Raw genomic sequence first — 230686 nt, 5'->3', positions numbered from 1 at the left:
GCCGTTGCCTTGGGCTGGAGCTGGCATCCTCTGGAATACGTGTAAACATTGTATCTCCCGGATCGACCGACACGCCCATGCAACAGGCCATGTGGAAAACCAGCAGCTCCGCACAAAACGTCATTAACGGATCGGGCCAGCACTATCGCCTGGGCATACCTTTACAAAAAATCGCCACTCCGGACGAAATTGCCGAAGCGGTACTTTTCCTGCTGTCGGATCGTGCCACCCACATCACCTTGCACGATCTGCGGGTGGATGGCGGCGCCACGCTTGATCAATAAATGCGCTTGATTCAACCATGCCTTCTGCTCTGCCTGCTTTGCCTGACAGGCCTTGCCCCGGCTCAAACCCAGAACACTTCAGCCCAACCTTCTGCCAGTGCAGCGCCGAATACGACAAACGCCCGCTCCGGGCGCGTCTCTGAGCTGTATCGATTCGAAACGCATGAAATGGTGTCGGCTGACGGCCAGAGACACTACCGCATAGAGCTGTCGATTCCGCGCGCAAGCCCTTCGAATAACGGCTATCCGGTGTTGTATATGCTCGATGGCAATTCGGCCATGGCTACGCTGACCGCAAGGGATTTTGCTTCGATTGCGGGTGACAACGCACCGGTACTCGTCGCTATCGGTTACGACATAGACGGCCGGCTTGACGTCGACGCACGCTCTTATGACTACACGCCGCCGGTCATGGATAACGGCAAGCCGGTAACCGCACCGACGGTCGGTGCCCGTGTCGGCGGCGGTGCAGATATCTTTCTTGATCTGCTCACGACACAGATCAAGCCACTGGTGCAGGCACGCGCCAATATTGACTTAACGCGGGAATCGCTGTGGGGTCATTCGTATGGCGGCCTGTTCGTAGTGCACACCTTGCTCACCCAGCCCGACACATTTGATCGGTACATCATGGGTGACCCTTCAGCCTGGTGGCATGACGGCGCAGTCATGCAGGCGTGGGAGGCCTTCGACAAACAGCTGGCGGTCAACAAGCAGGTAGCCATTCTCGTTGGCACGCGCATGCGTGCTTCACGTCAAGCGGCCGCCCGTGGCAGCCACCGCGGTGAATATCTGCGCAGCGCGAGCAAACAGATTGCCGATGGCCTGCACGGTGCAGGTGCAGACGTTAGCTATGAGGAGTTTTCAGAGTACGGGCACGGCCAGATGAGCCTGGTATCGCTGCAGCGTGCGCTACGCATCGCCACAGCCCCATAAAGCCGCGCTATTGGTATGCCGGAGTGTTAGTCCAGCATATCCTGGGGAATATTGCCGCCATTCTGTGCAATGCGGGCCAAAACCGCCTTATGCAACCACATATTCATTTGTGCGGAATCCCCCATCAGATCGGCAGGACATCCCAATTCTCCGGCCAGTTCCTTGCGCGCCGCCAGGCTGCTGTCCAGATCCAGCAATTTCAGCAAGTCGACAATTGAAGTACGCCAGTTAAGCTTCTGGGGGTTGGAGGCGGCTTTTGCTTCAAGCTGCGCAACAACGTCAGTGACCGGTATCGATGCCGGGGCGGCAGGTGCACTGGCTGTCACATCGGCGGCAGCAGCTGATGCGTAATCAGGCGCTGCCGTTGCTGCGTCAGGCGCTTCTGCTGCCTGGGCGCTGCCGATGCCAAGTTTTTCTAAAATCTTATTGAAAAATCCCATGATGGTTCTCCTGGAATGTAGCGTAAGGGATTTCGAGTATAAGATGCCGACAGAATGAATATTGTCTGGCGACGGGCGTCTTTACCATTCTTGACGCCTTCCGGCACTCACCCGCTCTTGCCCGCCGTCACTATAATCACAAGCTGGCAGGCAGAATGACCTGCCTGCCAGAACCCCCACTTTGGAATCGACTTATGTTTGCCGCTCCCGATCGTATTGCCGCCACCATTTTTGCCGAACTCGACGATGCCACCCATCGCTGTGATGGCACGGCTTCCTGGCTGACAATTCACCGGCCGGGCGCGCCCAGTTGCAGCTTTATCGAAGGGCCGGCATTTGATAAGGCAGGCAATTTATGGATATGCGACATCCCATGGGGACGCATCTTTCGTATCTCTCCAGAACGCAACATCGAACTCATTATTCAATATGACGGCGAACCCAACGGCCTGGCCTTTCATCCCGACGGACGCCTGATCATCACCGATTACAAGAACGGCCTGATGGCACTGGATACCACAACCCATACTTTGAGCGCGTACTATGACCGGCCCAACGGCGAGCGCTTCAAAGGAGTCAACGATCTAGTCTTCGCAAAGAATGGCGATATCTATTTCACCGATCAGGGGCAGACTGGCTTGCATGATCCAACCGGCCGGCTGTTTCGCCTGACCGTTCAAGGCAAACTCGAATGTCTGCTCGATAACGTGCCCAGTCCGAACGGACTGGTCCTTGCTCCTGACGAACGGTCGGTATTGTTGGCCGTCACACGCGACAACGCGGTATGGCGCTTGCCACTTAATGCCAACGGCGGTGTCAGCAAAGTAGGCGCATTCATCAGGCTTAGCGGCGGTGGCGGGCCTGATGGCCTGGCAATGGATGCCAAAGGCAACCTTGCCATCTGCCATCTGGGCATGGGTTCGGTGTGGATCTTCAACCAGATCGGCGAGCCCATCCGGCGCATACAGGCACCCCAAGGTTTGCTGACCACCAACGCCGCTTTCAACCACGACCAGACAGGCCTGTACATCACCGAGTCAGAAACAGGCAAAGTCCTGTACGCGAAGGTGGACTGGTAGGTTCACCGCCTGACCCGGGGCTTGCCTGACCAGACCAGGCCGCAGCGGGCCTCCCCTATTCCAAGCATGATATTTGCTTGCTGCTTCTGCAGGTTCACTAACAGGAGCAGCCCATGGCCCCAAAAGACACCACAAAACGCACTGCCGACAAGCAACGTAGAATCGAGCACCGGCAAGACGAGAAAGACGCGCTCAAATCTGTCAAAAAATCCGGAAAGAATGCGGCCCAGACGGGTGTGCGCAAGCAGCCTGAACCACCCATGCCCTCCCAGCACCTGGAAAAACCAGGTATGGAAGAGGATATGAGCGTCAAACCCAGGTACGATGCGCCCCATTATCATGGCAGCGGCAAGCTCAAGGGGTTCGCCACCATCGTAACCGGCGGCGACTCGGGAATAGGCCGTGCCGTGGCTGTCCTGTTTGCACGCGAAGGCGCGGATGTGGCCATCGTCTATCTTGAAGAACAGGCCGATGCCGAAGAAACCAGGCAGGCCGTTGAAGCCGAAGGCGCAAGATGTTTGCTCATTCAAGGCGACGTAACTGAACCGGCCTTCTGTGAAAAGGCCATCAGGAAGACGGTAACGAAATTCGGGCGACTGGATGTATTGGTGAACAACGCCGCCTTTCAGGAGCACGCCGAGAGTCTGGCAGACATCACCGACGAGCGCTTTGATCTGACCATGCGCACCAATATCTACGGTTATTTCTACATGGCCCGCGCGGCCGTGCCGCACCTGAGCAAAGGTGGCAGCATCATCAATACGGGATCAGTCACCGGCCTGAGAGGTCATGGCACGCTGCTTGATTATTCCAGCACCAAGGGTGCCATTCACGCCTTCACCATGTCGCTGGCTTCCAACCTGATCAAGCAGGACATACGCGTGAACGCGGTGGCACCCGGGCCCATATGGACGCCACTGAATCCGGCAGACCAGCCCGCCGGAAAAATTGCCTCGTTTGGAGAAAAGACGGCCATGGGCCGCCCCGGGCAGCCCGGGATAGTTCCAATGGGCAACACCCGCGAGCGAGGCCCCGCCGAAGAGGCTTAAATGGTCAGGACGTCTTACCCGCAATAGGCCCTGACCACCGTATCATAATCGTTCAATTGCAGGTTCAGGCGCTCGGCGCGATAGTCACGGGTGATGGCCTGCCCCGGACGGATGACACGGACCGTGGCAGCGCCGCTGCTGCGCAGGGCCTCTTGTTCCTGCGATGGAGAGATATGCTTGCCGGTGACATGAGACGCTTGCGAGGCATCGCAGCCATGTGATGGCGAGCCGGACGGTTCGTTCAGGTCCACAGATGAACAACTGGCAAAAATGAACGCTGTGGCAAATACCGTTAGAGCACGTTTGAGCATACAACCTCCTTGGTGTCGGACACCTGAAAACAGGCACCTTCTGCTTCAATTTTGCCATATCGACGCAATTCATCTGAACTTTCTTCCGGGCACATTTATTGCTGCAGTGTCTGGATCGTCATTTTTTCAGACAGTTCAGCAGGCCGAACCGTGCCTGTCCGGAAAATCACCAGGGAAAGCACTGGATTACAAGTAGCCGGCTGCCCAGGCATACCGCTTGCTGCCGAACCTGCAAAACAGCACATCTTATTCATGCATCAACATGGGAAGCTATTCATGACCAAATTCGCCAAAGCCACCGAAGCCAAATATCACGAAGGATACATACGCTTTAACTGGAAACATGAAGGAGAGGATCGCAGCTTCGAGATTTCCGACGAAGCGCTGATACAAGCGTTCGGCGCGCGGGATGCCACGGCAACTGAACTGCTGGAGGCGTTTGAACGTGGGCGCGAACAGATCAGCCTTGCTGTCGAGCAATCGCTGAATACGCCGACAGATGGCGTTACCGAACTGGGCAGCGGAGATTTCGCACAAGACAATGCCCGACACCAAGGAGACTCTTATGAAAAAATGTGATTCCTGCGGTAATGAATATGATAAATGCTTTGAACTGAGCATTCAGGGGAAAACCTATACCTTTGACAGTTTCGAGTGTGCAATCCATAAGGCCGCGCCAAGGTGCGAACACTGCAGCATGCCCATCATTGGACACGGCCTGGAAAAAAGCGGAAGAATGTTCTGTTGCGACCATTGCGCCACCAGGGCGGGCGTCACCGAACTGCGTGACCGTGTCGACTAAGCACAGAAAACGCAATTATTTTTCCTGCTTTCCTTCTTCTTTGCCCCATGCAAGGAATTCACCATGCCAGCAAAATCAAAATCCCAGCAACAGGCGGCCGGCATCGCGCTGGCGGCCAAAGAAGGCGATAAGAAAGTCAGTGAACTGAAAGGACCCGCCAAGTCCATGTACGAGTCCATGAGCAAGAAAGAATTACATGACCTGGCGGCGACCAAGACCAGGAATAAGCCAGATCACAAGTCCGACAAAAAATAGCCGCAAGGCCGGGATTGTGCTGTTTGACCCGCTTCAGGCCTGAAGGGACTTCAAGATGGCGGCCATCCAGATTGACACCGCCATAGCGCCTCCGTCGGGCACGCCAATGGCGCGTTCACCCAGATAGCTGGCCCGGCCCAGTGCCGCTTGCAGCCCGGCGGTTTCACGCGCATGCCGATCGGCGGCACTAACCGCCGCCTCGAACGCTTGCACTGGCCCGATACCCTGCTCCAGTACCTTACGCCACGCTTGTGCGGCCGGCTGCAAGGCGTCGACCATGGTACGGTCGCCGACCCTGGCTCCACCAAGCTCGGTAATGGCTTCGGCGCCCGCCGCAAAAGCCTGCTGCCATTGCTGGGCCGTGGGCGAACTCACACCACTGAGCACACGCGCCGCCCGCATGAGCGCTGTTGCATAGAAAGGCCCGGAGCTGCCGGCAATGGCACCCTGCAAAGCGTGTGCCGCCGATGTCAGCGCTGCCTCGGCACTGCCACTGACATGCGCGGGCAGCGCTCGCAATGCAGCTGCACCACGGCTCATGCTTAATCCCAGATCGCCATCCCCGCCCTTGCTGTCCAGTTCAGTCAGGTAATCTTCGGCTGCGGTCAAGGTATCGGCAACTGTTGTCAAGGCCTTGGCTATCACGGCTTGTTGTGGACCGGGCTGCAAGTCGTCAAACTGCGGCCTGGCACGCCTGGGCAAGGTGCAGGTCTGCAAAACGCCGGTAGCCTGCCCGGTCACCGGCCACGCCCTGGCCACTGTCGGACTATCCAGCAAAGGCATCCATTCTGGCTCAAGCCTGAGCAGCGTGATCGACATTCCCTGCATTTCGAGTGCGGTCATGAAGTTGCCAACATACACACGACTGGCTGGAAGACCGCTGTCGCCCAGCTTCTGCAACAGGCGCCTTGCAGTGATGTGCAGCTCCATGACCGGCGTGCCGCCCAGGCCATTCACCATGACGGCAACGTCCCTTGCTCCGGAAGCATCGAGCCCATTGAGCGCTGCATCAAGCAAAACATCGACGATGTCGTCGGCAGGCATCAGTTCGGCGCGCCTGACACCGCGCTCACCGTGTATGCCCAGGCCGAACTCTATTTCATTGTCGGCCAGGTCAAATCCGGGCTGGCCACTGGCAGGTATAGTGCAGGCGCTCAAGCCAACGCTCATGGACTGCGTGGCTGCTGACACGGCTCGCCCCAGGGCAACCACATCGGCCAATGCCCAGCCTTGCGCCGCGGCTGCACCCACAATCTTGTGTACAAACACAGTCCCTGCCACACCCCGGCTGCGCTCGGGTCGCACAGTGCTGCGCAACGCAACATCGTCGGCGACGACAATGATTTCGGTGGGGATGCCTTCTTGTATGGCGAGTTCTGCCGCCAGCCCGAAGTTAAGGCGATCTCCGGTGTAATTCTTGACGATGAGCACGGCGCCGGCCGGACCGGCGGTTGCCATGATGGTGGCGAAGATGGAATCTACATCAGGCGAGGTAAAGACGTCGCCCGCGACTGCCGCGGTAAGCATCCCCAGCCCCACATAACCTGCGTGCGCCGGTTCGTGCCCGCTGCCGCCACCTGATATAACGGCGACCTTGCGCTGCGCCGGGTCTGCCAGGCCTTGCTGGATGATCACTTGGGCATCATCTGCAAGCATAATGTCACTATTACCCAGGGCAAGACCTTCAAGCATCTCGCGAACGACATTATGAGGGTTGTTGATCAGCTTCTTCATTTGCCACCTATCAGTGAGTATGTTTGCAGGCAGTGCGCTTAGCTATGCTTGGCCACCTTTGCCCGCGCCGCGTGCAGCTTTCTGTAGCTGTCCAGCAAACGCTGGTGTCTGTCCAGACCTTCCAGCTGCATGCTGGTCGGGGTCAGGCCAAAGAACCGGACACTGCCGTCCAATGCTCCCAGAACGGCATCCATTCGGGCGTTGCCGAACATCCGGCGGAAGTTCACGACGTAGTCATCCAGCTCCATCTCATCATCAAGCGCTACTTCGAGCACGACATTCAGTGCCTGATAGAACAGTCCGCGTTCGACCGTGTTGTCGTTGTATTGCAGGAAGGCGCCCACCAGCTCATGCGCATCTTCGAACTGCTGCAAGGCAAGATGAATCAACAGCTTGAGCTCAAGAACAGTGAGCTGGCCCCAGTCGGTATTCTCGTCAAACTCAATTCCGATCAGTGTGGCAATATCGGAATGCTCATCCAGATCGTTGTCCTCCAGGCGCTCAAGCAGTGCAGCCAGGCCTGCGTCGTCCAGCTTATGCAGGTTCAGGATATCTTCGCGGAACAACAATGCCTTGTTGGTGTTGTCCCAGATCAGATCGTCTATCGGGTAGATCTCTGAGTAGTCAGGCACCAGGATGCGGCAAGCCACGGCACCCAACTGGTCGTACACGGCCATGTACACCTGCTTGCCCATGCTTTCCAGCAGCTCGAGCAAAGTTGAGGCTTCCTGCGCATTCGAGTCTTCGCCACGGCCGGAGAAATCCCATTCCACAAACTCGAAATCTGCCTTCGCACTGAAAAACCGCCACGACACCACGCCACTGGAATCTATGAAATGTTCGACGAAGTTATTTGGCTCCGTCACCGAGCCGCTGACGAAAGTCGGCTGCGGCAGGTCGTTCAAACCCTCGAAGCTGCGTCCTTGCAGCAGCTCCGTCAGGCTGCGCTCGAGCGCTACTTCGAAACTGGGATGCGCTCCGAATGAGGCAAAGACACCCCCGGTGCGCGGGTTCATCAAGGTTACGCACATCACCGGATATATGCCGCCCAATGAGGCGTCCTTGACCAGCACAGGAAAGCCCTGTTCTTCCAGCGCCTGAATTCCGGCCACTATGCCGGGGTATTTGGCCAGCACTTCCTGTGGCACGTCTGGCAGGGCCATCTCGCCTTCCAGAATCTCGCGTTTGACCGCGCGTTCGAAGATCTCGGACAAGCTCTGGACCTGCGCTTCGGCCAGGGTATTGCCGGCGCTCATCCCGTTGCTGACATACAGGTTCTCGATCAGGTTGGACGGAAAATACACCACCTCGCCGTCTGACTGACGCACAAATGGCAATGCACAGATGCCACGATGCATATTGCCCGAGCTGGTATCGTACAGATGCGAAGCCCGCAGCTCATCGTCGGGGTCATAAATCTGCAGACAATGCTCGTCCAGAATTCCGGCAGGCAGCACGTCGTCAGGGCCGGGCTTGAACCAGCGCTCGTCCGGATAATGAACAAACGACGCGTCGGCGATGTCATTGCCCAGAAATACGCCGCCATAGAAATAGTTGCAGTTCAGTCGCTCGATGAATTCGCCCAGCGCAGACGCCAGGGCGCTTTCCTTGGTCGCCCCCTTGCCGTTGGTGTAACACATCGGAGAGTGGGCATCGCGTATATGCAACGACCACACATTGGGCACAATATTTCGCCACGAGGCGATCTCGATCTTCATGCCCAGGCTGGCGAGCAGCCCGGACATATTGGCGATGGTCTGCTCCAGCGGCAGATCCTTGCCTGCGATATAAGTACTGGCGTCGGCAGCCGGCTTCAAGGTCAGCAAAGACTGTGCATCCGCATCCAGGTTCTCGACCTCTTCAATGACAAACTCCGGGCCAGTCTGCACGACTTTCTTGACCGTGCACCGCTCGATGGAACGCAAGATGCCCCGACGATCCGCTGCCGAAATGTCGGGCGGCAACTCAACCTGTATCTTGAATGTCTGCTGGTAGCGATTCTCGGGGTCGACAATATTGTTCTGCGACAGGCGGATGTGCTCGGTGGGTATGTTGCGGGTAACGCAATACAACTTCACGAAATATGCCGCGCACAAGGCCGACGAGGCCAGAAAATAATCGAAGGGACCAGGCGCCGAGCCGTCACCCTTGTAGCGGACGGGCTGGTCGGCCACTACGGTGAAGTCGTCAAACTTGGCTTCAAGGCGCAGCTTGTCCAGAAAGTTGACTTTGATTTCCATGACAGGAACTTTAAAAAATGGTGCTTGAAAGCCAACGGCTAAGAAAGCTGTCGGCTACTTGTCGCGGATGCGCACCGTCAGGCTTTGCGCTGCAGTCCCCACAGGACCGTGAATATCGCTCAGAACCGAGAAGGTTTCACCCAACCCGGTAGGGCCAAAGCTGGCACGCGTATCGAAACCAATCCATCCGGCTTCGGGTTGGCGCGTGAAGTGTATGGTCAGGTCGACATTGGCGAAGAAAACATCGCCAGGACGCTCGCGCACTACCAGGCCATTGGCGGTATCAATCAGTTTCACGAAAGCTGCAACGGGCGGATCGACTTCGCCGTGCACCAGTGGATAAGGAGTACGCAGCCAGGTCTGTCCGCGCCCGCCCCGTGCGTCTGCCGCTTGGCGTGCTTCCAGCGACCCAATGAACCCGCCGTCCCATACCTCGGAGAACAATAACGCCGGGAAAGCCTCGGGCTGGGGCAACACCGGCCACTCCTGCCCCTGGACCTGCGACGTATCGCTTGCCATCAGGCGCCAGACCCGAGCCTGGATGCTGATCTGGTCACCATGACGCATGGTGGCCTCGATGAGCTCTATCGAGCGGCCCGGACGCAGCATCCGGACATCTATGGTGAACGGCCCGGAATGGATCACTCCCAGGACGTCGAAGGAGACACGTGAAACGAGTTTATCGCTGGGCAGTCGGCGCTCTACCTCGGCCAGCACCAGACCGGAGGCTGCCGCCAAATGCTGCTCGCCAGGCTGCCAGGCACCCTGCGAGTGCAATGTGGATGAAAAGCCGGTTTCCCCGGTGCGCACATAATAGGCGTCCGGATAGGATCCGCCGTCGTGGCCAATATGTAGATTGTCTGAATTAGGCATGCGCATGAGTATACGGGAGCCGGCCACCTGCGCTCAACGCGTTTTCGTTAAACTGACGCTTTATACAGCTTTCCGCACCGCGCCCCAAGCCGGCGCTTCGCCCAGTTCCCATGCCCAACACCCACGAAATCCGCCCCGGCCAGTCGATAGAACTGCTTAAAGCCCTGCATATTCTGACCCGGGACGGCAAGATGAACCAGGACAGCCGCCGTAAATTGAAACAGGTCTACCACTTGTTCCAGTTCATCGAGCCGTTGCTGAAAGACGTCAAGGAGCAACGCGGCTCGGTCACGCTTGTAGACCACGGCGCAGGCAAGTCCTATCTGGGTTTCATTCTTTACGACCTGTTCTTCAAAGACCTGAACGACAATTCCCACATCTACGGGATAGAAACCCGGCAGGAACTGGTCCAGACTTCACGCGAGCTGGCTGCAAGACTGGGCTTTGGCGGCATGTCTTTCCTGAATCTGTCGGTCGCCGATTCGATAAGCTCCGACCAGCTTCCTGCCGCCGTCGACATTGTGACGGCCCTGCATGCGTGCAATACCGCCACCGACGACGCCATTCACTTTGCCCTGAAAAAGCAGGCCAAACATATTGTGGTCGTGCCCTGCTGTCAGGCCGAAGTTGCGTCCATTCTGCGAAAAAACAAAGGCAAGGCGCTGGCTGACCCGCTGGCAGAAATATGGCGCCATCCGATCCATACGCGGGAATTCGGCAGCCAGATCACCAATGTACTGCGCTGCCTGCAGCTGGAAGCACATGGGTATCAGGTCAGCGTAACGGAGCTGGTAGGATGGGAACACTCAATGAAAAATGAGCTCATCATCGCCCAGTTCAAGGATCTTCCGCGCAGGAAACCGGCCCAGCGACTCGCAGAAATGCTGGAACGCATTGGCCTGCAACAGCTGAAGGACAGATTTTTCGTGCCCGACCTTGTGCAGACGGGCCGATAGACTAAAATCAATCGCCCCGATTTGCGGGCATTTTCTTTATTTACGCTTCATACAGGCGGAGCTTGCAGCATATGGCCGTTTTTACTCCCGTCAGCGAATCTGACGCGCAGAAATTACTGACTGACTACGCCTTGGGCGAACTCGTGTCCCTGCGCGGCATTACGGCCGGCATAGAAAACACCAATTATTTCCTGACGACAACCGAAGGCGAGTACGTCCTGACGCTGTTTGAAGTACTTACCCGGGAACAGCTGCCGTTCTACATAGAGCTGATGCACCACCTGGCCACTCACGGTGTGCCGGTGCCGGAGCCCCAGACGCTTAACGACGGCACCCGCCTGACAACCCTGCATGGCAAGCCATGTGCCATCGTCAGTCGCCTGTCGGGAGGCTACGAACCCGATCCCAGCGCCGCGCACTGTGCGTTGGCCGGGCATACGTTGGCGCGCGCCCATCTGGCCGGCCGCAGCTTCAGCATTTCACAGCCCAATCTGCGCGGCCTGTCGTGGTGGCAGGAAAACATACCCAAGGTAATCCCGTTCCTGTCCGGCTCGCAGACTGAACTGATCACGCAAGTGCTTCAGGAACAGACAGCATTTGCCGACAGCGACACCTATCGTGCATTACCCTTCGGACCGGCGCACTGCGATCTGTTTCGTGATAACGTTTTATTCGATGGCACCTTCGAGATGCCCCGCATGGGCGGTATCATTGATTTTTATTTCGCAGGCTGCGATACGTGGCTGTTCGACGTTGCGGTCAGCGTGAACGACTGGTGCATAGAGCGCAACACAGGCGTATTTCAGCACGACAAGCTGCAGGCCTGGCTGGAAGCCTACGCCAGCGTCCGGCCGTTCACCGACGAAGAGAAACTCGCCTGGCCCGTGCTGCTGCAAGCGGCGGCCTTAAGGTTCTGGGTATCACGTCTTTATGATTTTTATCTGCCCAGGCCGGCCCAGACGCTCAAGCCGCATGACCCGCGTCATTTCGAGCGCATACTGCGAGCGCGCCGCAACACGCCCGCACCTGCCCTTTAGCAACCCGGATTCACCATGCAAGCAGCTACACTTCCCATCTCGGCCGGCTGGCTCTGGATACAGAACGGCTTCCAGCTTTTCAAGCGCCAGCCCATGGCCATGTTTTTCTGGAGCCTGATGACGGGATTCCTGATCACCGTCAGCTACCTGATACCCTTGTTCGGGCAAATGCTGCTGATTGCCGTCACTCCCATGCTGACCTTCATCACGCTGTCGGCATGCCGCAATATCTCCAACGGCAAACCCATGCTGCTGACCATGTGGCTGGAGCCGCTGCGCGAGCAGTCAACCCGCAGGCGACTGCTCGCCCTGGGCCTGGCTTATCTGATCTTTTGCCTGGCCGGCGGGTTCTTTGCCACACTGCCCTTTCTGGACAGCCTGATGAGCGCCATCGATGTGAACGGCGCCATCGACGAGACCGCACTGGTCACCGCCATGCGCGGCCCCTTTATTACCTTCGCCCTGTTGTATGTGGTGATCTCGGCGCTGTTCTGGCATGCACCGGCACTGATAGGCTGGCACAACATAAAGATGTCGCAAGCCCTGTTCTTTTCCATGGTGGCCTGCTGGCGCAATAAACTGCCCTTCCTGGCCTACGGCATCAGCTGGGCGGCCATCTTCTTTGCCATTCAGATGGCGGGTTCGTTCATTACCGCCCTGGGAATTTCACCCGGCGCCGTGCAAGTATTGCTGACCCCGGTGAACATCATCGTGGCGGCCGTGCTCTATTGCAGCTTCTATCCTGCCTACCATAGCGTTTTTGGCGCCAACTACACAGCCCGCGGTTAGGCAGCCCGGGCAACCGTCATACGGGTTATTCGCGCTAAAGCCCCAAATGCTGTGCCAATCCGGGCAGCGCGGCACGCAGCAGCTCCCTGGTCACCTGCTCGGCGTTGAGCCGGCCATCCGGACGGTACCAGCGCACCGTAAAGTTCATGCCGCCCAGAACCTGCTTGCGTATGATGGCCGGGTCGCCCTGCACCAGGCCCAGCGCCACAACGTCATTGATCGCACGATGCCAGAGCTGCTCGTAGGCGGTGCTCAGTTGCTGAATCTGTTCGCGGGCCTGTGGAGTCAGGCTGCGCCATTCATAGATCATGGCATGCATGGCGTCGCCGCCCACACCATTTATCAGGCTGGACATGTGCAGACGGAACAAGCCCTCGAGCCGCTCGGCGGGCTGTTCGTACCGTAGCATCAGTGCGTGTCCCTCATCAATCACTGACTGAATACCGTTGGCCATGACGGCAAGCAGTATTTCTTCCTTGTTCCGAAAGTAATGAAACAGGCTGCCCGATCGCAAACCGACAGCATCGGCCAGTTCGCGCACCGTTGTGCGCTCGTAGCCATTGAGCCTGAACAGGCGCGCAGCGGCAAGCACAAGTTCGGTGCGACGGCTTTCGTCCACGGCTTGATGAGTACCTCGCGACCCGGCCCGCGCCATCATGTGTACAACGCCTCAATCTGGTCGGCGTAGCCCTTGTAAACACTGGCACGCCGCACTTTCATCGTAGCGGTGACCTCGCCGTCATCATGATCAAGTTCTTTGGTCAGCAGGTGGAATCGCCTGATGTGCGATACCTGGGCCAATTGCGCATTGGCTGCATCCACCGCTTCCTGCACCAGATCACGCACATCAGGGTGCTCGGCAAGCGAACGGAAATGGGTAAACGCGATGCCTTTGGACTCCGCCCATTTCGATACCGTGTCGAACTCGATCTGAATCAGCGCCGACACGTATTTTCGCCCTTCGGCGATCACGATGCATTCCTTGACATAAGCGCTGGCCTTGACCTTATTTTCTATCTCGGAAGGCGTCAGATTCTTGCCACCCGCCGTAATCATGATGTCTTTCAGACGATCAACGATACGCAGCATACGATTTTCCTGTGCCACCACGTCGCCGGTCTTGAGCCAGCCGTCGAGCAGCACAGCCCGGGTCTGATCAGGGTCTTTGTAGTAGCCGGCGAACACCATGTCACCGCGCACCAGCAGTTCGTCGTGTTCACCCAGACGGTACTCCACCCCCAGAATGGGCTCACCCACTGTGCCCGCCACGTAACGATCTCGATGCTGGCCCAGTATCATGCCGGTGCTCTCAGTCAGCCCGTAAACCTCGACCAGGGGCAAGCCCATGGTGCGGAAGTAGGTCACGATATCCGTGGGAATGGGCGCTGCACCGGTCAACGCCACCCGGGCCCGGCGCAAGCCAATGAAATTCAGCAAGGCCCGCAAGATCAGCCAGTACCAGAACGCATAGATGAGCTTTTCGGACAAGGTACGCTGCGACGCCGACTTATCGGCAAATGGTGCGCATGCCCGCATGGCACGCCGATAGCAGCCCTGTACCCAGGGATGGGCTTCCTGCATCTTGATGGTGATGGATGCGTGCAGCTTTTCCCAGATACGCGGCACGCCCAGAAACAGGGTTGGCGCCACTTCGCGCAAGTCTTCCTGCACGGTGCGTATGGACTCGCCAAAGTTTACCTGGGCTCCCGAATAAATCGGCACAAAGGTCGTGAGCATCTGCTCGGCCACATGGCATAAAGGCAGGTATGAAAGATGAGCATCGCTGCCGTCCAGGCCCAGCCTGTCCATGATGCCGGGCGCCACACCGCGCATATTGCCATAAGTAATCATGGCCCCCTTGGGCTTGCCGGTAGAGCCCGAGGTGTAGATCATCAGGCCGACATCGCTCAGGGTTTGATTTTCCAGCGCATCATCGATAACAGCCGCAGCCTTTGCGTACGCCTGAGAACCCGCGGCCTCAAGCTCGGTAAATGTGGATATGAGTTCGCGCTCTTCGCTGCTGTAGCTGCCAAGACCTTTGGTCTCTATCAGGACAATGTGCCGCAGGCTGGGCAATTCATGACGCCGTTCAAGCACCTTTTCCAGCTGTTCCTGATCTTCGCACACCACCACCTCGACATCGGCATGATCCAGCACGTAGGCGGTTTCTGCGGCCGGGCTGGTGGGATACAAGCCCACCGTGACCGCAGCTATGGTTCCGGCGCCCAGCTGGCTCAGTACCCATTCGATGCGATTCTCGGACAGTACGCCCACACGGCCACCGGGCGATACCCCCAGCGCATTCAGCCCCATGCCAACATGGCAGGCCCTCTGCCAATACTCAAGCCAGGTATAAGGGCGCCAGATACCGAAATCCTTCTGCCGTATGGCTATGCGTCCCGGTATCTGCGAGGCCTGCTGACGCAGCATCTGCGGCATGGTCAGCTCAGGCAGGCCGGAGTCCAATGAAGACATGCCCTTCCTCTCTTCCAAAGTGTTAACAGGCCTTAAGAAAGCCAGCGCTTTCTGCGCTTGTAGTGCTTGATATTGCGAAAGCTGCGGGTTTCTCCGCTGCCCCCTACCCCCAGATAGAACTCGCGTACGTCGGGGTCCTGTGCCAGTTTCTCTGCCGTGCCGTCTATCATGACTTTGCCGGTTTCCATGATGTAGCCGTAGTGCGCGATGGCCAAGGCCACCGAGGCGTTCTGCTCGACCAGCAGCATGGCGGTTTCCTGCTCGCGATTGATACGCGCAATAATCGTGAATATGCTTTCGACCAGCATGGGCGACAGGCCCAAAGACGGCTCATCAAGCAGCATTAGCCGCGGGCGGGCCAACAGCGCCCGACCTATGGCCAGCATCTGCTGCTCGCCTCCGGACAAATACCCCGCCAGCCCACGCCGCCGCTCGTGCAACCTGGGAAAGTAGTCGTAGACCAGATCAAAGTCGCTGCGCTCTATGCGCCGGCCCGATACCGCATAAGTGGCCGCCACCAGATTCTCTTCGACAGTAAGATCCTCGAAAACGCGCCGCCCTTCCATGACATGACTCATGCCGCTGCGCACAAGATGCTGAGGCGCCATCTGTGCGATATCGTTGCCATCGAAGGTGATACGCCCCTTGACCAGCTCGCCGTTCTCGAGCGACAGCAAGCGGGAAATCGCCTTGAGCGTGGTCGATTTGCCCGCGCCGTTGCTGCCCAGCAAAGCCACGACCTGCCCGGCCGGAACCGACAGCGACAGGCCGCGCAGCACCTGCACGACTTTGTTGTAGACCACCTCGATATTGTTGATATCAAGCACCTGCGTCATGGCGTTGCCCTAATCAAGCACTATCCAGTCGGATGCCGGCACCATCTTCTTCTGGCTGTAGTCCGCACGATAAATGCGGCCCACCGGAACCGAGTTGCCCTTGATGCTGATGGGCACACCGATAATGCCGCCCGTATCGAAATCCTTGATGGACTGCAGGCTGGCCTTCATGTTTTCGGATGTGAGCTCCTTGCCGTCGGCGAGCGTGCGCTTGACCGCCTCGGTCATCAGCATGCCGGCCAGGAAGCCTTGCATATAGGCCGTGCTTTGGTATTCGGGGCGCATCTCGCGGATTTTCTTCAACATGGGCGCATCGCCTTCTTCGTCATAGTAGTAGCGGAAAGGCATCACGCCCATGAAGCCATCGGCGTTCTCGCCCATCTTCATGACGGTGGAGTTGTCCATCGTCCAGAAAGTACCCATATAGCGTGTTTTCAGGCCCATTTGCCGGCCCTGCGCCACGAATTCAGGTATGGGCGCCAGCACATAGCCGTGGAATATGGTGTAGTCGGGGTTCGCGCGGCGCAGCTTCAGGACTTCGGTGGAAACGTCTACGCTGCCTGGCGCCGTCATGATCTCGGCCGCTACATTCAGGCCCAGGCTTTTGGCAACCTCGCGTGATTCGTCGATGGGATCACGGCCGAACTCGGTATCGGAATACACAAAGGCTACTTTGGCACCGGGCTTCTCCTTGGCGATGTAGCGCAGCAGAATACCGAACATCTCGGTGTAGTCGGGGCCAACCAGGAACTGCGCCGGGAATTTTTCGGGATCGTTGATCTCGGTTGCAAACGACGCCCCCGTCATCAAAATATTGCCCATGCGATCCAGCTCGGGATTGATGGTCTTGGAAAAGGCCGTGGAATCGCCGTAATACAGATTCACCTTGTTCTGGCTGGTGATCTTCTTGAATGCCGCCACTGAAACATCAACCTTGTAGGCGGTGTCTTCAGGCACATAACGCACCTGCCTGCCATCTATGCCACCGGCTTCATTCAGCATCTTTACATAGTCACCCAGACCGGCATGAATACCCACTCCGGCAAAGGCAAACACACCACTCATGGGAATGGAACCGCCGATCACGATGTCGTCCTTTTGCTGCGCATAGGCGCCACCGCCCGCTGCCAAGGCCGTCGCCAGCGTAAAAGGCAAAGCCAGCCGCCTGACCAGCCTGTGCAAGGAATGCGTACGAGTCATGGTTGTCTCCTGGTGTTATGAAATGTTGTGCATCAATCAGCCCACCGCTCAGTTACGGAAGGGCCACAGGTGAAAAAAGCGTCGTACCCGCCGCCACATCTCGGCCAGGCCCTGAGGTTCAAAAATCAGGAATACGACGATCAACAGACCAAAAACAATAGTGCGTACCGGCGACACAAAACGCAAAGTGTCGCCCTCGAAAGGAAGCGCGCCTATCACCACGCGCAGGATCTCGGGCACCATGGTCATGAAAACAGCGCCCAATATGGCGCCCAGTATCGACCCCATGCCGCCGACGATAATCGCGGCCAGGAAGAATATGGACAGGATCAGAGGAAAGCTTTCGGGTGTGACCACCCGGAAGAAGTAGGCCCACAAGCCACCCGCCACTCCGGCATAAAAGGAAGAAAGCCCGAAAGACAACAGCTTGTAGCGCAGCAAGGGTATGCCCAGCACTTCTGCCGAAATATCCCGGTCGCGTATGGCGATAAAGGCGCGCCCTATGCGTGTGCGAAACAGATTGGCGGCCCCCAGAACCATCAGTACCGTTACGGGAACGATCAGCCAATAGATCTTGAACGAAGTATCAAGCGCCACGCCAAAGAACGATGGCGGGGGCACGGTCATTCCGCCTGAACCACCGGTAAATTCAAGATTGCCAAAAACAAAATGAACAATGAACGACGCGGCAATGGTCACGATGGCCAGATACAGCCCCTTCACACGCAAAGAAGGAATACCGACGATCAGCCCGCCCAGCATGGCCACCACACCCGCAACGACCAGGTTCAACAGGAATGGCGTGCCGTAGCGTTGCTCAAGCACGGCTACCGTATAGGCGCCCAGACCCATGAATGCGGCCTGCCCAAGGCTGACCAGGCCGGTATAGCCGGTAAGTATGTTCAAGCCGGTTGCACTGGCCGTATGTATGGCCACCAGGCACGCCAGGTATAGCCAATAGTCATTGGCCAGAAACGGATAAGCCACCAAAGCCAGGCCAAACAACGCCATCCACACACGCTGCGTAGCCGTATCAAACAAGGCCTCGTCGGCAATATAGTTCTGTTTGGCAGTTGCTATGCGCATGCTCAGAGCCTCTCAATTTCGCGAGTGCCAAACAAGCCATAAGGCCGCAGCATCAGCACCACCACCAGCACAATGAACGTAACCAGCAGCTTGTATTCACCCCCAAGATAAGCGCTGGCCCATGCCTCGAGCACACCGATCAGCAGACCGGCCAGCAAGGCGCCCACGACGCTATCCAGACCGCCCACAATCACCACCACCAGAACCGACAGCCCGAATATCCCCATGGACGAAGACAGCCCGCCTATGGCGCCCACCACAATGCCCGCCACGGCGGCCAGTGCGGCACTTGTGACCCAGGCCAACGAAAACACCCGCGGCACATTGATGCCCATGGAATAAGCCGCGCCCTGGTCCGAAGCCGTGGCACGAAGGGCCACCCCGCCGCGCCAATAACGAAAGATCGCCACCACAATCGCCACCAGGGCCACCGCAATCCAGAAACCGTAAAACACCTTGGAAGAAATAAAGGCCTCGCCCAGGAAGATGGGTTCGGCAGGCATGAACTCGGGCAAGCGGCGCTGATCGGCGGTCCAGATCAGCTCGACCAGCCCCACCATGATGGAACCCAGCCCCACCGTGACCATGAACACCGAAATGGGCGATTCGCCCAGCATGGGGCGGATGGCCAGGCGCTCTATCACGCCGCCCATGACCCCGCTGCAGAATATGGCCAGCACCACCGCCAGCCAGATTGGCCACTGCAACCCCGAAGCAAATGCAAAGAAAATATAGGCGCCCATCATCAGCATTTCGCCTATGGCCAGATTCACCACCCGCGTGGCCTTGTACACGATCACGAAAGCCAGGCCGGCCAGTGCGTACAGACCCCCGCTGCCGATGCCCGCCAGCGTGACTTCAAACAGGAAAAGCCAGTCTGTCATGCGATCTGTTCCTGTTCCGCCCCGCGCAAGCGACGGCGCAGATCGGACACATCGCCCGCGCCCAGATAAGCCTGTATGACCTCGGGGTTGGCCTGCACCTGCCCGGGCGATCCGTCGGCAATCACCTGCCCGAAATTAAGCACCACCACATGATCAGACAAATCCATGACCAGGCCCATATCGTGTTCAACCATCAGCACGGTCACGCCCCACTCGTTGCGAACGTCAAGAATGAAACGCGCCATGTCTTCGGTTTCTTCCCGGTTCATGCCCGCCACGGGTTCGTCGAGCATAATGACTTCGGGCTGCATCGCCAATGCGCGCGCCATTTCCACCCGCTTTTGCAGGCCATAGGGCAAGGCTGCCACCGAAGCGTGGCGTATATGGTCGATCTCGAGAAAATCAATAATGCGCTCTTCAATATCGGCCCGCAGCGCAACCTCTTCACGTCGGGCCGCACCCAGATAAAACATACCCTGGAAAAGATTGGTTTTAAGGCGACAGTGCCGGCCCAGCTTGATGTTGTCCAGCACCGACATGCCGCGAAACAAGGCAATATTCTGAAAACTGCGCGCCAGGCCAAGCTTGGCCCGTTGCGGCGCCGGCAGGCGCGAAATATCGCGCCCCTTGAACCTGACCGCACCCTGGCTGGGGCGATAGAAGCCTGAAATGGTGTTGAACAAAGACGTTTTGCCCGCGCCGTTCGGGCCGATCACCGTGGTGATGGAACCAGGCTGCACACTAAAGCCAACGCCATTCAGCGCTTTGACACCGCCGAACGCCAGCGTCAGCCCTTCTACCTGCAAGATAGGATCGCCAACCGCCACATTTTTCTCCGTTCCGGGCAAGGGGCCAGCCCCCGCTCTGCTTGCCGGCTGTTTTGTTTATGGACCGATCAAGCGCTCGGTTGAACAATGCATGACGACGCCAATGAAGGCAATATCGGATTTACCCTGATGTCAGGGCTTTGCGGATGGACAGGTAATAATCGGGGCAGGCGCGGCAATAGCCGGCGGGCAGCTCCACCACGGCGGTGGCCGAAGCACACCAGGCTATACGCCAAGGCTTTACCTGATGCTGCGCCAGCACCTGATGACGCGCATTCAGGAAGACGACATCAATGGGTTCAGGCAAAGCCAGCGTATGTATGGCATTGCACGGCGCAATATACAAACCGGTGTGCCAGCGCAAGGGGCCCGTGGCGTGCAAACCAAGCAGGCGCAACCGGAAACAGGTGGCTTTGTAGAGCGTGAACCCGTGGGCAGTGATCCACGGCGCTGGTGTTCCAGGGGTGATCATGAACTGTTTGCCAGCAGCTTGACCACTATCGGGAAACCAATGATCAGGAAAGTGCAAGGAAAAATGCAGAAAACCATGGGAAACAGCATTTTGACCGGTGCTTCCAGCGCCAGCTTCTCAGCTCGCAGAAAGCGTTCGGCCCGACGTTGCTCTGACTGGGACCGAAGCAGAGGGCCAAGACTCATGCCCAGCTGATCGGCCTGAGCCAACGCCGTCACCAGGCTTTGCACGGCGGTCAGTCCGCAACGATCAGCCAGATCCTGCAAGGCCTGAGCACGGGGCAACCCTGCGCGCATATCCGCCAGAGCATGCCTTAGCTCGGCGCGCAACGGACCGTCGGGCCCATGCTGCGCAGCCTGCTGCAAGGCGCCTTGCAGATTCAACCCGGCTTCAACACATAACGTTGTCATGTCGAGCAGGAAGGGAAATTCCCGCAACATAAGCCTCTGACGCCGGGACTTTAGTTCATGCAACCAATAACGCGGCCATGCCAGGCCGGCAGTACCCGAGAACAAGCATGCAATCAGCACGTACTGCGGACTGGCTAATCCTGAGACACGTAACACCAGGACTGAAACCATCATCGCAACAAGGCCACCGAGCACTTGCATGGCTACGATGTGCTCGGGCAAACACCAGGGCCCCACCCCCGCTGTCGACAGGCGCTGACCGAGAGTGTGCCGCATACCCCAGGGGATAAAAGGCTTGCACACAGGAAGCAGTGCAAGCACCCAGGGCCAGATCAAATGAAAAAGCGCAGGCGCGAACATTGTGTGTCGCCGTAAGTGATATTGCGCCAGTGGTCGCGTAAATACCCACACCATCAGGTACAAAGATAAACCGGCAGCCAGACAACTTATCCAGAAGAGCATGCCCGAGCTCCTAGATCTGGATAGCAACTATGCGGCGTATGAGCCATATGCCGATGCCCTCCATTACTGCCACGGTAAGCAGCACAGCCCACCCCGCTGGAGTTTCCCACAACGCCGACATCGCATCAGGATCCAGATAATGCAGGACAACTGCCAGAACGGGCGGTAAACCAGCCATAATCCACGCCTGCATGCGCCCTTGGGAGGTCAGGGCCTGCACACGGCTTAACAAGCGCAAGCGGGCTCGCAACGTAGCAGCTATGCTTTCCAGCGTTTCCGCAAGATTTCCACCACTTTGTGCAGCAATAGTCAGGGCCGACACAACCAGCCCGGTCCCTTCGAACGGCATACGGCGATATAGATCGGCCAATGCCTGTTCGAAGCTGATACCCATGCGTTGCTGACGCAGCATCAGGCCAAACTCCTGCGACAGCGGTGCAGGACTCTGGGCCACAATATGCCGCAAGGCAGACTGAATACCCGCGCCTGCACGCAAGGCACCTGCCAGTGCCTGCAGCATCTCGGGCAGCTGTTCGTCAAAACGCTGCAGGCGCCGACGTCGTAGCCTGCCTATGACATATTGAGGCAGCAGCAAGCCAGACGCACCGGACACTACGGTCATGACCAGGCCACCTGTCAACCCATACACAACAGCCATCAACAGAAGACAAATCGCCAGATTTGCCAGCCAGAGCTGCGCCGGGTCAACAAACAGAAAGAACTCATCCAGTCGCTTGCTGGCTTGTTTCTGGAATGCTTGCTGGTAATGCACATAGACCACTCCCAGCCATTTCTGCAAAAACCACCAGCACATACCCACGAGGACAGCTACAGCCACTAGAAATATAAATATTGCCATTCATTGCTCCTCTGCTCGCAGGCCCAGGCTAAAGCACCTGCATCGAGCTACCCCCGTGCGGCAAGAGTTCGGTGCGCGTGTCAAACAAGGTCGCCTGCAGGCAAGGTGTGCCCGATTCATCAATGAAGCACTCGGGGATCACACCGCAACCCGTAAATGCGGGTACCGGCACGCGCACGTATTTGAAAAGCTCTTGCGTTTGTATGCGTCCGCTTTCCATACCGGTAATTTCAACGATCGATGTAATCAGGCGACGGCCATTGCCCAGGCGGGCCTGCTGGATAATGAAATGTATGCTTGCTGCAATATGCTCGCGTACCGCCGTTAAAGGCAAGTCCATACCCGCCATCAGGATCATGGTTTCCAGCCTTGCCAGCGCATCACGTGGGCTATTTGCATGCAAGGTTGTCAACGAACCCTCATGACCGGTATTCATTGCCGCCAGCATGTCGAACGCCTCGCCTCCCCGGCATTCACCAACCACAATTCGATCCGGACGCATACGCAAGGCATTGCGTACCAGATCCCTTATGGAAATCGTGCCTCGCCCTTCGAGATTGGCGGGCCGGGATTCCAGTGCAACGAGATGCGGATGATCAAGCTTGAGTTCAGCAGCGTCTTCAATGGTAACAATACGTTCATCGCGTGGTATGCAATTGGACAACACGTTGAGCAGCGTGGTTTTGCCCGATCCAGTGCCCCCCGATACAACGATATTCTTCTTGCTTCGAACGCTTTCCGCCAGAAAACCCTGCATGGCATCGTCGAACGCCTGAAGCTGCAGCAGTTTGTTCATATCCGGCCGATTTTGTGGAAACTTGCGTATGGTCAGGCTGCTGCCGCGTAAAGCAATCGGTGCCAGCACCGCGTTGACACGGGAACCATCACGCAAGCGCGCATCAACCATGGGCGAGCTTTCGTCAATACGGCGCCCCAGCGGAGAAACTATGCGATCGATGACACCCAATACGGCTTGCTCGCTGCTGAACGCGGCCTGGTGTCGCTTGAGCTGCCCGTTCATTTCAACGAATATCTCATCGTGACGGTTAACCATGATTTCAGTGATCGCCTGGTCGGCCAGCAAAGGCTCCAGAGGACCAAGACCTACGGCTTCATTGACGACTTCAAGCAGCAATGCCGATCGTTCGACAGAGGCCGGCAACTCGGTATCTGCAGCGATGATCTCGCTTAGCGCCGAACTTGCCTCGCTGCGTAACGCTTCATCGCTCATGCTGGCTATATCGCGACGTCGCAAATCAAGTGACTCCAGCAAGGCCGCATGCAAACGGCGCCTGTGAAACAACCGCGTGCTTATGGGACATTCCGTGCCAACGAGTTGATCGGCAGTGTCTGGCTCGGACTGCAGAACATGGTGCATTACGGGCTGGTCATCATCTGGCGCGCTGCGGCCTGCAAGCTGCGTCCTGACAGGCAGCTCTGGTTGCATGGGTGACGTACTTGCAATGACCTCCTTCAAATACATGAGGCACGGACCTATCAGTATCTCATCGCCGACCTGCAAAGGTCCGTGTTCGGCCACACGAATGCCATTCACCAACGTACCGCTCAATGTTCCGAAGTCTTCAATGAAAACACCGGCCGGCCGGCGCTCTATGCGTGCATGGCGCTTGCCTACCCGCCATGCCTTCAAACGCAAATGACAATCTGGCCCGCGCCCTATTTCCAGAGGCAGGGGGAAGCTTGCTGTTCGTGCCTTGCCGTCTTCAAAACGCAACTCCAGATTCAGCATGGGCTTACTCCACGAAGAAGTGTTGATTGTTTCCAGCGTTACGCAGGGCAGACGTCGATGGATCGACTTGTGAAGCAGACCACTGTGAACCAGGACCCCGCCAGGGATCCCAGCCGGGATGATTCTCAGGCAACAATGGCTCGGGCAAAGGATCGAGCGACACGTTGATAACCGGCGCCTGGGGAAAGGCTGTCTGCAGCACCTGCTCACTTGACTGTACGCGACGGTTAAGACCAGGATGATCAGCGGTAACGAGTATTGGCGTAACAAATATGGCCAATTCGGTTTCGTGGCGCTGAAAGCGTCTGGATTTGAACAGTTCACCCAGTATGGGAATATCACCCAGCCCCGGAACTGAATCCATATTGCTGGTGAGCTCGCGTGATAGAAAGCCCGCAAGAACAAGGGTCTGGCCCGAGCGTACATTGAACTCAGTTGCCGCACGTCGGGTTTTCAGCGCCGGGCCGTTAGTCACCGACATGGCGCTATCCACAGAGCTGACCTCGACCTCGATACGAGAACGTACAGCGCCATTACGTTCGATTTGCGGCGTAATGCGCAATGACACGCCATAAGGCTTGAATGCCGTATTGGTGTTGCCGTTGGCGTCTACAGTCGAATAAGGCACCTCACCACCAGCCAGGAACTCGGCGGTTGCACCGCTGCGGGCAAGCAACTGGGGCTGCGCCAGCACCACTGCAGTGCCCTGCTGGGCCATCGCGTTAATACGCGCCGATAGCAAAGCATTTACTCCAAAATAGCCGGCAGCCACTGTGGCCGGAAACTCTATGGGCATGACAGACTCGCCCGGGCGCGCCGACAACCTTTTGCTACCGCCGTCCCAGGCCACCCCGACATTCAGGCCCCCCTCGGAGGCAGTGTTCCAGCGCAATCCCAGTTCCTGCAGCTGTATGCGCGGAACCTCGACCACCTGCACATCAAGCAACACCATGTTGTCCCAGCCAACCTGACCTGTGAAATCGAGCAGTTGGGGATAGTGCTTGGCAAGCTCGGAAACCCGTTCGCGATCAGCATCTGAGAGATCATCACCCTCGACCACGAGTTTGTCGCCGACCGCAGAAAGCCGGGCATGAGGAATGCGCTCCAGCACACTGCGCAACTCCTGCTGGATTTGCCTTAGCCCTTCTGGTGCAACCTGTATCTGATATTGCCAGCGCTGGCCGTCAGCCGACCATATCTGCAAGACAGTGGAACCCTCATGGCGAGCAAACACGATGACCTCTTTTTCGTCAGTGGCCACTGCGTTGACGACATGTCCGTCGCCCACGGCAACACGAGCCACATCAGGGATGCCCAGAACCTTGACCTCGCCAACCTGCAAGCTGAGCTCGGCCTGTTGGGGTGGCGCCGCACCGCCGGTCTGTGCCATCAGCATCCAGAACAAGCCAACCAGGATCGCACGCATCTTCATGCTTGCCATCCTATTGCACTGCAACGTCTGTGCCGGGTGCGTCAGGAAGCAGGTTTTCGGGAGAAGCAACCTGATTCAATTGATGCCTGATCGCGGCGTGCATCCATGCGCTCACCAATTCAGGTGAGCCTGGAAGATTGAACAGCCCACTGGCTTGCGATGGCCCCGACGGTGATGCCGGTTTTAGCCTGGACACGCTGCGCACTGACTGATTACCGTAAATAACCTGTGCCTTGCGGGAAGGTAAAGGTGGATTTCGATTCACTCCCAGCAGGCTGGCAAGGTCTCCACGAACAGCCTTTTGACTGGATGCCGTATCCTGAGGTGGACGCAATACAGCGGTAATCGTACCCCCTTGCCTGGCTGCAACAAGCTTGACTGCATCTTCCGGCGAAGCATCAAGCGTTACTGTCGCATAAGAGCCCCGGGGTGCAGTGTCGACTCCCTGGACAAACTGCGTATTCGCGTCAGTGGCCAATACCAGCACGCCCTGAAGCAACGGGGCAGTGATATGCCGACGCTGATACTCGAATGATACGTACAGATCTATCAGATCGCCGGGCTGCAGTAACCCCGAAACAGAATTGATGGCATCAACAGGCATGGAAATCGCGCGCCGACCGGCAGACAAATGGCTGGAGAATGCCGCGTGCTCTTGCGCTGCAGTGTGAACCTGCAATACGGCATCGCCACCGCGTAACGGAGCGCGCAGCACTGTGCCCGTCAGTTCTGTGAACCGTGATGGGGCAAGACTGTCACTGGACACCACCGCTGCAGGGAAATGGCGCAGAGCAAGGTGTTCCGCAGCAAGGCGTGTTCCGGCTGGCAGGTCGTAGGCCGCAACAATTCTTTCAACCATTGGAGTACGCGCCTGAGCCTCAAGTTGCTGAACCCGCCCGTCAATATGCTGTTTGGCTGCCCAGGCGGCCACCAGCCCGGCAATACCGGCCAGCAGCAATAACGCAAGAGAACGATTAATGACAGGCAGGCGCATGATTTTCCTTGAGCAGATTATTCGATGTAATGCACATACAAGGACGTTCCTGCTGTTCCTTGCTGCGCAAACAACAAAAGACGCGCTTGTGCTTTGCCCCAGGCCATACCGCCAGAGGATCCGGCCAATTGAGGTTCGGGCAGCCAGCCGTCGGTTCGCAACTGCCGCCGTACATAGGAAGTAAGTGCTGGTATGGGTAAAGCAATGCTGTAGACCTGCTGCATCACACGCCGGCCATCAACAATATGCTGATGATCGAACTGGCGCCTTGCCTGTGGCGGCAACCACGCAAACGAGCGCTCCGAGGCGAACGGAGACGCCCCCGTTACCTGGGCGCCTGTATGCAAGGCCGACACATAGCCATGCGCTCCGGTGCTGCTCGCATCAATTTCGGCCAACCAATGCCAGCCTGAGCTCAAACCGGAAAGGACTACCTTTCTACGGATAGTCAGGACACGCTGAAACAGACCTGTATAGGTTACCAGCGACTGTGCGGCAGGCATCACGCCGCTATCGGACGAGAAATGCCTGATATGCAGCTGCACTCCCGACAAGCACATTGATTGTGGTACCTGCCACTGGAAACCCGGGACATTCAGTTCGGACAAACCCTCAGGAACGACTGCCTGCACCTGCGCACAGAACCCAGTCAGAACCACTCCTGGCAAGACCGTACAGCCGATATACCGCAGCGCGTTATTCTTGTACCGGCAACTCAACGTGCGAACAAGGTTCGGATTCATGGCAGCTCCCTGAATGAATGTTCGAGGCGTTCTGCAGGAACGTAGCCTGCCCATGGCTGTAACCAGTCAAATACCGGGTGCTGTCGATCCCAGGCCTTGTCGACTGCAGACATGGTTGCATCAACCCGTAACCCTATTGCACCGGATGCATGAGCGCTGTCGGACCAGGCCAGTAACGACCGCCCAATAATCTGCTGGGCGTGTACATCGCCGGATGCATGACCGGCACCCTCGAGTATGGAAATATGCCGACGCAGTTGCGGGTAGATGCTGAAATCCTTGAGGCCCAGAATGGACGCACGAGAGGTGGACAAGTCTGGATGATGGACAGTATCGGCTTTTGGCAGCGCAAGGACTTGCGCATGTACGATGCCCTTATCCAGCAAGCCCCAATCATTTCGCAAAACATGAGCCAGAGGATTCGTACCGCCGGCCTGGGCCGGCTGACCCAACACCGCGCTTCTGCTCACGTCAATTCGAACCTGATCCCGGGGCCAAGGCAGCATAGCCTTGCCACTACGTTCATTCCACTGATGAGCCGGCCCCATGAAATATTGCCCGCGCAAGCTCACCGAACTTTCAGGCGAAGGATTGCGAGTATAGGAAAACGCCGCGTGACGACTGGCATGTTGCACAGTCAAAGCCATGTCTTGCAAATTTCCCAGCCATGCCACCGCTACCCATATGGATACCAGCACCAACATGGCGAGTAGTCCTTCAACCAGAGCCTGACCGCACTGTGCCCGTCGTGAATTCATGGCAACCCCCTGTTGGCACCATTAACGGGATCGGGGCTTACAAGGCGCGCCTGCCAATATGGATGAAACAGGCTGGCCTGCTCCTTGCTAGCATCGCTGCGCCGTTCGGGCCTGTCGAAAAAGGCTTCCGCAGCGCTATGCGTACTGACCGTCAATCCCTCGGGACCGGGATGATGCAAAGTGACCGAGAAACCCAGAGGCTTTGACGTGCGGGTAATGACATCAAAATAGCTTGGCAAGCCACCACCTTCCCAACGCTGACGTGAGGCCGCGGCACGAGAATTGGCAAGCGGATTGTCACTGCCGGCGGTGATATCCCAATTCGTAGCCTGCCGGACCCAGCGCCAGAAGTCTTGTGCGGAGAAATCGGCGGGAGGATCATCAACATGGGGATCTTCGATAGTTTGGGTTTGTGCGCTGGGAATCCAGCCCCAACCCATCGCGTACTCGCGAAAATAGCAACCTATCCAGCGGTTTGAACGCAGGGCGTGAAACGACTGTGTATCGAGGGATTGCCAGCGCCCCAGCGCATCAAGTTCCGTGCTTCCGCGGCGACGTAGCTGATGACGCAAGCCCGGACAGCGTGCATCAACTACCCAGTTGTTATATGCCGTGTCGTTTCGTGGAGAAAGAAATCCGTATAACGACACTACCTGTTCGACAAGATTGCGCAGCTGCCCGTGCCCCGACTGGCGGCTTGCGTAACCAGGCCAATCATCAGAATCGATAATCAGGTTGAACTCATCACCCGCAGAAAATTCAGGATAGTTTTGCCTTAGCACTGCCAGCATGGCTTGCCTGCGTGCGTGAGGCAGGCTTTCTACCACAGCATTTTGCACTTCAACAAGCACCTCGCGCACGACACGGTCGTGTTGGCCGTATGCACGCGCCAGATCAGCTTGAGGCTTGGATAAATTACCAAAGCCTGTGGCTTTCGACGCAGCGACATAGGCAGCGCCATGCGCGGGCCCGAACATCATGGCAATAAGGTGTGCGGGTGGATTGCCAGAAGCCAGTTGCTGTGCCTGTGTTCCACCCAATGAGGCCCACGACCCCAATGTGACCAGATGCGCCATGGCGACTTGATGCCCGACATGCGCACGATTGATGAAAGCCATCATATTCAGTGCACGTGCCTGAATCAAGGCGCCGCTATATGCAGTAGCATCAAGCGCATGCAATTGCCTGGCCTTGGCTGCCACCACCTGCCCCACCGAAAAATAGCGGACCAGCACAAGCAGGGCCGTGCTGATCAACAGCATGGCCAGCACCAGCGCCTGGCCTTGCTGTGAGCAGCAGATCGGGGATGAACACAGCCGAGGCTTCACTGACCCGCCCCTGCGTTACCGGTGAATGACTTGAGTGTTTTGGCCGCCACCTGAGCGGCCGCCGCTTCAGCTGCGGTTTGGGCCATGCGGGATTGTTCAGAGCCGTCTTCCCCGGCAAGCTCCTTGGCCATGGCAGCCGTTTGCGAGCGTACAACCTGCCCGAACAACTGATATACCGCAATGGCCGCAACCGCCACCAGCGCCACTACAATGATGTATTCGGTCATGCCTTGACCGCTTTGGGCATTCGAATTCTTGCGCATCGTGCTCTCCAGCTGGGATGATGGATGCAGTGTGCGCCCGGCAGCAGGCAGCGACAATTCGCAGATACCGAGTTGGGCAAAGCCATCTGCGTGGCTAAAGCAATCACCTTCAGATCACGCCCACGCGTGACCACGGCTTACGCAATCAGGAGCACTTGATGAATCAGGATTTATGGAACAAGGTTGACGATTATTTCTCAGCCACGCTGGCCCCGTCCGATGCGGTACTTGATGCCACCTTGGCCGACAGCGAAGCCGCGGGCCTGCCGGCCATTAACGTCGCCCCCAACCAGGGCAAACTGCTGCATTTGCTGGCGCAAATCAGCGGTGCCCGCCGTATTCTGGAAATTGGCACGCTTGGCGGTTACAGCACCATCTGGCTGGCGCGTGCCCTGCCGGAAGGCGGCAGCATTGTTACGCTGGAACTGGACCCGGCCCACGCCAGGGTCGCGCAGGCCAACCTGGCCCGCGCCGGATTCAGTGACCTGGCAACAGTCAGAGTGGGCAATGCAGTAGATACATTGAAGCAATTTTTTTCAGACCGGGTCGAGCCCTTTGACTTTGTCTTCATTGATGCCGACAAACAGAATAATCCGCATTATCTGGAGTGGTCGCTCAAGCTGTCCCGGCCGGGCACGGTAATCGTTACCGATAACGTGGTACGCAAAGGTGGCGTGGTCGACCCCGACAACCACGACCCAGACGTCGAAGGGGTGCGCAGCCTGTTCAACATGGTGGCCGGCGATCCTCGCCTTAGCAGCACGGCTGTGCAAACGGTAGGCGCCAAGGGTTGGGACGGTTTTGCGATTACGGTGGTATCAGCTCAAGCATGATGAAATCATCATTAACTCAATAATCCCGACACACCATACCAGTCAGATCGTTGAACGCATGAGCGAAGCGGTCAGTCAGTTTTCAGTTGTAGCTGACAAGCTTTTACCGGAGATTCCAGGTATGCAGGCGCTCCCATGCCGTGTCCATGTCGCTCACCAGCCGGCTCATCTGTTCCGCAACCGTGGTCAGAGCCTCAATACCGAAAACGCTTTGCCCTGCAGCTTCGTAGATCAATCGTGCATCGTCGCGCTCATGTATGGAGGCAAATACATCACCCACTAACGCCTGTTGCATTGGCATGCCCAACGGAGATGGCGCGTCTGGTGCCTCCCAGGCGTCTATCCAGTCACTACGCACGACTCGGCACGGTTTACCGCTGTGAGCTCGCGTAATCAACGTATCTTCGCTGGTACTCGCCACCAAACGTGCCAGCAACGCCGGTGGCGTGTGGTTCTCGCGTGCCCCCATCCATAATGTACCTAACCAGGCCCCTTGCGCACCCATGCCCAAGCAGCCCAGCACCTGAGCACCGGTCGCGATACCTCCGGCCGCCAATACCGGCGCATTACCCGCCATCGCGATAATCTGCGGTAATAGCGACAATGTCCCGATTGGGCCCGTATGACCTCCGGCGTCATACCCCTGGGCAACCAGTACCTCGACACCCGCTTCCAGCGCTTTGCGCGCATGGCGAGTAGAACCCACCAACGAAAAGGTAAGCTTACCGCGCCGTTTCGCCTCGGCAATCAAGTCTGGACGCAAGCCAATGGCAGTGGCTACTCCCCGCGCACGTGAATCCAGCACAGCCTCGATTTGCTGATTGAATAACGCCTCTGAACGAACTTGAGTGGTAAAAAAGCTAGGCTTGCCGGGAGGCACCACATTAAAGTGCTGACGCAAGCGTTTGACAAATTCGACGTGCTCGGGGGGCAATGCGCCCTTTAACGCATCGATGCTGGCTTCCTGTGGCACCTTGGACGGCAGCATCAGATCAATGCCATAGGGTTTGCCCGCAAGTCGGGTTTCAACCTGCTCGATGAGGCCGGGTATCTCTTCAGGCAACTCGCGCGCCAGGCCCAGCACCGGAAACCCTCCGGCGTGGGCAATGGCTACAACGACGTCAGCGGAATGCGAAAAACCGAAGATCGGATGTTCAATTCCAAGTTGGTCGCAAATAGGTGTTTTGATATGAGCCATAAGAGTCGCTATTTGTCATTGAATGCTCAGACCGGCCTTCTTCATGACTTTGCTCCATTTACTGTGCTCTTCCTCGAGGTAGCCATCGAACTCGGCGGGCCCCATAAGATCAAGCTCCATGCCCAAGGTATCAAATTTGGCTTTGACTTCGGGCTTAGCCATGATTTCCGCCACATCCTTTGACAGCTGTTCAACAATTGCGTCTGGCACTTTCTTTTGAGTCACCAAACCAAACCAGGTACCTACAGCGTAGTTGGGCAATTGCGCAGCCTCAGCCACTGTTGGCAGATCGGGTGTGGCTACCGTGCGCTTGCCCGTCGTTACCGCCAGCGGCCGCAATTTTCCTTCTTTGATATACGGAATTGCCAAAGCGGAGGTCAGCGCCATCATCTGTACACGACCCGTCAACAGATCTGTCAGCGCGTCCGTCTGGCCTTTATACGCCACCTCGGTCAATTTGATGCCAGCTTCTTGTACCAGCAACTCTCCAGACAAATGGTTAGATGAACCTAGTCCAGCAGTAGCGTAGGTCAGAGGCGTATCGCTCTTCTTGGCCAGATCAACGAATTCAGCCATGGTTTTTGCGGGCACACTAGGGTGCACTACAAGTACATTGGGAACGATGCCAAGACCCTCAATCGAACGATAGTCTTGCGCGACATTCCATTTCGCAGTCTCCTTCAAAATGGGAAGCACTGCGAGAGCCGGACTTGCCACCATCAGGGTGTAACCATCTGCCGGCGCATTCGCGACATAATTCATTCCGATTGCTCCGGCGGCTCCAGCTTTGTTCTCGACCACTACAGGTTGGTCGTACATACTGCTCAGCTGGTCTCCGAGCAACCGTGCGATGCTATCTACGATGCCTCCTGCCGAGTACGGTACGACAATCTTGACGGGGCGATTGGGGTAGTCGGACTGAGCAGCCGCAGGGCCTAATACAGCCAGGCTCAAGGTGGCAGCCAGCAGAACGGAACGAGTAATTATCATCATGTCTAACTCCTTTGGTGTAGAAAATTTAATTAGTTAGTTGCGCCACCGTTCGGCGGGCGATATTGATAAGGTGAATTTGGCTGGTCCCTTCATATAAGCGGAACAGGCGTACATCTCGATAGAATTGTTCTGCGACGTTGTCAGCCATATAGCCTCCACCGCCGAAGACCTGTACTGCACGATCGGCCACGCGGCCACACATTTCCGACGCAAAGAGTTTGCACATAGACGCCTCCATCGTCACGTCCTCACCGGCATCTCGTTTGCGTGCAGTTTCAAGTACCAGCGCACGCGCAGCGTGCACTTCGGTATTGCTTTCGGCGATCATTTGCTGGATCAACTGGAAATCGGCAATCTGTTGACCGAACTGATATCTCTCGGTTGCACGCTTTACCATTTCCTCTACTAGTCGGATGGCTGGTCCTACGCACAAACCGGCGAGATTGATCCGCTGTTTATTCAATGCGCGCATGGCGGTACGAAAACCCTTTCCTTCCATATCACCCACAATAGCGCTCTTGTGCACACGAACCTGGTCCAGTATTACCTCTCCCACCGGGGAACCATGCTGTCCCATCTTGCGGGGCGGCGCGGGGGTGCTCAAGCCCGGCGTGCCGCGTTCAATCAGGAATGCACTAATGCCCCCGCTTCCCTTCGATTCAGGATCCGTACGGGCAAATACCGTGAACAAGTCCGCAATCGGCGCATTGGTGATATAGCATTTTCGACCCGTGATAATGTAGTGATCACCATCTCGAACCGCCACGGTTTTTTGATCGGTGGCATCTGAACCCGCCCCTGGCTCAGTCAGCGCAAAACAGCCTGTGACTTCGCCAGTAGCCAATTTCGGAAGGTATTTTTGCTTTTGTTCCGGTGTACCGTCCACGACCAACGATTCGGAAGCAATACCCGTATTGCCCCCAAAGCGAGCACGAAAAGTTGTGGCAACTTGAGACACTTCAATGTTGATCAACGAAAGTTCTTCACTGGTCAGACCTGCACCGCCATACTCTTCAGGAATGCTGTGTCCGAATACTCCTAGCTCGCGCATGCGTTGTACCAGCGACTCGGGAATCACGTCTTCTTGGTCTATCTGCTTCTCCAGCGGCAGGCACTCTGTGCGGACGAACTGGCGTACCTCGGCCAGCAGGGATGCAAATTTTTCTGGGTTGCGAATCATGGTGTTTCAGTAGTTCCTTGTACAAATAGGTGTAAGGGGCATCCACGAGAAAATCAGAGCATTCCCAAGGAGAGTTCAATCTGTCGCACAGTGTCCCGCATCAGCGGAAGCACCTCACTTACCAGGCGGTCACTTTGCGCCTCGTGCGCGGCAATCGTGCAATTTATGGCTAGCTGTGGCTGGCCATGGGCTTGTCGAATAGGCATGGCAATCGCATGCACTTCCTTGCGCCAATCTCCGCGCGAATGGCAATAACCTTCTGCTGCGAAGCGCTTTTCGTCTTCAACCCAAATGTCGTGCATCGAATCAAACATCGCACGATCCTGAATCTTCAGATAGTTGAGAATGGCTGTACGCTCAGCCAAAGGACAAGCGAGCATCAGCGTTCGGCCAATTGCCGCTGCCATCAAGGGACGTGAAGAACCAATATCCGGCAAATGCTGGTTGCTGCGGTCAGCACGTACCGAGTCAACGTAGACCACGCTATCGCGGTCACGAATACCCAGATTAACTGTACATCCTGTACCGCGTGCCAGCGCTTCCATCGCCGGTTTGGCCAGTTGCCGTATATGCATGCTCGCCAGCAACGGATAACCCAGCGTTAAAACACCTGAGCCCAAGCGATATTTCCGTAAGTGCTTGTCGTGGCTAAGGTAGCCCAGCAGCGTCAACGTATAAGTCAAACGTGAGACGGTAGGCCTGGGCAATGTCGTGCGATCGGCGATTTCTCCATTGCTTAGCACCGGCGAGGCTGGGGTGAACGCACGCAGTACTGCAAATCCGCGTGCCATGCTCATCGAGAACTGACGATCAGTGCTGAGGTCGTGTGGGTTGACGAGACCCGGAAGGGTAATTGCTTTCACGCGCTGCTTGGAGGAAGTTTTTTGTTCTTTCATGATTAAGGACCACTGATTGGAAGTCAACAATTTCAAAATATCATTTCGCTTAGCGAAATGGATTATTGCGAATATGGCCAATCACTGGCAAATTTGAGCTTGATATCATCACTTAACTCGAAAGGTCCTCTCTTGACTTCATCAACTCACTCCAACGGCGCGCTCAGTGGCGTACGTATCCTTGACATGGCCACTGTATTGGCCGGCCCTGCTGGTGCAACGCTTTGCGCAGATCATGGCGCTGACGTAGTGAAGCTGGAGTTACCTGATGGTAGCGACGCACTGCGAACGCTACAGCCGGTCAAAGATGGCGTCGCGTTATGGTGGAAGGTGGCCAATCGGGGTAAGCGTGGCATTACGCTCGACGTGCGCAAACCGCGCGGACGTGAAATTCTGCTGTCCATGCTGCCCAGCTTCGATGTGCTGATAGAGAACTTCCGCACCGGCACGATGGACCGCTGGGGCCTTGATATCGCTACGCTCCATCGCGCAAACCCACGCCTGGTAGTCATCCGTCTGACGGGTTTCGGACAAACCGGGCCTTATAGCACCAAGCCCGGCTTTGCGCGTATTTTCGAGGCAATGAGCGGCTTCACGAATCTCACAGGCGAGTCAGGCGGTTCACCGCTGCACAGCAATTTTCCAATCGGCGATTCAGTAGCCAGTGTATTTTGCGCGTTTTCCATTGCCGCAGAAATGGTAAGGCTGCGCAGCGATCCTCAAGCCAAAGGCGCAGAAGTTGATCTGGCAGCTACCGAGGCCATGTTCCGTCTGCTTGACCCTCTGCCCGTCGAGCACGAGCATCTGAGTCAAGTACGTGGCCGGGCCGGCAACGTCACCAGCTATACCGCCCCTTCAAACATGTATTGCAGCGCTGACGGCATATATTTTTCGTTAGTTGCCTCGTCAACCGGCACGTTCGGCCGGCTATGTCACGCAATTGATCGTCCAGAATGGATCACTGACCCACTCTTTTCTACCAATCCTAAGCGCGTAGAGAACATGAAGTTGCTGGACAGCGAACTGTCGCAGTGGTTTCAGGCACGCTCATTCGAGGAAATTCGTACCCGTCTTTCGGAGCATGAAATTCCGTTCAGCAAGGTTTACACCATTGAAGACATCAAGTCCGATCCACACTTTCAGGCGCGCGAAGCCATCATCCGTTTATCTGACCCGGACTATGGGAGTCTGCCAGCACCCTGCATTGTTCCGCGCGTAGTAGGTCGTGAGATGCCAATCCCACGCACTGGGCCTTCCGTTGGTGAGCACAACAGTCAAATTTACGCTGAGTTCGGTCTTGGCGACGCTGAACTAGCCGAGCTTCGTGCACAGCAGGTGATCTAATGAATACTCTTACCCTCTCCGCATCCTTTGAAGTGTTGCGTAGTCACCTGATAGACGGCCAGGTGCAATCCGCGCTGGAGCGCATGCGGCCGGACGATCTCTCGCCAGGCGAGGTGCTTGTGCGTAACCTGCACGCTGGCGTGAACTACAAAGACTGCCTGTCCATACTTGGGAAAGCAAAGATCATCAGCGACTTTCCTCGTGTCGCAGGTATTGAGGCCGTGGGGACAGTAATTGAATCGTCCTCACCCTCATTCCATCCCGGCGAGACTGTACTGGTTCACGGTCATGAGACTGGTATCCGCTTTGATGGCGGCTTTGCCGAAATACTGCGCGTGCCCGCGGCCCACCTGCAACAAGTTCCTCCCGGTCTGACACCATTGGAGTGTGCCGTTCTGGGCGTTCCTGCCTTCACGGCTGCTATGGCGCTGGAGCGCTTCGAAGAGCTTGGTCTGACTCGTGAAAGCGGGCCTGTGGCGGTATCGGGGGCCAGCGGCGCAGTGGGCACCATGGCTATCGCCATCTTGGCCAAAGCCGGCTACGAAGTTGCGGCCATCACCAGGAACCTGGCCCACGCACCCGTACTGCAATCCCTGGGAGCGACTGAAGTCATCGACGCTGCGGTCTTGGATCAGCCGCAGCGAGCACTGGAAAAAGCTCGTTTTGCTGCCGCGATCGATAACGTAGGTGGTCCCATGTTGTCATGGCTGATGCGTTCAATGCAAGATAGCGGCGCCATCGCTGTCATTGGCAACGCCGCGGGAAATACGTTCGAAGGTAGCGGGCTGCCATTTTTTATGCGTCGACTGCAGATGTTCGGCGTCAACGCCAACGCGCCCTGGCCACAACGGCAATGTCTGTGGGAACGCTTGGGCAGCACCTGGAAGCCGGATATGGAGAAATTGACGCCACATGTACATCATATTTCTCTAAATCAACTAATGGACTATGCCGGACAACAGCTGCGTGGCAACACATCAGGACGCACCTTGGTAAGTTTTCAGGGACGTCGATCATGAGTGGTCCACTGACGGGTATACGCGTCATCGAAATGGAGGCAATTGGCCCCGTTCCCTGGGCAGGTATGATGCTGGCTGACATGGGCGCCGATGTGCTGCGTATCGATCGACCAACACCGTCAGACACCGGCGTGCAGCGCGATGCACGCTTTGAACTTACAAGTCGAGGCAAACGGGTATTGGTTGCAGATCTAAAAACCGAATCTGATCGAGCTTCCGTATTAAGTGAGATCCAGCACTCACAGATACTTCTGGAAGGCCTTCGTCCTGGGGTAATGGAGCGACTCAAGCTCGGTCCCGACGTCTGCCTGGCGCGGAATCCTCAGCTAGTATACGGGCGTATGACTGGCTGGGGCCAAAGCGGCCCGCTGGCTGACGCTGTGGGCCACGACATCAATTACATCGCTACCGCTGGTGCGTTGCATACCATTGGCGCCGCCGACACCGCGCCGTCACCACCGATCAATTTTGTCGGCGACTACGGTGGCGGCGCGATGCTGCTGCTGGCGGGCGTACTAGCGGCACTCTATGAATCTAAAAACAGCGGTAAGGGCCAAGTGGTAGATGCCGCCATGGTAGATGGCACACTACTGATGATGGCCCCTATACTGGGGCGTTGGCAAGCTGGCGAATGGCAAGATCAACGGGAAAGTAATATTCTGGATGGTGGCGCTCATTTCTACACCAGCTATACAACCTCAGATGGCCAGGCGGTGGCTGTGGGTGCAATTGAACCACGATTCTATGCAGCGTTACTGGCTGGCTTGCAGCTGGATCCCGCTACGCTGCCCCACCAACACGACCGTAAGAGCTGGCCTGCACTTCGCACGCGCTTTGCCGCCATCTTCGCACAACAGACTCGGGCGCACTGGGAAAAAGTGTTTACGGGCACCGAGGCCTGCGTCTCACCGGTCCTTCAGCTAAGCGAATTACAATCCCATCCTCATTTAAACGCCCGGCACAGCCTGACCCGAGTCGAGGGTTTGCTGCATCCTGCTCCGGCACCTCGATTTTCGCGTACTCCGAGTGCCATTGGTGGCCCGCCTGTTGAAAGTCAGCGCTAAATGCCAAGTGCTACTGAGCACGGAGGCCTATGCTGGCGCCGTATCCCCAAACACCACGCCATCATGGCCTACCATCACACCTTCCGGCAGCGTATTGGCCGGGTCCATAAGCCACACATCCAGCGCATGGCTGATATGCGTCAGCACGGCCTGCTTTACGTTCAGCCCGGCTATGGTTTCCAGTGCACGGCTCAGGTCGTTGTGGTTGCGTGGCGCCGTGGTGGCCGGTGCAAACGAGCAATCCAGCACCAGCAGGTCCAAAGGCTGGCGGGCCAGGTAAGCCTGGGTGTCGGGTGGCAGGCCCACGGTGTCGGTCAGGTAGGCGTAGCGCTGCCCTTCCGCTTCAAACACATAGCCGTAGGTTAGTTTGGAATGCGCCAGCGGTACGGGGGTGGCTACACAGCCACCCAGATCCATAGGCTCAAAAGCCTGCATTTTGCGGGAAAAATCCAGTATGCCGTGATGCTTGTACAGGTCGGCCAGGCCATCGGGGTCGGGCGGCCCCAGCACGGGCAGGCGCATGTTCACGCCCCAGCGCAGGTGCAGCAGGCCCTGGGCATGGTCAGCATGGTAGTGTGTTTGAATAACGCCGTTCAGGCTGCCGGGCGGGAAGCGTTCGGCCAGGTCAGTATGCCCGGCATCGACCAGCCAGCGCTGGTCGCCACATTCAAGCAGTGCCGAGCATGGGCCGCGCCTGTATTCAGGCTGCATGCGCGCCCGTGCACAGGCGGCGCAAGAGCAGTTGTAAACGGGTACTTGTCCGGCGTTGCCGGTGCCCAGTAAGGTTAGCCGCATGTATCTTCCTGCCTGAATCGGGTTTCTTTCAGATAAGTGTAAAGCATGCCAATGGCATCGCCGATGGGGCCAGAGTTATCTATCGTTACCACAGGGTTTGTGCCGGCGTGCTGCGGCAATGCCGCAAACCGCGAGTTTCGTTCCAGTCGCTCAGTAATTTGCACAGCGCCTTCCCGGCCGCGGCTGCTCAGGCGCTGGCGCAGCAAGCTGCTATCAACGGTAAGCAACACGGGCAACAGATTGCGGTAGCGCCGGCATGCCTCGGGCAGATAGCCGCGCGAGCCGTTAACCAGCACGTCGCAGCCCTCGTGTAACCGCTCATCTATCACGCTGGGCACGCCGTAGGCCAGGCCATGGGCTCGCCAGGCCAGGGCCAGCCCGCCCTGCTCTTCCAGTTGCTGGAACTCGGCCGGTGACACCGAAACCGAGTATGCTTCGCGTTCAAAAGCCGGCCTGGTTACCAGCCGTGGCGCCAGGTAGCAGTTTTTGTCGCCCATCAAGGCCATCAGGCCCTGCAACACCGCGTCTTTGCCTGCGCCAGAAGGGCCCATGAGGTAGACAAGACGCCCGGCCATCAGAACACCCTCTGCCCGCTGCGCCACACCTGCTGCACCACAAATTGCTTTTGATGCGAGCGCACGCGAACCAGGTCAGCACGCAGGCCCTGGCGGATTTCTCCGCGATCGTGCAGTCCCGCTGCGCGGGCGGGCGCCAGGCTGACGGCCCGCACGGCTCGCGGCAAATCGTAGCCGTCAGTTTCTTCTGAAAGTATGCGCGCCGCCTGCAGCAGGCTGGCCGGATAGTAATCGCTGGAAAGTATGTCCAGCACACCTTCGCTCGCCAGTTCTGTGGCGGCGATGTTGCCCGAATGTGATCCGCCACGCACGACATTGGGCGCGCCCATCAGCACGCTCAGGCCCAGCCGGTGGCTGACCGAGGCGGCTTCCTTGGTGGTCGGAAATTCGGCAATGCTCATGCCGTAGCTGGCTGATTCCTGGGCGTGTTCCATCGTTGCATCGTCGTGACTGGCCAGCGACAGCGAACGCTGGCGACATTGCGTGGCGATCGAGCGACGGTACTCATCACTGTAGCGGCGTGAGTTCTCTATCTGTCGCTCGATGAAGTCTTCCATTTCGGCATTGCTCAAATGGTATTTGCCTTGATAGTATTCGCGGTATTTTTCCAGCTTGACGAACTGCCGCTGCCCGGGCGAATGGTCCATGACCGACACCAGCTGAACCAGGGGGTTCTCGACCAGCTCGTTGAAGATGCCCAGGGTTTTTTCGTGGCTGAGCTCGCAGCGCAAATGCAGACGATGCTCGGCCCGCGTATGGCCCTGCTGCTCGGCCTGGACGATGGCCTGCTGCATGATGGGCAGCTGACGCAAGCGGTCACCTTTGGGATTTACATCACCTATCGATAGCGCATCGAACACCGTAGTGATGCCTGCCGCCACGATCTGCGCATCATGAGCCAGCACCGCCGATTCCGACGGCCAGTCCACACCGGGACGCGGGTTCATGTATTTTTCCAGATTGTCGGTATGCAGCTCGATCAGGCCCGGCAACAGGTAATCTCCGTTCATATCCTGGGCCTGTGAAAGCGAACTGCCGCCCTGGCTTACGTCGTGGATCAAACCATCGCGCAGGGCCACCGTGCCGTGAAAGACTTCGCTGTCGGTCACAACGCGGGCGTTGGTCAGTATTTGTTCAACATGCATGTTCCAGCTCCTTGGGGCTCATGTCCAGATAACGGTCGGCAATGGCATCGCGCGTGGCGGCGTCATGAGAAATGGCAATCAGGGCCGAGCCTTCGGCTCTGGCCTGGGTAATCAGCTCTATCACCACCTTGCGGTTGGCCTCATCCAGCGAGGCAGTGGGTTCGTCCAGCAAAAGTATGGGCCAGTGCACCATGAAGCTGCGTGCGATATTCACGCGCTGCTGCTCACCACCCGAAAACGTGCCGGGTGCCAGCGACCAGAGGCTTTCCGAGATTCCCAGACGCCGCAACAGATCTTGCGCGCGCCGTTGTGCCTGGCCGGACTCCATGCCACGCGACAAGGCGGGTTCCATCACCACATCCAGGCATCGGACGCGGGGTATGACGCGCAGGAACTGGCTGACATAACCCATGGTCGCGCGTCGAATGGCCAGGATCTGGCGCGGTTCGGCGCCAACCATTTCCATCATCCGGCCTTCGTGCAGCACACGTATGCTGCCTGCGGCCGGCAGGTAATTGCCATAAAGCGTACGCAATAGCGTGGATTTTCCGGCGCCGGAACGGCCGTGCAGGATCAGGCATTCGCCTGGCAGGACCGAAAAATTCAATGCCTGCAGCACATCAAGCACTACACCGTGTTGCTGATGCAGGGTGAAGGCCTTGGCCAGCCCCTGGACTTCTATGACGGGATTCATGTTCTTCACCTCAAGGCTGCAATACGGAAGAGACCAGCAACTGGCTGTAGGGATGCTGCGGATCATCGAGTATCTGATCGGTCAGCCCGGACTCCACCACGCGCGAGCGGCGCATAACCATGAGCCTGTCAGCCAACAACCGTGCAACCGCCAGATCGTGTGTCACGATCACCACGGCAAGCTGCAGCTCGCGTACCAGGCCACGCAACAGATCGAGCAGGTGTGCCTGCACGGAAACGTCCAGGCCGCCCGTGGGTTCATCCATGAAGATCAGGCGTGGGCTGGAAACGAGGTTGCGTGCGATCTGCAATCGCTGCTGCATGCCGCCCGAGAAGGTGCGTGGCAGGTCATCGATTCGGGTAGGGTCTATCTCGACCTGTTTAAGCCACTGCAATCCGGCCTGACGCAGTTGCCCATAGTGGCGCACGCCTTGCGCCATCAGGCGCTCGCCGATATTGGCGCCTGCCGACACATTCATGCGCAGGCCATCGCGCGGATTCTGTTCGACAAACCCCCACTCTGTACGCAACAAGGAGCGGCGATGGGCTTCGCTGCTGCGGTACAGATCAACCTCGTCACCATCGCGACCGTGGTAGGAAACCTGCCCTCGATCGGGCGTCGTTCGCCCCGAGAGCACGCTGAGCAGGGTCGATTTGCCTGAGCCGGACTCACCCACTATGCCCAGCACTTCACCGGGATAGAGCTGGAACGAGACATCCTGGCAGCCTTTTTCGGGGCCATACAGCAGTGTCAGGTCTTGTACAGATAAAAGCGCTTTCATGCCGAGGCCTCCTGCCGGGCCGAACGTTGCCCGCAATAATCAGTATCCGAACAAACAAACTGGCGCGTGCCTTCGTCATCGACAATCAGCTCATCAAGATATGACGTCTCGCTGCCGCAGAATGCGCAGCTGTGTTCCCAGGTAGGCAGTTCAAACGGGTAGTCCTCGAAGTCCAGACTGTATACCTCGGTATAGGGAGGCACGGCATAAAGCCGCTTCTCGCGTCCGGCACCAAAAAGCATCAGGGCCGGGCTCATGTGCAGCTTGGGATTGTCGAACTTGGGAATGGGAGACGGATCCATCACATAGCGCTCATCGACCATGACCGGATAGGCGTAGGTCGTAGCAATATGCCCGTAGGTGGCGATGTCTTCGTAGAGTTTCACGTGCATGACGCCGTAGTCGTTCAGGGCATGCATGGCGCGTGTTTCAGAATCCGATGGCTCGATAAAGCGCAAGGGCTCGGGAATGGGCACCTGGTAGATCATGATCTGGTCGTGGCGCAAAGGGGTTTCGGGTATACGGTGACGGGTTTGTATCAGTGTGGCCTGCTCGGTGCGTGTAGTGGTTTGCACGCCGGCTGTGCGAGTAAAGAAACGCCTGATCGAAACCGCATTGGTGGTGTCGTCGGCGCCCTGGTCTATGACTTTCAGGACGTCATCGCGGCCCAGCAAGGCGGCGGTAACCTGCATGCCACCCGTACCCCAGCCGTAAGGCAAAGGCATTTCGCGGCCGCCGAACGGCACCTGGTAGCCGGGTATCGCCACCGCTTTCAATAGTCCGCGACGCAGGCTGCGCTTGGTCTGCTCGTCCAGATAGGCATAGTTATAGCCTTGTGTGTCTGGTGCTTCAGTTTGTGTGTTCATGCCTGCATCTCCTCTTGCGCGGCCTGATCCTGCGCAGGATCCTTGCGCAGGCGGCGTATCAAATCCAGTTCTGACTGAAAGTCAACGTAATGCGGCAGCTTCAGGTGCGAAACAAAGCCCGCGGCCTCAACGTTGTCACAGTGCATCAATACAAATTCCTCTTGTTGCGCAGGCGATTCGATTTCTTCCTGGTACTCTTCGGCACGCAAGGCGCGATCCACCAGCGCCATGCCCATGGCCTTGCGCTCGGCGTATCCAAAAGCCAGCCCATAGCCACGTGTAAACTGTGGCGGCTGAGTCTTGCTGCCGACGAACTGATTGATCATTTCGCACTCGGTGACTTCGATATCGCCCAGCGGTACCGCGAAACCCAGTTCCTCTGGCTCTACCCACACTTCTATCTGGCCTATGCGTATCTCGCCGGCAAACGGATGGTTGCGTCCGTAGCCGCGCTGCGTGGAATAGCCCAATGCAAGCAGAAATCCTTCATCGCCGCGAGCCAGTGCCTGCAGCCGCTGTGCGCGACTGGAAGGAAAATCCTGGGCCTCACGCGTGATATCCGGTACGGCTGCACCAGTATCCTGCTCGGGTGTAAGCAAGTCTTCTTGCGCCAGCATCTGGGCAACGCGGGGGCACGGTTTGGGTTGCTCTGCTACCGCCTCCTCCAGCCTGGCAGGCGCCGAGCCCTCGGCAAGCAAGGAAAAATCCAGCAAGCGGTGGGTATAGTCAAAGGTCGGCCCCAGGCGTTGACCGCCAGGCAGATCCTTGAACGTGGCCGATATACGGCGCTCGACATGCATGGTTTCGGTGCGTAGTGGAGCGCTGTACATGAAGCGCGGCAGCGTCGTACGATAGGCGCGCAGCAGGAATATGGCTTCCAGCAAATCACCGGCCGACTGCTTGATTGCCAGCGCGGCGAGCTCTTCGTCGTACAACGAGCCTTCGCCCATGACCCGCGCGACCGCCAGGGGCATTTGCTGGCGTATCTGCTCTACGCTCAGTTCGGGTACGGACAGATCACCACGCCTTTTCTTTGCCAGCAAGGCATGTGCATTGTCTATGGCTTGTTCGCCACCTTTTACGGCAACATACATTCAGATCACCTCTTGGATGGCAGGAGAAACTTTGGTGCTGCGCGGCAGGCCCATAACACTCGAACCCGACGTCATGAACATATCCACGCCTTGTGGAAACGGCTGCTGTACCCGCTGCGCCCAGAAGGCCGGCGGCAAGGGCAAACGCACAGTGCGCTTGTTCAAAATGCCCGGGCCGCGCCATAAAGTGGCCGCACCGGAATCAAGACTGTCCAGCTGCAACAGCACCGTGCATGACAAGTGCGGATCACGGTCGGTGCCTGTGTTGAAGGCAGAAATATCCGTATCGCGGCTACCGTCCAGGATGGCAAACGCAGCCTGCTGCGGCTGTTCGACTATGGGACAGCCGCAATGAAATGTCAGGTTGGCCCTGACCTGCGCTGTATCCAGCGAAGGACTCAGCCACAGCGTGGTATCGCTGTCCAGCAGACTCAGGCACAGGGCGTAGGTCGCGGGCGCCAGGCAATCAAGGCCGGGCACGTCACCGACGTTCTGAAGCAGGCCAGGCTCAGACAATGCTTTCAGGGCATGCCGGAATACCTGTTGAGAAGCATGAACCGGCTCTGCAAAGGCAGGCATCAACAAGTTGTCCATCAGTCGTCCTCCCCTCGTACCATGGTGACGAAATCAACTTTCGTCGCAGCGCTTTGCGCTTCCCTGGCAGCACGTTCGGCCATTTGCTCTCGCTCCAGAGGTTCAATCAGGCTGCTCATCCAGTAGTCCTGCTGTTCGCCCTGCAGATGGGCATCTGCCAATGCAGCCAGTTGCGCATGGGGTTTGCTGCGACCGGCCACATAGCCATATCCGTGACGACCATTGTCCAGCTGCACCACGCAACGCGTAACGGTCATCTCGCCCAGATTGAATGCCGCACCCGTCGCGCCTGCGCGACCACGTACCATGACCATGCCGATCTCGGCGGGACGTATGTAGCGATACTCATGCTGGCGCAAGACATCGTCAAACCTGTTCAGCCGTGCGCCGGCTCGCGCCAGCACACGCATCCACTGCTGGCGCCGGGCCAGCGCATCGCTGGCAGCCCCCTTATCCGGATTAATCGTCATGTTGTTCTCCTGAAATGACGTGATACTTGAAACGATCGGCGCGCGTGATCGAGTTGGACAGCTCGAACGAAGCGCCGTCGCCATTGCTCGAGAGCGTGCGTATGCTCAGGACCGGCGTATGCCTGGGCATGAGCAGGCGCAAAGCGTCGCGCTGGGTTGGGGTACGTGCACCTATCAGTGTGGAGACGCGCTTGAGCCTGATGCCGCGTTGCGCCAGATACGCACGCATGGAGCCACCGCTATAGCCGTGAACCACGTTCTGATGGCGCTCGGCAAAGCAGTGGCTAATCAGACTGATGGGCTGATCATCCAGAAAACGCAAGGTTTCGACCTCGAGCACCGGCTCATCGTTGTTCAGCTGCAAGGCTTGCGATTCATCTGCAGTGGCTGTCCGCTTGCGCTTGCCCAGCACGATGGCCCGGGAATGAAATCCCATATGCTCCAGCGTCTGGCTGTAGGCACTTGCAGCATGAACCGGATAAATGATCGGTCGTGGCAACACGCAGGTACCACGCCCTTTGTGACGCAACACCCGCCCTTCTGCTATCAGCTCATCAACCGCCCGGCGCAGGGTATGGCGGTTGACATTGAAACGCTCCGCCAGAGCGGATTCGGCAGGCAGGTAATCACCTGCCTCGTAAATATCGAGTTCCTCGCGCAGCGTCTGCGCCAGCTCCAGATACTTCGGACTCACTTGTCTAGACAAGTTCATGGTTTGAAAAAGGCGTACCAGCCGCCTCTGTCTCCGCTTAAATAAAGTGTTTGCGCAGGCGCTGCGACACAATGTCTATAAGACTGACCGCAACAATGATGATGATGAGAATCGCGCAGGTCTGCGCCAGCTGAAACCCGCGTATGGCTTCCCACAGGGTGACGCCGATGCCACCGGCACCAACCATGCCCACAACGGTGGCCGAGCGCACGTTGGATTCAAAGCGATACAACGCGTACGAGATCCATAACGGCAGCACCTGGGGTATCACGCCGTAAATGACTTCCTGAAGGCTGCTCGAGCCCGTTGCCCTGACACCTTCTACCGGACCGGGTTCGATGGCTTCGACCGCCTCGGCAAACAACTTGGCCAGCACGCCCGTGGTACCCACAAACAAAGCCATTACGCCCGCGAAGGGCCCCAGGCCTACCGCCACAACAAAGAGCATGGCGAAAACCATCTCGTTGATGGAGCGGAACGCATCCATGACGCGTCGCACCGGCTGGCAGATCCACCAGGGCGCAATGTTTTCAGAGCAAAGAATACCCAGGGGTATGGAAAAAACGATGGCCAGCGCTGTGCCCCAAACCGCAATCTGCACGGTGATCAGCATTTCGCTCATGTACAGCTGCCAGTAGCGAAAGTCCGGCGGGAAAAAATCAGCCAGAAAAGTACGCATGTTGTCGGCATCGCGCCAGAGCATGACGGGATTCATTTCCGCGCCATCCCAGGACCATGCCAGCAGCAGCACCAGCGCAAGCCAACCCAGCAACTGAGACCAGGAACGCTTGGGTGCCTGATACGATAAAGAAGTAGAGACCAAACCTGTCATGGGATAAATCGTCTTTAGTGCAAATGCCCCATGCCGCTCTGTCGGGCCGGCACGGGGCATTTAGTATTTACTTGGCGCTGGCGACTTTCTTCTCGAGTTCAGCCATACGTACGGCCAACTTCTCAAGATCGCTGTCTATGCTGGCCAGCTTTGCCTTCTTTTCGCTGTCGCTGAGCGTGCTGTCGGCAGCAACCTGGCTGCGCTGCTTGAACAGTTCCAGCTGGCGTATGGGCAGCAACTGGTCGTCACTGGAAGCACGGAATTTGCCCCACTGCAGGCCTGCCAGCACATCCAGCTCTTGCTGGTTGGCGCCATAGTTATTGAAGAAGGCAAGTACCTTGGCCTTGGTGGCTTCGGGCAGATTCTTGCGCCATACGATGGGGTCCGATGGAATCAGCGGCGACCTCCATATTTCCTTAAGCTGGGCGGCTTTATCAGGATGGGTCTGTTCCAGACGCTCCATGCCTTCGGTATTGAAAGTAGCCACATCCACCTGCTTGTTGGCCACGCTCAATGCATTGACTTCATGGCTGGAGTTCAGGGTGCGCTTGAAGATTTGCTTGGGATCGACATTGTTCTTGGCGAACACGTAGTAGCCGGGAACCAGGAAGCCCGAAGTAGAGTTGGGATCGCCGTTGCCGAAGTTCAGATCCTTGGCGTTTGCCAGCATATCTTCAACCGAGTTGATCGGGCTATCTTTATGGGCAATCAGCAGGCTCCAGTAGCCAGGCTTGCCATCTGCTGCAACGGTCTGCATGATGACTTCGCCGCCGGCGCGGTCCACCGCTTCCATGGCTGATTTATTGCCATACCAGGCCACGTCTACCTTGTCGAAGCGCATGCCCTGGATAATGCCGGCGTAGTCAGGGGCAAAGTAGGCATTGATCTTCATGCCGGTCTGCTTGCCCATGTCGGCCAGAAATGGATCCCATTGCGCCTTCAGGTTCTGGGAGGATTCAGTGGAAATAATTCCGAAATTCAGCTCCTTGAGCTCTTCGGCCTGGGCGGCGCCAAACAAAGACATGCCCGTGATTGCGGTGGCCAGCAGCGCTTTGCGCATACCTTTAAACATACTGTTACTCCTGTGTAGGGACTGGTCGACTTGTCTAGACAAGTCGAAACAAAGAAAACCCGATGAGCACACGCTCATCAGGCTGCAACTAAAGAAAGGGGTATATGGCTTGCTCCGTGCTGCGCCGGCTTGGGCAGCAACAGGCCGGCATCAAGATCACCGTCATACAGCTCATTCAAAAATGCGCCGCTGAGCGCTTGCACCGGGCCGTCGTAATGAACACGTCCATCCTTGAGCGCAACAACGCGTTCGCAGTAGCGTGCGGCGTAGTCGACCTGATGCAGGGTAACCACCACGGTTTTGCCGTCGGTTGCGTTGATGTCTGCCAGGATGTCCATCACCTTGCGCGCCGACTCAGGGTCAAGCGAAGCGATAGGCTCGTCGGCCAGGATAATTTCAGCCTCTTGCGTCAAGGCGCGGGCAATCGCCACGCGTTGCTGCTGCCCGCCCGAGAGCGTGGAGGCCCGCCTGTGCGCAAATTCGGCCAGGCCCACTCGTTCCAGAGCAGCCATGGCGCTTAGTTTTTCTTCGTGGTTGAACAGACCCAGTGAGCCGCGCAAGCGCGGCATGCGGCCCAGACGCCCCAGCAGCACATTGCTGAGCACGCTAAGACGACCAACCAGATTGAATTGCTGAAAGATGTAGCCGATATCGGCACGCAGGCGGCGCACTTGTCCGTTCAAGCGCCCTGCCGACTGAACAGAACGGCCCAGAACCTGTATAGAGCTGCCGGCGCCACCGTCTGCGCAAGCCAGGCCTGCCAGATGGCGCAGCAACGTTGACTTGCCTGAACCCGATGCGCCAATCAAGGCCACCATCTCGCCCGGCTCTACGGCCAGCCCCAGATCAAACAGCACTTGCTTGCCGCCAAAGCTTTTGTTCAAGCCCGAGACATTGATAGCTGAATGCATGAATAGTTTCCTAAAATACCAGGCGACGTATCGCCGTAACAGACGGAATCTTAGAAACTGTGCATGACCTACAGATTAAATGAGCGTGACGCTTTTATGACATGCACGCGATGACACTGGGAAACCATGCCTGTGACAGGCGAAAAAAAAGCCGGGCATGCGCCCGGCCTTGGCTGGCAGGTTCAGGTCGCCCGGTACGGGTGCCTGCTGCCCATTACTTCACGGATTTGGAAATTGCATTGCCCGCATTGCTGATGTCTTTACCCGCGCCGTCGACAGTATTGGCGCACCCGGCCATGGCCAGGCAACCGACCAAAGCAAACAGAGCCAGAATTTTATTAGTCATGATCGCTCCTTGTTTACGCAAGCTTGCGTTTATTTAAGTGATTACTCGGTTACTGTTACGTGCAGTTCACCCAGGCCCTTTATTGCGCCGATCATCGTGTCGCCAACAACAACCGGGCCTACGCCTTCCGGCGTTCCGGTAAAGATAATATCGCCCGCCTTCAATTCGAACAAGCCTGACAGGTAGGCGATGGATTCGGCGATATTCCATATCATCTGCGACAGATCACTGGATTGGCGGATTTCATCATTTACGCTCAGCGTAATCGCACCGGAATCGAGCGTGCCGACCTTCTCGCGCGGGTGCAGCGGACCTATGGGCGCGGAGTGATCAAACGCCTTGCCTACTTCCCAGGGACGCCCCTGCTTCTTGGCATCGCCCTGAAGATCACGGCGTGTCATGTCCAGACCTATGGCATAGCCCCAGACACACTCAGCCGCCTGTTCGACGGTGAGGTCGCGCCCGCCCTTATCCAATGCCACCACCAGTTCGATCTCGTAGTGCAGATTGGAGGTTTTGGGCGGGTAAGGCAGTTTGGCAACTTCGCCGTCGGCCGCTTGCAGCAGCGCGTCAGCCGGCTTGCAAAAGAAAAAGGGATCTTCGCGACCGGTAAAGCCCATTTCCTTGGCGTGTTCAGCATAGTTGCGCCCAACACAATAAACCCGCCTGACAGGAAATACTGCGCTCGAATCCGCCACCGCCAGCGCTGCAACGGGCAATGCGGGAATGATGGTTTCCATTTACTTGCCATCCTTGGCGTAACGTTCGGCGCTGTCCACGATTTCCTTGCGTGCGGCGTCTGCACCGTCCCAGCCCTTGACCTTGACCCATTTGCCTTTCTCGAGATCTTTGTAGTGCTCGAAGAAATGTTGAATGCGGGCCAGATCTTCTTCAGGCAAGTCGGCCGGCGACTTGATGTTACGGTAAGGAGGGTAGAGTTTGTCGACAGGCACAGCCAGCAACTTGGCATCGCCACCTGCTTCGTCGTCCATATTCAACACACCGATGGCGCGCGAACGGATCACGGCACCGACCTGTATGGGGAACGGGGCCAGCACCAGCACGTCAACGGGGTCGCCATCGTCGGAAATGGTTTGGGGGATGTAGCCATAATTGCAGGGATAGTGCATGGCTGTCAGCATGAAGCGATCGACAAACACGGTACCGGAGTCTTTATCGACTTCGTATTTGACCGGATCAGCGTTCATGGGGATTTCGATAACTACATTGAATTCGTCCGGCAGTTTATTGCCAGCAGGTACGCGGTCTAAGCTCATGCTTAATATAGCCTTAAAGATAAAAACAAGAAAAAATCAATCGTTGCCTGAACCGCGATGAGGACGATCCGAGGTTTGTGACAGATCGACACCAGGTATGGGCGCACTGTCGAAATATTCGTCAGGATAGGCGTCAGGGCTATCAACTTCCTGCGATGTGGGCGCCGGAACCTGGGGCCGTGTTGCAGGAGCGTCGGCAGTGGCGCTGAGCTCGTCGTCGCTGACGAAGTCGGAGGCGCTGGCAGCCAGGGGTACATGCATGTCACGCACGACGCTGGCCTGCGCAGGCATGCGCTCGACATCGACCAATGTGGGATCTGCACGTGTGTCGGCTGCAGGCAATACCCGATGGGCGGGCAGCGTCGGCAGCACTCCGGCCACGCTGGATGCGAGACGCCAGTGCTTCATGGCATCGGCGGCACGGCCCAGCCGGTCGTACAAGTTGCCCAGCAAAGCATGTATGCGCATATCGCTGCGTATTTTCATGCTGCGCAACAGATAGCGCTCGCCCTGCCCCCACAGCTCGCCGGTCAGGCAAAGATTGCCCAGCGCAGCCAGCAAGGCGGAGTCGTCGGGATGCGACTTAAGCCAGACCTCGGCTTTGCTCAGCCTGCGAGCCACGTGCTCGGGCGGGCACTGCGAGTAGGCGTTAAGCAGACGAGCATCCATTTTTACGGCCAGAGCGGTTTCCAGTATTTTCGAAGCCTCATCGATGTTGCCCTGCCCGGCTTGAATATTTGCAGCGGCCAGCGCCACATCGGGCAGCACACGCTCGTCGGACTTGAGATCGCCCCAGATGGATTTGAATTCTTCGTAGCCGCCTGCACGCAGACGGGCTGCCGCAGAGGTTTCGATAAGCTGAACCGCCTCGGATTTTTCCAGTACGCCACGGCGCGACAGCAAGCGCGTAAGTTCGAAAACGCGATCATGATTACGCAATTGACGGTGGGCACGCAGCAACAAGCGGGTTGCGTGGAAATGCCGGGCAGAGGCGTCCTGCAGTGGCTGCAGCAACACCAGCGCATCCTGGGGCCGGTTCTGATCCAGATACATCTCGGCAGTGACGGTTGCGGTCGCTTCGCTAAGGCGTGGGTCATCCTGGGCGCTCTGGCGCGCCAGGGTCAATGCTTCGTCGCGACGAGCGAATTCGCCCATATGATGCGCCGCCCGTGCCGACGTCAGGCCGGCCAGCACTTTGCGACTTTTGGTTTTGGTGCGATCCAGCAATTTGGAAAGATCTTTTTCGCCTTCCGCGTAACGGCCTTCCAGGACGCTGATCCAGCCATTCTCGAGCAGTTCGTGCTCGCGCTTTTGCGAGCGCAGGCTGCGCCAGGAACGGAAACGCTCCGGACGCACGCCTATCCAGGCCAGCACACGAATCAGGCAATACAGAATGATGAAGCTGGCCAGCAACAGTAATACGGCCAAGGTAAGTGAAAGCTCGATACGCCAGGGTTGGGCGACGATCAGTACATTGCCGCTATGCTCGCGCAACACCAAAGCCAGGCCCACCGCGGCGGCCAATACGATCAGGGTCCAGAACCAGGTTCTCATGATGTGACCCCTTATGACTCGGCCGTTTCAACCGGCGAGCTGTCTGCCTGGGCGGGATCCGCCTGCTCTGGCTGAACAGCCTCGGGCGCTTCCTGGACGGGCTGTGACGCATCAGGGGTTTGTTCTATCTGCTCGGGCCCGGAGGCTGGCGTATCGGCCTGCGTGCCTTCCAGCTTTTGCCGGTTCACTTGTTCTGCACGCAAAACTTCAAGCGCCTGTATGGTGTTGTCTACCGTTGGGAGCTTGGCATCGATATTGGTGTCGGCCATTTGGCGCGCAATCTTCAGGGCCCGACGGGTTTGTGCTGAACGCTCGTCAAAGCGCGACTCGATGGAAGTGACCAGGGCAGCAGTCTCGGCTTGCCAGATCTTGGGTTGCTTCATCATGAGCGCCAGTTGTGCCGTCATGACACGCAAGCGCAAGGTTTCACGAAACCGCGTAGCCTGATCCGGTGACATCAGCAAAGCGGTGGCGTCATCGACACGGCGTACTGTAATGAACTCACCGAGATCCTGACGCACGGAATCCCAGGCTTCTTTACTCCAGCCGAGAGCGGTATCAAGGCTTTGCTGCCACCAGGGCGCGGAGTCGTTCTGCGCGGGCTGGGGTTCGTTGGCTGGCGCCGTAGTCGTGGCAGCGGCGTGTGGTGCCGGCACGGGTTCCGGTGCAGCATCGTCGGGCACCATGAGCGGCGCTTCGCTGACCAGACCGCTGAGCTCGTCGAGCTGGGTCGACAAGGCCGCAATATCGATAGTAGAGGTGGCCCGCAAGCGGTCGAGATCACCATTCAGTGTTTGTTGCAGGGATGCCAGCGCAGGACGATTGGCCCTGGCAAGCTGCGCCTGGGCTGTTTCGAGCGAGATTACCGCATTGGCAACGTTGCCACCCAGCTGCAACTGCTGTTGCGCGATCGTGACCAGGTGATCAACGTCGTTGATCAGTACCAGATCGGAGCCGCTGTCGGTGAGCGTCTGGAAGGCTTGATCCAGGCCATCGACCTGCCCCTGAAACTGACGCAAGGAATTTTCCAGTGCCGAAATCTGGCCTGATTGTTCCTGAGTGAGCGCCAGCGCCTGACGGGATTGCTCGACGGCCTGGCTGACAGTGCTGTTGCTGCTTTGAACCTGACTGATGAGCTGCGCACGGGTTTGCTCGAATTGTTTCTGCTGATACCAGACCAGCGCAGCCAGGATCGCGGCAATGATCAGCACGACGATGAAAGCGGGTAGCCATGGCGATCTGGCCTTGGCGGCCTTGGGGGCCTTGCTCGCGGGCTTGGGGGCGCTGGTGGCCGGCCCCGGTTTGACCGGCGTAGTTGCGGCTGATGCCTGCGAGATCTCGGTGTTTTTATCGGTCATGACGAGATTGTAATCCTAGGTGCTTGCTTAAAGTGCTGCGGCGAGCGTGATCATCTGAAAAATGGTGTCATCGCCCGGTTGGCATATTTTTACCATTGCCGGCTCTACCTTACCAGATGCCTGAAGTGACGATTGTAAACGGCGCGCGATGCGCTCGTGAATAACGACAAAGCGCGACCGCGCCCAACCATGCTCCAGCCCAAGACGCCGGACGTTGGCATGTACGGCGTCCAGACTCTCGCTACTGGTAAGCAAGAATACGCAGGGCTCTGCCTGGCCGAGTACCTGACCCAGTTGTTCAGCTTGCTGCGTATCCCACAGCGCGGGAATCCGGTCGTACATCGCCACGCGGTCCACTTGCACACCGGCCTGTTCCAGCTTGCTCCCCAGCCACTCCCTGCCCGTCCGTCCCCTGATGATCAAAACTTTTTTCAAGGTATTAAGGCGGGGTTGCAGCAAATGCCACAGACTTTCGGAGTCCTGACTGAGGTCAGGTCCAGGATGGATGATCTGCGATGAAGCAATGAAGTCGGCCTCCCGGAGCATGCGCGCACTCGTACCGCCTACTGTGGCAGCCCGCGTATGCACGGGCCAGCGCCAGCCGGCACGGCGCTCATCCAGCGCCTGCAGGTAAAACTGCAGCGCATGGCCGCTGACGAACACCAGCAGATCGTAGGCGTCTGGATCGGGAATATGGGCAGCGTCCGCTGGCAATGACTGTATGTGCAAGGCCGGCAGCAACAAGGCCGGCAAGCCTGCACCCGACAGGCGTCGGGCCAGGGCTTCGTTCTTGCCTTGCGGACGTGTCAGAACGACACGGGGCGTCAAAGCCGTTGCAGACACGATGAATGCCCCTTATGAGGCAGCGTCAGGTGCCACGAGTTTGTCGAGTATTGCGCGAGCGCCATGGTCCAGCAACTCGTGGGCGATGCGCTCTCCGAGCTGTTCAGCCTCTTCAAGCGAGCCCGATGCCTGGGCCCTGATGATACGCGAGCCGTCAGGCTCGGCGACCAGGCCACTGACCTTGAGCGTATTGCCGTCGCGTTGCGCAAATGCAGCCAGGGGCACCTGGCAGGACCCGCCCAGTACGCGTGACACTGCCCTTTCGGCCAGCGCGCAGGCGGTGGTGTCAGGATCGGCCAATGGCGCCAGCCATGCCTGCATGTCAGTGCGCGATTCATGGATTTCTATACCCAGAGCACCCTGACCCGCTGCCGGGAGGCTTTGCTCTGGCGTAAGATAGCTGCGAATCCTGGACTCGAGGCCAAGGCGCCTGAGGCCGGCGGCGGCAAGGATGATGGCCGTATAGTCACCATGATCAAGCTTGCCCAGACGGGTATCCAGATTGCCGCGCAAAGGCTGAACCTGCAGTGCAGGATAACGCTGACGCAACTGGGCCTCGCGACGCAGACTTGAAGTGCCCACCACACTGCCGTCGGGCAGTTCGTCGAGCGAGGCGTAATGGTTGGACACAAATGCATCACGAGGATCGTCACGCTCGAGGATGACCGACAGCAGAAACGGGCTTTGCATGTCGACCGGCACGTCTTTGAGCGAATGTACGGCCAGGTCGGCACGACCATCAAGCAATGCCGTTTCCAGTTCCTTGACGAACAAACCCTTGCCACCGACCTTGGACAAACTGCGATCAAGTATCTGGTCGCCCCGGGTCGTCATGGTAAGCAGGCTGACCTGGCACGACGGATACAGGGTTTGCAGGCGGTCGCGTACGTGCTCGGCCTGCCACAGGGCAAGCCGGCTCGCACGAGTGGCGATAACGAGTTTTGCTGGAGCTTCCGACATGCCGCCTCTAAGCAAAAATATTGAGCAAGACAGCAGCTGCAATACCGATCAGGGCCAATATGCCCAGACCTTGCAATAAAGACAGGCCTGACTCGTCAGGCTTCTTGCGCCCGGACGTTTTGAATAGACTCATGTGTACCCTTATTTGGCTGCAGACGCCTTGCGCGAGCCAAGCAATTTCCCCAGAGCGACAACCAGAATGGCACCGATGACTTCTGCAGTAATCTTGGTTGTGCTTGATATGGGGCCGAATTTTTCAACAACAAAGACGTCGGTAACCAGCATACCGCCGGCAATCCAACCCAGCAAGGCGGCGCCAAACAGTACGACAATGGGGAAGCGGTCGATCAGCTTCAGCACCAATGTACTGCCCCAAATAATGATGGGCACGCTTACGACCAGACCGAAAATGACGTAGTAGAGCTGGTGATCAAGATGCGTGTTCTGGGCTGCACCAGCAATCGCGATTACGTTGTCCAGACTCATGACGAAGTCGGCGATCAGAATGGTCTTGACGGCAGACCATACGGAGCTTCCGCCCTTGATGTTGCCGTGCTCGTCTTCGTCGGGGATCAGCAGCTTGACCCCTATCCATACCAGCAAGGCACCGCCTACCAGTTTAAGGAAGGGAATGCCCAGCAATGTCAGGGCAAAGGCGATCAGCAGTACGCGAAGTATGATGGCACCCGCCGTGCCCCACAAAATACCTTTTATACGCTGCTTGTGTTCAAGATTACGACAAGCCAGCGCAATCACGACGGCATTGTCGCCGCCGAGCAAAATATCGATCAGGATGATCTGGAATACAGCACCCCAGTGTAGTGACTGAAAGAACTCAAGCATTTCTATTGTCCGTTTTAATCAAGGCGTATGGAAACATCCCCGGCCGCAGCCAGTACGACGGGAAAAAAAACGGGCCATTATAATTCAGCTGTTCAAGGGGTTCGCCGCAAGGCCCTGCTCACGCGGCCGGTCTTGAAACCTTAAGGCTGACCGCGCGGTATTCCGACCCTGCCAGGCAGGGCCGGACAACTACTAGATGTACTGCTTACAGTACCGACTTGAGCAATTTGCCCATTTCGGATGGATCACGGGTCGTGCGTATGCCGCAGGCTTCCATGATTTCAAGCTTGGCATCAGCCGTATCAGCACCACCGGAGATCAGCGCACCGGCATGGCCCATGCGTTTGCCGGCAGGAGCCGTTACACCGGCAATAAAGCCGACCACAGGTTTCTTCATATTGTCTTTGGCCCACTCGGCGGCATTGACTTCGTCAGGGCCACCAATTTCACCAATCATGACAACGGCGTCGGTATCGGGATCGTCGTTGAACATTTTCAGAACGTCAATGTGCTTCAGACCGTTGATGGGGTCGCCGCCAATACCCACTGCGGAAGACTGGCCAAGACCGAGTTCGGTCAGCTGAGCCACTGCTTCATAGGTCAGGGTGCCGGAACGGCTGACCACGCCGATACGACCCTTGCGGGAGATATGGCCTGGCATGATGCCGATCTTGATTTCATCGGGTGTAATCAGACCGGGGCAGTTTGGTCCGAGCAACAAGGTTTTCTTGTTCTGCTCACGCATGCGGTTGCGCAACTCAAGCATATCGCGCACTGGAATGCCTTCGGTGATGCAGATGACCAGATCGAGGTCGGCTTCAACCGCTTCCCAGATGGCTGCCGCTGCGCCTGCTGGCGGAACATAAACGACGGACACCGTAGCACCGGTTTCAGCCTTGGCATCCTTGACCGAACCAAAGATGGGCACGCCTTCGAAATTTTCGCCTGCCTTCTTGGGGTGTACGCCAGCAACGAAGGCTTCTTTGCCATTCGCGTACTCGCGGCACATGTGAGTGTGGAACTGGCCGGTCTTTCCGGTGATTCCCTGGGTAATGACTTTAGTGTCTTTGTTGATCAGAATCGACATTTACAAATCCTTGGCAATATTCTTATTTCGCGGCGGCTACGACTTTGGTCGCGGCTTCGGCCATGGTGTCAGCGCTGATGATGGGCAGACCCGATTCGGCCAGCAGCTTCTTGCCCAGCTCTTCGTTGGTGCCCTTCATGCGCACGACCAGCGGCACGCTGAGGTTGACCGCCTTGCATGCTGCGATCACGCCTTCGGCAATGATGTCGCAACGCATGATGCCGCCAAAGATGTTGACCAGAATGGCCTTGACGCCTTCGTTCTTGAGCATGATCTTGAAAGCCTCGGTGACTTTCTCGGCCGTGGCGCCGCCGCCCACATCCAGGAAGTTGGCAGGTTCGCCGCCAAACAGCTTGATGGTGTCCATGGTGGCCATGGCCAGACCGGCACCGTTCACCAGGCAGCCGATATTGCCGTCGAGCTGAATATAGGCAAGATCAAACTTGCTGGCTTCGATTTCAGCAGGGTCCTCTTCGTCCAGGTCGCGGTACTCAACGATTTCGGGATGACGGAACAGTGCGTTGGAATCGAAGTTGAATTTCGCGTCGAGTGCAATGATATTGCCCTTGCTGTCGCGATTCAGGGGGTTGATTTCGACCAGCGAAGCGTCGGTTTCCATGTAGCAGGCATAAACCTTCTGGCAGATATCAATGAACTGCGCTACGGAATCGGCGGGCATGCCCACGCCCTTGGCGAGTGTCTCGCCATCGGCCTGGGTGAAGCCCTTCAGCGGATCGACCATCACGGTGATGATCTTTTCCGGCGTAGACTGGGCAACCTCTTCGATATCCATACCGCCTTCGCTTGAGGCAATGAAAGCCACTTTCTGCGTGGCGCGGTCGGTGACTGCGGAGAGGTAATATTCTTGCTGAATGTCGGCGCCCTCTTCGATGTACAGGCGACGCACTTTCTGGCCTTCGGGGCCGGTCTGGTGTGTGACCAGTTGCATACCCAGGATTTCAGAGGACAGCTGGCGGACTTCATCGAGCGAACGGCCGAGCTTTACGCCACCGCCCTTGCCACGGCCACCTGCATGAATTTGCGCTTTGACCACCCAGACCGGACCGCCCAGCTTCTCGGCGGCTGCAACGGCCTCTTCGACGGAAAAAGCAGGAATCCCGCGTGGCACAGTCACGCCAAATTTCTTCAGCAGTTCCTTGCCTTGATACTCGTGAATTTTCATTTATTACCTGTCAGAACGTAGAAATAAGAAAAATAATGCGGACGCCAGCGCTGCATGGCGCCAATGTTCGCTGTTGAGAGTTGCCTACTCGCACTTTGCCTCTGCTTCGGGCGCCACATACCACTGCGGATAATACTCCTGCGCCACCGGTCCGCTCAGCCGCAGGGCATGACACCCTGACAGCTGAAATGGTTTGATGCTGGGGTCTGCCGCCTGCTCTTGGCGCCGTTGATTCGACATTGTCTGGACAGCCACTGTGGGCAGCACATACGACAGTTCGGTCAGGTGCGTACAGCCAGCCACCCGGGCGAAACGATTCTTGACGGCCTGGCGAAAATTGCGCAGCAGGTTCATGCCGACCAGCGCTTGATAGTCTGGGGCTATGCAGCTGCAATGCTCGTCGTAGGGCGCGGCATCGTATGCCGCGACCGCCGCCGTAATGGCGAACTGCGCATCAATGGTGACGCGCAGATGCATGTGATGGATAGGCTCGCCCGCAGGATGGGTGACGGTGCCATTGCGCTTGTCGAAATCATAAGACTTGATGTCGATGAGCTCGGCTTCAAGGTCCCACTGCCCGTCTGCCCGTGCATACGAATTCACACGTATGGAACGCGTATGCAATGGCTCGCGGGCAATATCAGGTGGTGGCAGTGGCATGAACGGGGCAGGCGAATTCGGTAAACCCTCTAAGTATAGCGCAGTGTTTGTGCTGCTTTCACCATGGCGAGCAGGGCTGCTTCTGTTTCAGGCCACCCACGGGTTTTCAAACCACAATCAGGATTAACCCATAAGCGTTCGGCGGGCAAGCGTTTACGGGCCTTCTTGATCAGGTCGACCATCCATTCCAGCCTGGGCACATTCGGCGAGTGGATGTCGTAAACGCCCGGGCCGATGTCATTCGGGTAGTCAAAATCCTCAAATGCCTCGAGCAGCTCCATATTCGAACGTGAGGTTTCTATCGTGATGACATCTGCATCCATGGCGGCAATCGCTTCGATGATGTCATTGAACTCCGAATAGCACATGTGGGTATGTATCTGCGTGTCTTCCCTGGCTCCGGCTGTAGACAGGCGAAAGCAGTCCACGGCCCAGTCCAGATACTGCTGCCAGTCGGCCCGCCGCAGCGGCAAACCTTCCCGTATGGCGGGTTCATCAATTTGTATCACCGCAATACCGGCCGCCTCCAGATCGGCAACCTCGTCACGCAAGGCCAGTGCGAGCTGCCGGCAAGTCGTCTCGCGCGGTTGGTCGTCACGTACAAAAGACCACTGCAGTATGGTTACCGGCCCGGTCAGCATGCCCTTCACCGGCTTGTCCGTCAGGGATTGCGCATAGGCGGACCACCCCACCGTCATTGCTACAGGGCGAACCACATCACCGAATATGATGGGCGGCTTTACGCAACGCGAGCCATAGCTTTGCACCCATCCATTCTGGGTGAAAGCGAACCCGCCAAGCAGCTCACCAAAGTACTCGACCATGTCATTACGCTCGGGTTCGCCGTGCACTAACACATCGAGCCCTATCCGTTCCTGGAAGCGAATGACATGCTCGATTTCAGCCCGCATGGCTTTCTCGTAGGCCGTGTCGCTCAGTGCGCCCTGCCTCCAGTCCCGCCGCGCCAGGCGAATCTCTGGTGTCTGCGGAAACGAACCTATGGTGGTGGTCGGATAGGCAGGCAAGCCCAGCCTTCCCTGCTGGCTGGCAACGCGTTGTGAGAATGGTGCGCGATTACGCGTCAAGCCAGGGGCATTCTCCAGTCGCACCTGCACGCCCGGATGATGAATCCGCTCCGATTGCTTGCGCCCTTGCAGCACTTCGCGTTGACGCTGCAAGGCAATTTGGGTGTCGGCATCCACCTCATCAGTTAAGGAAGCTGCCAGCAACTTGAGTTCGTCCAGTTTTTGTCTGGCAAACGACAGCCAGCCACGCAACTCGGCGTCAAGTTCGTGTTCGGAGTCCAGATCGACCGGGACATGGAGCAAGGAGCATGACGGGGCCAGCCAAAGCCGCTCACCAAGTTGCGCCGCTGCAGCACGTATCAGTTTGGCTGCTTTATCAAGATCGGTACGCCATATATTGCGTCCGTCTATGAGCCCCGCCGAAAGTACCTGCTCGTCGTCTAGAACGGCCAGTACCCGCGCCAGCTGATCAGGCGCACGGACCAGATCGACATGTACCCCTGCCACGGACAGGTCTTGCAGTATTCCTGCGTTTTCCCTGAGATCCTCGAAATAGGTAGCCAGCAGTATACGCACCCCGCCTTCTGCGAGCGTCTCATACACACGCTGAAAGGCCTGCCGCCAGGGTTCGGGCAAATCCAGCCCCAGTATGGGCTCGTCGATTTGTACCCACTCTACGCCGAGCGCCCTGATCTCTTGCAGGACCTGGACATAGACCGGGAGAAGCGTATCGAGCAGGGCCAGTTTGGCCGTATCACCGGCACCTTCCGAAAAGGCATCGCCCTTGCCCAGCCAAAGCCAGCTGAGCGGACCGGGAATGACCGGCTTGACCCGATAGCCCAACTCCTGGGCCTCACGAATCTGATCAAACAGATAGCTGCGAGCTATGCGATAGGACTGCCGGGGAACCAGCTCGGGGACGATGTAGTGATAATTGGTATCGAACCATTTGGTCATCTCACAAGCGGCGGCGGGGGTTCCGCTTGGCGCCCGGCCTCGTGCCATGCGAAACAAGGTATCGAGCTGCACCGGTTCGGTGCCCGACTGACCAAAGCGTGCAGGCACCGCCCCCAGCAGGCAAGTCCATTCCAGAATATGGTCATACCAGGCAAAATCACCTACAGGCACCAGCGTGAGTCCGGCCTGTGCTTGCTGCTTCCAGTGCCTGGCCCTGAGCATGCGCCCGACATTGTCAAGCTCGTCTGCGCTTTGCTTGCCGGCCCAGTAACCTTCCACGGCACGCTTGAGTTCGCGCTGTGCCCCAATACGTGGATACCCTAAACTATGAATAATTGTCATTTTACTAAGCCAATGAATGAATAAATTTTGCGTGGAATCTATTGTGCCCGTACAATTGATTGAATCAAAATCAAATTCAACATTCTTAATATGAATCTTATTCACTAAAAGAGCGGCTATGCTGGAAATACGTCATCTGGAAACTTTGTGTGCAATACGCGATGCCGGCAGCCTGCAGGAAGCCGCGGAAAGACTGCACGTAACCCAATCCGCCCTTTCACATCAGTTGCGCGATCTGGAAGTACGCCTGAAGACACCACTGCTCAACCGTCGCACACGGCCAGCCCGATTGACCACTGCCGCCCTGCGTATCGTGGCGCTGGCCGATACGGTATTGCCCCAGGTGAAAGCCACCGAACGCGACTTGCAGCGGCTTGCCGCGGGCCGTACCGGCCGCTTGCACCTGGCCATAGAGTGCCACTCGTGCTTCCAGTGGCTGATGCCGGCACTGGACAGCTTCCGGCGTGACTGGCCGGATGTGGAGCTGGACCTGTCGGCGGCCTTTTCGTTTGCTCCATTGCCAGCGCTGCTGCGCGGCGACCTGGATGTGGTGATTACATCGGATCCGCAGCCTATGGACGCGATTGAGTACATTCCGCTGTTTCGCTATGAAGTCGTGCTGGCCGTGGCTGCCGCCAATCCGCTCGCTCAGCACAAATATATAGAGCCCCATCAACTGGCCGACCAGGTTCTTATTACCTATCCGGTGGAACGACAACGGCTCGATGTATTTACGGCGTTCCTGGATCCTGCCGATGTGGAACCTGCCACCATACGGCGGGCTGAGCTTACACCCATTATTGCCCAGCTCGTTGCCAGCCAGCGCGGCGTGGCAGCCCTTCCCAATTGGGCACTGACGGAATACTTGAACCAGGGTTTGCTAACCATCTGCCGCCTGGGTGAACAAGGCGTATGGTGCACCTTGTACGCTGCGGTGCGCACTGAAGACCTTGAGGCCGATTATCTGAAGGCGTTTGTGCAGCAGGCACACGATACGTGCTTCAAGACGTTGACGGGAATAAAGACGGTACGCTGAAACCGATTAATCGGCCCCGTAGGGGATATCGCCCAATATGCGACGTAACGATTCGGCAGCAAACCCACGGGAGGCCAGAAACCGGTACTGTCTGGCATATTCCCTGGGGTTGGAAGGTGGTTGGCCGAACTTTTTTTCCCATACCGCACGGGCACGTTCAAATTCTGTTGCATGCAATTGCTGGCCCGCATCGGCGATGGCAGCCTCGGAAACGCCATGTTGCCTGAGTTCATTCAGTATGCGGCTGGTGCCCTGGCGTGATGCGCGCCGATTCAGCAGGCTGTGCGCAAAACGTTCGTTGGAAAGCCAGTTTTCACGCTCGAGCTGATCAAGCAGGAGCTCGATATCGTGGGCATCTTCGGAAAATGGCGCCAGTTTTCGGGCAAGCTCCTGGCGGGAGTGTTCGCGCCGTGACAAATAACCAATGGCGCGAGCCTTCAGGGATGGACCGGACTTCTTGGGGGCGTTGGCCTTATCGCCCGCTGGCGACATGGTTTCGAAATCGTCGTTTGAAGACATGGCGCTTTCACCACCGGGGATCGGGCGGGCATGATGCCCAGCCGGCACGGTTTACTCGTTGGGTTCGTCTTTGGACGGGGCAAAGGAATTTGCAGCCACCTGCGCCGCCACACCCAATTGTTCACGTATGCGGTTCTCGATTTCGAGAGCCATTTCGGGGTGTTCTTTCAGGTATTCGCGGGAATTGTCTTTACCCTGGCCTATACGCGTACCGCCATAGCTGAACCAGGCGCCCGCCTTGTCGACGATGCCGGCCTGCACGCCCAGATCGATGATTTCGCCTTCGCGAGAAATGCCTGCACCGTACATGATGTCGAATTCAGCCTGCTTGAACGGCGGGGCCACCTTGTTCTTGACGACCTTGACGCGTGTTTCGTTACCGACGACTTCGTCGCCCTTCTTGATGGCGCCGATGCGACGGATATCAAGACGTACCGAGGAATAGAACTTGAGCGCGTTACCACCCGTGGTGGTTTCGGGGTTGCCAAACATAACGCCGATTTTCATGCGAATCTGGTTGATGAAGATCACCATGCAGTTGGCACGCTTGATGGTGGCAGTCAACTTGCGCAGGGCCTGGCTCATGAGGCGGGCCTGCAACCCCGGCAGGGAGTCCCCCATGTCGCCTTCGATTTCAGCCTTGGGAACCAGCGCCGCGACCGAGTCGATGACGATAAGATCGACCGACCCCGAACGGACCAGGGCATCGGTAATTTCCAGGGCCTGCTCGCCGGTATCGGGTTGAGAAATGAGCAGATCGGCCAGATTGACACCCAGCTTGGAGGCATACTGAACATCAAGGGCGTGTTCGGCGTCGATGAAGGCGCAGGTGCCACCGATTTTTTGCATTTCGGCAATGACCTGCAAGGTGAGCGTAGTTTTACCAGACGACTCGGGGCCATAGATTTCGACAACACGCCCGCGAGGCAGACCGCCAACGCCCAGGGCGATATCGAGCCCCAGCGAACCGGTGGACACGACCTGTATGTCGTGTTCGATCGTATCGTCGCCATAACGCATGACCGACCCCTTGCCAAATTGCTTTTCAATTTGGGATAAAGCGGCGGCCAATGCCTTGTTGCGCTCGCCGGCGGCTTTGCTGTTTTTGTCGTCCATTTAGGGTCCTTGACTGGAAAACTGAGTGATAAGGCAGGTGACTGTGGTGGCCTGCCCTTACTGACAAATTATTGTTACGCCAGCCGGTATCGGGCTGGCGCTGTACCTGGATTATTGCATCAAATTATACTGTACAAATAAACAGATATCCAGTTTTACCCATCGTTAACCCTGACTGTTCAGGTCACGACCATGGTGCCAAAATGGGTTTTCCCGCGTACGTCACCCAGTCGACACTATCAGCCATGCGAATTCTAATTGCCGAGGACGACAGTATTCTTGCCGATGGGCTTTCTCGTTCACTACGATATGAAGGCTATGTCGTCGATGTCGTCAACGATGGATCCAGCGCCGATTCCGCGCTCAATCTACAAAGCTTTGACCTGCTCATACTGGATCTGGATCTGCCCCAGATGAACGGGTTGTCGGTATTACGATTACTGCGACAGCGCCAGACACCGCTACCGGTACTTATTCTTACCGCCGCCGATACCGTCGAGCAGCGCGTAAAGGGGCTGGACCTGGGTGCCGACGACTACATGGCCAAGCCATTTGCCCTGACCGAACTGGAAGCCCGCGTGCGCGCCCTGACCCGCCGCAGCGCCGGAACAGGCACAACCGTACTGCGATACAAAGACCTCAGCTTTGACCTGAATGGTCGCATAGCCCATATAAAAGACCAACCCCTGGAACTTTCTGCCCGCGAGACCAGCCTGCTCGAGATCTTCCTTTCGCGTTGCGGTCGCATGATCAGCAAGAATCAACTGGTCGATCTTTTATGCCAATGGGGCGAAGAAGTCACTCCTAACGCCATCGAAGTCTATATCCACAGGCTGCGCAAAAAAATCGAACCCAGCGGGGCCAGGATCGTCACCGTTCGCGGCCTGGGATACTGCCTGGAGCCCGACAACCACAGCGACTCGCTGGCCGCATGAAGCTCCGGCGGCCAATGCACACAGCCGTACCTGAATGCTGATAGACCCGGAAGTCCTCAAAGAAACACACGCCGACAGCGAATCGGCCGGCGAGACTTCATTTTTCGGTTTGTTCCGACGCAAAAAGAGTCAAGGCGCCCTGCTGAACAAGATCATCATCTGGATGTTCGGCCCGCTGTTCCTGCTCTGGAGCGTGGGGTTGGTCATTACCTACTTCATCGCCCAGAATATCGCAAACGCCCCATACGATCGCACCCTGGCTGACCACCTGCGCATGCTCAAGCACGAGGTCGAGCAGCAAAGCATCGCGAACGGCATACAGCTAAGCCCTTCGGCGACCACGATATTGCAAGGCGACCCCACCAGCATGACTTACTGGGAAATACGCGACGCCAACAGCAACTCGGTGGCCGGCAACGCCCATATTCCGCTGCCTGAAAACTGGACCTACGAAGAAGACAAGCTGCGCCTGCGCAATGAAACCGCTGACAATCAAAGCATACGCGTGGCGTATATCTGGGGAGGACAGGATAAGGATGGCCTGCCATTCCTGGCGGTGGTTTCACAATCCAATGAAATGCGGGCCACCCTGCAGCAAGAGATCCTGACCGGCATGCTCACCCCTCAACTCATTGTGCTGCCGCTCGCGGCCTTGCTGGCCGGCCTGGGGCTGACGCACGGCCTGGAGCCCTTGAACCTGCTTCAGGAGCGAATACGAGCGCGACGGGCCAATGATATGTCACCTATCAAGGCGGACCTGGCACCGGCGGAAATTGTGCCGCTGATCGCCGCCATGAACAGTCTGCTCCAGCGCCTTGCGGCAACGCACGAGACGCAGCGGCGTTTTGTCGCCAACGCGGCACATCAGTTAAAGACCCCCCTGGCGGGCATGCGTACGCAGGCCGAACTGGCCTTGCGCGAACAAAGCCCGGACAAACGCACGGCCAGCCTGGAACAGATGGTTCTGGGCTCCGAACGTGCCACACGCCTGGTCAATCAGCTGCTGACCCTGGCCAAAGCAGAAAGTGTGGAAAATCCGCACCTGGTAGTTTCCGATGAAATCGACCTGAATGAACTGGCCCGCACCCAGACGTCTGCATGGGTCAAAGCCGCAATGGTCAGGCAGCTCGACCTGGGGCTGGAAACCGCCCCGAAAGCGCCCTTCATCGCCGGCGACCAGACGATGCTCGCCGAATTGCTCAACAACCTGATCGAGAACGCAGTCATATATACCCCTCCTGGCGGATGGATCACCGTGCGCGTCGGAGCAGATGCTTTATCCGCCTATCTCGAAGTTGAGGATTCCGGACCTGGCATATCGGATCAGGATCGCGAACACGTATTTGATCGTTTTTTCCGCGTGCTGGGCAGCCGGGTGGATGGCAGTGGGCTGGGGCTGTCCATTGTCAAGGAAATTACCGACCACCACGGGGGCAGCATTGCTTTCATGCCAGTCGGATCGCGCAACGGCAAGGCCGGTGGCACTTGCCTGCGCATAACATTCAGCCGCATCCAGGATAAAACAGACGCTTGAATATCGACTTTCCGGACTACAAGTGTGCAAGCCAAGGATTTTGTCAGCTTGATGTCAGCATGCCACTTTAATGTTCGGGAATAGACTGGCGTCAAACAAGCCAGAAAATAGAGTTCTGATGCCCCGCATCCGACACGGAGACAAAATGAACAGCACGACAACGGTCAACAAACCGGCTGCCGCGTCCAATAACACGCCAATGATGGCCAGTCCGCCAATGACGCCCGAAGAACGGCGCGTCATATTCGCTTCCTCTCTCGGTACCGTGTTCGAGTGGTATGACTTTTATCTGTACGGCTCGTTGGCCGCGATTATTGCCACCCATTTCTTTTCGGGGGTGAACCCCACCGCAGGCTTTATTTTTGCACTGCTGGCCTTTGCTGCAGGCTTTGCCGTGCGCCCCTTCGGGGCCTTGGTCTTCGGCCGCCTGGGCGACCTGGTAGGGCGCAAATACACCTTTCTGATCACGATCCTGATCATGGGCATGTCCACATTCCTTGTCGGTGTCCTCCCTTCCTATTCTTCCATAGGCATGGCCGCTCCGGTCATACTCATAGGGTTGCGCATGCTGCAAGGGCTGGCGCTCGGCGGCGAATATGGCGGCGCCGCCACCTACGTGGCCGAGCACGCGCCACAGAACCGGCGCGGCTTCTATACCAGCTGGATACAAACCACGGCCACCATGGGGCTGTTTCTTTCATTGCTGGTGGTACTGGGCATACGCAAATCGCTGGGTGAAGAGGCATTCCTCGACTGGGGCTGGCGTATCCCTTTCCTGATTTCCGCCCTTCTGCTGGGAATATCGGTATGGATACGCATGCGCCTGAACGAGTCACCGGTCTTTCGCAAGATCAAGGCGGAAGGCACCTCATCGAAGCAGCCCATCAAAGACTCATTCGGCAAATGGAGCAATCTTAAAATTGTGCTGCTGGCCTTGTTTGGCCTGGCAGCCGGTCAGGCTGTGATCTGGTATACCGGCCAATTCTATGCCTTGTTTTTTCTGACCAAAACCTTGTCGATAGAACCCAATACCGCCAACGTCATGCTGGCCATGGCCTTGCTGCTGGGTACACCTTTCTTTGTGATATTTGGTGCCTTGTCTGACCGGATCGGGCGCAAGCCCATCATCATGGCCGGATGCCTGATTGCCATTGTCGCCTACTTCCCCATCTTCAAAGGCCTGACCCATTTCGCCAACCCTTCGCTCGAAAGAGCCCAGGCTACAGCCCCGGTAACGGTCATTGCCGATCCGGCCACATGCTCATTCCAGTTCAATCCTGTAGGTGTTTCGTCGTTCAGAAGCTCCTGCGATATTCTGAAAGCCTTCATGGCCGGCAACTCGGTGAATTACACCAACGAAGCGGCGCCGCCGGGCACACTGGCCAAGGCACGAATTGGCGATGATGAGTTCCTGTCTTTCGAGGGTCAGCACCTGGACAGAGCCAACTTTGCCGCCAGATCCAAAGAGCTCAAGAAGACCCTGACCGATGCCATACGCGCTCATGGCTATCCGGCCAAGGCCGATCCATCGGAAATCAACTACATCATGATCGTGCTGCTGCTGACATTGCTGGTGATCATGGTAACCATGGTCTACGGCCCCATTGCTGCCATGCTGGTGGAAATGTTCCCCACACGGATACGTTATACGTCCATGAGCCTGCCCTATCACATCGGCAACGGCTGGTTTGGTGGCTTCCTGCCGCCGGTCGCCTTTGCTGTCGTTGCGGCCACTGGCAATATCTATCACGGACTGTGGTACCCCATCATCATCACATCCATCACCTTGCTGATAGGCTTGTTTTTCGTAAAGGAAACAAAGGATAACGATATAAATGCATGACAACGGTCTGCTTCAGGAGAATGTCAGAATACATCGGTAAACTATATAAATAGAAAGAGTTTTGCGTTTCTTGTTACCGTGCGTCTGATCCCCCGGTACGGTAATTGGCTGCTCTTTTTATCACCTGTGCTGCGCCCCCCGCGAGCTTTATCTGCGCAGCATGGTGTGCTTTCAAAGGCTCGGCGCTACGGCACCGGGCCATTTTTTTGTCGCGGCAAATGGGCTTACAATCAGCGCTCATTCATTTTGCAGCGCAACGCCTTTCCCTGGCCGGATACGCGCATATCAATCAAGAAGACATCAGCATATGTGGTTCAAGAATCTCAGGATATTTCGCCTTTCCCCCTCATGGACATGCACCGCCGACTCACTGGAAGCCGCACTCGAAAAACATGCCTTCCAGCCTGGCAGCAGCAGGGATATGCAAAGCCTGGGGTGGATAGCGCCACGTGAGGATACGGGCTTGGTATACGCACAGAATGGTCAGTATCTGATCACGCTGCGAGCTGACAAAAAATTGCTGCCTACCACCGTGATCAATCAGTTTGCCAAGGCACGTGCCCAGGATCTTGAGGAACAGCAAGGTTTCAAGCCTGGCCGCAAGCAAATGAAGGAAATCAAGGAGCAGGTCACCGACGAGCTCTTGCCCAAGGCATTCAGTGTCTATCGCGATACACGCGTCTGGATCGATACCCGGAATCACTGGCTGGTAATCGACGCAGCGGCCGCAGCCAAGAGTGACGAAGTGCTGGGCCTGCTGGCCAAGTCCATAGATTCGTTGCCGGTCTCGCCGCTGCATGTGGAGCAATCCCCTGCTTCAGCCATGACCAACTGGCTGATCAGCGATGAACCGCCCTCTGGTTTTACCGTAGACCAGGATACTGAATTGCGCTCTACCAGCGACAGCGGCGCTGCAGTGCGTTATGTGCGCCAGAGCATAGAAATAGACGATGTGCGCAAGCATGTGCAGGCAGGCAAACAGTGCACACGGCTGGCGCTGACCTGGAATGATCGTGTGTCGTTTATCCTGACCGAGGGTCTGGACATAAAACGCGTCAATCCGCTGGACGTACTCAAGGAAGGCCAGAATAGCGCCGCGCACAACGATGCGGAGCAATTCGATTCAGACTTCACGCTGATGACCGGCGAGCTGTCCAGGCTGATTGAAAGCCTGGTTGATGCCCTGGGCGGCGAGAAAACAGCCTAGGAGCCCGCGCTCCCAGGCCCTTGCCGGGTCATGCTCCCGGTTAATCGATACCATGAAAAACGCTGTCGTCCGGACCAATATGTGTGGGCGGGCTCCAGGTCACATCGCGCAGTGAATGCTGCACCAGTCCCTCGACGCCCAGCAGCACTGCAAAAATAGCCATTCGAACGGGAATGCCGTTGTCAGTCTGGCGGAAGATGGCCAGGCGCGGATCATGGTTCAGGTCAACGCTCAGGTCGTTGGCTCCCTCGCGGCTGTCGCGCGGCAGCGGATGCATGACAATGACATCGGGCCCGCAACACTGATCCACAATTGCCTTGTTGACCTGGAAATCGGGGGTATAGCCCTCGATTTCTTCGGACGCAAAACGTTCTTTTTGTACGCGCGTGGCATAGATTACGTCGGCTCCGGGCAAGCCTTTTTCCAGCGAGTTGGTTTGCTCGATGACGTGCCCCCGTGTGCTGACCTGATCCTGAATGTAGTCAGGCATCTCGAGACCTCGCGGAGAAATCAGCGTAAATTTCAGGCCGCGATAGAGCGACAGCAATTTGAGCAGCGAATGCACGGTGCGTCCGTACTTCAGATCGCCGACCAATGCTATGTGCGCACCATCGAGCAGCTTACCCAGCCTGGAGAACTCGGTAAGTATCGTGTACAAGTCCAGCAAAGCCTGGCTGGGATGCTCTCCAGGACCATCACCGCCATTGACCACTGGTATGTTTGTGGCACGCGCAAACTCGGCCACTGAACCTTTTTCCGGGTGCCGGATCACCATGGCATCGACATAGCCGCTCATGACGCGGCTGGTGTCGTAGATGGACTCACCCTTGGCCATGGACGAAAAGGTAAAGCCTGTGGTGTCACACACCGAGCCGCCCAGACGGCAGAAGGCCGCACCAAAGCTGACCCGCGTACGTGTACTGGCTTCAAAAAACAAATTCCCCAATACCGCACCTTCAAGAACCCTTGATACTTTCTGGCGCCTGGCGATGGGCTGCATTTGATCTGCAATACGAAAGAATTCTTCCACCGATTCGCGGGTGAATTGGTCCACAGACAACAATTGCGGCTTGCCCTCGGCGGCAATGCGGTTACGCAAAGGGCCCGTCTGTGCGCTTTGCGCATATTTTTGCAGCAATCCTTCATTCTCGACGATTTCAGTGACGAAACGGTTCACCACTTCGGGCATGGCCCGGTATTCCTGTGAACCCTCGGGCAAAAGCCAGGTATCGAGCGCACGGCGTTTTACCCCGATGCGTCCGGCAAATACATCACGCGTCAGATTCAGACGACGCATGGCATCACGAAGAAAGACCTGTTGCGAGACAGACATGGAAGCATCCTTATATATACGCAAAGCGTATATTTTATAAACGATTACAACAGTTGACGAGCAATTTCTATCGACGCCGTCAAAATACAACAGCGATGTCCCGGCGTGGAGAGTGGTGTCGGCGGGAAATCGTTATCGGAAAAGAAAAATGGCACCCGAAGGTGCCATTTTGATGTTTGCAATAAAGGCTTATTGCGCAGCAGCGGGTGCAGTGTTGCCCGTAGCGGGCGTACTGCCTTGCGCGCCGGCAGGCGGAACGCCTGCGATGGCTCGTGCGGCAGCCGTGGCATTTTCCTCGGTACCCACGGCAAAGACCAGTTGCCCGGACTTTACCGGCTCGGAGTAACTGGGTGCTGCCAGCATGGTGCGGCCCACCACCAGAGCCAACCGCTTGTTCGGGTTATCGGTGGTGGCTTTAGTGATCTTGCTTGCACCTGCCTCGCTCAGCTCAAGTGCCAGCAAGCCCTGGCCTTCCTTGTTGGCGCCGGCCTGTATGCCTGACAAGTCTGCACGCGTGATCACGGGCTGAGGATTGACATACAGCATGCCCGACTGAATATTCACGGGCGTCCAGCCGACTTGTGCGGCGGTATCTGCCAGAAAGACCGCAACAGGGGCACCTTGCTGCTGGGCCTGTATGCTCGTTTCAGGCTGCGGCGTACCGGTAGATGCCGTAGCGGGAGCCGTTGCGTCAGTGCCTGTTGTGCTGGTAGTACCTGGTGTGGTCTGGCATGCCGCCAGCATGAGCAGGCTTAGTGGAACCAGTGCACGGCCTAGCGTAGCTGCAATTTTCATTCGGATCTCCCTTCAGTAATCAATCGGTCTGTATACAAAAGTTTAACGATGTCGGCCCTGGAAGCTAAGTCAAAATCTGTCAACTTGTTCAGAACTATATAGCTGCATTATTGTAACCGGCCCGCTCGCACCTCTATTTGCACCTGATCCAGTACCTCACCACCTTCATCCAGCAGCCGCACGGCATGTCGGCCGGGCCTTGGTGCCCAATAGGCTTTCCCTCCCCGCCCGACCAGCTTGCCGTCAACCTGCCAGAAAACCCGGGTTGCAGTCTGGTCTGCAACATTGGTCGCGCGCAATAGTGCATGCTGATGGCCTGCCGGAATATCCGGATCCAGGGCCAGAATCGTTCCAGAGGCGGGCGTGGAAATCTTCGGGAAGCCCTTGCCGGTCGGGACATAGCCCTGTGCCAGCCTGACTTCGTCGACTGCCGTGTCGCCCAGAAAAAAATCCCTGCGCCCGGGTTCGATACCGTGCTGGAAGGTAACGGTCGCTGCGCTGACCGAAGCAGGCATCGCCGGCTGTTTGCTACCCTGCTTGCGGTGCAGATAAGTCATCAGATCATGCCATATCGGGCCCGCGCCTGTAACGCCCGAAACCTCCCTCATGCTGGCGCCCCCGCTGTCACCCACCCATACGCCCACCGTATAACGTTCCGACCAGCCCAGACACCAATTGTCACGCATATCTTTACTGGTACCCGTCTTGACCGCGGACCAGAACGGCGTGGAGAGCACGCTATCCAGACCAAAAGTACGCGACCTGGCCTGCCGGTCGGACAAAATATCACCGATGATCCAGGCCGCGCCGGACGGAATCAGTTGCTGTCCTGGTGCAGTTGCATGGGTCTCCGAAACAACGCGCACCGGCGAGTACCGGCCCAGGTTGGCCAGCGCGCGATACGCATTGGTCAGGCTTAACAGGCTGACGTCGGCACTGCCCAGCGCCAGACTGTAGCCATAGTAGTCACCACTCTGATCCAGTGGCAGACCCAGGTGCAGCAAGCGCCGGGCAAAGGCATCGGGCGTCACCATCAACAAGGTGCGCACCGCAGGAATATTCAGCGAAGAAGCCAAGGCGGTACGCACACTTACCCAACCCGAAAACCGCTGATCGTAGTTCCGGGGAATATACAGTCCGTTCCCGGTGGGCAGATTCAGGGGCTGGTCATTAAGCAAGGAAACTGACGTCAGTCGTTCCTGCTCAAGGGCCTGCGCATACAGAAAAGGCTTCAAGGTGGACCCGGCCTGGCGCAGTGCACGGGCATGATCCACGCTGGGCGCCGCCGACAGATCACCGGACGAGCCGACATAGGCGAGGATTTCTCCCGTTCGATTGTCTTGCACCACCACTGCGGCATCGCGCAAGCTTTGCATGCCTAGTTCGGTGAGATGGCGCATCACACTACGCACCGCATAGCCCTGCAGATCTGCATCCAGCGTTGTGCGCAATATCTGCTGCTCCGGTGGCGTCGCGGCATCAGCTCTTTCCAGCAAGCCGAGCCTGCCATAGTGTGGCGCCAGCTCACGCTCGCCCGTCCATGGCCCGCTGGAACGCATCAGAGCCAGCGCCACAAAATCACTCAGGCCCCGGCACTCCTGCGGAACGCCCATATCGCCCAACAAGGCACACGCCCTCTGTACCAGCACAGGGTGTGCGGCATTCGGCGCGCGCAGCAACACCGCGGCCAGTGCTGATTCACGTGCATTCAAGCCACTGGGATACTTCTGGAACAAAACGCGCGACAAGGCATCCACGCCGACCAGCTCGCCGCGAAACGCCGCCAGGTTCAGATAGGCTTCAAGGATCTGCGTCTTGGTCCATTGCGCCTCAAGCTCGCTCGCCTGCCAGGCCTGGTCAATTTTCTGCATGATGCTGCGTCCGCCCGGTCCGCGGCTGAACGACGGATCAATCAAGCCCAGCAATTGCATGCTGAGCGTCGAGGCACCGCGCCGCTGCCCATGAACCGCATTTCCCCATGCAGCCGCCGCCACGGCCCGCCAATCGACGCCGGCATGATCATAGAAGCGGCGATCTTCAGACAGGATCACCGCCCTTTGCAAGGCCACAGACACCTCATTCAAGGTACGCCAGTCGCCACGCCGACCCTGAAAGTCGCTGCGCACCCGTCCGAGCAACTGCTCGTCACGATCCATCACCAGAATGTCCGAGGATCGATACGCCTGCCTGACGTCCTGATACGAGGCAGTCGCCAGGACGGGGCTGGCCCAGGCCAGCACCAGGCTGGTCAAACAGGCCAGCATCCCCGGTTTCATTGATGTTTGCCCCTGCTCACGGCTGAGCTCCAGCCTGAATCTTCATGGTTTGCGGGCCAGGCAACTCGCCGAACACATCGGGCTGATACATCGCCTCTATGCGTGTGGACGGCAGCTGGAACTGACCCACAGTGTTAAGGCGTACCGTGTACTCCACCGTAGTTTTCCCTTTGGGCAGATAATCATAATAGGCACGATAAGACTCAAAGCTGAGCTCGACGAAGCTGGGACCGTAGCCATAGCCCCCCGCGCGCTCTGACTGTGTTGCAATGCTGGAATCCCGACCCAGGCCGCTGCCCAGCACCTGGGCCCCGGCCGGGATCGGATCAGTAAGCACCACCCATGTCATGGGTGTTTTGGCGTCAATATTCAAGGTGACGCGGTAGACATCGCCCCTGGACCACACACCGTCGACGGCTTGCGAGACAGGCCGTACGCTGCGTTCGAGCGTGAAGCCGGCCGAGGCAGCCTGGGCCACCGGCACCGCAGCCAGCGCGCGAACCTCTGCCCAGGCCTGTCCGGGCCCTTCCTGGGTCAGTCGCAGGATATCCGACGATGGCTGCCCCCATGGCAGGAAGAAGTCACGCATTCTGATGCCGTCCGTGGCCTTGATGGCGTCCCAATCGAAGACCTGACGATGACCTTGATTCACCAGTTCAATATCCACACGCCCGGATAACGGCGTGCGCTCAAAATGACGGGAGAATTTCTCAATGGCCAGGCTGCCTTGCAGATTCGCTGTCGTTGTACGCCATGCACCCTTTTGCTGCAGACGCAACAAGCCTTGCGCCATGCGTGGCAGTTCCTCATTCCAGTCTGGCCGGCCAATAACAGTCAATAACAAGCGCGCCTGATTGGATGCCCGCCCTGCCATCAACCACCAGTTATCGTTTTGCGCATCTTCATTCAATACCAACTCAGTGCCGCGATCCAGCATGCGCGCCAGTATGATCTGCCTTGCCTGCGCCTGTCGTGCCTGGCTATCAGCTATACCGGGGACTCTGTGCAGCAGAGCCAGCCAGTCAATGACTGCGGCCGTAGGCCAGCGGTCAGGCGTAATGGCTATGCTGTCCAGCAACCGTGGCTCGACCTGCTCATAACGCGACAATGCCTCAAGGGCCATCAGTTTTCGTGCATCCAGATCCTGGACTGGTGACCAGCGGTTGCGCACCAGCTTGCCCTGCACGAACGCCTGCAGACCGTGCAACATGGCCTGCCGGCTGTCGTTGGGAATAACGAAAGGCAAGCCCAGGGTTTGAGCTTCATGGCTGACACTTAGCAGATAGGCCGTCAGGACCTCATTACCGCGACGCGCACCCGGGAAATAGGCAGCCAATCCATCATCATCCAGATAATCCGGGAGGCGCCGCATGATCCCGTACCAATCAGACTGACTGCGCAAACCCAACGCTTTGGAGCTTAGCTGTTCCAGGCAGGTGTAAGGGTAAGCAGCAAACCATTCCTGCACACCGGGCAAACCGCCTGCCAGTGACGAGCGTACAGAAAGCTGCAAGCCTCCTCGTGGTATTCCATTAGTATCGGGCAAGGCTCCTGCCGGTACCGACACAGGCAGCTCGACCGGCGGTTTGCTGCCATCCAGCGAAAGCAAAGCCGCCTGACGCGTTCTGACCGGAACAGCCGGCACCAGCGCCTGCTGAACGGTAACGGCATCGGCAGCCGCCTGAGCAGCACCCGAATCCCCGGCCGCCACTTCCTGCGCCACCAGTCGCCAGTTCAATACAGCAGTTTCGCCCAGCAGATTGCTCTCAGGCGCCTGGATATCCCAACTGACCGTGCCTGCCGCGCCCGCAGCCACATCAATCTCTTGTGTGGCGAGTTCCTGCGACGGCACCCCCGATCCTTCATAGCCGGCGTTCACCCGCAGATGCATGGCTCGTTGTGTGGCGTTGCGCAGGGTAACTGTCGCAGTGTACCGATCTCCTTCGCGCACCAATGCAGGCAAGCCGCCAATGACCTGCAGGTCTTGTATGCTGGCTATTTTCGCCTTCCCGGTACCAAAGCGGTCCGGGCCATAGTCGGCCACCGCGACCAGTTGAAAGCTGGTGATGGAGTCATTCAATGGCAGCTTGATCACCGCCTTGCCGTTCTCGTCCAGCGCTACTGAAGGCCTCCATAAAAGCAGCGTATCCAGAAGCTCACGGGTGGGACTTTTACCGCCGCCTCCTCCCGCCGGCAAAGCCTTGCGGCCGTAATGACGGCGCCCCACCACCTGCATCTGTGCCGTTGCCGTTTCGACGCCATAGCTGTGCGGCTGGCGCATGGCCGAGAGCAGATCCCAGCTGCTGTTGGGGGCAAGCTCCAGCAAAGCCTGATCCACGGCGGCAAAAGCCACCGTTCCATGTGCCGCAGGCCGGCCGTCTGGTAGCCTGACCTCGATGGCAACACTGGCCTGATCACGAACCTGATACTCCTGCTTGTCGGGGTGAACACTCACGACAAGCTCATTTTCCTGGTCCGACACCCTGATTTGCGTCAGGCCAAAGCGGAACGAAGGCTTGGCCAGATCAATAAAGGGAGTCGCCGCGGTCTGCGTATCCTTGGCATCGGCATAGGCCCGATACCATTCCACAGGCTTGCGCCAACCCTGATCAAAGAATGATTGCCATGGCACTGCGTACTGCCGCCCCCGCAAGGCCAGCACAGAGACATATACATTGGGTCCCCAGGCAGCCTCAACCGGGAACCGGATCATCGGGTCAGTGCCATCGATCTCTGCCACGTGGGTCGCCAGAACCCCTTCACGCTCGATTGCCACCAGGGCAGTGGCGTGCCGGAAAGGCATGCGGACCTGGAATTCGGCCATCTCACCCGGTCTCCATTCCTTCCGGGCCGGGATGATATCAATCCGGTCATCGTTGCCGCCGCCGAACCACAGATCCTCCGTACCGGTTACCCAAAGCGTCGAAGCTGCGGTTGAACGGCGGCCCTGGTCATCCCGGGCGGTCGCTATCAATTCAACCTGGCCCGTCATATCGAGGCTTATTGCGCACTCGAGCAACCCGTCGGACCCGGTGCGACCTTCGCATAACGTGCCCAGGTCACGCGTTTCCGTATGGTTGTCGTAACTGTAGAAGCCGCCCACCATGCGCTTGCGCGTAGAGTATCGGGTGTGTGCGAGCGCAGTTACCGTCAGTACCACATCAGCTTGCGGCTGTCCGTCAAGTGATAGTGCCACCGCGCTCAGCCTGGTTTCCTGGCCGGACTGTATCCAGTTGCCAGTACGTACGCCCACCTGAACATTGGCGGGCCATACCGGCGCCGATAAAGCCAAAGTCTGGATTTGTCCGTTTGGGTCCGCGAAACTGGCCTCCAGCAACAAGGACTGAGGCTGCGTAAATTCCGGCAACGACGTTACGTTCAACCTCCCCATTCCTTGCGCATCCAGCACCAAGGGCTGCTTGTCGAGAAACAGCGCCTGCTTCTCTGCATTGGTATCAGGATCTTCATCACCATAATCATCGTCGGCTGAAGGCCCGGCGAAAGAATAGTCATCGTAATCCTGAAACTGTACGGTCCTGTCGCGCAACACCCCCGAGATTCGAACAGGCAGCTGCCCTGCCGGCCCGCCGGAGACATAGGAGAGCTGTACATCCGTGTTCAGACTGCCGGGCGCTACCAGCGTACGCTGCCCATTGGCATCACTGACCGTCAGGTTGCCGGCCAGCAGCGGCAGCTTGAATTCTTCAACACGAAAGGCACTGCTGCCGTACCACTGTCCGTCACTGTCGGTGACCCGGACCGAGTACTCGCCAAGCCTGGCCGTTTTTGGCACAGCAAATTCCCCTGCTGCCGACAGCCCGCCCGAAGGCGTTTCCTGCCAGTCCAGCGTCTGCTCATAGCGCTGATCGGAACCCAGATGCTCGATCAGCAATTTGGCCGGCAGGGACTCGGGCCCGGCCGGCAGCGCCAAGCCGTCACGCGTTTGCACGCGTACAAAATGCTTCATGGCCACAGTTTCCCCGGCCCTTAACAACGTACGATCAAACACTGTATGCACAACGACAGTGGGAGCAGGCTGTGTATCGGTCGGGACATTGAAACGCCATGACTCTATTCCGTCGTTCCACTCCGACAGTACGAAAGAAAAATCAGCCTTGCCGCGCGCCTGAGGATGATCCGCTGCTATGCGGGCCGAGACATACAGTCCGCCCAAACCGGTGTCTTCGCAGTAACCGGGGGCATCCAATGCTTCCGGGTGATGCCATATGCCGTCAGCATCAGTCTTGCCCTGCGCAAGCTGACGACCAGAGCAATCCAGCACGTTTATGATCGCATTCGGAACGACTTTACCCTCATCCAGAGTGGTCACCCATGCCAGCGTGTCGTCCCGACCCGTTTTGACATGCACTCCAAGATTGGTGACCAGCACCGCAGTACGTACATACATGGACTCCCGCGATTCCAGCAAGGACTGCCCCAGCCTTGCGGACTCCACCTCGAGCACGTGAAATCCCGGCTCATTCAGGGGCACACCTATCACTTCAAAAGGACGGGGATTCCCCGCATCCATGCCCGGCAACTTCAGCTTGCGTACATTGTCCAGCCCTGCAAGGGCTGAGTAGCCGCGCGTATCGAGCACCGGGCCCTCTGCGCGACCACGCCGTTTCCCGTCCATCACGTCCCTGATCTGATTTCGTGTCAGACGGTTGTTCTCGAGAAGGGGAATGCGTGCATACCATTGCAGGGTTTCACGATCATCGCGTGTCACATAGTCTGCGACCGTACCTGCCGATACCGACAAGGCTTGTGTAACGAGCGCTGCTTCCACATTGCGTACCGTCAGCGGAACGCTGGCCTTGGCCTGTTCCTGCTTTATACCCGGCGCCGCGTCGGCAAACCGCTCAATCACGCCAAACGAACCTGATGAAAATTTCACCAGCGGTGGAAACGCCGCAGTGTTGAACGACAAGGGAAACTGGTCTGCATTGACCAGCTCACGGCCTGCATCATCCTTAAGTCCTTCCGGCAACGACAGGCTCAGGCTGGCCTGCTCGGGAAAAGGTCCGGAGAACTGCACACTCTGCAAACCGCCCCCGCGGCCCTCGTCTTCACCCAAGTCAGGCTCAAGAACCTGGGTCGGTGTCTTCAGACGAATCTTGCCGGCGTCTGCTACAGAAATTGGCGCTGAGAACTGCAGGGATACCGGCGACACGGGCGTGCAAGGCATACTGGCGTTCTCACGCATGCAGCTGAAAGTTGCCTTGAAGTCTTTGCGCACCGTGTAATCGAAATGCTGTGACTCAGTGCCGGCCACTGCCGGCCGCCCTGCACTAGCCAGCGTGGTGACACCCGGCCCGACACTCAGCTGTACCTGACCCTCGGCGGGCAAACGGCGCGTGCATTGCAACAACTGGGTTGCTTCGGTGTCCCATTGCTCACTGCGGGAATAATAGGCCGCATCCAGAATCTGCTTGCGCGCATCGCCGGTAATCAACCGCGGACGCACCGCCTCACCCAGACCTTCGATCAGACAGCGACTGTTGTGCAGAACGCTGTCTGCATCAACCTTGCCGTTAAATCGCAGGACGAATACCTGATCTTCGGCTATCGTCGGCCCGTAGGGACGCGTGCTGCTGACCACCGGCCCACCGGTCCGGAAGCTGAAGCTGGTCTTGCCAGACACTGCTGAATTATCAAGCGTCTGGAACGACGGGTCGAGCTGGATGTCGCAAGATACGCCGGGACCAGGATTCTGTGTGAAGACATAGGTCCAGCGCCGGTCATCCAGCCACCGGCCATTGCCTTTCAATTCCGGATCATCGCACTGAACCAGCACCGGGGCCGGCGCCTGCCCTTCACCAAACGCAATAACGGATTTATCGAACGCCAGCTTGATGCTTTCTACTCTGGCAACCTTGCCCTGAGGACTGAGCTGCGTAATTTGTGCCGACCACGACGTCGATATGCACAGTGCTCCCGCCAACGCTGCGATTCCTGATCTATGCACGGCCGTGTCCTGTTCCGGTAGCTGATGAACGATATGCGCCGCGCGGCAAACCTGGCGGCCCCTCCCCAATTTCGGCCACAATACCATCGTTTAAACAGCGAGTCAGCCTTCGGAATAATGTGTAACAACGTAGGTATATGAAGAGCTGGACCATGACCTCGGCACCAACTTCCAGGCAAGGAAACCGCGAAGCAAAAAGACAAGCCCTAAACCATTGATCTGCTGAAATTTATTCGACTGAATACAGCGCCGGCCATTTTTATGTAATAATTGCGGGCTATCGAGCAATCGCTATAACAAGGCAATGCACGATGTGGCCCTCTAGCTCATGCTTGGTTAGAGCAGCGGACTCATAATCCGTTGGTGCCGTGTTCGACTCACGGGGGGGCCACCAGCAGGATCAAGCACTTAGGCCAACTCTTCGGAGTTGGCCTTTTTGCGTGTGGGGGAATAACTGGCCAATCAAGGCGTCCATAGCAACTCCATCATTCAGAGGCAGCCATGCGGACGCGAGCCGCTGCGCGGCGGGCGGCAAAGCGGGCCTCAACATCAGCAGCAGGCCACCCCTGTATCAAATTAATACAGCGAATCATACCAGCCCATAAAAATAGCGACTCGAAGGAATCGTCCTTAGCTGAAACCCTTTTATTTGATACTATTATTTAGTATCGTATCCACATGAAGGCCAAACACCGAAAAACGCTAGAGCTGATCTTCTCCAGACCAACGTCTGCCGGAGTTAAATGGAATGATGCGGTAGCGTTATTTATCGAACTTGGCGCTGAAATTACGGAGCGTGAGGGCTCGCGTGTGGCTGTGTTCCTTTTCGACCAGATCAAAGTAATGCACCGCCCCCCACCCCTCTCCCGATATGGATAAGGGAGCGGTAGCCTCCATTCGGCGGTGGCTTGAGGAAAACGGAGTGAAACCATGAAAAACATTATGACTATCGGCGGCCAGCAGGCCGTTATTACCTACGACCCGGACATTGAAATGTTCCGAGGCGAGTTTGTTGGCCTGAACGGCGGCGCAGACTTCTACGCCGCTGATGTAGCCGGGTTGCATCGTGAAGGTGAGCTTTCGCTTAATGCCTTCCTGGATGAGTGTGCCAAGCGGGGTATAGAGCCGCGCAAGAGCTTTTCGGGCAAGTTCGTCCTACGCGTCGCCCCCGAAATTCATCAAGCAGCAGCTACAGCTGCAGCTGCCAGTGGGGAAAGCTTGAATCAGTGGGTTGCTGGCGCAATCAAAGAAGCTGCACACGCTTAAAGACAATTAAGATCAAACCACACCATACATTCGTCTCTCCTGTTCAGATACACTGCAGGGAAAATGCTCTTCCGGCCTCGTTGCGCTCCTGGAACATTGGGAATGATCGTATGCATCGCAGACAACATACGCCGCTTGTGGGGAATAACTTACCAATCTTTACCTGCGCTGTCGCAGAACTGTCGTGTTTGCGCTCTAACCTGAAAAGCATGTTCCATTTCAGGAGGCCATGTGCATCTGGTCGACATCACTATGTTTCACGCCCCCGCCAGCGGGGGCGTTCGCACCTATCTGCAAGCCAAGCATGAAATCCTTGCCCGCTACCCGGGCGTGCGCAGCAGCCTGCTGGTACCTGGCGCCGAAGCCGGCTCGCTAAGCGGCGTGCACACACTGCCAGCCTTCCGGCTACCATTCGGCAGCAGCTATCGATTCCCCTTGCGCCGCCGCCCCTGGCGTAATGCCCTGATGGCAATGACCCCCGACCTGATCGAAGCGGGTGACCCCTATGTCACCGCCTGGGCCGCACTGGAGGCAGGCCAGAGGCTCGGTGTGCCCACGGTAGGATTCTTTCATTCCGACCTGCCGCGACTGATGGGAGACCGCTTCGGCGCGGCCGTGCGCCGGCGCCTGCAGCGCTATGTGGGATCACTTTATAGCCAGTTTGACAGTGTCCTGGCTCCTTGCAGCGCCATGGCCGAGAGCCTGGCCGAATGGGGCGTCACACGGCTCAGGGTCCAGCCTTTGGGCGTGGACCTGGAGCGCTTCCACCCAAGTCGCAGTGACCCACTGCTGCGTGAGCGGCTGGGGCTCGATGCTCAAACCCGGCTGCTGGTGTTCGCCGGACGCCACTCGCCGGAGAAGAACATCGACGTGTTGCTTGAGGTCATGCGGCACCTGGGCTCCCGCTATCATCTGTTGCTGATGGGGCCAGGCATGCCTGCACGGGTACCCGGCAATGTCAGCGTCGTGCCTCGCTACTGCCCGCCGGATGAAATTGCCGTGGCCATGGCCAGTGCCGATGCCATGCTGCATGCCGGCACCCGCGAAACTTTTGGTCTGGTGGCCCAGGAAGCCATGGCCTGCGGCCTGCCGGTGGTGGCGGCCCGGGCCGGTGCTTTGAAAGAATATGTGCCATTGGGGGCTGGCATACTCTGCCACCCGCGGGACCCGGAAGACATGGCACGCGCCACGCAGGGGCTCTTTCTGAACGACCCGGCAGCCATGGGTCGCCACGCACGCCGGCATGTCGAGCGCCATTTCGGGTGGCCACAGATCATTAATGGCCTGGCAAGCCACTATCATGAGCTTGCCGGCGACTCGGCAGCCGCGCCGCTGTACGAACATGGCTGAACAAGCCCATTGTCATCATATTTTCCAACAAGTTGTAGCACACTCATGGTATTCCCATTTCCCGGATGCAAAAAGATATGACCAACTCTCTTTCATCATCGTCCTCATTGTCACCGGCGCAGCGCGCCGAAGCAGATTGGCTCGACAGCTTTGATGAAGAGCTGGAGATGGAACTGGACGACGATAGACTAGACGAGCTGCTGCTTGAGGTACCACCACAAGGCCCGGTATCGGAAGGCCAGCTTGATCGACGCTTCTATTTTCGCGAGCTATTCCGGCTACAGCGTGAGCTCGTCAAGCTTCAGGACTGGGTGCAGGCTCAAAAACTCAAAGTCGTCGTCCTGTTCGAAGGCCGGGATGCGGCCGGCAAAGGGGGCGCGATCAAACGCATCACCCAGCGGCTGAATCCACGTATCTGCCGTGTGGCGGCATTGCCGGCCCCCAGCGAGCGTGAACGGACTCAATGGTACTTCCAGCGCTACGTATCGCATCTGCCAGCGGGAGGCGAGATAGTTCTGTTCGATCGCAGCTGGTACAACCGGGCCGGTGTTGAAAAAGTAATGGGCTTTTGCAATGACGACGAGTACGAAGAATTTTTTCGGTCAGTGCCGGATTTCGAGAAAATGCTGGTGCGCTCCGGCATCATTCTGGTGAAGTACTGGTTCTCGATCACCGACGAAGAACAACATACCCGCTTCATGATGCGCATCCGTGATCCTTTAAAGCAGTGGAAGCTCAGCCCTATGGATCTCGAATCCCGGCGCCGCTGGGAAAACTACACCAAGGCCAAAGAGATCATGCTCGAGCGCACCCATATGCCCGAAGCCCGTTGGTGGATAGTGGATGGAGTGGATAAAAAACGGGCGCGTCTGAACTGTATACGGCATCTGCTCACGCAGATTCCCTACGAAGACATACAGACCCCCGAGATCATCCTGCCCGAGCGGGAATACAATCCCGACTACTTTCGCCACCCCGTGCCAGAGCAGATGTACGTCCCGACTTTCTATTGACCGCAATGGTTCTGAGATGCGCCGGACAAACTTATCCACCGATCCTGTGAATAACCCTGCGGAAAACCTGCGGGCATGTCATGAAAACGCAATAGTCACGCCCTCTTGGGGTTCCCTGGCCGATCAGCGCTCAGTGGCTGAGTCCTGATCATCGTCGGGCGTGGTGGCACCCTCCTCCGGTTCGGTCGCCGTCAGGCTCTCTTTCGGACTTTTGACTGCATTGTCCTCGTCAACATTTACGTCGTCTGCCGTCGAGATATTGGGGCGTGCGACGGGCTTTTCAGTCGAAACATCATCCTTCTTCCGGGGCGGTCCAGGGTCTTTCTGCTTGCTCATGATGCACCTATAAGGTTAAGAGGCGCAGTTGCGCGCCTGCGCACAGCCTGCAGCAAGCAGCGTGCCTGATATTGCTAGTCCGTATGGTTCAAAGTGCCGATTATCCGCATGGCGACAGCCGAGGTATTGCGCATGTGATCGACGCAGGCCTGAAAGGCTTCCTGCTCGTTGCTGTCCTTGATGGCGTCGCCGATACGACGCATCTCTTTGATGGCCTGGCGCATGCGGCCTGGTCCCAATATCGAGACGGCACGCAAGCGCGAAATCTTGCCGTGGAGATTTTCCAGCGTACTTTTAAGAATTTTGTTGTAGCAAGCGGAAAGCAGAACATCATAAAACAGCTCAACTGCCTGTAACTGCGCCTCGATGTCTTCACGATTTATAGCGTTCTCGAGTGTGCCGAGCGCCGCCTCGAGCGCGGCACGCTCTGCCTCGCTTGCCAGATTAATGAAATTTTGAGCGGCCAGGCCCTCGAGCACGGAGCGCACCTGATAAATATCGGCCGCCTCTGCCGCATCCAGACTGGCCACCCTGAACCCTCGATTGGGTTCATTGGTGACATAGCCGTCGCGGAGCAGGATCTGCAGTGCCTCTCGCACCGACTGGCGCCCGGCGCCGGTGAACTCGCACAGCATGCGCTCAGGCAACCGGGAGCCGGCGCGCCACTGGCCTGACAGAATCTGCTTTCGGATGGCCAGAGCCACTGCTGAACGCTTGGATTTCATAGGAAGAAAATCAAATCAATGTAACAAGTATATATGGAAACCTATGACATTATCCTAATGTTATCCCTAATTGTCGGACAATTTATTAGTTTTTATCATTCAATACAATCAACATTTACGTCAATTTAATAAATTCATTATGCATCCACTTGTCAGTTTGTTTACAGACATTCCCACCTCCATCATCAGCGACTGCATGCGCAGAATAGCCGGCTCAAGTGCCCTGACGGGCTACCATGGCGATGCACCTATGTTGGGCACAGCCTATACAGTCAGGGTTCGCGCGGGAGACAACCTGTATATCCACGACGCCCTGCGCAAAGCACAACCGGGCGATGTCCTGGTTATCGACGGAGCCGGCGACGTTGATCGCGCCCTGCTCGGTGAAATCATGATGAGCGTTGCCAGAATGCGTGGCCTGGCCGGACTGGTGGTAGATGGCGCCATACGCGATTGCAGCACGATCAGGCAAGAAGGATTTCCATGCTATGCCAGGGCAGTCACCCACAGGGGGCCATACAAGAACGGTCCTGGCGAACTGAACGTACCTGTATCCATAGGCGGCTGCGTGGTGAACCCGGGTGACATCGTTGCCGGCGATGGCGACGGCGTCGTGTTTATTCCTACCAGCCAGGCCGAAACCGTTGCAGCCGCATCACGCAAGAAGATGGAGGCTGAAGCTGCCGTATTGGCTGGTATTGCCAAAGGCGCATACAACGACGCCTGGATCGACGAAGCGTTGAAAAACCAGCTGGTTTGAATTTTATTTCCTAATCCTGAAGACCACATACCGGAGGCAATGGCCTTATGCATCTGACTCGACGCACATTACTCACAACTCTCCTGGCAAGCGCTGTTGCCGGCGCATTCGGCACAACGGCTGTTGCCGCAGAAGAAACTTATCCTTCCAAGCCAATCAAACTGGTCGTACCCTGGTCACCGGGCGGCGCAACCGACGTGCTGGGGCGCATGATAGCCAAGGGGCTGACAGAGCGTATCGGCCAAACCGTGGTCGTCGAAAACCAGGCTGGCGCGGGCGGCAATATCGGTACAACTTCATTTGTACGCCAGAAACCCGACGGCTATACGCTCCTGGTTGCCACAAGCTCGACAAATGCTGCCAACCCTCATCTTTACAAACAACTGGGATTCGATCCGGCCAACGATTTTGCGCCGATCGCATTCGTGGCAAAGATTCCGAACGTGCTTGAAGTCCCGAAAGACTCAAAGTTCAAGAGCTACAAAGAGCTCATAGACTACGCCGCAGCGCATCCGGGTGAGCTCAATTACGGCTCTGCAGGTACGGGCTCCTCCCAGCACCTGGCGGCATCCTTGCTCAAGCACCTGACTGGCACCGACATCGTGCACATCCCCTTCAAAGGCAGTGGCCCGGCCGCCTCGGCACTCATGGGTGGCGAGCAGCTCGATTTCATGATCGACACGGGTTCGGTAAACCAGGTCAAGGCAGGATCTTTGCGCGCACTGGCCGTGGCCTCAGAAGAGCGTACTGCCGCCCTGCCTGATGTGCCGACATTTGGCGAGCTGGGGCTGCCCGACATGATTGCGTTTGCCTGGTACGGCATTGTCGCCCCCGCCGGCACGCCAGATCAGATCGTTACGTATCTGAACAAGGAAATCAATGCGGTTGTGCAGTCGCCTGAAGTCAAGCAGCACCTCGAGAACATGGGTGCACAAGTGCCACCGCCTGAGGATGCCGCTTCGTTCGCAAACTTCATGAACAGTGAACTCACGCGCTACGGCGACCTGATCAAAATGTCTGGCGCCAAAATGGAATAGCAAGCAACAGTCCGGAGCCGCTGCAGGCTATCCCGTTTGCCACGCGGCTCCGGCACGGTCCCGGATAAACTTATCCACCGATCCTGTGAATAACCCTGCGGAAAACCTGCGGGCATGTCACGAAAACGTAATAGATACGCCCTCTTGGGGTTCCCTGGCCGATCAGCGCTCAACAGGCTACTTGGCTGACAGCACCTTTTTCATGCGCTGATAGTCTTTGTCGTATCGACCTGCCAGTTTTGTCTTCTGCACATCGGTCAGGATCTTTCCCGAGATCTGGAAAAATTTTGTCTCTTCTTCCTTGAGATGATGGCGGACGATGCGTGAGAGCTCTTTAGCCGTTGCCAGCCAGCTGCCACCTTCGTAAGACGCGTTCGTCAGTTCCTCGATGCACTCGTCAATTTCGTGATGCTCGGCCAACGCATGCCGGGAGGGATCCAGGCCCATGTCGTCCATAAGAATAGGCGCATACAGGAATCTTTCTTCCGATGCAGCATGTGCAGCCAGCTCGATATGAAGCTCGTTCAGGATGATTTCCCGCTTTCCAGTCTCTGGCTTCGCAAGCAGAAGACGCCTGCAAAGAGACCTTTGAATCTCGTGGCTTTCACGCAATGCATCGTAAATTGTTCTCATGGATTCCTCCTGTTGCGGGCGGCAATGCAAGACACCTGGTCAATACATGGTAACGCATTGCAGCCCGGGCAAACAGAGATAAGCATGTAACGTGCCTGGGTCAGTCGGCCAGCTGCGCCATCTGTTGCAATGCTTCGAGCTCGGTGTCGTCGAAGCCCGCCGCCCGTCTGGCGTCCAGGTTGAAGGGGCCACGCGGCCGCGGTGCCTGGTATAGCCTGGACAAGGTTTCATAGGCTTCCACGAAATCACGCTGTTGCCTGGTGCACAGCCACTTGTACCAATGATTTCCGATAGCCACATGACCCACTTCGTCACGCAGAATGATGTCCAGTATGGCCGCACTGTCGTGATCGCCCGCCTGCGCAAGACGATGCCGTATGGCAGGCGATACGTCCAGGCCGCGCGCTTCCAGGGTACGAGGCACCAGCGCGAGCCTTGCCAGCAAGTCGTCGCGTGTCTTCTCGGCCATTTCCCACAAGCCATTATGGGCTGGAAAGTCGCCATAGACATATCCCAGTTCCTGCAGTCGACGCGCAAGCAGGTCAAAGTGTGTGGCCTCTTCTACCGCCACCTTGCTCCAGTCACGGTAAAACGCCTCGGGCAAACCAGGAAAACGCCAAAGAATATCGAGCGCGAGATTAATGGCATTGAATTCAATATGAGCAAGTGCGTGCAGTAACGCGGCGCGCCCTTGTACCGACGACATGGCCCGGCGTGGCACCGCGGCAGGCGCCACCAGCTCGGGAAGCGCTGGCCGGCCTGGAAGATCGGCCTGTGCTTCCAGGGCTGCATCAACATTTATGCCGGTGATCTCACGCATTGCCCAGACAGCTGCGCATTTTTCGTGGGCGTTACCAAGCGCCAGTGCGTCAAGGGCCGCACGGCGCAATTCCGCCTGAGAGTCTGTAAGGTAAATATCATCCATAGACAGACTGTAATTCATTTCCGCGATGTTGCCGTGCCGGCACCGCGGCAAAATACGGCTACGCAGCCAACGGCCGCATCCGCGGGTGCCTGTAAAAGAGTATGGCCGCCGGCACACCCACCGAGATGACCATGGCGGCAAACGCACGAATAGCAACATCCATGCTCCAATGGTCGGCGATCCAGCCCATGCCCATCATGGGCATCATGCTGCCGATATAGCCGATCACCAGATAAGTCGCCAACAACCCTGACCGCGTGCCGGCTGTCGCAAGGCGATTGACCATGCTCATGCCGGCCAGCATGCAGGCGCCGTGGCCGATTGCGGTAAGCAGGACACCCATCCCGAACAAAATGGCCGAGCTGGACGACAGGTTGGCCACCAGGAACACATTGCTCAAGGCAAGGCTTATAAAACCTGTGGTACCACACCAATGCGTGGGCATGCGGCCGGCCAGTACCTGGACGGCAGCCGAGGCGAACAATATCAACGCAATCGCCGTGCCACTGACTACCGGCCCATGCCAGGGCACCAGCTGATCAAGGAACAAGGGCGCCATGGACGCGTACAGCCCGAAGCCACCAAACGCCAGAAAAGGCAGGCAACAAGTCAGCACGAAGGCCCACGAGGCATTGGCCTGTGGCCAGGTCAGCCTGGGCAAGGCATCACGCCAGTTCAGGCGTGCTATTTCGGTTGGCATGGCTCCCTTGGGCAGCTTCAGGCGCATCAGGGCCATCAGGCCCAGCGTACCCAGCACCAGCGTCGGAATATACGTCACCACCAGCGGAGCGGGCGCCCATTGTCCGATGATGCCCCCCACCAGCGGGCCCAGACCAAAGCCGAAAGCCATCAGAAAGCCCGTCATCATCGCGACACGTTGCATATTTCCGGAAGGCGATACCTTGGCCAGACCTAGCGTAGCGCTCGTGGTCAGCATGCTGGACGCCAGCCCGACAACGAACCGGCCTATGCTCAGGGTGGTCATGTCCCATGCAATCATGCTGATGATGGTGCCAAGCAAGGCCAGCACGACGCCGCATTGCATCATGGGACGAAACCCCACGCGGTCGGGCAGGCTTCCAAAAAACAGCAAGCCACACAATGCGCCCACCATATAAATCACGTACACAAACGAAATATCGCTGGCCTGCAGCTGCCATGCCTCTTTGTAAAGAGCGTACAGGGGACTGATGAGCGCAATGCTCATCACACCCACTATCATGGCAAAACTCACCCACAGATAGGGCGATCCTTTCAATTTCATTTGAGTAATTTTTTATGCGGCTGACCAAAGGATGGGGCGGGAGGGATCAAGTATTCTATTACGGGTTAACCCTTATAACAAGTTAAGAAAATGTAATAGCTGGCCCTCACGATCGCAGTGCGCCGGAACTGGTTGCGTCGATAGGCGATAATGTTGACCAATAGTATTACCTAATTTTCTTACTACAGATAGCGCCATGATCCGAGACCAAGAAACCCTTAACGGCCTGCTTGACACCGTTGCACGCTTCGTGCGAGAGCGCCTTGTTCCCAACGAAGAGCTGGTGGCCGAAACAGACGAAATTCCCGAAGATATCGTCACAGACATGAAAAACATGGGCCTATTCGGTCTGACTATTCCGGAGCGATTTGGCGGGCTGGAACTGACCATGGAAGAAGAGGTGCTCACCGTATTCGAGCTTTGCCGGGCCTCACCAGTCTTTCGCTCACTGCTGGGTACGACCGTCGGTATCGGCTCGCAAGGCATCTTGTTCGACGGCACGCCGGCGCAGCAGGAAGAATACCTGCCTCGCCTTGCAACCGGCGAGCTGATTGCCTCGTTCGCGCTAACCGAGCCCGAAGCCGGCTCCGACGCAGCATCCCTGCGCACCACCGCTATTCTCGACAGCGACCACTACGTGGTCAACGGCACCAAACGCTTCATCACGAACGCCCCGCACGCAGGCATCTTTACCCTGATGGCACGCACCAATCCGGAAATCAAAGGGGCCGGCGGCATCTCGGCATTTATTGTTGATGCCAATACACCGGGGATAAGCTTCGGCAAGCGCGACAGCAAAATGGGCCAGAAAGGCGCCCATACCTGCGATGTGATCTTTGACAACTGTCGCGTTCCTGCCGCCAATCTGATCGGTGGCAAGGAAGGTCAGGGTTTCAAGACGGCCATGAAAGTGCTGGACAAAGGCCGTATCCATATCGCAGCCGTTTGTGTTGCCGTGGCCGAGCGTATGCTGGCCGACGCGCTCGCATACGCCATGCAGCGCAAGCAATTCGGGCAGCGCATCGCCGATTTTCAGCTGGTTCAGGCCATGCTGGCCGACTGCAAGACGGAAATCTACGCGGCACGCAGCATGGTCCTGGACGCGGCGCGCCGCCGCGACGACAATCTGCCGGTCAGCACCGAAGCCTCGTGCGCCAAGCTGTTTGCCTCCGAGATGTGCGGACGTGTTGCCGATCGCGCAGTACAGATTTTTGGTGGCGCCGGCTACATGAGCGAATACGGCATCGAGCGCTTCTATCGTGATGTGCGGCTGTTCCGCATCTACGAAGGAACCACTCAGATCCAGCAGATTGTTATAGCGCGCAACATGATACGCGAGGCGGAATGAATCGCCACGCAGGCAGCAGCGTTAATCGGAGATGGTCGTTCCTGCCCCAAGGGCGCTCAGTCTGAGCAGGCTTCTGAGGTTTTCACCCATAAGCTTGCCCACCACAGTAGCGTGCTCTGGTGTCTTTGGATTGGCCAGGCTGGCCAGAAGACGTTCTATATCACCATCGGTCAGGATAACCTGAAGCTGCTCGGCATTGCCCTGGTTATCGGGAACCCAGGCGGTAACCTGAGCGGTCAATTTTCCGCGCTCGTCGATTTGCAGCTCTGGTACACCCGGGAGCCGTGCCCGCAACTCGCCCAATTTTCCTTCCGAGGATTGCTCCGTTTTCTTTATTTTCATGCTGTCTCCATGCCGCAAGGGCGATGCAACTGATTCTAAGCCCATCAGCTGCCAAAATCCCTCAAGGTAAACCATGACGGCCGCGCACCTGTCGACGGAAGCACTGGGTACAAGTTTGCCTCTAAGGCCGGCGTCCCTGTGCCTGCAATCGGGTACTAAGGCGGCTGAAGACACGCAATGCATTGTCTCCCATAATTTGTTTCCGAACGCCAGGCTCCAGCCAGTCGACCGCATCAATATACCGTTTGGTGTCGTCGTAGTGGAAACCCGTCTGGGGATCCACACCTTTGACGGCCCCAATGATCTCGGAGGCAAACAGGACGTTTTCGGGCGGGACAACAGTCAGCAGCAGCTCTATGCCAGGTTGATGATAGACACAGGTGTCGAAAAACACATTCTGCATCAGGGTCTCGAGCGGCGGTCGGCCCATGTTCTGGGCCAGACCCCGATAGCGTCCCCAGTGATACGGCACCGCCCCACCCCCATGAGGAATGATGAACTTCAGTGTGGGAAAATCGCGAAAAAGATCAGACTCGAGGAACTGCATGAAGGCGGTCGTATCTCCATTCAGGTAGTGAGCCCCCGTGAAATGGAAGTTGGGGTTGCAGGAGCAACTTGTATGGACCATGGCGGGTACATCCAGCTCGACCATTTTCTCGTATAAAGGATACCAATACCGATCCGTCAAAGGTGGGTCGGTCCAGTATCCGTCGGTGGGGTCAGGATTGATATTGCACCCCACGAAACCAAGCTCCTGGACGCAACGTACCAACTCGGGTATGCAGTTGGCGGGGCTTACTCCCGGTGATTGAGGCAATTGACACACGCCCGCCAGCCTGTCGGGGTACAGCTCTACCGCACGATATATGAGGTCATTGCAATGACGTGTCCAGACCGCACTTGTGTCGGCGCCGCCAACATGATGGGCCATGCCTCCCGCGCGTGGCGAAAACAACGTCAGGTCGACGCCGCGCTCCTGCTGGATTCGTATCTGATTATCTTCAAGCGATTCCCGGATCTCGTCATCGCTGATCACGACTCCCGGGTCGACGCTCCCCCCTGCAGCCGATTGCAGCATATCCAGCTGCCAAGCGCGAAACTCACCAAGCGCCTTTGGCGCCGTCGTATAGTGACCATGACAGTCGATAATCATGCGTAACCCATTTTTATAAAACGTTGAACAAAGCCGGCATGCATGCCGGCTTGCCTGGCTGCCTGACGCGCCCTACTGCGTGCTCAAGCCAGCCTCTTTCACAACCCTGGCCCATTTTTCGACCTGCTCATGATAGTACTTGTCGAACTCGGCCACCGAGCCACCGCCGATAACCACTGCCATCTGCTTGAGCTTGTCCTGAACCTTGGGATCCTGCAAAGCCGTATTGATATAGCCATTGACTTTCGTCACGATGTCGTCCGGTGTCCCGGCCGGAACCATGAAGCCCCACCACACCTTGGCCTCAAGGTCGGAATACCCCAGCTCTTTGGAAGTTGGCACATCGGGCAGCTGGGTGATGCGCCCCGGACTATCGATCATCAGTGCCCGCAGCTTCTTGGCGTTGACCTGAGGCACAGCCTCGAGCGGGTTCAGAAACATGAATGAAACACGGCCAGTCACCAGGTCGAGCTTGGCGGGCGAGCCGCCTTTATACGGTACGTGCAGCATCTCGCTCTTGGTCGTGAGCTTGAGCAGCTCAGACGCAAGATGAGGTGCGCTGCCACTGCCGGAGGTGGCAAATGACACCGCATCGGGCTTGGCCTGGGCGGCCTTGAGCAGATCTTCAAAGCTCTTGTACGGAGAATCATAGGCCGTGACCAGTATCAGCGGCGCATAGCCCACATAGGCGACGGTCTTGAGATCCTTGACTTCATTGAAGGAGCGATTGGGGTAGATGGTCGGATTGGTGGCCATGCCATTGGCACCGATCAACAAAGTGTAGCCGTCGGGCGCTGCCTTGACGACAGCCTCTGTTCCTATATTGCCATTGGCGCCCGCACGATTTTCCACCACCACGGGCTGGCCTGTCTGGCTGTTGATACTATCGGCAAAAAGTCGGCCCAAGGTGTCGACCGCGCCACCAGGGGGAAACGGAACAACGAGCGTAACAGGCCTGTCGGGATAGGCTGCTCCGGCCGGCGCAGCCATCCCTAAAGCGGCCAGCGATCCCAAGGCAAGCGCGCCAAAGGCATGGGTCAATTTCAGATTCATGATAATGGTCTCCTTCACGTTCTTATGGATGGTGCTGAGATTTGCCGAATCATGCATGGACAAGACGACGGCAAGCAGCAACAGAGGGATACTAGCCTCTGTCGCTTTCGCGAGGAAACCATAGGAGAGCCTAGCTACTATTCCCAAAATGCATAGCTGGGAAATAACGGGATTCAGGCGTCGCGTTGCGCAAAATCCGGCAAAACTTCCTGGAACAGCTCGCTGGTCCGGATGACCAATGTAGTCAGTGGGCGTTCGGCCGACGTCGCCAGCGCCAGGACGCTGTTCATGTGTGGCGCGATGATGCGGCTGCTCTGAAGGTGATCACGCGCATCGCTTACAGCAACAGCGTGCCGTGTCGCAATGGCATAACCCTCGCCTTCGGAAACCAGCTTAACGATAGATGCGACCGAATCGACCTCGAGCGCAATATTGGGTTTGAGCCCCATATTGGCCAGCCTAGTTTCGACCATCATGCGCAGGGAATGCGGGCGACTCGGCATGATCAAGGGCAGTTCGGCAATGTTTCGCATGGGAATGGGGTTAGCAATCGCCGCCTGCCAGGGCTCCCTGCGCCCAAGCAGCAAAAGCTCATCTTCACGCAAGGGCTTGATGTCCAGGCTGGCGGACGGCACCGGATCATGCAGCAGGGCGATATCAATCCGGCCCGAAAGCAGCCATTCGTAAAGATGGATGGTCAGGCCTTCGGTGATGCACAGGTTTGCCTTGGGATAACGCAGGCGGAATGCCTTCACGAACGGCGCGCAAAGCGCCCGCCCAACCGCGTACGGAAAACCTATGGTGACTCGCCCTAGCGGACTCCCGCGTGAGTCCTCGACGTCCTGACGCGCATGCTCGAACTGCATTTGTATGGTCCGCCCGTGCGCCAGCAGCCGTTTTCCAGACTCGGTGAGGCTCACCCCCCGACCATTGCGGTAGAAAAGAGTTTGCCTGAGCTCGACCTCGAGACGGCGCACCTGCCGGCTGAGCGCCGGCTGCCCTACTCCCAGCACCGTGGCGGCCTGGGTGAAGCTGCCGAGTTCGGCAACATAGATGAAACACTCGAGCTGCCGAAGATCCATAAGGTAGCTGTTCCTGCAGGAATTTATTCGCTATACCTTATAAACCAGTTCGCAAGATATCGCCATCCCTGCTACCAGCCGCGGCGCAGCTTGGCTGCGGAGGCCTTGTTCAGGCGCTTGGCCTCCTGTTCGGCATATTCCTTTTCGTTGGGCTCGTAGCGGCCTTCATACATGCAGCTGCTGCGACTGCGCTGGCATTCGCTGCTGACGCGGGCGTCAGCTCCCTCGTCATCACCGAAACCAAACATGGAACATCCTGACACCAGCGTGATTGCGCACAATGCCACACCACTCAGGCTCAATCTTCGCACTGACATTTTTCACCGGCTCCGGAAACAGACAACAGCCATTCTTATAGCAGATTCACACTGATTGCCGGCTGTTCCAGCGCCAGCGGTATCATCTTGATGCAAAGTCAATGACTGTGGCACCAGCGTGGGCCGGTTCATGGCAGCCTGAATTCAAGCAGGTGCAGCACCAGCGCCATGCCGCCGATTATTGCCCCTATATCTCCTGCTGCATGCCCATTTCCACGACACGATTGGGCGGGATTTTATAGAACCTGGTGCTGCGCGTGGCGTTACGGGCCATGAATGCGAAAATTCGGCGCTGAAGGCGTGCAACCAACGGCAGCTTGCGCACCACGAGAACCGTCTGGCGCGACATAAAGAATGAAACCTGCAAAGGCTCGAGATTGATTTCTGGCATGTCCTGGGCCAGTTGCTCAAGCATCTGGGGCACATTGGGCTCTTGCTTGAAGCCCCAGGTGGCCTTGACTTGCCAGCTCGAATGATTGAGCCGTTCGATTTCATAGCGCTCGTGAAACGGCACGTAAGGAACCCGCGCAGTCTGCACCGTCACGAACAGCACTTGCTCATGCAACACTTTATTGTGCTTGAGGTTATGCAGCAGCGCCGGTGGAACGGTACCGTAAAGCATGCTCATGAACACGGCCGTACCTGGCACCCGTACCGGCGGATAGTCTTCCAGGTTGCGCATGAATTCGGTCAGGGAATTCTGCTCGTCAAACAGGGCCTGGTGCAACTTTTCACGCCCCAGATTCCAGGTCACCATCAAAGTGAAGATAGCCAGACCTATGCCCAGGGGTAGCCAGCCTCCGTCGAACACCTTCAAGGTATTCGACGAAAACAGCAGGATGTCTATCAGCAAGAATAAGGTCAGACTGACCAGCCACACCCAGCGCGAAAGCCCTGAGGACTGCTGGGGCAACACGCGGAACGCCAGCAAGGTGGTCATCAGCATGGTGCCTGTCACCGCAAAGCCATAGGCGTGGGCCAGGCGATCTGCCGAACCAAATCCCACCACCAGCAACATCACGGCGATAAAAAGCAGGGAATTCACCCGCGGCAGGTAAATCTGCCCCTCGGTGCTGGCCGAGGTATGCTCGATCTGCATGCGGGGCCAATATCCCAGCTGGACTGCCTGGCGAGTGAGCGAGAAGGCTCCGGAGATGACTGCCTGCGAGGCAATGATGGCCGCCGCGGCGGCAAGCACGACCAGCGGTAGCAGCAGGTAGCCTGGAGCCAGCAGGAAAAAGGGATTCTTGATGGCGCCCGGATCGCGCAGCAGCAGCGCCCCTTGCCCAAAGTAGGCGAAGACCAGGCAAGGCATCACCAAGCCAAACCATACGCGGCGAATGGCTTTGCGGCCGAAGTGCCCCATGTCGACATAGAGGGTTTCGGCACCCGTAACAGCCAGCACGATGGCCCCCAGCAGCAGGAACACCTCCCAGGGCGCTTCGGACACGAACTGCAGCGCCCAGACGGGGTTCAGGGCCTGTAGGACCAGAGGCGTCTGTATGGTGCGCCACAAGCCCAGCACACCTATCGTCAGGAACCAGACCAGCATGACCGGTCCGAAGAGCTTGCCCATGGCACCCGTGCCATAGGACTGAATGGCAAAAAGGCCTGCCAGAATGATCAAGGCCAGGGGCACCACCCAGCTTTCGAGCGTATCAGAAACAACGCCTATCCCCTCGATCGCCGACATCACCGATATGGCCGGCGTAATGACACTATCGCCGTAGAACAGCGATGCGCCAATCAGCCCGAAAGTCGTGTATACCCATTTCTTTTTACCCTGCAGCCCGGCCTTCGCAAGCTCCATGAGCGCAAGCACACCGCCCTCGCCCTGGTTGTCGGCGCGCATGATGCATGCCACATACTTGATGGAAACCACGATCGTCAGGAGCCAGAAGATCAGCGATAGCACACCGAATATATGATGCTGATCCAGTTGTGCGAAGCCGGACAGCGACACCTTGATGGCATACAGCGGACTGGTTCCGATGTCTCCGAAGACCACCCCCAAGGCACCGAGCATCATGGCTGCCCCGGGCCGCAATGGGTCGGAATGGGCGGACGGTTCGCTATTGAGTCTGCTCATGCAATTTCTGGATAGATAGTGGCTGACAGCCGAAGTCGATAATTATCCGCCGATTGATGCAGCGCAGCAAATAGCAGCTTAAAATTTCCTGAAAAGCCTGCCTAAGGTTGTTTATTTTTCCAGACGGGCAACCACCGACAGCACAAAAAGAGCGATAACCGTGCTGACAACAGCGGTTGCCTCTCGCCCGTAGCCCGCCGCCACGCCAACCGCCGCCGCAACCCAGATGCTGGCAGCAGTGGTCAGGCCTTTTACTTCCTGCACATTGCCATGCTTGAGAATGGCACCCGCGCCCAGAAAGCCTATTCCCGAAATTATGCCTTGCATGACACGGCTTACCTCGGGAGCCTCCATGCCAGACGTGACCGGCACCAGCACGAACATGGCGCAACCCAGCGAGACCATCATGTGTGTGCGCAACCCTGCAGCCTTCCCTTGCAGCTCTCGTTCGTAACCAATGACCGCACCCAGTGCAACCGCGACAAGCAGGCGCAACACAATGACGGTTGCATCGCGCAGATCTGCCATGTCGGAGAACTCGACCACAACGGTTTGCCAAACCTCTGCCAGTACAGACATGAATAACTCCTGGAGTCCAGGCAAACAAGCTTAGCAGGAAATAGCCACCTCGCGTCGCCAGTGCTAGGATAGCTCCCTTTGCAGCATCACTTTCTTGTAAGCCAATAATTCAAACAGCGGGAACATCCGTGAGCAACTGGTTCAGAATTTCGCATATTTCCGCCGGCTTCATTGCCGTTCTTGTGGGCTATACCAGTTCGGTGGCCATTATTTTTCAGGCCGCCCAGGCTGCAGGGGCAAGCCCTGCAGAGTTGAATTCATGGATGTGGGCGCTGGGCATAGGCATGGGTGCAAGCTGCATCGGTCTGTCATGGCGCTATCGCAGCCCGATCCTGACGGCATGGTCTACCCCGGGCGCCGCATTGCTGGTCACCAGCCTGCAGGGTCTTAGCATGAGCCAGGCCATAGGCGTATTCCTGCTTTCCTCGCTATTGATCACGGTTTGCGGCGTCACGGGCTGGTTTCAGCGGCTCATGCAGTACATGCCCAGGCATATTGCGGCGGCCATGCTGGCTGGCATATTGATCCGGTTCGGCATGGATCTGTTCGTCGCCATGCAAACCCAATGGCTGATGGTGGGGCTGATGTTCCTGACCTTTTTATTGGGCCGGATCTGGTTGCCCCGTTATACCGTGCCACTGGCCCTGGCGGTGGGCGTCGCAAGTGCAGGCTTGCTGGGGCTGCTGCACCTTGACGCCTTGAGCTGGACGCCAGCGCAGCCGACACTCATGATGCCCGAGTTTTCCGTGTCGGCCCTGATCGGTGTGGGGATCCCGCTGTTCATCGTTACGATGACCTCACAAAACGTTCCCGGACTGGCGGTGCTGCGCGCCAACGGCTATGACACGCCGGCATCACCGCTTATCGGATGGACCGGCGGCATCGGCCTGTTGCTCGCCCCATTCGGCGGTTTCTCGTTCAATCTCGCGGCGATTACCGCCGCCATTTGCATGAGCAAGGACGCCGATCCGGACCCTGCCAGGCGCTATGGTGCAGCCATCTGGGCCGGTGTGTTCTATCTGCTTACGGGTGTTTTTGGTGCCACGGTCGTCAGCCTGTTTGCGGCCTTTCCTGGCGAGCTGGTTGCAGCCATTGCCGGACTCGCGCTGCTGGGCACGATCGCCAACAGCCTGGCTGGCGCCCTGACGGAAGAACGCGGCCGTGAGGCCGCGTTGGTTACCTTTATTTGTACGGCATCCGGCTTGAGCATCATGGGCATAGGCAGTGCTTTCTGGGGACTGACGTTCGGCATGGCCGTACATCTGCTCGCCCGGCGTATTGCCTGATCCGATGTCCTAGCAGCCTACCCTGCGAACCGAGATATTGTTTTCCTGCAGCGCCTTGCGTATGGCCTGAGCAAAGGTGACGGCTCCGGGCTGGTCACCGTGCAAACACAAGGTATCGGCCTGAACGGCAATGTCTTTGCCCTGCCTGGTCGCTATCTTGCCTTCTGTCACCATACGCAGAACCTGTTGTATGGACTGCTGCGGATCTTCGATCATGGCATCGGGTTGCCGGCGCGGGGTCAGCGAACCATCGTCCTGGTAAGTTCGATCTGCGAAGACCTCGTGACCTGTTTTCAAGCCGATGGCATGACCTGCACGGATCAACTCGCTGCCTGCCAGGCCATACAAAATCAATGAGGCATCAACATCGTGAACGGCCTGCGCGATGGCCGATGCCAGCGCCGCATTCTTTGCCGCCATGTTGTACAAGGCGCCATGCGCCTTCACGTGATGCAGTCTGCCACCCTGACTGGCAGCAACAGCCGCCAGCGCACCGACCTGTACAACGACGATATCGTAGGCATGCTCGGGACTGATATCCATGTTGCGGCGGCCAAAGCCGACCAGGTCAGGCAAACCCGGATGTGCGCCCAGAGCGACGCCATGCTTGATGGCGGCGGCTACTGTCTTGCGCATGACAGTCGGGTCACCCGCATGAAAGCCGCAGGCGATATTGGCCGAGGTGACATAAGGCAGGATTGCGTCGTCCTGCCCCATACGCCAGGCGCCAAAGCTTTCACCCATGTCACAGTTAAGATCGATAGCCAGCGTCATGATGGGCCTCTGATGTGCGGCCGTAGCCGCATTGAATAGCCTGGCAGGCTTGCGGGGCAGACGCCCCGCAGGCTGAATCTACTGCCCTTCCAGGAAGCTCTTGAGTTTGTCGGCGCGGCTGGGATGACGCAGCTTGCGCAGCGCCTTGGCTTCGATCTGACGTATGCGCTCACGCGTGACGTCAAATTGCTTGCCAACTTCTTCCAGCGTCTGGTCGGTACTCATTTCGATACCAAAGCGCATACGCAAGACCTTGGCCTCGCGCGGCGTGAGGGAGTCGAGCACTTCCTTGACGACATCGCGCATGGAACCATGCAACGCCCATTCGGACGGCGACAAGGTACCGGTATCTTCGATGAAATCGCCCAGGTGCGAATCATCATCGTCGCCGATGGGGGTTTCCATGGAGATGGGTTCCTTGGCGATCTTGAGGATCTTGCGAACCTTGTCTTCGGGCATGTCCATCTTTTGTGCCAGTGTGGCGGGATCAGGTTCAGCACCGGTTTCCTGCAGAATCTGGCGATTGATGCGATTCATTTTATTGATCGTTTCAATCATGTGCACCGGAATGCGTATGGTGCGTGCCTGGTCGGCAATGGAGCGGGTAATCGCCTGACGTATCCACCAGGTGGCGTAGGTCGAGAACTTGTAGCCACGACGATATTCGAACTTGTCTACCGCCTTCATCAGGCCTATGTTGCCTTCCTGGATAAGATCCAGGAACTGCAAGCCGCGATTGGTGTACTTCTTGGCAATCGAAATAACCAGACGCAAGTTGGCTTCGGTCATTTCGCGCTTGGCCTTGCGAGCCTTGGCTTCACCAGTTGCCATGCGCTTGTTGACGTCTTTGAGGTCTTTAAGCGGCAGCACAACGCTGGTTTGCAGGTCGATCAGCTTTTGCTGGATCTCCTGGACCGCAGGGATGTGACGCTCAAGCGTTTCGGAATACGGATGACCGGCTGCGACTTCCTGGAGCACCCAGTCAAGATTGGTCTCGTTACCGGGAAATGCCTTGATGAAATACGTACGCGGCATGCCTGCTCGGTCGACGCAAGTATGCAGGACTGCACGTTCCAGCTTGCGCACTTCAGCGACTTGTTCGCGCAGCGTGTCGGCCAGCTTTTCAACCATCTTGGCTGTAAAGCGCACACCCATGAGCTCATTGAGAATAGCTTCCTGAGCCTCGGTATACTCCTGAGCCTGATAGCCGTCGCGTTCGAAAGCCGTGCGCATCTTGGCGAACCACACGCCAATGTTCTCGAACTTCTTGAGCGACTTGGTGCGCAGATGCTCGAGCTGCTTGCTGCTCATGCCGCCTGCGGGGCCGTCTTCGTTTTCGTCGTTATCAACCGATACACCTGCGCCGGCGTATTCCTCGCCTTCCTGGTCAATCAGGCCGTCGACGACTTCGTCGATCTGGGCGGCACCATCGCGCACGCGCTGAACATACTGCAGAATTTCATTAACCGTTGTCGGGCACGCGGCAATCGCCATGACCATGTGCTTGAGGCCATCTTCGATGCGTTTGGCAATCTCGATTTCGCCCTCGCGGGTGAGCAGCTCGACCGTACCCATTTCACGCATATACATGCGAACAGGGTCGGTGGTGCGTCCGAAATCGGAATCCACTGTGGTCAGCGCCGCTTCTGCTTCGTCTTCGACGTCGTCGTCGCTGGAAGCCACCGGCGCGTTATCGCTCATGAGCAAGGCATCGGCATCGGGCGCCTGGTCGTAGACCGAGATACCCATGTCGCTGAACGTGCTGATAATGCCATCGATGGCTTCAGCATCAACCAGATCGTCGGGCAGATGGTCGTTGATCTCGCCGTAGGTAAGATAACCGCGATCCTTGCCCAGCTTGATCAGAACCTTAAGGCGGTTACGGCGCGCCTCTTGTTCTTCAGGCGTCATCTGATTGCGTGCAGGAACGTCTTTATCGGCCTTGCCACGCTTGCCGCCACGTTTGGGCAACGGCTTCAGTTCAGGAATGACCTCGGCATCGCCGTTGTCATCATCGTTGAAGTCGACCGCGTCGTTATTGGCGTTCTTGGCGGGACGGCCGGGACGACGCCCGGTAGGCGCCTTGCCAGCAGGCTTGGTCGCCGTTTTCGCAGCGGCTTTGGTAGCCGTTTTGGCCGCCGTTTTGGTTGCCGTCTTGCGTGCTGTGGTCTTGGCTGCCGCTTTCTTTACAGCCGTTTTGGCCGCAGGCGCTTTCTCTGCCTTGGTGCTTGCCCCTGCTTTGACCGTCGTCTTGGCCGCAGCTTTGCTTGCGGCTGCAACAGTCTTTGTTTTCTTTGCAGTATCTTCTGCTGGGGTGGGGGTCTTGCCAGTAACTTGGGTCATAGTCGCTTCCGTAAACGCAAATACACCCGGTTGTCTTGCGACAACGAGTGTTGCAGGGGCAGAACGTACTCATCGCAAAGGTTGAACATACTGCGTGAAAGACATCGATGCAGCGCGCACCGCCCGGATAATAAGTATCCCCGACGTATTATTCATATACCGTTACGGGGCAAAATGAGGCTGGCCGGCTTGCATGCCCGTATTCACGCTTTTCGTGCTTGGGGCAAATATGTTTAAGTCTTTGCGAAAACTCTCTATTTTATCGTATTTAAGGCGAAGTCGCACTGTTGACCAGCGCGATTCTTCGCGTCAATTCCTGATACCTTTTTCGGGAGGCATCATCCCGTAATCCTGCTTCCACCAGCGCCGACTGTTCGGCTTTAATGGCATCGAGCTCTATGCGTCGCAAGGCGTCGTTCCATTCAGTGCGTGGGTCAGGCAGATCTTCCTGGTCAAGCAATTCGGGCGTAAGCGTTGCGAGCAGCCCCTCCAGGTCGGAACCTGGTTCGGCCGCCTGCAACAAGGCTCCCGCATGGCGGGCACCACTCATGTTCGCCAGGGCAATCAATTCTCTTACCAATACCAGATGGGGGCCATGCTCGAGAATTTCAAGCTGCTGGTCTCCCAGACCCGATACCAGCTCGGGGTGCGCCAGCAATAACCTCAACAAACGCTTGGCCATAGGCGTAACGCTTCTGGCCTTGCCGTGGCGCTCACGCTTCGGCCCGCTCCGGACAGGCGCCTCTTCCGGCGCCTCGAATGACTCAAAGGCGCTGTAGTCCGCGTCCTCAAAAACGGGCACATCCATGAAACCCGGCGGCTCATCGTGGTCCGCAGTCCATTCCGGAGCCGCAGTACGCGCCCCGGCCGGCGTACCGGCTTGCGTCGTACCGCCGGCAGGTGCCGGCACGTCCGCCGTCAACTCGGCCAGCTCTTCGGGCGTCAGCTGCACCAGCTTGGCGAACTCTCGCTCGATCTGTATGCGCAAGGTCGTCCCTTCGGGCAACATGGCCAGCAAGGGCTTGGCTTCATGGGCACATGCGGCACGCCCTTCCGCTTCGCCCAATGCATGGCGCGATGCCAGTTCTTCCAGCATGAAGCGCGACAGCGGCATGGCTTCATTTGCACAGGCCTTGAAAGCCTCGGTACCGAACTCCCGGATATAAGAGTCGGGATCATGATCGGACGGAAGAAACAGAAAGCGCATGGACACATCGTCACGCAGCAGCGACAAGCAGGTATTCAAGGCACGCCAGGCAGCACGACGGCCAGCCTTGTCACCATCAAAACTGAATACGACCTTGTGGCTGGCACGCAACAACTTCTGTATATGGAACGGCGTCGTAGCCGTGCCCAGCGTAGCAACGGCATTGGCCATTCCATGCTGCGCCAGACCGACGACATCCATATAGCCTTCGACCACCAGCACATAGCCTTCACTGCGTATGCCGGCGCGCGCCTCCCACAGGCCATAAAGCTCATGACCCTTGGAAAACAACCCGGTTTCGGGCGAATTCAGATATTTGGGCTCGCCCTTGCCTATGATGCGGCCGCCAAAGCCGATCAGGTTGCCGCGCGTATTACGTATCGGGAACATAATGCGCTCCCGAAAGCGGTCGTAGCGGCGCCCGTCTTCAGCCTCGATGACCAGTCCGGATTCAACCAGCAAGGGATCATCGTAGCTGGGAAATACCGCTGCCAGTCCGCGCCGATCGTTGCCCGACCAGCCCAGTCCGAACCTGGCTGCTGTTTCACCCGACAAGCCACGCTGCTTCAGGTACCGGATCGCGCTTTGCGAGCCTTTTAGCTCACGCAAGTAATGCGCCTGCGCTGCATCCAGTATCTGCTGGTGGCGATTAACTTCCTCTTTGCGACGACGGTCGGCGGCCTGCTGCCGCGGGCTGCGCTGCTCTTCGGGCACCGTCATACCGACCGTGGCCGCAAGAGAGCGAACGGCTTCCGGGAAGCTGGCGCCGGTGTGCTCCATCAGGAAGCCAACCGCGCTACCATGGGCTCCGCAGCCAAAACAGTGATAAAACTGCTTGGTGGGGCTTACTGTAAATGAGGGGCTTTTTTCGTTGTGGAAGGGGCACAAGCCAAGCAGGTTGGCTCCACCCTTGCGCAACTGTACATATCGCCCGACGACATCGACAACGTCAACTCGGGCGAGCAGTTCCTGAACAAATGATTCAGGAATCAATCAATACAAACGCGGAGGCAGTTGTTGGCTGCGGATGCGCTTGTAGTGGCGCTTGACGGCAGCGGCGTGCTTGCGCTTACGCTCAGCCGTGGGCTTTTCGTAAAATTCGCGCGAACGCAATTCGGTCAAGAGGCCAATTTTTTCGATAGTGCGCTTGAAGCGGCGAAGCGCGGCTTCAAAGGGCTCGTTTTCTTTCAGACGAACGATAGGCATGTAGTCTTAAGCCTTGAAGGTTAATATATTAGTTAGTGGAAACGACAACCAGTAAGTTTAGCACAAATACCGCCTTAATGCCTGCCAGACCAGATAGAACCAGGGCCGGCGCTATTTAAGCCCGGCTACTGATCAGGAACGACCTTTGCGTACCCAGGATTCCAGCTGATGAGGACGCAGGCTGTCGTAGTCTTCAAAGGGCTGGTGTATCCAGGGATTCGTGGGCAGTTTGTCGACATAGTAGTCGGGTATGGCCTGCGAGTGCCCTTTCCACCACAACACGCCGGTTCTCATTTCGGTAATAGCGGGAAACTGCTTGCGCAGATGATCCCGCACGCGACTGAAAGTCATGCCGGTGTCGACCATGTCGTCGAGCAACAGAACCCTGCCGTCGAGGGTTCCACGGGTAATGGTGATGAACTGGGCAATATCAAGCTCACCCTGCTCGGTGCCGGCCGCCTCGCGATAGCTGCTGGTCGCCAATATACCCAATGGAATGTCGTAAATACGCGACAAAACATCGCCTACACGCACACCGCCACGCGCCAGACAAAGGATCTTATCGAACTGCCAGCCTGACTCGTGCACGATCAAAGCCAGACGTTCGATGAGCCTGTGATACTCATCCCAGCTGACCCATAGATCACGATCGGTACTTGGTGGCAGATTCATAAATAATGTTCCGTAATGGCAGCATATATTGCAGGGATCGTAATAATAAACCTGTATGCCGCACAAGAAAAGGCCGGATCCGTAAAAAACAGGATCCGGCCTTTTCTGCGGGCCCGCATTACGGCCCGTGCAGTGCCTTGTGTACTAGCCGTTGAAGGGGTGACGCAAGACGATGGTTTCCATGCGATCGGGCCCGGTCGAGACCATGTCGACGCCGACGTCACACACCTCTGCAATGCGCTCGAGGTAGCGGCGTGCATTGACAGGCAGCTTGTCGTATTCGGTGATGCCCACTGTGGATTCAGTCCAGCCGGGCATCTCTTCGAGCACGGGCTCGGCTTCAGCTGCAGCGTGGGCGCCATATGGCAGGACATCGAGGAATTCGCCCTTGTAGCGATAGCCCACACCAATCTTGAGTTGCTCAACGCCGTCGAGCACGTCGAGCTTGGTAATGCATAGACCCGAGATGCCATTGATCATGACCGAACGCTTCATGGCTGCGCCGTCGAACCAGCCACAGCGACGGGGACGGCCGGTGACCGAACCAAATTCCTTGCCAACCGTTGCCAGGCGTGCGCCGGTATCGTCGAGCAACTCGGTTGGGAAAGGTCCGCCGCCAACGCGCGTGGTATACGCCTTGGCGATACCCAGGACGTAATCCAGTGCCTGAGGACCGACGCCGGCACCGGCCGACGCTGCACCCGCCACGCAATTGCTGCTGGTGACAAACGGATAGGTTCCGTGGTCGATATCGAGCAAGGCGCCTTGCGCACCCTCGAACAGCAGCCTGTGTCCGGCTTTGCGGGCAGTATGCAGGTTGCTGGACACGTCGGCCACCATGGGCTGCAATACAGGTGCCAGCGCCATGGCCTGATCACGAACCTCGTCGATCGAGACTGCCTTGCCGCCCAGATACTGGGTCAGCACAAAGTTATGGTAATCCAGTGTTTCGGCCAGCTTTTCATCGAAAATGGCTGGGTCGTACAAGTCTTGAACACGCAGGGCGCGGCGACCGATCTTGTCTTCGTAGGCTGGTCCTATGCCCCGCCCTGTCGTACCGATCTTGCCCTCGCCCTTGCGCGCCTCGCGAGCCTGGTCAATGGCAATGTGATACGGCAGAATCAACGGGCAAGCCGGAGAAATCTGCAGGCGTGAGCGCACGTCAAGCCCGGCAGCCTCGAGTTCGTTGATTTCCTTCAGCAGTGCCTCGGGTGAAAGGACGACGCCATTGCCGATGTAGCAGGTAACGTGCGAGTGCATGATGCCCGAAGGTATCAGGCGCAATATAGTTTTATTGCCGTTGATCCATAGGGTGTGGCCGGCATTATGGCCACCCTGAAAGCGCACTACGCCCTGCGCTGACTCAGCCAGCCAATCGACGATCTTGCCTTTACCTTCGTCACCCCACTGGGTGCCGATCACCACAATATTCTTGCTCATGTTGCGTATCAGAAAAAAATTCCGGCCCGACAGTTACAAGGCCAAGCAGATTCAAATCATACGATAAAAACAGCCGGACATTCGGCTAGTTTATCGCCCTTACCTTCCATGTACCGCCATCCTGCACCAGCTCCCGGTCAACGGTAAATTCATCCAGCGCATGCGGCTGCCCCGGCAACATCTGCACCACGATCTCGCCTGCTGCACGCAGTTCGCGCAGCACTTTGACCAAAGCCGCATCTGTACCCCATGGCGCACGTATGGCCTTGGACACCGGTGGCGCAGGCAATCCGGCCGAAAGCTTGCGCAGATCGAGACTGAAGCCCGTGGCCGGACGCGAACGCCCGAAAGCCCGCCCTACTCCATCATAGCGGCCGCCACGTACCAGCGCATCGTGCCAGCCTTGTGCGTAGATCGAAAACACCACGCCGGAATGGTAGCCATAACCACTGCCCATGTCAGCCAGATCAACGCTGAACTCGTTATCGGGCAGTGCGCTGATGAGTGTATCGAGATCATCAAGCGCAGCGTACAGGGCCGGCAAAGCCGGCAGGACAGCGCGCGCTCTGGCGATAACTTCGGTACTGCCATACAGCGAAGCAAGCTGCTTGAGCGCCTGGATGCTGTCTGGCTTGACCTGGGGAATTCGTGCGCCAAGCTCGGTCAGTCCGGGAACATCCTTGCTGGCCAACAGATCGTTGATATCGTCTGCAAAATCGGCCAGCGCCGGATCAGCATTGATGATGGAGCGCAGCACACCCGGGTGATTGAGATCGAGGCGAGCCTGCCTGACGCCGGCGCGCTTTACGCTGGCCAGCGCCAGCTCAATGATTTCGATATCGGCTTCTACACCTGCGTGACCGAAAATTTCGGCACCAATCTGCAGCAGTTCGCGATCAGACAACAACCCTGCCGGACGCGCGTGCAGGACCGTGCCGCAATAGCAAAGCCGCGTAACGCCTTCGCGGTTAAGCAGGTGAGCGTCTATGCGCGAGACTTGCGGAGTAATATCGGCGCGCACCCCAAGGGTACGACCGGTGATTTGGTCAATAAGCTTGCAGGTACGCAGATTCAAATCGGCACCCGTACCTGACAACAGGGATTCCAGGTACTCGACCAGTGGCGGGGCAACAAGCTCAAAGCCATAGGTGCGATATAAATCCAGCAGACCGCGGCGCAGTTCTTCAATGCGGCGGGCCTCTGCGGGCAGAATATCGGCCAGGCTTTCTGGCAACAACCAGTTGGACATCATGCGAACCAATGCGGAAAAATGCCAAACAAAAAGCGACCTGGGGCGTAAGCCCGCCAAGTCGCTTGCGGATAAGATAAACAAAAACTTACGCGCTAGTATAAACGATCGCAGGCAAGAAGTGAAACAGGCCCCATTGCGGGGCCTGTTCATGAGTACTGCGCGGCGCTGGCTTAATTTGCGCCGGCCGGACCTGGCGCGGCTGCGCCCTGTTGGCCCTGAGCCGAATTCCAGAATCTGAAGAAATCAGATTTGGGGCTAAGCACCAGCGCATCGTCCGAATCGGAGAATGCAGCGCGATAGCCTTCCAGACTCTTGTACAGGCTGTAGAACTCGGGATTGGTGCCGTAGGCCTCGGCATAGATGGCAGCAGCCTTGGCGTCTCCTTCGCCCTTGACTTCCTGCGCCTCAGCGTAGGCCTTGGCCAGCAGCTCCTGGCGCTCGCGATCGGCTTGCGCACGAATGCGCTCGCTGTCTGCTGCACCGGTTGCACGCAGGCGGTTGGCTTCCTGCTTGCGCTCTGCTTCCATACGGCGATACACCGACTCGGAGATCTCGGGTGCAAAGTCTATGCGACGCAAGCGCACATCAACCACCTGAACGCCCAGGGGCTTGGCACGCGCCTCGACGTTGGTGAGGATCTCGCGCATGATGGTATCGCGCTCGTTCGAGACCACTTCCTTGACCGTACGCACGTTGACCGATGCGTTCAGGGCATCGCGAATCTGGGCGGTAAGGCGCTCTACAGCAGCGCGATCATTGGCACCAAAGGTCACGTAGAACAGACGCGGATCGGAAATGCGCCATTTAACGAAAGAATCGATCAGCAGATTCTTTTTCTCGGCAGTTTGTATACGTTCGGGATCATTGGCCTCGATGGTCTGAAGACGCTTGTCGAGGCGCACGACGTTCTCGAAGGGTGGCGGCAGCTTGAAATACAGGCCGGGCTCGGTAATGGTGTCACGCACTTCACCCAAAGCGAAAACCAGCGCCGCATCACGTTCGCGAACGACGAAGACGCAAGAAGAAAGTATGGCCAGAAGAATAACCAGGCCGACTAAAGCAGGGAAAAAACGTTGCATTATGGCCTCTTAGCGTGAATACGGATTGGTCAACGACGAGTTGTATGCCGTGCCATCGGATGACGTGGAGGACCGTGCCGGAGCGACAGGCCGGCTCGACTGAGTCGTAGCCGCCGCTGCCGCGCCAGTGGTAGTTTCAACTGAGGCGCTGAAGTTGCTGGAACTTCCGGCTGCCTGTTTCATGATCTTGTCTAGCGGCAAATACAGCATATTGTTGCTGGCCTGCGAGTCGATCATGATCTTGCTGGTGTTCTGCAGGATTTCCTGCATGGTTGCCAGGTACATGCGCTCGCGGGTGATCTGGGGCGCCTTGGCGTACTCAGCCTCGATGCTCGAGAAGCGCGCTGTGTCACCGGTTGCGTCGCCGATCACAGTAGCACGGTAACCTTCTGCTTCCTGCATCATGCGTGCGACCTGACCTTGCGCCTCGGGCAACACCTTGTTGGCATAGGCGTTACCTTCATTGATCTGACGCTCGCGATCCTGACCGGCCTTGACGGCGTCGTCAAAGGCCGCCTGCACCTGCTCGGGCGGCTGCACGTTCTGGATGGCCACAGTGCTGATCTGAATGCCTGTCTCGTAGCGGTCAAGTATGCTTTGTGCCAGGCTTTGAACTTCGGTCGCAACTTCGGTACGGCCGGAATACAGCACAAAATCCATGGGCTTCTTGCCTACGATCTCGCGCATGGCTGTTTCGGCAGCCTGCCGGACGGATTCGTCTGGCTGACTGGTCTTGAACAGATAATCGGGTGCGCCGTTGGGCATAAGGCGATACTGCACCACAAACTGCAGATCGACGATATTTTCGTCGGTCGTGAGCATGAGGGATTCCGGCAGCACCTTGTTGCGGGCGTTACCGCGGAAGCCAACTTCGAAAGTACGAAGTTGTGCGATATTCACGTTCTGATGCGCCTCGATGGGATATGGCAGACGCCATTGCAGACCTGGAGGGAGTGTCTTGGTGTATTTGCCGAACTGGGTAACAACGGCCACCTGGCCTTCCTGGACAATCATGAAGCCACTGGCCAGCCAGAGCGCCACCGCTATCGCAATAATGACAGCAATGCTTTTGGGCGAACCCTTGGGCAGTTGGGGACGACTGCCGCCGCTGCCACCATCGCCACCGCCGTTGCCCGGGCCACGCCTGCCCTTGCGGCCAAACAAAGACCCCAGCCGATTATTGAAATCGCGCCAGACTTCGTCCAGGTCGGGAGGACCACCACCGTCGCCCTGATTAGGGCGTCGCGGGGGCTCTGAGCCATTATTGTTGCCACGCCCCCAACCTGGATCATTCAAGTTATATATTTTCGACATTAAACGTATTATTTCCTACGATTTGACCAAACTCGACAATTGCCCCACGCAACTCATCGAGGCCGGTGCGCCGGACGGCGCTTACAAAAACTCGTGCAATCGTACCATGTTCGTTACGCTCCATTCGGGGTTCGTAACCAGCCAGGTCGATTTTGTTATAGACCAGAATTCTGGGTATATCCGCTGCGCCGATATCTTCCAGAACCTTGTTCACTTCAGCAATTTGCTCATCGCGCTGCGGGCTGGCCGCATCGACGACGTGCAGGAGCAGGTCAGCCTGCACCGTTTCTTCCAGCGTGGCGCGAAAAGCAGCGATCAGTGTCGGTGGAAGCTCACGAATAAAACCGACCGTATCGGATATGACCACCTGACCGGCGCCCTCTATCCAGACCCGCCGTGTGGTGGTATCCAGGGTGGCAAAAAGCTGGTCTGCCGCATAGGCTCCGGCCCGCGTCAGTGCATTGAACAACGTGGACTTGCCCGCGTTGGTATACCCCACCAGCGAGATCGATAAGGTATTGCTGCGCGACCTTGCACGGCGCTGCGTATTGCGCTGACGCTGCACCCGCGCCAGACGCTCGCGCAGTACACGCACTTTGTCGCCTATCATGCGCCGATCCATCTCGAGCTGGGCTTCACCGGGACCACGCATCCCTATGCCCCCGCGCTGACGCTCAAGGTGAGACCACATGCGCGTAAGTCGGGTAGACAAATGCTGCAACTGCGCCAGTTCGACTTGCAACTTACCCTCGTGGCTTTTGGCCCTGAGCGCAAAAATATCAAGTATAAGCGCAACCCTGTCGACGACCCGCAGCTTGAACCCTCTTTCAAGATTTCGCTGCTGCGCAGGGGTAAGCGCCTGATCGAACAAAACCAGCTCGGCCTGCGTTTCCCCTGCTATCAGGACCGCTTCCTCAAGCTTGCCCGAGCCGATGAAATGCGCCGCATCCGGCCGTGCACGACGTGCCACGACGGTGGCAACCACTTCGGCACCGGCACCTTTGGCCAGCATGACGAACTCTTCCGCGTGTGCAGCGTAGTCGGGCTCGCCAAGATCAACACTGACGATCAGAACTTTCATGCTGCAAGACTCAACAAGACGCCCGCCAGCGCAGGGCACTCGGCGGGCGTCTTGGCGTAAGAAAAAACCAGCGGCGCTTTATTCAGAAGGCTCATCCACTTGGAAATTGACTGGTCGTGCAGGCACAACGGTGGAAATAGCGTGCTTGTATACCATTTGAGTTACGGTATTGCGCAGCAATACGACGTATTGATCGAAAGACTCGACCTGCCCCTGCAGCTTGATCCCGTTAACCAGATAGATCGATACAGGGATGTGGTCCTTGCGAAGGGCGTTTAGAAATGGATCTTGTAGTGTTTGCCCTTTATTGCTCATTGGCTAGGCTCCGATTATGTTGTTATATGAAAAAACGTTAGACCATGCATACTTTACAGGGTTTTCCCTGAATGCGCACGGCTCAGAATGTGATATGGCGGCATGCAAGATATTTTAAGGCGTTTTGGCAATAATTTTGGCCAGTGCCTTACATAGACGTTCACAATCCTCAGGAGTTCCCACCGTAATTCGTAAAAATTGATCAATACGAGCCAAAGTGAAATGCCTGACCAGGATGTTCTGCTCTCGCAAGGCACGACTCAGGGCCCCGCCATCGTGCTCCGGATGCCGGGCAAACACAAAATTGGCCTGGCTGGGCAGCACTTCAAAGCCCAGCGCACTTAATTGCTGCGCAAGCTGTGTGCGCGCCTCGGTGACCGCCAGGCACATCTTCTGCAGATAATCAGTGTCTTGTATGGCGGCAATGGCGCCGGCCTGGGCCAGGCTATCGAGCGGATATGAGTTGAAGCTGTCCTTGACTCGATTCAGGCCCTCGATAATTTGGGCATCTGCGATGGCAAAGCCTACCCGCAGGCCGGCCAGCGACCGCGACTTGGACAAGGTATGCACCACAACAATATTGGCATGCGCCTGCAGCAGTGCAATGGCAGACTGCGCGCCAAAATCAACATAGGCTTCGTCCACCACCACCGGGATATCAGGATGCGCAGCAGCAATAGCGCTGATGTCTTCCAGTGACATGGCAATGCCCGTGGGGGCATTAGGATTCGAAAAAATAATGCCAGCCGGGCTATCAGGAGAAGAATCCGTGTAATCGCTCACCCTTATCGAGAAATCGTCTGCCAGTGGAACCAGTCGGGTTGGTATCTTGTACAGAGCACAATAGGTCCGATAGAAGCTGTAGGTGATGTCAGGCATCATCAACGGGCGTCCGGAACGACGGAACAAGCCATTGAATATATGAGCCAGGACCTCGTCGGAACCATTGCCAACGAAAACCTGATCCGGATTCAACCCATGCAATTCTGCGATGGCCTGCCGCAGGCCGACCGATTCCTTGTCGGGATACAGCCGCAGCTGATCGGTGGCCGCCGCTTTGATGGCCTCGAGGGCCCGTGGCGAAGGTCCGTACGGATGCTCGTTGGTATTGAGCTTGAGCAGGTTATCGACCTTGGGCTGCTCACCCGCCACATACGGTGTCAGATCCGCAAGATGATCACTCCAGAAACGACTCACTGTGCCCCCTGTGTATAAGGATTCTGGGAAGACTTGAATTCTATGCGTAGTGGCGTGCCATCAAGCTTGAATGCCGCGCGGAAACGGGCCTCGAGGTAGCGCCGGTACGAGTCGGGTATGGCGTCCAGTGCGTTGCCATGAATGATGATGAGCGGTGGATTCTGGCCGCCCTGGTGTGCATAGCGCATCTTGGGCCGGAAAATCCCCTTGCGCGGCGGTTGCTGCTGCTCGACCGCCGCATGCAGCACACGCGTCAGCCTCGGTGTAGACAGCTTGGCAAAAGCGGCGGCATGTGCCGCATTCACAGATTTGATCAAGGGATTGACGCCGTGGCCTTTGAGCGCAGATACGGTATGAACCTTGGCGAAAGACAGGAAATGCAGCTTGCGATCGAAATCCCGCTGTATGCGTTCACGCTGCTCGGCGTCCAGGCCATCCCATTTGTTGATGGCGACGACCAGCGCCCTGCCCGTTTCGAGCACAAAACCTGCAATATGCGCATCCTGATCCGAAATCTCGGATTGGGCATCAAGCATCAGCAGAACAACATTGCAGGCTTCTATGGCCTGCAATGTCTTGATGACCGAGAACTTCTCGACTGCCTCGAAAACCTTGCCCCGACGACGCAGGCCGGCCGTATCTATCAGGGTATAGGCCACGCCATTACGCTCGAACTCGATCTCGATCGCATCACGTGTCGTGCCAGGCATATCGAATGCAATAACCCGCTCTTCACCAAGCAAGGTATTGATTAGTGTGGACTTACCCACATTAGGGCGCCCAACGATGGCCAGCTTGATGCGATGAGTAATATCGTCGTCTGCCTGCCCGGCCTCTTCCTGCCCAACAGAAGCATCTTCGGCCAGATCGGGTTCGACATCGTCCGCAATGAATTCGTCATCCTGGCCAGCCTCGTCTTCGGTATCAACCGTCAGGTGCGACAAGGCTTTTTCTATCAGATCCACAACGCCATCGCCATGCGAGGCGGAAATAGGATAAGGCTCACCCAGACCCAGTTCGTGAAAATCGGCCGTTGCCGAACCATAGCGCATGCCTTCCGCCTTGTTGACGGCCAGCAACACGCGTTGACCCGATTTGCGCAGCAGGCGTGCGATTTCGTGATCGTGGGCGTTCACGCCGGCTCGGGCATCGACCAGAAAGATGACCACGTCGGATTCGGCAATGGCTTGTTGCGTCTGGCGTGCCATCTCGAGCAAGATGCCATCCTTGGCAACGGGTTCGAAACCTCCGGTATCGACAGCCAGGAAGGGATGCTCGCCCACCCGCCCTTCACCATAGTGACGGTCACGCGTCAGGCCGGAAAAATTGGCGACCAGCGCGGAGCGGGAACGGGTGATCCGGTTGAACAACGTGGACTTGCCCACGTTGGCGCGCCCTACCAGGGCGACGACCGGTTTATATGCGAGTTTGTTCAATTGACACCAACCAATACCAGATTACCGCTGCCGGTCTGCACCAGCACGCCGTTAGGGGCGGCCACCAGCGGCGAAACAATTGCATCACCCCCCACCTGCACCCGACCCAACAACTGGCCATCGGTGCGCGACAGGAAATGTACATAACCTTCGAGATCACCGAAAGCAACTGCTTGCGGAGTGACGGCAGGCGAAGACAGGCGACGATTGGCCAGATCAGACTGCTTCCAGACCTCATGACCGTCGTTCAGGGCAAACGCATGAACGATGTCGCGCTGACTGGCGGAATATGCCTGCCGCGAGTCGGTAGCCATGCCTGTATTGCTGGAAAAATACTGTTCCCAGACAGGACGCCCACCCTGGGTCAGGTCAAAACACACCATGCGTCCCTGGTAGCTCACGCCACAAAGCAAGGGACCCTGCAGCTGGGGCGCGCCAACCACGTCGCTGATGCGCTCGAGGTCGGTGGCACCCTGGGACACCGAGATCGTTCCCTCCCACTGCACGTTACCGCTGCGCACGTCTATGGCGACCAGGCGGCCATTGGGCAGACCGGAAACCAGCATGCCGTCGACAATCAACATTTGCATATTGGTCTTCAGTGCGAGCGCGGGACCCGGACGCTGCACGCTCCAGCGAAGTTCACCGGTTTGCTCGTCGAAACCCTGGATGCGGTAGTCGCTGCTGCGCACGGCAACAATGCCGGCACCCACGACAGGCGGGATGCTGACCGCGCTGCTGGCCTTGCTTCTCCACTTCTCTTTACCCTGGCCATCAAAGGCGATGACCATGCCATCGACTGCCACAACGGCGGTTGTGTTGCCATCGGAACCCGCCCCCGCCGAGAGTTTGTCATCTGTGCTGGTTTGCCACAGCACCGCACCAGACGCGACATTTATCTTGCTCACGCTGCCACTGGGCGTTGCCGCATAAACGGAGTCGCCGACCAGCGCAGGAGCAAATCCGTAACCACTCCCGCTGCCTATGGATACCGACCACGCAATATTGGCCGAAATCGCCGCCGGATAATCAGTCAACGGTGCCGGGTCATAGCGGGGATTGTGACTGGAAAACATCGAGCAACCCGCCAGGGTAGCGGCCGTCAGGGCGATCAGCGCGCTGCGCGCGATACGGCGAGAGATGGCACTATACATGTATCAGGCTCCACCTAAAGCATCTAATTTCAACTGAACGATTTGCGTAATCGGAGCGGCACCGAACTCTTTCAGCGCCTGTTCCCAGGCGGCTTTGGCTTCAGGGATCTTGCCCTGCGCCAGCAGAATATCACCACGCCGGTCGGCATAAAGCCCCGCAAAAGCCGGCGGCGCATCAGAAACCTGTGCAAGAGCCTGATCATACTGTTTTTGCTCAAGCAAGACGCCCGCCAGCCTCAGTTTGGCCAAAGGTACAAGGCTGGGGTCGGAGCTGTTGCCGACCAGCCACTCGAGTTGCTCGCGGGCGCCGTCCAGATCGTCGCGCTCTTCCAAAGCCTGCGCAGCGATCAATACCCCGCGCGGCGTATAACCCGATTTGGTGAAATCTTCACGCAGCGTGCTGCTGGCCGCCTTGATGCGTGCCAGTGCGTCATCGCCGGATTGGCCGGCTGCGCCTTCCAGCGCCTCGTAGTAGCCCATGGCCTGGCTGGCGGTATGGCCTTGATACCACTGCCATCCGCGCCATCCGACAATACCGGCTGCAATGATAAAGCTGAGTACCACCAGCAGTGTGCCGTAGCGATCCCACCATGCCCGCAGTGCATCCAGTTTTTCCTGTTCTTCTAAATCGTATGCCATGCCTTAAACCTTTAATTTCAATTCTGTGATCAAGCGATCCAGCGGGATCGTTTCCTGTTGAGCCCGGCCCTCAAGGGCCTCTTCCCTTAGCCATTTGATACTGGCAGTACCCGACGCGACTTCATCGTCTCCGAGAATCAGCGCCAGTTTGGCCCCACTCGCATCAGCGCGTTTGAATTGTGATTTGAATCCCGATGAGCCGGCATGGACAATGACCCTGAGGCCTTCATCGCGCAATTGCTCAGCCAGTTTTGCGGCCAGCCGCTGGGCCGGCGCACCCTGGTGTATCACGTAGACCTGGCATTCGGGCAACGACGTTTCCGCACCGGACTGCTCGCACAAATCGAGCAAACGTTCAACGCCTATGGCGAAACCCACTGCGGGAGCCGGCTTTCCGCCCAGCAATTCAATCAGGCCATCATAACGGCCACCACCACATACGGTACCCTGCGCCCCGAGCCGGTCGGTTACCCACTCGAATACGGTCAGATTGTAATAGTCCAGCCCGCGTACCAGCCGCGGATTCAAACGATACTCGATACCGGCATCGCCCAGGCGATCGCACACGCCCTGAAAATGCGCCAAAGATTCGGCCCCCAGAAAATCAAACAGGCGTGGCGCATTATCGGCCATTTCCTGCATGGCGGGATTCTTGGTATCGAGCACGCGCAAAGGATTGGTGTGCATGCGCCTGCGCGCTTCCTCGTCGAGCACATCAATGTGCTGCTCCAGATATTCAATCAGGGCACGACGATGGGCAGCGCGCTCTTCCGCCTGCCCCAGCGAGTTCAGTTCCAGACGGATATCGGTCAGACCCAGCATTTTCCAGAGTCGGCCCAGCATTACGATCAATTCGGCGTCGATATCGGGTCCGGCAAAACCCAGGGCTTCGACGTCAATCTGGTGAAACTGGCGATAACGACCGCGTTGAGGTTTTTCGTGTCGAAATACAGGGCCCATGGCGTAAACGCGATGCGGCCTGTCGTACAGCATGTTGTGCTCTATGCTGGCACGCACCATGCCGGCAGTAAACTCGGGCCGCATGGTGAGGTGTTCATTGTTCAATGCATCGGTGAACGAATACATTTCTTTTTCGACAATGTCGGTGACCTCGCCTATGCCACGGATAAAAAGCCGGGTGTGTTCAAGCACGGGGGTGCGCATGTTGCGATAGCCGTAGGCGGCCAGCCAGTCCCTTACGGTAGCTTCCAGTGCTTCCCACTGAGCGCTGGTGTCAGGGAGTATATCTTTCATGCCTGTCAGGGCACGGACTTTCTGAAACGACTGCGTCATAGATAAATTTTCTGTGTGCTTGCGGCTTCAGCCGCTTGCTTTGTTATTGTTCGAACCGGCGCCATAACGCCGCTCGACGTACTGCTCGACGATAGCCTGAAACTCCTGGGCAATGGTATCGCCCTTCAGGGTAACCGTTCGTTCTCCGTCGACATACACGGGGGCAGACGGAATTTCCCCTGTGCCCGGCAAGCTGATGCCGATGTCGGCGTGCCTGCTTTCGCCGGGACCATTGACCACACAGCCCATGACCGCCACATTCATGGATTCGACACCGGGATAACGATTTTTCCAGACCGGCATTTGGTCACGCAGATACGCCTGAATGCTGTCGGCCAGTTCCTGGAATACTGTACTGCTGGTGCGTCCGCAACCAGGGCACGCCACCACCATGGGGGTAAATGCACGCAACCCCATGCTTTGCAGGATTTCCTGCGCAACGATAACCTCGCGGCGACGATCGCCGCCCGGCTCAGGTGTAAGCGAGATACGTATGGTGTCGCCAATTCCCTGCTGCAGCAGAACTGCCAGAGCGGCGGTGGACGCCACAATACCCTTGCTTCCCATACCTGCTTCGGTCAAACCCAGGTGCACGGGGTAATCGCAACGCGCGGATAAATCCTGGTAAACGGTGATGAGATCCTGCACATGGCTGACTTTGCAGGACAGCACGATGGCGTCGCGGGCAAGGCCGAGCTCTTCGGCACGCTGTGCATTGCTGATGGCCGACACAACCAGAGCATCACGCATAACGGCCTGGGCATCCCAGGGCTGCGCACGCCGACTGTTGTCGTCCATCATGCGGGCCATGAGTTCGTGATCCAGGCTACCCCAGTTCACGCCGATGCGCACCGGTTTTTCATAGCGGCAAGCCACTTCGATCATCTGAGCAAAGTTATCGCCGCGTTTCTTGCCCCCGCCCATGTTGCCGGGGTTGATCCGGTACTTGGACAAAGCCTGGGCACACTCGGGATAATCAGCCAGCAATTTGTGCCCGTTGTAGTGAAAATCACCAACCAGCGGCACCGAGACATTCATGCGATCGAGCTGTTCGCGTATGGCCGGAACTTCGCGCGCGGCCTCGGGTGTATTCACGGTAATACGAACCAGCTCGGAGCCCGCCTGTGCCAGTTCCTTAACCTGTATGGCCGTCGCAATGGCATCGGCCGTATCGGTATTGGTCATGGACTGCACCACGACGGGCGCATTGCCGCCGACCTGCACCGCGTGGCCTCCCCACCGGACGATGACGCCTCGAGTGGGTCGTCGTGGTGCGGCGCCAACATTCAACGGGGTACCGGCTTGGTCTGAAACTGGGTTAGACATTATTTCTTCAGGGATTTGAGCCAATCGAATACCAGCCATGAGTCGGGAATCCAGCCACGATCTATGGCATAGAAGCCTGCGACAAACAGCAATATCAGGATGACGACGAGCCAGCCCCACGGACGATTTGCCGGTTCGCCCTGCAGCGGAAGATCGCTTGGCCCCAGGGACTGCGCGCCATTGAGCGTGGCAGGCTTGGCCACCGGGGCGGTACCGACCTGGTTATCGAGCATGGTCAGCAAGGCGTCTACATCGGCATCAAGGTAGCGGGCGTAATTTTTGACAAAACCGCGCAGCGACATCCCGCCAGGCAGACGATCCCACTGCTCGGTTTCCAGCGCTTCCAGCTGGCGCCCGGAGAACTTCAGGCGGGCGGAAACTTCAGCGGGAGACAGATTTTTCGCCTCGCGTAGTCTGCGCAGGGTTGCACCTATGCCTGAAGGCAGGCTCGGGTCATCGGCCTCGGGCCGTGCTTCCCTGACTAAAGACGGTTCATTCATCCACGCTCCTGTTTTATTTCAATAATGGCGCGATCCGGCAAGCGCTGGTTGATGCGTGTGCGGTCCTGGACATCGCCTGCCAACTGCCCGCAAGCCGCCGCGATATCGTCGCCCCGGGTTTTACGTACAGTTGTCACAATTCCGGCATCCATCAGGCGTTGTGCAAACAGACGCACACGAGCTGCCGGTGAACGCTTCAGACCCGATTGCGGAAAAGGGTTGAACGGAATCAGGTTGAACTTGCAACGCACCTGCTGGGCAATAGTAATCAATTCGCGCGCATGCTGGTCAGTATCATTGACACCATCGAGCATAATATATTCGAAAGTGATGAAATCGCGCGGCGCGTGCTCGAGATAGCGATTGCAGGCGGCAAGAAGCTCGGACAATGGGTGCTTGCGGTTCAGTGGCACCAGACGGTCGCGCAGCGCATCGTTGGGCGCATGCAAGGATACCGCCAGTGCTACCGGGCAATCACGCCCCAGGCGATCCATCATGGGGACCACACCAGAAGTAGACACGGTAACGCGCCTGCGCGACAGGCCGTACGCATTATCGTCAAGCATCAGGCGCAAGGCGCCCAGTACCTGATCGTAGTTCAGCAAGGGCTCGCCCATGCCCATCATGACCACATTGCTGATCACGCGGGTTGCTTCGGGCGTTTGGGCATCGGCAGCGCCAATGCGTGAGCCTTGTATGTCGTCTTGCAGGACGCGGCGTGCATGCCAGAGCTGGCCGATGATCTCGGCGGTGGTCAGGTTACGGTTGAAGCCCTGGTAACCGGTTGAGCAAAACGGGCATGCAACGGTACAGCCGGCCTGACTTGAGATGCACAATGTGCCGCGGTCATCTTCCGGGATGAATACGGTTTCGATGGCATTATTCTTGCCAACGTCGAACAGCCACTTGCGTGTACCGTCGGCGGAACGCTGTTCGATTGAGACCGGTGAGGCCTGAATCGAACAATGCTCTGCAAGCTGGGCGCGAAATTCACGCGCCAGATCAGTCATATCATCGAAAGAGTCGACGCCGCGCTGGTGGATCCAGCGCTGCAGCTGCTTGGCGCGAAATGGCTTGCCGCCCCACTGCCCGACAAGATCGGTCAGTTCGGCGGCACCCAGGCCAAGCAAATTGATGGGTTCAGTGATGGACATGATACTGGCGCGGTGAATAGTACTGATAACAGCTTATCGGCTGTGAATGTTGCTTTCGGGGAAGAAGAAAGCAATTTCTACGGCTGCTGTTTCGGGAGCGTCGGAACCGTGAACGGCATTGGCGTCGATGCTGTCGGCGAAATCAGCGCGAATGGTGCCTGCCTCGGCCTTCTTGGGGTCGGTGGCGCCCATCAGGTCACGGTTGGTCTGGATAGCGTTCTCGCCTTCCAGAACCTGCACGAATACAGGACCGGAAACCATGAAATCAACCAGATCCTTGTAGAAAGGACGCTCTTTGTGAACGGCATAGAAACGCTCGGCTTCGTCGCGTGACAGCTGTTGCAGACGAGCAGCCACAACCTTCAGGTTTGCTTTTTCGAAGCGGGCAACGATCTGGCCGATAACGTTCTTGGCGACTGCATCGGGTTTGATAATGGAAAGAGTGCGTTCAATAGCCATGTGAGGTCCAAACAAAAATATATGGGTGGTTTAAAAGCGGAAACAAAACTTCTAAAGAAAAGCTGGCTGCCATTGTCAGGCCGAAATGTGTCTGAAAACCAGGCGAGACCAAAAATCTTTAATAAAAACAATAACTTTGCTAAAGTTTATGTTAACCGGGCATTTTAACATGCTGCCGGGCGCCCCGCATACAGTGCTGGATTCAGATATAGTCAGACTTTTGCCCTGTTGCGGCAGCCTGTATTCTTCCTTACGCCATGACCACAAATCCCAGCCAGAACGATAGCGATCAGCTCGCCAAAAGCTTTGAACCACAGCAAATTGAGTCGCATTGGTATGCGCAATGGGAACGCAAAGGTTATTTTACCGGGGGCCGGCACGTAACACCGGCCAACCCTGAACTAAGCAAACCGTTCGCCATTCAGTTCCCTCCCCCCAATGTTACAGGCACACTGCACATGGGGCACGCTTTCAATCAGACCGTCATGGACGGGCTGGTTCGCTACCATCGCATGCGCGGTGACGACACCGTATTCATTCCGGGCACCGATCACGCCGGCATTGCCACGCAGATCGTGGTTGAGCGTCAGCTTGATGCCCGGAACGTTTCACGCCATGACCTGGGTCGCGAAAAGTTCGTGGAGAAGGTCTGGGAGTGGAAACACAAGTCAGGCAACGCAATCACCGAACAGTTCCGCCGGCTGGGCTCTTCGTGCGACTGGGAGCGCGAGTACTTCACCATGGACGACAACCTGTCGCGCGGCGTCGTCGAAACTTTCGTTCGACTGCATGAGCAAGGGCTGATCTATCGCGGCAAGCGACTGGTGAACTGGGATCCGGTACTCGGCACGGCCGTATCCGACCTGGAGGTCGTCAGCGAGGAAGAAGACGGCTTTATGTGGGAAATACGCTACCCGTTAACCAAACCCGCAGAAGGCCTGACCCATTTGGTGGTGGCTACCACGCGCCCCGAAACCATGCTCGGCGACGTCGCAGTCATGGTCCACCCCGAAGATGAGCGCTACGCGCACCTGATTGGTGCCACCGTCGAACTGCCGCTGGTGGGCCGTCAAATTCCCATTATTGCTGACGACTATGTCGACCGTGAATTCGGCACCGGTGTCGTCAAGGTCACTCCCGCACACGACTTCAATGACTACGCGGTCGGCCAGCGACACAACCTGGAAACGATCAGCATCCTGACGCTGGACGCAAAAATCAGCGATGATGCGCCCGCCGCCTATCATGGCCTGGACCGTTTTGAAGCACGCAAGCGCATAGTGGAAGACCTGACCGCACTCGATGCGCTGCAGGCCGTCAAACCACATAAACTCATGGTTCCGCGCGGCGACCGCACCAACACGGTGATCGAACCCATGCTTACGGACCAATGGTTCGTGGCCATGAGCAAGCCGGCACCCGCCGACACACTGCACCCGGGCAAAAGCATTACAGATGTCGCCCTCGAAGTCGTGGCCGACGGCCGCATCAAGTTCTACCCCGAAAACTGGACAACCACCTACAACCAATGGCTGGAAAAGATCCAGGACTGGTGTATTTCACGCCAGCTCTGGTGGGGCCATCAGATACCCGCCTGGTATTCTGAGGACGGACGGATCTTCGTAGCGCGCGACGAAGTCCAGGCACGCCAGCAGGCCGATGCCGCCGGTGTCACAGGGCCGTTGACGCGTGACCCCGATGTACTCGACACCTGGTTCTCCTCTGCACTGGTGCCGTTTACCGACCTGGGATGGCCCGAGCAAACGCCCGACCTTGACCGCTACCTGCCATCGAGCGTGCTGGTTACGGGCTTTGACATCATCTTCTTCTGGGTCGCCCGCATGGTCATGATGAGCATGCACATGACGGGCAAGGTTCCCTTTGAAACCGTCTACGTCCACGGCCTGGTCTGCGATATGGACGGCAAGAAAATGAGCAAATCCAAGGGGAATACCATAGACCCCGTGGATCTTATTGACGGCATATCGCTTGAGGATCTGCTTGAGAAGCGCAGCAGCGGGCTGATGAATCCCAAACAGGCCGCCAGCATCAGGAAGAAAACCAGCAAAGACTATCCCAACGGCTTCCCCGCCTATGGCACAGATGCCCTGCGCTTTACCATGGCCGCCTACGCGACCCTGGGACGCAATATCAACTTTGACCTGAAGCGCTGCGAAGGCTATCGCAATTTCTGCAACAAACTGTGGAATGCGACACGCTTTGTGCTGATGAACACCGAAGGCCACGCGCTGGACGACAACAGCATCACGCCCGAGCTGTCTTTTGCCGACCACTGGATCATCAGCCAGTTGCAGCGCCTGGAATCCGACATCGAACGCGGCTTCGCCGACTATCGTTTCGACAATATCGCCAACTCCCTTTACCAGTTTGTCTGGAATGAGTATTGCGACTGGTACGTTGAACTCGCCAAGGTTCAGATTCAGCACGGCACCCCTGCCACGCAATTGGGCACACGCCGCACCTTGATACGTGTGCTCGAAGTGGTGTTGCGCCTGGCACACCCCGTGATTCCGTTCATTACGGAAGAGCTCTGGCAAAAAGTATCGGTCGTGGCCGGCAAGCGCCAGGCCGACGAGGACACCAGTATCTGCGTGCAACCCTATCCCGTCGCCGACATGAGTCTGCTCAATGAGCAGGCAGAAGCCCAGGTGGCAGAACTCAAGGCCCAGGTAGAGGCCGTGCGCGCCTTGCGCGGCGAAATGAATCTGTCACCGGCTCAACGCGTGCCACTCATCGCCCAGGGCCAGCGTGAAGTCCTGCAGGCCAACGGTATGTATCTGACCGCCCTGGCCAAGCTGGAAGGCGTTGAGATCGTGGAGCAATTGCCAGACGTGGGCGCACCGGTACAGATCGTCGGCGCAAGCCGTCTGATGCTGCACGTCGAGATCGATGTGGACGCCGAGCGGCTGCGGCTGGGCAAGGAAGTTGAACGCCTGCAGAACGAGATAAACAAGGCGAACGGCAAGCTGTCCAACGCCAGCTTTGTCGAACGCGCACCCGCCGCCGTCGTCGAACAGGAAAAGAACCGGCTAGCGCAGTTCGGGGAAACGCTGGCCAAGGTGCAGGAGCAACTGGCCAAACTGGGATAAGACGGACGCCGCGCGGCATCGGTGCTGCGCGGCCTCAGGTTTGTGCCTCGTCTCAGTAGTGACAGCGGCTTCAGGTTTCTTATGGCGCTGTCCTGTGTGGATGAGGCACACCGGCACGGCGCGCTTCTCCCGCGTCTGCCTCGTCCATGCGGGCGTCGGGCAAACTCCTTCGCTGCGCTCAGTCAAACAGTGCCCGACGACATCCCCCGCATTCCCTTCGTCAGCCCGCGGCGCGCGCCTAAACGCCGGCTTAGCCCCATCCACACAGGACAGCGCAAGGCATAAGAGCCTGCGCCCGATGATTGGAGCGCCGGCAGGCACAGAGCGCTGCATCTGCCTGGAAGCGATCCACGTCGCGAATCACTTATGCCAAGCGCCATAAAGGCAATAGCAACATGCATAATCGCTGCGACCACCGGGCCTCCCAACACGCCATTACATAAAAAGCCATGCGTATCAGGGGCTGTGGAGGCGCCTCGCGCACGCCGGTTTATGGCTTGATGGCGAGGAGGCAAGGCTGCGGTTGTTTGAGCCCGACGGGTGTCGGGCCATTGGCCCGACCGGGCGAGTTCCGCAGCCGCCTCGCCATCAAGCCAGAAATCGGGCATCCCTGGCGTAGCAACGCCAGGGACGTAGCGCGTGAAGCCGGAACGGCCCCTGATACGCATGGCTTTCTTAAGTAATAAACCTCGTCGGGAGGCCCGGCAATCTATGCCGAAGCCTGCCGCGCAGCACCCTCAAGTTCCGCCAAAAACTTCTCGTCAGCCTTCGACAACAACCCCGCCGCCCGGGCGGCAGCAATAAGATCCGGACGGCGTTGCGCCGTCAAAGCCAGCGACTGACGACGCCGCCAGACCGCAATATTCGCATGATGACCCGACAACAACTCAGCCGGCACAGACACGCCATGATATTGCTCCGGCCGCGTGTAATGCGGACTATCAAGCAAACCCGTCAAAGCCTCGTTAAACGAATCCTGCCGGGCAGACTCCGCATCATTCAGCACACCAGGCAATAAACGCAGCACACTGTCCATAATCGCCAGCGCAGCGACCTCGCCGCCCGACATCACAAAGTCCCCGATAGAAACCTCGTGCGTCACACAGCGCTCGACAAAACGTTGGTCTACCCCTTCATAACGTCCGCACACCAGCACCGCGCCCTGCCCCGATGCCAGCTGTTGTGCCATCGCCTGATCAAAACGGCGGCCCACCGGACTCATCAGAATCACGGGCAGCCCGCCGCCGGCACCCCGGTCAGCCTTTGCCGCCTGAACGGCCTGCTCGAGGGGCTCCGCCATCATCACCATCCCCGGACCACCGCCATAAGGCCGGTCATCCACAGTACGGTGAACATCATGCGTAAATTCGCGCGGATTCCACAAGCCCAGAGACCAACGCCCCTGCTTGTGAGCACGCCCGGTGACGCCCATATCACGGACCACCGAAAACATGTCGGGGAAAAGCGAAACCACGTCAAAACGCATGTCTGCGCCTCTTAGAGTTCCACCGGCCAGTTACTGTCCAGACGCCGAGCGTCCAGATCGACCGTATGGACATGTGCGGCTACAAATGGAACCAATACCTCGAGGGGCTTGCCCTTCGCAGTTTGCAGAAACACCAGCTCGTCTTCGGCAGACAGCTCTGCACGGGCAACCTTTAACACCGCATGCGCGCCGTTATCGAGGACGTCAACCACCTGGCCGATAAGCCGGGAGGCGCCATCGCGCTCACCGAACAAACGACAGCCTATGAGGTCTACCCAATAGTACTCATCGTCATCGGCAGGCGGAAAATCAGTGCGCGGGACCCACACCGTATGCCCTTTCATGGCTTCGGCCACGTCCCGGTCGGTAACCGATTCCAGCTGGGCCACCACTGTCGAACCATGGGGCCGGCTGGCCACCACTTGCGCGGCGGCCGCCAACGGCAAAGCGCCCAGGCCTTCTTTAGGCGCGGGCGCTTTGAGCCACCAGGTTTTTGCTGCGAGCAAAACCTGACTGTTTGAAGCATGGGGCTGAACCTTGATCCAGCCGCGCACGCCATAGGCCGATACGATACGGCCGAGCTCCACGAGATCTGCTGGCGTTTTGGATGGCAGCATCGTGGACGTGCTCATTAATTTATGGACAGCAACCGTTGTCGCAGCCTGTGACCGCAGGACCTGCTGGCCAGCCGCAACGAACAGCGCTATCAGGCAGCGGCTTTAGCCGAGAATTCTTTAACGAGGCGAGCCACGGCAGGCGACAATTGCGCGCCGTTTTCAGTCCAGTACTGAACGCGGTCAAGAGCAAGACGCAGGTTTTCCTGGCCTTCGTTGGCTACTGGGTTGTAAAAGCCTACGCGCTCAATAAAACGACCGTCGCGGCGATTACGCGAGTCGGCTGCTACAACGTTGTAAAACGGACGCTTCTTCGAGCCGCCACGGGCTAGACGAATCACAACCATGGTAATCCTTTGAAAATACTGTGAAAAACAAAAGATTCTAGCACTTTTTGGCCTGCCTTCGCAAACCAAATAGTCCTGAACCCTTAAATATACAATTAAAAAGCAACAAACCAATTCCACATGACACTTCGTTGCAACAACTGGGTGCCGCAGCGACCGCCAGGCGTCTAGGCAGCACGTCGGCGTAAATAATGCACGGCGCCGGTATCTGTTTCGATCTGAACCTCCAGGGTATTGCCGGTTTGCCTGGCAAAAGCCTGGAAATCCTTGATCGCATGCGTATCGGTGGTAATCACCTTGAGAAGCTGCCCGCCCTCGATCTGAGCCAAGGCCTTCTTGGCACGAAGAATGGGCAAGGGACATTTCAGGCCCGATGCATCAACTTCGAGATCGGCTTCGGGCAAGGCATTGTTAGCGTCCGTCATGACAGGCTTCCATGAATGCCGGCCCGCCGGGCCGGCTTAAAACTAGCCCAGGCGCTCGCGCACCCAGGCATCCACGCTGGCTATGGCACCGGCCAATGCATCGACATCAGTACCGCCACCCATGGCCATATCAGGTCGGCCACCGCCCTTGCCACCCACCTGCGTGGCAACCATGCCAACGAGATCACCCGCCTTGACCTTCCCGGCCAGATCGCCGGTAACGCCAGCGGCAAGACTGATCTTTTCATCGGCTACGGCTGCCAGCAACACGACCGCAGACTTGAGTTTGTCTTTGAGCTGATCGATCATGCCGCGCAAAGCCTTGGGATCAACCCCGGCAAGACTGGCCACCAGCAGTTTGGCATCGCCGGGCAGGGCAACGGCCTGACTGGCCAGATCATTGCCGGCCGAAGCCGCCAGCTTGCTTTTCAGACGATCCAGATCGCGTTCCAGGACCTTGGCCTGGTTCTGCATGAGCGTAATGCGCTCGACCAATTCGGCAGGCTGGGTCTTGAGCAGTCCAGCGGCCCGTAGCAGCGTATCGTTGGTTTGCTGAACCCATGCCACCGCATTGTCACCCGTGATGGCTTCGACGCGGCGCACGCCGGCCGCCACACCACCTTCGGAAACAATCTTGAACAGACCGATGTCGCCCGTGCGCGCCACGTGGGTGCCGCCGCACAGTTCGCGTGAAAAGCCGATATCAAGCACACGAACGGTATCACCGTATTTTTCGCCAAACAGCGCCATCGCGCCCCCTGCCACGGCATCGTCATAAGACATAAGCTGAGCAGTGGTCGCGTGATTGTCGAGCACCTCGGAATTGACTATGCGCTCGACCTGGGCGATCTGCTCTGCCGTCATGGGTGCGTCGTGCGCAAAGTCGAAACGGGTTTTGTCGGCATCAACCAGCGAACCGCGCTGCTGGACATGAGCACCCAGCACCTGGCGCAAGGCCTTGTGCATAAGGTGAGTGGCGGAATGGTTGCGCACCGTACGCGCCCGGCGCACGGTATCGACCTGGGCATCGAGGATGTCACCAACGGCCAGTACTCCTTCAAGCACTTCACCATGATGACCAAAGACGGCCGGTTGGATTTTCTGGGTATCTGCAACCGCAAAGCGTGCCGCAGCAGCTTGCAGAATGCCGGCATCGCCCACCTGGCCGCCTGATTCGGCGTAGAACGGGGTGGAATCGAGCACGACGATGGCCTGCTGCCCCGCCGATACTGAATCGACTTGCGTGCCGTCGACGTACAGCGCGGTAATCGTGCCCTGCCCTTGCAGATGATCGTAGCCATCGAAACGGGTTTCGACCCCGCTGTAGCTCAGGCCTTCGACGGCCTTGAACTTGCCCGCGGCGCGCGCCTGTTCACGCTGATGGTTCATTGCGACTTCAAAGCCGTCCATGTCGACCTGCACATCACGCTCGCGACAGATATCGGCTGTCAGGTCTACCGGGAAGCCATAGGTATCGTACAGGGTAAAGAGTGTCTGGCCATCGAGCATGCCTTTTTCGGGAATGGCGGCTAGCGCGGCATCCAGAATCTTCATGCCATTTTCCAGCGTTTCGCTGAAGCGCTCTTCTTCTTGCTTGAGCACTTGCTCGACCCGTGACTGCTGGGCAACCAGCTCGGGATAGGCAGGACCCATTTCGGCGACCAGGTCCTTGACCAGGCGATGAAAGAAGGTACCCGACTGGCCCAGTTTGTGCCCATGACGCAGCGCGCGACGCACAATACGGCGCAGCACGTAGCCACGGCCTTCATTGCTGGGGATAACACCATCAACAATCAGGAAGCTGCAGGCGCGGATATGATCGGCAATCACCTTGAGCGAATTGTTGTCCAGGTCGGTAACGTCGGTTTCGCGCGCAGCGGCCTTGATCAAGGCCTGAAAGAGGTCGATTTCGTAATTGGAATGCACATGCTGCAGCACCGCTGCTATGCGTTCCAGGCCCATGCCGGTATCAACGCAGGGCTTGGGCAGCAAAGGCATATTGCCTGCGGCATCGCGCTCGAATTGCATGAAAACCAGATTCCATACTTCGATGTAGCGATCGCCGTCTTCTTCGGGCGAACCGGGAGGCCCTCCCCAGATCTCGGGGCCGTGATCATAGAAGATTTCGGAGCAAGGGCCACAAGGACCCGTATCGGCCATCTGCCAGAAATTATCCGAAGCGTAACGGGCGCCTTTGTTGTCGCCGATGCGGACGATACGCTCGGCCGGCACGCCTATTTCCTTGGCCCAGATATCATAGGCCTCGTCGTCTTCCTGGTACACCGTAACCCAAAGCTTTTCTGCGGGAAGCTTATAGACCGTGGTCAGCAATTCCCAGGCGTTCTGAATGGCCTCGCGCTTGAAGTAGTCGCCAAAGCTGAAGTTGCCCAGCATCTCGAAGAAGGTGTGATGCCTTGCGGTATAGCCCACGTTCTCGAGGTCGTTATGTTTGCCGCCGGCGCGTACACAGCGCTGTGAACTGGTGGCGCGACTGTAGGGCCGGTTCTCTTTGCCGGTGAATACGTCCTTGAACTGGACCATGCCCGAATTGGTAAACAGCAAGGTCGGATCGTTGCCGGGAACCAATGATGATGACGGCACAATCTGGTGTCCCTTGGACTCGAAGAAAGACAGGAACTTCTGACGTATTTCGGAGGTTTTCATTGCAGAAAAGCACGTATTGATAGGTAACCAAGCATTATAAACACTAATCCACACACAAAAACCCCAAGGTACGCCCCTCGGGGTAATCATGGGGGCCACTGTCGGAAATCTGCACCGGCCGCGTGAAAGGAGGACAAGAGCAACTGCCTGTGACCGGATTGGCCGTCGAAGTGCCCAGGCTGTTCTGGCATCCTCTCCATTGATTGGTCGAGAATCCGCCAAGGCTGCGGGCGCTGCCGCCCGCGAACGAACGCCACAGCTGATCCTGGCAAAAAAGCAGGCCTGCCTGTGCTTCGCGACTGATGGCGCCCTCAACCTCGCAGGGCTCACCCGTTTCGGCCGGGGTGTTCAGGTACAAATAGCGCTGCACACGCAAATCAGCGCCCGTTTGTATGGTGCCCTGCACCGTAGCGTCTGCCTGAAAGTCAGGATCGCGCGTGTCACGAACACGCAGAAAACCCGGCTGATGCAGATACTCGCTGCCAAGTGCCATAACCACTGTACCCGGTGGCAAGGGTGCACCAGCCCAGGGAGGGTTGGGGTACTCGAAAGCAGCACCGCGCACAACAGTCGGACGCATGCCGTCTACCCATCCGCCCCAGCCCTGGCTGGCCATCAGCCACTGCGCCACCATTTGCTCGTCGACAACGCCCGTGTACTTTTTCAGAAAAGGCAATTCACTGTGCATGAAGGCCTCGAGACGGCAGTCCTCGCCGGGGCAGACACCACGGCGCAGCAAACGCACGGTAGCGCTCCCGCCCTGCCGGACGCTCTCGGGAAACCCGGGAGACAACAGTCCGGCGGCCTTGAGCTCGGCGATCCGGGGCTCAGACCAATTGGCATAGCCCTGGTCGCTAAGTGCCCCTTCGTGTTCCGCCTGCAAGAGCGCCTGCCCGTGTACTTCCACATAGCTGAGAACTGCTTTCCTTAGCGACAGCATCCATGCGGCGTGAGCCTGCGCACTTGCATCGTTCATTTTATTGACCAGGGTTTGCGTACCCCACCCGGCCAGCAGCGCGGCAAGCAACACGGCCACGACCAGCTGCAGCAGGACTATCCCGCATTGCCGCTTCCTGCCCACGGCAAAGCTGCATGACCCGGCCAACATGCCTTAGCTGGCCGTAAACACGAAGGTATTGACTGCACCGGCAGCACAATACGACTCGGCGGCCAGGGCGCTGTACTGCGTAGTCGCATCCTTAACCACGGTTGCCGACTGACTTGCAGCCGCAACTGTGATGGTGTCCGACACGCGCTGAAGTACTGAAGCAATGGATGGACACGCGGCATCATGGACTTTGGACAGCGTTATAGTGAACGCCGCGCCGGCCTCTGCTTCGGCAACGGTGACTTCTCCGCCTGTACCCATGCCATGATGCACTTTGGCAGTAGCCCCGGTACCCGAGACCGTAAAAATGCTGGAATCGTGCACCATACGCGCCAGGCTTGAAGTGTCTATACCCTCGTAGGGCGTGCTCGATCCATTGGGCGCATTGACCTTGGTCTGCAATATGAACCTGGCAAGCTCTTCGCCGACCTTCGGAACCTTGTTTTCAACGACATACCCACCGATAGCAGGTACACCTATGATGGCCAGCAGCAGGACAATGGCGGTAACGATGGAAACCTCGATGAGCGAGAATCCGTGTTGGGCAGTATTGACGACAGACATGACAGCTCCTTGAGAAATAAGCCGGCCTTTATTGGCTGGCATAAAAAAGCATGAGTGAACGACGCAGTTCGTCGATGACGGCGTAATGCCACAGGCCCAGGCCCATCAGGCCTGCCAGACAGCCCAGCAGCAAGCCCCAGCGCAACACAGCTGCCTGCCGGGCAGTGGCGCCAAGAACGTGTCCGCGCAGGCGCTCAGTGCCCAGCACGAGCCCGGTATACAAGCCGCGCGCCATGACCATGTCGGCCAGAAACCAGAAGTGAGTACGATCAAGCAGCCCCACATCGAAAGATGCGGCGCCGGCCACACCGGCGTCGATACGATCGAGCATGAGATCTATATAGCTGGTCAGCCAGCGGCTGGCTCCCGGCTTCTGCAGAGACAGCGCCGCCCGCAATTGCGTGGAGCCGACCTCATCGCGCGAGAGCAATATGGCCAGCGTGCTCAGGAAGCGCAAGGCATGGATATAGCGATACAAGCGCCAGAAGGCGTGGCGATCCAGCCAGTGCCGCAAGCTGCCTGCGGAATTGGGCAACGACCACAATGCCAGGCAGATAATTCCGAGAAACAGTGCAGCCATGAACATCCAGTGTGTACGCACGGCATCGGCAAAGCCCAGCAACAGCCGCGTCAGACGACCGTAGTATTCGGCCGGCACTGCCTCGAAGGTTGTGAGCAGGCTGGGCAAGGTAAATCCGGGCACCGCCAGCAACATCAGAAAAAGCAGCAACAAGGCCACCACGGCCGTCCAGAGTGTGGAGGTAAGGATATGCCTGGCCTGGTCAGCCAGGCGCAATGCGCCGGAAAGCTCGCCCAGCGCGCGCAACAAGGCGGCACTGCCGGAAGCCTGGGCAGCCCGCAATAAACTCAACTCGCCTGAAGGAAAGCTGCCCAGCCAGGTCGAGTACAGATCGCCGCCAGCCAGCTGGTAGGCCTGCGCCCAGCGACGCGACAACCGCCCCCTGACCGAGCCTGGCCCATACCGGCGCGCATCAAGCTCAAAGACATCTTTGAGCGTGCGTACGCCGTGCATGCCTTGCAGCAGGGCAGCCAGATAGTCGTAATAATCGGCACGCACGGCCGTGAAGCGGTAGCAATCTATACGGTGCTGCAAGGACAGCAGCCATCGCATGGAAGCCAGCGTTCCGGCGTTGCCGTGATTCATGTCACCATCCTCAGGCGCGTAGCGGGCTCAGCATTGTTCTGATGTAGTGCACGGCGAGCTTGCTGGGTTTCGAAGGCATGGAAACGGATTTCGATATCGCGCAGATCTATCAGACCCGACCCGGCCTTGTGCATGGCGCAATCCATGGCCGAACGTTGCTGGTGCAGACCACCGGGAGGCTCGATAATTTCCGCCACCACGGTTCGTCCGGCATATCCGTTCAGATCGGGCAGCCTTTCCTTGCGACATGCGCTGCAGCCGTCGGGGTTGCGTATGCGCCAGGACTCGCCCCCGCAGCCATAAAGTTCACGCACCAGATCCAGCCAGACGTTCCAGTCGTGCCGGCTGTGAAAATGATTACCCGGATGCCTGTCCTGATCTGGCAGGCAACTGACCGGCAACGCACATTGCTGGCACAGCACAGGCAGCAAGGCCTGAAAGACCAGAAGCTTGAGGATGCCGGGAGTGGCCAGAAAATCGGCCGATACACCTATGAAGTCGGAGGCCAGCCTTAGCGGGATATGCGCAGCCGACGGCGCGTGAATAGTTGTATAGACATTAACACCGGATCCGGCCAGATCCATGAACGCCTGGCCGGTTTCCACATCACGGATTTCACCAAGCAGAACATCGGTCATGGCCGAGCGCTTGAGTGCCCGTAGCTTGGACGCATAGCTCTGATGTGCAGCGCTGTTCAGGTTTCTGGCCACCGAATTCTGTATGGCGGCCGGGATCAGGTATTCGACCGGCTCTTCAAGCGTGATGATCTTTCTGTGGGCAGGCAGACGCGAGATCAGGGAAGCAAGGCTGGTGGACTTGCCTGACCCCACCGTCCCGGCCATCACCACCACCCCACCCTCTGACAGCATGACCCGGTCAAGCAATGCAATCTGGTCCGCCAGATAGCCCAGCTCCTGGAGCCCCGGCAGACCGGCTCCGGCATCACGTCGCAACAATCGCAGGCATATGCTGGGGCCATCATCGGCAGCCAGCGACGCCCAGCGCAGCAACAGGCTCTGGCCGTCAACCTGCTTGACCAGACTGCCCTGCTGCTCGATATGGGGATCAAATACCGCACCATTGCCACCGCGGATATCCATCCAGGCGACCGACAGCATGTCAACCAGAGTCGAGGTAGGCATGCGCCGGAATCTGTCAGGCGCCAGGTAACGCCCTGAGACGGTGTACTTCACTTCGGATTCGGGCTCGTTCAGATGAACGTTGAGATGAATGTCACTGGCACTGTGCCGTAGCCCCCACTCGAGCAGGTCCTGGAAGGCCTCTGCCAGCGCAGTTCGGGATTGCGCAACCCGCAGCGTTGGGTTGCTGGCCAGTGACCGGGGCGTGATCTGGTTGCGGGCGACCGCAAGCAGCAAGGGTGCGGCCAGGATATAGCGGGGCGGATCCGACTGACGGTATCCCGAGGCCAGCACTCGACGCTCAAGCTCATCTGCCTGATCGCTGCCCACATGCTCGGCAAGCGAAAAAATGGCAACGGACTCATCTTCAAGCAGTACAGGGCTGAGCCTTGCAGCAAGCAGCTCTACATCAAACTGGCGACTAAGGGAGCGGACAAATGCCGGACGCATGCTGGCGAGATCGTCAGCCGTGGAAAGGGTTCCTGCCGCAGCCGAATCGAAACGCATCAACTTGCCGGGCAATGCCGCCTGGCGCACCGGCCGACGCCACAAGGACAGCAAGGCATTCATCAGCGATCACCTTCCAGGCCGGGGTGCAGGCACAAGGTATGCTGTTCGTCATTGCGTTCAAGATGAACACAAGACGCGGATATACCTCGCAGGCGATAGGCCGAAGGACTGTCTTTCATACCGACCGCCCAGGCTTGACCCCGCATGTATACATGCCTGCGATGACCCACCACCACCTCAGCCAGCAGTTTTTTGCCCACCCCGTATATAGCCACCAGCTTGAGCGGCCCGCTGTGCGCAATCGAACTGTTGTCGGCCATGGCGTGGCCGCTTTTTTGCTGGCGCAGGCGTGCCCTGGCCTGCTCTAGTGCCAGTGCAGTATCCAGGCGCATCAGTTCGCGCACGGACATTTGCTGGCTGGCCAGATCTTCATGGCCGGACACAGCTCCCTGAATCAGGCCGGGTGCAGCGATCAGCATCAGGCCCACCAGCCATTTCCCTATCGGTTTCATAGATCAGCCCCTGGAGAGATAAATTCAATGTGCTGCTGTTCAAGCCGGCTTGCCCCGTCTGGGCGACATTCAGCGTCGCCTTGTGCCAGGCCACCGGCATGGTGCCGGACGCAAGCAGACTGGCCGAGCGCAATGGACCATTGATGTGCACGGATCTGGTCTGGTAAACCGCCAGCTCTTTGGGCCTGGGCAATGGCCTGTCGTGCGCATCGGTCGGGATAGCCAGCGGAACAGGCTGGGGCAGGCCGATTTGCATCCGGGCAAAGGCCGGCCGCATACCTTGCAGGCTGCTGAGCAGATGGCGTTCATTCTGATTGCTGGAAGGCAGGCTCAGGTGCGACAGCGCCTGGCTGTGAGCGTGCAGTTGCCACCGCCCTGCCACACGATCCAGTGACGTGAACTCGACCACCCATTCGGACGGAACGACTGCAAGAAACGATTCGTTGCTGGCTTGAACATGTTGGCGTTCGTACTCGGCGTTGCATTGCCAGTGCAGGCCCTGGGCCGTGCATACGGCCTGGCGCAAGACCCAACCGCCCAGCGCCCCCGGCAGATCATGCAAGGACTCAAGCAAAATTCGTGTGCCCTGGCTGCCATGCACCTGCCGCTGGCCGGCCGATGCGCTAACCGCCTGGCGCCATGCGTGCAGCGGGTCTGGCGGTGCAGGTTCGGCAACCGAGGCATGCGCGCCCGCAAATACATGCCAGGCTCGTGGGAGCAGCAGCACCAGAACCAGGACCAGCACAAACGCCTGCACCGGCCAGGGCAGCACGGCCTGCCACCGCCGCAAAGGATGCAGCTGACTAGGCGTGGAGCTGGCCGCTTCCAGGGCCGCCTGCGTAGGCAAGCCATCGGCCGCCGGATCAGCCAGCACCTGAATTTGCGGATAGGCCAGGCGCAGGCTGCCGATGACCTCATCAGCATCAGCGGGCGAATGGTATATCTGATCGGTACGTGCAACCACGACACCTTCATGCAATGCCAGCAGCCAGTATCCTGCCTGCGGAAGTTCGATCAGGAATGCAAGTGATCCGGATGGGAAAAGCTGCGCCATGTTCTGCGCTGCGGAGTACAACGTGGTGCCCTTGTCGGGCATGCGCCTTCTGAGCGACACCAGGCCCACCGCACCCAACGCGGTTAAAGGCAGCACAGCATGGGTGGCCTTGTGCTTGCGCGCAAGCTTCAGTGCCGCACCGGCGGGCTGATCACCCATCAGCGGGATCCAGTTCATGCCAAATACCAGCGCGCCATCAGACATTGGAAGGATTAAAGGTTCTGTGTGCAACGACATATCAGAATCCCTCTTCGACCTGTGCCGTAACAACCATGAGCGTCATGAGGCTCTGGCGCGTTGCGCGCTCGCTACCGCCCAGTGCCAGCGGCATGCCGGGATTAAGCCGCCTGCCTTCGGTCTCTTCCTGCGACCGATCGAATCCGGAAATGAGCAACGGCTGGCCCGGCTGCAGTACGACCTGCTGCACGGTACCGTTTCCATCTATGGTTATCTGTTGCAGCTGCAAAGGATTGTCTTTGTCACCAAAGACAACTGATTTCAGCGGTTGCGCTACGGTGTTGTCGTAAGCAACCGAGAGGAGGATCTGACCGTCTTCCTGGGCGTCTGGCACCAGCGTCAGCAACGATCCGACGGTTTCTTCACGCTGGCTGACCGAAACCGACGGCAAGGCCAGGCCCACCGCGTCGCCCAAGGCTGTGGTCTGGACTTTATCGATATAGGAAAACGTGGTGCGTACAGCATGGGTAACAGGACGCCGGTTCAGTGTGAGCACGGGCACGCTGCTGCGCCGGACCACCTGCCCTACTTCACCCAGGGCCTTGACGATGGCTTCCGAGCCCTGGAAGGGACCTTCGTTCAAGCCAAGGCTGATCAGGCCGGAGTCGGTCATTCCGGCCCCAGCCATGCTCATGGCCGCGCCCAGCCGCGTGCTGGCAAACAGCAGATTCCAGTCCAGCCCGACTTCGGCGTTGTCGTGCATGGCGACGGTCAGTTCCTCGAAAATCAGCCGGACACGGCGTGTCATGGCGCGATTTTCTTGTTCGAGGTAGGAAGCAATACGCCGCAGGACTTCCGGCGTATCGGTGACAACAACGGAAGCGCTTGCGCCTGGCTCGGCGACCAGCAAGCCGGACCGGGAAAGAAAAGGCTCGATCCGTGCCCTGATGACCGACAGGACATCGTGCTGACCGCTGTCAAGACTTGTGCGCGAGGTACTGACAAAACCTGCCTCATTGTCGTTGCTGCCGCTCAGACCCAGCGAGGCCTGGGCGCTGGCATTCAGTGCAAGTGCCCTGACGTTGAATACGCGGGTTTCGGTGCGATAGAATTCGATGCGTTCCTGGTGGTAACGCCACATAACACCCAGCCGCGCCGCGATACGGTCAAGAATGCGTGCCAGCGGCTCTGCGGTACCGTCAAGTGCAACCATCGCCGGCGCCTTGAAGTGCCCGCCTGACGGCCCGGCGTGACCCAGACGTGGCAGGAAATTTTCAAGAGGCAGGAGCGCATCAGGACTTATGTACACAGGAATATCAGTGGCCATGGTGATGCGCTGTGCAATAGCGGAAAGATCCAACGGACCATGGGCAAACATCAGGGTGGTATTGATGTTGGCCCGCAATGCCGGCGGCAAGGTGACTTCACGTGCCAGAGGGCGGGCGCGGCCGACCAACCAGGGCCGGTCGACTTCCTGGGCCGACAGGCGCGCCTGCCGGCCCTGCGTGACATGCATGAATTGATCATGACTATCTTGTGCAGACGACTTGGCCTGAACAACGCTTGCGGTAATCTGCCTGACCCGTTCGCCAAGCGCACAAGCGGACAATGCAAGGCCGCACATCAGCATCATGACAAGTCGAACCAGCCGTTTCATGACACACTCGAGGGACCGGCCGTGCGGTCGCACGATTGTGCAAAAGGCACCACGCGCAAGACACGGTTGGAATAAAAACAAGGTTGCAGTGGCCGATCTGCCAGCTCGGTCGATGCGACGAGTTCTTGAACCGCTTGCTTGAATGGCATGGCGAAGCTGGCAGACCCGACGATGGGAATATCGACATCAGGCATCCAGTGCTCGGGCTGGAACGTCCAGCCTGCCTTGACTGCCCACCGGGCCAGGGTCGCACGCAAAGTCTGGTCGTGCGGGCTGACGTCGTACAGTGATTCGGGCGGGACCTCAACGGGAAGTGCCATCGCCACATCAGGCACCGCAATATCTGTGACAGGAACCGCTGTTGCGGGCGATGTGGCCAGTGCGTCTTTTGGCTTGCCACGGTTCGCCAGGCTTTGAAGATTGCCGCCACGAAACATCAGTTCAGGCCAGATACCGGGCAAAACGATGTATGGGCCTTCACGCGTATACGACAAGGGGCGCGTGCCGTTGGCGCTAGACTCGAAAATAGCCGGTACTGGCTGTTGTGGCGCGAACTGCAACCACGTACGGCGGCCGTCATCGAAGATCTGCAGTGGCGCAACCTCGCGGTCGCCCGACAACTGCCAGTCAAAGCTGTACTGACCCAACGGCCCATGAGGTGAATTCGTGGCGGGTGCAAACAGCGCAGCAGGAAACCATTCCGGTACAGCCGCGCAGGCAGGCAGCAATACCGGTACAAGACAAGCAGCAAGTAATTTAACCATGATGGACGCACCGAAAGGAAAGTCGACGCCACACTTGGCGTTGCTGCCTATCTTGTGTCCACACCCCCCTGCCCGCCAGACTGACTTGTACGAATAGAAACTTTTATCGCGGCATCAAAAACAAAAAAGCCAAGCAAAAACAATTGTCTGGCTTTTTACTTCCCATGCATGCACGCTGGTTATTACGTGCTGCCTGCTTGTCCACCCCGTGCGACCGGGGATAGCCTGTACGGCCTTTTACTTTTGGGCCATCATCTTGCTGGCTTGAGCCACAGCTGCCTTCAGGGCAGTCGGTGCAGGCTGGTTGCCATTAAGGGCTTTCTCCAGCGTGTCGTGGAACATGGCCCGGATCTGGGGATAGTTATCGATACGGAAACCACGGCCATTCGCACTGGGGTTCTTCTGATAGGCCGCCACCAACTCGCGCCAATCACCCAGTTTCTTGTAGTAATTCTTGTCGGTCAGCTCGAACGCCTGCTCGGTGAGCGGCAGGAAGCCGGTTTTCTGGTACCACTGCGCGGCCTGCTTGGGCTGTGCCAGCCACCCCAGGAAAGCCGCGGTAGATGCATCGCTTTCTTTGGAATGCCCCGAAGTGACCCACAAAGCCGACCCGCCCACGAACGCGCTGCCCGGCCTGGAGGTAACTGCCGGATAGTACGGCAGGCCAGTCAGTGAAAAATCCAGCTTGCGGCTGTCGTTGAACCAGCCGATATTGCTTGATGTCGACAGCAGCACGGCACATTCGCTTGCTGCAAAGCGTTTGGTGGCGTTGCTGTTGAACTCGGGCTTGACCATAAGCTCGGATTTGACCCAGCTGATCATCATGGACAAATGACGTATGTAAAGCACGTCGAAGGCAAAGGCCGGTTTGCCCTTGCCCTGCAGGCCGTTGCTGTTGCTGGTATACAGCTGATTATTGACGGCTGCCAGATTTTCCAGATTGACTGAAACAGGCTGATCACTGGTGAGCGGACAGCGGCGCGATCCGTTGTTTGCCATGGTCACCAGCTGACCTTGAAGTGCAGCCCAATCGCGCTGGGGTACCGCCGGCTTGATATTGGCTTTATTGAAGGCGTCAATGTTGTAGAACATGACGGGAATATCAACCATGTAAGGAAAGGCCAGCAGCCTGCCCTTGTTGTCACGGGCAAAGGTGTTTTTGTCCGACAGGAACCAATTGGCGTTCTTGATGGGGTGTTTGGCCAGCATGGTATTCAGCGGCTGGATATACGAGCGACGCGCCACATCTTCGGGTGCGCGGTCGTCATCGAGCTGGACCAGCTGTGGGCGATCTTCACGCTTTTTCGCTGCGACCAAGGCCGCCTCTATTTGCTCTTCGCTATCAAAGGCCTTGAGCTTGACCTTGACGTCTTTTTGTTCTTTGTTGAAATCTTTGACCAGGTCTTCAAAGACCTCTTTGTTGTAGGGGCTAAGGGAATGCCAGAGCACAACATCCGTAGCCGCAGCAGCAGCCAGTGGAGACAGCAACATGGCGCCAACGCTCAGGCATACAACCTTGCGCCCCGACCGTGGGGCGTCAAACAACCAGGAGAAATTCATAAGGGTTTACCCTAGAAAAGGAAAATCGGGTTCTGGCTTGCGACCGGAGATCAAATCGGCCAGCGCGCGCCCGGAGCCGGCGCCCATGGTCCAACCTAACGACCCATGACCAGTATTTAGATACAGATTCTGGATTTTAGTTCTGCCGATAAGTGGAACATTTGACGGTGTTGACGGCCGTAGTCCGGACCAGTAGCGTACGTTATCAAATTCAAGCGCTGTTGGAAACAACTCACGAGCAAGCCGCGTCATATTTTGGCAACGACTTGTACGCAACGCCCTGGAATACCCCGACAACTCGGCTGTTCCCGCCATGCGCAACTGATTGCCAAGGCGCGAATACACGACTTTATGAGCACTGTCGGTCAGACTCACGCTGGGCGCCGAATCGGGATCGATAATATTGAAGGTGGCGGAATAACCTTTGGCAGGATACACATTGCAGGGTACGCCCAGCGGGGTGACCAGCTCCGGCGTAAACACGCCCAGCGCAGCCACATAGGCCTCGGCCTGGACGGTCTCGTACAGGCCTTCCGAGTTGATAATTTCAACGCCCTGTATCTGCCCGCCCGCCGACAACAGGCGGCTTACTTGCGTATCGTAACGAAATTCCACACCAGCCTGCCGGGCCCGCTCAGCCAGCGCGGACGTGAACAGGTAAACATCGCCGGACTCGTCCTCTGCGGTATAGTCGCCGCCGATAATCGCGTGGCGTATGGATCCCAATGCCGGCTCGATCTGTATGATTTCATCGGGGCTGACGATGCGACGGTCAACACCGAAATCACGCATGACGTCTGCCATTTTTTGCGAATGCTCGAATTCTGCCGGATCGCGATAGAAATTCAGAATCCCGCGTTCCAGATGGTTGTATTCGATACTCAGTTCGCGGCGCATGACCTGCAGGGTATTGCGGCTGTACTCGGCCATAGCGACCATGGCGCGTATATTGGGCGCCAGACGGCCAGGCATGCACTCGCGCAGAAACTGCAGGCCCCACCACCACTGTCGAAGATCGAATTGCGGCCTGAATAACATGGGGGCGTTGTCCTGGCATAGCCAGCGCAGCAACCTGAGCGGCGTCTGCGGGCTGGCCCAGGGCTCGGAATAGGAAACCGAGATCTGCCCTCCGTTAGCCCTGCTTGTGGCCTGTGCCGGTCCGCTTTCGCGATCAATGACAAGCACATCGTGGCCTGCCTGACTCAGCCACCAGGCCGTAGATACTCCAATTATTCCGCTACCCAGTACCGCAATTTTCAATGATGTCTCCTTGGTCACTGACCGGGCGACCCACGCTGCAAGATTCGTTCAGGCCTGTAAGCCTGTTCAGGCAGCGTCCGCCTCGGTCGTGAAGGCGTCCGCAAAGAATTCCTCTTCGGGCAAGCCATGATGTTGCGTGAAATCCTTACGCGCGCTGTCAACCATGATGGGCGCACCGCAGGCATAGACCTGATAACCCGACAGATCGGGAATGTCGTGCATGACCGCCTGGTGCACCAGCCCGGTGCGTCCCGTCCAGCCATCTTCGGGCTGCGCCTCGGAGATGACGGGGATGAAGCGAAAACCAGGCAGGGACTGCTCCCACTGCTTTGCCAGCGCTTGCATGTACAGATCGGCAGGCCGGCGTCCCCCCCAGTAAAGGACGGCCGGGCGACTGACGCCCTCCTGGATCATGCGCTCGATAATGGCCTTGAGCGGTGCGAAGCCGGTGCCACTGGCCAGAAACACCAGCGGTTTGTCGCTGTCGTCGCGCAGGAAGAAGGATCCGAACGGCCCTTCGACACGCAGGATTTCACGCTGCTTCATTTTTGTATCGCCCGTGCCGAATACGTGGTCGGTAAACAGGCCGCCGGGCGTATGCCGGATATGCAGCTCGATCAGATTGCTTTCGGTCGGCGGTGTAGCCATGGAATAGCTGCGCCGCTTGCCATCTTTCAGAATGAACTCAATATACTGCCCCGCGTAATACCGAAAAGGATCGGCAGTGGGCAGTTGCAGCTTGACGACCATGACGTCGGAGGCAACTTGCTCAAGTTCCATGACTCGCGAAGGCATCTTGCGTATCTGGATGTCGCTGGCCATGCGGATTTCATGGGCCTCGATCACCAGGTCGGAGGTAGGACGCGCCTGGCAGAACAGGGTATAGCCGTTCTCGAGTTCCTCGGGCGCCAGGATTTGCTCGGGGCAAGAACCTGCATCGTAAGAGCCCTGCACCACCTTGCCTTTGCAGGTCGAGCAGGCGCCGTTGCGGCAACTGTAAGGCAGTACGATGCCCGCAGCCAGGGCGGCATCCAGTACGGTCTGCCCGTCTTCGACCGTGAACTCATGATTGCTGGGTTGAACCGATACTTTAAAACTCATAAGGCCTGCACAAGAAGAAAATTAATCAACAATGCCCTCAATTTTAACTAAGCGGGCAAAAGCTGCGGCTGCCTGGCTTTTACGGCCAGCATTTTGCCTTTGCGGGCCCGCTTGCCCATGTATTGATCGAGGGCGGACAAATCGAGGCTCTCGATGATTTCGCGATTTCGGTATATGCCTGCGGCCTGAATGCCGTTGTCGCCAACCGGCACCCACTGCGCCAGGACATCGCCCGCGTCGAGCCCCATCAGTATGGTTCCTCGCCCGCCACCCGACAGGCGCTTGAGCTCGACCATCTCAACGACCAGGAAGCGGCCTTTCTTGCTGAGCATGGCAAGGTGATGATCGCCATCACGCAAGCGCAAGGGCTTGAGCAGGACATCGTCATCATCGAGAGTAACGAACTGCTTGCCGGCGCGCTGACGCGTTGTCAGGTCTTTCAGCGTGGTGATGAATCCATAACCGGCCTTGGTTCCGATGACATAGCGTTGCTGCGCCACACCAGCAATCATATGCGTAATGCGGGTGCCATGCTCGATTTCCATCATCGACGTCACGGGTTGCCCGTCGCCGCGAGCCGACGGCAGACTGGATACGGCCACGGTATACACCCGACCCGTATTCGAGAACGCTACCAGTTCATCAGTGCTCCGGCACTCGATGGCGTCGTACAGGGCATCGCCGGCCTTGAAATTGAACTGGGAGGCGTCATGACCATGGCCCTGCCGTGAGCGCAACCATCCTTTCTGGGAAATGATCACCGTGACGGGCTCTTCGACCACACGGTTTTCCAGCACTGCCCTCTCGGCAACCTCGATCAGGGTACGCCGGTCATCGCCATACTGTTTGGCGTCGGCCTCTATTTCCTTGATCATCAGTCGCTTGAACGCGCTGGGATTGTTCAGCAGTTCATGCAAGGCTGCCTGCTCATCGCGCTGTGCGGCCAGTTCCTTTTCTATGCGGAATCCCTCAAGGCGCGCCAACTGACGCAGACGCATTTCCAGGATGTCTTCCGCCTGCCGTTCGCTCAGATCGAAGCGCTGCATCAATGCGGCGCGCGGTTCGTCCGACTCCCGGATAGTCTGGATGACCTCATCCACGTTCAAATAGACCACCATCCGGCCTTCCAGCACGTGGATGCGGTCGGTCACCTTATCCAGCCGGAACTGCGTGCGACGCGTCATGGTCTGCGTACGGAAGCTCAGCCACTCGGCCAGCACCTGGCGCAGGGAACGCTGTCCTGGCCGGCCATCAGTGCCTATGCATACCAGGTTGAACGAAACACTGCCTTCCATACTGGTTTGTGCCAGGAGCATGGTCACGAACTCATCCCGACTTATCCGGCTGGTCTTGGGTTCGAAAACCAGCCGTACGGCAGCATCCTTGCCTGACTCATCGCGCACTGCGTCCAGCATGCCCAGCATCAATGCCTTGGTCTGCTGCTGCTCGGCGGTCAGGCTTTTCTTGCCTGCCTTGACCTTGGGATTGGTTCTGTCTTCGATTTCCTCAAGGACTTTTTGTGCAGAGGTGCCCGGCGGCAACTCGTGGACTACCAATTGCCACTGGCCACGGGCCAGCTCTTCAAACTGCCAGCGCGCCCTGGCCTTGATCGACCCACGCCCGCCCGCATAGATGGCGGCGATATCGGACGCCGGCGATATGATCTGGCCTCCACCGGCAAAATCGGGGCCCGGTATCATGGCATACAGCTCTTCGTCGGGCAGTTTGGGATTGCGTATCATCGCGACGCATGCGCTGGCGACCTCGCGCAGGTTGTGGGAAGGAATTTCGGTTGCCATGCCTACGGCAATGCCCGATGCGCCATTCAGCAACATCACCGGCAAGCGGGCCGGAAGCAGCACCGGTTCCTTCTGGCTGCCATCGTAATTGGCAGCAAAATCAACCGTGCCTTCGTCGAGCTCATCGAGCAATACACGGGCAAAAGGCGTCAGGCGCGCTTCGGTATAGCGCATGGCGGCAGCATTGTCGCCATCACGTGAGCCAAAGTTTCCGTGCCCGTCGATCAAGGGATAACGCAGGACGAAGTCCTGGGCCATCCGCACCATTGCGTCGTAGGCGGCCTGATCGCCATGCGGGTGATACTTGCCCAGTACGTCGCCAACGACACGGGCAGACTTGACCGGCTTGGCCCCGGGCCCCAGTCCCATGGCCTGCATGGCATAAAGAATGCGCCGTTGCACGGGCTTTTGCCCATCGGAGACATCGGGCAAGGCACGCCCGCGCACCACGGATACGGCGTAGTCCAGATAAGCCTGCTCGGCATAATTGGCCAGCGTAATGCCTTCTTCACCACCATCGTTGCTATCGAACAGGCCTGCTTGTGTACTATCCATCTTCTATCTCAGTATCGGTTTAAACGTCGATCTCGGCCAGATTGCCTTTTTCTTCCAGCCAGCTGCGGCGCTGCGCCGATTCGCCTTTGGCCATCAGCATGTCGAACATCTCGGTGGTGCCGGCCACACCCAATTCGCCGCAGCTCACGGGCACCAGCCGGCGGGTGTCGGGATTCATGGTGGTGTCCCAAAGCTGCTCGGCATTCATTTCGCCCAGCCCCTTGAAGCGGCTGATGCTCCAGGAACTTTCACGCACGCCTTCTTTGCGCAGCTTGTCCTGAACCACGTCCAGCTCACCCTGATCCAGGCAATACAGTTTGCGGGCCGGTCGCTTGCCTGCGGCCGGCACATCGACACGAAACAGGGGCGGACGGGCAATATAAACGTGTCCTGCCTCGATGAGCTTGGGGAAATGCCTGAAAAACAGGGTCAGCAGCAAAACCTGTATGTGCGATCCGTCTACGTCGGCGTCGGACAGGATGCAAATATGTCCATAACGCAGGCCGGACAGGTCGGGAGCATCGCCGGAGCCATGCGGATCCACCCCGATGGCCACGGCAATATCGTGGATCTCGTTGTTGGCGAAAAGCCGGTCGCGATCGACCTCCCAGGAATTGAGCACCTTGCCACGCAAAGGCAGAATGGCCTGGAACTCTTTGTCGCGCCCCATTTTGGCCGATCCGCCCGCAGAATCACCTTCGACCAGAAACAGCTCGGTGCGAGTAACGTCATCGGACTCGCAATCGGTCAACTTGCCTGGCAGAACCGCCACGCCTGAGCTTTTGCGCTTTTCAATCTTCTTGGACGAACGGGCCCTGGCCTGGGCCTGTCTGATGGCCGCATCGGCCAGCTTCTTGCCGTATTCCACATTGGCATTAAGCCAAAGATCCAGCGCATTCTTGACGAAACCGCCCACCAGCCTCACGGCGTCACGGCTGTTCAGCTTTTCCTTGATCTGACCCTGGAACTGCGGGTCCAGAACCTTGGCCGACAACACAAAGCTGGCGCGTGCAAAGACGTCGTCTGCCAGCAACTTCACCCCTTTGGGAATCAGGCCGTGCAGCTCAGCAAAGGACTTCACAGCGTTAAACAGGCCATCACGCAAACCCGCCTCGTGGGTGCCGCCGGCGGTCGTGGCGATCAGATTAACGTAAGACTCGCGCACCACCGGACCTTCGAGCGTCCAGGCAATCACCCACTGCGCACCCTCGCCTTCGGCATAGGTTTCGTCGTCTTCCGCAGCGTACTGTCTGCCCTCAAACAAGGGAACGACTTTTTCGATGTCAGTCAGGGCCTCTTCCAGGTAACCTCGCAAACCATCCTGATACTGCCACTCGCGGGTTTCGCCTGTTTTCTCGAGCGTCAGGCTTACCTTGATGCCGTTCAGCAGAACAGCCTTGCTGCGCAAGGCATGGGTCAGTTCGGCCATAGGCAGCGCGGCGGTATCGAAATACTTGGGATCAGGCCAGACCCGTACGCGCGTGCCCGTCTTCTTGCGTGCGACCGGTTCGAGCGCCCGCAAGGGAGTCTGTACCGCGCCATCGGCGAAAACCAGTTCATGAGCCTTGCCATCACGCCAGACCAGCACCTCGAGCCGGGTGGACAGCGCATTCGTGACAGAGACACCCACGCCGTGCAAGCCACCCGAAAAAGCATAGGCACCGGCCGATTTCTTGTCGAACTTGCCGCCCGCATGCAGACGGGTGAACACAAGCTCGACGACTGGCGCATGCTCTTCAGGGTGCAAACCAACCGGAATGCCCCGTCCGTCGTCTTCAACCGATATGCTGCCGTCGGTATGCAGCGTGACCTTGATCTGCGTGCCAAAACCTGCCAGCGCCTCATCGGCCGCGTTGTCGATGACCTCCTGGACGATATGCAGGGGGTTGTCGGTGCGGGTGTACATGCCGGGCCGTTGCTTGACGGGTTCCAGGCCCTTCAATACCCGAATGGATGCTTCGTCGTAGCGTGGTGTAGCCAATTTAGTCTCGAATTTTTGCTGAAAAGAATGCGGTATTTTACGGAAAGTGCACACACAGCAAAAAGCCGGCATGCAGCACCAGCGCAACGTGACCGTGCGCAGTAGCGCCTACAGTGGTATGCTTTCAGAAATTAAAGCAATAACCATGCAAGCCCCGTACAGAATACACTGTGCGCATCGCGCTGCTGTACCGGCTTGCCGTATCGCCTTCAGTTATCCAACTCTCTTTCCCATTTACCATGAGCGAATCTATTAAACACGTGAGCGACGCCTCATTCGAGGCAGACGTCATCAACTCCGACGTACCTGTATTGGTCGACTACTGGGCCGAATGGTGTGGCCCCTGCAAAATGATCGCCCCTCTGCTTGACGAAGCCGCCAAGCAATATGGCGACCGTGTTATTATTGCCAAGGTCAATGTCGACGAAAACCCCGACACCGCCGCTAAATTCGGCGTTCGTGGCATCCCGACACTCATGCTGTTCAAAGACGGCAAGGCAACCGCCACCAAAGTAGGCGCACTCTCAAAATCCCAACTAAGCGCATTCCTGGACGAATCCCTGTAAATCCGTTTTTTGCGCGCGAGCCTTCTCCAGGCTCGCCATACCCGGCAAACCCCTCTCTCTTCTCACATGCACCTCACCGAATTAAAAACACAGCACGTTTCCAAGTTGCTGGAAATGGCCGCCGAACTCGAAATCGATAACGCCAGCCGTCTGCGCAAGCAGGAATTGATGTTTGCCATCATGAAGCGGCGCGCCAAGCAGGGCGAACAGATTTTCGGAGACGGTGTGCTGGAAGTGTTGCCCGACGGTTTCGGCTTCTTGCGTTCGCCTGAAACTTCGTATCTGGCCAGCCCGGACGACATCTACATTTCTCCGTCGCAGATCCGCCGGTTCAATTTGCACACGGGTGACTCCATAGAAGGCGAGGTTCGCACACCCAAAGATGGCGAGCGTTACTTTGCACTGGTCAAGGTCGACAAGGTCAACGGCATGCAGCCCGAGACCATCAAGCATCGCATTATGTTTGAGAACCTTACGCCCTTGCACCCTGACGAGGTCATGACGCTTGAACGCAATATAAGAAGCGAAGAGAACACCACAGGACGCATACTGGATATCTTCGCCCCTATAGGCAAAGGCCAGCGCGCCCTGATCGTTGCCAGCCCGAAATCGGGTAAAACAGTCATGATGCAGCATATTGCACATGCCATAAGCACCAATTACCCTGAAGCCGTCATGATCGTCATGCTGGTCGATGAGCGTCCCGAAGAAGTTACGGAAATGCAGCGCACCGTGCGCGGCGAGGTCGTGGCGTCCACCTTCGATGAGCCTGCCACACGCCACGTCCAGGTCGCCGAAATGGTCATCGAGAAAGCCAAACGGCTGGTCGAACTCAAGAAAGACGTCGTTATCCTGCTCGACTCCATCACCCGCCTGGCCCGCGCCTACAACACGGTAGTGCCGGCTTCCGGCAAAGTGCTTACCGGCGGTGTCGACGCCAATGCATTGCAACGTCCCAAGCGCTTCTTTGGTGCTGCCCGCAATGTCGAGGAAGGTGGTTCGCTGACCATTATCGGCACCGCGCTGGTGGAAACCGGCAGCCGCATGGACGAAGTCATTTATGAAGAATTCAAAGGCACAGGCAACGCCGAGGTTCACCTTGAACGCCGCCTGGCAGAAAAGCGCGTCTACCCGGCCATCAACCTGAACAAATCAGGAACACGCCGCGAAGAGCTGTTGATCAAACCCGAGTTGCTGCAAAAAGTCTGGGTGCTTCGCAAATTCATACACGACATGGATGAAATCGAAGCAATGGAGTTCATTTTGGACAAGATTCGCGCAACCAAGACCAACTCCGAGTTTTTCGACATGATGAAAAAATAAGCGGCAAGTCACACCTGTAAGCCTCTCTAACGAGAGGCTTACTTGCGATATCCCCCTGCTCTTCGCAGCACCGGTATCCACGACGCCCAGGACATTTACTTTCAATCTCCGCTGAGTCTTGCTTACTCAGTAACTTCAACAGAGCATACTTGATGACACTACTTACCCTCGACCAGTTTCTTGACCAGATCAGCGCACGTGACCCGCATCAGCCGGAGTTCATGCAGGCCGTCAAAGAGGTCATGAACAGCTTGTGGCCCTTCATCGAGCAAAACCCGAAATACGCAGAACAAGGGTTGCTGGAACGCCTGGTCGAGCCGGAACGTGTCATCCAGTTTCGTATTTCCTGGGTCGACGACCACGGCAAGGTTCAAACCAACCGCGGCTTCCGTATCCAGCACAGCTCAGCCATCGGTCCGTTCAAAGGCGGCATGCGCTTTCACCCTTCGGTCAACCTGTCCATTCTGAAGTTCCTGGCCTTTGAGCAGACCTTCAAGAATGCACTGACCACATTGCCCATGGGTGGCGGCAAAGGCGGATCCGATTTCGATCCCAAAGGCAAGTCCGACGGCGAAGTCATGCGCTTCTGTCAGTCCCTGATCATCGAGCTTTACCGTCACCTGGGCCCGGACACCGATGTGCCGGCAGGCGACATCGGCGTTGGTGCACGCGAAGTCGGCTTCATGACCGGCATGATGAAAAAGATCTCCAACTCGTCGGCCAGTGTCTTTACCGGCAAGGGCCTGAGCTTTGGCGGCAGCCTGGTACGCCCGGAAGCCACCGGCTACGGTACCGTCTATTTTGCCGAAGAAATGCTCAAGCACGCCAAGCAGTCCATTGAGGGCTATACGGTATCGGTGTCCGGTTCCGGCAACGTTGCACAGTACGCCATCCAGAAGTGCATGCAGCTGGGCGCCAGGGTCATCACGGTTTCAGACTCTCACGGTACTGTCATAGACAAGGCAGGCTTTACACCGGAAAAACTTGCTGCACTCATTTGCATCAAAAACGAGCAGCGCGGTCGAGTTCAGGATTACGCCAAGCAATTCAACCTGGTCTATGAAGCAGGCAAGCGCCCCTGGCATGTTCCGGTCGATGTCGCCCTGCCCTGCGCCACCCAGAACGAACTTGAGCTTGAAGACGCCCAGACCTTGATCCGCAACGGCGTACGCTGTGTGGCCGAAGGCGCAAACATGCCTACCAGCCTGGATGCGGTCGAGGCCTTCCTGCACGCCGGCATCCTGTATGCACCCGGAAAGGCCAGCAATGCCGGCGGCGTAGCCGTTTCCGGCCTTGAAATGAGCCAGAACGCACAACGTCTGCACTGGACCCGCGAACAGGTCGACAGCAAGCTGCACGCCATTATGCGCGACATCCACGAGAACTGCGTTGCGCACGGCACGACGCCGGACGGCAAGGTCAACTATGTGAATGGCGCCAATATCGCCGGTTTTGTCAAAGTGGCTGACGCCATGCTGCAGCAAGGCATCTATTAAGCTGCTGCTCCAGCACAGCACCCTGCGGGGCCTGTCCAGACCGGAACCGTCATCCGGGCTCGACAGGCCCTGAGTTTTTACCGCTCCGGCTCCTAATGCTCCAGACGCTCCTCGAATTGTCTTTGGGGCTCGACTTTGGGCCGAGGCCTGGCCGGCTTCTCGGCGGGTGTATCGTTTCGGGCTGCTGTTGACGAGCCTGATATCTCGGTAATTTTCGGATCGTCCCAGGCACCGTTGATTTGATATTGCACCGTCATCGCCTTGGCCAGCGGCGCCTGCAGCAGCCATTGCGTCAGAAAGGCGCCCACGCCCACAATGGGATTGATGGCGATACCGGCCGCAACGGCGGCACCACTGATATCCAGATTCGGAATGACGACAGCCTCCAGATTCAGCAGTTTACTGACCAGGTTGATGTCACCGCCTATCACTATGGTGCCAACCGGCCCGATCACACGATAGTTACTGGTGCGCATCAGCCCCTTGCCCACCGTCACCGTTCCCAGCAGTTCGTCATAGGGGAAGCCTTCCTTGGTCAAACCGGCCGGATTGAAATCCAGACGCGCCAGGCGCTTGACCGATTGCAGCGACAGAAGCTCAAGCAAGCGCGCGGAATAGGAGTTCAGCATGCTGAAACGTCCCTTGCTTAAATTGAATGTGATCTCTCCGTCCAGATCCGACTTGCTGAATGCCCACGGCATGTTGTGCCATTCAAGCTTGCCCTTGACGGTGCCCTCTCCTGCCTTCATCACATCTTCCTGGCCGATCTGATCCAGATAAGCACCCAGGTCGGTAATACGCGCTTCGGCATCCAGCGACAAACCGCGATTTGCCCCCCGCAGCCGCCACTCACCCGAACCGCTCAACTCGGCCGAAGGGCTCTTCAACACCAAGCGCTCCAGGCGCCACAGAACCCCGCGCGATTGATTCACACCGGTCAACGAGAGCTCACCGACGTTTTGTCCGTACAGACGAAATTTCCTGATATGCAGATTCACGCCAGGAATATCCAGCTCGTCGGTGAACTGTAGTTCTTCGTGCTCCGCGGTAGCTGCCTTCTTCTGCTCGCTGCCCAGGGACAGGCGGTCAAAACTGGCATCTACATGGCCGGCTATCCGGCCATTCGCCATGCGCCAGAGCAAGGTACCGGCCGTTTGGGACGAACTGATGTCTACCCGCCACTGCTGTGGTTCTGGATGACTGGCCGTAAAGGTAAGGGTATCGAGCATCGCCCCCTGGAATGTCACCTTGTCGGACTGTAGCCGCACTTGATGGACGGCCGGCAGCAGTGGCTGGCTACGGGTGCCGGCCACGCCCGGCAAGGTGTTGGAGAACTCCGTAATCAGCGACCTCCAGGCATCGATATCCACGCGTGGATAGCGTAAATCCAGCATCATGCCCGAGGCAGGCAGATCCAACGGCTGATTGACGCCCAACGCACCCGCGTGAAAATAGGCCGTATCCTTCAGGCCTTCCTGGTGCAACAGACTGGCCTTGATCTGGTCGCCCAACGCAACGTCCAACGACGCACTCTTGCCGTCGGCAAGGCGCCGCCATGTAATGTGCAAGGGCAAGGCCTGCCCTGCAGACTTGCCCAGGGGCGGCGGAAAGTTCAGGGCCATTCCGCTTAAGTCGGAATGAATATCCAGGATATAGCCTCTGTATTTGCCTTTGCCCTGCTGCAGACTTGCCTTGTAGGCTGTACGCCCCGTCAGCCGCTTCATGCCTTCAAGACCGGTGTAGTCGGTCAGCGCGCTGGCCGTGGTTGTGCCATGCATCTGCAAGCCCTTCTGTGCCCCCCCTACGCCGCCTTCGAGCGTGAGCAGCCCACCCAGCAGCTGACCTTTCAGGCCAGTCGTGGCAAAACCCGTATCGGTGAAATCCAGCGTCCCCTTTACATTGGTGTACGCAGGCATTTCAGGCGTAAGGCGCACATCGTTGTCGGTGAAGCGTATCGAGCCTTTCACCGTGGTGTCCCGGCTATGCATCAGCGGTATCGTCAGTGCCAGCGGCACATCCCAGTTGCCAGTGGCGGTCGAGTCATTAAATTGCCTGTCAAGCATTTCACCCAAAGGACTATGCGTCATCAAGGCAAGATAAGTACTGGCAGGCGCCGTCGTCTCGCCCGCAATGCTGAGTACAGGGTCGCTTTCAAGGTCGGGGATGCGTGCCTGCACATCATGCAGCTGTATGGATTTCCCGGTCGCCGGCCACATGACAGCCTGCTCGGCAAAAAGGGTCAGATCCGCACCGTTCAACGTTACACGGCCGTGCATGTCAACCAGGCGTGGCCATCCTGGCTCCTTGCCCTGGGCCGGCAGATAATCAATGATCGTATCGGCGAACCGGCCTTCCATCCGGAAGTCGCCCTGCTCCATCTCATTATTGAAGGGGAAATCATCCAGGTAGCCCTGCAGGACCAGGCTGGCATCGGTAATATTGCCGGCAACCAGACCGTACCCAAGCCAGTCACGAGCATCCTGGTTGATATCGCTGGGCAGGTAGTTCCGGATCGCTGGAACGGACAAATGCGTGATCTTGCCTTGCATATCGATCAGGCCTGCCGAATCCAGGCCGTGCTGGCGCCAGTTGCCATGCAGGCTTGCTTTCAGGCTCTGACTGGCCAGATCCAGCTGTGCGGCCTGAACCTGCCAGCCCATATCCGGGCGCTGTACCTTGCCCCGCGACACCAGATCGTCCAACGTCAGCGGAAGTTCGAATACGGCGGGCGCCTCGATCTCGAGCGCCTGCGCCAGCAGACGATATTCCACCCCATCGGCCTGATCCGGATCGGGCACAACCGGTGTAGCGCCATCCTGTGCAAGCAGGCGCTGGTAATCATCCCAAGGGCCGGACATGAACAGACGCACATAAGCTGCCCTGGCCCCATATTGCGTGGACGACCAGTGCCCGTTCAGCACTCTGATATCCGACGTCAGGGACTGTACGGCGCCTTCATTGAACTTGAGCCAGCTGCGCACCGATAACTGACCCGACCTGAAGCTTTGCGGCAAGTCTATCCAGGGTGCCCACCCCACGGGATGCATATTCTCTACGTGCGCATACAACTGCCCCCGCCCTTCGTTCAAATCCAGCGGCGCAGACTTATCCCGCGGGGTATGTGCGAATTCACCGCGCAGGTCCAGCGATGTTCCCAATGCCTCGGGAATATCGGCCTGCAGCATAAAGCGATGATCGGTATGCTGATTGGTCAACGTCAAGTTGACCTGTTCCAGTACCAAAGGAGGTGCACTTCGTTCTTCGTCGATCCAGCGCAGCGTGGCGGCACCTAGCCTGATCTGGCGCTGATCCAGTAGCCAGTCGAGTACGCCGCTGGCCTTTTCAGGTGACGAAACCGGTTTGCCCAGACTGAACGAGCGTCCCATGACCCAGACCTCGTCGTGCATATCACGGCGTAGTGTGACATCCAGCCCGGTTGCCTCAAGGTTGTCCAGTTCCAGCTGACCGCTGAACAGACTACGCCAGCTGATCGTTGCCTGCACGGACGGAACCTCGAGCAGGCTGCGCTCGTCTGTATCAGTGAACTCGACGTCCTGGGCCCGCAGCCGGGGGTTCAGCCCCTTCCAGTCGACCGCTATGGGCCCGAGGCTGACATTGGCGTTGAGCGCATCTGACAGGTGCTGCTCGATGCGGGGGCGCCATTGGTCGATATTGGGAAAAAACCAGTAGCGGGCACCCAGAAACAAAAGCCCCAGCACAAAGTATGCAATCAGCGCTACTTTTCCGACAAGCTTTAGGAGGGACAAAGAAAATTGAAGCACAGATTGAACCGGGGCCTGTAATATTTGTGTATCTTGGGTTGTACCCGTTTTTTTGGCAGTCGAGCTACTGCTATTTCCTTATTTTTGCATTCCTTATGTCTGAAGCCACCATATTAGAGCCCGCACTGCGCTGGTCAGGTGCACTGCGCCGCAAACTAATCGCCAATACGGCTTTTGAACAATGGCTGATCAATGCAGCCAGCCAGACACTTAACCGCAAAACCATACTGCAGTGGTTTTACGAGCTCAAAGGCGACGAAACCGATGCCATCCTGGCCGTAAGCGATGTGCGACGCGTACTGCGCAAGCTGCGCGAACGCGTATTCTTCACGGCGATGGTACGTGACCTGAACCGCACCGCATCCTTGCAGGAAGTTACGGGTGCCATGTCTGTACTGGCTGATCTGGCGGTGGCCGAAGCCTATAGAAGCGTTGCCGCCAGCCTGGCCGAAACACACGGCGTACCCGTTGACCCCAACACGGGCAAGCCCCAGGAGCTGTTAATTGTAGGAATGGGCAAGCTCGGTGGCAAGGAACTGAATGTATCATCAGACATCGATCTGATCATGATCTATGGCGAAGAAGGCGAAACCACCGGACGCCGCAAGATCAGCCACCACGAATTCTACGGCCGCGTCACGCAGCGCATGATGCCGGTGCTGTCCGAAATCGATGCCGATGGCCAGGTTTTTCGCACTGACCTGCGCCTGCGTCCAGACGGCGACTCCGGCCCCCTGGCCTGGAGCCTGGATGCACTGGAGAACTATCTGGTCACCCAGGGTCGGGAATGGGAAAGATATGCCTGGCTCAAAGGACGGGTCATCCGCTGCCAGGCCTTTCCAGACAGCGCACCTCGTTCACAAATCGAACAGCTGGAAGCCTTGCGCAAGCCTTTTGTCTACCGCAAGTATTTTGATTTCGACGCACTGGCCGCGTTGCGCGGCTTGCGCGAACGCATACGGCTGGACTGGCAGAAACGTGCGCTGGCCCGCAACGGGGTGGATACCGTGCACAATATCAAGCTGGGCGAAGGCGGCATCCGTGAAATAGAGTTCGTCGTACAGCTTAGTCAGCTGATACGGGGTGGGCGCATGCCTTCACTGCAACAGCGTGGGCTGCTCGCTGCCCTCGACAAGCAGAACAAGGCCGGACTCATCGCAGCCGACGTAGCTGAACAACTGGCCGTTGCCTATGATTTTCTGCGACAGGTCGAGCACCTGCTGCAGTATCGCGACGACGAGCAGACCCATCTGCTGCCGCGTGACCCGCAAGCATGTACCGACCTGGCCCACGCCATGGGTATGGAGCAGGACGCCTTCGAGGAAAAGCTCGCGGCGCTGCGCGCATTCGTCTCGAAAACCTTTCGCAACGCCTTCAGAATCGCGGGCATGGGCAACGACGATGGCGACGACGCCACACCCAGCCAGTCGCAGGCACCCTGCGCCGACCTGGGCGACCATATCCAGCAACGTATAGGTGATCAGGCGCAAGCGGTATCGCAACGGGTCGAGTCCTTTCTCGACAGCCACCGCATCCGCAGCCTGTCGGGCACCAGCCGAAAACGCGTGGAAGCCCTGCTGCCCACCGTCGTCGATATGGCAGCCAGAACGGAATCACCGGAAACCACGGCGGTCAGGCTGCTGGCCCTGATCGAGCATATCGCCCAGCGTAGTGCCTATCTTGCCTTGCTGGCCGAGTACCCCGAGACCCTCGCACGTGTCACCCGTATCATCAGCGCAAGCACCTGGGCCTCTGAATTCCTGACCCGCTATCCCATGCTGCTCGATAGTCTGATCGAATGGCATTCGCTGCTCGCTCCGCCCGATTTTGAGCAGATCGCGCGGCAATTGCACGACGAGCTCGATGCCTGCGTCCTGGCCGACGGGCAGCCCGATATCGAGCAACAAATGAACCTGATGCGCGACACGCAGCACCAGATCACCTTTCAGCTCCTGGCCCAGGATCTGGAAGGCGTACTAACGGTAGAACAGTTGGGCGACCGGCTTTCGGCGCTGGCAGACATGATGCTGGCCGAAACGATAAACCGTGTGTGGCCTGCCGTGCAGCCCCGCGGCAAGCGCGACAACCTGGCTCCGCCCCGTTTCGCCATCATTGCCTACGGCCGCCTGGGTGGCAAAGAGCTGGGTTACGCCTCCGACCTTGATCTGGTGTTCCTGTACGACGAGCCCACCGATGAGGCGAGCGAGCTGTATGCCAAGCTGGGTCGTCGCATGGTGTCGTGGTTATCCACCATGACCTCATCCGGTCGACTCTACGAAATCGACCTGAGGCTGCGCCCTGACGGCGATGCCGGCCTGCTTGCCGTGTCGATCGACGCCTTTGAACAGTATCAGACTCATCACGCATGGGCCTGGGAGCACCAGGCCATTACCCGGGCCCGCTTCATTACCGGAGACCCTGAAATCGGACAGCGATTCGAACAAATCCGCCGGCAGGTGCTACTGCTCCCGCGTGATCCTGTAGCGTTCAAAGAGGAAGTACGCGGAATGCGTCAGAAGATCAGTGCCGGTCACCCGAATCCCACCCAGGATTTTGACCTGAAACATGATCGGGGCGGCATGGTGGATATCGAGTTCGTCACGCAGTATATGGTGCTCTGTCATGCGCAACAGCACCCCGCCCTGCTCGAAAATCTCGGCAATATCACGCTGCTGCGGCTGGCCGCCGAATCAGGGCTGATTCCCTCCGGCCTGGCCTCCAGGGCGGGTGACGCTTACCGTTCCTTCAGGAAACGGCAGCATGCCCTGCGTTTGCAGGGTGCCGAAAAGGCACGTGTGCCCAATGATCAGCTCACTGAAGAACGTGCGGCGGTGCACGCGCTTTGGAATCAGGTGATAGAAGACTAAAATAGGACTTTCAGCCACTCATCAGCACAGTTGCCTTAACTGCGGCAGCTTTTTTTGCCATGTCTACTTTTCAACGCCCCAAGCTCGTTTTGCCCGATAACCGCAAGAAGGTGCTGCTGCATTCTTGCTGTGCCCCCTGCTCGGGCGAGGTCATGGAGGCCATGACGGCCTCGGGCATTGACTACTCCATCTATTTCTACAATCCCAATATCCATCCCGACCGCGAGTACGAGATCCGCAAGGAAGAAAATATCCGCTTCGCCCAGCAGCACAATATCGAGTTCATCGATGCCGATTATGATCGCGACAACTGGTTCGAGCGGGTCAAGGGTCTGGAAGACGAGCCTGAGCGTGGCGCGCGCTGCACGGTATGCTTTGACATGCGCTTTGAGCGTACGGCCTTGTATGCGCATGAACACGGCTTTGACACCATCAGCAGTTCATTGGGGATTTCGCGCTGGAAGGACATGAACCAGATCAATGGTTGTGGCGAGCGCGCGGCAGCACGCTATCCCGAACTGATCTACTGGACCTACAACTGGCGCAAGGGTGGCGGTTCAGCCCGCATGATAGAAATCAGCAAGCGCGAAGAGTTCTATCAGCAGGAATACTGTGGTTGTGTGTATTCGCTGCGCGATACCAACCGTCATCGTCGTGCCCAGGGGCGCGACCGTATCAAAATAGGGATCAAGTTCTATGGCAAGGATGAGCTGACGCTCAATCCTCCGCCCGAGTCCTGATGTACACCGGCCAGGTTCTGATCACCGCCGGCGGGCCTGAAGGTGGTTCGCCAGCCGCTTGAAAGACGTCTGGGGGGTGTATGCAGGGCGGCGCAGGCACGGCGCGCTTGCTTCCGCGTCTACGTCGTCCAGCCGGGCGGCGGGCGAACTCCCTCGCTGCGCTCGGTCAGACAGCGCCCGCCGACTGCCCCCGGCTTCCCTTCCGTAGCACGCGGCGCACGCCTAAACGCCTGCTCTGCCCTGCATACACCCCCCCCAGACTCAGCGTGCCGGCGAACCACCTTCAGGCCCGCCGGCTCGTCGATTACTGCAGGGTCCGTGAGAACACGAACTCGTCATCCTGCCAATCCACGGGCACTACATCCTTGGGCCCGAACTTGCCCTCCAGAATCAGCCGCGCAACCGGATTCTCGATATGCTGCTGAATCGCACGCTTCAAGGGACGCGCCCCGAACACCGGATCAAAACCGGCGCGTGCCAGTTGCGCCAGAGCGGCATCCGACACCTCGAGTCGCATATCCCTTTCGGCCAGGCGCTGACCCAGGCGTTGCAGCTGAATTCGTGCAATGGACTCAATATGCTTGGCTTCCAGACCATGAAACACCACCACCTCATCTATGCGGTTCAGGAACTCGGGCCGGAATGACTGCTTGAGTTCATCCCAGATCACTTCCTTCACCACCTCGTAAGGCTGGCCGGCCATGCTCTGGATATGCTGCGAACCCAGATTCGAAGTCATGATGATCACCGTATTGCGGAAATCCACAGTGCGGCCCTGGCCATCGGTCAGCCGGCCATCATCAAGCACCTGCAACAACACGTTGAAGACATCGGGGTGGGCCTTCTCGACCTCGTCCAGCAAGACCACGCTATAGGGCTTGCGCCTGACCGCCTCGGTCAGGTAGCCGCCCTCTTCGTAGCCCACATAGCCCGGAGGCGCACCGATCAGGCGTGCGACCGAATGCTTCTCCATGAACTCGCTCATATCGATGCGTATCATGTGCTCTTCCGAGTCGAACAGGAAATTCGCCAGGGCCTTGGTCAGTTCGGTCTTGCCCACACCGGTAGGCCCAAGGAACAGGAAGGAACCGTAGGGCCTTGACGGATCTGACAATCCGGCACGCGAGCGGCGTATGGCATCGGCCACCAAAGTGACGGCCTCGTCCTGGCCCACCACACGCTGATGCAGGAAGTCTTCCATTTTCAGCAGCTTGTCGCGTTCACCCTGCATCATCTTGGAGACAGGAATGCCCGTGGCGCGCGAAACGACCTCGGCGATCTCTTCGGCACCCACCTGGGTACGCAGAAGGCGTGGCCGGTCGGTCTCTTCTTTCTGCTGCTGGCTTTCCTCGGCCGACTGCAAGCGGCCTTCGAGTTCCGGCAGCTTGCCATACTGCAGCTCGGCCAGCTTGTCGAACTGCCCCTTGCGCTGCAGCTCCGCCATCTCTGCACGGACGCGCTCGATTTCTTCCTTGATGGCTTGCGAACCCTGCACAGCGGCTTTTTCCGACTTCCAGACTTCTTCAAAGTCGTTGTATTCACGCTGCAACTTGACCAGCTCATCTTCAATCGCCTTGAGCCTGCGTTGCGAGCCTTCGTCAGTGTCTTTGTTGACAGCCTCGCGCTCGATCTTCAACTGAATGATGCGGCGGTCCAGTCTGTCCATGACTTCGGGCTTGGAGTCGATTTCCATGCGTATCCGTGCTGCCGCCTCATCGATCAGGTCTATGGCCTTGTCAGGCAGGAAACGATCGGTGATGTAACGATTGGACAGCTCGGCGGCCGCCACAATGGCGGGGTCGGTGATGGCCACGCCATGGTGCAGCTCGTAGCGCTCCTGCAGCCCGCGCAATATGGCAATGGTCGATTCCACATCGGGCTCGTTGATCAGTACTTTCTGGAAACGGCGCTCCAGCGCAGCATCTTTTTCAATGTACTTGCGGTATTCGTCGAGCGTCGTGGCGCCGATGCAGTGCAGCTCGCCCCTGGACAAGGCCGGCTTGAGCATATTGCCGGCATCCATGGCGCCTTCAGCCTTGCCGGCGCCCACCATGGTGTGCAGCTCGTCGATAAATACAATGGTTCGACCGTCGTCCTGCGACAGTTCCTTCAGGACGGCCTTCAGGCGTTCCTCGAACTCGCCACGGTACTTGGCTCCTGCCAGCAAGGCAGCCATATCCAGCGACAGCACGCGCTTGCCTTTCAGCGTTTCAGGCACCTCGTTGTTGACGATGCGTTGGGCCAGCCCTTCAACGATGGCGGTCTTGCCCACGCCAGGCTCACCGATCAGAACCGGGTTGTTTTTGGTGCGGCGCTGCAGAATCTGTATGGAGCGACGGATTTCGTCATCGCGGCCTATGACCGGGTCCAGCTTGCCCAGTCGGGCACGCTCGGTAAGGTCTGTGGTGTATTTGGCCAGGGCTTCGCGGTTGGATTCACCCTCGGAGTCGGACATCGACGCACCGCCACGTACTGCCTCGATGGCGGTTTCCAGGGCTTTGCGTTGCAAGCCGGCCTCACGCAGCAAGCGTCCAGCTTCCCCTTTGTCGTCAGACAGCGCCAGCAGAAACAGTTCGCTGGCAATATAGGTGTCGCCGCGATTGGACGCTTCTTTGTCCGTACGGGCAAGTACCGTCTGCAGGTCGCGGCTGACCTGTATATTGCCTTCCGCACCCTGCACCCGTGGCAGGCCTTCTATCAGGGTATCCACACTGGTGGCCAAGCGCTTGACGGCAACGCCGGAACGGGCCAGCAGACTGGCGGCTCCGCTGTCAGCATCGGCAAGCAGGGCGGCCAGCACGTGTGCGGGTTCTATATATTGATTGTCGTTTTTGACAGCAAGACTTTGCGCGTCGGCAATAGCCTGCTGAAACTTGGTGGTAAGTTTATCGAATCGCATGATCTTTTCACTGAATGGTGGGGGCTATCGCCCGAATAGTGAATATGTGCGGCTGAAGTGAAAAATTTCAAGGGTCACAGGGGCTTACATCAAAGGCGAGACAACGATTACACTAACAGGGGTGAGTTTCATGCCCATTTTCAAGGAGAAGGCCATGCGCGGTGCAATCAAGAAATGGGGCAATAGCGCGGCAATCCGTCTGCCCTCCTCGATGCTCAAATCGCTCAAGCTAAGTCCTGACGACATCGTCGAGATCCGGCTCGAACGTAACTCCATCGTAATCCAGCCCCTGCGCGAGCAGGAATACCTGCTGGGGCAACTACTAAGCGGCATCAAGCCCAAGAACCTGCATCCCGAGATAGACTTCGGCGCGGCAGGCGAATAGCCCTGTCAACGCAAAGGGGGGAATTGATATGAACAAACGCTATACGCCCGATACCGGAGACATCGTCCACGTACACTTTGAACAAATCGGCCATGGCGTCGACAGTTACAAAGCAGCGTTGGTACTCAGTCCCATGGCTTACAATAAGAAAACCGGGCTCATGGTCTGCTGTGCGATCTCAACCGACATCAAAGGCTATCCCTTCGAAGTCATACTCGACTCCGACCGTCCTGTGGCCGTGCTGTCCGATCAGATCAAGAGCATAGACTGGGCCCACGCCAGCATCAGCCATCATGGGCGTGCTGGCGTAACCGAGCTGGCACAGGTACGAGCGAAGCTACTGGCACTTGTTTCAAAGTCCTGACTGCCAATTACGCTTTGCTACCGTATACTTGATACAAATCAATTATACGGCCCGGGATTAACCCTGGTCCGAATAATGGCCATGTCCGGCCGAACCAGCCAATACTTTGCGTCCTCAGGACGATCGCATGCAAAAAAGAATCAACGTAACACCCGACTCCACGCGCTGCTCAACCTGCATGTTGAACGAGATCTGCCTGCCGCTGGGCATGCAACGCGGCGATATCAACAAACTCGACGAGCTCATCAAGGAACGCATACGGGTGCCCAAAGGCAGCGCACTGTTCCGCCTGGGTGATCCGACCGAGGCTGTGTATGGCATACGCTCGGGCTCGCTCAAGACGCAACTGGAGGATGCATCTGGCCAGGTTCAGATCACGGGCTTTCTGTTGCCGGGCGAAATCATCGGCATGGATGGCCTGGTCGACAATACCCATGTCTCGCATGCCCTGGCACTTGAAGACAGTGAAGTCTGTGTGATTCGTATCGACGAGCTCGATGCTCTTTCGCATCATCTGCCTATATTGCAACAGCAGCTGCGCCGTCTCATGAGCAAGGAAATCAGCCGCGCTCACCAGTTGGTCATGTCGCTGGGTGCCTTGCGCTCCGAGCAACGGCTGGCTGCATTTCTGATCAATCTTTCGCAGCGCCTGGCTGCTCTGGGGTATTCCTCTACCGAGTTTATCCTGCGCATGAGCCGCGAAGAAATCGGCAACTATCTGGGCCTGACACTGGAGACCGTCAGCCGCCTGTTTTCACGCTTTGCGCGCGACGGCCTGATACGGGTGCACCAAAGGGAAGTGCATATTCTGGACATGCAGGGCTTGAAGGTATTGTCGGGTACCGACTGCGGCTGACGCCGCAGCGGCACTCAGCCTTCTATCGGATCGCCGAATTCGTCGAGGATCTGCCCGCGCGGCGCCATGTGCAGGGTGAGCGCGCTCGAGAGCGCCGCCATCAGCCAGAACAGAAAGAATCCACCGGCATAGACCTGCTGCCGGGTAGCCTGCAAATACCCCAGAAATGTAATGTCGAGTGGATCAACCAAGGCAAATACGGTGGCGCTGGTAGCTGCGCCTACCAGAAAGGACGGCCATAAAATCCACATTAACGAACGACGCTGCATGTACGGGTCTCCTTGACACAATCTATTGTTGTGGTTCGGATGCCGGCGCCTGTTCTTGCTGGGTAACCACCAGCCCCCGTTTGACGCCACCATCTGTAATAACCTTGTTGCCGGTATTCTGAAATGCCAGCACGATAGTGATAATACACCCAACTATAGCCAGAAATGGCCCTGCCATGATGATCCAGGGCCAGGGTTCGCGCCACCAGGGCCCCTGATCGGTTTTTCCTGTGTGAATTTTCTTCTGTGACATACGGTACTCCTGCCCTTATTTTGGCACGAAGAAGCTGGAACGCTCGACCACCGTGGTGTCGGCAGCTTCCTGGTAGGAAGCAACCGCCGTGAGCTCGATATCGTGCAAACCAGGATCCGCCTGACCTACCGGCATCCGCACGACGACCGGAACCATCTTGTTGGACGCAGCATCGACCTGTACCGTGGATTCTCCCTGGTCGACGGTAACCACCGTAACCTGCGGAACACCCGAGGCACTGAGCCTGATGGTCAGCGGAGACTCCGAAGCATTCATGAACTGCAGGCGATACACGTTTTCTATCATGCCACCGGGCACTTCTCTTCCGAGCGCACCGCGGTCGCGGATGATATCCATGCGCAGGGTCGTACGGGTAGCCAGCGACACTACAAAGGTAATGGCAATCAGGGCCAGGACGGCCGAGTAGATCAACACACGAGGACGCAACATTCGCTTGCGCACCTGACTTTGTGTCATTCCATCGGTAATCGCGCGACCCGAGGTATAACGTATCAGGCCACGTTCGTAATTCATTTTGTCCATGACGGTGTCACAGGCATCGACACAAGCGCCACAGCCTATGCACATATACTGCAGGCCATCACGGATATCGATGCCGGTCGGGCAGACCTGCACACACAGACTGCAATCGACACAATCACCCATGCCGGCTTCTTTGTGATCGATACGGCGTGAACGCCCGCCACGCGGCTCACCACGCACGTGATCGTAAGTCACCACAAAGGTATCGTCATCGACCATGACGCTTTGGAAGCGTGCATAGGGGCACATGTATTTACAGACCGCTTCACGCATGAAGCCGGCATTGCCCCAGGTGGCGAAGGCGTAGAACACCATCCAGAACCATTGCCACGGGCCTAGCGACAGTGTCAGCAATCCCATGCCCAGTTCGCGTATGGGGGCAAAATAGCCGATGAAGGTGGATCCGGTCCACCAGGCTATCAAAATCCAGATAATGTGTTTGGTGGCCTTCAGGCGTATCTTGCGCGCATTCCAGGGTTGCTCATCGAGCCGTATGCGGGCGAGCCTGTCACCCTCGATACGGCGCTCGACCCACATGAAGATTTCGGTATAAACCGTTTGAGGGCAGGCGTAGCCGCAAAACAAGCGGCCCGCCATCGCCGTGAACAGAAACAAAGCAAAAGCAGAGATGACCAGCAATACGGCAAGATAAATGACGTCTTGCGGCCACAACACCATGCCGAACAAGTAAAACTTGCGGGCAGCCAGGTCGAAAAGCACGGCCTGGCGACCATTCCATTGCAACCAGGGCAAACCATAGAAGATCAGTTGGGTAACAAAAACCATGATGATCCGCCAGCGCGCGAAAATGCCACTGACCGAGCGCGGATAGATCTTGGTTCGAACCTCGGACAGCGCCTTCTCGACTTGAGGAGACGTTCCTCCCGCCTTGCGGACCGTTGGCGGACGCCATGCAGGTGCTTCCTGGGCGGTTTGCTCGTTGTCCGGCTTGACGGGTGGTTCGTTACTACTCATGATGATGCCTTTAGTTTGCGGTGGTGCTTGTACCCTGGTTGGTCAGTCCCCATACCCACGCTGTGAGCATACGAATCTGATCTTCGGTAAGAATGCCTTCCTGAGCGGGCATGATGTTCGTGCGACCATTAAGAATGGTTTCCACGATGGTGGCTTCAGAGCTGCCGTACAGCCAGACACCGTCGGTCAGGTTGGGGGCACCCAAAGCCGTATTGCCCTTGCCATCCACGCCGTGGCAGGCTACGCAGAACATATCGAAACCGCGCTTGCCGGGCACGACCCTGAGGGAGTCGCTGGCAAGGCCAGACAGGGACCGTACATATTGCGCAATGTCGGCCGCCTCGGCTGGTTTGATCTGCGCGCTCCAGGGCGGCATCATGCCATGACGACCCTTGGTGATCGTTTGCATGATTTGCTCTGGCGCACCGCCATATAGCCAGTCGCCATCCGCCAGGTTCGGAAAGTTACTGCTGCCGCGGGCGTCAGAACCATGGCATTGCGCACAATTGTTCAGGAACAGACGTTGTCCGATCTGCCGCGCATCGGGGTCCTGTGCCACCTCGGGGATGGACATTTGCTGATAGCGGGCGTAAACGGGCCTGATACGCTCATTGAGCGCCTCTTGCTGCGCCTTGACCTGACCTGCCGAGGTATAGCCCAAAGACCCTTTGTACGTTCCCAGGCCCGGGTACAGAAAGAACAGGGCCAGGGCGGCGATACAGAGACCGATGTAGAACACCGTCCACCAGCGCGGCACTGGTGTATTGAATTCCGTCAGGTCGCCATCCCAGACATGGCCGGTTTCTTCGACCTCTGGTGCGGTTTGCTTGAGCCAGGCGCGTTGCGTGTACAGCAGCCACAGGCAGAACACGACGCCACCCAAGGCGATAATGGTGATGAAGTAGCTCCAGAAGCCACTGAAAAAATCACTCATGAGAGCCCCCTACTTTCTTTTCCAGGGCGCCTTCGTCGGGAACGGAAAAAGGCAGCATGGATGCTTCGTAATTGGCCTGGGTCCGGCCACGTGAAAATGCCCACCAGACGATTCCCAGGAAAGTCAGCATGGCGAAAATCGTCGCCACTGCATTGAGCACGGCCATTTACAGTTCTCCTTCAGCGACAGCCTTGGCAGCGGCGGCACGGCCAGCCACACCCAAACCTTGCAGGTAGGCAACCAATGCATCTTCTTCCGTCTTGCCCTTGAGCTGCTCGGGTGCTTTTTCGATTTGCTCGTCGGTATAAGGCACGCCCAGTTTGCGCAGCACCTTCATGCGGTCCTGCACATTCTCGTTCTCAACCGAATTGTGCTGCAGCCACGGATAGGCAGGCATGTTGGACTCTTTCACGACATCACGCGGATCGCGCAAATGCACGCGATGCCAGTCGTCGGAGTAGCGTCCGCCCACGCGAGCCAGGTCGGGCCCGGTGCGCTTGGACCCCCACAGGAAGGGATGATCGTAGCGGGACTCACCGGCCAGCGAATACGGGCCGTAGCGCTGCACTTCGGAGCTGAGCATACGGATTTGCTGTGAGTGGCAGCCTACACAGCCTTCGCGGATATAGACGTCGCGACCCACCAGATTCAGCGGCTCGTAGGGCTCCACGCCCGGCGTGGCCTGGGTCGTGGAGTGCTGAAAGAACAGCGGAACAATCTGTGCAAGGCCGGCGAACGAGATGACGGCGATACTCAGGATGATCAGCAGGCCAACGTTGGTTTCAATCATTTTGTGAGAAAAACCGGTACTCTTTTTGGTCATTTATGCTCTCCTTATGCCGTCGCAGAAGCCGGACCGATAAATGCAGGATCACGCGCGTCGGGACTATACAGCGGCACAGCAGGATTGACCTTGGGCTGGCCTTTCACGGTTATCCAGGTATTCCATGCCATGATGCACATGCCCGACAGGAACAGCAGCCCGCCCATCAAGCGTATGGCGTAGAAGGGATAGGTCGCCTTTACTGCCTCGACAAAGCTGTAGGTCAGCGTGCCGTCCTCACCCGTGGCGCTCCACATGAGGCCTTGCATGACCCCGGCAATCCACATCGAACTGATGTACAGCACCACGCCCAGGGTGGCGACCCAGAAGTGCAGCTCCACCAGCTTCATGCTGGCCATCGAGGTGCGGCCGTATAAACGGGGAATCATGTAATAGAACGAACCAAAGGTAATCATGGCGACCCAGCCCAGCGCACCGGAGTGCACGTGGCCGACCGTCCAGTCGGTGTAGTGCGACAAGGCATTGACCGTTCGTATGGACATCATCGAGCCTTCAAAGGTAGACATGCCATAGAACGACAGCGCCACCACCAGGAATTTCAGGATGGGATCGGTGCGCAACTTGTGCCAGGCACCCGACATGGTCATGATCCCGTTGATCATGCCGCCCCAGGAAGGTGCCAGCAGGATCAGCGAGAGCGCCATGCCCAGTGTCTGGGTCCAGTCAGGCAGCGAGGTGTACAGCAAATGGTGCGGACCGGCCCACATGTATGTAAAGGCCAGCGCCCAGAAGTGCACGATGGACAGGCGATACGAATAGATGGGGCGCCCGGCCTGCTTGGGCACGAAGTAATACATCATGCCCAGGAAGCTGGTGGTCAGGAAAAAGCCCACCGCGTTGTGGCCGTACCACCACTGCACCATGGCATCCTGCACACCGGCATACACCGAATACGACTTCCACATGCTGACGGGCAGCTCGAGGTTGTTAAAAATGTGCAGCACGGCAATGGTCAGGATATACGATCCGAAGAACCAGTTGGCCACATAGATGTGCTTGACCCGGCGCTTGGCGATGGTGCCAAAAAACACCACGGCGAAAGCAACCCAGACCAACGTGATCAGGATGTCGATGGGCCATTCGAGTTCGGCATATTCTTTGGTGCTGGTATAACCCAGGGGAAGGGTAATGACTGCAGCAACCAGAACGACTTGCCAGCCCCAGAAAGTGAAGGCAGCCAGCTTGTCACTGAACAACCGCGCCTGACAGGTGCGTTGCACGACATAATAGGCAGTGGCAAACAATGCACTGCCTCCGAAAGCAAAAATCACGCCGTTGGTATGCAAGGGACGCAGGCGTCCGTAGCTGAACCAAGGTGTATTGAAATTCAATTCCGGCCAGATCAGTTGCGCGGCAATCAGTACCCCGACCGCCATGCCAACAACGCCCCAAAATACCGTAGCGATCGTAAACTGCCTGACCACGCGGTAATTGAAGACCTCGGCCTGAGTTCCGACAGTATCGGAAGTGCCCATGAGCTTCCCCTAAAACAAATAAACAATGCGAGACGCCAGCATCTTCATGCAAGAGTGGATTGCTCTCCTTGACCTGCATCAAGAAGAACCGCTTGCAGTCAACACTGACGCTTTCGCGCCACACTTTATAAAAAAAACATCAACCGTCAGTATCGTTATCGTGAAGGATGGACTCGGCTGCCTGATTGGTATTGTCGAACTGACCGGAAAATATGGCCCACCAGAATGCCACGCCTATCAGGATCACCAGCAGCAAAGAGATGGGCAGCAACAGGAACAAGGAGGCTTCCATTCCCTGCCCCTATGCCGCCGCAGCCATCTGCCAATCGCCGCGCAGCCCGGAAAACTTGCGGAACAGACGCCACGAATTGGCGGCAACAGCCAGTGATGAAAGCAGCATGGTGATGGCGGCCAGCCATGGCGCAACCAGTCCAAATGCAGCCAGAGGCGTCATAAGCAGATGCCAGGCTACCGAACCATACAAATTCTGACGAGCGACGGCGCTGGTTGCCTGAACCAGTCGCAGAGGATCAGGCCCCGCACCGGCGGGGGCTGCGGAATGACAGGCATGAGCCGCGGCAACAGCCGTGGGCACGGCCATGGCCATGGCACAGGGGCAGCTCATGACCAGCAAAGCCACCATGACTCCGATGGCGTGCTCGGGAGAGTAGAAGTACCAGAAGGCGCCAACGAGGAACGCCAGCACAAGCTGTACCAGTACAAACCAGAAAGCTACCCGGTTGGCGCGCACAGATACACTCTGGCGAAACTGTTCTATGTATTGATGTACCTGATCGCCCCCAACGGACTGGCGCGCACAGAGCTCCAGGTAACGCGCCGTCAGGAGAAAGGCCACGAACATGGTGACGGAATCGAAATAGACTTCTCCCCTGCCCGTCCAGGTTGTGATCGCGCTGGGAATGAAGGCGGCAACAATACCCAATGCAACCGGCACGTCCATGCCTACGCGGCCATGCCGCAGGGTATCCAGCGCGCCGCGCCATACCGGCCAGGCACAGTAAAACATGACCGGCACGGTCAGGATCAGGCTGATCCAGTTCATCAGGAAGATTGCCTGGTCAAGCAACTGAAGATTCTCGGGCGCCATGCTTTCCGAGCGCAGGTAGCCCGGAAACGCAAACATCATGACCTGCATCATGGCAAGCCACCCCAAACCCATGCGCGCCAGCATATGACGCCGTTTTTCACGGTCGTGATCGGACAAGCCACCCGGGGTGGAGAAAATGGAGAATGCGCGCATGACAGGCAATATAACAAATGACCTCAAAGACAACTTGATCTAAATCAAGATTATGAAAACATTGATATTTGCCGGCCAGTCTGGCCGTGACCGCAAAATGCAAGAAAGGCGTAAAACCATCCCGCCCGGATGATTTTACGCCTGATTTGATCCTTGCGTTACTGCACTATTCAGGCGACTTTGCGGTCTGCCGCTGTGTCAGACTCGAATTGGGCTTCTTCGGTCGACCCGGTCAGGGCAGTGGTCGAGGACTGCCCGCCTTCTATCGTCTGGGTGACGGCATCGAAGTAACCTGTGCCCACTTCCCGCTGGTGCTTCACGGCGGTGAACCCCAAGTCGGCAGCGGCAAATTCCTTCTGCTGCAACTCGACGAAGGCGCTCATCTGGCGACGTGCGTAGCCATGAGCCAGCTCGAACATGCCGTAGTTCAAGGCGTGGAAGCCAGCCAGGGTGATGAACTGGAACTTGTAACCCATGGCGCCCAGTTCACGCTGGAACTTGGCGATCGTCGAGTCATCAAGATTCTTCTTCCAGTTGAACGACGGCGAGCAGTTGTAGGCCAGCATTTTTCCGGGGAACCGGCGGTGTATGGCCTCGGCGAACTGACGGGCATACTCAAGGTTGGGGGTCGACGTTTCGCACCAGAGCAAATCCGCGTAAGGCGCATAGGCCAGGCCACGCGAAATACCCTGCTCGATACCGGCGCGGGTACGGAAAAAGCCTTCCGGAGTACGCTCGCCGGTAATGAAGGGATGATCGTTTTCATCAATGTCGCTGGTCACCAGGTCTGCAGCGTCCGCATCGGTACGCGCCAGCAACAGCGTGGGTACGCCCAGTACGTCGGCAGCCAGACGGGCCGAAACCAGCTTTGCAACGGCGTCGCGCGTGGGAACCAGCACTTTACCGCCCATGTGGCCACATTTCTTGACCGATGCCAGCTGATCTTCGAAGTGCACCCCGGCAGCACCGGCTTCTATCATGGCCTTCATCAGTTCAAACGCATTGAGCACACCACCAAAGCCGGCCTCGGCGTCAGCCACAATCGGAGCGAAGTAGTCGATATAGTCAGCATCTTGCGGGTTCTTGCCCTCCATCCACTGGATCTGATCGCAGCGGGTCAAGGCGTTATTGATGCGGCGCACGACTTGCGGAACCGAATTGGCCGGATACAGCGATTGATCGGGATACATCTCGCCCGCGCCATTCGCATCGCCGGCAACCTGCCAGCCAGAAAGATAGATGGCCTTGAGCCCGGCCTTGACCTGCTGCATGGCCTGGTTGCCGGTCAGGGCCCCCAGGGAATTCACAAACGGCTCGGAGTGCAGCAAGCCCCACAGCTTCTCGGCACCACGGCGTGCCAGGGTATGCTCGACCTGCACCGAGCCACGCAAGCGCACGACCTCTTCGGCACCATAACCACGTTTGATGCCCTGCCAGCGGGGGTCTTCAGCCCAGCTCTTTTGCAAATTGCGTATTTCGTTTTCCCGTGTGCTCATGATGATGTTCCTTGAAAAGTTAAAAACAAAAGCAGAAATCGATGGGAAAAGTCTACGCCTTTGTTGCGCAGCATATAACACTTATGTCTTATATAAGACTAAAAATATTTGTTTTTAAAAACATTAACTTATAAAACTATTTTTATATAGTGGAATAATATTTTCTGGTATGAAATGATCAATCATGCAACGCAGCAGGCTGTTTTCATAATGCGGAAGCGATTTTTCACCATACGAGAACAGAAGCCTGGCAAGTACAATGAGAGCTGACATTGCGCACCCGCCATATCCCGGAATTTTCTTACCAAGCCATCAGAAACCATGCAAGACCCTGCCCTCGCCAACGCACCACTAGGCCACGAAACAATCTACCCCGATACTTACGACGCCGGGCTGCTCTTTCCTGTCGCTCGTGCAAGCAATCGCGCTGCACTTGCCATCCCGGCAACCTGGTATGGCGACGACATCTGGAACGCCTACGAATTGTCGTGGCTGACGCCAAAAGGCAAACCGGTGGTTGCCCTGGCCCGATTTGTATTCCCTCACTTCAGCCCCAACCTGGTCGAATCCAAGTCATTCAAGCTGTATCTGAACTCCTTCAGTGAAGAGCGTTTCGAGCATGCCGAGGCCGTGAGTCAGATCCTGAAAACTGATCTTGGCCGAGCTGCCGGCGCCGATGTAGGCGTGGAACTGCAGCCGCTCGGCCCGCAGTCCATCGTGCAACATGCGCCCATGGAAGGAATCAACATTGATGATGCCGACATAGCAATCAGCACCTACGAACCGTCACCCGGCCTGCTGCAATGCCTGCCGTCGGCCACCGTTGTGACGGAAACGCTGGTGTCGGATCTGCTCAAATCCAATTGCCCGGTCACCGGACAGCCCGATTGGGGAAGCGTGCAGGTACGCTATACGGGACCACAAATTGATCGCGACGCATTGCTGCGCTACGTTGTATCGCTGCGTCGTCATACCGAGTTTCACGAGCATTGTGTCGAGAAAATGTACTGTGATATCTGGCAAGCCTGTCAGCCTGAGACACTGACCGTTTATGCACGCTACACGCGACGCGGCGGCCTGGACATCAACCCCTGGCGCAGCAGCACCCCGGCCAGCGTCAGCCAGTTCCGCACAGCCCGGCAATAACCCGGTCCTGCCAACCCGGGCGTGCCGGAATCAGGCCTTGGCCGGCATCGCCGGCAGGCCGCTGCGGCTGGCAGCTTTGGCCACCATGATCGCCAGCCCGGCAGCACAAACAAAGCCCACGGCCGAGCCATACCAGGGCCCCTGGCTGAATCCGGCATCGAGCATCATGCCAAAGCCCACAGGTGCCAACGAAGAGCCGACATCCATGCCCGAATAAACCAGACCATAGACGGTTCCGGTGGCCCCTTTCGGGGTGACACGCCGGATCAACATGTCACGCGAAGGCCCTGCCACGCCGGAACAGAAACCGGCCATGCACACCAGCAAGACCGCAAACGACGGTGGCACACCGCCCAAGGCCAGTACCACCAGCAAACCGCCCGCCAGCACCAGCGAAATGGCCACAATACGCTCGGTATTGGGTGTTGAGCCAACCAGGAAACCTCCAAACACCATGCCGCCCGCCGCTGCCAGCATGTATCCCGACAGGGCTGTGCCGGCCAGCACTTTATCGATACCGTAGACATCGCCCAGCATGGGTATGGTGTAGTTCTGTACTGAAGACAGGGAGCCGGCCGTAAAGGCAAAGAACAGAAAGGCACCCCAAAGCGCAGGCTGCACCAGCAATGTAGCCAGTGTCTGCCCCACGGTCTGCCTGGACAAATCGGCTTCCCGCGATTCCGCCTCGGTCGCAGGCGTCGGTTCGCTTTCATTTCTGCCTGCCAGCAAATCACGGCCAAGCCAGGTCAGGAAAAGCACAAACGCCACCAGCAAGGCGGCCCCGAAAGCGGCAATCCGCCAGTTGCCCAGATGGATAAGGGCTGCCATGAACACCGGCGTCAGGGCCCAGCCCAGGTTGCCGGTCAGGCCGTGGGTGCTGAAAGCATGGCCCAGGCGGCGCTGGCTGACGCGATGATTGATGATGGAATAGTCAACAGGATGAAAAACAGAATTGCCTATGCCTCCGATCGCAGCAGCCAGCAGCAGCAGGAAATAGCCGTTGGATAACGCGATAAGGACACCGGACAGCACAAAGCAACCCAACCCGAAACGCAGTACGGGGGCCGGGCCTATGCGATCGACCACAAAACCCGACGACGCCTGCCCTAGACAAGACACCAGGAAAAACACGGTGGCCAGCAAGCCCAGCTGAACGAAATCGTAGCCATACTCGTGAGCCAGCGAGAGATACAGCGTGGGGAATACCAGCTGAAAGAAGTGTGAGCACGCATGCGCGGATCCGATCAGGCTGATGATTTTCCAGTCTTTGTACTTCAAAGCCAGACTATCTGGCTGGATCCCCGGGTTTGCTGCTGTCATGATGCTGTCTTTGTGAACGCTTTATGGCTTTGAAGCCGGCCGCTTCAGCGCCGGTCGGAACGGTCGCGAATTTCAGGCCAGGCGCGGCGCAGGTAATAGAACATGGACCATACCGTCAGGATGGCGGCAATCACGATCAGCACTTGCCCGAGCAGCTCTAGTGGAACACCGTACAACGGCTGCCAGTACAAGAGACAAGGTATCGCAATCATTTGTGCTGCCGTCTTGAGCTTGCCCAGGCGGTGCACGGCCACGCTGCCACTCGCACCTATCTTGGCCATCCATTCGCGCAACGCCGAAATGGTGATCTCGCGCCCGATGATGATCAGGGCGATAAAGGAGTCTACACGATCCAGATCCAGCAAAATCAGCAGCGCCGCACAAACCATCAGCTTGTCGGCGACCGGGTCGAGGAATGCGCCGAACGACGACGTTTGGTTCCAGCGCCGGGCCAGCCAGCCGTCGAACCAATCGGTCAGGGCGGCCACAATAAAGGCAACCGCGGCCACGGCATCTCGCACCGGCACGGAAATCCAGTCAGTGGGAATATAGAACAGCCCAACGACCAGCGGAATCATGCCGATACGCAGCCAGGTCAGGGCAATAGGTAGGTTCATAGGCATAAGCTGAATACTACCCTATCGGAGGGCTTGATAGATACGTTCGGCCAGTTCATCTGAGATTCCCACCACAGACCGCAGATCATCGATGCTGGCATCGACCACGCCGGTGAATCCGCCAAAGCGCGCAAGCAGCTTCTGGCGCCGACGCGCTCCTATGCCTTCTATTTGTTCCAGACGCGATACATTGCGCGCCTTGGCCCGTTGTGCCCGCATCCCGGTAATGGCAAACCGGTGCGCCTCGTCGCGAATTTGTGCCACCAGCATCAGTGCTGCCGACTCTATGCCCAAAGCCACGGGTTCCCTGCCATCCACGAACACCAGGGTTTCCAGACCAACCTTGCGCCCCTCCCCCTTGGCCACGCCAACAATCGTACGGGTATCGAGCCCCAGCTCAACAAACACCTGCCGTGCAACCTCGACCTGCCCCTTGCCGCCATCGATCAGGACAATCGCTGGCATCTCGGCCTGCCCGTCAGCGACCCGGCTGAAGCGACGCTCGAGCACCTGACGCATGGCCGCATAATCATCACCCGGCGTGATGCCCGCGATGTTGTAGCGACGATACAAAGAGGGCTGCATATCGTGATGCTTGTACACCACACACGATGCCTGGGTGGCCTCACCTGCGGTATGGCTGATGTCGAAGCATTCTATGTGCATGGCATCAAGAGCGGCTTCGTCGGTGTCCATATCCAGGGCCGTGGCCAGTGCCAGGCTGCGTGCCACCCTGGCACTGGATTCGGTCAGCAAACGTGCCAGCGCCAGCTCGGCATTCTTGCTTGCCTGCTCAAGCCAGACCTTGCGCAAACCTTGAGGCCTGATCAGTACTCTGGCCCTGACCCCGGTCTGTTCCGCCAGCAACTTGATCAGATCCGGGTCAGGCAAGGAATGCGAGCAGACCAGTACCGCAGGCATGGCGCTGTCCAGATAATGCTGGGCGACAAAGGCTGCCAGCACATCGGCCGCGCTGTCGTCCAGGGTATGCGCAGGAAAGAAAGGCTTGTCGCCCAGATGACGCCCGCCCCGTACCATGGCCAGATTGACACAGACACGTCCACCCGCCGAAGCCACCGCAATGACATCAACATCGTCATCGCCCACTTTCTCCATGGACTGCTGTTGCAGCACTTTGGCCAACGCACCAACCTGGTCGCGCAGCACGGCCGCCTTCTCGAACTCCAGTGCCGCAGAAGCCTGGTGCATGCGTTCTTCGATATCGCGCATGACCTCGTTTGCATGCCCGTCCAGGAACTGCACGGCACGCGCCACATCGGCCTGGTAATCGTCGTTGGCGATCAGGCCCACACAGGGAGCGGAACAGCGCCCGATCTGATAAAGCAGGCATGGGCGCGAACGATTGGCAAAGACGCTGTCTTCACAGGTGCGCAGGCGAAACACCCGCTGCAATATCTGTATGGTTTCACGCACGGCCCACGCATTGGGATAAGGCCCGAAATACCGCCCCTTCCCGCTGGTGCTGCCACGATAATAGGCGATACGCGGCGTTGCATGCCCGCTGAACATCAGATAGGGATAGGACTTGTCATCCCTGAACAAGATGTTGTAGCGCGGCTTCAGGCTCTTGATCAGATTGTTTTCCAGCAACAGCGCTTCGGCCTCGGAACGCGTGACCGTCACTTCCAGCCGCTCTACCCGCGCCACCATATGGGCGATGCGGGGGCTGGACGGCGTCTTCTGGAAGTACGAACTGACGCGCTTCTTCAGATCGCGCGCCTTGCCTACATACAGCACTGTGCCCTGTGCATCCAGATGCCTATAGACACCCGGAAGATGAGGCAGGTCAGCCAGAAACGATTTGAGATTGAAGTCTTCGGGCATATTGATACCGTTCATCAGCCTGCAAGGCATCCCAGTCAGGCGCCACACTGGCCGGCATCAGACGACGTATGCGCTGAACTGACGCCGGATCATGTTCAATCTTCAGACGCGACAGCAGATCGTCGGCCAGATCAGGGCGATTGCAAACCAATACCATATCGCATCCCGCCCCCAGGGCAGCCTCGGCACGCGCCAGAATATCGCCCGCCACGGTGGCCCCTTCCATCGTCAGGTCATCGGAGAAAACCACCCCGTCATAAGCCAGATCCTGGCGCAGCACCTTCTGTATCCAGTGTCGGGAAAAACCTGCCGGTTGGGGATCGACCTGGGAATAAATGACATGCGCCGGCATCACCGACGGCAGCACCATATCACCCAGCCAGCCGTAAGGCGCGGCGTCTTCCTGCATGATCTGCTCGAAGGTGCGCGTATCGACCGGTATTTCGTGATGCGAGTCAGCCTCGACAGCGCCGTGTCCCGGAAAGTGCTTGCCGCAAGATGCCATCCCGGACAGCATCAGCCCCTGAATCAGAGCCCGCGCAAGCATGGCCACCACCCTGGGATCCCGGTGAAACGAACGGTTGCCTATCACCTTGCTGACGCCGTAATCCAGGTCCAGTACCGGCGTAAAGCTCAGATCCACACCGCAGGCACGCAACTCAGCGCCCAGCACATAGCCCGCTTCGGACGCCAGGCGCATGGCGGCCAGCGAGTCTTGCGTCCACAGCTCGCCAAACACACTCATGGCCGGAATGGACGTAAACCCATCCGTGCGGAAGCGCTGAACGCGCCCCCCTTCGTGATCCACAGCAATCAGCAAGGGCTCATCACGCTCGGCATGAATGGCCTGGCACAAGGCAGCCAGTTGCTCGCGGTGATCAAAATTGCGCGCAAACAAAATGACGCCGCCCACCAGCGGATTACGCAGGCGCTGACGCTCATGATGCGTAAGAACCGTGCCTTCCACATCCACCATCACGGGACCGGGCGGCATGCCTGTACGCAGAGTTTGTTCTGTCATGGATTCATTTCCGTTAAATTCTCGGGCAGTGGCCCCAATGCTTCGACGATCACAAAAGCCGCCACTGTATCAGTTTCGTCGGACACGGAAACATGGGCCTTGCCAAAGCGTTCGCCATACCAGCTGGCCAACGGTTCGGACAGCCTCACGCCCGGCCTGCCGCCAGGCTCGTTCAGGGTCTGCATACGGGACCACGCCATGGGGCTGCGCATACCCAGGCCTATTGCCTTGGAAAACGCTTCCTTGGCCGCAAAACGGGTAGCCAGATAGCGTATGCCACGCTGGGGATCACGCTGGCTGCGCAGTCGAAACTTTTCAATTTCCTGCGGGCCCAGGACGCGATGCACGAACTTGTCGCCATAAAGCGCATACACGCGCTCGATACGGTCCAGGCGCAACAAATCCATGCCTATCCCTGCTATCCCACCCACCTGCGCCGGATCCATCATCGTCATTCACCCACACTACTACTGGAACGTTGAATGATACCTTGTCGGGAAGCGCGCCGGTGACGGCCGGCCCAACGCTGGCAGCCTTCCACTATTCAGTATCCTAAAAAGCCATGCGTATCAGGGGCTGTGGAGGCGCCTCGCGCACGCCGGTTTATGGCTCGATGGCGAGGAGGCAAGGCTGCGGTTGTTCGAGCCCGACGGGTGTCGGGCCACTGGCCCGACCGGGCGAGTTCCGCAGCCGCCTCGCCATCGAGCCATAAACCGGGCATCCCTGGCGCAGCCAGGGACATAGCGCGTGAAGCCGGAACGGCCCCTGATACGCATGGCTTTCTTAAGAAACTGAAAAGGCTGCCAAAAGCAGCCTGATGACCAGCAGAAAACACCCCGACGATCACCGCGCCCGCTTATCAAGCACCCGGCGCGCCTTGCCCGTCAGCGTGCGCTCCACCTGCCCTGCCGTCTGCACCGTAATCCGAGCCGAAACACCAATATATGTTTTCACCGCATGCTGCAGCTTGCTCGCAATCGCATCGCGCTGCGCCACACCCAGATGATCATACTCAGGCCGCACCTCAGTCAGAATCTCCAGCTCATCAAGATGACCGCTACGCGTCAGCACCAGCTGATACTGCGCCGCCAGCTCGGGAATCTTCAGAACCACCTCCTCGACCTGTGTCGGAAACAGATTCACACCCCGGACAATCAGCATATCGTCGCTGCGACCAGTAATCTTGTCGATACGACGCATACTGCGCGACGTGGGCGGCAACAACCGCGTCAGATCACGCGTACGATAACGGATCACCGGCATACCTTCCTTGGTCAGCGACGTAAACACCAGCTCACCCTCTTGACCGTCAGGCAATACCTCACCCGTAACCGGATCAATAATCTCCGGATAGAAATGATCCTCCCAGACTACAGGACCATCCTTGGACTCGACACACTCCATCGCCACGCCAGGCCCCATGACCTCTGACAGACCATAGATGTCCAGCGCATCAATGCCCGTGCGTTTCTCAATATCCTGGCGCATCTGCCCCGTCCAGGGCTCGGCCCCGAAAATACCGATGCGCAGGGAACTGGCAGAGGGATCCATGCCCTGGCGCTCCATCTCCTCGATGATGTTGCAGAAATAGGAAGGCGTCACCATGATTACGGACGGCTCGAAGTCACGTATCAGCTGCACCTGCTTCTCGGTTTGCCCGCCCGACATCGGCACAACGCTGCAACCCAGTTTCTCGGCACCATAGTGTGCCCCCAGACCACCGGTGAACAAGCCATAGCCGTACGCCACATGCACGATGTCGCCAGGCCGACCGCCCGATGCCCAGATAGAGCGTGCAACCAGATCAGCCCAGTTATCAATATCCCTGGCTGTATAGCCCACTACCGTGGGCTTGCCGGTAGTACCGCTGGAAGCATGTATGCGCACAATCTGCTCGCGTGGTACGGCAAACATCCTGAAGGGATAGTTATCACGCAGATCCTGCTTGGCGGTTAGTGGAAACCGCGACAGATCCGAAAGCTGCTTCAGGTCAGATGGATGCACACCAGCCTTGTCGAAGGCATTCCGGTAATGCGGCACATTATCGTAAGCGTGCGACAGCGACCACTTCATGCGTTCGAGTTGCAAGCTGCGCAACTCGTCCACGCTCGCGTGCTCGATAGCGTCCCGTCCGGCGTGCGACGATTTGGCTTCTGACATGGTTGTCTCCTACTTTTTATCTTCTTGACAGGTAAATGGTTGGTCGTGCGCCGATATCCGGCGCACATATGCCGGGTGGTCAGGTCTCGACCACCTGGCCCTTGATGCGATACGAACGCCCACGAAAAACCGCAACACGTGTGCCGTCCTGCTTGCTGACATGAACATCGTAGACACCGGTACGGCCGGCCAGCGAATATTCATCCGCGCGTGCCGTCAGCACATCGCCCTCGAAGGCAGGTGCCAGAAAATCTATGGTGCAGCCCGACGCGACGGTTACGGCATTACGTGAATTGCAGGCAAACGCAAAAGCACTGTCGGCCAATGCAAAAATAAAACCGCCATGACAGGTCTTGTGCCCGTTCAGCATATCGCTGCGCACGGTCATGCTCATACTGGCCTTGCCGGGCGCAACCGACACAACTTGTGCACCCAGGGCCTGCGATGCCTGGTCCCCGGCGTACATGGTTTGCGCAGTAAGTTCAGCCAGGGCCTGAGGATCATCGGGCAAAGTATTCGCGTTCACGTCTTGAACATCTGGAGCGGAAGAGTTCATCATTGCCCCTTGAATACTGCGGGACGCCGCTCGAGGAAGGCTGCTACCCCTTCTGCATAATCGTGGCTGTTGCCCAATTCGCGCATCAGATCACGCTCGAGATCGAGTTGCTGATCCAGCGTATTGCCCAGGCTTTCATTCAATGCCTTCTTGGTATAGGCCAGCCCCTTGGTCGGTGCGCTCGCAAAATGCCTGGCTAATTCATCGAGGCGGGCATCGAAATCCTCGTCGGCCACGCACTCCCAGATCAGGCCCCAGTCTTGCGCCTGCTGTGCGCTGAGCTTGTCGCCCAGCAAGGAAAGCCCCATTGCCTTTGCCCGGCCAACCAGCCTGGGCAGGACATAGGTGCCGGCCGTATCGGGCAGCAGTCCCAGCCGGCAGAAGGCCTGAATGAAACTGGCACTTTGCCTGGCAATGACGATGTCGCCGGCCAGTGCCAAATTGGCACCTGCACCTGCTGCCACACCATTCACCCCGACTAACACGGGCATGGGCAATGCATGCAGACGACGCACCAGTGGCGCGTAGTATTTTTCTATGGTGTCACCCAGATCCACCTTGTCGGCACTCATTTCCTTGGCGGAAAGATCCTGGCCGGCACAAAAACCCCGCCCGTTTCCGGTCAGCACCAGTACGCGCGCGCCCTGGGACTCGACCTGATCCAGAGCATCAGCCAATTCCCTGTGCATCTCTGAAGTGAAACTGTTCAACTTATCGGGGCGATTCAACGCTACACGGGCTATGCCCTGACTGAGGCTGAATTCAATATTCTGATATGTCATGAAGTCTCCGGGATTGACGGTTAGGCGTGCCAGCGCGTTTGCACGACACGGAAACGATTGGCCACATAGGCCGTATCGGACAACGCGGCATTTGCAGCAGGGTTGGCTCCTGTGCCATGGAAATCGCTGAAGGCCGCAGTCTGATTCACAAAGACGGCCCCGGTCAGGTTCAGCGACAGCGAGACACCGGCCTGCTCGGCCGCCTTGCGTGCCTGCTCGAGCACGGCGGGATCGGTTGCATAAGCGGCAAGTGTCAGGGCGCCATGATCGATGACGGTTTGACGGGCCACCTGTATGCTGTTTTCGGTGGAATCGGTAGCGACTATAAAGACGATAGGACCAAACCACTCGCGCTGGATGACCGGATTGGCGACATCGGTCTTGAGCAACAGCGGGCTGCGCACGTTGGCATGTTCAAACTGAGGATGCGCCAGCGACTGGCTGTCGCACAATACAGGCAAGCCTAACGCCCGGGCCTCGTCTATCCGCTTCGTCACGCCATCATTCTGTATCGCACCGGTAATCTCGACCGCCCGGGCCGGATCAGCCACCAGCTTTTCCACAGCCTGGGCCAGACCCGCGGCAACCTCGTCGAAGCTCATGTGGCCATCTGCTGTTTTGATGCCATCGCGGGGAACATAGACGTTTTGCGGCGCCGTGCACATCTGGCCGGAATACAGGGCAAACGAAAATGCCAGGTTACGCGCCACCCCCTTGAAGTCTTCGACCGAGTCGATGATGACCTGGTTTACGCCTGCTTTCTCGGTATAGACTTGCGCCTGGCGTGCGTTTTGCTCGAGCCAGTTGCCATTGGCACTGCTGCCTGTGAAATCGATAAGCCTGACTGAAGGGTTAAGCGCCAGTTGCTGGGCTGTGTCGTCATCTGCCGGATGTGCCGCCAGCTGAACGACGTCGGGGTCAAATCCAGCTTCTGACAACACTTCACGTGCAATCTTTACGGTAATGGCCAGCGGCAGAATCGCCCCGGGATGCGGCTTCACGATCAGCGTGTTGCCAGTCGCCAGACTGGCAAACAGGCCGGGATAGCCATTCCAGGTGGGAAATGTTGCACAACCGATTACCAGGCTGATACCACGCGGCACCACGGTAAATCGCTTTTGCATCTTGATGGGATCATGTTTGCCCTGCGGCTTTTCCCAACTGACCAGACCCGGAATACGCGCCATTTCCTGCCAGGCATAGGCCACGGCCTCCAGGCCACGGTCTTGAGCATGCGGACCCCCGGCCTGGAAGGCCATCATGAAGCCCTGCCCGGTTGTATGCTGCACGGCATACGCCACTTCGAAGCTGCGCTGATTCAGACGGTGCAGAATTTCCAGCGCCACACCTGCCCACGCCTGCGGGCCGGCTTCACGCCAGGAAGCCAGTGCCTTTTCCGAGTTTTCAATCAAGGCGGCGGCGGGAACCCGGGGATAACGCACGCCCAGTGCAAAACCAAACGGGGATACCTCGGCGCCGGTCGTACCGGCGGCGCCATTCTGTTGCAGGGGGAAGTCATTGTCGCGATAGGCCTGGAAGGCGGCCTGGCCATCATCGTTTGCCGTTTCACCGTATGCACGGGGGCTGGGGGATTCGGAAAACGGGCTCCAGTAGCCACGCGTGGCAGCGGCTGCGACCGCCTGCTCGAGCACGGCCTGGTGGGTCTGGAAAAAATCTATGGACACTATGATGGCTCCTTGGATATACCGCCCCGCTCCAGGGCGTTTTCAGCATTATTCAAATTTAAATTAAAAACCACGATGACGATAGGGATAGCCCCTGGTCTGTGATCAGGTTTCCTGGTCAAAGTCGATACGCAAGGTATCGGTCACGGGGAAGCTTTGGCAACTGAGCACAAAGCCCTGCCGGACCTCGTAATCTTCGAGGGCAAAATTGGCATCCATGTCGACTTCGCCTTCAATGACCTTGCACCGACACGACGAACAGACCCCGCCCTTGCACGAATACGGCAGCTCCAGGCCCTGCGCCAGCGCCGAGTCGAGCACACTGTCTTTGTTCTTGGCGATCGTCAGCGTGCGGGTAACACCTTCGTACACCACCGTTACCTGACACTGCTCTTTGCCCGGTGCCTTGCGTGCATCGTGGCCGGTACGCAGCGAACGTGCGCCACTGGGCGAACCGAACAGCTCGAACTTGATGCGGGATTTATCCACGCCCTTGGCCTGCAGGGCCTGTGTGACGGACTCGGTCATGTCTTGCGGGCCGCAAACAAAGGCATAGTCTATGGACGAAGGGTCCAGCCAGAGCGTAAGCAGCTGCTCGACCTTGGGGCCATCGAGGCGACCGTTGAACAGGTCTATGTCCTGGTGTTCACGACTCATGACATAGACCAGGGAAAAGCGCTGCATATAGCGGCTTTTCAGATCTTCTATTTCTTCACGAAACAGCACTGCGGACGAAGCCCGGTTGCCAAAGAACAATGTGAAGGTACTGTCTGGCTCGGTTTCCAGCGCAGTCTTGATCAGGGACAGTATGGGAGTAATGCCGCTGCCTACCGCGAATGCCACGTAGTTGCGGGCATGCTCTGCGGCAAAATCGAGCGTGAAGTGACCGTCGGGCGGCATGACGTCCAGCGACAGGCCGTCGACCAGATGCTCGTTGGCCCAACTGGAAAATGCGCCATCGTTCAAACGCTTGATGGCGACTCTTAGCTGACGGTCGCCTGGCGCCGCGCAGATCGAATAAGAGCGTCGTAATTCCTGGCCATCCAGTTGCGTGCGCAAGGTCAGGTACTGCCCTGGCCTGAAGGCAAACTTGTCGTGCAAGTCGCCGGGCACATCGAAGGTCACCACGACGGCATCACGCGTATTTCGGGCAACCGAACTGACTTTCAGCGGATAGAATTTATTCATCTCAGTGCGCCTTGAAGTAATCGAAAGGTTCGCCACAAGCCTGGCAGCGGTATAGCGCCTTGCAGGCCGTGGAGCCAAACTGGCTGATGACCCGGGTATGATCCGAGCCGCACAGGGGGCAGGCAACGACAACGTCGTGGGTCCTGCGCGTCAGGCCCGAAATATTGATTGCCCGTTCGGCGGGCGGCGCTATGCCATAGCCCTGCAACTGCTCGCGACCCCGCTGAGTCATCCAGTCGGTGGTCCAGGCCGGCGACAGCTGGGTATCGATGCGCAACTGTTGCACGCCCTGGGCCTGCAAGACATCGCGGATGCCTGTCTGAATTTCCTGCATGGCAGGACAGCCGGAATAAGTGGGCGTAATCGTGACGACACAGGTGTCACCCTCCCAGTCCAGCTTGCGCACCAGGCCCAGGTCGACGATGGACAGCACAGGAATCTCGGGATCGGACACGGTGGCCAGCCAGCTCATGAGCTGGTCGGTACCAGGCCGCTGGACAACGGCGTTCACCACGCTGCTCCTGGATAGGCACGCTGCAGGTGCTGCATTTCGGCCAGCAAATAACCCAGTGCCTCGGTGTGGCGCCCGTTTACGCCACCTGTGTAGGCAGGATGCATGGCTTCATCGGGCTCGGGCATGCGCAGCGTGGCTTCGGCCAGCGTGGCCTGCACGTGCTCGAGCCAGACCGGGCGCAGGCTGGCATGCGTTGGGGCGAACTTCCGCCCGGCCATGGCGAGCGTCAGGTCGTCATCGATGAACAGCTCGCCACAGAAACGCCAGGCATCGTCGATTGCGCTTTGCATGCGGTCGTGGCTATCAGTCGTGCCATCGCCCAGCCGTACCAGGATATCGGTAGAGCGCCGGACGTGATAGCCCACTTCCTTGATGGATTTTTCTGCGATGGCGGCGATGCGCTCATCGCTAGAGGTACAGAGTTGCTGCAGTAACAGGTAATGCCATACATCGAAAAGATACTGGCGTGCGATGGTATTGCCGTAATGGCCGTTGTCGCGCTCTACCAGCAAATAATTGCGGTACTGATGCGCATCGCGCAAATAGGCCAGCTGGTCTTCGTCGCGCCCGGCGCCTTCGATTTCGCCGGCCAGTGTCAGCCACATCCGGGCCTGGCCAAGCAGATCGAGCGAGACATTGGTCATGGCAAGGTCTTCTTCCAGGGCCGGGCCATGACCCGTCCATTCGGACAGGCGCTGCGCCAGCACCAGTGTGGTGTCACCCATGCGCAGCGAGTATTCAAACAAGGCTTGATTCATAGGATGGTCTCTTACATGTGCTTGATTTCTTCAGGCATGGGGAAGAAGGTCGGATGACGGTAGACCTTGCTGTTGGCCGGCTCGAACAAAGGCTGCTTGTCGTCCGGGCTGCTGGCCACGATATCGGCCGCCCTGACCACCCAGATGCTCAGACCCTCGTTGCGGCGGGTGTACACATCACGCGCATTATTGATAGCCATTTCCGCATCAGATGCATGCAGGCTGCCGACATGCTTGTGCGCCAGGCCGTGCTGGCTGCGTATGAATACTTCCCACAACGGCCATGTTTTTTTAGTCATGTTTTGTCTCCTTTGCCGTGCCAGATTGGCCGCCCGGCAATTGCTATAAACAAATGTGAGTGCAATCAGGCGACTGCCTGCGCAGCCTGGTGTTTGTCGGCGTAGGCAGAAAAAGCATCCCTGACCCACTGCCCTTCTTCGTGGGCGCTGACGCGTGCGGCCAAGCGTTCACGATTGCAGGGACCATTTCCCTTGATGACCGAATAGAACTCTGCCCAGTCGATCTCGCCGAAATCGTAGTGGCCGGTATCGGGGTTCCAGCGGAGATCGGGATCGGGCACCTTCAGGCCCAGATAATCGGCCTGTGGCACAGTCTGGTCCACCATCTTCTGACGCAGCTCGTCGTTGGAGAACAGCTTGATGCGCCATTGCATGGACTGCGCGCTGTTGGGGGAGTCGGCGTCGGAAGGACCGAACATCATGAGCGCAGGCCACCACCACCGGTTCAAGGCATCCTGGCACATGTCTTTTTGCGCCTGTGTGCCGTGCAGGCACATTTGTATGAGCAGGTCGTAGCCCTGGCGCTGATGAAAGGATTCTTCCTTGCAGACCCGCACCATGGCACGCGCGTAAGGGCCGTAGGAGCAGCGGCACAGCGGAATCTGGTTGATGATGGCCGAGCCGTCGACCAGCCAGCCTATCATGCCGATATCGGCCCAGGTCAGTGTGGGGTAATTGAAGATGCTGGAATACTTCGCCTTGCCGGAATGCAGATCATCGACCAGATCATCGCGCGAAACGCCCAGGGTCTCGGCGGCACTGTAAAGATACAGGCCATGGCCGGCTTCGTCTTGTACCTTGGCCAGCAAAATGGCTTTGCGTTTCAGGGTGGGCGCGCGGGTAATCCAGTTGCCTTCCGGCAGCATGCCAACGATTTCGGAATGGGCGTGCTGGGAAATTTGCCGGATCAGCGTTTTGCGGTAGGCCTCGGGCATCCAGTCTTTAGGCTCTATGCGTACGCCTTCGTCGATACGCTGCTGGAAAATTTTCTCGGGCCCGGACAATTCATCGGCGGAACGGACACTTTTGACGCCGGTTTCAACAAGCTGCGCATACATGATGACAGGTCTCCTTGTGTAAGGCGCCATGTGTTTGTCGCCTTATTTGCTTTGACTCCATTATTTAATACAAAAATATTGATGTCAATCAAATTTAAGTATCAAATTAAAGGTGCTACTCTGATTCCCCGACTCCTTCCTATAATTCGATATCCCGAACCAGGCCGCGGGCAACGCGGCACACACACATGGCCGATACGCAGCACTCACTTGAAGACCAGATCCGCAATTTGCTGGCGACCAACCCGCCCCGGGCAAAATCGCTGTGCGTGACCCTGCTGGGCGACGCCATCGAACCACACGGTGGCAGCATCTGGCTGAGCAAGTTGATCGAGCTGGTCACCCCGCTGGGCGTCAATGAACGACTGCTGCGTACCAGTGTGTTCAGACTGGTCGCGCAAGACTGGCTGCAATCCGAGCGGCACGGTCGCCGCAGCCTGTATCGCCTGAGCCCTCTCGGCAGGGAACTGACCGAACAGGCATCAGGTCGCATCTACGACGGTTCGTCACCCGTATGGGAAGGTGACTGGACGCTGGTGGTATTACCTCGATTCGGTAACGCCAGCCTCAGTAAACGTGGTGAAGTCCGCCGCGAGCTGATCTGGGCCGGCTTCGGCGCCATCGCGCCCGGCATCTTCGCCCTGCCCCGCAATCAGACCAAGGCCGCCCACAAAGTGCTGGGCAAGCTCAAACTCAGTGGTCATGCCCTCGTGCTGGGCGCCCATGAAATGAATGAAGGCAAAGGGCTGCTGATCACCGAACTGGTTTCGCAATGCTGGGACCTGGACGGCGTGGCCGGGCAATACCAGGGCTTTCTGGATACCTTCGGCCCCATGCTGGCCGGCGTCAACAGTGACATGCGCCCGGCGCAGGCCTACACCATACGTGCACTGGCTTTTCATGAATGGCGCCGCATCGTGCTGCATGATCCACAGCTGCCCGCGCAGATGCTGCCGCAAGACTGGCCCGGGCACCCGGCACGCCAGCTATGCGGCGCCTTGTACTGGCGCGTATTCGACCAGGCGGAAGTATTTCTTGACGAGTTGCTGGGCCAGGATCCGGAACACTATCGGGCCCTGAGGCCCGAGGTATTCAAGCGCTTTGGCGGCCGCAATCGAACGCCTGGAGTACAGGCTGCATGATCGTCGCAGGGCCGGCTGGCGCACCGCCCTGCAGAACCGCATTCAGATTTTTATGAAATGCTCGCGATAATGCTTGAGTTCGTCGATGGATTCGTAGATATCGGCCAGCGCTTCGTGCCGGCTTTTCTTGACAAAGCTTCGGTAGACTTCCGGCTTCCAGCGCAGCGCAAGCTCTTTAAGCGTGCTGACATCCAGATTGCGATAATGAAAGAAGGCTTCCAGCCTGGGCATATACTTGACCATGAAGCGGCGATCCTGGCCTATGGTATTGCCGCACATAGGCGATTTGCCCGACGGCACGTGTTGTGCCAGAAACTCCAGAAGCTGGTCTTCAGCCTGGGCTTCGGTCAGGGTCGATGCCTTGACCTTATCGATAAGGCCACTTTTTCCGTGTGTGGACTGATTCCATTTATCCATCGCATCGAGCAGCTCATCGCTTTGGTGTATAACCAGTACAGGACCCTCTGCCACAAACGTCAGGTCGGGCTCGGTAATAACGACCGCCACTTCAATTATGCGTTCTTTTTCCGGGTCTAACCCGGTCATTTCCATGTCAAGCCATACCAAACGCTGGTCATTTCCTGCCATAACTTTAATCCTTCTTTAAAACACAGATTCTCTCATACGCCCGCTGCCCATGTTTACATTGCTGTTCATCGTCTTTCTGATTGCGGACATTGTCGTTCGGTTCTGGCTCGATTCGCGCCAGCTTCGCCATGTGCAAAAACATCGGGACAAGGTTCCCGAAGAGTTTTCCGACAGAATCGGCCTGCGCAGCCATCAACGCGCCGCCGACTATACCATCGCAAAGATTCAGTTTTCCATGGCCGAGCGTATCACCGAGGCCGTCGTGCTGGTCTGCCTGACCTTGCTGGGCGGCCTGCAGTTCCTTGATATGCAGCTGGGCTTGCTGATCGAACACGAGATGCTGCGCCAGCTGGCCCTGATCGGTGCCGTCCTGGCCTTGATGGGCCTGATTGGACTGCCCTTTTCAGCCTGGCGCAAGTTCAAGCTGGAAGCCCGCTATGGTTTTAACCGGGTCACGCCTGGCCTGTTCATCCAGGACTCCATCAAAACCTTGCTCATCACCCTGACGCTAGGCACCCCGCTGGTCGCGGGCGTATTGTGGGTCATGGGCAACGCGGGTACCAATTGGGTATGGTGGGCTTGGGGTCTGTGGGTCGTCTTTAATTTCCTGATCCTTTGGCTGTTCCCAACCGTCATTGCGCCCATGTTCAACAAGTTCACGCCCCTGGACAATCCCGAAATGGCAGAGCGCATTCATGCGCTGGCCCGGCGCTGCGGGTTCTCGTTGGGCGGGCTTTTCGTCATGGACGGCTCGCGCCGCTCCGCCCATGGCAACGCTTATTTCACCGGCTTTGGCAATGCACGGCGCATCGTTTTTTTCGACACCTTGCTTTCACGCCTGAACGTGGACGAAACCGAAGCCGTGCTGGCGCATGAACTGGGCCATTTCAAGCACAGGCACATTATCAAGCGCATGGTCGTGAGCTTTACGCTCGCACTGGCATTTCTGCTGTTGCTGGGCTGGCTCTCTACCCAGGTCTGGTTCTACGTTGATCTTGGCGTCCTTCCTCAGCTGGGCAGACCGAACGACGCGCTTGCGCTCATCCTGTTCTTTCTTGTCATGCCGGTTTTCACGTTCTGGGCCACACCTCTGGCCAGCTGGATGTCACGCCGCGATGAGTTTCAGGCCGATCGCTACGCTGCCGAAGTCTCGTCCTCGAGCCAGCTGATTTCAGCACTGGTCAAGCTGTATGACGATAATGCAGCCACCCTGACGCCTGATCCGGTACACTCTGCGTTTTACGATAGCCACCCGCCTGCCGTGATACGCATACAACAGCTCAAACATGGATAAAGCTCCCGTCCTGCACGGGCGTGTCATTGCAGCCCACGGTCGCCACTACACCGTGGAACTGTCCGATGGCAGTCTGCGAAAATGTTTTCCACGCGGGAAAAAAGCGGTGGCTGTGGTGGGCGATCGGGTATGCATCAGTCCCCAGGGGGAACTCGAAGGAGCAATCGACCAGGTCCTGGAGCGCAGCAGCCTGCTTTATCGTTCCGACGACATACGCAGCAAGCAGTTTGCCGCCAATGTCGATCAGCTGCTCATCGTGGTTGCACCAGAACCTCTTTTTTCAGATGACCTGCTGTGGCGGGCCCTGGTGGCCGCCCACAGTGCGGATATCAAGCCCATTGTCGTTCTGAACAAAACCGACCTGCATGCCAGCCTGCCGCGCGCGCGCGAACAGCTGTCGTTGCTGGCAAATACCGGAACCGAGATTATTGAAGTCTGTGCCACCAACCCGGAACAGGTACATGCCAGGCTGGGCCCCTTGCTGCAAGAGCGCTGCAGCCTGCTGCTGGGACAAAGTGGCATGGGAAAATCCACGCTGCTCAATGTGCTGGTGCCGCAAGCACAGGCCCATACACAAGAGCATTCCCAGGCTCTGGGTACAGGCAAGCACACGACGACCAGCACTCGCCTTTATCACCTGCCCGGCGGCGGTGACCTGATAGACTCGCCCGGTTTCCAGGCATTTGGCTTATATCATCTGAGCGCCACCGACATTGAGCACGGTTTTCCCGAGTTCAGTGCAGGCGTGGAACATTGTCGTTTCTATAACTGCACTCACAGACATGAGCCTGGTTGCGGCGTGCTGGCTGCTTTGGAGCGTGGCGACATTGCCCCCCAGAGGCACGATCTGTACAAGAGAATACTGGCCGAGAATGAGGCACAGGGCCGGTACTGAAAGCTGAGAATCAGAGCCGCTTGCCTTGCACAAGCTGGGTTTCGGCAGCAGCAAGGAAATGATAGAAGTTACGTATCAGTGCAGCCGTGGCGCCCCAGATAAAGTAAGACTTCCAGGTCAGGGAAAAATAAAACCTGTGGCCGCCATCAGGCAGGTTGGCCTGGTGCAGGCGATGCAGGCTGGTATCCATTAATACCGACAAGGGGACTTCGAAAACCTCGGCAACCTCGGTGGTATCGGGCACGATGGTAAAGCCCGGGCGTATCAGACCAATGACCGGCTTCATGGTGAAGCGCGTTGAGGTCAGGAAACAGGGTTGCGTGCCTATAAGCTGAACATATTCGGGCTCTACTCCGATTTCTTCCTGGGTTTCACGCAAGGCAGCCGCAATCGCGTCGCGATCGGTGGGTTCTATTCGGCCGCCGGGGAAAGATATCTGGCCTGCATGATCGTACAGATGGGAAGCACGCCGCGTAAACAATACATGCAGACCCTCGGGGCGCTGCACCAGCGGAAACAGCACCGCCGCCTGGATGACGTCCTGAAACTGTATGGTATCTGCCTGGAAGGACTCGGTGAAGACGGGTTCCACCTGCCAATCGACGGGACGGGAAAAGGCAGACTGTATGAAATCGGATTGGAGGCTGCCTGAAGACAATGCCTGCAGGACCGGATTCTCGACAACAGGTTGGGTCAGAGGGTCAAAACCCGCAGCAAGGACACGCCGACTTCGAGAAGGTAATATGCTTTGCGACATAAGACTCATAAAACAAAGGCACCCGCCGGGGTGCCTTTGCTGGATAGTATCGGAGTGCTACAGCTTATTCAGCTGCGACATTCTTGGCCGATTTACGCACCAGTTTTTCTTTAATACGAGCGGCTTTACCCGAGCGGCTACGCAGATAGTAAAGTTTAGCACGGCGGACGTCACCACGGCGCTTGACTTCGATGCTGGCGATTTGGGGTGAGTAAAGCTGGAATGTACGTTCAACAGCTTCGCCCGAAGAGATCTTGCGGACGATGAAAGACGAATTCAAGCCACGGTTGCGACGGCCAATGACCACGCCTTCGTAGGCCTGTACGCGCTTGCGGGCGCCTTCAACCACGTTTACGTTAACGATAACGGTGTCGCCAGGACCAAAGTCTGGCTTGGCTTCGCCGCCGGTCAGGCGGGCGATTTCTTCTTGTTCAAGAAGTTCGATCAGGTTCACGGTGAACACTCCAGGTTTCATCTTGATAAGGGCATTACAGTTCTGGCCGCATAGCCTTAACTTTATTTCCCGGGGCAAGGTAAATAGCCCAAGGTTTTATTGCGCCTGTCAGAGGATGAGTTAGCAAAGCCAAGCATTATACAAGTAAACAGAGTTTTTTAAAAGCCGCCCATGGCCCCCAGCCACATGAGGCCGGGGATGGTGGCACCCCACACCGCGACCAGGCAGACGTCGGCGACCATGGAGCCGCGGCTAAGGCGGGCGCCCTTCTTTTTTGCCGGCTGTGACGAAAAGGGCCATTTTGTGGGGAGATCGGCGGGATGATTGGTTTTCATGTTTGTCTCGCAAAAGGCGTTGACACCTGGCTTTAGCCTGCCGCCCTGTGCAGGGCGGGTGTCAGCAACTACTACTGTTTAAAAATACAGCTGATCCATAACTGAACTGTACAAAACAACAGTATTTTGTGCAAGACTTATTTTTGTGCCTGAGGTTATTTTTCCACAGCACCCTCAGACACCTAGCGCCTCCTTCAACAGAGCCAGCCTATCGCTCAAGGGTCCCTGCCGCACAACCAGGGCTACCACGCTGGAGTATGGCTCAGGCACCACCGGGATCCGCCTTACAGCCTCCTCTTGCTGCACTCTGTGATGAAACAGGAAAACATCGGGAACCATGCCGATCCCCAGTCCGGCAGCCACGAGCTGGAGAGTCGTCGTCGGGCTGGTTGATTCGATCAGCGGCACCGGAACCGGCACACCGGCATGGGTGAAGCAGTCTTCGATCAGCTTGCGACCCATCGAGCCTTCAGTCTGCATCACCCACTGCTCTTTCATCAGTCGCGCCCAATCTATGCGGGTCGCCTGGAAAACCGGATGCTTGCTGGCCGCAATCACCGCAAACCGCACCTCGAACAGCCTGGTGTATTGAAGCGAACCGGCACCGGTCTCCATCATCTGCAAGGGCAAGGTCGTGATCAGGGCATCAAGCTTGCCCTGCTGCAATGCGTCGGTGAGCGCAGGCACCCTATCCTCGTGAAGCTGGACCCGCATCGGCAACTCACGCCTGACCAGCTTCCCGACGACATCGGGCAGGTAGGTTTGTGCCACAAACGGAGGTGCCCCGATACGGATTCGAGCACCGTAGCGTTCGGCCATGCCCGCTTCGGCACGCAGGTGAACAAGTTCTTCAAGCAACAGCGCCGCGCCGCGCAGTACGGCAGCCCCCTGCACCGTGGGTGTCAGTCCTCTCGCACTGCGTACGAACAGCTTGTAACCAAACGCACTTTCAATCTCGGAGAGTGCCTTGCTCAAGGCCGGCTGCGTGAGATTAAGCGCCTGGCTGGCGGCTCTAAGACTGCCGTGGGCCTGTACCAAGGTCAGAAGCTGCAGGTGGCGAAAACGCAGTTTGGCAACCAGGTGGTCTGGCAGGATTTCGTCGCTCATAAGCCTATATAAAACTTAAAGTTATCACCATATCAAAATATATCACTTTTTATATATATCCTATTTCGTTAACCTTGCTGCATTACAAGGAGACAACATGAAACGCCGAAATTTCTGCCTGGGTGCCCTGAGCGCCAGCCTGATGTTCAAGTCAGCCGTTCATGCCGCTGAAACCTATCCTTCCCGATCAGTCCGCGTTGTGGTGCCCTACGCTGCCGGCGGTGGGCCTGACATCATGATGCGCCAGTTCGGCCCCACGCTCGGCGACGCTCTGGGCCAGACGGTCGTGGTCGAGAACAAAGTCGGCGCAGGCGGTGTCCTGGCCGCGCAGCATGTGGCCCAGGCCAAGGCAGACGGGTACACGGTCCTGATGGGATCCAATTCGCATCTGATCCAGAAGGCGCTGCAACCCAGCCTTGCATTCGATCCCGTCAACGATTTCGTGCCAGTCACGGTCATCGCCACCTCCCCTACGGTGCTGGTTGTCTCCGCCGACTCGCCCTACCACACCATCCAGGACCTGATCGACGCCATGCACGATCGCCCTGGCAAGCTGAACTATGCGTCCGGCGGCATTGGATCAGGCGCACATCTGGGTGGTGCGACCTTTGTATCGCTGTTGAACGCCGATGCCGTGCACATTCCCTTCAAAGGTTCGGTGGAAATTCCCGCCTCGCTCATGCGCGGCGACACTGACTTCGCCTTCACCATCGCCGGGACTGCCATTCCCCAGGTGAATGGTGGCAAACTGCGTGCCCTGGCTGTATCCAGCCGGGACCCCATGCCCCAGCTTGCCGGTGTCCCGGCCTTGCACGAAATCCTGAACAGCGAGCTGGCCATCCAGGAATTCTGGTTCGGCTTCTGGCTGCCCCGGCAATCACCGGAAGTCGCCGTCAATACGCTCTTTCACAAGACCATAGCCGCCCTCAAGGACGAATCCGTTCATCGTCAATTTGCGACCACCGGCAACCGCGTGATCCAGAGCGAAAGCCCGCAGGAACATGCACAGTTCGTCCGCCGCGAATACCAGAAGTGGGCCGACATCATCAAACTCGCCGGCATCACCGCCGGCTAACCGGAGCCCTATATGGCCAAGCCACTCGAAGGCGTGCGAGTACTGGATCTGTCACATGTAATTGCCGGACCGCTAACCTCGTTTTACCTGGCGCAATTGGGCGCAGAAGTCATCAAGGTGGAGCCGCCGCAAGCCGGTGAGGTCCTGCGCTCGATGAAAGATAGTGTCGACACCGACACCCCCAATGGGTTTGCCGCCATCAACGCCGGCAAGCAGTCCTTGGCACTCGATATCAGGCTGCAGGAAGGAGCGGAACTACTCAGAACGCTTGCCGCATCGGCCGATGTCTTCATCGAAAACTTCCGGCCTGGCGTAGTGGCCCGCTACGGACTCGACTATGCATCCATCAAGGCAGTCAAACCCGATATCGTCTACTGCTCCATCTCGGGCTTTGGTCAACAAGGGAAATGGGCGCAGCGCGGTGCTTATGATCATGTCGTCCAGGCGCTTACGGGCATGATGATGATGTCTGGAGAGGGAGATAACGCGCCCCCGATCAAGGTCGGCTTCCCCATCATCGACGTAGCGGTCGGCATGCTGGGCGCACTGTCCATCGTTTCGTCGCTGCACCGCAGATGGCGCGACGGCACCGGCCAGTACATCGATGCGTCCATGATCCAGGCATCACTGATGCTGATGTACCCCAGCACTTGCGCCTACCTGAACGAGGGTACGCCGACGCAACGCGTTGGCAATCGTGGTTATACCGGCAGCCCCGCCGCCGACACTTATCAATGCGCTGACGGCTGGCTGGCGGTGGCCGCGAATACACCTGCCCAGTTTCGCAAGCTGGCAGCCGTGCTCGGGGTCGAGGCCTTGTGCGAAGACGCCCGCGCCCTTGATCTGGCCGCTTTCAACCTTCCCAATGGTTTTGTTGTACCCAACGACCGCGAATACGTCGCTCACCGCCTGCGCCAGGCATTTGCATCATGCAGCGCAACGCAGCTGGAAGAGCACCTGGGCCAGGCCGGGGTACCGGCTGCCAAGGTAAGAAAGCTTGAAGAGTTTCTACATGAGGTCCAGGCCACCGCTTGCGTCAGTCTGCCGGACTTCCGCTACCCTCAGGGGGACGGCGAGCTGCGTACCCGGGGCCTGGGCTTTACCTGTGAGCAGGATGGCGGGCCAACACCGGCCGGCGCCCCCGGCGTTGGCCAGCATACCCGCCCGATACTGGAGCGCGCAGGTATCGATGCCGAAACCTTGGCCCAACTCGAACGCTCGGGCATCATCCGTACTCATACCGCAGCGGTAACACCGCTGGTATCCTAATTATTTTTGTCGACCCGGAATACTCATGACACAACTTCTGCTGAATCGTACGGCCATCATCACCGGCGCAGGCCGTGGCCTGGGACGCTCCCACGCTCTCGAACTCGCGCGCCACGGCGCCAAAGTAGTGATCAACGACAAAGGGGCCGACGAGCCTGAATCTGAGGCCCAGGCCGTCGTGCAAGCCATACTTGCATCCGGAGGCGAGGCTTTCGCCCACGGCGCGGATGTGACCGACCCACAGCAGGTACAAGCCATGGTGCAGGCAACCATGGAGCGCTGGGGACGCATCGATATTCTGGTGAACAACGCAGGCATCCTGCGCGACAAAACCTTCGCAAAGATGAGCATGGAAGACTTCCGGCTTGTAATGGACGTTCATCTGATGGGTTCGGTGCATTGCACGCACGCGGTATGGGACATCATGCGTACCCAGAACTATGGACGCATAGTCATGACAACCTCGTCCTCGGGACTATATGGAAATTTCGGGCAATCCAACTATGCTGCGGCCAAGATGGCACTGGTCGGACTCATGCAGACGCTCGCGCTTGAAGGCGAGCGCTATAACGTGCGCGTTAACTGCCTGGCCCCCACTGCCGCAACGAGCATGACCGATGGCCTGCTGGACCAGCAGGCGCTGGACCTGCTCTCTCCCGCTCTGGTCAGCCCTGCCATGGTCGCCCTTGTCACCGAAGCAGCACCAAGCCGCACCATATTGATGGCAGGCGCGGGGAGCGTCGAACAGGCGCACATCACAATGACGCACGGCATATGCCTGGAGCCCGCTGAATTGTCGGCCCAAGCCGTGATCGACGGCCTGAATGAAATTGCAGACCGCCAGGACGAAACTGTTCCCGCGACCGGCTTCGATCAAATGCGCCACGAGATATCCAAGGCACAGGCCCTTCAAAAATCCCATGCAACCGGAGAGGCTCAGGATGCCTGAGTGTCGATCCGACGCGCCTTGCACGATCAGGCAGTTCGACTCGGTCCAGTCCCTGGTCGATTTTGTCGGACAACCCGCCATTGTTTCCAGCGCCCTGGTGATAGACCAGCCGATGATAGACCAGTTCGCGCAGCTGACACACGACAAGCAATGGATACATCTGGACCGCGAGCGAGCCAAGGCGCAGTCACCATATGGGACCACCATCGCCCACGGCTTTCTTGTGCTGTCCTTGCTGAGCCATTGGCAAGCCAGCTGCATCGCCTTTCCCGGCGCCGATCTGGTGCTGAACTACGGTTTCGACAAAGTCCGCTACACTGCGCCAGTGCCGTCAGACTCAAGCGTATCGGCTGCTTTCGCGCTGGCACAGGTAACCTCCAACAGGCCTGGCGAGGCCCGTTGCTCATGGAGTGTCACCGTCAGTACTCTCGATGCACCAAGGCCGTCGGTACATGCCGACTGGCAGATTCTGGTTCGATACGGCCAGTGCTGAAGCCAGAGCCGGCAGCGGAACAAAAAAAGCCTCTTGCGAGGCTTTTATATGCAAGCAACGGGCCACAAGGACCCGTTATCAGCATTTTACTTGTTAGGCTGAGGCGTAACGCGCAGATAGGGGCGCACTTCCGTGTAGCCTTTGGGGAATTTTTCTTTCAGGACGGCTTCGTCCTTCAGTGAAGGAACGATGATGACATCGTCGCCGTCTTGCCAGTTGACCGGAGTGGCTACGCTATGGCTGTCGGTCAGCTGCAGCGAATCAAGCACACGCAGAATTTCATTGAAGTTGCGACCGGTACTGGCCGGATAGGTCAGGGTCAGGCGCACCTTTTTGTTCGGGTCAATGATAAAGACCGAGCGGACGGTAACGGTGGTGCTGGCATTTGGGTGAATCATGTCGTACAGCGTCGAGACCTTACGATCGTCGTCAGCCAGGATGGGAAACTCTACCTTGGTGTTCTGGGTATCGTTAATGTCTTCGATCCATTTCTTGTGCGACTCGGCGTCGTCGACAGAAACGGCGATCACTTTGGCATTGCGCTTGGCAAATTCGCCCGACACGATAGAGGTATAACCCAGCTCGGTCGTGCAAACAGGCGTGAAATCAGCGGGGTGAGAGAACAGTACGCCCCAGCTATCACCCAGGAACTCGTGAAACTTGATGGTGCCTACGGAAGAATTTTGTTCGAAATCGGGCGCGGTATCGCCCAGACGCAGTGTAGTCATGGCAGCTCTCTATGGTTAGCAACAACAGAAAAATCAATATGCCATATATTTTGACAACATAAAAGACCTATTGGAAATAACTATTTGGTATAACCTTATGCTTCCGGCAGCACAGCGGCATAATCGCCGGCAACCCCGCCTTCGAGCACGGTAAGTGCCAACGCCTCGGCCCTGGGAAGGATCTGGGCGGCGTAGAAAATACTGGTGGCCATCTTCTGCTTGTGGAACCCGGTAGCCGTACCCGCATTGGCATGCTGCGCGCACGCCAGCGCGGCGCGTGCCATTTGCCATCCTGCATGTACTACCCCGGCCAGCATCAGATATGGCACGCTGCCCAAGAACACTGCACGAAGCTTGTCGCCGGCATTGGCGAGTACGAATTTACTGGCATTTTCATACGCCTGCACCCCTGCAGCCAGTCGCCGGGCAATCAGCGCCAGGCCTTGTGAGTCAGCTCCGCCAGCGTCTGCGGCCTTTTCAAGCTGTGCAACGGTTGTACGCATTTCGGCGGCCAGCGCCTTGACGACGGCGCCACCATCGCGCAACACCTTGCGCCCTACAAAATCATTCGCCTGTATTGCCGTCGTTCCCTCGTAAATGGGCAGGATTCTTGCGTCGCGATAATACTGGGCAGCACCGGTTTCTTCGATAAAGCCCATGCCGCCATGGACCTGCACACCCAGCGATGTCACTTCAAGCGAAAGCTCGGTGGAAAATCCTTTGATCACCGGTACAAGATACTCATACAGTGATTTGTACCTGGCACGCTCGGCCTCGTCGGGATGATGGCGTGACTTGTCGTAGGCCGAGGCGGCGAAATAAGCCAGCGCCCTTGAGCCCTCGGTCAGCGCCCTCATGGTATGCAACATACGCTGAACATCGGGATGATTGGCAATGGCAACAGGCCCCGCCGAGCCCTCGAGTGCCTGGCCCTGCTTGCGCTCATGGGCATAAGCCGTAGCCTGCTGCAGCGCACGTTCGGACAGTGCAATACCCTGAACGCCAACCGCATAACGGGCGGCGTTCATCATGATGAACATGTATTCAAGCCCGCGATTTTCTTCGCCAACCAGGTAACCGACCGCACCCTCGCCAACATCGCCCTTGCCCGATCCGTACAGCAGTACCGCAGTCGGGCTGCCATGTATGCCCAGCTTATGCTCCAGTGAAGCGCACCAGACATCATTGCGCTTGCCCGGAGAGCCATCGTCGTTGACCAGAAACTTGGGCACGATGAACAGCGAAATACCCTTGACACCCTTGGGTGCGTCGGGTGTGCGAGCCAGCACCAGATGAACGATATTCTCGGCCATATCGTGGTCACCGTAAGTAATGAATATCTTCTGGCCGGCCAGACGATAGCTGCCGTCATCCTGCCTGACCGCACGGGTCGCCACCTGGGCAAGGTCGGAACCGGCCTGCGGTTCAGTCAGGTTCATGGTGCCGGTCCAGCGGCCTTCCAGCATCGCCGGGATATAGCGCAATTGCTGCTCGTGGCTGCCCACAGCCGTCAATGCCTCGATTACGCCGTCGGTCAGCAAGGGACACAATGAAAATGCCAGGCTGGCGCTGTTGATGTTTTCGCTGGCCGGCGCACCCACCAGCTTGGGCAGGCCCTGCCCGCCCCACTCCTGATCATGCTGCAACCCTTGCCAGCCGCCCTGTCCGAACTCTATGAAGGCCTGCCGGAACCCCGGAGAGGTCGTGACTTCGCCGTCGGAGCACGTGGCACCCGACAGATCACCGCTGCGATTCAAGGGTGCAATGGCTTGCTCGACGAATCGGGCATTCTCTTCCAGCACAGCATCGACCAAATCGTCGGATATTTCCTCGAAACCAGGTAGCGCCAGTACACCATCCAGATCGGCCAGCTCACGCAGAACAAAACGAATATCCTGCACGGGTGCGCGATAAGTCATATGAGTCTCCAACAGTTTTGCTAACTAGGGGGAAAAAAAAGCCTGCAAGCATAATTACTTACAGGCTTCTTGCACACCAAGGCTTACAGGGCCTCGGTAAGCTCCGGTACAGCCTGGAACAGATCAGCCACCAGCCCGTAATCGGCTACGCCGAAAATGGGTGCTTCAGCATCTTTGTTGATGGCAACGATGACCTTGGAGTCTTTCATGCCTGCCAGGTGCTGGATCGCTCCGGATATGCCAACCGCCACATACAGCTGGGGCGCCACGATCTTGCCGGTTTGGCCCACCTGCCAGTCGTTGGGCGCGTAGCCCGCGTCGACGGCTGCGCGCGAAGCGCCCAACGCTGCCCCCAGCTTGTCTGCCAGAGGGTCAAGCAACTTGAAGTTCTCGGCGCTGCCCAGGCCGCGTCCACCCGATACGACAACTGAGGCGCCGGCCAATTCCGGACGGTCGCTTTTGGCGACTTCACGGCCCACGAAAGAGGACAAGCCCGAATCCTCCACTGCAGCGATCGATTCGACCGAAGCGCTGCCGCCTTGTGCTGCAACAGCATCAAAGGCAGTGGTACGAACAGTCAGCACCTTGACCGGGTCGGACGATTGCACGGTTGCAATCGCGTTGCCGGCGTAGATGGGACGGGTGAATGTATCTGGCGATTCGACCGAAATAATGTCGGATATCTGGGCCACATCGAGCTTGGCTGCTACGCGGGGCGCAACGTTCTTGCCGGCTGCGGTAGCGGGAAACAGGATGTGGCTGTAGTTGCCAGCCACCTGCAGCACCTGGGCAGCAACGTTTTCAGCCAGACCATCGGCCAGTTGCGGCGCATCGGCGAGCAAAACTTTGCTTACGCCTGCTGCCTGGGCTGCCTGGTCGGCAACGGCTTGCGCACCACTGCCGGCAACCATTACGTGAATATCATCGCCAAGTTTGGCCGCAGCGGCCACCGCGTTCAGGGTGGCTGCCTTCAGTTCTGCATTATCGTGTTCAGCAATTACCAATATCGTCATTTAAACCACCTTTGCTTCATTCTTCAGTTTGTCGACCAGAGTTGCGACATCAGGCACCGTGATGCCGGCCGAGCGCGCCGGCGGCTCGGTAACCTTCAGGGTTTTCAGGCGCGGAGCGACGTCAACACCCAGGTCTTCAGGCGTTACGACCTCGAGAGGTTTTTTCTTGGCCTTCATGATGTTGGGCAGCGTGACATAACGCGGCTCGTTCAGGCGCAGGTCGGTCGTGATGATTGCGGGCAGCTTCAGCGACACGGTTTCAAAACCGCCGTCGACCTCGCGGGTAACCGTGGCCTTGCCGTCGGCCAGTTCGACCTTGCTGGCAAACGTGGCTTGCGGCCAGTCAAGCAAGGCGGCAAGCATCTGGCCGGTTTGATTGGCATCGTCGTCGATGGCCTGCTTGCCCAGAATAACCAGCTCAGGCTGTTCCTTGTCGACCAGCGCCTTGAGCAGCTTGGCAACGGCCAATGGCTGAAGCTCGGCGTCAGTTTGCACCAGCGCCGCACGATCGGCACCTATGGCCATGGCAGTACGCAAGGTTTCCTGGCATTGCGTTACGCCGCAAGATACGGCGATTACCTCGGCAACTGCGCCTTTTTCTTTAAGACGCGTCGCTTCTTCGATTGCAATTTCGTCAAAGGGATTCATGGACATTTTTACATTAGCGATGTCCACAGCGCTTTGATCGGACTTCACGCGTACTTTGACGTTGTAATCAACAACACGCTTGACAGGTACCAGTACCTTCATCGAGCTTCCTCCAGGGGAACTATAAAAAAACGGTATACAAAATCTTTTCTATTCTACAACTTTGCCAGCGCCCTGATATGCGCTTCGGTACTGCGCCCCAGCGCAGACAAGCTGTATCCGCCTTCCAGAAAGCTGATGATCCGGCCGTTGGCGGTTTCATCAGCCAACGCAACCAGTTGCCCGGTGATCCAGGCGTAATCGGCCTCTACCATTCCAAGCTGACCCATCTCGTCTTCGCGATGCGCATCGAAACCGGCCGAAATGAACAGCAGCTGCGGCGCGAATTCCCTTAGCCTGGGCATCCAGACGTCGCTTACCAACTGACGTAAATCATCACCTTTGCTGTAAGGCTCAACCGGTATATTTACCATGTTTTCCGCCGGAGGGCTTTGATACTGATCGGGAAACAAATGATGCTGGAAAAAACTGCACATGAGCACCCGCTGATCGCCGGCAAAGGACTCTTCGGTACCATTGCCGTGATGAACGTCGAAATCAATGATGGCAACACGATCGAGTCCGTAGTGTTCCAGGGCATACGCCACCGCAATGGCAATATTGTTCAGAAAGCAGAAACCCATGGCCTGGGATGGCCGTGCATGATGACCCGGTGGACGCACTGCACAAAAAGCCGTGCGATACGACTGGCGCATGACCGCATCAACCGCCGAAATGCCTGCACCGGCCGCCGCCCACGCAGCTTCCAGCGTATGAGGATTCATGAGCGTGTCAGGGTCGATGGAAAAATAGCCTTCTGTGGGAGCATGCTCGCGCAAATACGCTATATAAGCTGCCGGATGAACACGCAGCACGTCGGCGTCGGTGGCCGGAGTGGCGGTTTGTTCGTGGATGAAATCCATCAGGCCGCTGGCCACCAGCCTGTCGTTGATAGCGCTCAAACGGTCGGGGCATTCAGGATGCCAGTTACCCATTTCATGCAAGCGGCATGCCGGGTGAGTAATATATAGTGTCTCCATAAGGATGATTATGTTCAAACCTGTTCGTATATTGCAAGTCACCTGTCTGAACCTGCTGCTGGTCGGTTGCGCCGCCACGCACACCGGGCCGTCGTCGGGCGAAACAGCGGCTCCGCCGGCGCCCATCGATACCAGCACCACAGCCGCGCCCGGCGCCCTGCCACTGACCATCCCGGAGCCCTCGCCATCGATACAAGCCGGGCAATCCACGCCTGGCAACGCCAGCTTCGTGCAGCCCGATGGCCAGCTCACTCCCAACATCCAGGCTTATGCCCATGAAGTCGCCAGCGCGCGCGGCATACCTTTGAATCATGTCGAGTCCTTGTTGAAACTCGCCAGCTACGACGCTGCGGCGGCAAAACTCATGACGCCGTCCAGAACCCGCATACGGCGAAGCTGGGTAACGTACCGGAATCGCTTCGTCGAGCCCATACGCATCGAGGCGGGAACCGAGTTCTGGACAGCCAACAAGGCCAAGCTCGATGAAACGGCCAGCACCTACGGCGTGCCTGCATCCATTATTGTGGCCATTATTGGCGTCGAAACCATATACGGCAGAATCACCGGCAATTTCCGCGTACTTGATGCCCTGGCCACACTTGGCTTTCGTCACCCGGACACCGCCCGCCCCGAACGCAGCCAGTTGTTCCGTGACCAACTGGCCGACCTGATCGAGCTGGACTATCAAAACAAGCTGGATGCCAACCTGGCCCAAGGATCATTCGCGGGCGCCATGGGATTGCCGCAGTTCATGCCTGGCAGCCTGATGCGCTACGCGGCCGACGGCGATAACGACGGTCGCATCGACCTGCTTTACAGTGTTGATGATGCCATCGTGTCGGTGGCCCGTTTTCTGCGCCTGCACGGCTGGGTTCCGGGCTTGCCGGTTTTTGCACCCGTGACCCTGCCTGCGAATGCAAAGGCGATGGTGGCAGGCGGTCTGTTCCCCACACTGAGCTGGACACAGCTGCACGATCAGGGCGCGCGACTGCGCCCGGCACAGGGAAATGCCACGAGCGATGGCGCAAGCCAGGACTGGATGCGCCATAAGCTGGGGGTTGTTGACTTACTGGACGAACCCAGAAACCAGGCCGAATACCGGGTGGGTACGCCCAACTTTTTTGCCATTACCCACTATAACCGCAGCTATTTCTATGCTACCTCGGTAGCCGACCTGGCCCAGGCGCTTGCCGACCGCATGGGCTATGGCGGGCCTAATTGAATACGCCGGTAGACAGATAGCGATCGCCACGGTCGCACACAATGAAGACGATGGTGGCATTGCTGACCTGTTCGGCAACGCGGGTTGCCGCCACCAGCGCACCGGCCGACGAAATGCCGGCAAAAATGCCTTCTTCGGCCGCCAGCCTGCGTGCCATGGTTTCGGCTTCGGCTTGAGAGATAAGCTCGAATTGATCGACCTGCTCGGGGTGATATATGGCCGGCTGGTAGGCTTCCGGCCATTTGCGTATGCCCGGGATCTGTGACCCTTCTGCGGGCTGGGCTCCGACGACCCGTATGGCTGGATTCTGCGAGCGCAGATATTTGCCCACGCCCATGATGGTTCCGGTGGTGCCCATGGCACTGACGAAGTGGGTGATTTGCCCGTCGGTTTGCTGCCAGAGTTCAGGGCCGGTGGTTTCCACATGTGCCAGGGGATTATCGGTATTGGCAAACTGATCAAGCACCTTGCCCTTGCCTTCGGCCTGCATCCTGTCGGCCAGGTCGCGCGCATATTCCATGCCGCCCTGACTGGCCGGCGTAAGCACAAGCTCGGCACCGTAGGCGGTCATGGAGGCACGCCTTTCGACCGAAAGATTGTCTGGCATGATCAGGATCATTTTGTAGCCGCGTATGGCAGCAGTCATGGCCAGCGCAATGCCGGTATTGCCGCTGGTTGCCTCGATCAGGGTATCGCCGGGCTTGATGTCGCCGCGTGCTTCCGCCTGCCTGATCATGGAGCTTGCCGCACGGTCTTTCACAGAACCAGCGGGATTATTGCCTTCGAGCTTGGCCAATATAACGTTGCCACGCTGCCCGGATGCCGCGCCGGGAATACGCTGCAACCGGACCAGCGGGGTTGCACCAATGGTGTCTTCAATAGTCGGGTATTTTTTCATGCAGAAATCATACACCCAACCACCTGACAAAAGCACCAAAGCCGCAGCAGCCTGACACCATTACTTGCGCCTGGTGCCGGGAGGCGTGGTGGCCGTTGCAGCCGGACCCTTGGCGACCAGACCGGCAGCCTGCAGTGCCGCCGCCTTCTTGGGCCCGATACCCTTGACCCGGTCGGACAAGTCTTCCAGGGATTCATAGCGGCCACCACGCGAGCGCTCTTCGATGATGAGTTGTGCCGTTTTGGGCCCTATGCCACGTATACCGCGCAGCTGTTCTTGCGTGGCCGTGTTGACATCAAGGGCATATGCCAGGCCCGGCAGCATAAGCCCGGTCAGGACGCCCAGTGTGAGCCCGAGCAAGGCACGCCTTTTGCGACGGCGGGTCGCCACTGCCGCGCCGGCAAATCGGGAACAAACGTTTTCAGTCAGTGGCTGTGCCACGGTGGATTCAGTAAACGGATTCATGAGCAGCCCCAAGTGTGTGAACAAAAGTGCTTGCTGCCCGCAACACCTGCGAACAGACTCGCTACCTGGGGTTCATGATCGCCGCAATGCGGCCAGGGCCGATAGACGCCGGGCCGCAATTAATCCATGCGTACAGCTACCAAAGGGCCTGAGCGACGCGCCCGCCGGCGCGTCGGTCGTCGATCAGAGGCGCCCTTGCTCAAGCAGGTATTTGACGTAGTGCCCTACACCTTGCTGAACATCCCGGAACGGTTGCGCGTAGCCTGCTGCGCGCAATTGGGTCAGGTCGGCCTGAGTATGACTTTGATAGCGGCCTTTCAGGTCATCGGGAAAAGCGATATAGCGGATCAGGCCACGATCGACCAGATCGGGCAATGACAGGGCCTGCTCGCCCTTGCTTTCGCGCAAGGTGTTCACAACCGCACTGGCCACATCATTGAATGGCTGCGCACGACCGGAGCCGCAATTGAAGATGCCACTGCTTTCCGGATGATCCAGAAAATGCAGGTTCACGTTGACGACGTCATCGACATGCACGAAATCGCGCAGCTGCCCGCCATCCGCGTAGCCGTCCCAGCCTCCGAACAGCCGCACATGCCCTTCGGCCTGGAACTGATTCATGTTGTGGAAGGCCACCGATGCCATGCGCCCCTTGTGCTGCTCGTTGGGACCATAGACATTGAAATAGCGCAGCCCGACAACAGGTGCTTTCAGCGAAGAAAGATGACGCCGCAAGACCTGGTCGAAAAGATATTTGGAGTATCCGTAAACATTAAGCGGGGATTCGTATTCGGGACTTTCGGCATAGACAGGCCCGGCACCATATACGGCAGCCGAAGACGCATACATGAACGGGACTTTTGCGTCCTGGCAAAACCGGAACAGCTCGAGCGTGACACGATAGTTGTTGTCGAGCATATAGTGCCCGTCACGCTCTGTGGTGTCGGAGCATGCCCCCTGATGAAAGATGGCCTCGATGTTGCCCAACTGTTGCCGGGCGACCCGCTGGCGGAAATCATCCTTGTGCATGTAGTCGGCAATATTGCCGTTGACCAGATTCAGGAATTTGTCGCCTTCGGTCAGGTCATCGACCACCAGAATATCGGTGTAACCCCGCTGATTCAGGCCGCGAACGATATTGCTGCCGATAAAACCGGCGCCTCCGGTTACAACAATCATGATAGTTCTCCTGCAGTGACGACAGAGGTTCCCAGTTTCCCGACGACCAGTCCCCCTGCGCGATTAGCCCATAGTACCGCCTCGAACCAGCTCAAGCCCGACGCTTTGGTAACAGCCAGCGCGGCCAGCACCGTATCGCCCGCACCCGATACATCGAACACTTCATGCGCATAGGCGTCCGTGTGCTCACGGCCCGCATCAGAGAACAAGGTCATGCCCTGTTCGGACCGGGTCACCAGCAAGGCTTCCAGCCCCAGTTCCTTGCGCAGCGCCTGGGCTTTCTGCTCAAGCTCATCTTCAGTGGTCCAGCGCCCTACTGCTTCCTGCATCTCGAGCCGGTTGGGCGTGATGATGCTGGCGCCGTGATAACGCTGATACCGGTGCCCTTTCGGGTCGACCAGCACCGGCACGCCAGCCTCGTGCGCCGCACTGATCAGTATTTCGACCTGCGCCAAAGCACCTTTGGCGTAATCGGACAGCACCAGCATGTTGTGCTCTGCCATCAGTTGCCTGGCCTGGCCTTCAAGCTTGGCCAGCGACTGCGGCCCCGGACCTTCTTCGAAATCAACGCGCAGCAGCTGCTGCTGGCGCCCCATGACCCGCATCTTCAATGTGGTCGGTGCAACGGCGTCAGCGACAAGACACGAGTTTATGCCGGCTTCGCGAGCCAGGTCGCGCACCTTGCCACCGGCCTCGTCACTGCCGACGATGCCCAGCAGGCTGGCCTGCGCGCCCAGCGCCACGATATTGCGCGCCACGTTGGCGGCGCCACCAAGCCGGTCTTCACGTCGGGCCACGCGCACAACCGGAACCGGCGCCTCGGGGGAAATACGATCGACCTCTCCAAACCAATAGCGGTCAAGCATGATATCGCCAACCACCAATACTTTTACGCGGCTTACCGCCTCTGCCGGAAACGGCATCATTTAACTTCCTCCAGACGACGGGGTGCATAGGTTTCCCACGAATTGCATCCCGGGCATTGCCAGTAAAAATGCCGCGCTTCAAAACCGCACACCCGGCAGGCGTATCGATCCAGCCTTTGGGTATGCTTGTGTATGAGCGAGCGCAACAGGCTCAGGTCTGTGCCCGGAACGGAGCCTGACTGAGCACCAGCGACCAGCGACGACTCTGCCGCTCCGGCATCGCCTGCCTGGGCGCTGTCGTAAACTGCCAGCTCAGCTTCCAGCAAGCGGTCCAGTCCCAGCAAGGACGGATGTGCCCGCAGCGCTTCACGTGCGAACGCCCACGCCGGCTCATAGCCTTGTTGTGCCCGCAACTCACGAAATACGACGTTGAAGGTATCCAGCGAAGGATGCCGCATATAGTGCGAATGCAAGACCTGCAAACCTTCTTTTTGCTGGCCGACACGTCGATAGCTTTCAAGCAGGTCGGATGCCACAAGCCCCGCATATTCAGGTGCAATGGTCAGGACCGACTCAAGATAGGTACGCTCGCGCTCGGGCTGCTCGCCCAGACGCGCCAGATGGGCACGCAGCATGGCTATCCGTGCCTCGGAAGCCTGGCCCTTGCTCTGGCCGCGCAAGGCGCCCGCAGCGTGATCGGCAGCATCCAGGGCAGCATCGGCTGCCGTGAGATCGGGAGTTTTGGCTGTCAGGGCATTCACCGCCCTTTCGCACTGATAGTGCACCAGTTGCGGCACCGGCTCATCGACCAGCGCACGCAAGCGCTTGACCGCCTCGATGGCGCGCGGCCAATCGTGCTCGGACTCGTAAATACGTATCAGTGCGCGCACAGCAGGTACGGCGAACCGCGTATCGAGCACTTGCTCGAAAGCCTGCTCGGCGCGGTCCAGCATGCCGGCTTTCAGGAAGTCCTGAGCCAGTTCATGCTGTGCATTTTCGCGATCGTGCTGCGGCAGGTCGGCACGCGAGAGCAGGCTTTGATGCACACGTATGGCCCGCTCCATTTCCCCGCGCCGGCGAAACAGGCTGCCCAGCGCAAAGTGCAGCTCGGTAGTCTCTGGATCAAGCTTGGCTACCTCGACAAAAGCGTCGATGGCGCGGTCGGGCTCTTCATTCAACAGAAAATTAAGCCCTTTGAAATACGAATTGGGCAAAGAGCGTGTTTCGGACAGCATTTGCCGGATATCGACGCGCGCGGCTATCCAGCCCAGCGCGAAGAAAAGGGGCACGACGATCAGCCACCAGGGTTCAAAATCCACTTATTCGACCTCGGGGGAAGTTACAGGGGAGCCAGCGGTGCTACCGTCTCGGGCGCACTGGTGGGCGGCACACTGGTCTGGGCGCTTTTGCTTTCCAGCTTGGCCAGATCACGGCGCAGACGGGCTGCTTCGCGTCGCTTGCGCATGATGGCCGGCGCGGCCAGCAAGAGTCCGAAAATCGCGCCCAGCACAAAGACAACCAGCATAACCACGATCAAAGGTACGCCCGTGATGACATGCTCGGCAAAAAAGCGAATGTCGACCGGCCCGGTGTTCTTGAGCGCGAACATAAGCACGACGACAAAAACCACCAGCCTGAGTATCCAAACCAGATAGCGCATAAAGAGTTCTCCAATATTCCGGGAATTTGATAATTGTACGGGGAATCGCCGGCTCTGCCCTGCAAGCGGCCAAAAAGAAAGCAGATCTCCGTATAGGTAGATCTGCTTTCCTGTAAGCATGGCCTGGTGACAGGCCAGAAGGCAAAACACTTAACCGTGCATCATGCGCTTGCTGAATTGTCCCAGCGGGAACATGGACTCGTCGGCTGTCGACTCAGCCTCTTGTGCATAGACCGAGTCGACGCGCTCACGCAACTCTTTGCCTGGCTTGAAATGCGGTACCTGTTTACCTGGAACCTGAACTTTCTCGCCAGACTTCGGGTTGCGGCCTATGCGCGGCGCCCGCTCGGACAAGGAAAAACTTCCGAATCCGCGGATCTCGATGCGCTGACCCGCAGCCAGGGCCTGGGTCATGGCATCAAGAACCGTCTTGACGGCGTAATCGGTATCACGCGCCGCCAATTGCGGGTAACGGCTAGCAAGAATTGCTATCAATTCCGACTTTGTCACGCCAATTAACCGTCGTCGCGCGCCTGGTCAAGCTTGGCCTTAAGCAAAGCGCCCAGGTTGGTTGTACCCGACGAAGCGCTGGCTTCGGACATACGCTGGATGGTGTCAGCCGTTTCAGCATTGTCACGTGCCTTGATCGACAACTGGATCGAACGCGTTTTGCGGTCGATGTTGATGATCATGGCTTCGACATTGTCACCGGCCTTCAGGACGGTACCGGCGTCTTCGACGCGACCAGCCGAGATTTCGGAAGCGCGCAGGTAGCCTTCGACGTCAACCGACAGGGTAACGACAGCGCCGCGTGCTTCAACCGACTTGACCACGCCAGGCACAACTGCGCCCTTGTCGTAGGTTGCAACGAAGTTGTTGAAGGGGTCGCCTTCGAGTTGCTTGATACCCAGCGAGATGCGTTCCTTGTCGGTGTCGATGCCCAGAACCACTGCGTCGAGCTCGTCGCCCTTCTTGAAGTTGCGGACCGCTTCTTCACCGGCTTCGGTCCAGGACAGGTCGGACAGGTGAACCAGGCCGTCGATGCCGCCAGGCAAACCAACAAACACGCCGAAGTCAGTGATGGACTTGATGGCGCCGCGAACCTTGTCGCCACGCTTGAAGTTAATCGAGAACTCTTCCCAGGGGTTGGCACGGCACTGCTTCATGCCCAGCGAGATACGACGACGGTCTTCGTCGATCTCGAGAACCATGACTTCGACTTCTTCGCCCAGGGTAACAACCTTGCGCGGGTCGACATTCTTGTTGGTCCAGTCCATTTCGGAAACGTGTACCAGACCTTCGATACCGGCTTCGACCTCGACAAATGCGCCGTAGTCGGTAAGGTTGGTGACCTTGCCGAACAGACGGGTGCTTTGCGGGTAGCGGCGAGCCAGACCCACCCATGGGTCTTCGCCCAGCTGCTTGACGCCCAGCGAGACACGGCTCTTTTCCTGGTCGAACTTAAGCACTTTGGCTTCGACTTCCTGACCCACTTGCAGGACTTCGGAAGGATGACGGACACGGCGCCATGCCATGTCGGTGATGTGCAGCAGACCGTCGATACCGCCCAGGTCGACGAACGCACCGTAGTCGGTGATGTTCTTGACTACGCCCTTGACCACAGCGCCTTCGCTGAGGGTTTCCAGCAGTTTCTGGCGCTCTTCGCCCATGCTGGCTTCAAGGACTGCGCGACGCGACAGCACAACGTTGTTGCGCTTGCGATCGAGCTTGATGACCTTGAATTCCATGGTCTTGCCCTCGTAGGGCGTTGTGTCCTTGACGGGACGCAGGTCAACCAGCGAACCGGGCAGGAAGGCACGGATGCCGTTGGTCATGACAGTAAGACCGCCCTTGACTTTGCCGGTAATGGTGCCGTTCACCATTTCGCCCGATTCCAGGGCTTGCTCCAGCTGCAGCCAGGCCGACAGACGTTTGGCGCGATCGCGCGACAGGATGGTGTCGCCGTAGCCGTTTTCGAGCGAATCGATGGCAACCGATACGAAATCACCGGGTTCGACTTCGAGCTCGCCCTGGTCGTTCAGGAATTCTTCGAGGGGGATCAGCGCTTCGGACTTGAGCCCTGCATTGACGACAACAAAGTTGTGGTCGATACGGACGACTTCTGCGGAGATGACCTCACCAGACCTCATGTCCTGGTTTTTGATGCTTTCGGCAAACAGGTCGGCAAAGCTTTCGCCGCCAGTGGCGGCAGTGATGGAAGTGGTGGACATTAAATGGAATCCAAAAGCCATGAATGGCTGTTAAAAACACACCAAGGCAGAAAAATTGCCCCAGTGGAGTAAAAAAGAAACCCGGATGCAAACTGCACGCATAAGGCACAATCGCCCGCCGTCATGCACTGCTCCGAAACCCGGGCCCCTGTTGCCAGAGGCCGTTGCACTGCAAACTACTTGTCTTGGCAGGCCTTCGACCATAAATCGAGTACCTGCCCGACTGTTTCATCGATACTTAGCTGCGATGAATCAACCGTTTTGGCATCAGGCGCCGCCACAAGCGGCGCGTTGGTTCGACTGCAATCACGCGCATCGCGCGCACGCATATCTTCCAACAAGCCCGTAAGGTTAGCAGAAAACCCCTTTTCCTTCAACTGCTTACACCTTCTTTCCGCCCGCGACTGCACATCGGCGATCAGAAATATCTTCAGCGGCGCATCGGGAAACACCACGGTGCCCATATCACGGCCATCGGCAACCAGGCCCGGGGCGATGCGAAATGCCCTTTGCCGTTCCAGTAAAGCCTGACGGACCGGCGCATATGCCGCCACTTTCGACGCCAGGTTGCCCACGCTTTCCTGACGAATCAGGCTGGACACATCGATGCCCGCCAGCAGGACCTGATCCGCCTGGAAGGCGACATCCAGCTGCAAGGCTACCTGGGCAACGGCCTGTTCATCGGACGCATCAACACCCTGCTGCTGTGCAGCCAGTGCCGTCAGCCGATATAGCGCTCCGCTATCAAGCGCTTGCCAGCCCAGATGCCGGGCGACGCGATGGGCAATGGTGCCCTTGCCCGAGGCCGTGGGGCCGTCTATGGTAATAACCGGTACGCTGACTGAATGCACGCTCATGCCTGAACCAAATCCTTGAATACCGAAAAATAGCCTGGAAACGTCTTGCCCACACAATCAGGATCCAGAATCGTGACAGGCATGGCACCAAAAGCAGCCAGGGAAAAACACATGGCCATACGATGATCATCGTAGGTTTTGATGGTGGCCGCCTTCCAGGCGGAAGATTCAACCGGGTAAACACGCAACCAGTCGGGGCCGGATTCGACCTTGGCGCCGAGCTTTTCAAGTTCCGCATGCATGGCGTCGATACGGTCGGTTTCCTTGACTCGCCAGCTGGCAATATTGCGCAAGGTGCAGGGGCCGTCGGCAAACAAAGCCATGGCTGCGGCCGTCATGGCGGCATCCGGAATCAGGTTGAAATCCTGGTCAAAAGCCTTCAGACGCTCGCCTTCGGCCACCTTCATTCCGCTGACCACTACCGAATCAGGCGCGCGCACCACAGTGGCACCCATGCTTTCGACCACGTCGGCAAACGCCATGTCACCCTGTATGCTGTCTGCGCCGGCGCCATGGATATGCACCGGACCGCCTCCGATGGCGCCCAGCGCCATGAAATACGACGCCGTTGATGCATCGCCTTCGATCAGTATCTTGCCCGGCGCACGATAGCGCGCACCGGCCGGAATAATGAAACGCTGCCAGCCTTCCCGCTTTACAACAACACCAAACCTGGCCATCAGATTCAATGTGATGAGGATATAAGGTTTGGAAATCAGCTCGCCATCAACCTCGATGACCAGGTCGCCGGCCTGGTTGGCCGTAAAAATTGGTGCAGCCATCAGCAATGCCGTCAGAAACTGGCTGGATACCGAACCCTTGATCCTGACTGGTTGATCCGTATGTATGTGCCCCTGGCCTATGCCGAGTGGCGGGTAGCCAGGCGTACCGGTGTAGCGGATGTCTGCACCCAGGGCGACCAGTGCGTCGACCAGATCGCCAATGGGCCGCTCATGCATACGCGGCACACCGGAAAGGCGGTAGTCGCCGCCCATCAAGGCCAACGCTGCGGTCAGAGGCCGGAAGGCCGTGCCTGCATTGCCAAGGAACAAATCGGCCTGTTTGACAGGAAAAATACCGGCACCATGGACCTGCGCCCTGCCTGTGGCGGCATCGGCATTCAGCTGTACGCCCAGCGTGCGCAAGGCATCGAGCATGACCCGTGTGTCGTCGGAGTCAAGCAGGCCTTCCAGTTCGGTCACCCCTTCAGCCAACGCGGCAAGCAGCAACACACGGTTGGATATGCTTTTGGAACCCGGTAATTTGAACTCACCCGATGCAAGACGCACCGGCGGCAAACACAGACTGGATGAATCGCTCATGACAAACCGCTCCTGCTACCCCAAAACCTGCGCGCCAATGCTGCGCGCTCAAGAAAATCCTGCAGCTCCTTGCCATCTCCGCTCTGCAGGGCCAGCTCGGCGCGCTCCAGCGCGGCCTTGACCTCGTGCAACTCGGCCAGAATAGCCGGACGGTTGGTCAGGAAAATATCGCGCCAGACCTCGGGTGAACCGGCAGCAATACGGGTGAAGTCCCTGAAACCGCTACCGGCCAGCGTCATGCGCAAGTCCGAGTCTGCCGCCGTGGCAACCTGCCACATGAACACCGACGACAGAAAATGTGGAACATGACTGACCGAAGCCAACGCGGCATCGTGCGCTTCGGGCTCCATGGAAATAACCCTTGCGCCACAGCATTCCCAGATCCGTCTCAGGGCAGCCTTGTCAGCCGCACTGTTCTCTTCCAAAGGCGTAAGCACCACATTACGCTGCCGGTAAAGGTTCGGATCGGCGGCTTCCGGGCCGGTTTTCTCGGCTCCGGCAATGGGGTGACCAGGAATGAACTGACTTATGCTCGCTCCCAGGGCATCGCGTGCTGCTGCCACCACATTAACCTTGGTACTGCCTGCATCGGTAATCAGTGCAGAAGGACGCAAACCGGGCTTCAAGGCCTTCAGCGTCGGGCCAATGGCTCCCACCGGAGTGGCCAGAAAAATAAGATCCGCCTCTTGTGCAGCCTGCTCCAGGGTTGCCGTGGCATCGATAATGCCCAGTCTGCGTGCCACGGCCAGCGACGAGGCGTTGCGACCAACGCCCAGCACCTTGCCGACGGATTGCGAAGCACGTAACGCGGCGGCAAACGAGCCGCCTATCAGGCCCACCCCCACAACGGCCAGCACCGGCACCAGCGGCCGGTTCGGCTCGGCAGCGGCGTCCGCCATCATGGGGCGTCAAGTATTTCGGTAAGCGCCGCAAGAAAACGTGCGTTCTCTTCGGGCAGGCCGATAGAGATGCGCAGCCATTCAGGCAGACCGTCACCCGCGACCGGGCGCACGATCACGCCACGCTTGAGCAACTCAAGGTTGATACGCGACGCATCACCGACTCGCACCAGCACGAAATTGCCATAACTGGGTACGAATTGCAGACCCAGGCGCTCGAATCCCTGCACAAGTTCCTGTTTGCCGCGCTTGTTCAGTTCGTAGGACTGCTGCAGGAACTGCGCGTCACCCAGGGCCGCTATGGCCGCAGCCTGTGCCAGGCTGTTCACATTAAAAGGCTGGCGAACACGGTTCAGCAAATCGGTCAGCCGTGGCTGCGCAATGGCAAAGCCCACCCGCAGTCCAGCCAGGCCGTATGCCTTGGAAAAGGTGCGCGAAACAATCAGGTTGGAATACTGCTCGACCCAACGTGCGCTGTCGACACGCAACTCGGGATCGAGATATTCGTTATAGGCTTCGTCAAGCAACACGGTTACCCGATCGCCGTGGCGCTCGTACACGCGCGCCAGGAAAGCAGCTACTTCTGCGGCAGGCAGAAATGTACCTGTGGGGTTATTCGGATTCGCAATGAAAACCAGGCGCGTATCCCCGTCTATGGCGTTGAACATGGCGTCAAGATCATGGCCATGGTCACGCGCGGGAACCATGATATGCCGGGCTCCACGAGCCTGGGTGGCCAGGCGATAGACGGCAAAGGCGTGTTGCGCATAAACGCTGGCAGCTCCGGGCGATAGCAAGGCCAGCGACGCCAGCTCGAGCAAATCGTTCGAACCGTTACCCAGCGTGATCCAATCGGCAGGCACATGATAATGTGCAGCCAGCGCCGCTTTCAGATCGAACCCGTTGGGATCCGGATAGCGGCCCAGCCCGCTGATAACGGCAGTCATGGCGCGCTGAGCCGATGCGGGCACGCCCAGCGGGTTCTCATTGGAGGCCAGCTTCACGATCGAGGCCGGATCCAGCTTGAATTCACGCGCCAGCTCTTCGATGGGTTTGCCTGCCTGGTACGGAGCGATGGCCCGCACATAATCTGGCACAGCATCCGGCAGTGCGGCGGTTTTGAGCTCTTGAGTAGACATACAACGCGTTCCTATTGACGAGGATAAGAGCCCAGCACCTTGAAGAAAGCCACCTGTTTTTTCAGGTCGGCCAAGGCCTGTGCAACAGCCGGTTCATTGCGATGACCCAGCAGATCAACATAAAAATAGTATTCCCACTGCCCGGTGCGGGCCGGGCGCGATTCGAACCGCGACATCGAGACGCCATTGGTGGCCAGTGGCGCGAGCATTTCGTAGACCGCACCCGAACGATTTGGTACGGCAAGAACGATGCTGGTCTTGTCGCTATCGCTGGGCAAGGTTTCTATGGCGCCAACCGCAAGGAAACGGGTCTGGTTCTGGGGGTCGTCCTGTATGCCTGCAGCCACTATCTGCAGATCCCAGGCTTGCGCCGCCACATCACCTGCAATGGCGGCCACCGTTGGGTCTTCCGAGGCAATGCGGGCTGCTTCGCCGTTGCTGGATGCCGCATCGCGAACCAGTTTGGGATAGTGCTGCGTAAGCCAGGACTGACACTGTGCCAGCGCCTGCGGATGCGCCATGACTCGCGTCACGCCATCCAGCGTGCCCGATTTCGTCATGAGGTTGTGATGTATCTTGATCGAGCGCTCGCCCAACACCTTTAACGGCGAATTCAAGAGCAAGTCGAGCGTACGATTCACGGCCCCTTCACTGGAGTTTTCAACCGGCACCATGCCCACGTCGGCCTGGCCAGCCTCGACGGCGCGGAAGACCTCGTCGAAGGAATCACAACGCACGCGGTTGACCGCATGACCAAAATGCTCGAGTGCGGCCTGCTCGGAAAAAGATCCCTGTGGCCCCAGATAGGCTACTGTCAGCACGCTCTCGAGCCCGCGACAGGTGGATATGATTTGTGTCCAGACGGCATCGATGGCCTGCTCGGTAAACGGCCCATTGTTCAACGCCTGCAGGCGACGGATCACCATCGCTTCGCGCTCGGGTTTGAGCACCGGACCATCAACGTCGAATTCTTCCTTGACCTTCCCCACTTCCTGGGCCGTCCTGGCCCTTTGGTTAAGCAAGTCAAGAATCTGCTCATCAAGCGCATCAATGCGCTGGCGCAACGGCAACAAGCGGGCTTGCAAAGAATTATCCATGGCGGCGTTCGAAATCCTGCATGTATGAAATAAGAGCCTGCACCGCTTCCATCGGCACGGCGTTATAAATGGACGCGCGCATGCCTCCTACGCTTTTATGCCCTTTCAGCTGCATCAGACCGGCTTGCTCGGCCTGCGCAAGGAATTCGGCGTTAAGCGATTCGTCACGCAGGAAGAAAGGAGCATTCATGCGCGAGCGCGATGCCGGATGCACCGGACTGATGTAAAACTCCGAGGCATCCAGATAGTCGTACAGGGCTTTGGCCTTGGCGATGTTGGCTGCCTCGATCGCTGCCACACCCCCCTGCTTCTTCAGCCACTTGAACACCAGACCGGCCATATAGATGGCGTAGGTAGGCGGTGTGTTGAACATGGAGTCGGCGCCGGCAACATTCGCATAATCGAAGGCGGAAGGACAGACCGGCAACGCATGACCAATGAGATCCTTGCGCATGATGACCATGGTCACACCCGCGGGACCGGCATTTTTCTGGGCCCCTGCATACACCATCGAAGCTTTCGAAAAATCAATCGGGCGCGACAGGAAATGCGAGGATGCATCTACGACCAGCGGCACATTGCCGGCACCCAGCGCAGCCATATCGGGCAGGACGTCGAGCTCGAGACCGCCTATGGTTTCGTTTGAGCACAGATGCAGATAAGCGGCATCGGGGCGCACGGACCATCCTTGCACCGGCGGGTACCAGGTCCAGGGCGCCTGACTGACACCGTCGATCTGTGTTTCGCTACCGCTGCTGGCGGCAACCGCGATATCGCCATAACGCTGCGCCTCTTTGTGCGACTTGGTCGACCATATGCCGGTCAACACATAATCGGCCTTGCCCAGACCATTACGCCCCAGAAGATTCATGGGAACAATGGCATTCTGGCCGGTCGCCCCGCCCTGCATAAACAAGACTGCGTAATCGTCGGGCACAGCCAGCAGTTCGCGCAGATCTGCTTCGGCCTCATTGCGTATGCGTGTGAACTGCTTGCCGCGATGGCTCATTTCCATCACGGACATGCCGCTGCCTTGCCAGTCGACCAGTTCAGCGGCTGCTTGCTGCAGCACTTCCAGCGGCAGGGCCGACGGGCCTGCCGAAAAATTCCACGGACGCATCAGGATTCCTCGTTGGTATCGTCGTTGCTGACGTCGTTGTTATCGGCATCAGGCAAGACCTCGACTTCGATCTCGTCGTCGGCATCGCTTTCGACCACACGGCGCACACCTGAAAGCATGCTGTCGTCGTCGACGCTGATCAGGGTGACACCCTGCGTTGCACGGCCCATTTCACGGATTTCGGAAACACGCGTACGAACCAGCACACCACCCGTGGTGATCAGCATGATCTCGTCTGATGGCCGCACCAGCACTGCGCCCACAACCTTGCCGTTGCGTGCGGAGGTCTGGATGGCGATCATGCCCTTGGTGCCGCGCCCGTGACGGGTGTACTCAAGGATGGAGGTGCGCTTGCCATAGCCGTTCTCGGTGGCAGTCAGGACGCTTTGTGTTTCGTCGCCCGCCACCAGCATGGCAATAACCGTCTGGCCTTCTTCCAGCATCATGCCGCGCACACCACGCGCCGTACGGCCCATGGGCCTGACATCGTTTTCGTCGAAACGTACGGCCTTGCCGGCGTCGGAGAACAACATGACGTCGTGCACGCCGTCGGTCAGGTCGGCACCGATCAGGTAATCGTTGTCGTCGAGCGCGACCGCAATAATGCCGGCCTTGCGCGGATTGGAAAAATCAGACAATGGTGTTTTCTTGACCGTACCGCGCGAAGTGGCCATGAACACATAGTGGTCTTCGCTGAATTCCTTGACGGGCAGCACCACGGTGATTTTCTCGTTGTCGACCAGCGGGAACATATTCACGATCGGACGACCACGCGAATTTCGCGACCCTTGCGGTACTTCCCAAACCTTCAGCCAGTAGACCCGGCCGCGATCGGAGAAGCACAGCAGGTAATCGTGCGTATTGGCAATGAAGAGCTGGTCGACCCAGTCGTTTTCCTTCATGGCGGTGGCCTGCTTGCCGCGGCCGCCGCGCTTCTGGGCCCGATACTCGGACAAAGGCTGGCTCTTGATATAGCCGGTTTGAGACAGCGTCACCACCATGTCCATGGGCGTGATCAGGTCTTCGGTATCGAGTTCGGTAGCATTGTGCTCGATCTCGGAGCGACGCGTATCTTTGGCACCGGTAGAGAACTCGGCCTTGATGGCCAGCAATTCGTCGCCAATGATGGCGGTGATGCGCTCGGGACGAGCCAGGATATCAAGCAAGTCGGCAATGGTTGCCATGATGTCTTTGTATTCGACAACAATCTTGTCCTGCTCAAGCCCGGTCAGGCGCTGCAGGCGCATATTCAGGATTTCCTGGGCCTGCACATCGCTCAGGCGGTAAAGACCGTCGTCCTGAAGACCAAAGATCGGCGCCAGGCTTTCGGGCCGGTACGCAGCCCGACCTCCGGGGGTATCGCCGCCGTCGGCGCGCGAGAGCATTTCGCGGACCAGGGAAGAATCCCAGGTGCGCGCCATGAGTTCCTGGCGTGCCACCGGAGGCGTAGGTGCCGCCTTGATGATCGCGATGAACTCGTCGATATTGGCCAGTGCCACCGCCAGGCCTTCCAGTACATGACCACGTTCGCGGGCCTTGCGCAACTGGAACACCGTGCGGCGCGTAACGACTTCGCGACGATGGAATAAAAAGTACTCAACGATTTGCTTCAGGTTAAGCAGGCGTGGCTGGCCGTCGACCAACGCCACCATGTTCATGCCGAAGGTATCCTGAAGCTGGGTGTTCTTGTACAGGTTGTTGAGGATGACCTCGGGGACCTCGCCGCGCTTGAGCTCAATAACCAGACGCATGCCGTCTTTGTCGGACTCATCGCGAATATCGGAAATGCCTTCGACACGCTTTTCGTTGACCAGGTCGGCGATTTTTTCCTGCAAGGTTTTCTTGTTGACCTGATAAGGAATGGCGTCGACGATAATCGCCTGCCGGTTGCCCTTATCCATGTCTTCAAAGTGGGTTTTGGCCCGCATGATGACGCGGCCCCGACCGGTGCGATAGCCTTCGCGCACACCCGACATGCCGTAGATAATGCCGCCGGTGGGGAAATCAGGGGCGGGAATCAGTTCTATCAGCTCGTCGATCGAGCAGTCGGGATTACGCAGGCAATACAAACAGCCGTCGATGACCTCGGCCAGATTGTGCGGCGGAATATTGGTAGCCATACCGACCGCAATACCCGAACTGCCGTTGACCAGCAGGTTGGGCAGGCGTGACGGCAACAACAGCGGCTCTTGCTCGCTGCCGTCGTAGTTGGGGCCGAAATCAACGGTTTCCTGATCGATATCGGCCAGAAGCTCGTGGGCGATCTTGGACAAGCGGATCTCGGTGTAACGCATGGCCGCTGCGCTGTCGCCGTCGACCGAGCCAAAGTTACCCTGGCCGTCAACCAACATATAGCGCAGCGAAAAATCCTGGGCCATGCGCACTATGGTGTCGTAAACGGCGGAATCACCATGCGGGTGATACTTACCGATTACGTCACCAACAATACGCGCGGACTTTTTGTAGGCCCGGTTCCAGTCGTTATTCAGTTCGTGCATGGCAAACAGCACGCGCCGATGCACAGGTTTCAGACCGTCTCGAACGTCTGGTAAGGCGCGCCCCACGATTACGCTCATGGCGTAGTCGAGATAGCTGCGGCGCATTTCCTCTTCCAACGAAATTGGAAGTGTTTCCTTGGCGAAGGAATCCATAGAGTGTCTTAATTAACGTAAAAGCGTGAAATCGGACCGGTAACGGGCGAATAGGAAATTCTAGCACTTCCCCTCCTGGAGAGCCGGAATGAGCCTCCCCAGGCGGAAGCTGAGCGTAGCCCGACCCATCAAACATGGGTTTTTGCAGAACTCTTGACAAAGCACTTTAAGCTTCTTGTTTCGTTGCTAAAAACCAACAATAATGCAGGAGATAGAGTAGAAATCCGTATATCTGGTCGATATGGACCTCTCAGGCTTAACGAACATCCCAGAAATGCCGTAAGATTCGCCCTAACACGCATCAAACCCAGCGCAATACTTTGACTGGTCATGGCATTGCTATACTGGCTCCGTTTTCCTGATATGCGGCGGGGGTTCGCTGCGGTCACTTACCAGCATTAAGCTCAACGAGGAGAAATATGAACAAACCCTCCAAAATCGCACTAGCACTCGCCATTGCCGCCACTACGGCTGCTGGCGCAGTATCTGCGCAAACTGTCGATAATTGGCAAAACCCATTTGGCGACGTTTGGATGAACGGCACCAATGAATTGTGCTGGCGCGACAACTTCTGGACACCCGCTACCGGCATCCCCGGCTGCGACGGCGTACCTGTTGCTCAAGCCGAAGCTCCTGTAGTGGCCCCTACCGCCACTAAAGTTGTGCTCAATGCCGACACATTCTTCGACTTCGACAAGTCCACGATCAAGCCCGAAGGTCGTCAAGTGCTTGATCAAGTTGCCTCGCAAGTTGGCACGATCAACCTTGAAACCCTGATCGCTACCGGTCACACCGACTCCATCGGTACTGAACAGTACAACCAGGGTCTGTCGCAGCGTCGCGCCAACTCGGTTAAAAGCTATCTGGTCAGCAAGGGTGTTCCCGCCGACCGTATCTACGTCGAAGGCAAAGGCGAAACGAGCCCTGTTGCATCCAACAGCACTCGCGAAGGCCGCGCACAAAACCGTCGCGTAGAAATCGAAATCGTAGGTACACGCAAGTAATTCACCTGCGTAAATCTGCAGCGTTAAAACGCTACAATAAGGGCTCCGCATTGCGGGGCCCTTATTTCTTCCGGATCGCCCATGAGTACGACTGCCAGCACCAACCCCACCCAGAACGTAGACCAGGCCGAGATCGACAAGTTTGCCGCCCTGGCCTCGCGATGGTGGGATCCTGAAAGCGAATTCAAGCCTCTTCATGCCATCAATCCACTGCGTCTTAACTGGATCATCCGGCAGGCAGGCTCGCTGGCCGGTAAATCCGTACTCGACGTCGGCTGCGGTGGCGGCATCCTTGCCGAGAGCATGGCCCAGGCCGGCGCGCAGGTCACAGGCATAGACCTTGCCCAGCAGTCGCTAACTGTGGCCAAGCTGCATGGTCTGGAATCTGGCGTAGCCGTCGACTACCAGGCCATCAGCGCTGAAGATATGGCCGCACAAAGACCAGCCCAATTCGACATCGTCACCTGCATGGAAATGCTCGAGCACGTACCTGATCCCGGCTCAGTGGTGCGGGCGTGCGCCAGCCTGGTCAAGCCTGGCGGACACGTCTTCTTTTCAACATTGAATCGCAATCCCAAGTCGTTCCTGTTTGCCATCGTGGGGGCCGAGTACCTGCTGCGCATGCTGCCCAAAGGTACCCACAGCTACGAGAACTTCATCAAGCCCAGCGAACTGGCCGCAGCGGCAAGGCAGGCCGGGCTAACCGTAAGCCAGTTGTCGGGCATGGAATACAACCCCGTAACCGACCACTACAAGCTCAGTACCGACACTTCGGTCAACTATCTGATGGCCACACGCCTCGAAGGGTAATTCATGCAGAAACTGGTTTTGTTTGATTTCGATGGTACGCTGGCCGACACCGCGCCAGACCTGGCGGCCGCCGCCAACAGGCAACGCGCAAGGCGCGGGCTGCCGCCGCTGCACTACGATGCCCTGCGGCCATACGCCTCGCAAGGCGCGCGCGGCCTGCTCAAGGCCGCCCTGAACATGGCCCCCGATCATCCCGATTACGAAACCTGTCGCCAGCAGTTCCTTGAAGACTACGAACAGGACATGACCACCCTGACCACCCTCTTTCCGGGTATTCAGGAACTCTTGTCCACGCTCAGGCAAAACGATTACGCCTGGGGCATTGTCACCAACAAAATGGAATACCTGGCTATTCCCCTGGTCGTACACCTTGGCCTGTACACAAACTGTGTCGTCACCGTGGGCGGCGATACCACCGAACACACCAAGCCTCACCCTGCCCCGTTGCTGTATGCAGCTGAAAAGGCCGGCTTCGAGCCCGCCCAATGCATCTATGTCGGTGACGACGAACGCGACATCATCGCCGGCAAGGCTGCCGGCATGGCAACGTTGATAGCAGCCTATGGCTATTGCGGACAAGAAACCGCTGCCCTGCAAGCCTGGCAAGCCGATGGCATTGCACAGTCGGCACAGGAACTCTGGCCTGCGATCCAGCAATGGGCCGATAACGCCTGAAGGCATAAACAAGCGCCCGACTCCGGGCACGCTATTTGCTTGGCTGCTGGCAACGCCTTATGAAAAGGAGTCGCCATGCTACGCAAACTACTATTCGGAGAACGGGCCACCACCAAAATCGCAGCCATCTTCGACACGGAATCCGCCGCCGCAACGGCGGCCGCGGCGCTGCATGCGGAAACCGGCATACAAGCGGGCCAGCTGCGCCTGATCAAGCCCCACGATCAAGGCTACGCCAAAAAGCTGGAGCCTGAAATCTCCGGTATTGCCCGCACCGCATTACGCGCGCACTCAAGCCTGGGCCTGGCCGGCGCATTGGTTGGCCTGATCGCGTGGGGGCTGGCCTATGCCAGCGGCATGCCCACCATCGTTTCCTCTCCGCGCTCCAGTGCGATTGCCTTCATTTTCCTGGCGACCATCGCGGGAATGTTGCTGGGTGGTCTGGTAACGGCACGCCCGGACCACCAGATCGTCATCCAGCGCGTTCACGATGCGAACCAGGCCGGTCAATGGTCATTGCTGGTTCATCCGCGCAGCACCAGGCAATCCGATGCAGCCATCGACGTCCTGAACCGGCTGGGCCCGGAAGTTGTCCGCAGCCTTTAGCAAGGCCCAGGGTTCCCGCCCTCATTCTTCCGGCAGCACATAAGCGATCACATCATCGCCTGCCTTGGTACCCAAGGAGCCATGCCCGCCCGCCACAGCCACGACATACTGCCGGCCATCCGAGCCCGTATAGGTCATGGGGGTAGCCTGGCCTCCCGCCGGCAGGCGGCCCTTCCATAATTCGTCGCCGGTGGTGACATCGTAAGCGCGAAGATAATAGTCCAGCGTGCTCGACAGAAAAGCCACGCCGCCTGCCGTCACGATGGGACCGCCCAGATTCGGCACACCCATCCTGAATGGCAGTGGAACCGGCGAGCTATCGCGAACCGTGCCGTTCTTGTGCATCCATGCAACCTTCCCTGTGGTCAAATCGGCGCCCGCCACATAACCCCAGGGCGGCGCCTGGCAAGGCAGCCCCAGCACAGACGTAAACGCACTGAGCTGCACGGCAAACGGCGCGCCGAAATTCTCGTTCAGGGCCGGAAGGCTGTCTTGCGGCCTTTCACCGCCCTGCACATACAATGTCGTGTCATCCTCGCGCGGGATCAGCCTGGAAACGAATGCCAGCTGCGTAGGTGTGACGAAGGCGATCTGGCGCTCCGGATCCACTGCGATGCCACCCCAATTGAAGACACCAAAGTTGCCCGGGTACACCAGCGTCCCCTCGGTGCTGGGCGGCGTGTAGCGCCCTTCATAGCGCAACTGGTGGAACGCTATCCTGCAGGCCAACTGGTCGAACAGGGTGGCACCCCACATCGAGGCGCCCGTCAGCGGCGCGGGATCGAACGACAGCGCCGACACCGGTTGCGTGGGTGCCGTACGATCCCCTTGCGCCGCCCCTTGCGGATACGGCTGCTCCGTCACCGGCAGAATCGGTTCGCCATTGCGGCGATCGAGCACGAATAATTCGCCCTGCTTGGTCGGCTGCACCAATGCGGGTATGGTCTGCTCGCCTATCGTCAGATCGATCAGGCTGGGCTGAGCCGGCACATCATAGTCCCACAAATCATGGTGAACGGTCTGGAAATGCCAGCGCACCTGTCCTGTTTTCAGATCCAGCGCAACCACGGCGGATCCGTAAGGAGCCGCCGCTGCGTTACGTTCTCCGCCCCATTGGTCTGGCGGCTGGTTGCCCATCGGCACATAGACCATGCCCAAGGATTCATCCACACTGGAAATCGACCAGCTGTTGGGCACGGAAGGCGTATAAGTCTGGCCCGGCTCCAAAGGTTCCGTACTATCGGGGTTGCCCGGATCCCAGTTCCAGACCAGCTCACCGGTATTGACGTCGTAAGCACGAATGACGCCTGACGGCTCTTCGGTAGACACATTGTCCAGCACCGTGCCGCCAACGATAATCAGGGACTGCGTGACCACCACAGGCGATGTGGAGTAATAACCGCCAGGCCGGGCGAACGGCATATTCGCCCACAGGTTGATCTGGCCCGAGCCACCCCCAAAGTTGGTGCACACCGCGCCATCATCCGGATCAAGCGCAATAATGCGTCCGTCAGCCGTCGGCATGAACAGCTTGGCCGTGCACTGATCGATCGTAGTCTTATCCTGGGCGGCGACCGGCAGCTTCAGCGCTTGCAACAAAGCCGCCGCTGCAGTGCGCTCGCGGTCGGCACCCGCCACATCAGCCGCACGGCTTTCAGGGACCGCGGCGTCGGCGGAACCTTGACCCGGATCCGTATGGCCTTCACCCAAGGGCGCCACCTTGGCCGGATCGTAATACGACAAGCCCCTGCAGGTCAGATGCTGCAAGGCCAGTTCGTCCCGTATCTGCGGATCGTAGCGCCATATTTCCTCTCCGGTCGTCGCATCCAGCGCGACGACGGACTGATGAGGCGTGCATAGATACAAGCGTTCGCCTATCTTCAGGGGCGTAACCTCGAAGGTGGTTTCAACCGGATCGCCTGCGCGACCGCGCATGTCGCCCGTTTCGTAGTGCCAGGCCACCTCCAGCCTCGACACATTCTGCGGCGTGATCTGTGCTAGCGGCGAATACCGTTGGCCATGATTGCCGCGGCCATATGCGTGCCATTCTCCCGGCGGCACCTGCTGCGCGTCGCCGGCCAGCTGTGCACGCGCGGCAGGCAGCTCTCCCTCGATACGATGCGGGTCGACAAACCACGATGCTACGCCCACCCCCAAAAACACAAGCAAGGACAGCATTAGCGGCATACCGATCCATCGGGGAGCTCCCGTGCTCGAGGCGGTACGCGCCCTTCGACGCAAGGGCCGCGTAACCCAGGGCGTCAGCATGAACAGCCCCAAAAGAAACAACACATCGCCGCGCGCCGCCAGCGGCCACCAGTCCAGCCCCACTTCCCATAACGCCCAGAGCACGGTTCCGAACACGAGCAAGGCATAGAGCCATAGCGCAAAGACCTCTCGCCGAAACAGCAGCACGGCCGTAAACAGCAAGGCGACACCGGCTAGCGCGTAGTACCAGGACCCCCCTGCTGCGATCAGCCACAGGCCGCCAACCGTCAAAACGACGCCGAACAAGGCATTCAGCCACGCCGCCACCAACAAGGCGGTATTACGTTGTGTGCTTCGCATAGCTTCTCCCCAGGTATAAATCCGTTTAACGAACCGATCGTCATCGGATTAGGGAAGCAAGTTGAATACCCGGTAGCGACCGGTCGAGGTCATCGGCCAAGTGGTGAAGACGCCCCTTGGTTCAACATGCCCCTGAGATCCTTGATCATCAGGAACAGATGGTACGGATCGGTCGGGCTGGGCTCGAACTCCCACGACTCGTACCACTGCCGCGCCGCATCGTCCTTGGCGTGGACCAGCAGGCAGCGAATGCCGGCGATGTCGGCAGCCTGAGCGGTGCGCAGCAGCGCATCCTTGAGCAAGGCCTGGCCCAGTCCCTTGCGCTGATGCTCCTTGTCCACCGCGAGCCGGGCCAGGATCATGACGGGTACGGGGTGACGCGCCAGCCCCTTCATCACTCTTGACGGCGCGGCCTGCGGATCAACACTGCCGACGGCGAGGCTGTAAAAACCGACCACCACGTCACCCTGGCAGCAGACGTAGTTTTGCGCGCTGTTGGCCTTCTGGTTGACGAGCGCGTAGCGCTGCAGGAACTGGTTCAGCGCGGCCTGCCCGCAGTCGAACGCATCGACCTGATCCGTTGCAGCGAGCTTGCGAACGGGTGAGTAGTCATTGCTCAACCCAGCACCCCAGGTTCACGCAGCAACTTCTTCAGACGCGGCTTGCTTTGCACGGGGCGGTCCAGCGCTTCATGGAAGGCCTGCCACTGTGTGTCATCCAGAACGAACTGACGACGATCTGCCAGCGTCTGCGCGGCTGCCGTCACGCCCGCGTCAAGCAGGAACTCGCTGACGTTTTTGTGGCAGGCGCGCGCGGCTTCCTGCAACAGTTGCTTGACTGGCGCGCTGGCGCGAACGTCAATGCGTTCGGTCTTGGAAGGATTCAGGGTGCTCATGGTGCCCCTCCGGGCTGATCTTGAATGTCCTTATTGTAGTTGTCCGGACAGTGTCCTGACAAGCGAGCTCTGCCCTCAGCCATCCAGGGGAAGAGCCGGAAGAGCCCAAGAAAAAACCCGCATATCGTTTAAATATGCGGGTTTCAAGAGGTTTTAACCTAGGTGTCTTGGTGGTGGGGTGGAACCCTGCATCAAACGACTATTGAAAGTACGGAATCGAAACGCTGCGGGTTGCTGCGAACCAGTGCGAACCGGAGCGAAAAGCCTGCCGGTACGCCCGTCGGCAGTGGACGATCAAGCAGGTTTTTCGGACTGATTGGTAGTCGGAATACGGCCTCAACCTCGTCTGCTTTCCGTGGCCAGTTCAATTCCCGAAACGGGAACTGAACCCGCGTCCGTTGCCACAGCCAATAACACACCCATTTACACCCTTTCCTGGGGCAAGGTGATCCGTCATGCGGCGAATGGTGATCACATTCACCGCACAATATGCGGCGATTGGCTTGCGCGTGCGGAGATTGCAGTCCATAATCTCCGCATGAATAGCGGCGATTACAAATACATCTGGCAGGCCAGTGACTGGCCAAACTGGCGCTTCGACCTGGCGGCGCTGGCCGAGCCCATGGCTGAGGTCAGTCGTGCCCAAGGGCTCTTGATGGGGCGTCTGGCTGACATCGGCATGGCCTTGCGTGACCAAGCGAGTCTCGCGGCGCTCACCGAGGACGTGGTCAAGACCAGCGAGATCGAAGGCGAGCAGCTCAACGTTGAATCCGTGCGCTCGTCCATCGCCCGCAGGTTGGGCGTTGACATCGGCGCGCTCGCTCCGGTCGATCGGCATGTCGAAGGCGTGGTCGAGATGGTGCTCGATGCCACCGCCAACTGCCAGGCACTGGTGTCGCGTGAGCGTCTGTTCGGCTGGCATGCCGCACTGTTTCCTACCGGCTATTCTGGGCTCTCCAAGATCAACGTCGGCGGCTGGCGCGACGATGCCACCGGCCCGATGCAGGTGGTGTCCGGACCCATCGGCCGCCAGCGGGTGCATTTCGAAGCACCGCCGGCCGATCGCCTCGAGACCGAAACCAGCCGCTTCCTCGACTGGCTGAATGGCACATCAAACGAACCGCCACTGCTCAAGGCAGGCCTTGGCCATCTGTGGTTCGTCACTCTGCACCCATTCGATGATGGCAATGGCCGTATCGCCCGGGCCATTGGCGATCTGCTGCTGGCGCGTGCCGATGGCAGCCCGCAACGCTTCTACAGTTTGTCGGCGCAGATCCAGCGCGAACGCAAGGCTTACTACGACATCCTGGAGAGGACGCAGAAGCGGTCGATGGATGTCACCGAGTGGCTTGCGTGGTTCCTCGACACGCTTCATCGCGCCGTCGACCAGGCCCAGCACACGCTGGACGCTGTCCTGACGAAAGCGCGGTTCTGGCAGCGCTGGGCGACGACCCCGTTGAACGAGCGGCAGGTGAAATTGCTGAACAAGCTGCTCGATGGTTTCGAGGGCAAGCTCACCAGCAGCAAGTGGGCGGCCATCGCCAAATGCTCGCCGGACACGGCACTGCGCGACATCAACGATCTGCTGACGCGGGGCGTGCTGCGCAAATCGGATGCGGGCGGGCGCAGCACCAGCTATGAGCTGAACGACCTGCCGGAGTAGCGGCGCTTCCTGGAATTGGCTTGGCTCGCGACCGGAACAGCGCCTTCATGGACTCCTGCCAATTCATTCGGAAGGAGACCAAGATGGAAGTCGTTCATCTCAATCAAAAACAACTGGCCGCGCGCTGGTGTATCAGCGAGGCCACCCTGGAACGCTGGCGCAGCGCGGGGATCGGCCCCAAGTTTCTGAAGCTCTGCGGGCGCGTGCTCTACCGGCAGGCCGACATTGAGGCCTACGAGGAGTCGTGCCTGGCGACCTCGACCAAGACCGTGGTGGCCCAGGTCAGTGTCAGCTGAGAAATGTTCCGATTCGTCGGTAGATATCGACAAGTACCGACGATTTGCAACGTCGGCGGCACCGCCGGCCATCTGGGCGAGCCAGATATCCGGCCAACGGAAAGTCCGCAGTCCGCAAGCGCGGACCAACTGACCGTTTTGTTGAAAATCAACGGCCTGGCATCAGGCCGTGCGGGCTGGTGAGGGTTCCTGCGGGTTCGTGCGGAAAGATTCGAACTCCTGCGGGGGCTGGGTGGGGCAGCACCCGGCACCAAACGACTATTGAAAGTACGCAATAGAAGTGCTGCGGGCTGCTGCGAACCATTGCGAACTCGATCGTAAAGCCTGCCCGATTGTAGACCTGCAAGCAGGTTTCTCAGCCATGCTGGTCGCCGGAAACGGGCATCAAACTCGTCTGCGATGGGATGTCGGTTCAATTCCCAAACCCGAATCCAACCCGTGTCCGCACGGTAGTTCAAACGGTGGGCTCGGCGGCTGCGTCATTGTCGGCGGCGGGGTCGGTGAGCCGCCGAATCGTCAGTGCACAGCGTTGCTCAATCAAGGTATTGATTTGCTCAACCACGACATTGCCAGCAAAACTTTGTCCGGGGTCAAACTGGAGCTTGCGCGCCGTGGCGGGCAGTAGTTTTGTCAGGTCCAAATGCGCCGTTTGGCCTGCGTCAGTTTCCCGGCGGTCTCCAGCCGTACATACACCAAACGCTTCTGGTCATCCACCGCGTCGCAACTCCCTGACACCCCGGCCCAGCTTGCGGCGCAACAGGGCCCGCAGGGTCACCCCATCCGAGTACCCGACTTGTGCGGCGACTTGGTCGACGCTCGCGTTTCCGGTGCGCAAGAGATGCACGGCATGCTCCACGCGCAGGTCCTGGAAATACGACAGCGGCGTCTTGCCCAAAACGCTTTGCAGCCGCCGCGCCAAGGTGCGCTCGCTTGTGCCCACGGCGCTGGCCGCCTCGGCCAGCGAGAACCCCTTCGCGAGCTGACGTCTGGCCCAGCACTCGAAGCGCTCCACCATCGGGTCGGCATGTGCAAGGTGGTCGGGAATCACGAACTCGGCTTGCGAACTGCGTGCCTCGACCAGCAGATAGCGTGCCACTAGGGCCGCCAGCGCTGGACTGCGCCCCCGGATGATGCGCAAGGCCAAGTCGACGTGGGCTAAAGCGGCACCCGCGGTAGTGAAGCGTGTCGAGTTCACGATCATGCGTGACTCGTCCAGCGTGACGTTCGGATAGCGCTGCCGAAACATCGGCCCCAGCCACCATGACGTCGTCGCACGATGCCCATCAAGCAGGCCACTCTCTGCAAGCAAGAAACTACCGGAGCAGGCGGCACCAAGGTGCGCGCCAGCGGTGGACCGCTGCTGTAGCATGGCGACCGCATCGGGCACGTCGGGGCGTGTGAGCCGAGCCGAGAGCGTGTCAGGCATCTTGTCACCAAACGCGGGCACGAGCACGACGTCTGGTTCCGGCACACCACGCGCAGTGACCACGGGGACCGTCAAGCCTTGCGCAGTTCGGATGCGACGCCGCACACCCACCAGCGTGAGCTCTATGTGCGCGGGAGCCTGTGGCAGCGAGCCCGACATCGCATTGGCCAAGCCCACTGTGTCAGTGAGCGCCGCAAGCCCCAGATCAAATACGCCATCACAAACAAGGATGTGGAGTTTCATGGCAACAATGATATCAAAGTTGTCATTATTGCCTATAGAGATGGCTGTCATGAAGATTTAGACTGCAGGCTCGTCGATCCCTTCACCTAACCCATTTCCCAAAGGATTACAGTATGACCAAGCTCGCCCTGTTTGTTCGCCTCGAAGCCAAAGCCGGCCAGGAGGCTGCGCTTGCCGACTTCCTGGCCAGCGCACTGCCGCTCGCCAACGCCGAGTCCGGCACCACTGCCTGGTTCGCATTGAAGTTTGGCCCTTCGACGTTTGGTGTGTTCGATGCCTTTGGCGATGAGGCAGGTCGCCAAGCACATCTGAACGGCCAGATCGCCGCGGCCTTGATGGCCAACGCCGCGACCTTGCTCAGTTCTCCGCCCAATATCGAGAAGGTCGAACTGCTTGCAGCCAAACTGCCTGCATGACAACCCGGCCTTGACCCAATCAGGTCACGCTGCAGGATGGGGGTCACACGGCCCTACGCAGCGATCCCCCTTCAATTGCACTTGCCCAGGGAGCTACCTTCCACAGCGATTGGGGGGGGGGCGATATTGCAGCCAGAATTTCCAAGCTGCGTCAGCAAGCAGGGGCAACATTAGGGCGAGCTGAGATGTTCCGATTCGTCGGGTAGTTATCGAGAAGTACCGACTGTTTGCAACGTCGGTACCGAGAGCCGTCTGGACGAGCCAGATTTCTGGCCCATTGGAAGTCCGCAGTCCGCAAGCGCGGATCGATCGAGCGATTTGTTGAAAATCAACGTCCTAGCATCGGGCCGTGCGGGCTAGTGAGGGTTCCTGCGGGTTCATGCGGAAAGATTCGAACTCCTGCGGGGTCTGGGTGGGGTGGAACACAACAGGCGCGCAACATTGATGGTTCGCTCGCACTCAACGGCCAGCCCATTCCTCCCGGCCCAGTCCTCCTGGTTGATGACATGGTCGACTCGCGCTGGACGCTGATGGTGTCTGCATGGCTGCTGCGCAAAAGCGGTAGTGGCGCGGTTTGGCCTATGGCCCTTTCACAAACGGGGCACGACGAATGATGCCAGTCCTCTCTCCCAACACCCAGGCGATCCTGCTGCTGACTGCGCCGCTCATTGCCGGACGAGGCACTGCGTCATCGGATCTTCTCTCGCCTGGTGAATACAAACGTCTTGCGCGCCATTTGCGCGAGATCCAGCGTCAGCCTGCGGATCTCCTCTCGCCGGACGCAGCTGAGATCCTGCGTGCGTGCCAACAGGTGATTGACGAGGGCCGCCTTCAGAAATTGTTGGGGCGCGGATTCCTGCTGAGTCAAGTGATCGAGCGCTGGCAGGCGCGCGCCATTTGGGTAGTTAGCCGTGCCGATGCAGAGTACCCCCGCCGTCTGAAGGCCCACCTGCGCGAAGACGCGCCGGCGGTGCTCTACGGCTGTGGCGACATGGCTTTGCTCGAAACCGGCGGGCTGGCCGTCGTTGGATCGCGCCATGTGGACGACGCCCTCATTGACTACACCATGGCAGTTGGCCGGCTCGCTGCTCGGGCAGGTAGAACGCTTGTCTCCGGTGGCGCCAAGGGCATCGATCAGGCCGCCATGCGTGGCGCGCTGGAGGGGGGGGAAAGTTTGTGGCGTGCTGGCGGACAGTCTGGAAAAGACCACCATGAACCGCGAGCACCGCAATCTGCTGCTGGATGGGCAGCTGGTCCTGATTTCGCCCTACGACCCGAGTGCCGGGTTCAATGTGGGCAACGCCATGCAGCGGAACAAGTTGATTTATGCATTAGCAGACACCTCACTGGTGGTCAGCTCCGATCTCAACAAGGGCGGCACTTGGGCGGGTGCTATCGAGCAGCTCGACAAACTCAAGTTTGTCCCGGTCTTCATTCGATCGACGGGCGAGTCTTCCGCCGGATTGGATGGTTTACGAAAGAAAGGCGCACTTCCCTGGCCTAACCCGCAAGACGTGGATTCGTTCGAGGATGTGTTCAACGTGGCGATGCCAACGCCGACGGCATCCCCACAGGTTGGTTTTGCGCTGTTTTCAAACGAAGACCCAACGTCGGCTGATGCCAAGCCAACGGCGCCCGTGCCACCCGACGCCGCGCCATTGCCTCGGGTCGAGAGTGAGCCACCAGCACCGGCCGACATTGTTACCGATGCGCAGCCACCCGCTACGGCATTGGAAGAACCTCCGCCAGTCAAACCAGAGGCCGTGGCGCCGATAGACGAGGCCAAGGAATCTCCGCAGCCCGAATCGACCCCTGCCGAAGTGCTCTTCGCTGCAGTGCGCGCAGCGATTCAGCAACTCTTGAGTGCGCCGATGAAGGACGCCGAAGTGGCAGCCGCGCTGGACGTTTCCAACGCGCAGGCCAAGGCATGGTTGCAGCGTCTGGTCGACGAAGGCGTACTAGAAAAGCAGAAGAAGCCTGCGGGCTACGTCGTCAAACAAAAGCGGCTGTTCGAGTGACCGATGAAGATCAACCAAGAAATCAAGCCGCAGTGCGACGGCATCGATGAAGAGAGAGCGGAAGCGTAACAATGGCCAAGACACTTGAAGCCCACGACAAGCTGATCCGGGAGATCTTCGAAGGCAGCTACCAGTTTGAGATTCCGGACTACCAGCGCCCCTACGCCTGGACGACCGAGCAGGCGGGTGAGTTGTTCGACGATCTGATCTCGGCCATGCAGGACGCCCGTGTCTCCGGCGCGACCAGCCAATACTTCCTCGGCAGCATCGTTCTGATCAAGAACGACAGGGAGCCGAAATCGTCGGTGGTCGATGGCCAACAGCGACTGTCCACGCTGACGATGCTCTTCGCGGTACTGCGCGAGGCCATGCCGCACGCCGCCGACGACATCACCGATTTCCTCTACAAAAAGGGCAAGGTCAGCCTCGGCGAGAAAAACGAATACCGCCTGACCGCCCGCGAGGAAGATGCCGACTTCTTCCGCACCAACATTCAGGAGCCTGGCGGCATCGCGCAGTTGGTTGCCAGCACCGACAAGCTGGAAGACAGCCGTCTCCGCTACCGCGAAAACGCCACACTGCTGCTGGGCAAAGCCAAGGCGCTACCGCCCGCCGACCTGATCGCGCTGTGGCAGTTCCTCGCCAACGACTGCTCGCTGGTTGTCATCTCCACGCCCGATCTTGAAGCCGCGTATCGCATCTTCTCCGTGCTCAATAACCGGGGGCTCGACCTCGCGCCTACGCCACCACGCTGGTGGACTTGAAGCACCACAAGGTGTTCGATGTGGTGCTGGGCCGCTCAGAGGCGAGCCTGCGCAGCTATTTGAAGCGCCTGCCAGGCAGGGAGCACGTGCGCGT

Annotated in this window: 215 protein-coding genes, 1 tRNA gene and 1 pseudogene (1 of these 217 cut by a window edge); 53 read left to right on the top strand and 164 right to left on the bottom strand. The window is 58.0% G+C overall.

Going from position 1 to position 230686, the window contains the following annotated elements:
* Both dhbA and LKR43_RS03710 read left to right on the top strand, forming a co-directional pair.
* On the top strand, window positions 1-284 hold the 3' end of the coding sequence (gene dhbA / locus LKR43_RS03715) for a 2,3-dihydro-2,3-dihydroxybenzoate dehydrogenase (protein WP_227682507.1). The gene continues 502 nt to the left of window position 1, outside the view; the window shows 284 of its 786 coding nt (coding positions 503-786); the start codon falls outside the window, past its left edge; it ends in the stop codon at window positions 282-284.
* Between the two features lie 168 nt (window positions 285-452).
* The gene (locus tag LKR43_RS03710; RefSeq protein WP_227682506.1) at window positions 453-1220 is read left to right on the top strand and encodes an alpha/beta hydrolase; all 768 of its coding nucleotides are present in this window, start codon (window positions 453-455) and stop codon (window positions 1218-1220) included.
* A gap of 26 nt (window positions 1221-1246) precedes the next feature.
* On the opposite strand, the gene LKR43_RS03705 is transcribed toward LKR43_RS03710, so the two are convergent.
* Window positions 1247-1660 carry a DUF3597 domain-containing protein gene (locus LKR43_RS03705; protein WP_227682505.1) on the bottom strand — a complete coding sequence of 138 codons (414 nt, stop codon included), beginning with the start codon at window positions 1658-1660 and terminating at the stop codon, window positions 1247-1249.
* A gap of 194 nt (window positions 1661-1854) precedes the next feature.
* Between LKR43_RS03705 and LKR43_RS03700 the strand changes: the two genes are divergently transcribed.
* Together LKR43_RS03700 and LKR43_RS03695 are read left to right on the top strand one after the other, a co-directional pair.
* Entirely contained in the window at window positions 1855-2739 is an 885-nt protein-coding gene (locus LKR43_RS03700; RefSeq protein WP_227682504.1) for an SMP-30/gluconolactonase/LRE family protein, read from the top strand.
* Window positions 2740-2852: 113 nt separating this feature from the next.
* The gene (locus LKR43_RS03695) at window positions 2853-3788 is read left to right on the top strand and encodes an SDR family oxidoreductase (protein ID WP_227682502.1); all 936 of its coding nucleotides are present in this window, start codon (window positions 2853-2855) and stop codon (window positions 3786-3788) included.
* Between the two features lie 14 nt (window positions 3789-3802).
* Here LKR43_RS03695 and LKR43_RS03690 read toward each other — a convergent pair whose 3' ends face one another.
* The gene (locus tag LKR43_RS03690; protein ID WP_227682501.1) at window positions 3803-4099 is read right to left on the bottom strand and encodes an I78 family peptidase inhibitor; all 297 of its coding nucleotides are present in this window, start codon (window positions 4097-4099) and stop codon (window positions 3803-3805) included.
* Window positions 4100-4375: 276 nt separating this feature from the next.
* Here LKR43_RS03690 and LKR43_RS03685 point away from each other — a divergent pair, with 276 nt between their 5' ends.
* Window positions 4376-4678: a DUF1488 family protein gene (locus tag LKR43_RS03685; RefSeq protein ID WP_227682499.1), complete on the top strand. Its 303-nt coding sequence runs from the start codon at window positions 4376-4378 to the stop codon at window positions 4676-4678.
* A gap of 286 nt (window positions 4679-4964) precedes the next feature.
* Window positions 4965-5156 (top strand): DUF3008 family protein, encoded by a 192-nt coding sequence (locus LKR43_RS03680; protein WP_227682498.1) that lies wholly within the window; start codon window positions 4965-4967, stop codon window positions 5154-5156.
* A gap of 33 nt (window positions 5157-5189) precedes the next feature.
* Here LKR43_RS03680 and dhaL read toward each other — a convergent pair whose 3' ends face one another.
* The 3 genes from dhaL to LKR43_RS03665 are packed head-to-tail and all read right to left on the bottom strand — an operon-like array spanning window position 5190 to window position 10003.
* Window positions 5190-6890 (bottom strand): dihydroxyacetone kinase subunit DhaL, encoded by a 1701-nt coding sequence (gene dhaL, locus LKR43_RS03675; RefSeq protein WP_227682497.1) that lies wholly within the window; start codon window positions 6888-6890, stop codon window positions 5190-5192.
* Window positions 6891-6928: 38 nt separating this feature from the next.
* Window positions 6929-9130, bottom strand: coding sequence for an OsmC domain/YcaO domain-containing protein (locus LKR43_RS03670; RefSeq protein WP_227682496.1), 2202 nt, complete (start codon window positions 9128-9130; stop codon window positions 6929-6931).
* A gap of 54 nt (window positions 9131-9184) precedes the next feature.
* On the bottom strand, window positions 9185-10003 hold the full coding sequence (locus LKR43_RS03665; RefSeq protein WP_227682495.1) for a thioesterase family protein: 819 nt from the start codon (window positions 10001-10003) through the stop codon (window positions 9185-9187).
* A gap of 110 nt (window positions 10004-10113) precedes the next feature.
* On the opposite strand from LKR43_RS03665, the gene LKR43_RS03660 reads away from it, so the two are divergent.
* The 3 genes from LKR43_RS03660 (at window position 10114) to LKR43_RS03650 (ending at window position 12785) form a co-directional block, all read left to right on the top strand.
* Window positions 10114-10959, top strand: a complete 846-nt coding sequence (locus LKR43_RS03660; protein WP_227682494.1) for an SAM-dependent methyltransferase — start codon at window positions 10114-10116, stop codon at window positions 10957-10959.
* A gap of 71 nt (window positions 10960-11030) precedes the next feature.
* The gene (locus LKR43_RS03655; RefSeq protein ID WP_227682493.1) at window positions 11031-11996 is read left to right on the top strand and encodes a homoserine kinase; all 966 of its coding nucleotides are present in this window, start codon (window positions 11031-11033) and stop codon (window positions 11994-11996) included.
* A 15-nt stretch (window positions 11997-12011) separates the two neighbouring features.
* Window positions 12012-12785, top strand: a complete 774-nt coding sequence (locus LKR43_RS03650) for a BPSS1780 family membrane protein (RefSeq protein ID WP_227682492.1) — start codon at window positions 12012-12014, stop codon at window positions 12783-12785.
* A 34-nt stretch (window positions 12786-12819) separates the two neighbouring features.
* On the opposite strand, the gene LKR43_RS03645 is transcribed toward LKR43_RS03650, so the two are convergent.
* The 17 genes from LKR43_RS03645 to LKR43_RS03565 form a co-directional block, all read right to left on the bottom strand.
* On the bottom strand, window positions 12820-13443 hold the full coding sequence (locus tag LKR43_RS03645; RefSeq protein WP_227682491.1) for a TetR/AcrR family transcriptional regulator: 624 nt from the start codon (window positions 13441-13443) through the stop codon (window positions 12820-12822).
* Complete coding sequence (locus LKR43_RS03640; RefSeq protein ID WP_227682490.1) at window positions 13440-15260, bottom strand: long-chain fatty acid--CoA ligase; 1821 nt, start codon at window positions 15258-15260, stop codon at window positions 13440-13442. The genes LKR43_RS03645 and LKR43_RS03640 overlap by 4 nt, the downstream gene beginning before the upstream one ends.
* Window positions 15261-15292: 32 nt before the next feature.
* Entirely contained in the window at window positions 15293-16096 is an 804-nt protein-coding gene (locus tag LKR43_RS03635; RefSeq protein ID WP_227682489.1) for an ABC transporter ATP-binding protein, read from the bottom strand.
* 9 nt (window positions 16097-16105) lie between these two features.
* Entirely contained in the window at window positions 16106-17296 is a 1191-nt protein-coding gene (locus LKR43_RS03630; protein ID WP_227682488.1) for an ABC transporter substrate-binding protein, read from the bottom strand.
* Between the two features lie 48 nt (window positions 17297-17344).
* Window positions 17345-18382 (bottom strand): branched-chain amino acid ABC transporter permease, encoded by a 1038-nt coding sequence (locus LKR43_RS03625; protein WP_227682487.1) that lies wholly within the window; start codon window positions 18380-18382, stop codon window positions 17345-17347.
* A gap of 2 nt (window positions 18383-18384) precedes the next feature.
* Complete coding sequence (locus LKR43_RS03620) at window positions 18385-19266, bottom strand: branched-chain amino acid ABC transporter permease (RefSeq protein WP_227682486.1); 882 nt, start codon at window positions 19264-19266, stop codon at window positions 18385-18387.
* Window positions 19263-20093: an ABC transporter ATP-binding protein gene (locus LKR43_RS03615; RefSeq protein WP_227682485.1), complete on the bottom strand. Its 831-nt coding sequence runs from the start codon at window positions 20091-20093 to the stop codon at window positions 19263-19265. The genes LKR43_RS03620 and LKR43_RS03615 overlap by 4 nt, the downstream gene beginning before the upstream one ends.
* A gap of 121 nt (window positions 20094-20214) precedes the next feature.
* Entirely contained in the window at window positions 20215-20565 is a 351-nt protein-coding gene (locus LKR43_RS03610) for a DUF192 domain-containing protein (protein ID WP_227682484.1), read from the bottom strand.
* Window positions 20562-21335 carry a type II secretion system F family protein gene (locus LKR43_RS03605; RefSeq protein ID WP_227682483.1) on the bottom strand — a complete coding sequence of 258 codons (774 nt, stop codon included), beginning with the start codon at window positions 21333-21335 and terminating at the stop codon, window positions 20562-20564. The genes LKR43_RS03610 and LKR43_RS03605 overlap by 4 nt, the downstream gene beginning before the upstream one ends.
* 112 nt (window positions 21336-21447) lie before the next feature.
* A complete protein-coding gene (locus LKR43_RS03600) occupies window positions 21448-22296 on the bottom strand; it encodes a type II secretion system F family protein (RefSeq protein ID WP_227682482.1) in 849 nt (282 codons plus the stop codon).
* 28 nt (window positions 22297-22324) lie between these two features.
* Complete coding sequence (locus tag LKR43_RS03595; RefSeq protein WP_227682481.1) at window positions 22325-24046, bottom strand: ATPase, T2SS/T4P/T4SS family; 1722 nt, start codon at window positions 24044-24046, stop codon at window positions 22325-22327.
* Window positions 24047-24050: 4 nt separating this feature from the next.
* Window positions 24051-25478: a type II and III secretion system protein family protein gene (locus LKR43_RS03590; RefSeq protein ID WP_227682480.1), complete on the bottom strand. Its 1428-nt coding sequence runs from the start codon at window positions 25476-25478 to the stop codon at window positions 24051-24053.
* Between the two features lie 10 nt (window positions 25479-25488).
* Complete coding sequence (gene cpaB / locus LKR43_RS03585) at window positions 25489-26472, bottom strand: Flp pilus assembly protein CpaB (protein ID WP_227682479.1); 984 nt, start codon at window positions 26470-26472, stop codon at window positions 25489-25491.
* A gap of 17 nt (window positions 26473-26489) precedes the next feature.
* Complete coding sequence (locus tag LKR43_RS03580; RefSeq protein WP_227682478.1) at window positions 26490-27215, bottom strand: hypothetical protein; 726 nt, start codon at window positions 27213-27215, stop codon at window positions 26490-26492.
* Window positions 27212-27973: a hypothetical protein gene (locus LKR43_RS03575; protein ID WP_227682477.1), complete on the bottom strand. Its 762-nt coding sequence runs from the start codon at window positions 27971-27973 to the stop codon at window positions 27212-27214. The genes LKR43_RS03580 and LKR43_RS03575 overlap by 4 nt, the downstream gene beginning before the upstream one ends.
* Entirely contained in the window at window positions 27970-29301 is a 1332-nt protein-coding gene (locus LKR43_RS03570; protein WP_227682476.1) for a hypothetical protein, read from the bottom strand. Before LKR43_RS03570 ends, LKR43_RS03575 begins: the two co-directional genes overlap by 4 nt.
* Window positions 29298-29564, bottom strand: a complete 267-nt coding sequence (locus LKR43_RS03565) for a hypothetical protein (protein ID WP_227682475.1) — start codon at window positions 29562-29564, stop codon at window positions 29298-29300. The genes LKR43_RS03570 and LKR43_RS03565 overlap by 4 nt, the downstream gene beginning before the upstream one ends.
* Before the next feature lie 158 nt (window positions 29565-29722).
* On the opposite strand from LKR43_RS03565, the gene LKR43_RS03560 reads away from it, so the two are divergent.
* Window positions 29723-30397, top strand: coding sequence for an O-methyltransferase (locus LKR43_RS03560; RefSeq protein WP_227682474.1), 675 nt, complete (start codon window positions 29723-29725; stop codon window positions 30395-30397).
* A 103-nt stretch (window positions 30398-30500) separates the two neighbouring features.
* Here LKR43_RS03560 and LKR43_RS03555 read toward each other — a convergent pair whose 3' ends face one another.
* The 4 genes from LKR43_RS03555 to LKR43_RS03540 are packed head-to-tail and all read right to left on the bottom strand — an operon-like array spanning window position 30501 to window position 34664.
* Window positions 30501-31595: a nitronate monooxygenase family protein gene (locus LKR43_RS03555; RefSeq protein WP_227682473.1), complete on the bottom strand. Its 1095-nt coding sequence runs from the start codon at window positions 31593-31595 to the stop codon at window positions 30501-30503.
* Between the two features lie 15 nt (window positions 31596-31610).
* Window positions 31611-32588, bottom strand: coding sequence for a tripartite tricarboxylate transporter substrate binding protein (locus LKR43_RS03550; protein ID WP_227682472.1), 978 nt, complete (start codon window positions 32586-32588; stop codon window positions 31611-31613).
* Window positions 32589-32613: 25 nt separating this feature from the next.
* Window positions 32614-33768 carry an acyl-CoA dehydrogenase family protein gene (locus LKR43_RS03545; RefSeq protein ID WP_227682471.1) on the bottom strand — a complete coding sequence of 385 codons (1155 nt, stop codon included), beginning with the start codon at window positions 33766-33768 and terminating at the stop codon, window positions 32614-32616.
* 53 nt (window positions 33769-33821) lie between these two features.
* Entirely contained in the window at window positions 33822-34664 is an 843-nt protein-coding gene (locus LKR43_RS03540; protein WP_227682470.1) for an IclR family transcriptional regulator, read from the bottom strand.
* A 186-nt stretch (window positions 34665-34850) separates the two neighbouring features.
* Between LKR43_RS03540 and LKR43_RS03535 the strand changes: the two genes are divergently transcribed.
* From LKR43_RS03535 to LKR43_RS03525, 3 genes are read left to right on the top strand one after another with little or no spacing between them, the layout of a single operon-like run.
* The gene (locus tag LKR43_RS03535; protein WP_370632065.1) at window positions 34851-36008 is read left to right on the top strand and encodes a CaiB/BaiF CoA transferase family protein; all 1158 of its coding nucleotides are present in this window, start codon (window positions 34851-34853) and stop codon (window positions 36006-36008) included.
* The gene (locus tag LKR43_RS03530) at window positions 36008-37027 is read left to right on the top strand and encodes a YhdH/YhfP family quinone oxidoreductase (protein WP_227682468.1); all 1020 of its coding nucleotides are present in this window, start codon (window positions 36008-36010) and stop codon (window positions 37025-37027) included. Before LKR43_RS03535 ends, LKR43_RS03530 begins: the two co-directional genes overlap by 1 nt.
* Complete coding sequence (locus LKR43_RS03525) at window positions 37024-38091, top strand: CaiB/BaiF CoA-transferase family protein (RefSeq protein WP_227682467.1); 1068 nt, start codon at window positions 37024-37026, stop codon at window positions 38089-38091. The genes LKR43_RS03530 and LKR43_RS03525 overlap by 4 nt, the downstream gene beginning before the upstream one ends.
* Window positions 38092-38118: 27 nt before the next feature.
* Here the strand turns inward: LKR43_RS03525 and phnP are convergent, their stop codons facing one another.
* The 26 genes from phnP to metE all read right to left on the bottom strand — a co-directional run bounded on the left by phnP (window position 38119) and on the right by metE (window position 61067).
* Entirely contained in the window at window positions 38119-38886 is a 768-nt protein-coding gene (gene phnP / locus LKR43_RS03520; RefSeq protein ID WP_227682466.1) for a phosphonate metabolism protein PhnP, read from the bottom strand.
* Window positions 38877-39461 (bottom strand): phosphonate metabolism protein/1,5-bisphosphokinase (PRPP-forming) PhnN, encoded by a 585-nt coding sequence (phnN, locus tag LKR43_RS03515; RefSeq protein ID WP_227682465.1) that lies wholly within the window; start codon window positions 39459-39461, stop codon window positions 38877-38879. Before phnN ends, phnP begins: the two co-directional genes overlap by 10 nt.
* Window positions 39461-40606: an alpha-D-ribose 1-methylphosphonate 5-triphosphate diphosphatase gene (locus tag LKR43_RS03510; protein WP_227682464.1), complete on the bottom strand. Its 1146-nt coding sequence runs from the start codon at window positions 40604-40606 to the stop codon at window positions 39461-39463. The genes phnN and LKR43_RS03510 overlap by 1 nt, the downstream gene beginning before the upstream one ends.
* On the bottom strand, window positions 40596-41300 hold the full coding sequence (gene phnL, locus LKR43_RS03505) for a phosphonate C-P lyase system protein PhnL (RefSeq protein ID WP_227682463.1): 705 nt from the start codon (window positions 41298-41300) through the stop codon (window positions 40596-40598). The genes LKR43_RS03510 and phnL overlap by 11 nt, the downstream gene beginning before the upstream one ends.
* Before the next feature lie 10 nt (window positions 41301-41310).
* Complete coding sequence (gene phnK, locus LKR43_RS03500; RefSeq protein ID WP_227682462.1) at window positions 41311-42081, bottom strand: phosphonate C-P lyase system protein PhnK; 771 nt, start codon at window positions 42079-42081, stop codon at window positions 41311-41313.
* Window positions 42078-42947: an alpha-D-ribose 1-methylphosphonate 5-phosphate C-P-lyase PhnJ gene (locus LKR43_RS03495; protein WP_227682461.1), complete on the bottom strand. Its 870-nt coding sequence runs from the start codon at window positions 42945-42947 to the stop codon at window positions 42078-42080. Before LKR43_RS03495 ends, phnK begins: the two co-directional genes overlap by 4 nt.
* Window positions 42944-44041, bottom strand: coding sequence for a carbon-phosphorus lyase complex subunit PhnI (locus LKR43_RS03490; protein ID WP_227682460.1), 1098 nt, complete (start codon window positions 44039-44041; stop codon window positions 42944-42946). The genes LKR43_RS03495 and LKR43_RS03490 overlap by 4 nt, the downstream gene beginning before the upstream one ends.
* Window positions 44042-44635 (bottom strand): phosphonate C-P lyase system protein PhnH, encoded by a 594-nt coding sequence (gene phnH / locus LKR43_RS03485; RefSeq protein WP_227682459.1) that lies wholly within the window; start codon window positions 44633-44635, stop codon window positions 44042-44044. It lies immediately after the preceding gene.
* Window positions 44635-45105 carry a phosphonate C-P lyase system protein PhnG gene (phnG, locus tag LKR43_RS03480; RefSeq protein WP_227682458.1) on the bottom strand — a complete coding sequence of 157 codons (471 nt, stop codon included), beginning with the start codon at window positions 45103-45105 and terminating at the stop codon, window positions 44635-44637. Before phnG ends, phnH begins: the two co-directional genes overlap by 1 nt.
* Window positions 45095-45817, bottom strand: coding sequence for a phosphonate metabolism transcriptional regulator PhnF (phnF, locus tag LKR43_RS03475; protein ID WP_227682457.1), 723 nt, complete (start codon window positions 45815-45817; stop codon window positions 45095-45097). The genes phnG and phnF overlap by 11 nt, the downstream gene beginning before the upstream one ends.
* A gap of 37 nt (window positions 45818-45854) precedes the next feature.
* Window positions 45855-46649, bottom strand: coding sequence for a phosphonate ABC transporter, permease protein PhnE (gene phnE, locus LKR43_RS03470; protein WP_227682456.1), 795 nt, complete (start codon window positions 46647-46649; stop codon window positions 45855-45857).
* 67 nt (window positions 46650-46716) lie between these two features.
* Window positions 46717-47721 (bottom strand): phosphonate ABC transporter substrate-binding protein, encoded by a 1005-nt coding sequence (gene phnD, locus LKR43_RS03465; RefSeq protein ID WP_227682455.1) that lies wholly within the window; start codon window positions 47719-47721, stop codon window positions 46717-46719.
* Window positions 47722-47798: 77 nt separating this feature from the next.
* Window positions 47799-48632 (bottom strand): phosphonate ABC transporter ATP-binding protein, encoded by an 834-nt coding sequence (gene phnC / locus LKR43_RS03460; protein WP_227682454.1) that lies wholly within the window; start codon window positions 48630-48632, stop codon window positions 47799-47801.
* 214 nt (window positions 48633-48846) lie between these two features.
* Window positions 48847-48978, bottom strand: coding sequence for an entericidin A/B family lipoprotein (locus tag LKR43_RS03455; protein ID WP_227682453.1), 132 nt, complete (start codon window positions 48976-48978; stop codon window positions 48847-48849).
* Between the two features lie 41 nt (window positions 48979-49019).
* Complete coding sequence (locus LKR43_RS03450) at window positions 49020-49718, bottom strand: fumarylacetoacetate hydrolase family protein (protein ID WP_227682452.1); 699 nt, start codon at window positions 49716-49718, stop codon at window positions 49020-49022.
* A complete protein-coding gene (gene ppa / locus LKR43_RS03445; protein WP_227682451.1) occupies window positions 49719-50255 on the bottom strand; it encodes an inorganic diphosphatase in 537 nt (178 codons plus the stop codon).
* 36 nt (window positions 50256-50291) lie between these two features.
* Window positions 50292-51809 (bottom strand): heme biosynthesis HemY N-terminal domain-containing protein, encoded by a 1518-nt coding sequence (locus tag LKR43_RS03440; RefSeq protein ID WP_227682450.1) that lies wholly within the window; start codon window positions 51807-51809, stop codon window positions 50292-50294.
* A gap of 11 nt (window positions 51810-51820) precedes the next feature.
* Window positions 51821-53167: a uroporphyrinogen-III C-methyltransferase gene (locus LKR43_RS03435; RefSeq protein WP_227682449.1), complete on the bottom strand. Its 1347-nt coding sequence runs from the start codon at window positions 53165-53167 to the stop codon at window positions 51821-51823.
* A 27-nt stretch (window positions 53168-53194) separates the two neighbouring features.
* Entirely contained in the window at window positions 53195-54010 is an 816-nt protein-coding gene (locus tag LKR43_RS03430; RefSeq protein ID WP_227682448.1) for a uroporphyrinogen-III synthase, read from the bottom strand.
* 12 nt (window positions 54011-54022) lie between these two features.
* Window positions 54023-54970, bottom strand: a complete 948-nt coding sequence (hemC, locus tag LKR43_RS03425; protein ID WP_227682447.1) for a hydroxymethylbilane synthase — start codon at window positions 54968-54970, stop codon at window positions 54023-54025.
* Window positions 54971-54977: 7 nt separating this feature from the next.
* Window positions 54978-55103 (bottom strand): hypothetical protein, encoded by a 126-nt coding sequence (locus LKR43_RS16180; RefSeq protein WP_255675948.1) that lies wholly within the window; start codon window positions 55101-55103, stop codon window positions 54978-54980.
* A gap of 8 nt (window positions 55104-55111) precedes the next feature.
* Window positions 55112-55813 (bottom strand): TerC family protein, encoded by a 702-nt coding sequence (locus tag LKR43_RS03420; RefSeq protein ID WP_227682446.1) that lies wholly within the window; start codon window positions 55811-55813, stop codon window positions 55112-55114.
* Window positions 55814-56018: 205 nt separating this feature from the next.
* Window positions 56019-56900, bottom strand: a complete 882-nt coding sequence (gene sucD / locus LKR43_RS03415; protein ID WP_227682445.1) for a succinate--CoA ligase subunit alpha — start codon at window positions 56898-56900, stop codon at window positions 56019-56021.
* Between the two features lie 22 nt (window positions 56901-56922).
* Entirely contained in the window at window positions 56923-58083 is a 1161-nt protein-coding gene (gene sucC, locus LKR43_RS03410; RefSeq protein WP_227682444.1) for an ADP-forming succinate--CoA ligase subunit beta, read from the bottom strand.
* Window positions 58084-58167: 84 nt separating this feature from the next.
* On the bottom strand, window positions 58168-58743 hold the full coding sequence (locus LKR43_RS03405) for a DUF2889 domain-containing protein (protein ID WP_227682443.1): 576 nt from the start codon (window positions 58741-58743) through the stop codon (window positions 58168-58170).
* A 29-nt stretch (window positions 58744-58772) separates the two neighbouring features.
* Complete coding sequence (metE, locus tag LKR43_RS03400; protein ID WP_227682442.1) at window positions 58773-61067, bottom strand: 5-methyltetrahydropteroyltriglutamate--homocysteine S-methyltransferase; 2295 nt, start codon at window positions 61065-61067, stop codon at window positions 58773-58775.
* Between the two features lie 118 nt (window positions 61068-61185).
* Here metE and LKR43_RS03395 point away from each other — a divergent pair, with 118 nt between their 5' ends.
* Window positions 61186-62103 (top strand): LysR family transcriptional regulator, encoded by a 918-nt coding sequence (locus tag LKR43_RS03395; protein ID WP_227682441.1) that lies wholly within the window; start codon window positions 61186-61188, stop codon window positions 62101-62103.
* Between the two features lie 6 nt (window positions 62104-62109).
* On the opposite strand, the gene recX is transcribed toward LKR43_RS03395, so the two are convergent.
* Both recX and recA read right to left on the bottom strand, forming a co-directional pair.
* Complete coding sequence (gene recX / locus LKR43_RS03390) at window positions 62110-62622, bottom strand: recombination regulator RecX (protein ID WP_227682440.1); 513 nt, start codon at window positions 62620-62622, stop codon at window positions 62110-62112.
* Window positions 62623-62673: 51 nt separating this feature from the next.
* Window positions 62674-63738: a recombinase RecA gene (gene recA / locus LKR43_RS03385; RefSeq protein WP_227682439.1), complete on the bottom strand. Its 1065-nt coding sequence runs from the start codon at window positions 63736-63738 to the stop codon at window positions 62674-62676.
* Window positions 63739-63983: 245 nt separating this feature from the next.
* Here recA and LKR43_RS03380 point away from each other — a divergent pair, with 245 nt between their 5' ends.
* The 4 genes from LKR43_RS03380 (at window position 63984) to LKR43_RS03365 (ending at window position 69257) form a co-directional block, all read left to right on the top strand.
* Window positions 63984-64673, top strand: coding sequence for a response regulator transcription factor (locus tag LKR43_RS03380; RefSeq protein WP_227682438.1), 690 nt, complete (start codon window positions 63984-63986; stop codon window positions 64671-64673).
* Between the two features lie 34 nt (window positions 64674-64707).
* On the top strand, window positions 64708-66207 hold the full coding sequence (locus tag LKR43_RS03375) for a sensor histidine kinase (RefSeq protein WP_227682437.1): 1500 nt from the start codon (window positions 64708-64710) through the stop codon (window positions 66205-66207).
* A 217-nt stretch (window positions 66208-66424) separates the two neighbouring features.
* Window positions 66425-68050, top strand: coding sequence for an MFS transporter (locus LKR43_RS03370; protein ID WP_227682808.1), 1626 nt, complete (start codon window positions 66425-66427; stop codon window positions 68048-68050).
* Between the two features lie 307 nt (window positions 68051-68357).
* Window positions 68358-69257: a recombination-associated protein RdgC gene (locus LKR43_RS03365; RefSeq protein WP_227682436.1), complete on the top strand. Its 900-nt coding sequence runs from the start codon at window positions 68358-68360 to the stop codon at window positions 69255-69257.
* Between the two features lie 40 nt (window positions 69258-69297).
* Here the strand turns inward: LKR43_RS03365 and LKR43_RS03360 are convergent, their stop codons facing one another.
* The 4 genes from LKR43_RS03360 to LKR43_RS03345 all read right to left on the bottom strand — a co-directional run bounded on the left by LKR43_RS03360 (window position 69298) and on the right by LKR43_RS03345 (window position 79629).
* Window positions 69298-70590 (bottom strand): aspartate carbamoyltransferase, encoded by a 1293-nt coding sequence (locus LKR43_RS03360; RefSeq protein WP_227682435.1) that lies wholly within the window; start codon window positions 70588-70590, stop codon window positions 69298-69300.
* A 189-nt stretch (window positions 70591-70779) separates the two neighbouring features.
* Complete coding sequence (locus LKR43_RS16175) at window positions 70780-71385, bottom strand: hypothetical protein (RefSeq protein WP_255675947.1); 606 nt, start codon at window positions 71383-71385, stop codon at window positions 70780-70782.
* Window positions 71386-71492: 107 nt separating this feature from the next.
* Window positions 71493-73661, bottom strand: coding sequence for a penicillin-binding protein 1C (gene pbpC, locus LKR43_RS03350; RefSeq protein ID WP_227682434.1), 2169 nt, complete (start codon window positions 73659-73661; stop codon window positions 71493-71495).
* Window positions 73662-73677: 16 nt separating this feature from the next.
* The gene (locus tag LKR43_RS03345) at window positions 73678-79629 is read right to left on the bottom strand and encodes an MG2 domain-containing protein (RefSeq protein WP_227682433.1); all 5952 of its coding nucleotides are present in this window, start codon (window positions 79627-79629) and stop codon (window positions 73678-73680) included.
* A 315-nt stretch (window positions 79630-79944) separates the two neighbouring features.
* Here LKR43_RS03345 and LKR43_RS03340 point away from each other — a divergent pair.
* The 4 genes from LKR43_RS03340 to ppk2 all read left to right on the top strand — a co-directional run bounded on the left by LKR43_RS03340 (window position 79945) and on the right by ppk2 (window position 83258).
* Window positions 79945-80023, top strand: a tRNA-Ile gene (locus LKR43_RS03340).
* A gap of 536 nt (window positions 80024-80559) precedes the next feature.
* A complete protein-coding gene (locus tag LKR43_RS03335; protein WP_227682432.1) occupies window positions 80560-80895 on the top strand; it encodes a type II toxin-antitoxin system HicB family antitoxin in 336 nt (111 codons plus the stop codon).
* 231 nt (window positions 80896-81126) lie between these two features.
* Complete coding sequence (locus LKR43_RS03330) at window positions 81127-82245, top strand: glycosyltransferase family 1 protein (RefSeq protein WP_227682431.1); 1119 nt, start codon at window positions 81127-81129, stop codon at window positions 82243-82245.
* 77 nt (window positions 82246-82322) lie between these two features.
* Entirely contained in the window at window positions 82323-83258 is a 936-nt protein-coding gene (ppk2, locus tag LKR43_RS03325; RefSeq protein WP_227682430.1) for a polyphosphate kinase 2, read from the top strand.
* Between the two features lie 123 nt (window positions 83259-83381).
* Here ppk2 and LKR43_RS03320 read toward each other — a convergent pair whose 3' ends face one another.
* Both LKR43_RS03320 and LKR43_RS03315 read right to left on the bottom strand, forming a co-directional pair.
* On the bottom strand, window positions 83382-83594 hold the full coding sequence (locus tag LKR43_RS03320; RefSeq protein ID WP_227682429.1) for a hypothetical protein: 213 nt from the start codon (window positions 83592-83594) through the stop codon (window positions 83382-83384).
* 74 nt (window positions 83595-83668) lie between these two features.
* Window positions 83669-84319: a GntR family transcriptional regulator gene (locus LKR43_RS03315; RefSeq protein WP_227682428.1), complete on the bottom strand. Its 651-nt coding sequence runs from the start codon at window positions 84317-84319 to the stop codon at window positions 83669-83671.
* A gap of 139 nt (window positions 84320-84458) precedes the next feature.
* Here LKR43_RS03315 and LKR43_RS03310 point away from each other — a divergent pair, with 139 nt between their 5' ends.
* Window positions 84459-85079: an RraA family protein gene (locus LKR43_RS03310; RefSeq protein ID WP_227682427.1), complete on the top strand. Its 621-nt coding sequence runs from the start codon at window positions 84459-84461 to the stop codon at window positions 85077-85079.
* Window positions 85080-85126: 47 nt separating this feature from the next.
* Window positions 85127-86116, top strand: a complete 990-nt coding sequence (locus tag LKR43_RS03305; RefSeq protein WP_227682426.1) for a tripartite tricarboxylate transporter substrate binding protein — start codon at window positions 85127-85129, stop codon at window positions 86114-86116.
* A 177-nt stretch (window positions 86117-86293) separates the two neighbouring features.
* Here LKR43_RS03305 and LKR43_RS03300 read toward each other — a convergent pair whose 3' ends face one another.
* From LKR43_RS03300 to LKR43_RS03290, 3 genes are all read right to left on the bottom strand, one after another.
* Window positions 86294-86749 carry a hemerythrin domain-containing protein gene (locus LKR43_RS03300; protein ID WP_227682425.1) on the bottom strand — a complete coding sequence of 152 codons (456 nt, stop codon included), beginning with the start codon at window positions 86747-86749 and terminating at the stop codon, window positions 86294-86296.
* Window positions 86750-86849: 100 nt separating this feature from the next.
* Window positions 86850-87674 (bottom strand): ferritin-like domain-containing protein, encoded by an 825-nt coding sequence (locus tag LKR43_RS03295; protein ID WP_227682424.1) that lies wholly within the window; start codon window positions 87672-87674, stop codon window positions 86850-86852.
* A 58-nt stretch (window positions 87675-87732) separates the two neighbouring features.
* A complete protein-coding gene (locus LKR43_RS03290; protein ID WP_227682423.1) occupies window positions 87733-88938 on the bottom strand; it encodes an MFS transporter in 1206 nt (401 codons plus the stop codon).
* 196 nt (window positions 88939-89134) lie between these two features.
* Between LKR43_RS03290 and LKR43_RS03285 the strand changes: the two genes are divergently transcribed.
* Window positions 89135-90286, top strand: coding sequence for an acyl-CoA dehydrogenase family protein (locus LKR43_RS03285; RefSeq protein ID WP_227682422.1), 1152 nt, complete (start codon window positions 89135-89137; stop codon window positions 90284-90286).
* Between the two features lie 21 nt (window positions 90287-90307).
* Here the strand turns inward: LKR43_RS03285 and LKR43_RS03280 are convergent, their stop codons facing one another.
* The 7 genes from LKR43_RS03280 to LKR43_RS03250 form a co-directional block, all read right to left on the bottom strand.
* Window positions 90308-90628, bottom strand: a complete 321-nt coding sequence (locus LKR43_RS03280; RefSeq protein WP_227682421.1) for a hypothetical protein — start codon at window positions 90626-90628, stop codon at window positions 90308-90310.
* Between the two features lie 121 nt (window positions 90629-90749).
* A complete protein-coding gene (locus LKR43_RS03275) occupies window positions 90750-91781 on the bottom strand; it encodes an amidohydrolase family protein (protein WP_227682420.1) in 1032 nt (343 codons plus the stop codon).
* Window positions 91782-91853: 72 nt separating this feature from the next.
* Window positions 91854-92834, bottom strand: coding sequence for a tripartite tricarboxylate transporter substrate binding protein (locus tag LKR43_RS03270; protein ID WP_227682419.1), 981 nt, complete (start codon window positions 92832-92834; stop codon window positions 91854-91856).
* A gap of 173 nt (window positions 92835-93007) precedes the next feature.
* Window positions 93008-93916 (bottom strand): LysR family transcriptional regulator, encoded by a 909-nt coding sequence (locus tag LKR43_RS03265; RefSeq protein ID WP_227682418.1) that lies wholly within the window; start codon window positions 93914-93916, stop codon window positions 93008-93010.
* 71 nt (window positions 93917-93987) lie between these two features.
* The gene (locus LKR43_RS03260; RefSeq protein ID WP_227682417.1) at window positions 93988-94233 is read right to left on the bottom strand and encodes a hypothetical protein; all 246 of its coding nucleotides are present in this window, start codon (window positions 94231-94233) and stop codon (window positions 93988-93990) included.
* 187 nt (window positions 94234-94420) lie between these two features.
* Window positions 94421-96322, bottom strand: coding sequence for a potassium transporter Kup (locus LKR43_RS03255; protein ID WP_227682416.1), 1902 nt, complete (start codon window positions 96320-96322; stop codon window positions 94421-94423).
* Window positions 96323-96433: 111 nt separating this feature from the next.
* The gene (locus LKR43_RS03250; protein WP_227682415.1) at window positions 96434-96901 is read right to left on the bottom strand and encodes an MgtC/SapB family protein; all 468 of its coding nucleotides are present in this window, start codon (window positions 96899-96901) and stop codon (window positions 96434-96436) included.
* Window positions 96902-97029: 128 nt separating this feature from the next.
* On the opposite strand from LKR43_RS03250, the gene LKR43_RS03245 reads away from it, so the two are divergent.
* Window positions 97030-98187, top strand: a complete 1158-nt coding sequence (locus tag LKR43_RS03245) for a benzoate/H(+) symporter BenE family transporter (RefSeq protein WP_227682414.1) — start codon at window positions 97030-97032, stop codon at window positions 98185-98187.
* Window positions 98188-98196: 9 nt separating this feature from the next.
* Here the strand turns inward: LKR43_RS03245 and LKR43_RS03240 are convergent, their stop codons facing one another.
* From LKR43_RS03240 to ndk, 20 genes are all read right to left on the bottom strand, one after another.
* The gene (locus LKR43_RS03240; RefSeq protein ID WP_227682413.1) at window positions 98197-98961 is read right to left on the bottom strand and encodes a LamB/YcsF family protein; all 765 of its coding nucleotides are present in this window, start codon (window positions 98959-98961) and stop codon (window positions 98197-98199) included.
* A gap of 78 nt (window positions 98962-99039) precedes the next feature.
* Window positions 99040-101304, bottom strand: coding sequence for an RNA polymerase sigma factor RpoD (rpoD, locus tag LKR43_RS03235; RefSeq protein ID WP_227682412.1), 2265 nt, complete (start codon window positions 101302-101304; stop codon window positions 99040-99042).
* Between the two features lie 268 nt (window positions 101305-101572).
* Window positions 101573-103504: a DNA primase gene (dnaG, locus tag LKR43_RS03230; RefSeq protein WP_227682411.1), complete on the bottom strand. Its 1932-nt coding sequence runs from the start codon at window positions 103502-103504 to the stop codon at window positions 101573-101575.
* Window positions 103505-103717: a 30S ribosomal protein S21 gene (rpsU, locus tag LKR43_RS03225; protein ID WP_013742464.1), complete on the bottom strand. Its 213-nt coding sequence runs from the start codon at window positions 103715-103717 to the stop codon at window positions 103505-103507.
* Window positions 103718-103849: 132 nt separating this feature from the next.
* Entirely contained in the window at window positions 103850-104389 is a 540-nt protein-coding gene (locus LKR43_RS03220) for a phosphoribosyltransferase (RefSeq protein ID WP_227682410.1), read from the bottom strand.
* Window positions 104390-104533: 144 nt separating this feature from the next.
* Window positions 104534-105829 carry an adenylosuccinate synthase gene (locus LKR43_RS03215; protein ID WP_227682409.1) on the bottom strand — a complete coding sequence of 432 codons (1296 nt, stop codon included), beginning with the start codon at window positions 105827-105829 and terminating at the stop codon, window positions 104534-104536.
* A gap of 85 nt (window positions 105830-105914) precedes the next feature.
* Window positions 105915-107078: an ATP phosphoribosyltransferase regulatory subunit gene (locus LKR43_RS03210; RefSeq protein WP_227682807.1), complete on the bottom strand. Its 1164-nt coding sequence runs from the start codon at window positions 107076-107078 to the stop codon at window positions 105915-105917.
* A gap of 173 nt (window positions 107079-107251) precedes the next feature.
* Window positions 107252-108160, bottom strand: a complete 909-nt coding sequence (gene hflC, locus LKR43_RS03205; RefSeq protein WP_227682408.1) for a protease modulator HflC — start codon at window positions 108158-108160, stop codon at window positions 107252-107254.
* 9 nt (window positions 108161-108169) lie between these two features.
* The gene (hflK, locus tag LKR43_RS03200; RefSeq protein ID WP_255675945.1) at window positions 108170-109474 is read right to left on the bottom strand and encodes an FtsH protease activity modulator HflK; all 1305 of its coding nucleotides are present in this window, start codon (window positions 109472-109474) and stop codon (window positions 108170-108172) included.
* Window positions 109458-110555 (bottom strand): GTPase HflX, encoded by a 1098-nt coding sequence (gene hflX / locus LKR43_RS03195; RefSeq protein ID WP_227682407.1) that lies wholly within the window; start codon window positions 110553-110555, stop codon window positions 109458-109460. The genes hflK and hflX overlap by 17 nt, the downstream gene beginning before the upstream one ends.
* Before the next feature lie 78 nt (window positions 110556-110633).
* The gene (gene hfq, locus LKR43_RS03190; protein ID WP_180029411.1) at window positions 110634-110870 is read right to left on the bottom strand and encodes an RNA chaperone Hfq; all 237 of its coding nucleotides are present in this window, start codon (window positions 110868-110870) and stop codon (window positions 110634-110636) included.
* A gap of 114 nt (window positions 110871-110984) precedes the next feature.
* Complete coding sequence (gene hisC / locus LKR43_RS03185; RefSeq protein WP_227682406.1) at window positions 110985-112067, bottom strand: histidinol-phosphate transaminase; 1083 nt, start codon at window positions 112065-112067, stop codon at window positions 110985-110987.
* Window positions 112064-113503 (bottom strand): ribosome biogenesis GTPase Der, encoded by a 1440-nt coding sequence (gene der / locus LKR43_RS03180; protein ID WP_227682405.1) that lies wholly within the window; start codon window positions 113501-113503, stop codon window positions 112064-112066. The genes hisC (LKR43_RS03185) and der overlap by 4 nt, the downstream gene beginning before the upstream one ends.
* Window positions 113500-114657 carry an outer membrane protein assembly factor BamB gene (gene bamB / locus LKR43_RS03175; protein WP_227682404.1) on the bottom strand — a complete coding sequence of 386 codons (1158 nt, stop codon included), beginning with the start codon at window positions 114655-114657 and terminating at the stop codon, window positions 113500-113502. The genes der and bamB overlap by 4 nt, the downstream gene beginning before the upstream one ends.
* Window positions 114658-114660: 3 nt before the next feature.
* Window positions 114661-115296, bottom strand: a complete 636-nt coding sequence (locus tag LKR43_RS03170; protein ID WP_227682403.1) for a tetratricopeptide repeat protein — start codon at window positions 115294-115296, stop codon at window positions 114661-114663.
* 3 nt (window positions 115297-115299) lie between these two features.
* On the bottom strand, window positions 115300-116589 hold the full coding sequence (gene hisS, locus LKR43_RS03165; RefSeq protein WP_227682402.1) for a histidine--tRNA ligase: 1290 nt from the start codon (window positions 116587-116589) through the stop codon (window positions 115300-115302).
* Between the two features lie 27 nt (window positions 116590-116616).
* A complete protein-coding gene (gene ispG / locus LKR43_RS03160; protein WP_227682401.1) occupies window positions 116617-117915 on the bottom strand; it encodes a flavodoxin-dependent (E)-4-hydroxy-3-methylbut-2-enyl-diphosphate synthase in 1299 nt (432 codons plus the stop codon).
* The gene (locus LKR43_RS03155; protein ID WP_227682400.1) at window positions 117915-118415 is read right to left on the bottom strand and encodes a RodZ family helix-turn-helix domain-containing protein; all 501 of its coding nucleotides are present in this window, start codon (window positions 118413-118415) and stop codon (window positions 117915-117917) included. The genes ispG and LKR43_RS03155 overlap by 1 nt, the downstream gene beginning before the upstream one ends.
* Window positions 118412-119569, bottom strand: coding sequence for a 23S rRNA (adenine(2503)-C(2))-methyltransferase RlmN (rlmN, locus tag LKR43_RS03150; protein WP_227682399.1), 1158 nt, complete (start codon window positions 119567-119569; stop codon window positions 118412-118414). Before rlmN ends, LKR43_RS03155 begins: the two co-directional genes overlap by 4 nt.
* Window positions 119570-119602: 33 nt before the next feature.
* Window positions 119603-120028, bottom strand: coding sequence for a nucleoside-diphosphate kinase (ndk, locus tag LKR43_RS03145; RefSeq protein ID WP_227682398.1), 426 nt, complete (start codon window positions 120026-120028; stop codon window positions 119603-119605).
* A gap of 257 nt (window positions 120029-120285) precedes the next feature.
* On the opposite strand from ndk, the gene LKR43_RS03140 reads away from it, so the two are divergent.
* Window positions 120286-123138: a valine--tRNA ligase gene (locus LKR43_RS03140; protein ID WP_227682397.1), complete on the top strand. Its 2853-nt coding sequence runs from the start codon at window positions 120286-120288 to the stop codon at window positions 123136-123138.
* A gap of 709 nt (window positions 123139-123847) precedes the next feature.
* Here LKR43_RS03140 and trmD read toward each other — a convergent pair.
* The 18 genes from trmD to LKR43_RS03050 all read right to left on the bottom strand — a co-directional run bounded on the left by trmD (window position 123848) and on the right by LKR43_RS03050 (window position 145580).
* The gene (gene trmD / locus LKR43_RS03135) at window positions 123848-124624 is read right to left on the bottom strand and encodes a tRNA (guanosine(37)-N1)-methyltransferase TrmD (protein WP_227682396.1); all 777 of its coding nucleotides are present in this window, start codon (window positions 124622-124624) and stop codon (window positions 123848-123850) included.
* Window positions 124625-124635: 11 nt separating this feature from the next.
* Entirely contained in the window at window positions 124636-125241 is a 606-nt protein-coding gene (gene rimM, locus LKR43_RS03130; RefSeq protein WP_227682395.1) for a ribosome maturation factor RimM, read from the bottom strand.
* 89 nt (window positions 125242-125330) lie between these two features.
* A complete protein-coding gene (gene rpsP, locus LKR43_RS03125; protein WP_227682394.1) occupies window positions 125331-125585 on the bottom strand; it encodes a 30S ribosomal protein S16 in 255 nt (84 codons plus the stop codon).
* 167 nt (window positions 125586-125752) lie between these two features.
* Entirely contained in the window at window positions 125753-126010 is a 258-nt protein-coding gene (locus tag LKR43_RS03120) for a sulfurtransferase TusA family protein (RefSeq protein WP_227682393.1), read from the bottom strand.
* Between the two features lie 42 nt (window positions 126011-126052).
* Entirely contained in the window at window positions 126053-128674 is a 2622-nt protein-coding gene (gene alaS / locus LKR43_RS03115; protein WP_227682392.1) for an alanine--tRNA ligase, read from the bottom strand.
* 43 nt (window positions 128675-128717) lie between these two features.
* Window positions 128718-129782, bottom strand: coding sequence for a hypothetical protein (locus tag LKR43_RS03110; protein WP_227682391.1), 1065 nt, complete (start codon window positions 129780-129782; stop codon window positions 128718-128720).
* A gap of 3 nt (window positions 129783-129785) precedes the next feature.
* Entirely contained in the window at window positions 129786-130346 is a 561-nt protein-coding gene (locus tag LKR43_RS03105) for a type 4 pilus major pilin (RefSeq protein WP_227682390.1), read from the bottom strand.
* A gap of 28 nt (window positions 130347-130374) precedes the next feature.
* Complete coding sequence (locus LKR43_RS03100) at window positions 130375-131511, bottom strand: general secretion pathway protein (protein WP_227682389.1); 1137 nt, start codon at window positions 131509-131511, stop codon at window positions 130375-130377.
* Window positions 131508-133220: an ATPase, T2SS/T4P/T4SS family gene (locus LKR43_RS03095; RefSeq protein WP_227682388.1), complete on the bottom strand. Its 1713-nt coding sequence runs from the start codon at window positions 133218-133220 to the stop codon at window positions 131508-131510. Before LKR43_RS03095 ends, LKR43_RS03100 begins: the two co-directional genes overlap by 4 nt.
* Entirely contained in the window at window positions 133220-133672 is a 453-nt protein-coding gene (locus LKR43_RS03090) for a hypothetical protein (RefSeq protein ID WP_227682387.1), read from the bottom strand. The genes LKR43_RS03095 and LKR43_RS03090 overlap by 1 nt, the downstream gene beginning before the upstream one ends.
* Window positions 133590-134903, bottom strand: coding sequence for a type 4b pilus protein PilO2 (pilO2, locus tag LKR43_RS03085; RefSeq protein WP_227682386.1), 1314 nt, complete (start codon window positions 134901-134903; stop codon window positions 133590-133592). The genes LKR43_RS03090 and pilO2 overlap by 83 nt, the downstream gene beginning before the upstream one ends.
* Before the next feature lie 61 nt (window positions 134904-134964).
* Window positions 134965-136560: a hypothetical protein gene (locus tag LKR43_RS03080; RefSeq protein WP_227682385.1), complete on the bottom strand. Its 1596-nt coding sequence runs from the start codon at window positions 136558-136560 to the stop codon at window positions 134965-134967.
* Window positions 136557-137324, bottom strand: a complete 768-nt coding sequence (locus LKR43_RS03075; RefSeq protein ID WP_227682384.1) for a TcpQ domain-containing protein — start codon at window positions 137322-137324, stop codon at window positions 136557-136559. Before LKR43_RS03075 ends, LKR43_RS03080 begins: the two co-directional genes overlap by 4 nt.
* Window positions 137325-137561: 237 nt before the next feature.
* Entirely contained in the window at window positions 137562-138884 is a 1323-nt protein-coding gene (locus LKR43_RS03070) for an extracellular solute-binding protein (protein WP_227682383.1), read from the bottom strand.
* Window positions 138885-138890: 6 nt separating this feature from the next.
* Window positions 138891-140144, bottom strand: coding sequence for a D-amino acid dehydrogenase (locus LKR43_RS03065; protein WP_227682382.1), 1254 nt, complete (start codon window positions 140142-140144; stop codon window positions 138891-138893).
* A gap of 66 nt (window positions 140145-140210) precedes the next feature.
* The gene (locus LKR43_RS03060) at window positions 140211-141245 is read right to left on the bottom strand and encodes a CDP-6-deoxy-delta-3,4-glucoseen reductase (RefSeq protein ID WP_227682381.1); all 1035 of its coding nucleotides are present in this window, start codon (window positions 141243-141245) and stop codon (window positions 140211-140213) included.
* Window positions 141246-141292: 47 nt separating this feature from the next.
* Complete coding sequence (parC, locus tag LKR43_RS03055) at window positions 141293-143599, bottom strand: DNA topoisomerase IV subunit A (protein WP_227682380.1); 2307 nt, start codon at window positions 143597-143599, stop codon at window positions 141293-141295.
* Between the two features lie 19 nt (window positions 143600-143618).
* The gene (locus LKR43_RS03050; RefSeq protein ID WP_227682379.1) at window positions 143619-145580 is read right to left on the bottom strand and encodes a DNA topoisomerase IV subunit B; all 1962 of its coding nucleotides are present in this window, start codon (window positions 145578-145580) and stop codon (window positions 143619-143621) included.
* A 239-nt stretch (window positions 145581-145819) separates the two neighbouring features.
* Here LKR43_RS03050 and trxA point away from each other — a divergent pair, with 239 nt between their 5' ends.
* The 3 genes from trxA to gdhA all read left to right on the top strand — a co-directional run bounded on the left by trxA (window position 145820) and on the right by gdhA (window position 148965).
* On the top strand, window positions 145820-146146 hold the full coding sequence (gene trxA, locus LKR43_RS03045) for a thioredoxin TrxA (protein ID WP_227682378.1): 327 nt from the start codon (window positions 145820-145822) through the stop codon (window positions 146144-146146).
* A gap of 66 nt (window positions 146147-146212) precedes the next feature.
* Window positions 146213-147469: a transcription termination factor Rho gene (gene rho, locus LKR43_RS03040; RefSeq protein ID WP_227682377.1), complete on the top strand. Its 1257-nt coding sequence runs from the start codon at window positions 146213-146215 to the stop codon at window positions 147467-147469.
* Window positions 147470-147621: 152 nt separating this feature from the next.
* Window positions 147622-148965, top strand: a complete 1344-nt coding sequence (gene gdhA / locus LKR43_RS03035; protein ID WP_227682376.1) for an NADP-specific glutamate dehydrogenase — start codon at window positions 147622-147624, stop codon at window positions 148963-148965.
* A 92-nt stretch (window positions 148966-149057) separates the two neighbouring features.
* Here gdhA and LKR43_RS03030 read toward each other — a convergent pair whose 3' ends face one another.
* Complete coding sequence (locus LKR43_RS03030) at window positions 149058-152732, bottom strand: YhdP family protein (RefSeq protein ID WP_227682375.1); 3675 nt, start codon at window positions 152730-152732, stop codon at window positions 149058-149060.
* A gap of 110 nt (window positions 152733-152842) precedes the next feature.
* Between LKR43_RS03030 and glnE the strand changes: the two genes are divergently transcribed.
* The gene (gene glnE / locus LKR43_RS03025) at window positions 152843-155614 is read left to right on the top strand and encodes a bifunctional [glutamate--ammonia ligase]-adenylyl-L-tyrosine phosphorylase/[glutamate--ammonia-ligase] adenylyltransferase (RefSeq protein WP_227682374.1); all 2772 of its coding nucleotides are present in this window, start codon (window positions 152843-152845) and stop codon (window positions 155612-155614) included.
* Between the two features lie 59 nt (window positions 155615-155673).
* Window positions 155674-156354 (top strand): epoxyqueuosine reductase QueH, encoded by a 681-nt coding sequence (locus LKR43_RS03020; protein ID WP_227682373.1) that lies wholly within the window; start codon window positions 155674-155676, stop codon window positions 156352-156354.
* A 304-nt stretch (window positions 156355-156658) separates the two neighbouring features.
* Here the strand turns inward: LKR43_RS03020 and clpB are convergent, their stop codons facing one another.
* Window positions 156659-159253, bottom strand: coding sequence for an ATP-dependent chaperone ClpB (gene clpB / locus LKR43_RS03015; RefSeq protein WP_227682372.1), 2595 nt, complete (start codon window positions 159251-159253; stop codon window positions 156659-156661).
* Window positions 159254-159383: 130 nt separating this feature from the next.
* Here clpB and LKR43_RS03010 point away from each other — a divergent pair, with 130 nt between their 5' ends.
* From LKR43_RS03010 to fnr, 3 genes are all read left to right on the top strand, one after another.
* Window positions 159384-159638 carry an AbrB/MazE/SpoVT family DNA-binding domain-containing protein gene (locus LKR43_RS03010; RefSeq protein WP_227682371.1) on the top strand — a complete coding sequence of 85 codons (255 nt, stop codon included), beginning with the start codon at window positions 159384-159386 and terminating at the stop codon, window positions 159636-159638.
* A gap of 28 nt (window positions 159639-159666) precedes the next feature.
* Entirely contained in the window at window positions 159667-160002 is a 336-nt protein-coding gene (locus LKR43_RS03005; protein ID WP_227682370.1) for a type II toxin-antitoxin system PemK/MazF family toxin, read from the top strand.
* 127 nt (window positions 160003-160129) lie between these two features.
* Window positions 160130-160858: a fumarate/nitrate reduction transcriptional regulator Fnr gene (fnr, locus tag LKR43_RS03000; RefSeq protein WP_227682369.1), complete on the top strand. Its 729-nt coding sequence runs from the start codon at window positions 160130-160132 to the stop codon at window positions 160856-160858.
* Window positions 160859-160872: 14 nt separating this feature from the next.
* Here the strand turns inward: fnr and LKR43_RS02995 are convergent, their stop codons facing one another.
* The 10 genes from LKR43_RS02995 to aceA all read right to left on the bottom strand — a co-directional run bounded on the left by LKR43_RS02995 (window position 160873) and on the right by aceA (window position 168908).
* Complete coding sequence (locus LKR43_RS02995; protein ID WP_227682368.1) at window positions 160873-161127, bottom strand: hypothetical protein; 255 nt, start codon at window positions 161125-161127, stop codon at window positions 160873-160875.
* Window positions 161128-161149: 22 nt separating this feature from the next.
* Window positions 161150-161380 (bottom strand): FixH family protein, encoded by a 231-nt coding sequence (locus tag LKR43_RS02990; protein ID WP_227682367.1) that lies wholly within the window; start codon window positions 161378-161380, stop codon window positions 161150-161152.
* 15 nt (window positions 161381-161395) lie between these two features.
* Complete coding sequence (gene ccoG, locus LKR43_RS02985) at window positions 161396-162898, bottom strand: cytochrome c oxidase accessory protein CcoG (protein ID WP_227682366.1); 1503 nt, start codon at window positions 162896-162898, stop codon at window positions 161396-161398.
* Between the two features lie 10 nt (window positions 162899-162908).
* Window positions 162909-163832, bottom strand: coding sequence for a cytochrome-c oxidase, cbb3-type subunit III (gene ccoP, locus LKR43_RS02980; protein WP_227682365.1), 924 nt, complete (start codon window positions 163830-163832; stop codon window positions 162909-162911).
* Window positions 163825-163998 carry a CcoQ/FixQ family Cbb3-type cytochrome c oxidase assembly chaperone gene (locus LKR43_RS02975; protein WP_227682364.1) on the bottom strand — a complete coding sequence of 58 codons (174 nt, stop codon included), beginning with the start codon at window positions 163996-163998 and terminating at the stop codon, window positions 163825-163827. The genes ccoP and LKR43_RS02975 overlap by 8 nt, the downstream gene beginning before the upstream one ends.
* Entirely contained in the window at window positions 163999-164655 is a 657-nt protein-coding gene (ccoO, locus tag LKR43_RS02970; protein WP_227682363.1) for a cytochrome-c oxidase, cbb3-type subunit II, read from the bottom strand.
* Between the two features lie 11 nt (window positions 164656-164666).
* Complete coding sequence (gene ccoN, locus LKR43_RS02965) at window positions 164667-166151, bottom strand: cytochrome-c oxidase, cbb3-type subunit I (protein ID WP_227682362.1); 1485 nt, start codon at window positions 166149-166151, stop codon at window positions 164667-164669.
* Between the two features lie 139 nt (window positions 166152-166290).
* Window positions 166291-166443 (bottom strand): cbb3-type cytochrome oxidase assembly protein CcoS, encoded by a 153-nt coding sequence (gene ccoS / locus LKR43_RS02960; protein ID WP_180029368.1) that lies wholly within the window; start codon window positions 166441-166443, stop codon window positions 166291-166293.
* A gap of 9 nt (window positions 166444-166452) precedes the next feature.
* Window positions 166453-167412: a hypothetical protein gene (locus tag LKR43_RS02955; protein WP_227682361.1), complete on the bottom strand. Its 960-nt coding sequence runs from the start codon at window positions 167410-167412 to the stop codon at window positions 166453-166455.
* 170 nt (window positions 167413-167582) lie between these two features.
* Window positions 167583-168908 carry an isocitrate lyase gene (aceA, locus tag LKR43_RS02950; protein ID WP_227682360.1) on the bottom strand — a complete coding sequence of 442 codons (1326 nt, stop codon included), beginning with the start codon at window positions 168906-168908 and terminating at the stop codon, window positions 167583-167585.
* 321 nt (window positions 168909-169229) lie between these two features.
* On the opposite strand from aceA, the gene queF reads away from it, so the two are divergent.
* Window positions 169230-170054, top strand: a complete 825-nt coding sequence (gene queF / locus LKR43_RS02945; protein WP_227682359.1) for an NADPH-dependent 7-cyano-7-deazaguanine reductase QueF — start codon at window positions 169230-169232, stop codon at window positions 170052-170054.
* Window positions 170055-170084: 30 nt separating this feature from the next.
* Here queF and LKR43_RS02940 read toward each other — a convergent pair whose 3' ends face one another.
* The 14 genes from LKR43_RS02940 to paaA all read right to left on the bottom strand — a co-directional run bounded on the left by LKR43_RS02940 (window position 170085) and on the right by paaA (window position 183857).
* The gene (locus tag LKR43_RS02940; protein WP_227682358.1) at window positions 170085-171374 is read right to left on the bottom strand and encodes an MFS transporter; all 1290 of its coding nucleotides are present in this window, start codon (window positions 171372-171374) and stop codon (window positions 170085-170087) included.
* A 44-nt stretch (window positions 171375-171418) separates the two neighbouring features.
* On the bottom strand, window positions 171419-171997 hold the full coding sequence (gene pgsA, locus LKR43_RS02935) for a CDP-diacylglycerol--glycerol-3-phosphate 3-phosphatidyltransferase (RefSeq protein ID WP_227682357.1): 579 nt from the start codon (window positions 171995-171997) through the stop codon (window positions 171419-171421).
* Window positions 171998-172012: 15 nt separating this feature from the next.
* A complete protein-coding gene (gene uvrC, locus LKR43_RS02930) occupies window positions 172013-173836 on the bottom strand; it encodes an excinuclease ABC subunit UvrC (RefSeq protein ID WP_227682804.1) in 1824 nt (607 codons plus the stop codon).
* Window positions 173799-174857 (bottom strand): beta-N-acetylhexosaminidase, encoded by a 1059-nt coding sequence (nagZ, locus tag LKR43_RS02925; RefSeq protein ID WP_227682356.1) that lies wholly within the window; start codon window positions 174855-174857, stop codon window positions 173799-173801. The genes uvrC and nagZ overlap by 38 nt, the downstream gene beginning before the upstream one ends.
* On the bottom strand, window positions 174854-175312 hold the full coding sequence (acpS, locus tag LKR43_RS02920) for a holo-ACP synthase (RefSeq protein WP_227682355.1): 459 nt from the start codon (window positions 175310-175312) through the stop codon (window positions 174854-174856). Before acpS ends, nagZ begins: the two co-directional genes overlap by 4 nt.
* 388 nt (window positions 175313-175700) lie before the next feature.
* Window positions 175701-177017: a phenylacetate--CoA ligase PaaK gene (gene paaK / locus LKR43_RS02915; RefSeq protein ID WP_227682354.1), complete on the bottom strand. Its 1317-nt coding sequence runs from the start codon at window positions 177015-177017 to the stop codon at window positions 175701-175703.
* Window positions 177018-177096: 79 nt separating this feature from the next.
* Window positions 177097-177573 carry a hydroxyphenylacetyl-CoA thioesterase PaaI gene (gene paaI / locus LKR43_RS02910; protein WP_370632056.1) on the bottom strand — a complete coding sequence of 159 codons (477 nt, stop codon included), beginning with the start codon at window positions 177571-177573 and terminating at the stop codon, window positions 177097-177099.
* On the bottom strand, window positions 177573-178355 hold the full coding sequence (paaG, locus tag LKR43_RS02905; protein WP_227682353.1) for a 2-(1,2-epoxy-1,2-dihydrophenyl)acetyl-CoA isomerase PaaG: 783 nt from the start codon (window positions 178353-178355) through the stop codon (window positions 177573-177575). Before paaG ends, paaI begins: the two co-directional genes overlap by 1 nt.
* 20 nt (window positions 178356-178375) lie before the next feature.
* Window positions 178376-180040 carry a phenylacetic acid degradation protein PaaN gene (gene paaN / locus LKR43_RS02900; RefSeq protein WP_227682352.1) on the bottom strand — a complete coding sequence of 555 codons (1665 nt, stop codon included), beginning with the start codon at window positions 180038-180040 and terminating at the stop codon, window positions 178376-178378.
* 105 nt (window positions 180041-180145) lie between these two features.
* Window positions 180146-181228: a 1,2-phenylacetyl-CoA epoxidase subunit PaaE gene (gene paaE, locus LKR43_RS02895; protein WP_227682351.1), complete on the bottom strand. Its 1083-nt coding sequence runs from the start codon at window positions 181226-181228 to the stop codon at window positions 180146-180148.
* 1 nt (window position 181229) lies between these two features.
* Window positions 181230-181700, bottom strand: a complete 471-nt coding sequence (gene paaD / locus LKR43_RS02890; RefSeq protein ID WP_227682800.1) for a 1,2-phenylacetyl-CoA epoxidase subunit PaaD — start codon at window positions 181698-181700, stop codon at window positions 181230-181232.
* 35 nt (window positions 181701-181735) lie between these two features.
* Window positions 181736-182500, bottom strand: a complete 765-nt coding sequence (gene paaC, locus LKR43_RS02885; protein ID WP_227682350.1) for a 1,2-phenylacetyl-CoA epoxidase subunit PaaC — start codon at window positions 182498-182500, stop codon at window positions 181736-181738.
* Window positions 182501-182511: 11 nt separating this feature from the next.
* On the bottom strand, window positions 182512-182799 hold the full coding sequence (paaB, locus tag LKR43_RS02880) for a 1,2-phenylacetyl-CoA epoxidase subunit PaaB (protein WP_227682349.1): 288 nt from the start codon (window positions 182797-182799) through the stop codon (window positions 182512-182514).
* A 65-nt stretch (window positions 182800-182864) separates the two neighbouring features.
* Window positions 182865-183857: a 1,2-phenylacetyl-CoA epoxidase subunit PaaA gene (gene paaA, locus LKR43_RS02875; RefSeq protein WP_227682348.1), complete on the bottom strand. Its 993-nt coding sequence runs from the start codon at window positions 183855-183857 to the stop codon at window positions 182865-182867.
* A 188-nt stretch (window positions 183858-184045) separates the two neighbouring features.
* Here paaA and paaX point away from each other — a divergent pair, with 188 nt between their 5' ends.
* A complete protein-coding gene (gene paaX, locus LKR43_RS02870) occupies window positions 184046-184999 on the top strand; it encodes a phenylacetic acid degradation operon negative regulatory protein PaaX (protein WP_227682347.1) in 954 nt (317 codons plus the stop codon).
* A gap of 42 nt (window positions 185000-185041) precedes the next feature.
* Here paaX and orn read toward each other — a convergent pair whose 3' ends face one another.
* Window positions 185042-185587: an oligoribonuclease gene (gene orn, locus LKR43_RS02865; RefSeq protein ID WP_227682346.1), complete on the bottom strand. Its 546-nt coding sequence runs from the start codon at window positions 185585-185587 to the stop codon at window positions 185042-185044.
* Between the two features lie 49 nt (window positions 185588-185636).
* On the opposite strand from orn, the gene LKR43_RS02860 reads away from it, so the two are divergent.
* Both LKR43_RS02860 and rsgA read left to right on the top strand, forming a co-directional pair.
* Window positions 185637-186881 (top strand): M48 family metallopeptidase, encoded by a 1245-nt coding sequence (locus tag LKR43_RS02860; RefSeq protein ID WP_227682345.1) that lies wholly within the window; start codon window positions 185637-185639, stop codon window positions 186879-186881.
* Window positions 186874-187776: a ribosome small subunit-dependent GTPase A gene (rsgA, locus tag LKR43_RS02855; protein WP_227682344.1), complete on the top strand. Its 903-nt coding sequence runs from the start codon at window positions 186874-186876 to the stop codon at window positions 187774-187776. The genes LKR43_RS02860 and rsgA overlap by 8 nt, the downstream gene beginning before the upstream one ends.
* A gap of 10 nt (window positions 187777-187786) precedes the next feature.
* On the opposite strand, the gene LKR43_RS02850 is transcribed toward rsgA, so the two are convergent.
* From LKR43_RS02850 to LKR43_RS02835, 4 genes are all read right to left on the bottom strand, one after another.
* The gene (locus LKR43_RS02850) at window positions 187787-188533 is read right to left on the bottom strand and encodes a CoA pyrophosphatase (RefSeq protein WP_227682343.1); all 747 of its coding nucleotides are present in this window, start codon (window positions 188531-188533) and stop codon (window positions 187787-187789) included.
* Between the two features lie 64 nt (window positions 188534-188597).
* Window positions 188598-188987 carry a 50S ribosomal protein L19 gene (rplS, locus tag LKR43_RS02845; protein WP_227682342.1) on the bottom strand — a complete coding sequence of 130 codons (390 nt, stop codon included), beginning with the start codon at window positions 188985-188987 and terminating at the stop codon, window positions 188598-188600.
* A gap of 158 nt (window positions 188988-189145) precedes the next feature.
* Window positions 189146-189322 carry a hypothetical protein gene (locus LKR43_RS02840; RefSeq protein ID WP_227682341.1) on the bottom strand — a complete coding sequence of 59 codons (177 nt, stop codon included), beginning with the start codon at window positions 189320-189322 and terminating at the stop codon, window positions 189146-189148.
* A 174-nt stretch (window positions 189323-189496) separates the two neighbouring features.
* The gene (locus LKR43_RS02835) at window positions 189497-190429 is read right to left on the bottom strand and encodes a LysR family transcriptional regulator (RefSeq protein WP_227682340.1); all 933 of its coding nucleotides are present in this window, start codon (window positions 190427-190429) and stop codon (window positions 189497-189499) included.
* A gap of 97 nt (window positions 190430-190526) precedes the next feature.
* Here LKR43_RS02835 and LKR43_RS02830 point away from each other — a divergent pair, with 97 nt between their 5' ends.
* From LKR43_RS02830 to LKR43_RS02815, 4 genes are read left to right on the top strand one after another with little or no spacing between them, the layout of a single operon-like run.
* The gene (locus LKR43_RS02830) at window positions 190527-191504 is read left to right on the top strand and encodes a tripartite tricarboxylate transporter substrate binding protein (protein WP_227682339.1); all 978 of its coding nucleotides are present in this window, start codon (window positions 190527-190529) and stop codon (window positions 191502-191504) included.
* 12 nt (window positions 191505-191516) lie between these two features.
* Window positions 191517-192773, top strand: coding sequence for a CaiB/BaiF CoA-transferase family protein (locus tag LKR43_RS02825; RefSeq protein ID WP_227682338.1), 1257 nt, complete (start codon window positions 191517-191519; stop codon window positions 192771-192773).
* A gap of 25 nt (window positions 192774-192798) precedes the next feature.
* The gene (locus LKR43_RS02820; protein ID WP_227682337.1) at window positions 192799-193722 is read left to right on the top strand and encodes an SDR family NAD(P)-dependent oxidoreductase; all 924 of its coding nucleotides are present in this window, start codon (window positions 192799-192801) and stop codon (window positions 193720-193722) included.
* Window positions 193715-194215 carry a MaoC family dehydratase gene (locus LKR43_RS02815; protein WP_227682336.1) on the top strand — a complete coding sequence of 167 codons (501 nt, stop codon included), beginning with the start codon at window positions 193715-193717 and terminating at the stop codon, window positions 194213-194215. The genes LKR43_RS02820 and LKR43_RS02815 overlap by 8 nt, the downstream gene beginning before the upstream one ends.
* Before the next feature lie 86 nt (window positions 194216-194301).
* Here LKR43_RS02815 and LKR43_RS02810 read toward each other — a convergent pair whose 3' ends face one another.
* The 5 genes from LKR43_RS02810 to LKR43_RS02790 all read right to left on the bottom strand — a co-directional run bounded on the left by LKR43_RS02810 (window position 194302) and on the right by LKR43_RS02790 (window position 199602).
* A complete protein-coding gene (locus LKR43_RS02810) occupies window positions 194302-194943 on the bottom strand; it encodes a peroxiredoxin (RefSeq protein WP_227682335.1) in 642 nt (213 codons plus the stop codon).
* 95 nt (window positions 194944-195038) lie between these two features.
* Window positions 195039-196862, bottom strand: a complete 1824-nt coding sequence (locus LKR43_RS02805) for an acyl-CoA dehydrogenase (protein ID WP_227682334.1) — start codon at window positions 196860-196862, stop codon at window positions 195039-195041.
* Window positions 196863-196945: 83 nt separating this feature from the next.
* Window positions 196946-197875 (bottom strand): electron transfer flavoprotein subunit alpha/FixB family protein, encoded by a 930-nt coding sequence (locus LKR43_RS02800; protein WP_227682333.1) that lies wholly within the window; start codon window positions 197873-197875, stop codon window positions 196946-196948.
* A complete protein-coding gene (locus LKR43_RS02795) occupies window positions 197876-198625 on the bottom strand; it encodes an electron transfer flavoprotein subunit beta/FixA family protein (protein WP_227682332.1) in 750 nt (249 codons plus the stop codon).
* Between the two features lie 53 nt (window positions 198626-198678).
* Window positions 198679-199602: a histone deacetylase family protein gene (locus LKR43_RS02790; RefSeq protein ID WP_227682331.1), complete on the bottom strand. Its 924-nt coding sequence runs from the start codon at window positions 199600-199602 to the stop codon at window positions 198679-198681.
* A 10-nt stretch (window positions 199603-199612) separates the two neighbouring features.
* Between LKR43_RS02790 and mltB the strand changes: the two genes are divergently transcribed.
* Entirely contained in the window at window positions 199613-200824 is a 1212-nt protein-coding gene (gene mltB / locus LKR43_RS02785) for a lytic murein transglycosylase B (protein WP_227682330.1), read from the top strand.
* Here the strand turns inward: mltB and cysM are convergent.
* The 15 genes from cysM to gyrA all read right to left on the bottom strand — a co-directional run bounded on the left by cysM (window position 200817) and on the right by gyrA (window position 217208).
* On the bottom strand, window positions 200817-201722 hold the full coding sequence (cysM, locus tag LKR43_RS02780) for a cysteine synthase CysM (protein ID WP_227682329.1): 906 nt from the start codon (window positions 201720-201722) through the stop codon (window positions 200817-200819). The two genes, mltB and cysM, sit on opposite strands and share 8 nt — an antisense overlap.
* 60 nt (window positions 201723-201782) lie before the next feature.
* Window positions 201783-202187 carry a DUF655 domain-containing protein gene (locus tag LKR43_RS02775; protein ID WP_227682328.1) on the bottom strand — a complete coding sequence of 135 codons (405 nt, stop codon included), beginning with the start codon at window positions 202185-202187 and terminating at the stop codon, window positions 201783-201785.
* Between the two features lie 183 nt (window positions 202188-202370).
* Entirely contained in the window at window positions 202371-203366 is a 996-nt protein-coding gene (gene rfaD, locus LKR43_RS02770) for an ADP-glyceromanno-heptose 6-epimerase (RefSeq protein WP_227682327.1), read from the bottom strand.
* Window positions 203363-204292, bottom strand: coding sequence for a D-glycero-beta-D-manno-heptose-7-phosphate kinase (gene rfaE1 / locus LKR43_RS02765; protein WP_227682326.1), 930 nt, complete (start codon window positions 204290-204292; stop codon window positions 203363-203365). The genes rfaD and rfaE1 overlap by 4 nt, the downstream gene beginning before the upstream one ends.
* Window positions 204289-205551 carry a lipopolysaccharide assembly protein LapB gene (gene lapB / locus LKR43_RS02760; protein WP_227682325.1) on the bottom strand — a complete coding sequence of 421 codons (1263 nt, stop codon included), beginning with the start codon at window positions 205549-205551 and terminating at the stop codon, window positions 204289-204291. The genes rfaE1 and lapB overlap by 4 nt, the downstream gene beginning before the upstream one ends.
* Before the next feature lie 20 nt (window positions 205552-205571).
* A complete protein-coding gene (locus LKR43_RS02755) occupies window positions 205572-205892 on the bottom strand; it encodes a lipopolysaccharide assembly LapA domain-containing protein (protein ID WP_227682324.1) in 321 nt (106 codons plus the stop codon).
* 150 nt (window positions 205893-206042) lie between these two features.
* Entirely contained in the window at window positions 206043-206402 is a 360-nt protein-coding gene (locus tag LKR43_RS02750) for an integration host factor subunit beta (protein WP_227682323.1), read from the bottom strand.
* A 5-nt stretch (window positions 206403-206407) separates the two neighbouring features.
* On the bottom strand, window positions 206408-208123 hold the full coding sequence (gene rpsA, locus LKR43_RS02745; protein ID WP_227682322.1) for a 30S ribosomal protein S1: 1716 nt from the start codon (window positions 208121-208123) through the stop codon (window positions 206408-206410).
* A 176-nt stretch (window positions 208124-208299) separates the two neighbouring features.
* Window positions 208300-208980, bottom strand: a complete 681-nt coding sequence (cmk, locus tag LKR43_RS02740; protein ID WP_227682321.1) for a (d)CMP kinase — start codon at window positions 208978-208980, stop codon at window positions 208300-208302.
* Complete coding sequence (aroA, locus tag LKR43_RS02735) at window positions 208977-210302, bottom strand: 3-phosphoshikimate 1-carboxyvinyltransferase (protein WP_227682320.1); 1326 nt, start codon at window positions 210300-210302, stop codon at window positions 208977-208979. Before aroA ends, cmk begins: the two co-directional genes overlap by 4 nt.
* Window positions 210299-211201, bottom strand: coding sequence for a prephenate dehydrogenase (locus tag LKR43_RS02730; RefSeq protein WP_370632064.1), 903 nt, complete (start codon window positions 211199-211201; stop codon window positions 210299-210301). The genes aroA and LKR43_RS02730 overlap by 4 nt, the downstream gene beginning before the upstream one ends.
* Window positions 211201-212340 carry a histidinol-phosphate transaminase gene (gene hisC, locus LKR43_RS02725; RefSeq protein ID WP_227682318.1) on the bottom strand — a complete coding sequence of 380 codons (1140 nt, stop codon included), beginning with the start codon at window positions 212338-212340 and terminating at the stop codon, window positions 211201-211203. The genes LKR43_RS02730 and hisC (LKR43_RS02725) overlap by 1 nt, the downstream gene beginning before the upstream one ends.
* Before the next feature lie 11 nt (window positions 212341-212351).
* Window positions 212352-213437 (bottom strand): prephenate dehydratase, encoded by a 1086-nt coding sequence (gene pheA / locus LKR43_RS02720; protein WP_227682317.1) that lies wholly within the window; start codon window positions 213435-213437, stop codon window positions 212352-212354.
* A complete protein-coding gene (serC, locus tag LKR43_RS02715) occupies window positions 213430-214563 on the bottom strand; it encodes a 3-phosphoserine/phosphohydroxythreonine transaminase (protein WP_227682798.1) in 1134 nt (377 codons plus the stop codon). The genes pheA and serC overlap by 8 nt, the downstream gene beginning before the upstream one ends.
* On the bottom strand, window positions 214557-217208 hold the full coding sequence (gene gyrA, locus LKR43_RS02710) for a DNA gyrase subunit A (protein WP_227682316.1): 2652 nt from the start codon (window positions 217206-217208) through the stop codon (window positions 214557-214559). The genes serC and gyrA overlap by 7 nt, the downstream gene beginning before the upstream one ends.
* A 419-nt stretch (window positions 217209-217627) precedes the next feature.
* Here gyrA and ompA point away from each other — a divergent pair, with 419 nt between their 5' ends.
* The 4 genes from ompA to LKR43_RS02690 all read left to right on the top strand — a co-directional run bounded on the left by ompA (window position 217628) and on the right by LKR43_RS02690 (window position 220303).
* Window positions 217628-218212, top strand: a complete 585-nt coding sequence (gene ompA / locus LKR43_RS02705) for an outer membrane protein OmpA (RefSeq protein WP_227682315.1) — start codon at window positions 217628-217630, stop codon at window positions 218210-218212.
* 81 nt (window positions 218213-218293) lie between these two features.
* On the top strand, window positions 218294-219022 hold the full coding sequence (gene ubiG, locus LKR43_RS02700) for a bifunctional 2-polyprenyl-6-hydroxyphenol methylase/3-demethylubiquinol 3-O-methyltransferase UbiG (RefSeq protein WP_227682314.1): 729 nt from the start codon (window positions 218294-218296) through the stop codon (window positions 219020-219022).
* Window positions 219023-219025: 3 nt separating this feature from the next.
* Entirely contained in the window at window positions 219026-219697 is a 672-nt protein-coding gene (gene gph, locus LKR43_RS02695) for a phosphoglycolate phosphatase (RefSeq protein WP_227682313.1), read from the top strand.
* A gap of 75 nt (window positions 219698-219772) precedes the next feature.
* A complete protein-coding gene (locus LKR43_RS02690; RefSeq protein ID WP_227682312.1) occupies window positions 219773-220303 on the top strand; it encodes a hypothetical protein in 531 nt (176 codons plus the stop codon).
* A 21-nt stretch (window positions 220304-220324) separates the two neighbouring features.
* Here LKR43_RS02690 and LKR43_RS02685 read toward each other — a convergent pair whose 3' ends face one another.
* The 3 genes from LKR43_RS02685 to LKR43_RS02675 all read right to left on the bottom strand — a co-directional run bounded on the left by LKR43_RS02685 (window position 220325) and on the right by LKR43_RS02675 (window position 223766).
* Window positions 220325-222871 carry a glucose/quinate/shikimate family membrane-bound PQQ-dependent dehydrogenase gene (locus tag LKR43_RS02685; RefSeq protein ID WP_227682311.1) on the bottom strand — a complete coding sequence of 849 codons (2547 nt, stop codon included), beginning with the start codon at window positions 222869-222871 and terminating at the stop codon, window positions 220325-220327.
* A gap of 89 nt (window positions 222872-222960) precedes the next feature.
* Window positions 222961-223491 (bottom strand): GNAT family N-acetyltransferase, encoded by a 531-nt coding sequence (locus tag LKR43_RS02680; RefSeq protein WP_227682310.1) that lies wholly within the window; start codon window positions 223489-223491, stop codon window positions 222961-222963.
* On the bottom strand, window positions 223488-223766 hold the full coding sequence (locus tag LKR43_RS02675) for a DUF1778 domain-containing protein (protein ID WP_227682309.1): 279 nt from the start codon (window positions 223764-223766) through the stop codon (window positions 223488-223490). Before LKR43_RS02675 ends, LKR43_RS02680 begins: the two co-directional genes overlap by 4 nt.
* 538 nt (window positions 223767-224304) lie before the next feature.
* Here LKR43_RS02675 and LKR43_RS02670 point away from each other — a divergent pair.
* Window positions 224305-225429 carry a Fic family protein gene (locus LKR43_RS02670; RefSeq protein ID WP_227682308.1) on the top strand — a complete coding sequence of 375 codons (1125 nt, stop codon included), beginning with the start codon at window positions 224305-224307 and terminating at the stop codon, window positions 225427-225429.
* A gap of 83 nt (window positions 225430-225512) precedes the next feature.
* On the top strand, window positions 225513-225725 hold the full coding sequence (locus LKR43_RS02665) for an AlpA family transcriptional regulator (RefSeq protein WP_159558349.1): 213 nt from the start codon (window positions 225513-225515) through the stop codon (window positions 225723-225725).
* A 454-nt stretch (window positions 225726-226179) separates the two neighbouring features.
* Here LKR43_RS02665 and LKR43_RS02660 read toward each other — a convergent pair whose 3' ends face one another.
* Window positions 226180-226365 carry a hypothetical protein gene (locus LKR43_RS02660; RefSeq protein ID WP_037031229.1) on the bottom strand — a complete coding sequence of 62 codons (186 nt, stop codon included), beginning with the start codon at window positions 226363-226365 and terminating at the stop codon, window positions 226180-226182.
* A gap of 66 nt (window positions 226366-226431) precedes the next feature.
* On the bottom strand, window positions 226432-227445 hold the full coding sequence (locus tag LKR43_RS02655) for a GlxA family transcriptional regulator (protein WP_227682307.1): 1014 nt from the start codon (window positions 227443-227445) through the stop codon (window positions 226432-226434).
* Between the two features lie 62 nt (window positions 227446-227507).
* Between LKR43_RS02655 and LKR43_RS02650 the strand changes: the two genes are divergently transcribed.
* From LKR43_RS02650 to LKR43_RS02640, 3 genes and pseudogenes are all read left to right on the top strand, one after another.
* Window positions 227508-227810, top strand: a complete 303-nt coding sequence (locus LKR43_RS02650; protein WP_227682306.1) for a putative quinol monooxygenase — start codon at window positions 227508-227510, stop codon at window positions 227808-227810.
* 610 nt (window positions 227811-228420) lie between these two features.
* A pseudogene (locus LKR43_RS16270) lies at window positions 228421-229828 on the top strand (DNA-processing protein DprA).
* 71 nt (window positions 229829-229899) lie between these two features.
* Window positions 229900-230592 (top strand): DUF262 domain-containing protein, encoded by a 693-nt coding sequence (locus LKR43_RS02640; RefSeq protein ID WP_227682305.1) that lies wholly within the window; start codon window positions 229900-229902, stop codon window positions 230590-230592.
* The last annotated feature ends 94 nt before the right edge of the window (window positions 230593-230686 follow it).

The sequence above is a fragment of the Pusillimonas sp. MFBS29 genome, from assembly GCF_020687695.1.
Lineage (GTDB): Bacteria > Pseudomonadota > Gammaproteobacteria > Burkholderiales > Burkholderiaceae_B > Pusillimonas_C.
The sequence above is the reverse complement of the archived record's forward strand: the minus strand, read 5'-3'. Positions and strand labels throughout refer to the sequence as shown.

Excerpts from the sequence above, each read along its gene's own strand:
- uvrC (WP_227682804.1), bottom strand. The coding sequence starts at position 173,836 with ATGCCCGAAGACTTCAATCTCAAATCGTTTCTGGCTGACCTGCCTCAT.
- LKR43_RS03440 (WP_227682450.1), bottom strand. The coding sequence starts at position 51,809 with ATGAGAACCTGGTTCTGGACCCTGATCGTATTGGCCGCCGCGGTGGGC.
- ccoN (WP_227682362.1), bottom strand. The coding sequence starts at position 166,151 with ATGGGCACTTCCGATACTGTCGGAACTCAGGCCGAGGTCTTCAATTAC.
- gdhA (WP_227682376.1), top strand. The coding sequence starts at position 147,622 with ATGACACTACTTACCCTCGACCAGTTTCTTGACCAGATCAGCGCACGT.
- rlmN (WP_227682399.1), bottom strand. The coding sequence starts at position 119,569 with ATGTCCATCACTGAACCCATCAATTTGCTTGGCCTGGGTGCCGCCGAA.
- rfaD (WP_227682327.1), bottom strand. The coding sequence starts at position 203,366 with ATGATTGTTGTAACCGGAGGCGCCGGTTTTATCGGCAGCAATATCGTT.
- metE (WP_227682442.1), bottom strand. The coding sequence starts at position 61,067 with ATGACAATTATTCATAGTTTAGGGTATCCACGTATTGGGGCACAGCGC.
- paaC (WP_227682350.1), bottom strand. The coding sequence starts at position 182,500 with ATGAATCAAGCCTTGTTTGAATACTCGCTGCGCATGGGTGACACCACA.
- LKR43_RS03090 (WP_227682387.1), bottom strand. The coding sequence starts at position 133,672 with ATGAAACCGATAGGGAAATGGCTGGTGGGCCTGATGCTGATCGCTGCA.
- rsgA (WP_227682344.1), top strand. The coding sequence starts at position 186,874 with ATGGATAAAGCTCCCGTCCTGCACGGGCGTGTCATTGCAGCCCACGGT.
- LKR43_RS03535 (WP_370632065.1), top strand. The coding sequence starts at position 34,851 with ATGGCCACTGTATTGGCCGGCCCTGCTGGTGCAACGCTTTGCGCAGAT.
- LKR43_RS03265 (WP_227682418.1), bottom strand. The coding sequence starts at position 93,916 with ATGGATCTTCGGCAGCTCGAGTGTTTCATCTATGTTGCCGAACTCGGC.
- paaA (WP_227682348.1), bottom strand. The coding sequence starts at position 183,857 with ATGTATGCGCAGCTTGTTGAAACCGGCGTCAAAAGTGTCCGTTCCGCC.
- LKR43_RS02825 (WP_227682338.1), top strand. The coding sequence starts at position 191,517 with ATGGCCAAGCCACTCGAAGGCGTGCGAGTACTGGATCTGTCACATGTA.
- LKR43_RS03525 (WP_227682467.1), top strand. The coding sequence starts at position 37,024 with ATGAGTGGTCCACTGACGGGTATACGCGTCATCGAAATGGAGGCAATT.
- LKR43_RS03170 (WP_227682403.1), bottom strand. The coding sequence starts at position 115,296 with ATGGCATACGATTTAGAAGAACAGGAAAAACTGGATGCACTGCGGGCA.
- LKR43_RS03070 (WP_227682383.1), bottom strand. The coding sequence starts at position 138,884 with ATGAATTTCTCCTGGTTGTTTGACGCCCCACGGTCGGGGCGCAAGGTT.
- cpaB (WP_227682479.1), bottom strand. The coding sequence starts at position 26,472 with ATGCGCCTGCCTGTCATTAATCGTTCTCTTGCGTTATTGCTGCTGGCC.
- gph (WP_227682313.1), top strand. The coding sequence starts at position 219,026 with ATGCAGAAACTGGTTTTGTTTGATTTCGATGGTACGCTGGCCGACACC.
- LKR43_RS03690 (WP_227682501.1), bottom strand. The coding sequence starts at position 4,099 with ATGCTCAAACGTGCTCTAACGGTATTTGCCACAGCGTTCATTTTTGCC.
- LKR43_RS02975 (WP_227682364.1), bottom strand. The coding sequence starts at position 163,998 with ATGGCCGTGCTCAATGCAGTGGCGACGATTTTCGCCATGCTGACTTTC.
- clpB (WP_227682372.1), bottom strand. The coding sequence starts at position 159,253 with ATGCGATTCGATAAACTTACCACCAAGTTTCAGCAGGCTATTGCCGAC.
- rfaE1 (WP_227682326.1), bottom strand. The coding sequence starts at position 204,292 with ATGATGCCGTTTCCGGCAGAGGCGGTAAGCCGCGTAAAAGTATTGGTG.
- LKR43_RS03275 (WP_227682420.1), bottom strand. The coding sequence starts at position 91,781 with ATGATTATCGACTGTCATGGTCACTATACGACGGCGCCAAAGGCGCTT.
- pbpC (WP_227682434.1), bottom strand. The coding sequence starts at position 73,661 with ATGAAACCGGGGATGCTGGCCTGTTTGACCAGCCTGGTGCTGGCCTGG.
- LKR43_RS03105 (WP_227682390.1), bottom strand. The coding sequence starts at position 130,346 with ATGTCTGTCGTCAATACTGCCCAACACGGATTCTCGCTCATCGAGGTT.
- LKR43_RS03110 (WP_227682391.1), bottom strand. The coding sequence starts at position 129,782 with ATGTTGGCCGGGTCATGCAGCTTTGCCGTGGGCAGGAAGCGGCAATGC.
- ompA (WP_227682315.1), top strand. The coding sequence starts at position 217,628 with ATGAACAAACCCTCCAAAATCGCACTAGCACTCGCCATTGCCGCCACT.
- glnE (WP_227682374.1), top strand. The coding sequence starts at position 152,843 with ATGTCTGAAGCCACCATATTAGAGCCCGCACTGCGCTGGTCAGGTGCA.
- LKR43_RS03320 (WP_227682429.1), bottom strand. The coding sequence starts at position 83,594 with ATGAGCAAGCAGAAAGACCCTGGACCGCCCCGGAAGAAGGATGATGTT.
- LKR43_RS02995 (WP_227682368.1), bottom strand. The coding sequence starts at position 161,127 with ATGCAGCGTCGTTCGTTAATGTGGATTTTATGGCCGTCCTTTCTGGTA.
- alaS (WP_227682392.1), bottom strand. The coding sequence starts at position 128,674 with ATGAAAACCTCCGAAATACGTCAGAAGTTCCTGTCTTTCTTCGAGTCC.
- LKR43_RS16180 (WP_255675948.1), bottom strand. The coding sequence starts at position 55,103 with ATGAGTCTATTCAAAACGTCCGGGCGCAAGAAGCCTGACGAGTCAGGC.
- phnP (WP_227682466.1), bottom strand. The coding sequence starts at position 38,886 with ATGCGGCTAACCTTACTGGGCACCGGCAACGCCGGACAAGTACCCGTT.
- LKR43_RS03530 (WP_227682468.1), top strand. The coding sequence starts at position 36,008 with ATGAATACTCTTACCCTCTCCGCATCCTTTGAAGTGTTGCGTAGTCAC.
- ubiG (WP_227682314.1), top strand. The coding sequence starts at position 218,294 with ATGAGTACGACTGCCAGCACCAACCCCACCCAGAACGTAGACCAGGCC.
- hemC (WP_227682447.1), bottom strand. The coding sequence starts at position 54,970 with ATGTCGGAAGCTCCAGCAAAACTCGTTATCGCCACTCGTGCGAGCCGG.
- LKR43_RS02675 (WP_227682309.1), bottom strand. The coding sequence starts at position 223,766 with ATGAGCACCCTGAATCCTTCCAAGACCGAACGCATTGACGTTCGCGCC.
- LKR43_RS03140 (WP_227682397.1), top strand. The coding sequence starts at position 120,286 with ATGACCACAAATCCCAGCCAGAACGATAGCGATCAGCTCGCCAAAAGC.
- paaI (WP_370632056.1), bottom strand. The coding sequence starts at position 177,573 with ATGAACTCTTCCGCTCCAGATGTTCAAGACGTGAACGCGAATACTTTG.
- cysM (WP_227682329.1), bottom strand. The coding sequence starts at position 201,722 with ATGAAAAAATACCCGACTATTGAAGACACCATTGGTGCAACCCCGCTG.
- LKR43_RS03060 (WP_227682381.1), bottom strand. The coding sequence starts at position 141,245 with ATGAGTTTTAAAGTATCGGTTCAACCCAGCAATCATGAGTTCACGGTC.
- LKR43_RS02790 (WP_227682331.1), bottom strand. The coding sequence starts at position 199,602 with ATGGAGACACTATATATTACTCACCCGGCATGCCGCTTGCATGAAATG.
- LKR43_RS03240 (WP_227682413.1), bottom strand. The coding sequence starts at position 98,961 with ATGACGCTGGCTATCGATCTTAACTGTGACATGGGTGAAAGCTTTGGC.
- phnN (WP_227682465.1), bottom strand. The coding sequence starts at position 39,461 with ATGGCCGGGCGTCTTGTCTACCTCATGGGCCCTTCTGGCGCAGGCAAA.
- sucC (WP_227682444.1), bottom strand. The coding sequence starts at position 58,083 with ATGAAAATTCACGAGTATCAAGGCAAGGAACTGCTGAAGAAATTTGGC.
- LKR43_RS03370 (WP_227682808.1), top strand. The coding sequence starts at position 66,425 with ATGACGCCCGAAGAACGGCGCGTCATATTCGCTTCCTCTCTCGGTACC.
- LKR43_RS02690 (WP_227682312.1), top strand. The coding sequence starts at position 219,773 with ATGCTACGCAAACTACTATTCGGAGAACGGGCCACCACCAAAATCGCA.
- LKR43_RS03305 (WP_227682426.1), top strand. The coding sequence starts at position 85,127 with ATGCATCTGACTCGACGCACATTACTCACAACTCTCCTGGCAAGCGCT.
- LKR43_RS03590 (WP_227682480.1), bottom strand. The coding sequence starts at position 25,478 with ATGAAGATGCGTGCGATCCTGGTTGGCTTGTTCTGGATGCTGATGGCA.
- LKR43_RS02840 (WP_227682341.1), bottom strand. The coding sequence starts at position 189,322 with ATGAAAACCAATCATCCCGCCGATCTCCCCACAAAATGGCCCTTTTCG.
- hisC (WP_227682318.1), bottom strand. The coding sequence starts at position 212,340 with ATGTCTACTCAAGAGCTCAAAACCGCCGCACTGCCGGATGCTGTGCCA.
- LKR43_RS03450 (WP_227682452.1), bottom strand. The coding sequence starts at position 49,718 with ATGGAAACCATCATTCCCGCATTGCCCGTTGCAGCGCTGGCGGTGGCG.
- LKR43_RS03020 (WP_227682373.1), top strand. The coding sequence starts at position 155,674 with ATGTCTACTTTTCAACGCCCCAAGCTCGTTTTGCCCGATAACCGCAAG.
- LKR43_RS03010 (WP_227682371.1), top strand. The coding sequence starts at position 159,384 with ATGCCCATTTTCAAGGAGAAGGCCATGCGCGGTGCAATCAAGAAATGG.
- LKR43_RS02955 (WP_227682361.1), bottom strand. The coding sequence starts at position 167,412 with ATGCGCGCATTCTCCATTTTCTCCACCCCGGGTGGCTTGTCCGATCAC.
- rho (WP_227682377.1), top strand. The coding sequence starts at position 146,213 with ATGCACCTCACCGAATTAAAAACACAGCACGTTTCCAAGTTGCTGGAA.
- LKR43_RS03120 (WP_227682393.1), bottom strand. The coding sequence starts at position 126,010 with ATGACGGACGCTAACAATGCCTTGCCCGAAGCCGATCTCGAAGTTGAT.
- LKR43_RS02850 (WP_227682343.1), bottom strand. The coding sequence starts at position 188,533 with ATGTCGCAAAGCATATTACCTTCTCGAAGTCGGCGTGTCCTTGCTGCG.
- LKR43_RS03660 (WP_227682494.1), top strand. The coding sequence starts at position 10,114 with ATGCCCAACACCCACGAAATCCGCCCCGGCCAGTCGATAGAACTGCTT.
- LKR43_RS02835 (WP_227682340.1), bottom strand. The coding sequence starts at position 190,429 with ATGAGCGACGAAATCCTGCCAGACCACCTGGTTGCCAAACTGCGTTTT.
- LKR43_RS03255 (WP_227682416.1), bottom strand. The coding sequence starts at position 96,322 with ATGAGCAGACTCAATAGCGAACCGTCCGCCCATTCCGACCCATTGCGG.
- LKR43_RS02655 (WP_227682307.1), bottom strand. The coding sequence starts at position 227,445 with ATGACAGCCATCTCTATAGGCAATAATGACAACTTTGATATCATTGTT.
- rpsU (WP_013742464.1), bottom strand. The coding sequence starts at position 103,717 with ATGCCTATCGTTCGTCTGAAAGAAAACGAGCCCTTTGAAGCCGCGCTT.
- paaG (WP_227682353.1), bottom strand. The coding sequence starts at position 178,355 with ATGACATATCAGAATATTGAATTCAGCCTCAGTCAGGGCATAGCCCGT.
- LKR43_RS02800 (WP_227682333.1), bottom strand. The coding sequence starts at position 197,875 with ATGACGATATTGGTAATTGCTGAACACGATAATGCAGAACTGAAGGCA.
- LKR43_RS03315 (WP_227682428.1), bottom strand. The coding sequence starts at position 84,319 with ATGAAATCCAAGCGTTCAGCAGTGGCTCTGGCCATCCGAAAGCAGATT.
- LKR43_RS03080 (WP_227682385.1), bottom strand. The coding sequence starts at position 136,560 with ATGAAACGGCTGGTTCGACTTGTCATGATGCTGATGTGCGGCCTTGCA.
- gyrA (WP_227682316.1), bottom strand. The coding sequence starts at position 217,208 with ATGGATTCCTTCGCCAAGGAAACACTTCCAATTTCGTTGGAAGAGGAA.
- LKR43_RS03630 (WP_227682488.1), bottom strand. The coding sequence starts at position 17,296 with ATGACTCGTACGCATTCCTTGCACAGGCTGGTCAGGCGGCTGGCTTTG.
- LKR43_RS02755 (WP_227682324.1), bottom strand. The coding sequence starts at position 205,892 with ATGCGCTATCTGGTTTGGATACTCAGGCTGGTGGTTTTTGTCGTCGTG.
- phnC (WP_227682454.1), bottom strand. The coding sequence starts at position 48,632 with ATGCATTCAGCTATCAATGTCTCGGGCTTGAACAAAAGCTTTGGCGGC.
- LKR43_RS03300 (WP_227682425.1), bottom strand. The coding sequence starts at position 86,749 with ATGAGAACAATTTACGATGCATTGCGTGAAAGCCACGAGATTCAAAGG.
- LKR43_RS02640 (WP_227682305.1), top strand. The coding sequence starts at position 229,900 with ATGGCCAAGACACTTGAAGCCCACGACAAGCTGATCCGGGAGATCTTC.
- LKR43_RS02650 (WP_227682306.1), top strand. The coding sequence starts at position 227,508 with ATGACCAAGCTCGCCCTGTTTGTTCGCCTCGAAGCCAAAGCCGGCCAG.
- trxA (WP_227682378.1), top strand. The coding sequence starts at position 145,820 with ATGAGCGAATCTATTAAACACGTGAGCGACGCCTCATTCGAGGCAGAC.
- parC (WP_227682380.1), bottom strand. The coding sequence starts at position 143,599 with ATGGATAGTACACAAGCAGGCCTGTTCGATAGCAACGATGGTGGTGAA.
- LKR43_RS03375 (WP_227682437.1), top strand. The coding sequence starts at position 64,708 with ATGCTGATAGACCCGGAAGTCCTCAAAGAAACACACGCCGACAGCGAA.
- ccoS (WP_180029368.1), bottom strand. The coding sequence starts at position 166,443 with ATGGAAGCCTCCTTGTTCCTGTTGCTGCCCATCTCTTTGCTGCTGGTG.
- LKR43_RS03395 (WP_227682441.1), top strand. The coding sequence starts at position 61,186 with ATGCTGGAAATACGTCATCTGGAAACTTTGTGTGCAATACGCGATGCC.
- LKR43_RS02860 (WP_227682345.1), top strand. The coding sequence starts at position 185,637 with ATGTTTACATTGCTGTTCATCGTCTTTCTGATTGCGGACATTGTCGTT.
- LKR43_RS03095 (WP_227682388.1), bottom strand. The coding sequence starts at position 133,220 with ATGAATGCCTTGCTGTCCTTGTGGCGTCGGCCGGTGCGCCAGGCGGCA.
- LKR43_RS03360 (WP_227682435.1), bottom strand. The coding sequence starts at position 70,590 with ATGTCTGTCTCGCAACAGGTCTTTCTTCGTGATGCCATGCGTCGTCTG.
- queF (WP_227682359.1), top strand. The coding sequence starts at position 169,230 with ATGCAAGACCCTGCCCTCGCCAACGCACCACTAGGCCACGAAACAATC.
- fnr (WP_227682369.1), top strand. The coding sequence starts at position 160,130 with ATGCAAAAAAGAATCAACGTAACACCCGACTCCACGCGCTGCTCAACC.
- LKR43_RS03650 (WP_227682492.1), top strand. The coding sequence starts at position 12,012 with ATGCAAGCAGCTACACTTCCCATCTCGGCCGGCTGGCTCTGGATACAG.
- LKR43_RS03220 (WP_227682410.1), bottom strand. The coding sequence starts at position 104,389 with ATGAATCTGCCACCAAGTACCGATCGTGATCTATGGGTCAGCTGGGAT.
- LKR43_RS03685 (WP_227682499.1), top strand. The coding sequence starts at position 4,376 with ATGACCAAATTCGCCAAAGCCACCGAAGCCAAATATCACGAAGGATAC.
- LKR43_RS03595 (WP_227682481.1), bottom strand. The coding sequence starts at position 24,046 with ATGCTGAATCTGGAGTTGCGTTTTGAAGACGGCAAGGCACGAACAGCA.
- LKR43_RS03280 (WP_227682421.1), bottom strand. The coding sequence starts at position 90,628 with ATGAAAATAAAGAAAACGGAGCAATCCTCGGAAGGAAAATTGGGCGAG.
- rpsA (WP_227682322.1), bottom strand. The coding sequence starts at position 208,123 with ATGTCCACCACTTCCATCACTGCCGCCACTGGCGGCGAAAGCTTTGCC.
- LKR43_RS02795 (WP_227682332.1), bottom strand. The coding sequence starts at position 198,625 with ATGAAGGTACTGGTACCTGTCAAGCGTGTTGTTGATTACAACGTCAAA.
- hflK (WP_255675945.1), bottom strand. The coding sequence starts at position 109,474 with ATGTCGAAAATATATAACTTGAATGATCCAGGTTGGGGGCGTGGCAAC.
- LKR43_RS03215 (WP_227682409.1), bottom strand. The coding sequence starts at position 105,829 with ATGAGCAAGAATATTGTGGTGATCGGCACCCAGTGGGGTGACGAAGGT.
- LKR43_RS02810 (WP_227682335.1), bottom strand. The coding sequence starts at position 194,943 with ATGACTACACTGCGTCTGGGCGATACCGCGCCCGATTTCGAACAAAAT.
- LKR43_RS02775 (WP_227682328.1), bottom strand. The coding sequence starts at position 202,187 with ATGAATCCGTTTACTGAATCCACCGTGGCACAGCCACTGACTGAAAAC.
- ppa (WP_227682451.1), bottom strand. The coding sequence starts at position 50,255 with ATGAGCTTAGACCGCGTACCTGCTGGCAATAAACTGCCGGACGAATTC.
- LKR43_RS03380 (WP_227682438.1), top strand. The coding sequence starts at position 63,984 with ATGCGAATTCTAATTGCCGAGGACGACAGTATTCTTGCCGATGGGCTT.
- LKR43_RS02815 (WP_227682336.1), top strand. The coding sequence starts at position 193,715 with ATGCCTGAGTGTCGATCCGACGCGCCTTGCACGATCAGGCAGTTCGAC.
- LKR43_RS03420 (WP_227682446.1), bottom strand. The coding sequence starts at position 55,813 with ATGCTTGAGTTCTTTCAGTCACTACACTGGGGTGCTGTATTCCAGATC.
- phnF (WP_227682457.1), bottom strand. The coding sequence starts at position 45,817 with ATGAACTTGTCTAGACAAGTGAGTCCGAAGTATCTGGAGCTGGCGCAG.
- ppk2 (WP_227682430.1), top strand. The coding sequence starts at position 82,323 with ATGACCAACTCTCTTTCATCATCGTCCTCATTGTCACCGGCGCAGCGC.
- LKR43_RS03295 (WP_227682424.1), bottom strand. The coding sequence starts at position 87,674 with ATGGATGATATTTACCTTACAGACTCTCAGGCGGAATTGCGCCGTGCG.
- LKR43_RS03210 (WP_227682807.1), bottom strand. The coding sequence starts at position 107,078 with ATGTCCAACTGGTTGTTGCCAGAAAGCCTGGCCGATATTCTGCCCGCA.
- hfq (WP_180029411.1), bottom strand. The coding sequence starts at position 110,870 with ATGAGCAATAAAGGGCAAACACTACAAGATCCATTTCTAAACGCCCTT.
- LKR43_RS02730 (WP_370632064.1), bottom strand. The coding sequence starts at position 211,201 with ATGGCGGACGCCGCTGCCGAGCCGAACCGGCCGCTGGTGCCGGTGCTG.
- LKR43_RS03285 (WP_227682422.1), top strand. The coding sequence starts at position 89,135 with ATGATCCGAGACCAAGAAACCCTTAACGGCCTGCTTGACACCGTTGCA.
- LKR43_RS03610 (WP_227682484.1), bottom strand. The coding sequence starts at position 20,565 with ATGATCACCCCTGGAACACCAGCGCCGTGGATCACTGCCCACGGGTTC.
- paaD (WP_227682800.1), bottom strand. The coding sequence starts at position 181,700 with ATGAGCTGGCTGGCCACCGTGTCCGATCCCGAGATTCCTGTGCTGTCC.
- LKR43_RS03335 (WP_227682432.1), top strand. The coding sequence starts at position 80,560 with ATGAAAAACATTATGACTATCGGCGGCCAGCAGGCCGTTATTACCTAC.
- paaB (WP_227682349.1), bottom strand. The coding sequence starts at position 182,799 with ATGACTAAAAAAACATGGCCGTTGTGGGAAGTATTCATACGCAGCCAG.
- phnL (WP_227682463.1), bottom strand. The coding sequence starts at position 41,300 with ATGAATCCCGTCATAGAAGTCCAGGGGCTGGCCAAGGCCTTCACCCTG.
- paaX (WP_227682347.1), top strand. The coding sequence starts at position 184,046 with ATGGCCGATACGCAGCACTCACTTGAAGACCAGATCCGCAATTTGCTG.
- LKR43_RS03490 (WP_227682460.1), bottom strand. The coding sequence starts at position 44,041 with ATGTATGTTGCCGTAAAAGGTGGCGAACAAGCCATAGACAATGCACAT.
- LKR43_RS03270 (WP_227682419.1), bottom strand. The coding sequence starts at position 92,834 with ATGAATCTGAAATTGACCCATGCCTTTGGCGCGCTTGCCTTGGGATCG.
- LKR43_RS03455 (WP_227682453.1), bottom strand. The coding sequence starts at position 48,978 with ATGACTAATAAAATTCTGGCTCTGTTTGCTTTGGTCGGTTGCCTGGCC.
- LKR43_RS03555 (WP_227682473.1), bottom strand. The coding sequence starts at position 31,595 with ATGGCTCATATCAAAACACCTATTTGCGACCAACTTGGAATTGAACAT.
- ccoG (WP_227682366.1), bottom strand. The coding sequence starts at position 162,898 with ATGAGTAGTAACGAACCACCCGTCAAGCCGGACAACGAGCAAACCGCC.
- LKR43_RS03695 (WP_227682502.1), top strand. The coding sequence starts at position 2,853 with ATGGCCCCAAAAGACACCACAAAACGCACTGCCGACAAGCAACGTAGA.
- paaK (WP_227682354.1), bottom strand. The coding sequence starts at position 177,017 with ATGTCAGAAGCCAAATCGTCGCACGCCGGACGGGACGCTATCGAGCAC.
- recX (WP_227682440.1), bottom strand. The coding sequence starts at position 62,622 with ATGTCTTCAAACGACGATTTCGAAACCATGTCGCCAGCGGGCGATAAG.
- LKR43_RS03260 (WP_227682417.1), bottom strand. The coding sequence starts at position 94,233 with ATGTCAGTGCGAAGATTGAGCCTGAGTGGTGTGGCATTGTGCGCAATC.
- LKR43_RS03560 (WP_227682474.1), top strand. The coding sequence starts at position 29,723 with ATGAATCAGGATTTATGGAACAAGGTTGACGATTATTTCTCAGCCACG.
- LKR43_RS03100 (WP_227682389.1), bottom strand. The coding sequence starts at position 131,511 with ATGAATCACGGCAACGCCGGAACGCTGGCTTCCATGCGATGGCTGCTG.
- LKR43_RS03625 (WP_227682487.1), bottom strand. The coding sequence starts at position 18,382 with ATGCGCATAGCAACTGCCAAACAGAACTATATTGCCGACGAGGCCTTG.
- LKR43_RS03540 (WP_227682470.1), bottom strand. The coding sequence starts at position 34,664 with ATGAAAGAACAAAAAACTTCCTCCAAGCAGCGCGTGAAAGCAATTACC.
- bamB (WP_227682404.1), bottom strand. The coding sequence starts at position 114,657 with ATGTATAGTGCCATCTCTCGCCGTATCGCGCGCAGCGCGCTGATCGCC.
- LKR43_RS02820 (WP_227682337.1), top strand. The coding sequence starts at position 192,799 with ATGACACAACTTCTGCTGAATCGTACGGCCATCATCACCGGCGCAGGC.
- phnK (WP_227682462.1), bottom strand. The coding sequence starts at position 42,081 with ATGAAAGCGCTTTTATCTGTACAAGACCTGACACTGCTGTATGGCCCC.
- dhaL (WP_227682497.1), bottom strand. The coding sequence starts at position 6,890 with ATGAAGAAGCTGATCAACAACCCTCATAATGTCGTTCGCGAGATGCTT.
- LKR43_RS03710 (WP_227682506.1), top strand. The coding sequence starts at position 453 with ATGGTGTCGGCTGACGGCCAGAGACACTACCGCATAGAGCTGTCGATT.
- LKR43_RS03580 (WP_227682478.1), bottom strand. The coding sequence starts at position 27,215 with ATGAATCCGAACCTTGTTCGCACGTTGAGTTGCCGGTACAAGAATAAC.
- sucD (WP_227682445.1), bottom strand. The coding sequence starts at position 56,900 with ATGTCGATTCTGATCAACAAAGACACTAAAGTCATTACCCAGGGAATC.
- LKR43_RS03550 (WP_227682472.1), bottom strand. The coding sequence starts at position 32,588 with ATGATGATAATTACTCGTTCCGTTCTGCTGGCTGCCACCTTGAGCCTG.
- LKR43_RS03655 (WP_227682493.1), top strand. The coding sequence starts at position 11,031 with ATGGCCGTTTTTACTCCCGTCAGCGAATCTGACGCGCAGAAATTACTG.
- LKR43_RS03700 (WP_227682504.1), top strand. The coding sequence starts at position 1,855 with ATGTTTGCCGCTCCCGATCGTATTGCCGCCACCATTTTTGCCGAACTC.
- acpS (WP_227682355.1), bottom strand. The coding sequence starts at position 175,312 with ATGACGATGATGGATCCGGCGCAGGTGGGTGGGATAGCAGGGATAGGC.
- pilO2 (WP_227682386.1), bottom strand. The coding sequence starts at position 134,903 with ATGAACTGGATCCCGCTGATGGGTGATCAGCCCGCCGGTGCGGCACTG.
- ccoO (WP_227682363.1), bottom strand. The coding sequence starts at position 164,655 with ATGACCAAAAAGAGTACCGGTTTTTCTCACAAAATGATTGAAACCAAC.
- LKR43_RS03075 (WP_227682384.1), bottom strand. The coding sequence starts at position 137,324 with ATGGTTAAATTACTTGCTGCTTGTCTTGTACCGGTATTGCTGCCTGCC.
- LKR43_RS02665 (WP_159558349.1), top strand. The coding sequence starts at position 225,513 with ATGGAAGTCGTTCATCTCAATCAAAAACAACTGGCCGCGCGCTGGTGT.
- LKR43_RS03545 (WP_227682471.1), bottom strand. The coding sequence starts at position 33,768 with ATGATTCGCAACCCAGAAAAATTTGCATCCCTGCTGGCCGAGGTACGC.
- LKR43_RS03510 (WP_227682464.1), bottom strand. The coding sequence starts at position 40,606 with ATGCATGTTGAACAAATACTGACCAACGCCCGCGTTGTGACCGACAGC.
- orn (WP_227682346.1), bottom strand. The coding sequence starts at position 185,587 with ATGGCAGGAAATGACCAGCGTTTGGTATGGCTTGACATGGAAATGACC.
- LKR43_RS03290 (WP_227682423.1), bottom strand. The coding sequence starts at position 88,938 with ATGAAATTGAAAGGATCGCCCTATCTGTGGGTGAGTTTTGCCATGATA.
- LKR43_RS03645 (WP_227682491.1), bottom strand. The coding sequence starts at position 13,443 with ATGATGGCGCGGGCCGGGTCGCGAGGTACTCATCAAGCCGTGGACGAA.
- rpoD (WP_227682412.1), bottom strand. The coding sequence starts at position 101,304 with ATGACCCAAGTTACTGGCAAGACCCCCACCCCAGCAGAAGATACTGCA.
- LKR43_RS03670 (WP_227682496.1), bottom strand. The coding sequence starts at position 9,130 with ATGGAAATCAAAGTCAACTTTCTGGACAAGCTGCGCCTTGAAGCCAAG.
- LKR43_RS03565 (WP_227682475.1), bottom strand. The coding sequence starts at position 29,564 with ATGCGCAAGAATTCGAATGCCCAAAGCGGTCAAGGCATGACCGAATAC.
- trmD (WP_227682396.1), bottom strand. The coding sequence starts at position 124,624 with ATGCGTTTTGACGTGGTTTCGCTTTTCCCCGACATGTTTTCGGTGGTC.
- hflX (WP_227682407.1), bottom strand. The coding sequence starts at position 110,555 with ATGAAAGTTCTGATCGTCAGTGTTGATCTTGGCGAGCCCGACTACGCT.
- LKR43_RS03600 (WP_227682482.1), bottom strand. The coding sequence starts at position 22,296 with ATGGCAATATTTATATTTCTAGTGGCTGTAGCTGTCCTCGTGGGTATG.
- LKR43_RS03155 (WP_227682400.1), bottom strand. The coding sequence starts at position 118,415 with ATGAATGAACCGTCTTTAGTCAGGGAAGCACGGCCCGAGGCCGATGAC.
- hisS (WP_227682402.1), bottom strand. The coding sequence starts at position 116,589 with ATGACGCAGTCGTTTCAGAAAGTCCGTGCCCTGACAGGCATGAAAGAT.
- pgsA (WP_227682357.1), bottom strand. The coding sequence starts at position 171,997 with ATGCCTATGAACCTACCTATTGCCCTGACCTGGCTGCGTATCGGCATG.
- ispG (WP_227682401.1), bottom strand. The coding sequence starts at position 117,915 with ATGTCTAACCCAGTTTCAGACCAAGCCGGTACCCCGTTGAATGTTGGC.
- recA (WP_227682439.1), bottom strand. The coding sequence starts at position 63,738 with ATGGACGACAAAAACAGCAAAGCCGCCGGCGAGCGCAACAAGGCATTG.
- LKR43_RS03635 (WP_227682489.1), bottom strand. The coding sequence starts at position 16,096 with ATGACGCAGGTGCTTGATATCAACAATATCGAGGTGGTCTACAACAAA.
- pheA (WP_227682317.1), bottom strand. The coding sequence starts at position 213,437 with ATGGATAATTCTTTGCAAGCCCGCTTGTTGCCGTTGCGCCAGCGCATT.
- LKR43_RS03365 (WP_227682436.1), top strand. The coding sequence starts at position 68,358 with ATGTGGTTCAAGAATCTCAGGATATTTCGCCTTTCCCCCTCATGGACA.
- LKR43_RS03405 (WP_227682443.1), bottom strand. The coding sequence starts at position 58,743 with ATGCCACTGCCACCACCTGATATTGCCCGCGAGCCATTGCATACGCGT.
- hflC (WP_227682408.1), bottom strand. The coding sequence starts at position 108,160 with ATGCAACGTTTTTTCCCTGCTTTAGTCGGCCTGGTTATTCTTCTGGCC.
- aroA (WP_227682320.1), bottom strand. The coding sequence starts at position 210,302 with ATGAGCGATTCATCCAGTCTGTGTTTGCCGCCGGTGCGTCTTGCATCG.
- rimM (WP_227682395.1), bottom strand. The coding sequence starts at position 125,241 with ATGCTGCCATCCAAAACGCCAGCAGATCTCGTGGAGCTCGGCCGTATC.
- LKR43_RS16175 (WP_255675947.1), bottom strand. The coding sequence starts at position 71,385 with ATGAAAATTGCAGCTACGCTAGGCCGTGCACTGGTTCCACTAAGCCTG.
- LKR43_RS03620 (WP_227682486.1), bottom strand. The coding sequence starts at position 19,266 with ATGACAGACTGGCTTTTCCTGTTTGAAGTCACGCTGGCGGGCATCGGC.
- LKR43_RS02685 (WP_227682311.1), bottom strand. The coding sequence starts at position 222,871 with ATGCGAAGCACACAACGTAATACCGCCTTGTTGGTGGCGGCGTGGCTG.
- LKR43_RS03705 (WP_227682505.1), bottom strand. The coding sequence starts at position 1,660 with ATGGGATTTTTCAATAAGATTTTAGAAAAACTTGGCATCGGCAGCGCC.
- LKR43_RS03435 (WP_227682449.1), bottom strand. The coding sequence starts at position 53,167 with ATGACCGATAAAAACACCGAGATCTCGCAGGCATCAGCCGCAACTACG.
- paaE (WP_227682351.1), bottom strand. The coding sequence starts at position 181,228 with ATGAATAAATTCTATCCGCTGAAAGTCAGTTCGGTTGCCCGAAATACG.
- LKR43_RS02670 (WP_227682308.1), top strand. The coding sequence starts at position 224,305 with ATGAATAGCGGCGATTACAAATACATCTGGCAGGCCAGTGACTGGCCA.
- ndk (WP_227682398.1), bottom strand. The coding sequence starts at position 120,028 with ATGGCTATTGAACGCACTCTTTCCATTATCAAACCCGATGCAGTCGCC.
- aceA (WP_227682360.1), bottom strand. The coding sequence starts at position 168,908 with ATGAGCACACGGGAAAACGAAATACGCAATTTGCAAAAGAGCTGGGCT.
- LKR43_RS03005 (WP_227682370.1), top strand. The coding sequence starts at position 159,667 with ATGAACAAACGCTATACGCCCGATACCGGAGACATCGTCCACGTACAC.
- phnG (WP_227682458.1), bottom strand. The coding sequence starts at position 45,105 with ATGACGATTAATCCGGATAAGGGGGCTGCCAGCGATGCGCTGGCCCGG.
- LKR43_RS03250 (WP_227682415.1), bottom strand. The coding sequence starts at position 96,901 with ATGTCTGTACTGGCAGAGGTTTGGCAAACCGTTGTGGTCGAGTTCTCC.
- LKR43_RS03575 (WP_227682477.1), bottom strand. The coding sequence starts at position 27,973 with ATGAATTCACGACGGGCACAGTGCGGTCAGGCTCTGGTTGAAGGACTA.
- phnE (WP_227682456.1), bottom strand. The coding sequence starts at position 46,649 with ATGACAGGTTTGGTCTCTACTTCTTTATCGTATCAGGCACCCAAGCGT.
- LKR43_RS02940 (WP_227682358.1), bottom strand. The coding sequence starts at position 171,374 with ATGACAGCAGCAAACCCGGGGATCCAGCCAGATAGTCTGGCTTTGAAG.
- LKR43_RS02830 (WP_227682339.1), top strand. The coding sequence starts at position 190,527 with ATGAAACGCCGAAATTTCTGCCTGGGTGCCCTGAGCGCCAGCCTGATG.
- LKR43_RS03605 (WP_227682483.1), bottom strand. The coding sequence starts at position 21,335 with ATGTTCGCGCCTGCGCTTTTTCATTTGATCTGGCCCTGGGTGCTTGCA.
- LKR43_RS03310 (WP_227682427.1), top strand. The coding sequence starts at position 84,459 with ATGCATCCACTTGTCAGTTTGTTTACAGACATTCCCACCTCCATCATC.
- LKR43_RS03665 (WP_227682495.1), bottom strand. The coding sequence starts at position 10,003 with ATGCCTAATTCAGACAATCTACATATTGGCCACGACGGCGGATCCTAT.
- LKR43_RS03495 (WP_227682461.1), bottom strand. The coding sequence starts at position 42,947 with ATGAACACACAAACTGAAGCACCAGACACACAAGGCTATAACTATGCC.
- LKR43_RS02990 (WP_227682367.1), bottom strand. The coding sequence starts at position 161,380 with ATGTCACAGAAGAAAATTCACACAGGAAAAACCGATCAGGGGCCCTGG.
- cmk (WP_227682321.1), bottom strand. The coding sequence starts at position 208,980 with ATGAGCGTGCATTCAGTCAGCGTACCGGTTATTACCATAGACGGCCCC.
- LKR43_RS03640 (WP_227682490.1), bottom strand. The coding sequence starts at position 15,260 with ATGTCTTCATTGGACTCCGGCCTGCCTGAGCTGACCATGCCGCAGATG.
- LKR43_RS02805 (WP_227682334.1), bottom strand. The coding sequence starts at position 196,862 with ATGACTTATCGCGCACCCGTGCAGGATATTCGTTTTGTTCTGCGTGAG.
- phnH (WP_227682459.1), bottom strand. The coding sequence starts at position 44,635 with ATGGACAACTTGTTGATGCCTGCCTTTGCAGAGCCGGTTCATGCTTCT.
- rpsP (WP_227682394.1), bottom strand. The coding sequence starts at position 125,585 with ATGGTTGTGATTCGTCTAGCCCGTGGCGGCTCGAAGAAGCGTCCGTTT.
- nagZ (WP_227682356.1), bottom strand. The coding sequence starts at position 174,857 with ATGACAGAACAAACTCTGCGTACAGGCATGCCGCCCGGTCCCGTGATG.
- phnD (WP_227682455.1), bottom strand. The coding sequence starts at position 47,721 with ATGTTTAAAGGTATGCGCAAAGCGCTGCTGGCCACCGCAATCACGGGC.
- ccoP (WP_227682365.1), bottom strand. The coding sequence starts at position 163,832 with ATGAGTGATTTTTTCAGTGGCTTCTGGAGCTACTTCATCACCATTATC.
- mltB (WP_227682330.1), top strand. The coding sequence starts at position 199,613 with ATGTTCAAACCTGTTCGTATATTGCAAGTCACCTGTCTGAACCTGCTG.
- LKR43_RS03680 (WP_227682498.1), top strand. The coding sequence starts at position 4,965 with ATGCCAGCAAAATCAAAATCCCAGCAACAGGCGGCCGGCATCGCGCTG.